This window comes from Nitrosomonas communis, from assembly GCF_001007935.1.
GTDB lineage: Bacteria > Pseudomonadota > Gammaproteobacteria > Burkholderiales > Nitrosomonadaceae > Nitrosomonas > Nitrosomonas communis.
Genome location: NZ_CP011451.1, coordinates 1,326,444 through 1,557,129 on the forward strand (window position 1 = coordinate 1,326,444; position 230,686 = coordinate 1,557,129).

A 230,686-nucleotide genomic window follows, 5' to 3' on the forward strand; every position below is an offset into this window, starting at 1 on the left:
TATTGAATCTCTTGCCCATACCACCACTGGATGGTGGACGTATGGCGGTCAGTTTACTGCCGCATCGTCTTGCTTACCAATTCTCGAAGATTGAGCCTTATGGGTTTATGATTCTATTATTATTGTTAATGACTGGCATGCTAGGTGCGATTATCTTGCCATTTATTCTCCTTATGAAGCAGTTCATTGTTTCGGTATTTGGATTGTATATCTGATCAGGCCATGAAAAGCCAAAGGGTGTGCCTTTTATCAATCAATAACATGTAGATGCGCTTATTTTATCTCCGACTAACCTTGTATTAATTTAGGATTTGTAGCATGTTTGCTGATCGCGTTTTATCAGGAATGCGCCCGACCGGTAATCTACATTTAGGGCACTATCATGGTGTGTTGAAAAATTGGGTCACCTTGCAGCAGCAATACGAATGTTTGTTTTTCGTGGCTGACTGGCATGCGTTGACTACTCACTACGACTCACCCGAACTCATCGAGCAGCATACTTGGGACATGATTATTGACTGGCTGGCTGCAGGCGTCGATCCTGCGCACGCCACCCTGTTCATTCAGTCAAAGGTGCCCGCCCATGCTGAACTCTATCTGTTGCTTTCGATGATTACACCGCTCGGATGGCTGGAACGCGTTCCCACCTATAAAGACCAACAGGAAAAATTGACCGAAAAAGATTTGAGTACCTATGGCTTCCTGGGGTATCCTCTGCTGCAAAGCGCAGATATTCTCATTTATCGCGCTAACCTGGTTCCTGTCGGTGAAGATCAGGCACCCCATCTCGAGTTCACCCGTGAAATCTCGCGTCGCTTTAATCATATTTTTGGTAAAGAACCTGGTTTTGAAGAAAAGGCACAACTGGCCATCAAAAAGCTTGGCTCCAAAAAATCCAGGCTCTATAGCGAATTACGCACTCGCTTTCAGGAACAGGGCGATGAAAGTGCGCTGGAAGAAGCCAGATCCTTGCTGAATGAGCAGCAAAATCTCAGTATGGGTGACCGTGAGCGCTTATTCGGCTATCTGGAAGGAGGCGGCAGAGTGATCCTGTCGGAGCCCCAGACCCTCCTTACGCAAGCATCAAGAATGCCAGGGCTGGATGGTCAGAAAATGTCCAAATCCTATAATAACACCATCAGTTTGCGTGAAGACGCTGACAGCATCGTGAAAAAAATCCGCACCATGCCGACAGATCCAGCGCGCATACGGCGCAGCGATCCGGGCGATCCAGCCAAGTGCCCAGTGTGGTCGTTTCATACTGTTTATTCCAACGACGAGGTCAGGAATTGGGTGCAGTGGGGCTGCAAAAGCGCGGGGATTGGCTGCCTGGAATGCAAACAGCCCGTAATTGACGCTATTCTGGCTGAGCAGGCCCCTATTTGCGAGCGGGCCAAAATGTATGAGGAAGATCCGGCACTGGTCAGGCATATTATTGAGGATGGCTGTGAAAAAGCAAGCAAACTGGCAGAAGATACCATGCGCGATGTCAGGGAAGTCATGGGACTGAATAATGCTTAAGGAAGCCCTGAAGATATGCGCTCTTCTCTTCTTTCAAACAAAGAGGAGGTGAAGCCATCGTAGCGAGCGACTTAAAAACGCAAGGTGGACGGAATGCACAAACGCAAAAACAAGCTTACAAGTCTTGGCGAAGCCACTATCAGATAGAGAGGGAGAGATGGCATATCGCCCGGCACGGCGATTGGGGCGCACAATAGGTCTATGAAAGAAACTTTGTTTGCCCAACCTCTGGACAAAACTTATCTTCGCTCATGAACATATTGAACGATACGGATAATAAGCTTCCCATTGCCAAGGTTTGCGGCCAGCCGGTATTGGAAATACCGCGCGATCTTTATATTCCGCCCGAAGCTCTGGAAGTTTTTCTCGATACGTTTGAAGGACCGCTTGATTTATTGCTCTATCTCATTCGCAAGCACAATCTCGATATCCTCGATATCCCGATGGCAGAGCTGACCCAGCAGTATATGGCGTATGTGCAAATGATGCGTGCCGATCAATTCGAGCTAGCAGCAGAATATCTGCTCATGACTGCATTGCTGATCGAGATCAAGTCACGCATGTTGCTGCCACCCCCTGTCACAGAAATTGAAGAGGAAGCCGATCCACGTGCTGAACTGGTGCGCCGCCTGCTGGAATACGAGCAGATGAAAAAGGCCGCCATGCGCCTTGACGAATTACCGCAGGCTAATCGCGATTTTGCACTGGTGCAGGTAGCCATTGATCAGGTGGCAGCCAGGCCGCTCCCTCACGTCAATGCAGAGGATTTACGCCATGCGTGGCTCACGCTGCTCGAACGCGCAAAAGTCAACCGCCATCATCATATCGGCCAGGAACAGATTTCAGTACGTGCCTGCATGAGCCAAATCCTGCGCACATTACAGGGTGGCAAGGTCGTTCGCTTTGATGAATTATTCAGCCAAACGACCAGTATCATGGAAATTATCGCCCATTTTCTTGCCTTGCTGGAGCTTGCCAAGGAAACGCTGGTCACTATCGAACAATCCGAGAGTTTTGCAACGATTTATGTCAAATCAACCCAACCCGCTACTGCCCTCTGAAATACTCACCCCCTTCAGCGAGCCTGACATCAGCAAAATTCTGGAAACAGCCCTGCTGACCACACAAGAACCCCTTGCCCTGGCAGAATTGAAGCAACTGTTCGAGGGCGAAGTCAGCAGCAAACTGCTGCAAGCGTTACTCGAAAAATTACAAGAAAAATGGCGTGACAGCGGCATCGAACTGGTCAATACCGTCGGCGGCTGGCGCTTTCGCAGCAAACAGGAAATGCAGGTCTTCCTCGACCGGCTCAACCCGCAGAAACCTCCGCGCTACTCACGCGCAGTGCTGGAGACCTTGGCAATCATCGCCTACCGCCAACCTGTGACGCGCGGTGATATCGAAGAAATCCGCGGTGTGGCAGTCTCCAGCAACATCCTGAAAACTCTGGAAACACGCGGCTGGATCGAAGCCGTCGGCCAGCGCAACGTGCCCGGCAGACCTTCTCTCTACGCCACGACAAAGAGCTTTCTCAATGACCTCAATCTGCAATCACTTGAACAATTGCCAGCATTGGATGAGCTGGCGACACTTACTGACTTACCTGAACCTCAGGATCAGGAGCTATCCACCGATTCAGAGACGACGAAAATGTTGGAGTCCGGGCAAGCAGATTCACTTCAGAATATCACATCTGCGCCATCAGTACATTAAGTAACGCAGTTTACTTGTTGGAAAAAGCCTCGGTTTGGCTTTTCAGCGCATTGCATAAGGCCATGAGTTGGTCGACTTTGGCGACGACACGGTGTTGTTCATTAGTAGAAGGCGAAGCAAGCAGATATCTGCTTAACTTGTCACCCGTTAGGTATCGTCTTATTGATGCACCAGTAAAATACTTATCTAATCTTCCTAATTTTGAATCTGTAGCCAAGCAAATTTGCAAATACTCAGCTAAGATACCTTTCAGCGGTCTTGCACGATGAATAGCTTTCTGAAAAATAAATTTCCTTTGATTGGTCATACCAGATAGCGCAGCGCCCTGACCCCCGCCCTCACAAATCAATAAATCTCCTGGCATGATCCTGAATTCTTCAAGCTCTTCATTCTCAAACTTCATCTCCTTAATATCGTTCAGATCAAAAGTATGCCATTGAACATTGGTATTCCTAAGATACGGCATGAAAATATCTTTATTCCTTTATTTATCGAGCATTTTACCCAATCGGGTATAAGTTATTTCTCCAAATCTTACCCATTTCCACTCCTCCGGTAATTCGTAAGGCACATCCTCTGGCTTAATCGCTGGCAGCGGTCTAGCTGCCTTGATCTTTCCTCCTTCACTAGCTGCTGTTTTTCAGCTTGGATTTCTTTGAGTAGTTCACTGGCAGGAGGATCATTCGAGTCTTGCGGCACGAGCTTGCCCATGACTGCAAGTTGCAAAATGGCTTTGCGCAGCTCAGTGACGTTTTCATTGCTAAGGCTTGGTAGAGGGAGAGGTAGATTTCATAGGATTTATTCAACTGCCGTTTCTGGATTTTGATATGGCCGCACCAAACGGCTTGAAATCATTGGTCATAGTCTGACCGACCAGAATATTACGATCTGCCAGAAACAAAATGCGCTTCCTGGCCTTGGCTTTCCACAAACGCCAGATGATCTGAAAGGCGGTGAAAGTTTTACCGGTGCCGGTTGCCATGACCAACAGAATGCCCTGCTTGCCCTGCGCAATCGCCTCGATGATGCGATTGATGGTAAGCAACTGGTAGTAACGTGGGGTTTTATTGCTGCCGTCACTATAATAATCCTGCGTAATCAGAGCATGCTGCCGCCCATGGGTATGAATGCCCTTATGCATCAGCCACTGCTGCCACAGCATGTCGGCCGAGGAAATTCATGTAGGCCCAGTTCGCGTTCGACAAGGCCATCGGCTGTAATTTTGTTATGAAACAAAAAGCCATCACCATTCGAGCTGAAGATGAAAGTCACCTGCAACAGCTCGGCATAATTCAGTCACTGTTGCTACCAGCGCCGATGGCGTGATTGTTGTCCTTGGCTTCGATCACGGCAATCGGTATATTGGGCTTGTAGAACAACACATAATCAGCCCGCTTGTGCTGCGCGCGCGTGTGCAAGCGACCACGCACAATGATACGCCCTTTAGTCAGCAGAAATTCTTCCCGCACCTGGCTTGCGATATTCCACCCTGCCTGTTGCAAGGCAGGCGTAATGAATTGGGTGCAGATATCGCGTTCAGAGAGTTGCTTTTTATGTATGATTCAACTCTCTCGCTTCTTTTTCGCTCGATAATGCTGCTTACTTGTTAGCCGCAATCAATTGAGGTGTTAAGTGCGGTGCAATAATTTGCAGCAACTGCACGAAAATCTTGGGATTGCCTGCAACAATCTGCCCGCTTTTCAGGTAATTCTCATTGCCTTCCAGATCGCTGACCAGTCCGCCTGCTTCAAGAATAAGCAGACAGCCTGCGGCGATATCCCAGGGAGACAAACCGATTTCCCAGAAACCATCATAACGCCCGGCGGCCACATAGGCCAGATCAAGCGCAGCGGAACCAGGACGACGGATGCCAGCCGTTTTGGGGATGATATCCTTGAACATGGCGAGGTAAGCTTCCAGAAAGGACAGATCCCGGAACGGAATACCCGTCCCGATCAAAGAATCAGCCAACAGACCGCGCTTACTGACGCGGATGCGTTGATCGTTAAGATAAGCGCCACGCCCACGGCTGGCGGTAAATAATTCATTGCTGACGGGGTCGTACACGACCGCTTGGGATAACACCCCTCGATGCAATAATGCAATCGATACCGCATATTTGGGAAAACCATGCAGAAAATTAGTCGTGCCATCCAGCGGATCAATAATCCATTGGTATTCTGATTTTTTGGCGTCTCCACGATTACCGCTTTCTTCTGCTAGAATTGAATGGGTAGGATAAGCATCCATCAATACTTTAATGATGGCTTCTTCAGCCGCACCATCTACTTCACTGACAAAATCACTGTGCGATTTGCGTGAAACTGTCAGAATATCGAGGTTCCGTGAAGCCTGATTGATAATACTGCCTGCACGGCGCGCGGCTTTTACCGCGATGGTTAGCATTGGATGCATTTTATAAGACCAAGAAATAAAAAGAATTAAGAAAAGGTTAATTTTAATATGAATCGCTGCTGTCCGCTCGCCAATGTCCATATCGTATTAAGCCATACCACTCATCCCGGCAATATCGGCGCAACCGCAAGAGCCATGAAAACAATGGGGTTAAGCACGCTCTGCCTGGTCAATCCTAAATCTTTTCCGAATAATGAGGCAAACGTGCGTGCCAGCAACGCGCGGGACATCCTTGAGCAAGCCAGCGTGGTGAGCAGCCTGGAAGAAGCGCTGCATGATACTGTGCTTTCCATAGCAATGACTGCCCGCACGCGCGATCTCTCCAATCGAATTCTTGATGCGAGGCAGGCCGCAAAGGTGTTACTTGAGCATGCATCCAACGCTCCAGTAGCGCTGATTTTTGGTAGAGAAAGCTCTGGTCTGACCACAGCCGAAATCAGCAAGTGCCAGCTCACTGTGCATATTCCGACCAATCCCGATTATTCTTCGCTCAATCTGGCCGCTGCCGTGCAAATCATGGCGTATGAACTGCGTATGGCGTTGACCGAAACAACACTGATAGCTCCTCAGCAGCCAGCTTATCAGCTTGCTAACTTCTACGAGGTTGAGTTATTTTATCACCACCTGGAACAAGCCATGATCGACAGCGGGTTTCTCGACCCCAGGCAGCCCAAACGTCTCATGCAACGGCTGCGTCGTATGTTCGCGCGTACGCAACTGGAAAAAGAAGAAGTCAACATATTGCGCGGGATACTCAGTGCATTGGAAAAGCATCGTTCAACATAAGTCATGTTGTTTGGATTGACTTAGCCAGCTTATTTAGCGATGATTGCAACTGATACTTCTTCAACCACCTTTTGAGATGGTAAGTTAACTGACTATTCACACTGTATCGTCAGTTATTTCACAAACTCACTGATTGATTACAATATAAAAGGAATGACCATGACAACCAATATACTTTTTAAACACAAAGTTAATGCCATTATCAGCAGCAAGCACTTATTAAAACATCCTTTTTATATGGCTTGGACCGAAGGCAAATTGACCAAAGATCAGTTGCGCCATTATGCGGAACAATATTTTTATAATGTCCTGGCTGAACCGACCTATTTAAGTGCGGTTCATTTCAACACCCCTCATATTCATGCTGAAACGAATAGCGGTGATATCAGTGTGCGTCAGGAAATACTCAAAAATTTGATTGATGAAGAACATGGTGACGGTAACCACCCTGCTTTATGGAAAGCCTTTGCCTTTGCCTTGGGTGCGGATGATAAAAGCCTGGCTAATGCCCCTGCTCTGCCTGAAACAGAAAATCTGGTTTCGACCTTCCGTGATATTTGCCTGAATCAGCCTTTTTATGCAGGCCTGGCTGCACTGCATGCATTTGAGTCACAAGTTCCTGATATCGCCGCAGTGAAAATTGATGGGCTGGCCAAATTCTACGGCATGAGCAATCCGAAAGACTATGCATTCTTCTCGGTTCATCAGCAAGCCGACATCTACCATTCACAAGCCGAATGGGCCATCATTGAACGCTTTGCTGATACGCCGGAAAAACAAGCTGAAGTGCTCGCGGCGACTCAGCGAGCCTGCGACGCCCTCTGGAAGTTCCTGGATGGTATTCATGAAACCTATTGCGCGAATCTGATCTGCGAGCAAAAGTCGGCTGTGACACTGCACTAATTGAGCCTACCCGGGTGGATAGTGATCTATCCACCCGACATCATGAGCATTGTCTTCCTCTCCACCTTCATTCCAGCGGAATGGCTCCCTCTAACGTAGCAAAGCATTGATCCCGGTTGGTAGTCACAAAATCCTGCAAGCAGGTAAGAGAAGCATCCCCTTCGCGTGCCGATATGAATAAATCGCTCCATAGCCCATTGGCGCCAATGCGCCGCGCGATGACGTAATCGTGATCGACATAACTTTTGATGCCCCAATTGGGCAAGCAGCGATTCCCCGGCGGCTTGCCACTAATTGTAAAATAGCCACGGCCAGCTCCGCTGTGCGTCGCTGGCAAGATATGCCTGCAGGCAACAATACCTTGCTTATCAGGTCAATACGCTCTTCTGGTACGGGATAAGTGATCAGCTGGTATCGGCAAAATCGGCCGCCATCAGCACCCTTTTTTAGTCAGCTCATGACCGGGCGCAAGCACCGCCAGAATTTCAAAACGAAACAAGGGATAGTGAACAATGCCTCGCTGCGGTTTGTTCTCTGAACCAGTCACAATATCCGCTTCCTCGCGCTTCAGCAGCTTGATAGGATCAGCATGAAATCCGGAAACCAGATCCAGTTCCACTTCCGGCCAATGCTTGCGGAAAGTATCCATGATTGGTATCAACCAGTCAAAACAGGTATGGCATTCCAGCGCTATACGTAAATTTCCGCTTGTTCGCTGGGTCATTCTGGCGAGATCACGCTCAGCTGCCTGCACTTCCTTGATCACTTTTTCAGCTAACAGAACAAGACGCTCTCCTGCATCGGTCAATTGGATAGCGTGTCCCTGCCGTTGAATCAGCAATATCTGATAATAATCCTGTTACGCCTTAATCTAATGGGAAAGTGCCGATTGCGTAAGATGCACGCGCTTGGCGGAGAGCGATAAACTGCCGGTTTCCTGGAGTGCAGTCAAGGTTCGAAGATGACGTAATTCGAGCATATCAACTTAAGCAAGCATGAATCTAATTCATAATTCTAATATATTTTTTCATTTTATTCACAGTTTGATCTGCCACACAATGATTGCTTTTTTAATACCCTAAGAGAAGAGTAATTATGGCTTTAACACACAATCTAGGATTTCCACGCATGGGCGCACGCCGGGAATTAAAGCAAGCGCTTGAAGCATACTGGAGAAGGGAGATTGACGTGCAGCAATTAAAAGATCAGGCCAAAGCCATTCGCAAAAAAATTGGCTGCTGCAAAAAGAAGCGGGTCTAAACCTGATACCAGTTGGCGATTTTGCCTTGTATGACCACATGCTCAATATATCCACCAATGGGTGCAATACCTGAGCGTTTCAATTCGAGTCAGCATGGCACCATGGTCGATCTGTATTTTTCCATGGCACGAGGGACGCCCGATCAATCTGCAATGGAAATGACCAAGTGGTTCAATACCAACTATCACTATATCGTTCCGGAATTTAACAGACAGACCCATTTTCAGATCACCTCGGAGCAGTTGTTTGATGAGATCAAGGAAGCCCAGATATCGGGCATTTCTCCCAAGGTGGTATTGATCGGGCCGCTGACGTATTTATTTATGGGCAAGGAAACAGAAGTGGGTTTTAATCGCCTGGAGTTATTGCCCCGTTTGCTGCCCGCTTATCGCAATATTCTATCTTGAATAGCAGCATTAGGCGTCCAGTGGGTACAGATGGACGAACCCTGCCTGGCATTTGAGCTGGAAGCCATCTGGTTAGAAAAGCTGAGTGAAGTCTATACCATCTTACACGGAAGCGGCTGCCAATTGTTGCTGACGACCTATTTTGATGCCATTGATAAACATGCGGCCACACTCAAAGCTTTACCTGTCGAGGGTCTGCATATTGATGTATGTCGCGCACCACATCAACTCGATGTCTTTCTTCCTGATTACCCGACTAACAAGGTACTTTCGCTGGGTATCATCGATGGGCGCAACGTGTGGCGCGCCGATCTCTCCCAGGCATTCGCAACTCTATCAAAATCAAAAGCATAATCTTTGCTGGGGGGACAATTATGGATTTCACCGACCTGCTCGTTATTACACTGTCCGGTCGATCTCCAGCTGGAGACCCGGCTGGAAGGTGAAATTAAAGGCTGGCTGGCTTTCTCAGTGCAGAAACTCAACGAAATTGTCATTCTGGGACGGGGACTAAACCAGGGAAAAGCATCCATCCAAACCTTTTTGCAAGAGTCCGTTGAAGTGAGACAGGCACGACAGCAATCCAAACGGATACATCATCCGCTGGTACAAGAGCGCGTAAAAAAAATTAACACAGCGCGAGTGCCAGCGTCATCTTCCCTTTGCGCAACGACAATCTTTGCAACAACATTATTTTCAGTTGCCGCTACTGCCGACCACTACCATCGGCTCATTCCCCCAAACAACCGAGATTCGCAAAGCCAGAGCTGCTTTCAGAAAAGGAGAGCTCTTCCATTTGGACTATCTGGAGGCCATGCGCGCTGAAATCCAGCATGTCATCGGCAACAGGAAGAAATAGGGCTTGATGTGCTCGTGCATGGCGAAGCTGAGCGCAACGATATGGTGGAATATTTTGCAGAGCAGCTATGGGGTTATGCGTTTACCGAAAATGGCTGGATGCAAAGCTATGGTTCGCGCTGTGTTAAACCGCCTATTCTCTATGGTGATATTTATCGCCCGGAAGCCATGACAGCTAATTGGATCAGCTATGCCCAGAGCCTAACCAGCAAACCGGTCAAGAGAATGCTGACGGGTCCGGTGACCATGCTGATGTGGTATTTGTACGCGACGACCAGCCTTATTCTGAAACAGCGCTGCAGCTTGCTCTTGCCATCCGAGATGAAGTAAAAGATTTAGAGCAAACCGGCATTGGCATCATTCAAATTGATGATCCTGCTTTTCGTGAGGGACTCCCACTGAAAAAATCAGCTTAGGCCAGCTACCTAAAGTGGGCAGTCCAGGCATTTCGTGTGGCAAGTTCAGGTTTTAAGGACCAAACACAAATTCATACCCATATGTGTTATTCAGAATTTAACGATATTTTACCTGCGATTGCCGAAATGGACGCAGATGTCATGACCATTGAGACCTCTCGTTCCCATATGGAATTGCTGGATGCATTTGTGCAATTCGCTTATCCCAATGAGATCGGCCAAGGAGTATATGATATTCACTCTCCACGCATTCCTGATACGAATGAGATGCTGACAATACTGAAAAAAGCGCTACGACATATCCCACCCTAGCAATTATGGGTCAATCCTGATTGCGGACTGAAAACCCGGGATTGGGCTGAGACTTATATTGCATTGAAGAAAATGGTCAATGCGGCGCATATCCTGCGTAATCAGCTCATTCCAATTCCAAATCAGACATGACGCGAAGGTGGTCACAGACAGTGTCAATGGTACAGCAAAGTGAAATCGACAAAGCCAGGTTGGATTGAGCAATGGAATGACTGCTTAGTGTCTCATCAATGGGAAAAGCCGTACCCAATTTGAAGCTTACGCTTGATTCAGGTAATGAAAAAGTTTGTACAGTGGCTAGGCATCAGCAGTTATAATTGCCCTCTCTGGCTGGAAAATCTCCGGATTAGTCAGTCAAATCGTTATTCTGCTTTCTAACAGATTCAACTATATAAATAAGTTATTACTCGATCTTTAGCCTCACATGGATGAACAATCAAGTCTGCTGGCCTTGTTTACCAGCAGTTTTCTGGCGGCCACTCTTCTGCCAGGTGGCTCAGAAGCGGTATTAGCAGGCGTACTCATGGCTTACCCTGAACTTTACAGTTCAGCCTTGAGCATTGCCACAATTGGCAATACACTCGGTGGAATGAGTTCTTATGTGATTGGCTGTTTATTGCCAGACGAAAAGGCGATGCGTAGCAAAATGGGTAACAAAACGCGTGGATTAGAATGGGTACGCCAGCATGGCGCGCCCATTCTCTTTTTCTCCTGGTTACCCTTGATCGGTGATGTATTGTGTGTCGCTGCAGGCTGGTTGCGTATCCACTGGCTTTGGGCTGTGATATTTATTGCGGCAGGAAAATTTGCACGTTACTGGGTCATTGCCACTGCAATCAGTTAATCCCCAGAGGCTGGGGACTAACTCATAATTAGCTCATCTAACTGGTTACTTCTCAAGTAATTTCTTTAACTCTCCATTTTGGTACATCTCGCTCATGATATCTGAACCGCCGACAAACTCACCGTTTATATAAAGCTGCGGAATAGTTGGCCAGTTAGAATACTCTTTAACTCCCTGGCGAATTTCCGGATCAGCGAGTACATCAACCGAGAATAAATCTTTCACGCCACATGCATTGAGTATCTTAATTGCATTGGCAGAAAACCCACATTGGGGGTGATCAGGTGTACCTTTCATATAAAGCACTACGGGATGAGTAGTAATTTGCTGTTCAATCACCTCATTAGCATTCACGTCTCGATATCCTCCTTAAATAATTAATTCGAAAGCTAATTTTATTATTAGATAGCCAGGTGAAATTATGGTTCTATTTTTTATCAGACATTATTGCGGTATCTCACCCTTCAGCAAGCATACCGCATTAATCATATTCTAGCAGTGAGCTTTTGTCGCCAGAGCACGATCATCACGTTGCCCGCCACTCACGCGTAGTATCCCTGCCAGATCTGGACAGGAGAATATGTTAATAAAATTGGATTCTGCCAGCAATTGCCGGCAAATAGTAGCTTGGTCATAACCATGCTCTAGTAACAGTCCACCCCCTGCAGCCAAAAAATCCGGTGCATGGGCGATGATGTGACGAATACATGCCAAGCCATCATTCAGCGCCATCAGCGCAATATGAGGCTCAAAACGTAGATCACCTTGATCCAGATGGGGATCTCCCTGGGCCACATAAGGTGGATTCGAGATGATCAGATTAAATTCATCATGATCCAATCCATCCAACCAGTTTCCTGCACGTATCTGCACATTATGGATGCCCAGCCTTTCTGCATTCAACCGAGCAATTGACAGTGCATCAGGTGAGAGATCGACTGCCGTAACATGAGCTAATGGCCGATGTTTGCTAATGGTAAGTGCAATTGCGCCACTTCCTGTGCCTAAATCAAGCACTTTACAAGTTTGATTAACTGGAATACGTGATAAAGCCAGTTCTACCAGTAATTCTGTTTCCGGTCGAGGAATTAAAACAGCAGGCGTAACCTTAAAAGTCAAATCATAGAATTCACGTTCACCGACCAGATAGGCAACGGGCTCACCCGCACTTCTCCTCATTACCAGCAATTGGAAAGTATTTAATTGCTCGTGATTCAATATATCATCTGAGTGAGCAGCCAGAAAGGCGGCATCTACATTTAACGCATATTGAAGCAATAGGCGTGCCTCTATATGATCTACAAGGCAATGTGCATCTTGTAGTGCCTGTGCTATCGTGACCTGCATACTTGCGCAGCTATTTTAAAGTGAGTACTTCCCTGGAGCCGTCATTTTTCCATCAGAGATGCCAACTGCTCTGCTTGGTGTTCAGCCATCAATGCTGAACATAGCTCATCAAGATCGCCATCCATGATTTGGTCCATCTTATAAAGCGTAAGATTAATACGATGATCTGTCACTCGTCCTTGCGGAAAATTATAGGTGCGAATCCGCTCCGAGCGCTCTCCGCTTCCCACCAGTGATTTGCGCGTCGCCGCCTGCTCTGCCTGCTGCTCATGCATTTGCTTATCGAGAATGCGGGCAGCCAATACACTCATTGCTTGTGCCTTGTTTTTATGCTGAGAACGCCCTTCCTGACATTCGACGACGATCCCCGTGGGTAAATGGGTAATACGGACGGCTGAATCCGTTTTATTGATATGCTGACCGCCTGCACCGGATGCCCGGAAGGTATCAATTCTTAACTCAGCCGGATTCAATTCAACACCGGTAATTTCATCCACTTCTGGGATAACCGCAACGGTACAGGTAGAGGTATGTACTCTTCCTTGAGTTTCTGTTGCTGGCACGCGCTGCACGCGATGGGCACCTGATTCAAACTTGAGCCGAGAATAAGCCCCATAACCGATAATCCTGGCGATAATTTCCTTGTAGCCACCTACATCAGAAGGGCTTTGTGAGATGATCTCGACCTGCCAGCGCTGACGCTCAGCATAGCGTGCATACATACGAAACAGATTACCCGCAAACAATGCAGATTCATCTCCACCCGTGCCTGCACGAATTTCAAGAAAAATATTACGCTCATCATTGGGATCTTTTGGCAATAACTGCTTAAGCAACTCAGCTTCGATTTTCTGGAGTTTCTCTTTCCCAGCGACAATTTCAGCTTCAGCAAAATCCCGCATGTGGGGATCGGGGATCATCTCTCTGGCGGTTTGAATATCCAACTCAGTTTGCTTATGAGCCTGATAAAGCTCAACCACTGGAACAATCTCCGCCCGCTCACGCGTCAGCTTGCGATATTTATCCAGATCGGCTGTAATTTTCTCGCTGCTCAATAGCTGGTTCAATTCCTCCAGCCGCACACTCAGACGAGTGAGCCGGTCTGCAATACTTTTATTCATTGTGGGTAATGTAATTGATATAACCGATTGATTAGCTCGACCAGCTTATCCCGCTCATCATCGGCGGCATGATTCAGCATACTGGAAGGAAAGTGTAAGAATTTGTTGGTTAATCCATTACTGAGCGATTCGAGTATCTTTTCTGGATTTTCTCCTTTTGCCAGCAGCTTCTGCGCGCGTGTAAGTTCATGCCTGCGAAAGCGCTCTGCCTGATCCCGCAGTGCTCTGATGGTCGGAACGAGTTGGCGTGTGGCCAGCCAACGCATAAAATCAATCACATTGGTTTCAATGATGGTCTCAGCCTGGGCAACTGCGCTGAGACGAGAGTCCAGTCCCTCTTTGACGATATCGGCCAAATCATCCACATAATAAAGAAATACATCATCCAGCTCTGCGACTTCCAGCTCGACATCTCGCGGGACTGCCAAATCGACAATAAAAATGGGCCGATGCTTGCGGATCTTGACGGCACGTTCCAACATGCCCTTGCCCAGAATCGGTAAGGGACTGGCCGTACAGGTAACCACAATATCGTGCAACGCCAGTTGTTCAGGTAATTCGCTAAGTGGGATGGCTCGTGCATTGAAGCGTCGCGCTAATGCTTCGGCCCGTTCGGCAGTGCGATTGGCAACTGTAATCCTCTTGGGGTGCTTGGCAATAAAGTGGCTAGCGCAAAGCTCAATCATTTCACCTGCACCAATAAATAGGACATTCTGTTCGCTGATATCACCAAAGATCCGCTCTGCTAAGCGAGCAGCGGCAGCAGCCATGGATACGGAACAAGCCCCAATCTCAGTAGATGTGCGTACCTCCTTAGCCACAAAAAAAGTGTGCTGGAACAACTTGTGCAGCAATAATCCGAGCGTACCGGCATTCTGTGCTGACTTGATCGCATTCTTCATCTGGCCGAGTATCTGCGGTTCACCCAGCACCATGGAATCCAGTCCGCTGGCCACCCGAAAAGCATGCTTGACTGCCTGCTCTCGAGGCAATCGATAAAGATAAGGCTCTAATTCACGTTCAGGCAAATGATGAAAATGTGTGAGCCAGTGTATCGCCGTATCGGGTTTCTCGGTGTTACAGTAAATTTCTGTACGGTTACATGTCGAAACAATGGCAGCTTCTTTAACTGCATGGTTTCCCACCAGGTCATGCAAAGCATGCTCCATTGTATTTTCATTAAACGTAACTTGCTCACGTATATCTAGTGGTGCTGTATTGTGATTGATACCAAAGGCAAATAATTGCATGAAAGGTGATCTTTAAATAGCTAAAAATCGGAAATGCATCATTATAGCGGAAGTTTAAGCGCTATCAATGAAAGGAATAGATTTGCCTTACACACTTCCTCTAACTACCTTTATAAATGCTAAATGTAAAACCTCTGCATAACTGTACTTTTAGTTTTTTTCTCTGGGCTCTGGGTATAGGTAGTTCATAAAATCGATTACTTAAAAATACTAAATTATCCAAAAAACCAGTTATGCACAAGCTTCTAAGTGATTAAGTTAACGCCACGGCATAATGGGAATAGTAGAGATACTGTTTTTAGGTGATCCTTCAATAATTCTATCGCTATAGGTAAGATAAATCAGCACATTGCGTTTAGGATCATAAAAACGCACCACCTGTAAGGTCTTAAACAGCAACGAAGTGCTTTTCTTAAATACTTCCTCACCATCTTGCTTTCCATTTCTCACATCCTCGGGTAGTTCGATGGGACCTACCTGTCGACAAGCTATGGCTGCATCAGCGGTATCCTCAGCCACTCCCACTGTACCCTTAATCCCCCCTGTTTTAGCCCGACTGAGATAACAGGTAGCTCCTGCAATATCGGGATCATCAAACGCTTCAACGACAATTTTATCATTAGCTCCCAAAAACTTAAATCGAGTGGATACACTACCAATTGGTTCAGCCATTAAAGGAAAAGCAAACAATAAGACTAAAATAAATATAAAAAACTTAATTTGCTTTGAAAAATTTAAGAGATAAATCATCGTATGGTTTCTCCATTTCATCGTACACTATGCTCTATCACTGCTCAGCTAGATATTTAATCAAAATCTCGTTGACCCTTAGCTTAGAGAGCATAAATCGATAAATGTTTAATTGCACTTATTGTCAGCTAATAAATTTACGCCGTCATCCATTCAAGGCATTGTCAAGCTTATGTCACTGCGTAAGCCCGAAATTGGGATATCCATAATGAATGGACGAGAATTTTAACTTGCATCTCCTCACAGTAAAAGTATTTTATTATTAAAGAGTACCCCTATAAATTCATATTTGCGAGCATCCGCTTCGCGGATGGCCTGCTTACCCCCTCTCGTCACTATACTTCGTTGTTCATAAAAAAGGCTGCCTTACCTATAGTGATAGGCTGCATCCACATTTTTTGTGCTTACCTTGTCTTGTTTAAAACTCTCTATTTTTAGTGGTGCCCACAATTCCAACTAATTTCCCCATACTATGCCATGTAGAACCATAACTTTTTATTATATATAAGAAAACTTGACTCAAGCTTACTCTAGCCCACCAATAAAACCCATTCCCTCTCCCAATAGCATAAAAAAATGTCAAGCGTTCAAACTTTATCGCAAAGTATTTGTCTTGATACCATAATACTAAAAGTAGCTATCAATCTCCGTGTACTTTCATACTGTGAATAGAAAAACAACTAAGTATTGCCAAGAAATCAGAAATCCAGAAGTGAGCAGAGAGAATAATATTTAACACATCCTACGCGAAAAATCTGAGCATATCAGACTACAAGATGGAAGCTAAGAAATCTGGAATACTGCAAAATAACTGTTATTCGAGATATTCACATTTTCCTTAGTTTTCAGTCTTTATACTTGCTTTATTCCATTTAGGATGTCGTCAAAAATAACTTCCAGAAATTGGATTAGAATGTTCATGCAGGATTATGGATAATAAAGCCAATTTATAATTGGTGAATGACAAATTGTGGCTATTTACGATAAAAGCATTGAACTGAAGATGCAGCGGTTGTTTCTGATGCTATCAGAAAAGGATCGGCGGCGGTATGCGGGGATTGAAGCGGCCAAGCTAGGGCACGGCGGTATTGAGTATGTGTCTGGGTTATTTGATATGGATCCCAAGACGGTGCGACGCGGTCTGGTAGAACTGGAGGTGAGTGAGGATCCTGCGCCGAGCCGGATCAGAAAAAAAAGGTGCGGGACGTAAAAATGCAATGGTTCACAAGCCTACCCTGGAAGAAAATTTCCTCAGGCTACTTGCGGAATTTACCGCCGGCGATCCGATGCGCGAAGGTGTCTTATGGACCAATCTATCACGTTGCGAGATTAGTCGCCGCCTGGCTGAAATGGGCACATCAGCAAGTCGGTATACGGTACGTAAATTATTAAAGAAACATGGTTTAGGACAGCGTAAAACGCGTAAGAAAAAAACGCTGGGAGCCCATCCTGATCGGGATGCCCAGTTTCAAAACATTGCCAGACTTAAGGCAGCGTATATGGCCAAGGAAGAGCCCGTGATCAGTATTGATTCCAAAAAGAAGGAATTGATTGGCAATTTCAGTCGAGAAGGTTACACCTATACACAGACGCCTGTAGATGCTTTGGATCATGATTTTCCCAGTGCCGGTGAAGGCAAATTGATTCCGCATGGCATCTATGATCTGGCGCGAAACGAAGGGCATATGAACCTAAATACCAGCCACGATACCAGTGAATTTTGTTGCGACAGTATTGCGCATTGGTGGAAACAGCAGGGTTGCCAGCACTATCCCAAGGCCCGGCGGTTGTTGCTTCTCTGTGATGGTGGCGGCAGTAACGCCGCCAATCGACATGTGTTCAAGGAAGCTTTGCAGGTGCTTGCCAAACGGCTGGGACTGGAAATTCGTGTTGCCCACTATCCGCCTTACTGCTCAAAGTACAACCCTATTGAACACCGGTTGTTTTCGCACATTACGCGTGCCTGCCAGGGTGTGGTGTTTCATTCGGTCGCCATTGCCAAACAATTTATGGAGAAGACTAAAACCTGCAAGGGTTTAAAAGTAACCGTGGATATATTGACCGGGATTTACGTTACAGGAAAAAAGTGTGCAGAGAATTTTCTTGAAAATATGAGGATCATCTTTGATGACTATCTTCCTCGCTGGAACTACCGGGCAGTCCCACAAACAATCTGATTTCGGGAAGTTATTTTTAGCTAAATCCTTAGTCTTTTTTTATTTGGTAACACCATTCAATTACGTATGCAGAAAAATCCATTCATGTTTGGAAAATTATATTTAATAATCATATTGTTAAATATGATAACATTTATTATGAGTCTAACTCGATTAACGAATAAAATTCTGGCGATCTTTGCGTCAAGGATTCTTGTCAACAATTCCTCGATTTCCGTCTGAAAGGATCATGCCGTGAACGTTTTTTACGAAGAATCCGGTACTTTTAAGGTTGGCGCCGTTCTTGCGGACAATACAACTTCTTTACAAGTAGAAGCATCGCACGGTAAACGCTCCAAAATCAAAGCTTCCGCAGTATTGTTAAGGTTTGAGATGCCGTCTTTATATGAATTTATGTATCAGGCACAGCAGGTTGCTGCTGATCTGGATACGGATTTTCTCTGGGAATGCTGCACAAATAGCGAAGAATTTTCGAGCCATACTTTAGCTGCTGATTATTTTGGGCACTCACCTAGTCCAGTAGAAGTCGCTGCAATCATGATTCTCCTGAATAATTCGCCCATGTATTTTTACAAAAAAGGACAAGGGCGTTATAAAGCCGCTCCAGCTGAAGCTTTACGAGCAGCGCTTGCCAGCCAGGAAAAGAAACGATTGGAAGCAGAACAACAAACTCGCTATAAGCAGCAACTGAGTACCTTCACGCTTCCTGAAGAATTCAGACCACAATTGGATGACCTACTTTATAAACCAAATAAAAATACCATTGAATGGAAAGCGCTCGAAGCAGCCTGTACTGCCACCAAGCTCAGCGTTCCCAAATTATTGGAAAAATGTGGTGCCATCTCCTCTACCCACGATTATCACTTCAATCAATTTCTGCGAGAGCATTTCCCGGAAGGTATCGATTTCAATCTACCTGAAGTAGATAATATTTTTCGTGATTATGAAAATTTACCGATAGCAGAGGTAGCCGCTTTCAGTATTGACGATGCGACCACCACTGAAATTGATGATGCTTTCTCAGTTACCCCGCTCGCTCTGGGAAGCTTTCGTATTGGCATCCATATAGCAGCACCAGCCTTAGGCATTACCCCGGGTTCTCATTTGGATAAAGTAGCTGCAAAACGCCTTTCGACTGTTTATCTACCTGGGCAGAAAATTACCATGCTGCCTGAAAAAACGATCGATTTTTATACTCTCAGCGAAACACGATTATGTCCAGCCATTTCGCTCTATCTGGATGTAGCAGACGATTTTACCGTAACAGCTTCTCAAAGCCGCATAGAAAAAATCAGAATCGTCGCCAATCTACGCCACGACACCTTGGAACAACAGTTTAATGAAGATACCTTGAGAAAAAATCTCACAAATTACCCTTTTGCGAATGAGTTGAGTCTACTGTGGAATTTTTCGCGCAAAATGGAAATCTTCCGAGGCAAGGAAAATGACCTCAATAATGAAAAAATTGATTACAGCTTTTTTGTGGAGCAGGATCGCATTATTATTCAAGAGCGTCGACGCGGCTCACCAATCGACAGAGTTGTTTCTGAATTGATGATTTATGCCAATACTGAATGGGGCAAACAACTTGCCGATGCGGGAATCGCAGGTATTTATCGCAGCCAAAATGGGGGAAAAGTAAAAATGAGTCTTTCTCCAGCCCCTCATCAGGGACTCGGGGTGGCCCAATATGCTTGGAGCAGCTCTCCCATGCGCCGTTACATAGATTTAATTAATCAGCGGCAGCTTATCGCATTACTCAAGGATGCCATTCCACCTTATTCCAAAGAGAGCGATGAATTGTTGATATCCATGCGGGATTTTGAACAAGCTTATAGTATATATAGTGACTTTCAACGCGCTATGGAGCGTTATTGGTGTTTGCGCTGGTTGCTACAGGAAAACATTCAAGTGACCGGCGCACAAGTCATTAAAGAAAACCTGGTAAAGCTCGATCGCATTCCTTTCATCGTGCGAGTGTCTTCATTACCAGACCTGTTACCGGGCACAATTGTTAAGTTAGAATTATCCCAAATTGACTTGATTGAATGCACCTTGAATACACGATTTTTATCTAAAGAATAAGCTAGAAAATATATTGGGTGCCTCTAAAAATACAGAGTTTTAAACAAGACAAGGCGAGCACAAAAAATGTGGATGCAGCCTATCACTGATAGGTAAGGCAACTTTTTTGTGAACAACGAAGTATTGTAACGAGAGGGGTAAGCAGGCAATCCGCGAAGCGGATGCTCACAAATATGAATTTTTAGAGGTGCTCTATTTTTTGTTTATGAGATACTTTTCAGTTATCGTCAGTTATTCTATCTTTACTAAAAATCATAACACAAACGCTTGTGAGCAAAGGAAGCAAGACCGCATAATAATAAAAAACGAGTATCACGCATTCAGGTAAAACCACATTCCAAATGGTTAACCGAGAAATAAGCGTTTAAGCGTTCGCTAGTCCAGCTAGCGGGACGTACTGTAGGTTTGTTGACAAGCACTCATATGAGTTGATTAATTTTATCTAGCCGTTATTTGTTCTAAGATGTTAGATTACAGCCTTTCGATGCCTTATCCCGGGTCATCTTATCGACCCAAACGCTTCTATACTGCCATACTGATTTCACTGGTTCTACACGCAGTCATCCTATGGGGAATTACTTTTAAGGCACCAGAACCTGTCGTCAAGAATGTTGCCAAATCGCTGGAAGTCATTTTGGTCAACAAAAAATCTGAGCAAAAACCTATCGAAACGGATGTATTGGCACAAACCAATTCGGAAGGAAGGGGTAATGTTGATGAAGATCGGCGTGCTCAATCGCCTTTGCCCGTATTACCGCAAACCAAGCCATTAACTGATCTTGCTCAAGCAGGTCAAAAAACAAAACAACCAGAAAAACAAGTCAAGAAACTCATGCCCGCTGTTGAAAGCAAACCACGTATTGTTGAAAGCAAACCACGTATCATTGAAGCCGAACCTCAGGCAGAACAATCTGAAGACAAGCCAATACCCAAGCTTGATAGTACAGATTTGCTACAACGCAGCCTTGAAATTGCACGCCAGGAAGCTCAAATCAACAAGGAATATGAAGCATATCAGAAACGCCCCAAGCGCAGATATATCAGTACACGCACAAAAGAATATCGCTTCGCACGCTATGTAGAAGACTGGCGGCTCAAGGTCGAACGCATCGGTAATTTGAACTATCCGGAACAAGCCAGAAAGCAGCAGCTTTATGGCAATTTGCAGCTCACTGTAGGCATTCGATCAGATGGCAGCCTTGAGTCGGTTGGCATCGATCGTTCCTCTGGAACTAAGGTTCTCGATGATGCTGCCATTTATATCGTAAAATTAGCGGCTCAGAATGGTTTTGCCCCTTTTCCACCCGATATCAGTCGAGATACGGATATTTTGCACATTACCCGTACCTGGGTATTTGCGCGTTCAGATGAATTAATCAGCCAATAATCTGTAAAACATATATCATTTGTTCAGTTTATTGATTGCCAGTTAAAATTTCATATCTCTGCCACGCATTACAAAATAACTTTATGCCTGATTTTTATGCAGTCATTGGCAACCCTATACACCATAGCAAATCACCGCTCATCCACAAGCTCTTTGCCCAGGAGACTCGGCAGGATATGCAGTATGAGGCTATTCTGGCACCCCTGGATGGCTTCGAGTCAACAGTCAGGGCATTTCAGCAACGGGGAGGTATGGGCATGAATGTAACCCTTCCATTCAAGCTAGAAGCTTATGCCCTATCTACTCGTTTAACAGACCGAGCAAATGCCGCTCAAGCTGTGAATACACTCAAATTTATTGGAAACAATGATATTCTGGGTGATAATACGGATGGAGCGGGATTGATGCAGGATATCGAAATTAATCAACGTGTTTCTATTGCCGGTAAAAATATTCTGTTAATGGGGGCAGGCGGTGCTGCACGAGGCACTATTATGCCACTGCTAACACTCAAACCTCGCCTACTTGCCATTGCCAACCGCACTAAAGAGAAGGCGCAAGTGTTACAAAGACAATTTTCTGCTCATGGCAATGTCTTATCGGGACATTATCATGATTTTTCAGGAGAGAGTTTCGACATTATAATCAATGCTACTTCAGCGAGTCTCCATGATGAGTTACCTTCTTTACCGGAAGGGATCTTTTCTAAAGAATCACTCGCTTATGACATGATGTATAGTCAAGAGTTGACACCATTTTTAAGATTCGCTCAGCAGCAAGGCGTCATTAAGTTAGTCGATGGCATTGGCATGCTGGTTGAACAAGCCGCGGAATCTTTTTTCTTATGGCGTGGCATCCGACCAGAAACGAAAAAAGTAATTGAAATGTTAAAGAATAAAGGGCACTAAACAGCACGAGCGCTATTCATTATATACGAGATATCAACCATTTAGACTCAACCTCTAAATGGTCTAATTGCGCAGGAGATACATGGCAAAATTTCTCAACCGCTGGCTATGGCGATTCTTGCTCTTATCTTTCAGCGCTGGCCTGCTTTATCTACTGTGGATACTGCTCCATATTGTTTACTGGAATACCCATATCCCACACGCTAGTGCTTTCATGCAAAGCAGGCTGGAAAACTTAAGACAACATCATCCTGATGCTACATTGCGTCATCAGTGGATTGCTTATGAGCATATTTCTCTCCACCTGAAACGGGCAATCATCGCTTCGGAAGATAGTCAATTCATGAAACATAATGGCTTCGATTTTCAATCGATTCAAAGTGCGCTTGAGAAAAATATAAAAAAAGGCGAATGGGCTGCTGGCGGCTCAACTATCAGTCAGCAGCTTGCAAAAAATCTGTTCCTTTCAGAGAGAAAAACTGTATGGCGTAAATTTGAGGAAACTTTGATCACGATCATGCTCGAGAATATGATGTCCAAACGGAGGATACTGGAAATTTATCTCAATATGATTGAATGGGGCCGTGACGTATTTGGTGCCGAAGCCGCTGCCCTTCATTACTTTGGAGTATCGGCCTCAGTCCTGACAGCCAGACAGGCAGCATTTCTAGCATCAATAGTAACCAATCCACGCTATTATGATCGAAATCGCAACACCCAGAAGCTGCTGAAGATAATTAATATCATTCTTAGCCGCATGCATATATCACAGATTCCATGATAAAACATTCCTTAAGAAATCTGTTTCTAGGTCGTCTTTAGAACTTTCCAGTTTTTACTGACTAGTACAATGTATCTGACTGAGTTAACATTCATTCCCTTAAAAGTCAGTTTTATTGTAATTCCACAGTTAATAAATCTGTAAAAATTAACTTCCATTCCTGTGATATAACGAAAAAAAGCGATGCTTATCTCATTCTGTCTTTTGATCTATAGGAAGTAAGTGTCTATTTGCTCTGTTTATTTATTGTGACAACCCTTCCTCCATCGGAAATCTGCCATGACTGAAGACAGCCATTCTCATGAAAATGAAGATTTACAAAGCATACTGGAGCGAATCACTTATTTGCTTCGTAAATACAGATTGGTAGAAGGGTTAGTACGCTTACAAGATTTCCCGCGTCAAGATTTGGTGGGATCGATTATCCAGAAACAAAATCTGGCAAGTCTTCAGAATGTACTTGATAAGCTCCATCCAGCCGATATCGCGCATATTCTGGAAGTACTACCATTGGAAGACCGTCTCTTCATATGGGGTCTGGTCAAGACTGAGAATGATGGCGAGGTGCTGCTCGAAGTTTCCGATGGTGTTCGCGAAACACTGATTGCTGATATGGGTAGCAGCGAGTTAGTAGCCGCTGCTGAACAACTGGATGCAGATGAAATTGCCGATTTGGCACCGGATTTACCCAGTGAAGTCCTCGAAGATGTCTTCCGGGCTTTACCGTTGGAAGAACGTGAACAGTTACGTGCAGCCATGTCGTATCCTGAAGATTCTGTCGGTGCGCTCATGGATTTCGATATCATTACGATACGTGAAGATGTCAGATTGGAGGTGGTGCTGCGTTATTTACGACGCTTGGGTGAATTACCAGACCATACCGATCAGTTATTTGTGGTCGATCGCAATGAGCATTTCAAAGGTGTTTTGCTACTGAATAAGCTATTGGTAACCGATCCTGACGTCATGGTCAGCGATGTGATGACGGCTAAAATAATTAAGTTTCATCCCTACGATAGAGCACAACAAGCCACCCAGGCTTTTGAACGCTATGATCTTGTTTCTGCTTCAGTGGTTGATGTAGATGGAACGTTATTAGGGCGAGTTACTGTTAATTCGGTGTTAGATTTCATTCGTGAGAAAGCTGAAAGCGAAGCGCTTAGTCAGGCAGGTTTGAGTGAAGAAGAGGATTTGTTTGCACCCATCTGGAAAAGTGTCCGAAATCGCTGGGCATGGCTTGCCATTAATTTGGTAACGGCTTTTATTGCCTCACGTGTCATTGGCTTATTTGAGGATTCCATCGAGAAATTGGTTGCACTGGCTGCATTGATGCCTATCGTCGCAGGGGTAGGTGGCAATTCCGGCAATCAAACCATTACCATGATTGTTCGCGCCATTGCGCTAGGCCAGGTTAGCACCGACAGTACGCTTAAACTGATCGGCAAGGAAATTGGTGTCAGTCTGGTAAATGGTCTGGTTTGGGGAAGCATCGTTGGGTTATTTACCTATCTTATTTATCAGAATATTTCACTTGGCCTCGTCATGGCGCTCGCCATGATTCTGAACCTCCTGTTAGCCGCACTCGTGGGAGTACTCATCCCATTAACCCGAATAAAACTGGGCCGTGATCCGGCCATTGGCTCCAGCGTTATGATCACTGCTGTCACCGATAGCGGCGGTTTTTTCATTTTCCTGGGGTTGGCTACGCTTTTTTTGTTATGAGCAATCCCGGATCAACTAACAAATAAATCGTATAGCTCGTGATCGGGTCGGGGTAACAGATACAACGTGTTACCCCGACCCGATCGGCACTACGGCACTATCTCAAGGTCATATTACTTTAGCATAACTCAGGATCTAGAATTAGATTAGCCTAGATCCGCTAATTATGGCTGACTGCGAACCGTCTCAGTCTCTATCGTTTTCTGCTTGTAAATCCATTGATAAAGCACTGGCAACACCAGTAGCGTCAGCGCCGTGGAGGATAGAATACCCCCAATCACCACGGTGGCCAGTGGTCGCTGTACTTCCGCGCCGGTACCGGTAGCTAGTGCCATCGGTACAAAACCGATGGCAGCTACCAGCGCTGTCATCAGCACAGGTCGCAAGCGGGTGAGCGCGCCATGTTGAACGGCATCATCCAAATCCAGCCCTTGTTCTCTTAAATTTCGAATAAAGGCCAGCATTACCAGGCCATTCAATACCGCCACACCAGAGAGCGCAATAAAACCCACTCCCGCAGAAATGGACAATGGAATATCGCGTAGCCATAATGCCGCTACGCCCCCCGTCAGCGCAAATGGGACGCCTGTAAACATCAATAGTCCATCACGGAAATTGCCAAACATGGTATAGAGCAAAAGCAGAATCAACACCAGTGCGGCTGGAATCACTATCTGCAGGCGCTTCGCTGCAGAAATCATTTGTTCAAACTGCCCGCCCCATGTCAGCCAGTAGCCAGCAGGAATTTGTATTTTTTCATCAATGAGTGCTTCAGCTTCACTGACGAACGACCCCAAGTCACGTCCGCGTACGTTTGTTGTTACAACCACTCTCCGTTTACCATTTTCACGACTGACCTGGTTGGGACCTTGAACAATATGAATATCAGCCACTTCACCCAATGTCACGTACCCAGGAGTAATAATTGCTTGAGGCATATTTACAGCCCCTCCCATATTAATGATAGAAATACCGATCGGCAAACGTTTGAGCGCTTCAATATCACCACGCAAATATTCTGGCAACCGTACTTGCAAATCAAAACGGCGATCACCCTCAAAAACAAGGCCTGCACTACGTCCACCTATCGCAATCGTGACAACATCCTGAATATCCGTCACATTCAGCCCAAACCGCGCCATTTTTTCTCGATCCATTTGGATGGAAAGTACGGGCAGTCCAGTAACTTGCTCAATTCTGACATCGGATGCACCTGGTACAGTATCGAGCACTCTCTCAATCTGTTCAGCTACTTCGAATAGGGTATCCATATCATCGCCAAATACCTTCACCGCAACATCAGCACGTACACCGGATATCAGCTCATTAAAACGCATTTGTATCGGTTGGGTAAATTCATAGTTGTTACCGGGGACTTTCAGTACTTTCTTCTCAATCGCGGTAACTAATTCTGCTTTAGTGCGATAAGAACCAGTCCATTCTGATTGAGGCTTAAGAATAATGAAAATATCTGCCACACTTGGTGGCATCGGATCCGTGGCAATTTCGGCAGTTCCGATTTTAGAAAATACTGTGTCGACTTCAGAAAATGTCATGATGGTTTCTTCTAATTCACTCTGCATTTCAACCGCTGTAGTCAGGCTAGTACCCGGAATACGGATGGCATGCAGCGCAATGTCCCCTTCGTTGAGACTCGGTATAAATTCACTCCCTATGCGTGTTGTCAGTAACCCTGAAAGCACTACAATGACCATAGCAATGGTAACGGTAAGTTCCCGGTTACGCATCGCTGCATTCAGCATAGGCATATAAACTCGCTTCGCCCATGTCACAATTGGACTCTCTTTTTCTGTCACTTTCCCTGAAAGAAAAAGCGCTACAGCTGCCGGAACAAAGGTGATGGAGAAAATCATCGCGCCTACCAGTGCTGTCACCACGGTAAAAGCCATGGGGTGAAACATTTTCCCTTCCACACCGGTTAACGCAAAAATAGGAAGATAGACAATGATGATGATTAACTCACCATAAATCAGTACCCGGCGTGCTTCACTTGTGGCATCGAATACCATTTCAAGGCGTTCAGTAAGTGTTAGCGTCCGCCCCAGTCGTGCTTGTTCATGGGCTAAACGGCGGATGCTATTCTCGACAATGACAATCGCCCCATCCACGATAATACCAAAATCAAGCGCCCCGAGACTCATTAGATTAGCACTGACATGATTTGCTACCATCCCACTAAAGGTAAACAACATCGAAAGCGGAATAACAAATGCAGCGATCAGGGCTGCGCGCAAATTTCCCAAAAACAGAAGCAGCACCACAATTACCAATGCTGCGCCTTCTACTAGATTGGTAGCCACCGTGTGAACGGTTCTATCCACTAGTTTAGTTCGGTCATAAACAGGGGTAGCTACGACGCCTTCAGGCAGGTTGCGATTAATCTCAGCTAATTTCTTGGCCGCTGCTTGAGAAACAATCCGGCTATTCTCTCCGATCAGCATAAATACTGTACCTATCACCACTTCGTGACCGTTTTGCGTGGCAGCACCCGTACGCAACTCGTTGCCAATCAAAACATCGGCCACATCCTTAATGCGTATCGGGACATCCTGCCGAGAACCGAGCGTAATATTGCTAATTTCATTCAGATTATCAACCTGACCTGGTAAACGTACCAGGTACTGTTCACCGCTTTTTTCAATATAGCCCGCACCCACATTGAGATTGTTACGTACTAACGCAGTTACCACATCCTGAATAGTCAGACCATAAGCAATCAGTTTCTCCGGATAAGGTGCCACATGGAATTGTTTGACGAATCCGCCAATTGAATTCACTTCAGTCACACCTGGAACCATGCGTAGTTGGGGTCGAATAATCCAATCCTGAATTTCACGTAAATCAGTGGCTGTATAGGCTGTACCATCCGGTTTGTGGGCACCTTCCTCGACATCGACCGTCCACATGAAAATTTCACCCAACCCAGTAGAAATAGGCCCCATTGTAGGTTCGACTCCCACAGGCAGCCGGCCTTTAGCCTCTTGAATTCGCTGACTAACTAATTGGCGAGCAAAATAGATATCTGTTCCGTCCTTGAATACCACTGTCACTTGAGACAAGCCGTAGCGAGAGAGCGAACGGGTATAATCAAGATTAGGTAACCCCGCCATGATGGTCTCAACGGGGAAAGTGATACGTTGCTCCACCTCAACCGGTGAATAACCAGGCGCTGCCGTATTAATTTGCACCTGAACATTCGTAATGTCAGGTACGGCATCAATCGGCAGCTTTTGGTAGCTGTAAACTCCTACTATAGCAACCATCAGTACCGCTGCGAGTATCAAGCCGCGATGAAGGATAGAAATCTGTAAAATACGTTCTACCATGATTAAAAGCTCCGCTTAGAGGATGCTGGTAAAGCTAGTGATCGTGGGTTGCACCCGCTTTACCCAGTTCAGCTTTAATGGCAAAGCTATTACCTGCCGCATATTGATCCCCGGCAGACAGTCCCTTGAGTACTTCAACCATCGTGCCGTCGCTGCGGCCAAGCTCCAGTGGCCGAGCCTCAAAATAGTTTCCATAACGGCCAAACACGACGGACCAATCACGCCATGTTTGAATTGCTTCTACCAATACCGCAACAGGCACTTGGATTTCTTCAGCCACCAGCTCAGCCGTAACAAACATGCCCGGCCGCCATCTCTCCGCCAGGTTATCCAGCTCAACCCGCGCAGTAGCAGCTCGAGTAGGTCCACCAATCAAGGTAGTGATATACGTGACAGTCCCTTCCCCTTCCAAATCAAACGCAGTCGCTTTAATCCTCGCTTCCTGTCCAACTTTAACCACATTTAAATCCTTTGGATAAACCGTGATTGCTGCCCATACAGTCGAGACATCAGCAACGGTATAAACCGCTGTGTCTTCTTTGACTGACTCCCCAAGGACGATGGCTTTTGCAGTAATAATGCCCGGAATAGGGGTGCGAATTTCATAACGGGAAAGATTTTTTTCAGAAAGACTGGATTCAGGGCTTACCCCAAGCGCATGCAGCCTCTCGGACGCAAGCTGCAGGGCAATTTTGGCTTCATCCCATTGCTGCTGGGCCGTGAGATATTCCTGCTTGGCTGTAATCTTTTCTTCCCATAATTGTTTTTCACGTTCATAGGTAGTTTGCGCTAGCACCAGCCTTCTCCTGGCAACCAGATATTGACTACGCAAATCAGCCAGCATGGGACTTTCAATGACTGCCAGAACATCCCCTTTTTGAACATGTTGACCATGGTGACCCATAACGGCTGTAACCATACCGGGAATACGCGGCACAACCTTTAAGATAGTGTGTTCATTAAAAATGATCTCACCAGGTAAGTTGAGTGTTGGTTTTATAATTGCGGGGATAGCAGTAGCAATTTGAATGCCGGAACTTTTCAGTGTCTCATCCGACATTTCTACCCGGGCCTCAACCTGGCTATACCCCCAGTGATAAGCTCTGCCCTTCCAATCAGCGACAATCGCCACGTCAAAAGAGTGTGGCTCTTCTACCTCTTGATCACCAATCAGATAATCGCCTTCAGGCGTAAATCGGAATAATTGCGCGGACGCTCCCAATCGCGTCAAGGTAATACTGATCTTAGCTTCAGTAGGTGGAATCAACCTGCCTTTATTGTAAAGATAAAGGCGAAATTGGGGAGGCACCCCTTTTTCAAAAATAGTCACCTCCACACTAAAATCATCTGTCGTAAAAAGCTTTCCTCCCCTGGGACCTTTAGCCGGTTCAATCTGATCGCCTCTTTCTTTCTCTCCAGCTCCAGAATCAATGACAACCTTCTTCTCATTTTCCTCACCACTTATCTCGTCACGCAAACCAACTGAATTATTACCCCAAGTCAAAATGAGTACGCCCAGAACAATGCCAATGACGATCACGATCATAATAGGCATCCATCGTGTTTTATTCATTACTTACTCCTTGTATTTCTCATTATCGCCAGAATGACGCATACTGGTCGTGACTGAAAGTTCATCGATTGGTCCCGCGATCAGCCGTTCAATCTCATTGACTAATCGTTGATAATTTGCAAGTGCGCGTACATACAAAACCTGGTTCTGAAAAAGAATACGCTGGGAATCAAGTAGCTCCAGAAACCCAAATCTTCCCAACTCATATCCTTTCTTTGTAACTTCAAAAGCACTTCTCGCCCCAGGCAATATTTCATCACGCAGGATGTTGATTTCATTCCAAACCGCTGATAAAATTTCATATGCTTGCGCAAGCTCAGTTTTTAACCGCAACTCAGTCGCCCCCCTTTCATCAATGGCTTTATTCACCCGCTCATGCGCTTCTTTGAGATTACCCTGATTACGATCAAATAATGGTAGCGGTATTGCTAGGCCAGCTACTGCAGTATTGCCACCAAGTTGAGCATGATGTACAACACCAGCATTAACAATAAGATTAGGGATACGACGTGTTTGCTCTACTTCCAGTAACGCTTTACGCTGCTCTATATTCTTTAAAGCACGAAGAGCTGCTGGGCTTTCAAGCACACGCTCCTCTAGCTTTTCTATACTTGGCAAAGGAACCAGTGATTCAAGATTTCCTAAAGCTTGATTAAATTGCGGAGAATGATCTCCCCACAGCAAAGCAAGACGTTTACGCGCTGCCATTAAATCTCGCTGCGCTTGCTCACGTTCAATTTGCGTCGTAGAGAACCCTACCTTAGCCCTCGTTTCCTCAATAGGTGGCACTTTGCCAGCTTGCACACGCTTGACGACTGCGTTGACTACATTTTCTGCAAGTTGCATAGTTGCTTCTGCCAGCCTCAATCGCTCCTGTCCCGCAAGTACATCGGTATAGGCATTGGCAACCCTAGCAATGATCTCAATACGCTTAGTGTTATAATCTTTACTTGCCAACTCTTCATTAAGTAATGCAGCAGCAGTCCGTGCAGCACGTTTCCCCCCCAACTCGAATAATTGACTAATCCGAATCGTTGTAACCTGCTGCACTACCTCCTGCGCAACTGCTTCAGGTGAATTGATATCTCCTGAAAGCTTTTGAATATTTCCAGCATTTTCAACATTTACGGATAACTCTGGATTTCTAAACAATCCAGCTTGTTGTGTTGCCCCCTCCAACGCGTTCATTTCCTTAGCAAAAGCTGCTAATTCGGGGTTATGTTGCAATACAAGATTTACTGCCTCTCGCAAGGTCAAATCCTTTTTTTCCAAAGAAAGAAATGATGTTTGATAATTCAATGACTTGCCATCATTCAAATATGCTGAATCAGAGCTTGCCATTAGTTGGAATGGACAATACAAAGAAAACAGAAGCAGGATTAAGATTTGTGTTTCAGACAACAAACAAAACCGTAACTGCTTGTACTGTAATTTAAATTTCATAGCATCCTCTGCAAAAGCATTCAATACTTACAGCTTCTACTCACAATGATGAGCAGATTATTAGCATAGTTGAATTGAGCTAGATCTATAGTGTTTATAGCGCAGATACCGCTTGCTTGAAGAATGATGAGCGTGCCACTTCCAAACAATAATGTGCACTACAACCCAAGCACGCTAGAGATCTAATTAACTAGATAAGGGGCCGAAATTTTTTGGAGGGCGGAAAAGAGAATCCGGAATAGATTCAGGAATATACTTAGGAACAAATACTGTCAAAGCTTCTGCTTCAGTAACCGGAGCTATTATCAAAAAGGATTCATTTACAAAGAAAGGCTGATATTGACCGGCAGCATGAAGAAATAAATGTGTAATTGCATCCAGCTCACCGCCGTCACCTAGGGCGTGATGAAGATCAAGATGTTTTTGTGGATCATCTAAAAATAGAGCGCTATGATAGTGATGATCCAGTTCATGAGCAAAGACCTTATCATTAAATGATAAGCCTAATGTATTCGTAAGCATACTCACGAAAAATATCAGAATGATGAAATGAATGGCTAATCGCTTATGCATATTAGAAATCGATTACTGCTCATTATACTGCTTACAAATTTATATGAGATAAAAGAGTTAGGCTAATTGATCTTCTGGTAGCTGTAAAGAAAAAATCAGATTATTTCCACCCCTTCTGCTAGCAGCATGTCCACTAATGCAATAAGCGGCAGTCCAATTAAAGCATTGGGGTCATCTCCCTTCATCCATTCGATCAAAGCAATCCCAAGCCCTTCAGACTTGGCACTCCCTGCACAATGATAAGGCTGCTCCTTCGAAAGATAATGCTCAATTTGTGGATCGCTTAATGCGCGAAATTTAATAGAATAAGGAACGAGGCGCGTTTGCAGTCGATTAGTACGACTATTCAGTAGACATAGTGCTGTATAAAAAATAACTTCTTTACCGCGCATTAAACGTAATTGTTTAACTGCATTAGCATAATTCAGAGGCTTCCCTAATTGAATGCCTTCCATCACAGCGACCTGATCTGCAGTTATGATAAGCGCATCATGATACATTGCAGCAACAGCATGAGCTTTATTTTCAGCTAATCTAAGTGCGGTGGCCTCAGGCATCTCATCTTGCAGGGGCGTTTCATCTATAGCTGGATTGGCTGTTTCAAAGGGAAGCTTTAAACGCTGGAAAAGTTCGCGGCGATATAATGAACTGGTTCCCAAAATAAGTCTTGGGTGAACATACTGTGTTTTCAAAATGTTATAATGGTTATAATAGATTTTGACACTTAACTATAAAAAATATAGCATGCAAAAATTATGATGCATAAACGTTTTATCATAGATTCTCTTAATTTTGTCCGCAATAGCGAGGTACATCATGGTAAAATCCTGCCCGCTGAATTGGAACGTTTAGGAGAATATTTATCTGATCGCTCGGGAGAGATCATTTACTCGATAAGTGGAATTTTTGACGAAAAAGATAGACCAACACTTAAAATAATGATCACAGGAATGATTAGTCTTTGTTGCCAACGCTGCCTCGGTAAACTGGAACATATCTTGAATATAGAAACGAGCTTGTTGCTCGCAAGAAATCAGGATGAATTTTCATATTATGATGAAGATATCTCGGTTGATGCCATTCTAGCATCTCCTGATATGGACGCACTAACGCTCATTGAAGATGAGATCATTCTGAGTTTGCCGATTTCTCCCCGTCATGAGGAAGATCAATGTTCATTCAGCAAAAACATCGCTAATACTTCAGAAATAACAAAAGGGGTTAAGGAATATCCATCTGTTACCCTGAAGTCATTAAAAAACAAGCACACTAAAGTTTAATTTTTTGGAGTCAACATAACATGGCTGTTCAGCAAAATAAAAAATCCCCATCCAAACGTGGAATGCATCGCTCTCACGACTTTCTGACCAATCCACCTTTAGCCATAGAGCCTACTACCGGGGAAGTACACTTACGCCACCATATCAGTCCGAATGGATACTACCGCGGCAGGAAAATTATCAAAACTAAAAACGACGAATAAGTTTCCTCTCACTCTATCTGCCTCTTCGATTTCGCCAAATACCGCCTAGCACTGTCATAGCGCACTATTTAAGAGTAACCTAAAGTGAACATCACTATGGCGATTGATTGTATGGGCGGTGATTATGGTCCACATGTTACAGTCCCATCGGCAGTTAAATACCTACACAGCGATCCTGAGGTCGACATTATTTTAGTCGGAATCCCTGATGTGATCGAGGCGGAATTGCGCGCCCTTAATATGCCTCTTAGTCCACGAATGAGGCTACATGCTGCAAGTGAAGTTGTGGGTATGGATGAACCCCCGGCACTCGCTTTACGAAGTAAAAAAGACTCTTCTATGCGCGTTGCGATTAATTTGGTTAAAAGCGGTGAAGCTCAGGCATGTATCAGTGCAGGGAATACTGGCGCATTGTTAGCAACTTCGCGTTTTGTTCTAAAAACTATTGAAGGTATTGATAGACCAGCGCTTGCAGTTGTTTTGCCTACTATAAAAGGACACACTTACATATTGGATTTAGGTGCAAATGTCAATTGCACTGCTGAACACTTACTACAATTTGGTATGATGGGCGCCACGCTCGTTTCTTCTGTTGAAAACAAAAAAGATCCTAGTATTGGTTTGCTCAATATAGGCGAAGAAGACATTAAAGGTAATGAAGTAGTCAAGCAAGCCGCAGAACTACTTCGAGATAGTGGATTAAATTTCTATGGAAATATCGAAGGCAATGATATTTATAAAGGAACAACAGATGTTGTAGTCTGTGACGGTTTTGTGGGTAATGTTGCTTTGAAAACATCAGAAGGTGTGGCCCAAATGCTCGCTACTTTTTTGCGCCAAGAATTTAAGCGCAACCTATTCACGAGATTTGCAGGACTTGTCGCTTTACCTGTTATCAGCGCTTTCAAACGACGGGTTGATCATCGCGAATACAATGGTGCTAGTTTGCTTGGGTTACGTGGTATTGTTATAAAAAGTCATGGATCTGCTGATAAGCATGCATTCTGTGCTGCTATCAAACGAGGTGCTGAGGAAGTGCGCGGCGGAATGCTAGGTCATATCAGCAAACATATAGCAGAATTACAACACAACACTCAAAAAAGTAAATTTAATTCAGCAACTGTGGAATAAAACATGTATTCAAAAATCATTGGAACAGGTAGTTATTTGCCTGAAAAAATTTTGACTAATCATGATCTCGAACGCATGGTGGATACCAGTGATGAATGGATACGTGAGCGAACAGGTATTGTCCAACGCCATATTGCCGCAGAGGGTCAATTGGCCAGTGACCTCGCGCTTGAAGCAAGTCGTAGGGCCATAGACGCAGCAGGGATTAAAGCTCAGGAAATTGATCTGATCATTCTGGCTACGACCACTCCGGATATGATTTTCCCTAGCACGGCTTGTATCTTACAGGACAAGCTAGGCATTAGTGGTGGTCCTGCCTTCGATGTCCAGGCAGTATGCAGCGGTTTTATTTACGCGCTCGCTACGGCTGATATGTTTGTGAGTTCCGGCAAGTGCAGGAATGCATTAGTGGTAGGAACCGAAGTATATTCTCGTATTCTTGACTGGACTGACCGTAGCACGTGTGTATTATTTGGTGATGGCGCTGGTGCTGTCGTGTTGACGCAAAGTAATCAACCTGGAATACTCTCAAGCCATTTGCATGCCAATGGGAGTTATAACAAAGTGCTTGCTGCACCTGGAAATATCTGTGGTGGTAAAATACAAGGTTCGCCCTTCATTACTATGGAAGGAAATACTGTGTTCAAGTTTGCAGTTAAGGTGCTAGAAGAAGCCGTATCTGAGGCTATCACAGCCAATAATTTACAAACATCCGATATTGACTGGCTGATTCCTCATCAAGCTAATATCCGTATTATAAAATCTACTGCCAAGAAACTGGGAATTCCAATGAAAAAAGTGGTTACCACCGTTGATCAGCATGGGAACACATCGGCTGCTTCCGTGCCGTTAGCTTTAGATATCGCTGCGCGTGATGGACGCATTCAATCTGATCAATGCGTCTTACTAGAAGGCGTAGGGGGCGGTTTCACTTGGGGTTCTGTACTGCTACGCTGGTGATCTATGAAGACCGCATTTGTTTTCCCTGGACAAGGCTCGCAATCAGTCGGCATGATGAAAGGTTATGCAGATGTGCCATTGATACACGAAACATTTTCTGAAGCGGCCGATATCCTTAAACAGGATTTGTGGGCATTGGTTAATCAAGGGCCAGCTGAGGATCTCAACTTAACAGTCAATACACAGCCGGTCATGCTGACAGCTGGGATTGCAGTTTATCGTGCATGGAAAAACCTGGGAGGGAAGAAACCGGATTACTTAGCAGGTCACAGCTTAGCAGAATATACCGCACTGGTCGTATCAGGCGCTTTAACTTTCTCTGATGCATTAAAGCTGGTGAGCTATCGCGCAAAAACCATGCAAGAGTGCGTGCCTGAAGGGATGGGCGGTATGGCAGCGATAGTGGGATTAGATGATGATGAGGTACGAGCCGTTTGTGCTGAAATTATAAGCAGTTGTGACGGAATGTCCTTAGAGCCTGCTAATTTTAATTCACCTGGTCAAGTCGTGATCGCAGGTCACAAAAATGCGGTCCAGCATGCAATGGCGCTATCTAAAGCAAAAGGAGCAAAATTAGCTATATTGTTACCAATGAGCATTCCGTCGCATTGCTCACTGATGAGGCCAGCGGCCGAGAAAATGCATCAATTACTTGAGAAAATATCGTTTGAGCCACCCACCATTCCCATTTTGCACAATGTAGATGTGCAACAGCACCATGATGCCATGTCAATCAGAGAAATATTGGCAAAACAGCTCTATAGCCCAGTACGTTGGGCAGAAACTATTCGCGCTTTTGCATCGGCAGGCGTAGATCATGTTGTCGAATGTGGGCCAGGCAAAGTATTAACCGGTTTGACTAAACGCATCGATGCAAAATTAAAAAACTTATCATTGACAGATAGTAATGCTCTCAAACAAACAATTGATATATTGAAATAAATTGCATCCAATATATTACCCAACGGAGAAATAATGTTAAGCAGTCAAGTGGCCTTAGTGACAGGCGCCAGTCGAGGAATCGGACAAGCTATTGCTTCTGAATTAGGCAAGCATGGCGCCACTGTAATAGGCACGTCTACCACGCAGGATGGCGCAGAAGTTATCAATCAGTACCTAAAAGAAGCCCGAATAAAAGGATTGGGCTTGGCAATGAATGTCAACGATATTGCACAGATTAATAACGCCATTGAAACTATACGCGATACATTTGGTGAGATTAGCATATTGGTCAATAATGCAGGCATCACTCGCGACAATTTACTGGCTAGAATGAAAGATGAAGAATGGGATGAAATCCTGGAGACCAATCTCAAATCGGTATTCTTTCTAAGTCGTGCTGTTTTGCGCTCCATGATGAAAGCGCGTGCAGGACGTATCATTAATATTTCATCTGTAGTCGGCGTAACAGGTAATCCTGGGCAAACCAATTATGCCGCAGCCAAAGCGGGTATGATCGGTTTTAGTAAATCGCTTGCGCGTGAAGTAGGAAGTCGAAATATCACAATTAATTGTATTGCCCCCGGATTTATCGATACTGATATGACGCGATCTCTTACTGCTGAGCAACAGCAGAATCTAATCCAGCATATCCCATTGGGAAGATTGGGGCGCCCGATAGATATCGCATCAGCAGTAGTCTTTCTCGCTTCACCCGCAGCAAGCTACATTACAGGCACGACTTTACACGTGAATGGTGGAATGTATATGGATTAATTGAAATTATAAATTTTTGGGAAACATCTTTTCAAATTAAGGTATTAATTTTTATGTCAAATAATTTTATTAATCAGTAGCTTTTAAAGTAACCCAAATGCAATAAAGGTGTTAGTTTTGTTAGTGTAGGAAATTTGTTAAAATTGGTTAGTTCTTCTCACGTAAAAAGGAAGGGTGCATATATGGAAAATACAGATATAGAGCAACGTATCAAAAAAATTGTAGCTGAACAATTAGGTGTAAATGAAGCAGATGTCAAAAATGAGTCCTCCTTTGTGAATGATTTAGGCGCTGATTCACTTGATACCGTAGAACTTGTTATGGCATTGGAAGAGGAATTTGAATGTGAAATTCCTGATGAACAAGCTGAAAAAATCAATACTGTTCAAGAAGCAATTGATTACGTTAATCAACATACCTCTCACTAATCTTTCTTTTTTTATCTACTGGAGTATTTTTTGTCCAAACGTAGGGTAGCTGTTACAGGGATGGGTATTATCTCCCCTGTAGGAAATAATATTTCTGATACTTGGCAGAGCATTGTTGCCGGAAAATCTGGTATTACTAAGATAACTCGCTTTGATGCGTCCCCTTTTTCTTCACAAATTGCTGGTGAAGTTAAAAATTTTGATATTACACAGTACATATCAGCCAAGGATGCACGGCGAATGGATATTTTTATTCATTACGGTATGGCAGCAGCAATCCAAGCAATAAAAGATGCGGCTATAGAAGACTTAGCCGGGCTTGATCCAGAACGCATAGGCGTTAATATTGGTTCTGGAATCGGTGGTTTGCCAATGATTGAAGATACTGATTCTGCTTATCATGCGGGTGGCCCCCGGAAAATCTCTCCATTTTTCATACCCAGCACTATTATCAACATGATATCTGGCAACTTATCCATCATGTTCGGGTATAAAGGACCTAATCTGGCCATTGTTACTGCATGCACGACTTCAACTCATACTATCGGCAGCTCCGCGCGCATGATTGAATATGGTGATGCAGATATTATGGTTTGCGGTGGCGCAGAGTCATGTGTAACGCCTCTTGCGATTGGAGGATTTTCTGCAGCTCGGGCACTGTCATCTCGTAATGATGATCCGGTTTCAGCCAGTCGCCCTTGGGATAAAGGTAGAGATGGCTTTATTTTAAGTGAAGGTGCTGGCATTTTAGTTTTAGAAGAAATGGAGCATGCTAAGCGACGTGGCGCAGAAATATACGCGGAGCTTATCGGGTTCGGTATGAGTGCGGACGCTCATCACATGACCGCTCCGTGCGAAGATGGCGAAGGAGCTGCTCGGTGTATGTCAAATGCACTTAAGATTGCAGAAGTTAACAACGATGAGGTTGATTATATCAATGCTCATGGCACATCAACTCCTCTAGGCGATATAGCAGAAACGCTTGCGGTCAAACGATGTTTTGGCGATCATGCTAAGAAACTTGTCATCAATTCTACCAAATCAATGACTGGACATTTATTGGGTGCTGCCGGAGGAGTAGAGGCAATTTTTTCTGTGCTCACACTCTATCATCAAGTCGTACCACCGACTATTAATCTATTTGAGCCTGACCCGGAATGCGACTTGGATTATGTCCCCAATACTGCCAGAAATATGAAAATAAATTTAGCTATATCAAACTCCTTTGGGTTCGGAGGAACTAACGGAACTTTGGTATTCCGGAAAATTTAGCTACCTATCTGGTGTATGTGGGTGCTAAAACGCCTATCTCGGAAACTGAAGTTACTTTTTTTATCCATTTTCATTGGAATCATTTTTTTTATCGGTTGGTTTTATTACCTGGCCAATGCTGCAACCCAATTGCCCTTTATCCCATATGAATTTTCGATTGAATCAGGTAGCAATCTAAAGGACATTTCCAATCAATTAGTTGCAGATCATCTACTCCCTAATGCCTGGTCTTTTATCTTGCTATCAAAGATGCTTGGCTATGAATCATTAATAAAAGCAGGTGAATATGTACTTATTGAAGATGCCTCCCCTTTGCAATTACTGGAATACCTTGTTAAAGGGGATATCAGGCAAAATGAAATTCGGTTCATCGAAGGCTGGACATTTTCTGAACTTAGGAAAGCTTTAGATGAACACCCAGCAATTCGGCACGATACGCTTAATCTCGGTGAACAAGAGATTCTGCAGCTAATTGGCGCTTCTGAATTAAAAGCAGAAGGCTTATTTTTTCCGGATACCTATTTCTTTCCAAGAAATAGCAATGATGTCAGCATATTAAAACGTGCCTATCATACAATGCAAAATCACCTGAAAATAGCTTGGTCTTCTCGAAAAGAATCTCTTCCATTAAAGTCAGAATATGAAGGGTTGATCCTAGCTTCGATTATTGAAAAAGAAACTGGTAAGAAAAGTGACCGTAGCATGATCGCGGGTGTTTTAATTAATCGACTACGCTTAGGGATGAAACTGCAAGTTGATCCGACTGTTATTTACGGGATAGGTCAAGATTTTGATGGAAATTTGCGTAAACAGGACTTACTTACTGACCAAGAATACAACACTTATATGCGGTCTGGACTTCCTCCTTCACCTATTGCCATGCCTGGATTAGCCTCAATTCAGGCAGCTTTTAATCCAGCAGAAACTGATGCGCTTTATTTTGTTGCGAAGGGAAATGGTGAATCGCATTTTTCTACTAATCTGAAGGACCATAACCGTGCTGTGCATAAATACCAGAAACAGTAGTAACCATAACACTTCACACTTCTGAATTGATGCTTTCTTATAAAGTAAAATAATGCAATTCTCTATTGTCATTCCAACTCTTAATGAATCAGAAAATGTGGATTTACTGTTATCACGTTTATTTGCGCTTGATTTGTTACCAGGCAGCTTCGAAGTCATTTTTGTTGATGATGGATCAAAAGACGGAACGCCCACTAAAATACGTGAATGGGAAGCACATAATAAACATATTCATCTGGTTGAGAGGCAAGAGAAACCCGATCTGACTGCCTCAATTCTGGCAGGTGTAGCTATTGCCAAAAGTGATATTATCATGGTAATGGATGCAGATTTGAGTCATTTACCCGAGCAAGTTCCAGCGATTGTTGCCCCCATCTTGACCGGTAAATATGATGTTGCGGTAGGTAGTCGATATGTTTCGGGTGGAAGTACTCATGGTTGGCCTTTATATCGCCAATGGTTATCCCGTCTAGGGGGCTTTCTTGCACGCCCTATTTGTGATGTGAGCGATGCGACTTCCGGTTTTTTTGCATTTCGTCGTGAGCTTATCGCAAATATTGCAGAAAGGGCTCGCGGGTATAAAATTCTTCTTGAATTGTTAATGTCAGGCCAAGGTAATCTTAAAATTATAGAGATCCCTATCTCCTTTCATGACCGAACACATGGCACGTCAAAATTATCTCTTTCACATCATCTGATTTACCTCCAACGACTCATTACATTGGCTGGCGGCACAGCTTCTATCGGCACAGCTAGCCGTTTCGCAATTGTTGGGTTTGTGGGGGTTTTTGTTGATGCTTTTATATTCCAATGGATGATAAATTTGAGCTTTGGGCTCGCATTGGCTCATATCACCAGCTTTTTAGCAGCAGTCACAATTAATTATATACTTAATTCTAAATGGTCGTTTCGATCGCACTTGGAGGGCAGCCTTAATTGGCAACAATTTGGCCGTTTCTTAACTGTGGGATTGTTAGCATTGCTCTTACGTGGCGGCGTGCTGGCATTGCTTGTTTATACTTGGCATTTATCAGCCGAATTAGCAATATTCCCAGCAATTGCGGCAACGGCCATAATTAATTATCTTGGTTCAGCTTTTTATGTTTTTCCAGAAAGTAAAAATTGCCCCCCGTTAAATGTCCGATGGCAAGTGGCCGCAGTTGGAGTGGTACTTTTTGTTACTTTGTTGCGCCTAGTCTATCTTGGTCTCGCTCAACTCATTCCTGATGAAGCTTATTATTGGCAATATAGCCAGCACATGGACTTGAGTTTCTTTGATCATCCCCCCATGGTTGCCTGGCTAATCTGGCTGGGTACTGCAATAGCAGGTCAAAATGAGTTTGGTGTAAGGATTGGAGCCTTTATCTGTGGTTTAATCACAATGGGCTACTTATATGTATTTGCCCGTAATTTATATAATAAATCCACCGGCATGCGTGCCATCATGCTGCTATCTGTGCTGCCATTCGGCTTTGCTTCTGGCATAGTGATAACACCTGATGCACCTTTGATGGCCTCCTGGGCTGCTACTTTATACTATATGGAGCGTGCACTTATAGCTGATCGAAAGATAGCATGGTTAGGTATGGGAATTGCTTTTGGCCTGGGCCTGTTATCTAAATATACGATTGGATTATTAGGGATAGCCGCTCTAGCTTTTGTTATCTTGGATCCCAATGCACGACGCTGGCTGCTTCGGCCTTATCCCTATTTCGCAGCATTCCTCGCGCTCTTGTTGTTTTCACCTGTTGTTATTTGGAATTTTCAGAACGACTGGGTCTCTTTCTTATTTCAAACAGAACGACTTGGAGGAGGGGGTCATGTATTTTCTGTTCATTACCTTGTCTTATATGTCGCAATTATTCTAACTCCGATAGGCTTGTATGCTGCTTTGCAGGCACTATGGTATGTTGGTACCAACGGCAAGCATAATCAATGTGAGCGTAGACGCAATTTATTTATATTTATATTTACGGGCATTCCGCTGATAATTTTTTTGGGTATTAGTACATTTGATACCCCACGATTTCATTGGACTTGTCCGCTGTGGCTTGCAATTTTACCCACTATCGCCTGGATGATGGGACAAAATAGTGCTCTACAGACAGTCTCTAACCGTTTACGGGCGATTTGGCAACCAACTATTATTGTTTCTTTGCTAGCCTATGCATTTGTACTCCATTATGTGGTATTAGGTATTCCTGGCATACCCTACCAATTTCTTGCCGAGCATTATTTCTGGAAAGAAGCAGCTATTGAAATCGAAAAAATAGCTGAAGAAATCGAGTCTCAGAATGGACAAGCTCCCATTGTAGTAGGAATGAACAAATGGTCAATTGCAAGCGCTCTATCTTTTTACACTAAAGATAGTAGCAATATGGATATTCGCTCACGCAATATGTTCGGGGACAAGAGCGCCATGTATGATTTCTGGTATCCATCACACCCCGCTACTGACCGCCCTATTATTTTAATAGGCATAAAACGCCACACACTCGAGCATGATCGAGCAGGAAACGAAATTGACCGGATGCTTATCCAACCCAGTACGATACAATACAAAGCAGTGACACGGAATGGCACGCCCTTACGCCCTCTATACTACCGTACTGCCCAAGGGTATCGTGGCAGATCTATTTAAAAGTTATTCCATTTCTAAATCAAAAATGAGACGAAGGCGAGCCGCAGACAGTATAAATAATACGGCAAGGTGAAGCCGACAATGTCAGTTTTGATTTAGAAATGGAATTACTAGCCAATAAACTAAGCTAGCTGGATTTATATTGTGAGACTTTTTAATGACTATGCTTGAGCATAGTCTCAACTAGCCAAATAGAACCGATTCCTAAGCTAATGAGCACTACTTGTTGGATTGTGTCGCCTATTTCCGGTCGTTTATGCAAGCCCGGAATCAGATCTGCCATCGCCACATAAATCATGCATGCTGTTGCAATTGCAAGCATCGGTAAAACAAGATGATTGAGTTGATGCAGCATAAAATAGGCTAATACTCCTCCTACTACCGCCGAGGTACTTGACAGTAAATTAAGTAAAAGTGCTTGAGTGCGACTGTAACCAGAATTGAGTAAAATAATGAAATCACCAGCTTCTTGCGGGACTTCATGGGCAAAAATTGCAATAGCAGTCACGATGCCAAGCTGAACATCAACCATAAAGGCTGCAGCAATCAGGATACCATCCACAAAATTATGAAATGTGTCTCCTAACGTAATCATCAGGCCGCTACGACCATGATCACCTTGGGCCTCATAAATAGAGTGGCCATGCTCTGGATCATGCACTTCACATTCATCCATATGGCAGTGCCGCCACAAGACGAGTTTCTCCAAGATAAAAAAAAGCAGTATGCCGAGCAGAACGATAATCGTGATTTGCTTTGGATCCTCAGCAAGCTCTAGAGCCTCAGGGAGAGTATTTAAAAACGCTGCCCCTAACAATGCTCCAATAGCATATGAAACGAGCATAGATACCCAAGAACTACGGGTATTCAAGGTCAATATAGCTGCAAAAAAAATACTTATTAGACCACCAAGGAGGCTAGTCAAAATGATCCAGGCAAGAGTCGACATATAAGTTATTTTATGGAGAAATAAGGATGATGAAGGTGCGGCACTTCGTGTTTAGTGCTGTTCCATTCAAGGAATAAAACAGTTTTTCCTGAAGAATATTAATCAGAGTGATGCTAGTGGCTGGTTGCTTGCACCCAACAGTACATTCATTCTTTGATATGGATTCATTTAGGGATTACTTCGCACTGGATCGCTCCATTTTACACTTGCCCCAGTAGCTTGTTATCATTTAATCGTTACGTTAACCAAATCAGTGCGGCCATTCTGCCCGTCTGACCATCTCGACGATAAGAATAAAACCTTGTTGGATTACTAAAAGTACACTCATAGCCGCCATAAATTTTAGTCACACCCACATTTGTTAGTCGTTGCCGTGCTAATATAAATAAATCCGCGAACCATTTCTTGTTACTTTGACTTGGAGTAAAAGCGAAACTAGATTGGCTATCTTGCTTCAAGAATATTTCCTGCACTTCTTCTCCGACCTCAAAATGCTTAGGACCAATTGCAGGGCCCAGCCACGCAATAATCTCAGAGCTCTTACAAGCCATTTCCGAAATAGAGTTTTCAATTATTCCGTTAGCTAACCCCCGCCAACCGGCATGGGCAACACCTACAACAGTCCCTGCGGTATCACATAAAAATATGGGTAAACAGTCTGCTACTAATATTGCACACACCTTCCCGCTACAACGGCTCAATGCCGCATCACCTTCAGGCTCTACTACCTTTTTGTCCACCCACACTGGCTTTGCCCCATGAACTTGCTTCAACCAGCTTGGATCATTCGGCAAATATTGCCGTATTAATGCGCGATTTTGTTGTACTGATAAAAAATCATCCTGTACATGATCACCTAAATTTAATTCTGCATAAGTACCATTTCTGTTTTTACTCACGCCACTGTTTCGGGTTGTGAAAATCGCTTTAACATTGGAAGGTGATGGCCAGTTTGGAATAATCCAGTCGTGCATAAATGAGCGAGTTAATTGGTAGCCAGCCAGAAAATAGCAATTAGTACTACTGCCAGCATACTCAATAAATCCAAGTAATTTTCACTGAATAATTGATGGATACAACTTAGAAAAAGTTTGACAAACATACTCTATTTGCTCAGCAGTGTGCGCTGCATTTACACTGCACCGAACCAATGATTTACCTTCAGGTGCAGCTGGCGGAAGAATCAAATTGACGTAAATATTATTCTCCAACAAGCCGTTCCACAAGGCTAATGCCTGCTGTGGATTATCTAATATAGTTGCTACGATAGGACCAGGTTCCGGACCAACTTGATATCCCACTATTTTAAGGTGTGAATAGAGTTGCTGTGCGTTTCTCCAAAGCTGTTCACGTAATTTACTACCATTACGGAGCAATCTTAAAGCGACACGTGTTGCTGCAATGGTAGCTGGCGAAGGTGAAGCTGTAAAAATATAAGGATGACTCACATAGCGCAACTGATCAAGTTGCGGATGATTGCTGACACAATAACCGCCTATACCACATAAACTTTTACTAAAAGTACCTGTAATAAAATCAATTTCACTGCTGAGCTTAGTTTTCTCAGCTAAACCTTGTCCAGTTTCACCTAAAACACCAAGTGAATGTGCCTCATCAAGGAGTAAAGTACTACCATAAGCATTCTTTAAGTTCACAATTTCAGCTAAAGGCGCTTGATCACCCAGCATACTATAGATACCTTCAACAATAATGAGTGTGTTCTTGCTCCGCTCACCTAATCGTCGAAGACGTTTTTCTAAATCAGCCATATCATTATGCCGAAAGCGAATGATATCTGCTCCACTTAGAATACACCCATCATAAATACTTGCATGAGAATCACCGTCAATAAGTGCTACGTCCCCTGCTCCTATTAATCCAGAGATTGTTCCAAGATTTGCTTGATAACCTGTTGTAAAAACAATACATGACAGGCATTGATAAAATTCGGCAAACTCCATCTCTAGTGCACGGTGTCCTGAATAATTTCCGTTTGCCATTCGAGAGCCAGTGGTACCCGTTCCTTCTTTATCTATCGCTTCATGCGCTGCTTCTCTACATTCCGGTGCAAAGCTAAGCCCTAGGTAGTTATTAGTGCCAAGAAGCAGAATCCGGCGCTGACCGATTTTCGCTTCTGTTGGAGAATAGATTTCTTCTATGGGTATTCCAAAGGCACTTAATCCAGTGGGTAATTGAGCTTTCCTGGCTGCGGCTGCTGCATCAAGTTTTTCGAGTAAATTCATTTTGAATCAGACTTGATTCTGTAAATTAAATTAGCAAGATCATACACAGTAACGACATCTGTGAGAGCATTTAGCGGAATAGAAATATCAAAGTTATCTTCTAATTCCATAATGAGATTCAATAATTTTATGGAATCAATCGCCAATTGAGTAATAAGATTGGTTTCTGGCGTAATTTCCTGTTCTGCATTGGCAAAACTTGCTAAGCGTCGACATAATAAATCCAGAATGTCTTCTTGGTTAATTTCTACCATTGGTTAATTAAAAAATCTAAAGTTTGATCAATTGTGGCAATGTATCACAGAGGCGGAAATTAGGATACCAGTTCACTAAATTTTGCCGCAGAGGCGTTATATCGCACACCCAGTCTGGATGTTGTAATTCACATACTTTTCCAGGAGTCAGCATTGGCGAGTAACCTAATAAGCGAGACGCCCATAAATTAGCATGAGCAATTAATTGCAGTATTAAATCAGGTAATCTAATACATCTGACAGGCTTTCCTAAAACATCTTGTGCAATAGCAGCCACTGATCGGTAGGTATAACCACCCGGCGTGCCATCATCAATCTCAAAAGTTCCTTTAATGGGCTTATCAGTACACAACCAATATTGAATTGCTGACACCAAATCATTCACATGCAACAATCCGAAATGATTAATTAAATCACCGATTGCAGGTAGCACACCGTAGTGAGTTGCCTTAAAAAGAGGCTGAAGTTCTTTGTCACCAGGACCATATACAGCTGCAGGACGAAAGATCGTACATGGCATATTGTCTGAACAACTATTGATTAGTTGCTCAGCTTTAAATTTACTAGTTGCATACCATGAAAGCTTTGATTCTCTTGCTGCCAGAGAAGATACAAAAAGGAAGCGAGGACTTAAGTTTTGCTCCAGGATTGCGCGCAGGAGATTATCTGTTCCCACTACGTTATTCTGTAAAAAGCTTTCTAAAGAGTTACCTCTTACTGCGCCAGCACAATGTATGACAGCATATGCTCCTGAGACAAGCCGCCGCAGTGACTCGTGGTTATCCAAGTCTCCATGTACCCACTCTAGATTTTCTCGTTTTACAGATGAGAACTTCCGAGTTAATGCGCGAATTCTCCATTTACTTTCTAGCAGAGTATCAAGCAATGCTCGGCCGATAAATCCAGTGGCACCCGTTACTGCCACTACTTGTGACATTTACGATTATCTGTTATCTGTCTCCAGATTGAACTACGGATATCTGATCAGCTATATTTGCACGTTGAAGGAATCCTTGACGTGCCGCAAAACGCGACAGCTTACCAGACGATGTTCTTGGAAGCGTATGAGGTGGCACTAATTCAACAAGGCAGTTAACACCAAAAGCCATATAAACCATTTGTTGCAATCGACTCATGAGTGATTGCCTTTCTTCCACGGAGGTTAAACGGCACTCAACCACTAATACGACGATTGTTGTATCATCAGATCCACTAATGCCAAAGGCTGATGCTTCTCGTGATCTTACTTCAGGCTGTTGTTCAGCAAGTTCTTCTATATCTTGAGCACGAATATTTCGGCCGTTAACAATAATAACATCAGTACGACGTCCCGTAATGTACAAATCACCTTCAAGAATAAAGCCAATATCACCTGTATCAAGCCATTTCCCTGGCTTTAGTGCTTTTTTAGTTTCTTCATGGTTATTAAAGTATCCGGTCATAATGCTATCCCCCCGGACTAAAACACTTCCAACCATCATCTGAGGTAATTCTTCTCCATTATCATCAACAATCTTAACTGTATGCTCAGGAAGTGGCCTGCCACAATTGACAAACTCATTAAATTTTCTACCTTCTGCTTGTACCCGAACGGCCATTTTCTTTTCTACTAACGTTTTGGTATCGACTTGGATACTCATTACTCCTTGGTTAATCTTCGAAAAAGATACCGCGAGAGTCGATTCTGCCAAGCCATAGCAGGGTAAAAAAGCACGCTCATCAAATCCTGCCGCAGAAAATTTATCTGCAAAATTTCGTAATATATCTGGCCGAATCATTTCAGCTCCGATACCCGCTGCACGCCAGCAGCTTAGATCGAGCTCCTTCAGATCAGACTCACGAACTCTTAATGCACAAAGTTTGAGGCCAAACGGTTGACTAAAAGCAATAGTACATCGGTTACGGCTAATCAATTTTAACCATTGTAATGGTCTAATTGCAAAATCTCGTGTTGCGAGATAATCCACCGATAACTGTGCAGCCATTGGCGATAATACGAGGCCTACCAAACCCATATCATGATAAAACGGAAGCCAGGAAGCACAACGATCTTTTGCGCGTACTTCCAATCCATTACGTACGATCCCGCGAAGATTACACATCAAGGCCTGTTCTGTTATAACCACACCACGAGGCATGCGTGTACTACCTGAGGTAAATTGTAAATAAGCAGTTTCTTCCGGGGAATTAGGTTGAAAAACCACTTCTATCTCTGGAAGCAACTCAAGTTGACTAGGTGTTCCAACCCATTGCAAATGATCAGTATTTAAACCTTCAGCAGCTTCTTCAAGAAAACCAATAAAATCAAGATTAGCTATTGCAATACTTGCTTGGCTACTTTCAAGCATACCGCGCAATTGTCGAACATATATCGCATGGCTACCAAGATTAACCGGTATTGGCATTGCAAAAGGAACAAGGCCTGCATAACGGCACGCGAAAAACAATTCAATAAACTCAGGTGTTGTATCAGCAATTAATGCTACACGGTCTCCGCGCGCCAAACCGAAACTAGACAAGCGGCGAGCGGCCATAAGTGCGCTTTGTTTAAGTGCACTATAGGAAAGTACCGATCGTACTCCACCCTTTGCATCATAAAAATTGTATCCTGTCGTTCCGGCTGCCGCATATTCCAGCGCATCCGTCAACGTATCAAAATCTGCTAATCGTTGAGGCAGCGTGTTAGCTGTAGGTGTCGCTGCCATTGACAATTTGCTTGAAGGCTGAGTATCAGATTCTTGCATTAGCGGATCCCCCAGCGTAATTATTGTCGAACTCAAGATCTTCCCCTCGAAGTAATGGTGCTGGTCATCTTATTCTAAAACTATTTTAACGCAATAATCCCCAAAGACATTCTTATCAATGCGTTAGATAATCATCCATACGCTTCTATTGCTTCTATTTTTCGTTGCTTATTAAATACAACTGTCTCATATTCGCTGACGAAGGAGCTTATAGTAAGGGTGATTTCCCTGTCAAGGTTATATTAATTATGTGTTGTTTTATAGCAACAGTCTTATTATCATTAATTCAATCTATAAGACTTTAATTTCTAATTTAAATTTTATGAGCAAAAATTTAAACTGATGCATAATGAACGTGCATAATTACCGCCACAATGAATAGTAATCTCAAGCTGATCTTAGCCGTAACAATAGAACTATTCTTTTTCAAGAAAATAAAATTAGGCGGGAACCAGAATGTTTAATCTGATCCAGGAATAATGTTTAATCAAACTAATAAACCGGAAATGTTGCAAGCCAGTAGTATCGGATTAATTTCTACCAATTCCGCTTCTTACCTATAAAATAATATTAAGAAATAACCGATAGGCAGGCAATAATGCATTTGGATACAATCTACTCTTCAATGTAAGAAAAGGGATTGTTTTAAAATATTTAATATCTTTAAAAGCAAAAATAGGATATTGCTGTAAGAGTGAAAAAATTAATTGAATATTGAGTACAGCAATACTCCTTCTCATATGCACCCAAGCCGTTAAAATCAATAAGGCTAATTATGATACGACATATCAGATAGTTAAAGACAAATATCAAATATCCATAAGAGGCCAGCTAATCCTGAATTTTTTTCCGATACCTCTCTAAGTAGTATATTTTACATTACTCATGCCCAGACTGCTGTTATTTGGCTACGGTAACCCAGGTCGTGGCGATGACGCACTTGGTCCCAATCTTATTGATCATATTGCATTATTGGGATTTAGCCACGTCGAATGCCAAAGTGATATGCAGCTCCAGATTGAGCATGTGATGGACGTGGCCAGATGTCATCAGGCATTGTTTATCGATGCAGACTTATCATGCGCGGAACCATTTGTTTATTCCAAAGTAGTAGCAGAAAAAGACAGGAGCTACTCGACACATGCCATGACTCCATCCACCTTATTACACGTGTATCAGGAAGTGTATGGACAGGCTGCACCACAAACTTTTTTACTTCGGATTCGAGGCTATCATTTTGAGCTTGGTGCTGCGCTAAGCAACAGAGCAGACGCAAATCTTGAGGCAGCAGTAAAGTTTGTCAGCAGATTATGTGAAATGGATGATCTCAAAATCTTATGAAAAACTTCGTACCATCTATCATTTCTTCAAATGGATTTTTGAAGTTTCGTTTCGATAAGAACAGGAGAATTCAAGTTTGAAGTGTATTTTTATAAGGCTAACAAGAGCAAGAGGCAAGCTACAATAGCAGCTGAGCTTCTTGAACGATCAAATAAAAGAAGTATAGATGAAGCACTGGCAACAGCTTATCCGAGAGCAACGTATCAGATTCAGAGGTTATGGAAAGCAGGTTTTAAGCAAGAAGAGAATGGTAAATAGTGCCTCTATTCAGACAAACCGGGGGATAGTGGCCAACCTATGCGCAGTCAGAGACCGCGACACAAGTGCTATGCAAACGGAAGAAAGCGGTGTGGCACAATTCGCAACAAGATCAGCATCGATGACCCGCACGGAATGGTTGAGCAAAGCACGCGTATAGGTAATTGGGCAAGCGATACTTTGATCGGCAAGCGCCATCTCAAGGGGCACCGGTCACCATGGCAGAGCAGAAATCGCATCATATTCTCGTAGGCAGACTACCACCTAAACATGCTGAAGGGGTAACAGAAAGGACCCGCCAGCTTTACCCCCCTCACCAGCACAAATGTCATACTGTAACCTTTGAGAAGGGTAAGGAAATTGCCGGACATAAAACTATCGCAAGCTAATAATTGGCCATCCATTCTGTTGCGCATATCCCTCAAGAGTAGCATCAGGATCAACGGCAACAGGATGCGTCACTTTCTTCAGAAGCGGCAAATCATTCAGAGAATCACTGTAAAACCAGCTTTCCAGAAAAGAGAGCCAAGTAAGATTATGCTTATCCAACCATTGCTCTAATCGCGTGATTTTCCCTTCTCTGAAGGAGGGTATTCCTGATACTCGGCCTGTGAATTGACCTTCTTTTTGTTCTGGCTCAGTTGCAATTAGGTGATCAATGCCTAATATCCGTGCAATTGGAGCAGTTACAAAACTATTGGTTGCTGTTATGATGATGCATACATTACGTTCAAGTTTATGCTTAGCAACCAGATCATGCGCACCAGGCGCAATCAATGGCATGATTTTTTTTTGAATAAATTCACTGCGCCATGCATCAAGCTGCTCTCGTGAGTGACGCGCTAATGGCTTTAGCTGAAAATCGAGAAATTCATGAATATCCAGTGTACCCGCTTTGTATTGCTCATAAAATTCGATGTTGCGCGCTTCATACACTTCACGATCAAGCACTCTCTGTTCAATTAGAAATTGCGCCCATTGAAAATCACTATCTCCGGCAAGGAGTGTATTATCTAAATCAAATAAAGCCAACTTCATAAGGCTACCTGTAATAATTCGCGCAATAAAGGAAGTGTTATTGGTCGCTGCTTAGCAAGAGAGTAGCGGTCCAATGCATCAATTACTCTGATCAGAGCAGGTAAATTACGCTGCTGATGCTGCAGCAAATAATCGCAAATCTCATAAGGCAGCTCAAATCCGCAACTGATTGCATGATTCTTCATAGCTTCTCTCTTTTCCTCATCATTTAATTCATGTATCTGATAAACCAACCCCCAGGCAAGACGCGTAACTAAATCTTGCCGTAAAGACAGCCGTGCAGGGGATACTTCACCACTTACCAAAAACAATGCATCTCCCTCCTCTCGCACTTGGTTATAAAAGTTAAATAATCTGATTTGGGCAGCCGCCCCTAATCGCTCTACATTATCAATTGCCATACAACGAATAGAAGCGGCCTCAAACGCAAACTCACTATTAATTTCGCATGAAACATACATTGCTTTGAGTTCTTGTTGAATAAATGCCTCAACTACTGCCTGCAACAAATGGCTTTTACCACATCCAGAATTGCCCCATACGTAAATAAAACGCTCTAGATTTTGATTGGTTAAAGCATTTTTAAGCGTTTGTAGCAGCTCAAAATTATGTCCTGGAATAAAATTCTCCAGTGTAGGAGGCCGTGGTGACGAAATATCGAGTAATAGTTGTTTCATGGATGCATACTGGAACCATTTCAAGAACAATCCTGCATCATTTGTCTATCGATACAATCATCAATATTTACTTCAGGACAAACGAACCGTTCTAGACTTATAGTCTCCAATTTTTGGCAAATGTATAGTCAATACACCATTCTTGTAATTAGCTTCTGCTCTATCAATATCCACATTGTGTGGCAATGGAATCGAGCGCTGGAAGGATCCATAAGCACGTTCCATAATATGGTAAGTACTATCATGGGTAACCCTTTCGAAGCGTTTTTCTCCACTTAAATAGAGTTTGTTTCCATCAATGGTAATTTGCCAATCTTCCTTCTCAATACCAGGCGCTTCCACGCGCACAACGATCTCCTTATCTGTTTCCTCCACTTCTCCTGCTAGTAAACCCCATCGTGGAAAAACGGGTAGTTGACTTTCACTTTCAGTAGTCACTTCATTTTTGTCATCTTTATTACGGCCAAAATGAGTTAGCGCTTCTCCGCTCCGAGTGAGCAATTCGCGCCAACCATCAGACAGATTTTCCCATGCACGGCCCAACTCACGACCAATGCTTTTTCCTGCCTCTTTTAATGATTCGAGCATAATTCTCCCTCCATTTCATCATTTAAAAAATAGATTAATCATTATCTTATAATCAAGGATACTATCAACGTGACCAGCTCACTCGTAGCAAGTTTTCTTCCGGATTATAGTGAAACTCGAGCTCGCCCTGATAAGAATCATGGATCTTTTCGCCCATCCCACGCGCAAGATGGATATCTGTAGTAGTAATCAATGTGGAATCAGGTTTTTCTTCAATCTCCATGATGCGCTTAACGGGATGTTCTGCACGCTGGTACTTTTCCTCATGATGCACTAGATGCATGATTTCTTCGCGATGCGCTAAAAAGAAAGGCCCTTCCAGAGTCAAAAAACCCGCCGGATAATGATCATGAATGCGATGGCAAGCAGAGCACATTTCTTGATGTGCGTTTGCTGGCGCAGGCAACCACTGCCAGCGTCCCTCATGAAAAACTGCATTACATTCTGGACAAACGGTTGGTTCATGTAACTTACCTCTGAGCTTATAAGCATCGTGTACTTTCTCCTGAAAAATACCATCACGTCGAGTAATCGTATAGAAGCCAGGGGGGACCGTAGAAAAACTTTTATTAGAATGACTCATAGCACATGCCTCCTTTAATAAATATGAAATATAAGTGTCATGACTTGATTTAATAAGGCACAAGGTTCAATTTAGATCATATTACTTTTTGATCGATCAAAACTACGGATCTACGGATTCTGCATTCTTAAGTCTCATATCCTACCTCTCTTTTAAATGATTAACCAGACTGCCGTCATAAAACTGATTACACTATCCATTTAAGCGGATGGTTTGAGTAACAGCCAGAAAGGAGGAAAAAGAAATGTTTCATGATCGTAAAGAAGCAGCCATCTTATTGGCAGAGCAACTGAATCCGTATCAGGGTCAGCATCCATTGGTATTAGCGATTCCACGTGGTGCTGTACCAATGGCGAAAATTATTGCCGATACGCTAAAGGGTGACATGGATGTCGTGCTCGTGCGTAAATTACGTGCTCCTGACAACCCGGAATTTGCAATTGGCTCAATAGATGAAACAGGTTGGACTTACCTGGCCGAATATGCCCATCAAGTGGTAAGCAATCCAGCTTATATTGAGCAGGAAAAAACGTCTCAACTCGAAGTCATGCATGAACGGCGCAACAGTTATACACCGATTCGTCCACCTCTTGATCCACAAGGACGTATCGTGATCATAGTAGATGATGGTCTGGCAACCGGCTCTACTATGATTGCTGCTCTGCATGCCGTACGCGCTAAACATCCTCAAAAATTGATATGTGCGGTACCCGTTGCACCACCTGATACTTTGGCTAAAGTTACACCTTATGCTGATGAGATCGTTTGCCTGGAGGCACCAGAACTGTTTTACTCAGTAGGACAATTTTATCAGTCATTTCCTCAGGTTAGTGATGAGGAGGTGATTACGCTATTGAGCAAAAACGACAAATAATTATTTGGGAATACTGAAATGCTGGACAAACCAGTCTGCTGCATGACGCGCAACCTGTTCCAGCGTGCCAGGTTCCTCAAATAAGTGGGTTGCTCCTGAAATCAAGGTAAGTCGCTTTTCACAATTCAATAGTGAATAAGCTTGTTGATTTAATTCAATCACCTCGTAATCTGCTCCACCAACAAGTAGCAAGGTAGGAGCATTAACTTCTCTTAAGGCCTGTTCACCAGCGAGATCAGGGCGCCCACCGCGCGACACGATAGCCGTAATTTTATTCCCCAATTTTGCGGCAGCCTGCAGTGCAGCGGCAGCGCCTGTACTGGCACCAAAATATCCTGCTTGCGATGATTGCGTCTTTGATTCCCCTTCCAACCATGCGGTGGCGGCAAGCAGACGTCGTGTGAGCAATTCGATATCAAAGCGTGTTGCATAATCCCGATCTTCTTCTTGCGTCAGCAGATCAAATAATAGCGTGCCGATCCCATGATCCTGTAGCACTTTGGCTACATAGGTATTACGGGGACTAAAGCGGCTACTACCACTGCCATGCGCAAATAACACCACACCTGCTGCAGCAGATGGTAACACCAATTCACCACCTAGTCGGGCAGCGCCATCCTGAATCAATACCTCACTCATACTAACCTCCTATAGTAACCGACATGCGCCGTCTGCCAAATGTCTCGGCATATTCATCAAAACGTCCTGCAATAGCAATATCGCAATCAGGACAATGGCTATTGGAAGTGAGACGATAGTGGGCGATTTCATACCAGTCACGCTCAATCAAGGTGGTACTACATGATGGGCAGAAGGTGATATCTCCGTCTTTATTATGCATATTTCCCGTATAAACGTAATTGAGCCCTGCCATGTGGGCAATGTTACGCGCTCGAATAAGCGTACTCATTGGAGTGCTTGGCATATCAATCATTTTGTAGTCGGGATGAAATGCGGTGAAGTGTATCGGCACCTCCACACCAAGTTCTCTTGCCACCCATTCACTCAGTGCCTGCAACTCTTCTGTAGAATCATTGAGCCCGGGGATTAATAATGTAGTTAGCTCAAGCCATACCTGCGTTTCGTGCTTGAGGTATTTCAATGTCTCGAGCACTGGCTGCAAGCGCGAGCCGGTTTGCTTGACATAAAATTCCTCTGTAAATGCTTTTAGATCGACATTAGCGGCATCCATTTTAGCGAAGAAATCGCGCCGAGGCTCAGCATGGATATACCCGGCAGTAACTGCGACGGTCTTAATATTGCGCTCATGACATGCATCGGCCACATCCATGGCATATTCTGCAAAAATGACCGGGTCGTTATAAGTAAAAGCAACACTTTTACAACCCAAACGTTCAGCAGTTCGCGCAATAGCTTCCGAGCTTGCCTGATCAGCAAGATTATCGAAATTACGTGATTTGGAAATATCCCAGTTCTGACAAAATTTGCAGGCAAGATTACACCCTGCAGTGCCAAACGACAGCACGCTGCTGCCCGGATAAAAGTGATTCAGCGGCTTTTTTTCAATAGGATCAACACAGAAACCCGAAGAACGACCATAGGTCGTCAGCGCCATTTCATCATCTAGCCGGCCGCGCACGAAGCAGACACCGCGCTGTCCTTCATGCAATCTACAATCACGTGGACACAAATCACATTGGATACGTCCATCACTCAACCAATGCCAATACTTAGCAGGATATCGTTCTGCACTGCTAATCGGTTCATCCATTTAGGTATTCCTCCATATCTTCAACTTCACGCCATTTGGTTACGGTATAACGCGACAGCTTGATCCCTTCTGCCCAAAAATCTGCAGGTAACCCTGCCTTCCGCTTCAACATGGCGAGAAATTGATGAGGCTGTGAAAGCTCCTGCCATACTTGGGGCAGAAATGTACTGCGATAGCAACCACATTCAAACACGATGCCATCTATACCAGGTCGCAGCTGCGCCAGCGCATCCGCTTCGTCTTGCACTAACATCGCCAGCCTCGATGACAGCAACGAAATTTCGATATGGGTATCATCAAACTCAGCGGTAAGCAAAGGTGCGAAGCATGGATCATGTAAAGCAGCAGACACCGCATTGCGTTTGACATCCATTAATAATGATCGTTGCGCCTCAAGTGAGCCAATACAACCACGCAATTTCCCCTCCTGCATCAGCGTAACAAAACACGCACCCAACTCTTGCAGCCAAGGCGCATGCTCATCGCTCTCCGACCGGTACGCAATATTCAAAGCACGAGCAATCGCAGCCCGCGCAATTGATAATAGCCCTCTTCCTTGCTCAGGCAGCATAGTCAGTGTTCCCAAGCGGTGAATTGAGCAATGTGCAAGCAAATGCACCATAACCCATTACCTGCCCGCGCGGGCCTGCGGTATCACCCGAGTTGCGCAAATCCAGTAAATGCGGAGTCAAGTGATGTTTGCGTGCAGCCAGCATCAAGCCATTAATGGGCATCGCACCACAGGCATGTTCATGATCGACAGTGTGGTTTAATTGAAGAATAGAGGAAGCAGTCTGACTATCTTCACGTTGCGCGATAGCATAGGATAGATAGTGCGACAGATCGGGGCTCACAATAATCAAGGTTTTCTCACTTTCCCATAAACAATCCAATACTTCAGCGATTTCCTCAGCCAAGGACATCCCCACGACCAAAGGTACAATCGAGAAATCCGTTAAGTACTTTGCAAAAATGGCAATTGCACTTCCAAGGAATGCACCAACGCATGCGCTTGCGGGCTGACCGTCACCTGGGGTAAATGTATGATGTCAGTGATGGCGGCTGTATCAATCATCATTTGACCTAGTGGTGAGGTAAAAGCATTAACATCCGGCAACGCCAAACCACGTACTGCCACATGGTGCGCCGGACCTAGCAAGATGATACGCCGAATACACTCAACAAAGGAACAAAGCGTGATGTACGCTGACGCTGCAATCGCACCCGAATAGATATAGCCAGCATGCGGCACAATCAATGCTTTAAGTATTAATTTATGCGACTGGGCAGCGCTCAATAATTGCTCGATATGCTCAGCTAGTTGTTGCGAATCGGCTGGATGAAATAGCCCTGCTACAGCAGGGGGCGGACGGTAACCATGAAAAATTTCCCTCAATCAGATGACCGCTAATATAAGGGTAATCTCTTAAAAATTAGGGAAATATCAATTGGAATTAAATCATTGCGAGATTAAAAAACAATAAAAACAATCAAGAACGCATCGTATCCAGATATTGCTTATGCAAATTGATCACGCTGCTCCATCCTTGAGATTGCATCAGTGTGGCAAATGTCGCAAGTAGCAAATCTACGATTGCATCCAAATAAGATACAAATACAAAATCCACGCCAGGAGTCAATTAATACAGCAAATTCTAGCCCAATCACCAATAAACCCATCACTTATAGACCACGTCAGAGCTCTGCCAGCACACGATCGTTTCATACATAAGGATACAGCCGCTTTCGTCAAATTGGCGGTATCCACTCATTGATTTAGGAAATCAAGAAATTTCTATCATGGAGCAGGTAAAACGACACAATGAGTGCAAGCAATAAATTCATTAAAAAATCTAATATCGCCAGCCGATACTGATATAAGCAATCACTCGGCTAAGATAAAACGCGCCAGTATTGGCCCAGGAGATAAATCAGTGTTCCAAGCACGCCGATAAAAATGATCTACCAAAGAGAATGTTGATCTTCAGAGTGTTTAGTGTTCATTTGCGGTAAAATTACATTTTACTAAAATGTGACACTCTATCCGTAACCAAGTGAGAACTCAACTTGACTTCATCTAACCCCCAACATCCTAAATCAGATCAGCTATCCTATCGCGACGCCGGCGTAAACCTTGATGCAGGCAATCTTCTGGTTGAGAAGATCAAACCTTTTGCTCAACGCACATGGCGTCCAGAAATACTCGCCGGCATCGGAGGTTTCGGTGCACTCTTTGAAGTCCCGCATAAATACCGTCATCCTGTATTAGTATCGGGAACTGATGGGGTAGGCACTAAATTGAAACTTGCCTTTCAATTTAACCAGCACGACAGTATTGGAATCGATCTGGTTGCCATGAGCGTCAATGATATTCTCGTGCAAGGTGCAGAACCCTTGTTCTTTTTGGACTATTTTGCTTGTGGCAGACTAGACGTCGATACTGCTGCTCGGGTTGTTCAAAGTATTGCAGCAGGTTGCATGCAAGCTGGATGCGCCTTAATTGGGGGTGAGACAGCTGAAATGCCCGGCATGTACCCAGAAGGTGAATACGATCTGGCCGGTTTTGCGGTAGGCGTCGTAGAGAAAGATAGCATTATTAATGGCTCTTCCATTACGGAAAACGATGTCGTTCTCGGAATTACTTCCAATGGCGTGCACTCGAATGGCTTTTCATTAATCCGCAAAATTATTGAAAAACATGCTATTGATTTGAACAACAAGCTCGAAAATGGCACGCTGATAGAAGCTATTATGGCACCAACCCGTATCTACGTAAAACCTGTACTAGAGCTATTCAGACGATTACCGGTAAAAGGTATAGCTCATATTACCGGGGGAGGGTTACTAGAAAATATTCCACGCATTCTGCCTATGAGAACAATGGCTTACGTTAACAAAGAATCTTGGGAAATTCCTCCTTTATTTCATTGGCTCCAACAGCAAGGCAACGTTACTGATGAAGAAATGTTCCGGGTTTTCAATTGCGGTATAGGAATGGTTTTGGTGGTTGCGCCAGAGTATGCAAAAGAAGCCATAGCTGTCTTGCATGATAATGGAGAAACAGTCTGGCAAATCGGTCATATCAAGCAACGTGATGCTAATGAACCAGCTATTCTGATTGTTTGATCAGTCATACCTTATGAAATCCTTGGTTATTCTTATTTCTGGTAGAGGTAGCAACATGCAGATGTTGCTCGATGCCAAACTCCCGGCAAAGGCCATCACTGTGATCAGCAATAATCCGGCTGCAACAGGATTAGAAATTGCAAGATCGCGTCATATCGAAACACATGTGTTAGATCATCGTGCTTATCCCAGCCGCGAATTGTTCGATGCTGCGCTCGCAGAAAAAATTGATGCCTGCCAACCTGACTTAATAGCACTTGCTGGTTTCATGCGCATTCTTAGTAATAGTTTTGTTAGCCGTTATCAGAATCGATTAATCAATATTCACCCCTCCTTATTACCCGCATTCTCCGGTTTGAATACGCACGCACGCGCAATCAATGAAGGTGTAAAAATACATGGATGTACGGTACATTTTGTTACCCCACAGCTTGATCATGGTCCCATTATTATTCAGGCTGCGGTACCTGTCCTGCCAGAAGATACCACTGAAACCCTGGCTGCACGGGTTCTCCAACAGGAACATTTGATTTACCCGCAAGCTGTACGCTGGTTTCTGGAAGATCGGCTTATGCTTACCAGTAATAGTATAAAAATTCGAGAAGCAACTACAGAACAATATGTTTTATATTCGCCTCGGTTAGATCAATAAACATTTGCTTCAAACGCATTGGGCATTCCAAAATTAATTTTTGCTGTGTCTTTAATCAATGCGGTAGCGCCCGTCGTCAAAAACAAACCATTCTCATAGGCCAATCTGAAGCGCTGACAAAATATTCTCTTTATTATCATTCACCATGCGCCTAACATTTACTCAACTGGATATGGCCATAGCAGCCATACGTACGATATTACCGCTGGAATCTCCCGCCGATAGCCTGCTACGCGTGTTTTTCCGTAATCATCCAATGGCAGGCCAAAATGATCGAGCTGCAGTTGCAGAGATTGTATACGGCATTTTACGTCACAGGTTTTTTCTAGAATACCTGGCAGAAAAAGCAACACCCCGCGCCCTACTTCTCGCCTACCTCGTCAAATTTGAAGGCTTGAATTTGCGCGAACTAACCACCTTCATCAGTGAATCTGAAGCTAAATGGCTCGCTCACATTAAAGCGATCAATTTAGGCTCGCAGCCTCTTGCTATTCAAGCAGAATTTCCTGACTGGTTAATGGAAAAATTACAAAAATTTTTATCTGATACCGAGATTCTTAGATTGGGTCAGGCGCTCCAGCAACCCGCTCCTTTAGATTTACGCGTTAATACATTGCTTGCAAAACGTCATGAGGTACTTACCTTATTAAATCAGGAAGGTATCAAGGCACATGCTACACCCTACTCACCTATCGGGATTCGTCTATCCGGGAAACCCGCTATTAACCAAGATCCGCTGTTTCTTTCTGGCAAAATAGAAGTACAGGATGAAAGCAGTCAGATTCTAGGCTATCTGCTGGCACCTCGACGTGGCGAAATGGTAGTTGATTTTTGTGCAGGCGCTGGGGGCAAAGCGCTGATGCTGGGAGCGCTCATGCATTCCCAAGGCCGTATTTATGCTTTCGATATTTCTGAGAAGCGGCTCAATAATCTAAAGCCACGGCTTAAGCGCTCTGGTTTGTCCAATTTGCACCCTCAACGCATCAACAATGAAAATGACATCAGGCTAAAACGTCTGTACGGAAAAATAGATCGGGTACTCGTTGACGTACCTTGCAGTGGATTAGGAACTTTACGCCGCAACCCGGATCTGAAATGGCGGCAAACACCGCAGAGTATTGGAGAATTAAAACGCAAACAGGCCGCCATTCTTTCTTCTGCTGCAAATCTACTTAAACCCGGCGGCAGACTGGTTTACGCTACCTGCAGCCTTCTACCGGAAGAAAATCAAGACATTGTAAAACACTTTCTTTCTGATAATCCTCATTTCGCTCAATTAAATTGTGCGAGTCTACTGGCACAACAAAAGATACCGCTTGATACAGGGGAATACTTGCAACTATCACCTGCACTTCACCAAACTGATGGCTTCTTTGCTGCAGCTTTGGAGAGAGAAAATTAATCTGATCCACTTATTCCATTTCTAACGGTCATTGTCAGTTTGCTGCCCACCCCATATAATGAAACGCATTTAGAAATGCTTGCTCGTTATCCGATATTAGAGGCGCCAGAGGTGGCGCTTGGAAGGAATAACTGAATAAGCATTAATTGACCAATATTCCGTATCGCAGGATTCGACCGCGATATTACTTTGCGCTCAAATTTCGTAGTGTTTCACGCTAAATCAAACTGATTTTGTCGGATTTACCTTGCCGTATCATTGATACTATCTACGGCTCGCCTTTGCGTCATTTTTGATTTCGAAATGGAATTACTTTTTTGCCAGAATAGGAATACTCTAATTTATTGACAGCACCATCAAGCTTCAGGTGATGGAAGATCTCATTCCCTGCACATGGCTTACCAATATAATAGCCTTGCGCAAAATCAACTCCCATTTTTTCCAGCAAGATAAGCACTTCCTCATTCTCAACAAATTCAGCTGTAATTTTCTTACCAAATTCCTTTGCCACACTACATAAGGCTTTAACCAATACTCGATCAGCAGAGCTATTTGCGAGATCTTTAACAAATGAGCCATCTATCTTAACAGCATCGACCGGCAACTCTCTCAAATAGCGAAAAGATGAAAAACCAACACCAAAATCATCCAGCACAAAGCCGCAGCCAAGTTTTTTAATTTCTTCAAGTAGTTGTTTAGTTCCAAAGAAATTCTCAAGAGCCGCAGTCTCTGTTATTTCAAACATTAAAAGAGTGGGATCGACACCATGAAACATCAGTTCATTTCTAATCAGGGGGAGTAATTCCGGATCTTTGAAAGCATGTGCAGACAAATTGATTGACAAGCGAATTCGATTACCCAATTTATTGATCATGGCTGCTTGGGCAATGGCCTTGCGCAACACCATATGATCGATCTCGTGGATAAGGCCAATATGTTCTGCAGCAGCAATAAAAGCACCAGGCGTATAAATAGTGCCGTCTTTATCGCGCATACGTAACAACACTTCATAATGGGTAATCGTTCTATCATATAGCGACATAATCGGTTGGAAATAGAGCAAATACTCATCATATAGATTGGCATACTCGATTTTTTCTTTCCAATAGACCAGAGTGTGCATTCGCTCTCTTATTTCATCGTCATTGGAAAACAAATGCCAAGTTCCCCGTCCTTTATCCTTGGCCTGATACATAGCAAGGTCGGCTGCAGCCAATAAATCATGCACTGTATTACCATGTTCCGGAAAAAGAGCTATTCCAATACTTGCCGCAATTTTGTGCGTCCTATTTTTCACGATTAACTGGGTTTCACTTATGTGAAATAGAATTTTCTTAGCGACTTCAATAGCTCCACTTGCTGTAATCTCTGGCAGAATCACTGCAAATTCATCTCCTCCCAAACGCGCCTTTATATCTACCGCACGAATAGTATGAGACAGCATGTCTGCAACTTTTTTAAGTAAAGAATCACCAGCCTGGTGTCCGCTGGTATCATTAATGTATTTAAATCGATCGAGATCAAAAAATAACAATGCACCCGGTTGTTGGTTCTGCTGCGACCAAATGATCATCCGCTCGAGCTCTTCACTGAAACGGCGTCTATTAAATAAGTTGGTCAATGGATCATGATTAGCCAACCATATCAAATTACTTTCAACACGCTTGTATTCTGTAATATCCAGGCCAACGGAGAGTACTGATGAATCTTCCTCAGATTGCCACGACAATCGGGAATGCAACCAAACAATATGTTTTTTTGAACCATCATTACATAAAGTAATTGTCTCATGCCTCAATTGTTCACGTTGACCGTAACATACCTGTTTTAAGTCCTCGTTAAGATGATATTGCGTCCCATCCAGCAACAGTAACTCAAAAAAAGTTTTACTTTTAATCTCTTCTTCAGTATAACGCATCAGCATTTCGCCATATGCGTTTAACATCATTATCTTGCCTTTAACATCCTGAGTCAGCACGACAACCTGTGCTGTATTCAGCAAATGCGCAATAAAATCTTTCTCTTTACTTAATTCATCCCGTTGCTTTACAAGTTGCTTGGTACGGTAAATAACCTTATCCTCCAGCTTCTCAAGCTTATGAGATAGTGCTATTGCCGCTTCATAAAGAAGATCAATCTCATCCTTTAGCCACTGCTTTCTACCCATTGAGGAAAGCGTCGCTCGGAAAATTCCAAAGCTTCCTCCCGCCAAAAGTGGCAAGGTAAATACGATATGCTTAAGCTGTGAAAGTGGCTTGGAAAGAATGGCAAATAATAATATTCCTGAAAATATTAAACCAATTAAACCAATGCTGACGATACGCCAAATAGCATCACGAATTGCTTCAATGGTCTCTGTGATATCAGTAATGATAACCAAATGTGCCTGATCCGTCACACCTATCCCTTGTAACGGCAAGAGTTTTATCCGCTGATGGCGTTGATTCGATTGAGTTTGGATTCCTTGCTTGAGACTCACAAGATCTGGATATTCTTTTAACGTTTGATTAAGGACATCAATGTTTTTATCTCTATTGGTCAATGCTGCCAAGCGTATATCCCATTCAGGAAACCATACATCATTATGTGTGATCTTGTATTTTTTTTCTTTTAGAAATAAACCAATATCCGAACCAAATGTTCGCTTAAAACCCAAGAAAACATCAGCTAGTGAGGCGCCAATAACAATCGTTCCTGCACGGACACCTTCTATCAGAAGCGGCTCGATCGTATACTGAATACAACTTTCCAGGCAGATCAATGGGTTAGCTGGATGTTCATGAAAATTGACTTTACTCACATGCTCCTTAATAAGCTTGTCACGATAGATGTCTGGCTCGAAACTATCCCAACCTACTAGGAGTTGATCAAATTGATCATAAAATCTTACCGCTTCAATTCCATTCTGGAGCTGCAATAATGGCCAGTGATGGTCAAATGCCTCTTCAATTTGCTTAGTATTTTGTGTTGATAGGGCTACATCCATCCCTTTCAGAAAAGGGAGCATCCTGATGAGTAAATGAGAACTATGTGAAATTTGCTCAATGAGCTTTTCGACTTCGCGGACATGACGCTGATATTGCTGCTCGCTTTGTTGATCAATATTATTGATGAGTCTCTTATAGCTAATGATGCTGAATATCGTAACCACTATCAGCAATATCATGCTGGTTAATAATGAAATTTTCCATTTCAAACTGATAAATTTGGATGATATCCGATCCACAAATTTAGCAAAATGAATTAATTTTCCCTGGGCACTTTGTTTCATGCAGATTTCTACTTAAAAGCGGTAAGAAGCCTGGACTGCAAAGAGATTCCAATGTTGATCTGTCGGGTCCTCATTTTTTGGATTATCCAACGTAGAAAGCCAACCTGTGCCATTCACAAGATGATACTCGCCCCGTAACATTATCGAAGGGGTAATATTCCAGCGTAGACCCACTGTCAAATCCTTGGCAAAACGACTGTGGTCAGGGCGATGAAAATCACGCTCAAATTTATTGCCATGACGATCCTTTCTATCTGCATAATAAACATCATATCTTAATACAGCCTCCCAAGAAGGGTTAAACCGATAAATACCTTGGAAATAATAGCTCTCACCTGTAATATTAAAATCAGGAACATTATCATTAAAGAAATTCTCACGCTCGATATGACGGATAGCATACTCGGAAGTGAAGCTCCAACGCTCTGCATTATATTGCACAGAAAAAAATAATGGAGAAAACCGAAATGAACCGGTACTTAAGGAATCCGCTGGAGCTGGATCATATCCTATATTAAAGTGGGCTCCACTCACTGCCAGACGTAAACGCCCGCCATCCCGTTCGTACATTATACGACCGATATAAGATAATCTCGTCTTTAGGTCACCAGGAGACTTACCTCCGAGGACACCAACTTCAGTAGAAGTGTCCCCAACCTGCGGGAAAACTGTACTGAATTGAGCTGTAATATCCCCCCATTCAGAACGTGATTCGCCATATAATTGCATACCATCTGAAGCAAGGCCAAAATTGCGCACGCGATCGAAGTAAATTGATTGTGGTAATATAATACTTGGTCTCGTAAAAGGCACATCACGAGTGTCATTATAAAAAGTGAAGGGATTCTTTGTTCTTCCTATACGTACCCCAAATTCTTTAGCTTCAGATGTGAACACAGTATAATCAAGAAAGCCGTAATCTATGCGAATACCACCTTTACTGTCCTCGCCTGCCTGTCGCGAAATCAGCTGCATTGAGAATTGGAGGTTTGTCAATGGACGATGCGATGCATTTACCCCGAGCTCTCTAAAAGCAAAACTACCTTCCTTACCGCTACTGTCTCCAAAAAAATCGTTTTTTTCTTTTTTATCTCCATCTGTCGTCTTAGTCCAACCTTGACTCAGGAAACCATGAATCTGAAGGCCATTCAAAATTTTTTTATCTGTATCTGACGCATTAATCCAGGACGAATGTTGCATAATTAACAACATCCCAATTCGGATCAAGTAATTTTTCAAAACACTTGTTCTATTCAACATGGAGAATTTGGATGCCGTCATCTATATTTACTCTTTTCAAATAACCGATAGCGCCCGATGTTGTGGCAACCCGGACGCGCATTTCTTCTTCAGAATTTACTAGAAAGGGTGCCTGGCCTGTTCCTGAAAAAATAAGCCGGTCCCATGCAGAACGTAATTGGTATGGAAAGATATTGAGTTTTTCTTTGGCAAAAAGATGGTGCAACGGCGCTTCGTCAGGAAGCACAAAAACTCTGATAGGGGAACCATCCTGCCATGCTCTAAGGCGCATGCCAAAAATCGCACGTAGCGAGTTTCTGGAAATATTACGTATGGCTATACTAGGGTGAACAACCACTTCAACAGAATCATTACCCAAAGTACCGCTTGTGGCAGGGGTTACAACGAGTAACAAAAGCAGCAACAGAATACAGCACAAAAAATCAGCGAAGCGTGCTGCCATGCTAAATAGGTTTTAGCAGGTCATTATGTTTACATAATTATTCGGCAAGTCTTGTTGATGTCTATACATCGATTTAAGCTCCTGAAGATTAACCGGCCAAATTCTACCGTTATCTGTCACTAATTCCCAAATATTTGGATGACTTATATACATCCTTTCGAGCATATCAAATAAGCTTATATAATATGGACGGCGTAAACCATAATAATCTACAAATGGCCCAATAGGATCATGCTGCATCCCATAAAAACCTAATAGCCTATTTAAAGCAGGAGTCATTGCAGAAAACCAGTAATAAATTTCAAGTCTGGCACATATCTGAATAAGACCAACCATTAATGCTAACATAGGATGAGGAAAACGCCTACGTCGCCCTCTATTAAAGTTTTCCATCGTATTAATGCTGTTATCAAAATACAGATCCTCTTTTCGCTTGAGGAAGTCATTCCGAATCGCTAATCTTGAAATTTCAGCTGTATGCGGACGCAAGAGCTTAGAATCTGTAAATTCAGAATAAAAATGAGTATGTAATTCTATGGGTAACTTACTATTTTTAAATAAGTTAATAGATAATATCAAACGTGCCGTACCAACAAACGTATTAGAAGAGCGGTGGCGTAGCAGGATATGCACTGAACGATCGTCAAATTCATCTCTTTCTAACTGGTCTTGATAAGAAGAAGCATCAAAATATCGTTCTGTAATACACCAGATATAATATCTTAAGCTAAAAACCTCTTTCAGTAATTCAGGTGTATCAGCTACCACAATTTCAAAATATTCATGAAAGGCTGCCACAATATCATTCATTACAATTCTTTGAAAGAAAATTTATTAAAAGTTATGATAAATAATTAAAAATAATGATTTAACAATCTGTTCCCATACTATACTGGCCGCACTTCAAATTTCGGCACTCAAGCGCAATCGATCACCTGAAAATTATCGGTTAACAAGGAGCGTAGCGCTTCCTTATAGCAGTTGGAAGCAACAAAGCAATCATCGCAAGCTTGCTTGAACAAGGCAAAAGTTTGATAGTACTTGCCATACAGAATTTCTTTTTTGAAGAATCGCCAATAGCGCCCAATCAGATTCAGATCGGGTGCATAAGGTGGCAGGAAGATCAATTGGATTTTTAAATCTGACAAGTATTCAGTAACGAGCTGAGAGTAATAATAGCGGGCATTATCACAGATGACGTATATACGGGCAGCAGCGGGATGTTGTTGCTCGATTTGTTGCAACAACGCTATCGTGGATTGTGCATGGATCGTGTCATCATAGCGAATGATTGGGCATAGTCCAGCGCAATCGATAGCGCCATTGAGGTTGATGCATTGTCGACCTGTGTTGCCCGGAATTTGATGATCCTGGCCACGTCTGATCCATCCATATCCAGCGATTGGGTTGTGCTGCGGATGCGTGGCGTCCATGAAATAAATCGGATCATCCGGTGCTTTTTTTGCTTTCAGGGTTTGATAGTATTCAACAAACTCCTTTTGCCGCTCAGCATTGGCTTTGCCTGGAATCAGCCTGGGTTTTTTGTAAAAATAGCCCAATCGATGTAATAACTGTGTCATGCCACTTTCTCTGTAAGCAACCTGCCACGTCTGCTCCACGTACTGCGCGATTTCTTTAGCGGTGAGATAGAGATTCTCACGCAGATGCTGAGTAAGCGCAGCGTCGCTGCCGCCAGCGTCGTTTCTTTGCCAGGCAGCCAATCCGCCTTTACCATATCGCTGGAATTGATTGCGCACCATTTCACGGTCATTCAACAGGGCGTGTGCAACCTTGGCGGCCGACCACCCTTTACCTAACAGATAAACAACCTTAACCCAACCAGCATAACGCTTATCGGTAGTATGACGGTGTTCAAACTCTAACTCAGCGAGTTCTTGATCGGTTAGGCCGTAGCGTGAGGACATACAACGATTCTATTCTATTCATGACATTGGCGCACCAACTTAAACCAAATTTTCATTTATGAGGAGTATAAACCAAAGCAATCTACTAATATTTATAGCAATACCCTCTTATAGCAATACTCTCATTATTAATTTAATCATTAACCTTATCTAAAATAAAAATCTGTCGTCAAATAATGACGATTTCTTATAATTAAGAAAAATAACATGGAATGATGAAAAAATATATAAAAAAAACAGTAGCAATAATTGATTAACATGAAATACTTATTAATACAATAACTTAATGATTTTTAGATATCTGTCTCAATATTACAACATCATTTATAAATAAATATTTATATATGGCGTCAAGGTATATTATTCATTCATGCCACGCTAGCCCAAGAAGATTGTCAATTAATGGGAGTCGCTTCAGAGCAGGTAATAATTTACATGATTTCAATTATTTAAAGTATTTACAGCCAGCGTTTGTAATAACTTGTACTTTTGAAATTAGCTACCAGACGGAAGACCAGAACTCTATTCCACCCCATGTTAAAGGGAGTTTTCTGCAATGAAGTAAATGGTTCATCCGGGAATTGCGTACGTAGCAGCTTAAAGAGATGATAGAAAAGTAGGGCAAGATAGATTGAAATAACCACTATTTCCTAATCATGGGGTTATATCAAAATGTCGACGAGTTTGCTCTATCACGCTTTTGGCATAATTGGTTATTTTTATCAAAGCACCCGTTATATTGCGAACGCTATTGTAGTTGCTATAAAAGAGGATCAGTGGCATCCAAGATGCCCCATTTACCGAAGTTGCAACGTTATTGTGTCGAGGAAAAGTGATCCGTCGCTTTCGAACGATACCGATAGGTCAAAAGGCTGTTTATATTGATCTTCCAATTCTGGAGGAATACATAAAACAATCATTCTAGACAAAGATTAAAATTCGTAGTACCAACTGGGGGTGTGACCCATTAATAACTTGTTGTAAAACATAGTGAATTTAAAATGATGTGACAAAGATGGGCTAATATCAATAGCTTGTCGATATTTCAGGGCCAACTAGCTATGCAGTATCTGGCTCAAATGCAGCAGTCATCAATACTCATAATAACCGGTTATTTACCAGGCACGCTCGTTTCGATTTCGTCTCGATAAAGGTTAGTTAGGGAAAATTCGGGTTAAACTAACACTTCTAGAGGCTCAGGGTGACTTAGGAAGGCTGTCGGGCTTGCTGTCAGGCCATACGCCCCGGACTGGAATACGACAATTAAGTCTCCAATATCTGCCCTGGACAATTCCATCTGATCTGCCAACAAATCAAGTGGAGTACAGAGTGGTCCCACGACAGAGACCACTTCTGTTTCGGAAGCTTCTACTTTGTTGCCAACAATGACAGGATAATTTTTACGTATGACTTGACCAAAATTCCCTGAAGCAGCGAGATGTTGGTGCAATCCGCCATCGGTCACTAAAAACACTCGCCCTTTTGATAATTTTTTATCTAATACACGACACACATAAACCCCCGCTTCCGCTACAACATAGCGTCCCAGTTCAATTACAAAGCGGATTCCAGGCAACTCCGGTTTTATTTCTGATAATAAACGTTGTAAGTTCTTTCCCACAGCAACAAGATCAAGTGGCTTTTCGCCGGGAAAATATGGTACTCCAAACCCCCCTCCCATATTCAATGTACGGATCGGAATAGGTGATACTTGTGCAAGTTGCAACCCTAGCTGCAACGTTTTATCATGGGCATCTTGGATAGCTTCTGCTTTAAGGTTCTGTGACCCACAGAAAATATGCAATCCTTCTAAGTCTAATCCTAGCTTGCTTATACGAGCAAGCATAGCAGGAACGCGTTCCACGTCAATACCAAACTGTTTTGCTTCCCCGCCCATTTTCATTCCAGAAGATTTAAGCTCAAAATCTGGATTCACTCGAACAGCTACCTTAGGACAGATACCCATCTGTTCAGCTAGCGTCGTGATACGCTCCAATTCCCGCTCAGATTCCATGCTGATCACAATACCTGCGGCAATGGCACAAGCGAGCTCATGCTCATTTTTTCCTGGACCTGCAAAACTAATCTTGTCAGGAGATATTCCTGCATCCAGTGCCACTTTCATTTCTCCGACAGAGGCCACATCCATACCATCCACCAGTCCAGCTAGATGCTGAACAACAGCAGGCATAGGATTAGCTTTCATTGCATAGTGAAGATGAATCTCTTCAGGCAGACAACGACGCAGCAAATGGACACGCTCAGTAATCAATTGCCTATCATAAGCATAAAAAGGAGTTTTACCCACTCGCTGGCTAAGTCGTACAAGAGAAATGCCCCCAACATGAAGGCAATTATTCTGTACAGGAAATTGCTTCATAGGAACATGTTTCGGACGCATCACAGTCATATTTCTACTGATATAAAGATATCTAGAAATTCCTGAGCTATACTTTTACGATCAATTTTGCCATTTGGATTACGCAAGAGGTGGCCTTGTCGTAGCTTGATTAAACTTGGCACCATGAAAGCGGGAAGATCGCGCCTGCAGGCCAATAGCAATGCATCGGTATCCAAATTAACCCCTTCAAGCGGTACCACCACTACAATAATCGCCTGACCCAAAGTGGGATGCGGCACACCAATTGCTGCTGCTTCAGCAACACACTCTGTTGAATAAATAATCTCTTCGATTTCAGTAGGGCTTACCCGGTAACCCGAAGTCTTGATCATGTCATCACAACGGCCTATAAAATATAAATAGCCCTCCTCATCCATACGTACCGTGTCACCCGACCATACCGCTATCTCTGGCATGGTCAAACCAGAGTGTCGTAAAAGCGGTCTAAAAGATTTTGTGGTCTTTTCAGTATCATTCCAGTAACCCATGGATACTAACGGTCCGCGATGTACTAGTTCCCCAGGCTCACCTGGCGCACACTGCGAACCATCCTCGCGCAGTACTAATACTTCCACATTGGGAATCGCCTTGCCAATGGAACTGGGACGTTTGTCGGCTTCCTCCGGTGGCAAAAAAGTTGAACGGAATGCTTCTGTCAAACCATACATCAGAAATATACTCGTATTGGGGAGTGCACAGCGAAGTTTATTAAGTGTAGCCTGGGGCATTGCCCCCCCCGAGTTAGTTAGATAGCGTAGCGTTATTACCTTTTCCCATTTTAACTGAGCAAGCTGGATCCATAGTGAAGGAACAGCAGCAAGACCCGTGATGCTTTCCCGGATGACTTCATGGATAATATCGCGCGGCAACAAATAGTTCATCAAAACATTGGTTGCACCAACGTAAAAAGCTGTCGACAACTGACTCAAGCCGTAATCAAAACTAAGCGGTAATACGGATAGAATTCGATCATCTTGATTATTTTTTAGATATTGCGAAACACTTTTTGCCCCGGTGACCAAATTACGATGCGAAAGTACCACACCTTTGGGCTTGCCCGTACTACCCGAGGTATATAAGATGGCAGCCATGTCACTATCAATACACCGATAAGAGCGGATTGATCCGGGTAGAGTCATGGCTTCTTGCCAGCAAATTATATGCACACCGGTAATGACTGGTAAATGTTCAGTTGGTCCTACTACGATCACAGTATGAAGATCATGACATTCTGGCAAAACAGAGATGAGCAAATTAAGCCGATCAACTGATGTGACCAATATTCTCACATTACAGTCTTTAAGGATATAAGCCACTTGTGCTGCTTTAAGCAACGGGTTGATTGGCACAAAAACACCGCCCGCAGTAGAAGCAGCAAAAATGGCAATGACTGCTTCAAACCTTTTCTCAAGATAAATAGCAAGACGCTCTTCTCGCCCCAGTCCCAAAGCCAGCAATGCATTTGCTGCAAGTTGGATCTCTTGTGCCAGGGCGGCATAATCCAATCTCAGGTGCTGATACACAAGTGCTTCAGTAGTCACACCATCATTTGCAGAATTAAAAACCAATTCATGAAAAAGATGCGGCATCGTGCATACTCTATTGGCTAAAGGATAGAAGCCTCAGGTTATGGCTCTAAGCTGGATTAATCGATTATTCGAGCGCTAGCTTTTTGATCTCGCTTTAAGATCATTATCCGATTACAGAAGTTTCTGATTCTTGAGATATTCCCCAAACACCATCTGGACTATTACGAGTTAGGTGTAGCTAATACCCTCTTGTTACCAAATACTATTGTTGTGATACTTACGCACATACCATATTCTAATATCCATGATAAGGTATATTACTTACCCTGCATGCTTCAATATTTATAAAAATCTTTCATTCAGACAGGATATCATCCTTCGACTAAACGGAAGGGATTTACTGAGATGCCAGCTGGATACCAAGATTTAATTCCATTTCTAAATCAAAAATGACGCCAAGGCGAGCCACAGACAGTATTAATCATACGGCAAGATGAAGCCGACAAAGTTAGTTTTGATTTAATAATGAAATAAGAAATAATAAGCAATTTATCCATTATCTTAAAATAGTATTCGCATACTCATTTGAGACCATGTCGATTCATTAGATCATATAAAGTTGGGCGGCTAATACCGAGCAATTCAGCTGCTTTTGCAATATTACCGTCTACCTTCGCAAGCGCTCTAACCACGGCCTTACATTCTTCCCTTTCACGAACTTCACGTAAGTTCATCGGCTCGGACAGTATCTCCGATTCCTGAAGCCCCAGGTCATCCGGAGTAATTTGCGGTCCTTCAGCCATAATAACGACACGTTTTATACAATTCTCCATTTCACGAACATTACCTGGCCAATGGTATGCCTCAATCGCACTCAAAGCTTCCTGACTAAAACTCAGTGAATGGCGCCCCTCTTTTGCGCAAAACTTGTTTTTGAAATGATGCGCCAGCAGCACTGCATCCCCCACTCGCTTGTGAAGAGGTGGAATTTTAATGGGAATCTCACTCAACCGATAAAACAAGTCCTCACGAAAACGACCCTCTCCAATCAACTTCCTAAGGTTTTGATGAGTTGCACTGACAACACGCACATCCACAGGAATTTCTTCCCGCCCTCCAATACGCTCAATCACCCTCTCCTGAAGAAAACGGAGTAATTTTGCCTGCAACGCTATCGGTAAATCTCCTACTTCATCAAGAAAGAAAGTGCCCCCTTGAGCTAACTCAATTTTACCTGGCGTTTGCTTAACTGCCCCGGTAAAAGCCCCTCTCTCGTAACCAAACAACTCGCTTTCAAGCAAAGCCTCAGGGATAGCAGCACAATTGACAGCTATGAAACGCCCTTGTTTACGTGAACTCATCTGATGAAGTGCTCTCGCCAAGACTTCTTTACCTGTGCCGCTTTCACCTAGTAACATAACTGTCGCATCTGAAGTCGCAACTTTTTCAACGTTACGACACATTTTGATCATGTCCGGATCGCGCGTAATAATTCCAGAAATTGGGGAATCCAGCTGAGAAAGTAGCAGATTACGATTTTCACGTTGCAAACCATATAAATAAGAGGCTCTATCAACAATTAAACTTAGCATCTTGGGATCAAAGGGCTTCTGATGAAAATCATACGCACCCAATTCAATTGCTTTCAAGGCATTTACACGGTTTTGATTACCTGTCAAAACGATTATTTTGGTATCTGGCGCAAGTGCAAGGATCTGTTGTAAGGTCGCTAATCCCTCAGAAGCACCGTCAGGATCTGGTGGCAAACCAAGATCCATAGTAACGACCGCAGGCTCATGCCGGCGAACTTGCGCAAGCGCGCTCTCACGATCTACTGCAACGAAAACTTCATAATTATCGAAACTCCAGCGCAATTGTTTCTGCAATCCAGGGTCATCTTCAATTACAAGTAATTTCTTCTGACTACTACTTACTTTCATCTTTTTAGAAAACGCTTCGGTATAACTTACAAGAATATGTTATAAACATAAATTAAAAAGAAGTAAATTATATTAATATTCAATTAATTAAATTATAATTACACTCCAGACAGGCTTTCACTAGTATCACCAAAAGCAATTTGCATGATATCAGATGGAATTTATAAATAGTTATCAAAAAGACTAAGAATGAAAAACCGGACTAAATTATAAAAGATAGAGAATATAGTTAATCTAAGAGACAACCTTATTTTCTTGATAATTTTTAGAAAGTGGCAAATAAATTGAGAAAGTTGTTCCTGCAGATTCTTGACTGACAACATCAAGCTGCCCTCCGAGCTCGTTAATATATTCTTTACTCTCAAAAACACCAATGCCCATACCTGCTGTTTTAGTAGACTCAAAAGGCTTAAAAAGCTTTTTCTGAATAAATTGTTCGCTCATGCCATGCCCATTATCTTCGATTTCTATCAGAGCAGAACTATCTTTTTTTAAGAGTCGAACCCAAACTTGACCATTCTTTGGAGTAGCTTCAATTGCATTCTGAATTAGATGGCTAATCACTCTCTCAAGACGAGAATAATCAGCCATTACCATTAAATTTGAATGAGTAATTTCAAGTGCAGGCTTGGGTATATGGAAAGATTTCCTCTCCATGATCTGTTGTAACAGTTGATCAAGAGAAAGAATTCCTAATTTTTCGGATTGATTTCCAGTGCTTAATTTTTCAAGTAACCGTTTCATTTTACTGACTGAAAAACTCACCGTTTCGATCATATCTTTCTGAAATTCAGGATTATTCTTATGTTTTTCAGCATTTGAAAGTAACAAAGACAATTGAAAAATCAGATTTTTGATATCATGCACGACAAAAGTTGACATACGATTGAAAGATTCAAATTGACGTGCGATGGAGAGTGCATTAGCAGCTTCGTATTGTGCCAAGTAGCTTGATGCCTGAGTACCCGCAACCCTCAATAAATCCCTTACTTCCCAATTTAAACTAATAGTACTCCTAGGTTCAACCAATACGATAAATCCCAGCAATTCTCGATGCAAGATTAATGGCACGATCAGTCGAGCTCTTGGAATATCAGATAGCCAATTTGGCAACACCAAGGATGAATATTTCCTTGGGTCGGAGCAAAACTCCTGTAAATCAATCACCCACGCCTTTTCTTCTAAGAACTTACAAAATTCATTGTCAGCTTCAATAGTTTTATTTTTTAGAAAAATGTTCCAACAACCAATCAATTGATATCTTCCATTTTCCTGTCTAAACCATAACCCGCCTGCAGGACTTTCCACAAGTTGTGCAAGCGCTTTGATTGCACGCGCTGTTAGCTCCAGCTCACCTTCTGAAAGAGTTCGTGTAAAACGCAACCATTCTTCACGGTAATCATAGTTAGAACTATAAAAATGCTTACTAATAAATACTTTAAGCCAAGCACGCGTGACATCAGAAAATAGTAAAATGATAAGAAGTAGAACAGCACCAAATAAAAAAGTTAGCTGTAAAATTCCTCCCCAAGCCCCACCGGAAAGCCTTAGGTAGTAACCAACAGCCGCCATCACAAGCAAATATATGACTGCACTGAGTAAGGCAGACGTATAGAACAAAATATGCCGTGAGATACAAATTCCTATAAACCACTTTGGATTACGGGCAACTGCGAGCGCGATCAAAGGAACAGTCAAAGCATCTACCCACCCTCGAGCAATCCATATGTCACTATTTACTTTTCTGAACAAAAGTGCATCACTAAATAAGTAAAAGTCATATACAAAAATACCTCCTATCCCCAGGCAGATAAGTTTTATTCTCCAGCGTTGTTCAGATGACATGTTTCTGTAATATTGCTCAACGAGAACCATGCCAATTACGGCCATTATCACACCTGTAAAAAAGGTGCTATAAGAAGCAGGTTGACCATGCGAGGTAAATTCGCCGTCATAATTTCCATTAAAAAAAATAGCCAGTATGAAAAAAATAAGATAAAGCACTGCTATGGCGGCTACCGCAGGCCTTATTTTCAGAGGAATAGAATTTTCTTTCCTTTGCTGAAAAGGATTCAGTAACGCTATTAAAAATATAGACCAACCTGCATTGCGCAAAATTTCAAGAATTTCTATGAGAAAAGTTAGTGAAAAACCCCAGTATGATTGGCTTGCGATAGCAACCGCCCAAAAAGCAGAAACTATACAAACAATTGCCAGCAGTGATCCATATAAGCGTCCACGCCAATTCGTCAGCAAAAGGACAAATAAGAACAAATAAGCTACTGCTGCTGTAACATAGCTAGCCGCGGTGATTGTTGCCCACATATTAGAAGTAGTATTTGACTATCATCTATTACTTTTACCCAAAAGAACCACACCTACAGTCTCTATAAGTATGATGAGATCAAGAAATAAGCTCTGATTTTTTATGTAGTAGAGATCATATTGCAGCTTTTCGATTGCGTCTTCTACCGAAAAGGCATAGGGATAATGTACTTGCGCCCATCCGGTTATCCCAGGCTTAATACTATGTCTAACATTGTAGTAAGGCACCTTCTCAATAAGCATATCAACGAAATAAGGCCATTCAGGGCGAGGCCCCACCAAACTCATTTCTCCTTTAAGCACATTCATAATCTGAGGAAGTTCATCTATCCTTAATCTCCGAATAATCTGCCCAATTTTGGTAACATGAGGATCATCTATTGCTGTCCATTGCGTTTGCTCACTTCTTTCCGCATCATTCCGCATACTACGAAATTTAATTATCAGGAAATTCCTCCCCCCTTTTCCCACTCTTTCCTGTCGATAGAAAACAGGTCTACCATCTTCTATTAAAATGAAAATCATCGTTAATAATATGACGGGTAGTGTCACAAACAAAAGTAATAGACTTGCAAGCAAATCAAAAATACGCTTAATCATGGTTCTAGAAAAACTTTGATCAAAACCACCACCAAATACTAACCAACTTGGATAAAGTGAATCCATACGAATTTGACCGCACTCACGTTCAAATAGATTGGCGATATCTGTCACCTTAATACCATGCATCTTACATTCCAATAACTCCTGAATAGGAAATCCTCCCCCTCTCCGTTCCTGTGTTGCAATGATTATCTCGTTAGCATCATACTGATTAACCAGATAGGGTAAAGAACTATGTGCTGGTAATACTACCGAGACAGGCACGTGCCGATCTTCGCCAAAAAATGGAATAAAACCCACGATATCTAGATTACGTAAAGTTGAGCTATTTTCTGTTAAACTCAAAAGCTCTCCTGCCATACTTCCTGTTCCAAGCACTATCGCGCGCGTCCGAAGAACTTCCAGATTATTAGGCCATCGAAAAAAAATCATGCGTGTTATAAGAATTAATAATAACGCGAGTAATATCACTATCGTTAATAGCCCACGACCTAGGTATAATTTCGGAAACAGATAAAAAATCAGGGCCATGATTGCAAAACCCATGGCTAATGATGGCATCAAGCGCAATAATGTAGATTCAATATCCAGCTTTGAATCTTGCTGGTACATACCCATCATGGCCATACATGTAATCATTACAAAAATAAAAACGATGGCGCCTGGTAACTGAGAAAGGAGCAAATCAATAAAGGAAATTTTAAAATAATGAAAATGAATACTACTACCTAGAAAAAAGACAGTCATTAGCAGACAAACTTCTATACTAATAAGCAATATCGTGAATTTAGAAATATAATGATTATAAATACGAATCAAAACACCCTTCCTAATTAAAATAGTGTAAGTAAAATAAGCTCAATATGCTTTCCTCTTTCTGATTACTCAATACCACTCTAAATAAAAAATAATCAATGACTTCCCCATTGGGTCTATTATTTGCATCCTTATTTTCTAATGTTTAATTGCCTCATTTGCGGAAATTCAGGCAGCATAATCGATTATTTGGATAAGATTTATACTTTTCAAAGTATTAAGTATATAGCTGCTACAATTTGCATAATTTTCAATCAATGAATAATTCCTTATCCTGTCCATTAATTCAGGACAACAGGGGCATTGATAACGATACACTGGCCATCATTAAAACAAAATCAGATGCAAAAAATTAACAAACTGGCACATATTTATAAGATGGGGATATGTCAACATTACCATTCCTAAGAATATATAACGATTAAAAATAAGAAAATCTTAAAAGATCTCCCATCTTCTAAGATTGAGATTGAAATTAATGTCTATTTATGCATCCGAAGCGAGATCATTAACATACAAAAGCTACCAATCTTTCTAAAGCATCACAGGGTCGCATACGGGGCCGTAGAAATTGCTAATAATGATAAAGAAAACGAAGATATTTTTTGTGGATTTTTGTAGATGAGAATAAATTGGTTTTGGAGTAGAACGATGATTTCCACCGAGTTAAACTGATACTCTTCTACTGAGCAGCCTAACCCTTCTTTGATCTATTTGATTAAAACACAATACAATTATAATGATCAATGCGCTACGGCATAGAGTCTAGTGTTATATATTTTGATTTTGCAAAAAATTTTCCCTTCGCAAGCAATTCCATTTCTAAATCAAGAATGACGCGAAGGCGAGCCACAGCCAGTATCAATGATACGGCAAGGTGAAGCTGACAAAGTCAGTTTTGATTTAGAAATGAAATAATGACACATCAACTCAATTTCCGTACCAGCCTATCGATCCAGACGAGGCAAGATTAAATTCGCCAGATTATTAAAATCACGACTAATAAATAAAAATTGTATGAAAATAAAATTTACCAAAATGCATGGGTTAGGTAATGATTTCGTGGTCATTGATGGTATTAATCAAGCCATTTCACTTACTCCTGAGAATATTCGCTGGCTAGCCGACCGCCATTTTGGAGTCGGCTGTGATCAGGTGTTATTAGTTGAAAAAGCAACGAACAATGCGGATTTCCGCTACCGGATTTTTAATGCTGATGGCGGTGAAGTAGAGCAATGTGGGAATGGTGCACGCTGTTTTGTACGTTTTGTGTATGACCATAGTTTAACCAAAAAGAAAGAAATTCGTGTTGAAACAGCAAGCGGCTTAATCTTTCCCAGATTGGAAAGTGATGGCGAGGTGACGGTCAATATGGGTATTCCCACATTTGAACCGGCAGATATTCCCTTTTTAGCTGAAAAACATGATTTGACCTATACACTCGATATTAATAATAAACAAATAGAGATTAGTGTGGTTTCTATAGGCAATCCTCATGCCGTTCAGATTGTATCCGATATCGAAGATGCTGCAGTATCCACAGAGGGTAGACTGATAGAATCACATCCCCGTTTTCCTCAACGTGTTAATGCAGGTTTCATGCAAATTATCGATCCTCATCATATTAAATTGCGCGTTTATGAGCGCGGAGCGGGCGAAACATTGGCCTGCGGCACAGGTGCCTGTGCCGCAGTGATCACGGGTATAGCACGTGGTCTACTGGCATCTAAAGTCAAAGTCAGTACTCACGGTGGTAATTTATGGGTACAGTGGGAAGGAAAAAATCAACCTGTATTTATGACGGGTCCTGCAGTCACTGTTTTTGAAGGAGTGACCGAATTATCCCCTAATGAGCATCGAAATGAGAAATGAATTACTAATATAAAATAATAACGTAAAATAAGTATAAGATTTTGAGTCCGCTATCAGCCGAGTTACATCTCAACTAAATAATAAAACGAAGCCCATAATTTCTCCACGGCATTCTATTATAAATAAAAAGTATCGCACGTTTAAGACTATCAATACATCTATTGCAGCTGCATTTATCAGCATTATCTAACCTTCAGCCAATTAAAAATCAGGTAAAACAAAGAAATCAGTCTATGCGTACATTACTTACCTACATTACGGTTTTTCCGCGACGCAGCGCATTCGTACTGATTGCTCTATTATTAGCAGGAGTCGCTGAAGCGCTTAGCCTGACAGCATTGCTCCCCCTTCTTTCCGTCGCGGTGGGGGAAGCAGATGAGTCCAGTATAGGACGATTTATGGTTCAAAACCTACAACGTATCGGAATTGAACCTACTATTGATATCATCTTGATGATTATTGTTAGTGGCATGCTCATCAAGGGAATGATCCTGCTTCTCACGAACCGGCAGGTAGGTTATACCGTCGCGCATGTCGCTACTGCCCTGCGCCTAAATCTCATTAAAGCGTTACTTGCCAGTCGCTGGCAATATTATTTACGTCAGCCAGTTGGCGCGCTGGCCAATTCAGTTGCTACAGAAGCCTATCGCGCGGCAAATGGTTTCGAGCATAGCGTCGATGTACTTGCGTTATCCATTGTGGTCCTTGTGCACGTTATTGTTGCACTATTCATTTCCTGGCAGGCCACCATTGGCTCTCTCCTTATTGGCATCATTCTGTTTTACGCACTGCATCGGTTGGTCCGTGCAACCCGGCGGGCAGGAACAAAACAAACTCACTTACTGCGCCATTTATTGAGCTATTTATCAGACGTGTTAAGTTCAGTGAAATCCTTAAAAGCAATGGCACGAGATAATGTGGCTGACGCCATTTTGCGTGATCAATCTTATCAATTAGAAAAAGCCACCCGCAAAGAAGTCATCAGTAGAGCTGCACTACTGGCATTACAAGAACCCATACTCGCAACACTAACAGCAAGCGGCTTATATCTCGCTTTAGTCGTTTGGAATCTTTCCCTGCCAGAAGTAATGGTGATGGTTTTTTTGTTAACCCGAATTCTTGGGGTGCTTAACAAAATACAACGCCGTTACCAGCAGCTGGCAGTTCAGGAAAGCGCTTATTGGGCGCTACGTACAGCAATTGACGAAGCTCAGGCTGCAGCTGAAAGAACCACAGGTACTTTAACACCCACTCTTCAGCAAGGTATCAGCCTTCGTCATATCGCCTTTGATTATGACCGGAAGTCTATTTTCAACGATCTCAATATTGACATACCTATTAATACCTTTACTGCAGTAATCGGTTCTTCTGGTGTGGGTAAAAGTACTTTGCTCGACTTGCTATGCGGACTTGCAGAACCTAAGTCCGGCGAAATTCTTATTGATGGGGTTGCATTACATAATATTGAACTGCGGCAATGGCGGCAGTTAATCGGATACGTATCTCAGGATACAGTACTACTCCATGATACGATACTCAACAATATACTCGTAGGCGCCTCTGCACTTAATTCTGCTGATGCGGAACGGGCGCTACAACAGGCTGGTGCCTGGGATTTTGTCAACTCCTTCCCAGAAGGTTTACAGACGGTGGTTGGTGAACGAGGAGGTATGCTTTCTGGTGGACAACGTCAACGCATCGCGATTGCTCGAGCACTAGCTCATCAACCACTCCTGCTGCTGCTAGATGAACCAACCAGTGCGCTTGACCCAGAAAGTGAAAAAACAATTTGCGAAACACTGCAAAGACTAGCGCAAGATTACACGATCGTCGCAGTATCACACCAACCTGCAGTCATCAATGCTGCTGATCGTGTTTTTATTCTTTCCAATGGCCAAGCAGAGCTATTAACCCATACACAAAATAAAAACACTCACTAGCGTGGAACGATTAAATCAGCAAAGTTGGCGCACTGCGATTATCTGCAAGACTGTATTTCTAATTGATTTGAAAATGAAATTAACTAAAACAGTTTGTTATCTCGGCAATGCGTGCCTCACGCACCCTGGCATTGATTAACTTAGGCAAATCAGTCGGATCCACATCGCTTCGCTTGAGTTCAGCAGCAATGGTGCCTGCATCAACATTTCTAGCAGCGGTAAATGCTTTAATTAATCGTTCAAATTGTGGATAGGGCTTACCAGCATAGCCTGGGCGACCGTGAAAATCACAAGCGCAGGCCTCGAGAAATGCTTGAAAACGATTGGGTTTACGGTACGCATCCGTTACCTGCAACATATCGGCAATCGTTGCAGAACGTAGCTCCTCAGCGCGATGCACATCCCCATGGAAGCGAGCCACCAGTAGTGCCAAATCTCGTTCTTCCTTTGGAATTTTAATACGTTCACTCAGATCTTTCACTAATGCTACGCTGCGCATTTCGTGTCCGATGTGTCGTGGCCACTCATCCGGAGGGGTTGTTCCCTTGCCAAGATCGTGAGTAAGCGTAGCAAAACGAACAGTTAATGAATACTGGCGTGATGCTGCATAATCAATCGCCATCATGACATGCACACCGGTGTCAACCTCTGGATGAGACTGTGCTGGCTGCGGAACACCGAATAACGCATCAACCTCAGGAATAATGCGCGATAGCGCACTGCATTCGCGCAGAGCATAAAACATGCGAGAAGGATGACGCTCCATCAATCCACGCGCAATTTCCTGCCATACCCGCTCTGGTACCAGTGCTTCAGTTTCTCCGTTATGCACCATCTCTCTCATTAAATCCAGTGTCTCAGGAGCAATATGAAAACCAAAGCGTGCAGTAAAACGGGCAACACGCAGTACCCGGACCGGATCTTCCACAAAAGCTGGACTGATATGACGCAGCACACCTGCTTCAAGATCAGCAATGCCATTAAATGGATCGATAATATTATCATTTTGATCCTTAGCAATGGCATTAATCGTCAGATCACGCCGGGCTAAATCTTCCTGTAATGTCACCTCTGGAGAGGCAAAGACTTCGAATCCCTTATAGCCACGCGAAACCTTTCGTTCAGTACGTGCTAATGCATACTGCTCTTGAGTTTGAGGGTGAAGAAAAACTGGAAAATCCTTACCAACAGGGCGAAAGCCAAGCTGCACCATTTCTTCCGGATGAGAACCCACAACAACATAATCATGATCTTTTACCGGCAGTCCCAGTAATTCATCACGTACTGCCCCCCCTACTCGATAAATTTTCATGAAAAGACCATTATTGCTTAGGGGAAACAGTTCCCAAGCGTTGTGTTAATGTGAATATAGGTTGGTGACCAAAGTTACTTGCATAATACATTGAATTATTTAAGACTACTTTGACATAATCACGCGTTTCGTTGAAAGGAATCGTCTCAGCATAAATTGCTCCTTCCAATGGCCTTATGTTATCTCTCCACTGCTTAGCCCGACTTGGTCCAGCGTTATAAGCAGCCGCAGCCAATAATGGCTGATTATCAAATATAGTCAATACATGCTTCAAATAATAAGTTCCTAATCGAAGATTGGTATTGATATCAGTAACAAGATGATGATGAAAATTCTGCATACCTAATTTTTCTGCAACCCATTTTGCAGTGGCCGGCATTAACTGCATTAAACCCATAGCGCCAGCGGTCGATTTAACATCAGAAAGAAAGCGACTTTCCTGGCGAATAAGGCCGTATACAAATGCTTCATCAAGCTCCTGATAACGCAATACTTCTCTCATCTGCTCACGGTAGGGTGCAAGGTAACGCAAATTGAAGTTATGCTGTGATACAGTCTTGATAGCTGTATTGATCGCACGATCATATAATCCATAGCGATAGGCCACCTCTGCAGCAGCTAACAATTGCGCATCATTAAAATTACGGATTGTCCAGGCCCACTCACGATGTGCTTCTATGAGCAGATTGAGCTGGTATAGCGCAAGTGCACGCTGAATTCCGGGCACCCGCTGCATATCGCTGATTTCTTGCATGCTGGGTTGATAATTAGTAGCTGGTTCACTAAGCATAACCCCCAACTCTTCTTTTGCGATTTGCCCATAATAGCTGTGCTCCTGGCTAAGCGGCGCAAGAATCTCATTAGCCGCGACGAGTTCGCCTTTAGTTTTTAACGCTCGCGCCTTCCAGTAACGCCATACATCAGTTTGCTGCATAGCAGAGGGCATGCTCTCTATGCATTGCATCACGAGATCCCACCTCCCCTCTCGCAGTGCAACCCGAGCTTTCCAGGCAAGCTTAGCCTCTGTAAGGGGATAGGCCTGCTTGCTGTTTGCAGCATCCAAAAACCAACCTAGGGTCCGGGGATCTTGCCTAATGGCTGCTCGGTATGCCAGAGCACTCATAAAGTAGGATTGATCGGATTCTGGAAATTGCTTGTGTATTTTGTACCAACGCGCATAAGCCTGATTCGTCCCGCTACGCAGTAGCTGGGAGAGGGCAAATAACGCAATTTCACGATCAGCCCGGGATCTAAAGTCATGCTGATATTTCTCCAGATAACGTTGCGGATCTTTAGCCGCTTCCTTGAGTTTCTGCTCATTAAGGGCCTGGTTATCTGGTAAATAGCGGCTAACATGCCTCGCTACCCCCGTATTCCCTGCTTCAAGCGCTAGCCTGATCCGAGACCAAATATCTGCTGATGATATTTGTCCTGAAGCAATCAACAGATTGAATACGGGAGTACAGCTATTAGGCAGATCACGCTCAGTCAACCAAAGTAATCGGGCTTCACCCGCTACCTCTCTATCTCTCACAGTTAGACGCTGCTGCAGAGAATAGCAGATGAGCTCCTCATCTTTATTACTCAACTTTGGATATTCTTCTGCAAATAATGCCCATTGTTGCTTTTTTCCAAGAATTCTTAACCAGTCTCCACGTAATCTATCTGCAACGAGGCTATCCTGATGACGGGCAAGAAAAGCCCTAATGGTGTTTATATCCGTTGTTCCCAGATATAACCGTAATTGATAATATTCTACATACGGTGCAAGCACATAATTTTGCAAGTTTCTTGCGTAAAATGCTACACGGACAGCATCTCCCGTCTTAAAAGCCTCTCGTATCGCCAAAAAATCTTCTTCTTGGCCAGCTACAAGCGAATTCATGTAACAGATCAGAAATAAATTGAATAAAAATTTTCTCATGCCAGAATTATTAAATTTAATCCAAAATACAAGAGAGTAAACATCATTGGAAACCACAAGTCTTATCTGTCAGCTCTGGATTACCGCTCTACCTCATTGCGATGATCTATAGATTAAAAACCACAAAGCTTTATTGCAAGAAAGTAATCCATTTTTCCATTACCTCAATATTTAAATGACACCTTGAGCCAGCATAGCATCAGCCACTTTAACAAAACCAGCGACATTGGCTCCATCCACATAATTGATACGACCATCTTCCTGCTCGCCATATTGCAAACATGCAGTGTGAATAGCTCTCATAATTTCCTGTAAACGTGCATCGACTTCTTCATGCGTCCAGAAAAGTCGCATCGCTTGTTGGCTCATTTCCAAACCCGATGTGGCTACTCCTCCTGCATTGCTCGCTTTACCTGGCGCAAACAGAACTTTAGCATGTTCGAAACGTTTCACAGCCCCAGCGGTACAAGGCATATTTGCGCCTTCTGCCACACAGATCACCCCGTTTTTGATCAAATGTGACGCATCGTCTTCACTAATTTCATTCTGCGTCGCACACGGCAAAGCAACATCTACGGGCACATGCCATGGTTTCTCTCCTGAAAGAAAACTCGCTCCTATTCTTTGAGCATACTCACTCGCCCGGCCATAAAGATTATTTTTCACATCTGACAATATTGCGAGTTTTTCAGGTGTGAATCCCGCTTCATCAACCACTGTTCCACTTGAATCCGAAATAGTCACCACTTTTGCACCAAAAGCCATTGCTTTTTCTATGGCATATTGCGCTACATTACCTGATCCTGATACGGCAATGCGAAGGCCATCTAATGATTGACCGACATATCTAAGCATTTCATCCACAAAATAAACTGTACCATAACCTGTCGCCTCAGGACGAACCAATGAACCACCAAAACTGATTCCTTTACCAGTAAACACACAATCTGAACGATTAGTCAATTTTTTTACCATACCCGCCATATATCCCACTTCGCGGCCACCCACACCAATATCACCCGCAGGAACATCTGTATCAGCACCAATATGACGGAATAGTTCGCTTACAAAAGCCTGACAGAAACGCATGATTTCACCGGGACTTCTTCCTTTAGGATCGAAATCTGCCCCCCCTTTACCGCCACCCATAGGTAGTGTTGTCAAAGCATTTTTAAACGTTTGTTCAAATGCTAAAAACTTGAGAATGGATAGATTAACCGAAGGATGAAAACGAATTCCCCCTTTATATGGGCCAATCGCCGAGTTATGTTGTATACGATACCCACGATTAACTTTTACTTCACCGCTATCATCGACCCAGCAAACACGGAAGATAATGATGCGCTCTGGCTCAACGATTCTATCCAGTAAACCATGCTCAGCATAGCGAGGATTACGGGTAATAAAAGGCCATAAACTTTCAATAACCTCAGTAACAGCTTGCATATACTCTACTTGGCCAGGGTTACGTTCAGAAACATAATTCCTGAACTCCTCAATATTCTTATACCTCATCCTGCATTTTCTCCTCTAAAATTAAATAAATGACCATTCCAGCTTTACACATTCTGCCATCAATCCATACTATTTCACTGGATTTTTATTCGATTGCAAATTATTTTTTTACCTGAAGAAAACGATATGCTGCGTGCTTATTAGCAAAGTACAAATTAGCCCATTAACTATATAAACAAATAATTCCACTTCTAAATCAAAAATGTCGTGAAGGCGAGCCGAAGACAGTATCATAACCATACGGCAAGGTGAAGCCGACAATGCCAGTTTTGATTTAAAAATGGAATAAGAATGGCATACGAACAATTTTTTTTACTTAATTATAAATACTAAGAATACTAAGCAAAAAACAGGTTGATAGGAATTTTTTATAGAAAAAAGTTAGAGGATACATGACGCATCGTGCACGATTACATCATGCTAGTTTGTTGTGAAAGTATCCGCCAGGCTTTTATTCTATTGCTAAATCAAAACTGACTTTGTCGGCTTCACCTTGCCGTATGGTTGTGATACTGCCTGCGGCTCGCCTTCGCGTTCATTTGGAAATGGTATACCTTATTTCAAGCAATCATCAGCAGAAAGTACTTGTGGCCCAAGAGAAGGTTGATAGATTTCGACTATCTTGTAGCGGGATTGCATTCCCTGTTTGATGGATACCTGCCGTAAGGGTACCTGAAAACGTTCTGCAAGAAATTTTAATAGCACTTTATTTGCCTTACCTTCCACAGGTGGAGCAGAAAGTCTTATTTTAAGCGCATCACCGTGCAACCCTGCCAATTCGGTATGCTTTGCGCCTGGCTGGATATAAAGCGTTAAAATAAGATTGCAATTGCCATCGTATTGATACCAGCTCATCAGAACATGACTGAAATTCCCTGTTGCACATTTCCCACAATCATTAACAGCAACTGTAACAGGATAATGGCGAATAAGGGCGATAGATCAACATTAGCGATAGGCGGAATATAGCGTTGAAAAATACTCAGAATAGGTCGTGTGAAACCGTCAAGTATTGGCGCCAATGGGCTGTAAGGATTAATCCAGGAAAGCACTGCTTGTACAATCAGCATAATCATCACAATGTACAGCGTCATTCTAACAAGCTCAATTAATGCGAGTAGCCCAAATCCTATGAATGTGCTTATAAGCGATGAATCGAGCCCATAACCTTTTAAATTACTTACTCCCACAAGGATAATAAATTGTGTCAACCAGGCCAGCACCAATGTGGAAAGATCAAAGCCCCTCCAAGCAGGAATTACCCGGCGCACCGGCAGAACGATAAAATTGGTAACGGCTACAAGAAATTTCGATAAGGGATTATAGGAAGGAGTACGCAACAATTGCATATAGAAGCGTAGCAGCAGCGCAAGGGAAAATAAGCCAAGTACAGTATCTAAAAGAAATATCAGTATTTGATTGGACATCACATGCTCCCTGGAAATTTTGATACTAAGAGTTTAAAGCTATAGGCTGCCTAATTCATCACCCATTTGTTGAGCACGCTTGAAAGCCACATGAACTGCACGCACAATTGCATTTTTAATATCCTCCTGCTCCATCTTTAGCAGTGCCTGCTCAGTCGTACCACCTTTCGAAGTTACCCGTGATCGTAAGATGCCAACATCTTCTTCACTTTGACCTGCAAGTTGCACGGCGCCTAGAAAGGTCTGCAAAGTCAGCTGCCTTGCTTGTTCGATACTCAAACCCAACTCCACTCCAACCTGCAGCATTGCTTCCATAAAATAAAAAACATAAGCCGGACCGCTACCTGAGATCGCCGTCACCGCGTCCAAAAGCGCTTCCTGTTCCACCCACAATACTAATCCCACCGCGTTCAGAATCGAGGTGGCATTTTCCTTCTGTTGATTAATCACAGTCGGTAATGCATATAAGCCTGTGACTCCAGCACGAATCAAAGAAGGGGTGTTGGGCATGGCCCGTACGATATAGTCATAGCTTCCTAGCCAGCGAGATAAATCGGATGTCCGAATGCCCGCTGCGATAGAAATAACCAACTGACCAGCAAGTAAGGGAGCAAGTTGCTTCGCTACAGTAAAAAGCTGCTGTGGCTTAACGGCTAAAATGATCACATCGCGATCGATAATACCTGCTCTAAGCTCAGTCCCAGTTGTTACTCCAAATTGATGTTTGATTTTTTCCCGATTTTCTGCATTTATTTCTACCACATGTATTTGTGCTCCAGGGTAGTCTTGCTGCAATAGCCCACCAATCAAGGCACTAGCCATATTGCCACCACCAACAAACGTAATATTCATGTTATTCCCAAACTTATTATTTCTATGCAAGCAACTACTCGCATTTAGCTAGTTTTAATCATTAACGCCAATACATTCTCAGGTTAAATTTCGTTGCTTTGGCTTAGGCAACTGTCTTATCCATTTCCAGATCAAAACTTGCTTTGTCGGCTTTACCATACCGTATGATTGATATTGCTTGCAGCTCACCTTTGCATCATTTTTGATTTAGAAATGGAATTAGCGTTTAAATATATTTATGATTATCGTGAGCACGATACTTACGATAATCATGGAAGTAATGGGGATAAAAACCTTTATTCGTTCTGTTTCTATCCTGATATCGCCAGGCAATTTACCAAACCAGCTTAATAGCCAGGGAGCTACATGCAATATTGCACCCAGAATAAGCAATATTGCGCCTGCAATCATGATCCATCGTGCCATAAAATCCATACTCAAAAGTAACGTTCATGTTAGAAAGGTTAGAATAGTATGCTGGCAGACCTAATAGATAGGCGAGCAACTCATTTTTGACACTCTGGACAATAAAAACTTGAACGCTGTCCTTGCTTAATCTGTTTAATTATACTGCCACATATTCGGCATGGCTGGTTTGCCCGGCCATATACCCAATATTGCTGCTGGAAATAGCCTGGACTCCCATCGCATTTAACAAAATCTCTTAAACTGCTGCCGCCAGCTTCTATTGCTGCACTAAGAATGGTCTTGATGGAGCAAGCCAATTTCTCATATTGACTCAGACTAATTTTACCGGCCATCGTTCTCGGATGGATACCGGCACGAAATAATGCCTCATTAGCATAAATGTTACCTATACCCACCACAATCCGATTATTCATCAGCACTTCCTTAATACTGCTAATACGATTCCGTGTCCTCTCATATAAGCTTTTTCCACCAAAAGATGGACACAACGGCTCCTCACCGAGCTGTGCCAGCAAGGGGTGTTGCATGACATCTCCTGTATTCCACAAAATTGCTCCAAAACGACGAGGATCTCTAAAACGAAGAATGACACCATTTGCAAGTTCCAGGTCAAAATGATCATGCTTCTGCGGTGGAACTTGAGCAAATATTAAACGCAAACTTCCAGACATACCCAAATGCACAATCAACGTCCCTTTGCTGCAAATGAGCAGGAGATATTTTGCACGTCGGACGATTGCAGTGATTTCCTGTCCTACCAGAACCTCTTCAAGATTACTCTGAATCGGCCATCGCAGGCGGGGATTCCTAACTATCACATGCACGATACGCTGGTTTAACAAATATGGCTCAATGCCTTGCCGCGTGACTTCGACTTCAGGTAATTCAGGCATTATTCCGTAAAGACCGCTTGCTCCTTATAAATCGAAAAAGGATCCAGCAATCGTTTACCGATACTACTGGAAAAATGGTAACGTATGCCTTCGTCTTCACGCAATAAGGTTAGCTCAGATTCATTCTGCTCAGCAATCAATTTAATCCTTCTTCCATCTTGCAGCATAATGCTGATTTTTTCTCCGTCCGTACCCACTTTACCAGAATTCAGTGTCAGATAGCTGGCATGAACCAATTGCCAGTTCTGAACCCATTGATTTAACTCATCCTGACTTAATGCTTGCTTCACATGCGGCGAATTCACTTGCCAGTTCTCTTCCTGCTTCAAATGAATATGCGCCAATTCAAACTCAACTGGAATCTCATCTTCCGCAAATACTTTTGAATCCAGCAGATCGGTGGGCAATACTGGCAACGTCGCAGCGTAGCGGGGTGAAATCAGAAATACCTGCTGCTTTGTTGCCAGATATTGCTCGCCGGTAATAGGCGCCAGATCACCAAAACTGAACAATTCTTGATCGACTTGCAGCTCAAGAACGGGTGATGCTAGACCATAGCGGCTCAGATTTACTGGTGGTAAAAGATACTGGCTGGTTGCAGAGAGCATTTCGAGGATGCGTTCAACTTTTACGTCATTCACTCTGCCTTGCACAGGTTCTCTCATCTGCCAGCGATTACCCGACCGACTTAATTCAATCAGGGTGTCTTCTCTAGTGATACGGATATGCTGCACTGCTTCCGCAGCGAGCGATGAAATTTTATAAGATTCCTCTTCCTGTAACGAAGGTTTAATGTAGAGAAACGCTGCCAGCGCCATGACGGTGACAAACATAATCAGATTAAGCCAGGAATGGGAATGCATAGGGTTACCTTCTCCTACGATGCCACCAAATCATTATTCCGCTCACCAGAAACAGCAAGGGAAGCACAATGAGAAAGCTAATAACCATCACGGTTAATGCAGGTTCTTTTAATATTAATTGACTATCAATGGTTGCCCGAGGTTGAATAGTAATCAAATCCTCATCACCTGCAAGCCAGTTGACCAGATTCATTCCAAAATCGATATTACCGCCATTCCCTAGATAGGTATTTGCCAGCAAATGTCCGCTTCCAACCACAACGATACGCTGCTCGCGCTCATCAATAGTACGTTTCAATGCCACTGCCACGCTAACCGGACCCGCCACATCATCAGTTTCATTAAAAGTAGGCGCATCATTCAACTCTCCAGTCTCCACCCATCCTTCTGGCGCCACTTCAACCAATGAAGTACCCTGCCATTTCTCGTTTTCATTGAAAATAATCTGTCGTGCAAAAGGAAATACCGAAATAAAATCAAAATCCTCAGTGATAGCATGTTGTCCATAAATTGTTCCCAGTGCAAACGTGATAGGCGCTCTCAATCGTTTAGCCTGGGGATCGACCACCACACCAGGTGTGAAAGTCAAATCTAATTTTTCAGCCAGCGGCAACAGGCCATATAATGATTCTTGGTCTACCAACCATAATAAATTGCCGCCACGCTCGATGTAATCAAGCAATATATCTACTTCACCAGCCATCAAATCAGTTTGTGGAGAGGCAATGATAAGCACACTTGTATTGGATGGGATTTCCATTGTGCTAGCCAGATTAAGTGCTTCGCCTCTAAAGCCATTTTCTGTCAATTTCTTGCCAAAGTCTCCCATATCACGATTAGCAATGCCATCTAGCTTACGTTCACCATGGCCTGAAAGTATCATCAATTGCTTTTGATCAGATCGAGCCAATCGCATCAATGCATTGGTAAAGGTTTGTTCATTAATAGTGGTAAGATGTTCACTTCGATCATTAAAAGCTATCACCATTTCGCCATTCATTCTGACGCCTGCTTCTTCAGCAAGATGAGGCTGCTCAATGGGATCAATAAAGTTAAGCGTAAGATCAGGCTTAATTCGCTGGTAGGCAACAATAAAATCACTAATAATTTTTCTGATATCTCCTAGCTGAGGATCCTGGTGAGTGGCATAAACCGTGACCATCACTGGACCATTGAGTTTTTGCACCACATCCAGGCTGGCCTTACTCAAGCTATTACGATTATTCTGACTGATATCCCATTGTGTACGAAACTCAAACGCCAGATAACCCAGCATACTAACCAATACCAAGAGCAACACAACAAATAACCCATTTTGCAACAGCAAATGGAGTCGCAATTTTTTATTAACTGTAATCATTCAGATCATGTACCCAAAAACACTGGCAATCCAGGCTCATCCATGAAGCCGTTTTCCATCCAGGCGACGAATAGTCAATATGAGAAAAGTAAGGATAAAAAGAACCAAAAAAGCGAGACTGAATGAATCAATCAAACCACGATTGAAGCTTTCATAATGTCTGAGCAATGAAAAATTTTGTATAACACTACTTGTATTAGTTGCCACCACATCTGCTATCCATAAAACCAGTAATATACCTAATGTCCCTACCGCAGCAATTGCTGGATGGGAAGTCAAGCTGGATATATATAACCCAATAGAAATAAAACAGGCAGCCAGCAGTGATAAACCGATCATATTGCTTAATAGCAAGCCAAGATCCATTGCTCCTCCAATAAGCAAAGAAAGAGACAGCATCACTGCAAGCAGCATAGCTAATAAAAAGAATATCATTAACCCCAGGAATTTACCCAGTACAATAGCCGTCAAGGAAATTGGGGCAGAGATTAGCAAAGTCATAGTATGGTTACGCCACTCTTCTGCCATCAGGCGCATCGTTAACAAAGGTGTTGCTACCAGCAATACTAATGAGGCTACCGCAAATACCGGCACTATAATAACTTCTGTCGCCCCGGGCGGATTAGCAATCTGCATGAGTTGTGATTGCAACTCTAAAAAAGCATCGAGTTGCCCCAAAAAAACCCAAGTTAGCATTAACTGGATCAGTGCAAGAAAAGTCCAGGCCAAGGGTGAAACAAACAACAACTTCAGTTCTTTGCTGGCGATAGTCAGAATCATTTTCTTAATTCCCGGTATGTCCATTTCTTAGAGTAAATTGCTCAAAAATTTGCTCAAGGCTGAGATTTTTTTGTTTGAGTTCTGCTAGCGCAGCGCTAAACACCATCGTGCCTTGATTCATGATTTGAACTCGATCACATACACCTTCGACTTCCGGCAGTATATGTGTAGAAAGAACCACACTAGAAGTTTTACCAAGCTCACGAATTAGTATTCGAATTTCTCTTATTTGATTAGGATCTAATCCGATAGAAGGTTCATCAAGAATAATAACCTCAGGCTGATGAATAATCGCCTGGGCAATGCCTACACGTTGTTGATACCCTTTGGATAATGTATTGATCAGCCGTTTTCCTATATCATTGAGACCGCAACGTTGTTTAACTTCGGTCAATACGGAATCGATTCTTGATAGATTAATATGGTGCAATCTAGCAGCAAACCGGAGATATTCATCTACTGTTAATTCCTTATACAATGGTGGGTTTTCAGGCAAATAACCAATATAGCATTTGGCTTGTTGAGGATGTTTAAGCAAATCGACCCCACAAATTTGCACACTACCACTCGTTGGAGCCAAGTTACCTGTCAGCATCTGCATCGTCGTGCTCTTTCCTGCACCATTAGGACCTAACAAGCCTAATACTTCACCTCGCCTTAATTCCAGATCAACTTGGTGCACTGCAGTATGCTTACCGAAATTGCGGCTGAGGTTACAAGCAGAAATAGTCACATTAGGAATATCATTCACTAGCACACTCGGTTTCAAAAATTAACGATTAATAAATTGATGTTCATACACCACCGCTAACAGCAGCAATTCAATAAACATCCATTAATTTTTCAGATAAAATATTTATAAACATCATGATGGCACCGAAGATTAAACGAATCATTGTCATCATCATTGCCATCAATTATTCCAATTAAATTTTAACTTTAGAACATTCTCTTTAGAAATTGTCTAAAGAGCTATCATATCAACCTATTCTATCAGGCCGTTCCAATTGATTGCCACAGTGTTGCGCAATAACAACAAACTGGTTTGACAAAAACAAAAACATGGACTCATAATCCGCTCAAGTAATGCATTAATTATCAATTTATTAATGAGTGTCACGAGATCGCATCAGCAGCAAATGATTTTGTGGGGGTTGTTTTGAGTGAATCAAAATTACAAAAAAGGACAATAGCATGAAAAAGAGAACGTCGACCAGGAAATATCTAATAGAAGCAATCGTTTTATCGCTACTCTTAATTTCAACAATGGCTTTGGCTGAAACACAAGCTGGGACATATTATAAGCAAGGCGAAAGTGATGCAGCGAAAATACCAGGTTATAATGTAAATGATCGTGGAGTAATATCCAGAAACACTACAGGTTTATGTTGGCGTACCAGAGATTGGACAGAAGAAAATGCGGATTGTTCATGTGACCCACAGGCTCCTAAATGTCAAAAACCGGTAGAACAGGTTGCCGCGCCTACTCCCCCTGCTCCGATCACCGAACCAGAAAAAATCACTTTTTCTGCGGATGCGCTATTTGATTTTGACAAGGCTGTCCTTAAACCTCAAGGAAAGGAATCTTTGGATGACTTTGCCAATAAACTGAGAAATATTAAATACGATCTTATCATTGCTGTCGGTTATGCCGATCGTATCGGTTCGGATGACTATAATAAACAACTCTCCATGAGACGTGCTGAAGCAGTTAAGAATTATCTGGTTACTGCCAATGGCATCAGCCCAGACCGCATTTTTACGGACGGGAAAGGAGAGGCTAACCCTGTGACGGGTGACAGTTGCGCAGGTACCAAGAAAACCAAAGCATTAATTGATTGCTTGGCACCTGACCGTCGGGTAGAAATTGAAGTAGCAGGCACACAGGAAGGTAACTACTAAGATTAGTTTCAGATTTCATACAAGACAAAAAGCCCTGCCGTTCCGCAGGGCTTTTTTGTTAAAATGTAATAAAAAGGGCCGGTCTGTAACTGGCGCCTCAATTTTGAAGCACCTCGGATCATTCCGGATGAACCAGAAAACTTGTATTGATCGATCCGGCTATAGTGATTAATGATGGCATGGGCAAAGTTATCCTGCCAAATTTACAGATATGAATACAGCTCACTTCTCTTAATCATATTAGCCTGAATTATCATGTGATCATCCCAAGCTTACTCAACTTGTGCACTCAATATCATAACTATTACGCTGATCAGCTCGATTTACCCGTGCATATTCACCTGCATGAAGCTCACGATGAAATGATATACAGCCTAAATACCTGTGAACTTTGTCCACTTGCACGTTTATATCAGCATGGTTTGCTTGGCTCCAGGCTGATTGGGGTACATATGATCCATTTGATCGAAAGTGAAATTAAATTACTCTGACAACAAGATTGTAATAATGCACATTGTCCTTCACCTGATCGCAAGCTAGCGATCGGATTTGCTCTGGTTAGTGATTTATTAGCACATGGACTCAATGTCTGTATTGGTACAGATGGTTACTCTAAACGGAGCCATTGCATGGGGCTCGATAAAATCATGGATTCCTTTAGCGATTGGCAAAGCCGCAGATATCAAAAAACCCATCGATTTCTCGAGTCTTACACTCTCTCCTTGCTTTGATCCTATTTCACATCTTGTTTATGTTGCAGACCACGAACTTGTTATTCGATTTCCAAATCAAAAACGACGCGAAGGCAAAACATAGACAGTAGCAATAATACGGCAAGGTTAAGTCGACAAAGTTAGTTTTCAAAGTCAGCTTTCATTTACAAATGGAATTACTCGTGTCCGGGTCAATGGCAAACTATTGCTGGATAACAGAGAACTTGCTACTCTGAACGAAAATAATCAATCGAGCACAATATATTAATGGCAAAAACGCCTCAATAGCAAAAATATAGGGTAGAAAATCTTATGGAAGATGATGGTATCAATGCAGATCCGATCGAACTGGAAAAATTCAGCCAACTTGCCCATCGTTGGTGGGATCCTAATAGTGAATTTAAACCACTACATGACATTAATCCATTACGGCTTGATTACATCGATCAACTAAGTGGAGGGTTGAAGGAAAAAACTGTGGTAGATGTCGGCTGTGGCGGTGGCATATTATCTGAAGCAATGGCTGCACGTGGGGCAAAAACAACAGGCATTGATTTGAGTGATAAGGCACTCAAAATTGCTAAACTTCATCTGCTCGAAAGTGGGCAGCAAGTTGATTATCGAAAAATAACGGTTGAGATGCTTGCTAAAGAACAGCCGCACCATTTTGATATTGTCACTTGCATGGAAATGCTGGAGCATGTACCCGATCCTGCCAGCGTAATAAAAGCATGCGCCCAGCTAACTAAACCCAATGGCTGGGTCTTTTTCTCGACCATTAATCGCAACCCGAAATCTTATCTCTTTGCCATTCTCGGGGCAGAATACATCCTTAAATTATTACCCAAAGGGACTCACGAATACGCTAAATTTATCAAGCCTTCTGAACTTGCGCGTATGGCGCGTGCCGCAGGATTAAATGATGCCAAAATTATTGGTATGACCTACAATCCTCTTACTAAAGTGTATGCGCTCGAGGCTGATACCAGTGTCAACTATATCATGGCATTTCCAGCTTAAAAGCGGATAAATGATTAAAGCAATTCTTTTCGATTTTGATGGCACAGTTGCCGATACTGCGCCTGATCTGGGTCATGCGCTTAATCGACAGCGCATAGCAAGAGGGTTATCTCCTTTACCGATTACCCTTATCCGCCGTTACGCATCGGCTGGATCACGTGGATTATTACATCTTGGTTTCAATCTCAAACCTGATGATGTAACCTACGAAGCGATGCGCGAGGAATTTCTACGCTTTTACGCCGAACGTTTGTGTCATGATACTTGCTTATTTCCAGGCATAGCTAATGTAATTGATCAGCTCGATATTCGCAATCTGCCTTGGGGAATAGTAACCAACAAACCCGCTCGCTTCACTCGCCCCCTCGTGCAAACATTAGGGCTACACCAGCGGGCAGCCTGCATTATCAGCGGCGATGAGACAGCTCATACCAAACCCCATCCGGAACCCTTGCTCACCGCATGCCGTCAAATGGATATTTCCCCACAGAACTGCATTTATCTCGGGGATGATCTTCGTGATGTCCAAGCCAGCATGGCAGCTGGAATAAAACCGATTGTTGCGCGTTATGGCTATTTAGGTAATGATGCACCACCTGAATCCTGGGGCGCAGATCATCTCATTAATCATCCAGAAGACTTGCTCAATTATATTTAAGACACTTCGTTAGAATCAACTCAGAGATTCTGTTAAAATTATATTCTTGAACTTTTTCGTATCCATACAATCATATCAATCAGTATAAATTATCTTGGGGGGCGATTCGGCTTCGACGTGGGTTGCAAAGCAGTGCAGGGCATACCGAGGATCAGTTACCTCGTAAATACATCTGAAAAAAAATAGTCGCAAACGACGAAAATTACGCTTTAGCCGCTTAATCCGGCTGAACTCCACACCGGTGGGCCTCAACGCCGGGTCTGGCAACAGACAGTGGAGTCACTAACGAGGATCGTATTTCGCAGGGTTACTTTGCGAAGTACTAAATAATAGGTAACTCGCCTTTCATCAGCCTGCCAGCTGGCGGGTGACAGGTTAAATCAAATAAACTTGGCTAAGTATGTAGAACTGTCTGTAGAGGGCTTGCGGACGCGGGTTCAATTCCCGCCGCCTCCACCAATACCAAAAACCAACCTTTCATCCGGTTGGTTCTTTTGTGCCTACTCTCGCGTATTTGCGCGGGTTCCTGAGGATTCTTGCGGACTTCGTAGTTTCAAGAGATTCCCTAAATTCGCTCAGTTTTTCTCTCTCTGCGCCATTATTCTCTCCACCCCTTCCTGTCATTTAAGTGCGAAGTCCACAAGCTCATATTTTTTAGATGATAAAAATCAATGAATTACGCGCGGACGAATCAAACGGTTTATTTTCAGTATTGGTAGGTGGAGGAAACAGCACCTAGGCGGAAAGAACAAAAAAGAATATGAAAAACTACGCCTCATTAGTCTTTTGCACCTCAATGCTGCGCGCACGAATTATAGCAAAGCTCAAATAAATTGATTATACCTTACAGATGACTTATCCATTTTCATTTCGCTGCAAAGTCTTATCCGTTCGAAAGGAGGAGGGACTTACAATCGCGCAGGTTGCGTTAAGCAACTCTTTAAAATCGAATCATTTCATATAAAGTAGGCTATATCTGTCTAGAGACAAAGCTTCCATGCTGGCCTTCTATGATTATCCTGCCGAAAACTGGCAGCATATAAGAACAACTAATCCGGTTGAATCTGTCTTTGCTACTGTCATAATAAGAACAGATAAAACCAAGAATTGTGGAAGTCGGACAACAACACTAACCATGCCGTTCAAGTTCATGGAAACTGCTCAAAATAATTGATTTCGATTAAGAGGCTATAAGCTGTTAGCAGATGTCATCTCCGGCGTTAAATTTGTTAAACAAACAGGAGATCAAAAACAGGTAGCCGCTTGACCCTCCATACACCACATTTGATTATAGCTCATTCGGTCTCTATCACCTTGTAGGTACGCGTACTGGCAGAGCTCCAACCGAGTCGATTTGAGCTCTGGATAAATTAACAAGTCTCAAGGCCTCGTCAGGATGAAACCCGGCAGCCCGAAGGGCGTAAAAGGCCTTGATGTCTTCGAAAGCAATGTTCGGAAAGAGAAGCGTTCCATTGCCTGTAGCCTCAATTTGTAAAGACCCTACGTTTGGTTGGTTTATTGTCTCGCCCCGATACGCCCGGTTTATATTCCGTTGGGCTGTACTTGCGAGATCATGCTGCGCATTTGTAAAGCTAGGGACACCTTGTTCAATCGTAATTGCGGAATTGTGATTCGGATTTAGTCTTGCTCGACCTGGAGAAAAACTAGCAGATTGATGAATATGATGCCCAGCGACGTCACTATAAGCTCCGGCGTTAGCGATGGGGCCAGCCGTGAAGCCACCGCTGCCCCCCGGCCCAAGCGCAATGGGGCCGCGTGATGGAATCGGATTTAGGTTGCCGCGAATCCTTCCTGCCGGCAGCAAAGGCTGGTTGACGGGCGGCAGTGCCGGTGGGCCAGCCGTGAAGCCTCCGCTGTCCCCCGGCCCAAGCGCAATGGGGCCGCGTGATGGAATTGGATTGAGGTTGCCGCGAATCCTCCCAGCCGGCAGTAAAGGCTGGTTGACGGGCGGCAGTGCCGGTGGCACATGTGCCATTGTCACGCCAGGCAGTTGCCCGCCGACGGTTTTAGGACTTATTGCAACGGCTGCCGACTCCGCCTGGGTCCCTACCGTCACGACCTTGGCGTTCAGCGCCTCACGCGTTATTCCATAACGATAAACCATTGTTCCATCTTCCAAAAGCACTACCGCCGCATTCCTGGCGCGATATGCAGCCAACGTCTCTGCCACCGTCGCCGGTCCTACCCGACCGAGCCCCGCGACGCCTCCTCCCGCGAACCCGGCGATAAGCCCCAAGGTCTCGCTGCCCGTGACGTTGGTCACGACCGTATCGGCGGCGTAACCAACGGCAGCTGACTCCACGAACAGCCATGGATTAGCTACGGCGGAGGCAGTGAGAGCAATGGCCGCACCCGTACCCACCACCGCGACCGACGACGTTATCCCGAAAGCAGCTATGCCGGTGGTATGACGCAGGTTCCTTTCGATCACGATGGATTGCTCGAGCCGTTCTTTGGCGAAAGCCCGTTTCACTTGGGCGTCGTGTTCATCGGTGCGCGGTGGAACCTTCAGGCCATAGCGTTTAAAATTCTCGTAGTTGTAGCGCACGCGGAATTGCTCAAACGTCGAGACATTAGCAATGCCTTGCTTCGCCCTGTACTGGGCCGGCGATGTAATGTCATGTATTTCGATGATTTCGGGTTTTATACCCTCATTGAATTGCGGCAAACAAACATCCTCACCGCCCCCCATGGCGCCGCAGTAGAATTGCTCCGTAAACTCTTCCATCAATACTCCGTCAAGGTTTCTGGTGATGGTTTTCTGTATGTAGTCTGCAGCGATATCCTCGTAGCCTATTCGTTCGAACTCGGCCCCAACCTCCCAGCCAGACGGCGCAACCTTTACGTTGCTTTCCGCGACTTTCGGTGCTACTTTGGCTTCATCGAATTTCCGATCCACAGTCTTGGGCGATTCACTCCGCAGCGCATCAAATGCATTCTGGATAAACACTTGTCCCAAGCCCATGGCCAGTTGTTGAGAGAGCGCATTCCAGGCGCGCGCGTTTGGGTTCCAGACCCATCCCGTGTTGGGATTGAGCGCCTGCTGAGCCAGATCCGAGAAAAAACCACCCAACACCGGGGTAGCAGCACCGCCCAAAGTAGCCGTCAACAAGCTCGATTTGAACGGCTCTGGCTTATTCTCGGGGTGGATGATTTCCTGGATCTTATAGTTGAAGGCATAGGTGGTCGCAGCAGCTCCAGCCTGGGCCAATGACTGCACCCACAGGGGTCCCCGCACAGCAGTGGCTGCCCCGCTCAGCCCGCCAGCAAGGGCTCCTGTTAGCCCCGCTTCGGCCACCGCTCCTGCATCACTTAATTTATAGTCATCCCATCCCTTCTCGCTTGACAAGCTTATATAAAATGACTGGCTGGCGAATCTACCGGCGGCCGCTGCGATCCCCATCCCCAACGGGCCCAGTGTCGACAGCGTCACACCCAGCACCATGGACGTGGCAATTCCCACGACAGGCGCAAACTGCTGAACGGTTTTTTCCCAGAAGGTCGGTGGGGGAGGCGGCATGGGCGCGCCCACCCATGGCGTGTTGGAGATAATCGTGTTAGGGTTATAGGGCGAAAACGTGTCGACGTTGTTGTGCAAATTGGTCACGACGTTGGGAATGCGTAGGCTTCGTCCAACCTGTGACTCCAGCGAATCGGAGGGACCGGTGGTCAAGCCATTGGCGTCAGCGATCAAGTACCACAACTGCTCGTCTCCCAGGAACGCCTTCGCAATGCTAGCCGTGGTATCACCGGTGAGGACCGCATAGCTACTGGGCTGTGAACTTGGATAAGTGGAGCTGACAGGCGTGAAGTTGATACCAAAGTTGGCGTGCAAGCCTTTTCTGGTAAAGCTGCTAGAGGGGACGTTGCCGATCGCCTCTCCGCTCGTGTTGTAGAAGAAGCTGTTGTATTTGTCATCCCGAATTCCCCCATTCGGCCGCATGTCAATCTTAGCCTTGTCGAGCACGCGACCCGATCCGTCGTAGTCGAAGAAGACCATCTCCGTATTGCCCGGGCCGTCCACCGAACGCTGCCACACCAGGTTGCCACGCCCGTCATAGATGTTGGTTTTTTGCGTCGGTGTCGATTTCTTGAGGTTGGATTCAACGAGAATAGCTCTTTCCCTCAGCGCCCCTGCCTTGAATACATAGCCGTAGGTATAGGTATTCTTGAAACCCTGAACGGGATCAGTTCCCAGCCCATCCCCTTGGGTATAGGTGTAGGATCGCAGTATGCCGTGGTTGTCATAGAGGTTTTTAGTTTCTGAATTTGTGTGCGGTCTCGTGGAATGGGTTGAGGTTTGCTTGTCGAACAGGCCTGCGGCGTTATAGTGATCTTTTACCTTCACTAGTGACTGGGGCTCCATCCTCATGTTAAAGGCGCTGACGAAGCGGAAATGGCTATATTGACTACTCTCAGAAAGATTGCCCAACAAATCGTAGCTGCGCGTTTCCGACGGCATAAAGGGACTCGGACCGGGGTCGGGTGGTATCTCTTCAAGTTTCTCCAAGAACTGTTTGTTGGAGCGCACCCCAGCCTGTTCGATCTTGATGAGGTAGCCTAAGTCGTTGTAGGTGTAGCGCTCCAAACGGGCTTGCTCCCAAGACGTGTCTCCGCCTAGTTGGGATTCTCTTATTTCTGTTCCTTCCTGCGTGCGCGTCCTGGCGCGGCGGCCGACGGCATCGTAGGTAATCACCACGCCAGCATCGGTGACAGTGCCATCTTGTTCAATGGTTTTGTTGGCCAGCGTCATGCGCCCTTCGTGGTCGTAGTTGAACCACAATTGCCGACCATTGATCTCCTCTCCTGTAAGGGTACCGTTGCCCGGCAGGGGTATGGTACTTCGGCCGACGGAGCTGAACGTAATTCTCCTGCGGTTACCGAGCTCGTCGTAGTCGTAAGTGACGTTCGAGCTCGAGCGCTTGCCATCTATGTTAAGATTGTCGACGGTAACAGGCCGGTCTAGGGCGTCATAAGTAGCCCTTATTTCTCGCTGCTCCTCCTGCGCTGCTATAGGTTGAAGATCACTGCCGATAAAGTACTCGTAAAAGCCTTCCTTGGTCTCGATATTGACAGTCCCCACCAGTCCCCTGTCGTTGTATGAATATTTATTCGTGCTGATGGATGACCAATAGTCCAAACCGCCAGCAAAACCGAGAGTGCCTACCGTTTGACTATCCGTTGTCTGGGCAAGCAACCCGTTTTCCTTGTATTCATAAACTCGATTGTTCTTCGCTGTCGAATCCGTAATGTCTGTGCCGGTATAAGTCTCCTGCTTGACTTGACCAAAATCGGTGTAGCTATAGGTAGTAGTGTGGTTGAATCCCCCCCCTGCAGCAGTACTCGTTGTACTGGTAAGGCGGTTGATCGTGAAGTTCAGTTGATCGCCGCTATCCGCAGCAGTGTTGTAGCTCCAGGCCTGGCTGTGGCCCGAAGCGTCAGTTTGCTGGATCTTGTTGCCCAGGATGTCGTAAATGCAGGAAGTCTCACGGCCCGGATCCCCGCTACTAGGTGTAAGCAAAGGCCAGTTGTCCCACGCCTGGAACTGAAAGGTTCCCCGCACCAAGCCACGCTCGTCGTATTGGGCGTAGTTGGCATTAAAGAGAGAGAGCGAAGTCGACACGTAGTCGCGGGTTTCGATGCGGCGGTTAGCTTGATCGTAGCTGTGGCTGTTCAATAGCACGGCCACCGGGATGTTACCTGATCCACTCACATAAGTATCATTCTCGCCACCAGGCGACAGGCGTAGGACATTGTGCGTAAGTTGATTGCCGTTGGTGTCGAAGGTATCGACAAAAACGTTGCCTACCGCGTTGACTGTGGCTACCTTGTTGCCGTTAGCGTCGTAGGCGTAGCGCAGGCCATGCCGTCCTTGGTGGACTTGCTCCGCGTCCTTTTGTTCCACCACCTGCCCGATGCTGTTGTAGAGAGTACTGCGCGTGCGCAGCATGCGAGGAGGTTCAGTACTTAGAACATCCCAAGCAACATCGATTTGCTCCACCGCATAGCCAGCCAGGTCATAGTGTGTTTGATGCCTGACGATCGGGAAATATGATGTGCCATCCGCCCGAAGTGCGCGTGCGGGGTCCGGTTCCACAGAGATGGCCTTGTTGTCGGCGTTGTACTTATATTCTGGACTCCGCATGGTGTCTGCCAAGCCATTGCCGCGGTCGCTCACTTCAGTGCGACGGATGACGTTGCCCCACCGATCAAGGATTAGACTAGTCCTAGGCGTGACCATGCCCCCATCACTCGAGAAAACTGGCTTGCTCTGCCAGATTGTGCGAGCCATCAGGTCGTAGCCGGTCTCACTAACGCGGATGTGGGTGTCGTCGGCGGTGCTGTTGTTGCCTCGTTGCTCGGTACGGGTTATTTGCCCCGTGAGGTTGTAGAAGAACTGGGTCTGGCCATCGGCACCCTCCTGGGTAACCATATTGCCGGCGTTGTCATAGCTGTAGTGCAGCCGTGTGGCGTGCTGCAAATTGCTCAGCGCATCGCTCGCAGCACCCCATACGATTTGTTCCTCGGTGATTTCACCGAACGCGTTGTAGATTTTGCGTAGACCGCTCTGGGACAATGTCGAGCCGTTCATGAACACGTCCAGCGTATCGGTCATGTGGCCCACGGCGTCGTAGGCGTACCGCCTCTCCCGCGTGTGTCTGACGACTTTCCAGACTAGTAACTCTTGCGTCTCGACGGAGACGACGGGGAATCTGGCTCCCAGCGTCGAACTGATCGCTTGGGTTTCTTTAACGATACGGCCGGAGAAGTCATACTGCCAATTCTTCACGTTTCCCCCGGCATCGGTAATGCTGATGGCATTGCCACCAAAGTCGTAGCTGGTGCTGGTGATCAACGTGGCACCTGCAGCATCACTGCGGCCGGGGCTGTGTGTGGACTTTACGGTTTGACCGAAAGGGTTGAGCACCAAGTCGGTCACCGGTGAAGTCAGAACCTGGCTGTCTAGCAGGAAAGGATCGGGGTTGTTCAGCCCGCTTTTGACCACCCAGCGTGCGGGCTCTGTCACTTGTATAAGCTGTCCCAGCGCGTTGTACGCAGAGCGGGTAACGTTGTTCATCGCGTCAGTGTTGGCTATCGCATGACCCAAACCGTCGTAGTCGGTGTGCTGTACGTTCACGCCGTTGTCACGACCAACTTCGATTTGAACATACTGGCCGTTTTCGAGCGCGCTATAGCTCAAGTTCGAGCGCAGCGTGTCGGTCTGCTGATTGCGTACATCGTACACGTAAGAGCTGATGCGATCGGCGCTTTCCTCATTCGGCATTGGCGGCACCGTGAGAAAGTTGCTATCTTCGTCCGTTCCTCCGAAGCCATTATACTCAATGACTTGCGTCAGGTTACCGACGGCATCGTAGCTGCGCGCAGTGTGAAACCCCAGGAGTATGGATGGTTGGCCCTCAGAATGGATGATGGCATGGATCTTGACGATAGTGAGGGTCTCGCGTCCCATCGTGTCATAGTAGTGCCAAGTTTCCTGTGCACGTGTGCTATCTAATTGAACCGTTTGATGAAACAGCTCGCCGAAAGAGTTGTACTCGAACATGGTATTGCCAGAGGCGCTCACCGGCGTGATGCTGCTGTCCAGAGGGACAAACCGTCCCGAGCTGCCACTGAAGAAGTAGCTGGCTACGGTGGGCTGAATCGCCTGCGTCTTGCGTCCCAGGTTGTCATAGCGCATCGTCATTGTGCGCGCGAGCGGATCGTTATCAAGCGCGCTGGCCAACGCATTGGCGCTCCATGGCGTGTCAACTCCCGCCGGTGGCGTCCCTACGTTCTTGTTATAGCGTGTGACCGTGGTTTGCTCGCTAAACACGTTGTAGGCAAACATAGTGACATTGTTCAGCGCATCAATGTCATAAACCACGCGGCCGAGGTTGTCGTAAGTCTTGTACTCATATTGAGAGCTGTTGAGACCCGTGCGCAGCTGCGTGCGGACTTGGTTACCCAGCGCGTCGTAGGTCGTTGCCAGACTGCGCTGAAACCGCCCCTCCGCCGAGATCGCCTCGACCCTGCCTGTGGCCGAGTCATACCAACCTGGCTGGATCATGCCGATCTGCCGTCCGAGACGGTCGTAAGCGTACTCCGTGATGCGTTGATCGACCGTTTGCACCGCTTCGAGCCGCCTAAACAAATTGCCAAACGCATCGTGGTAAAGCCGCGTTTGCAACGAACGATTGGTCGGCGCGGTCTCACTGCTCAACTGCACTGCCACCGGTGGCGAGAACTGGTCGAACAGGCGCCCTTGCCGGTCGTAGACGTAACGCCATTTGGCGCCGTTCTTGTCGGTGAAGCTGGTCTTATCCCCCAGGGCGTTGTACTCATTGGTCTCAGTGAAAGCTGCCGCATCGGTCGTTATCAGGAGCCGGTCGGCGCGATCATAGTCGTACTTCTCACCGCGCGTGATACCGTCGCCAATCGTGCGCCCGGCGCGCCATGCGGACAGCGCATCTTCGGTGTGCGGGATTGTATTGTTGAGCAACAAATCAAACTGCCGACTCTCTTTGATGCGGTTCAGCGCGTCATACACCTTCTCACTCACCGATCCGTCGGCACCGACCGCAAAACGCTGCCGCCCCGCGGCGTCATAAACCAAGCGGGTCGTTCGGTCGTGGACACTAACGTTGGTTATTGTGGCACTATCGAGCGTGGCCTTGCCGAAATCGGCCAGCACCATCGTTTTAGCGTAGGACGTGCTCTGGACCAGGCGGTCCAGCGCGTCGAACTCGTGTTTGCTGACGATGTTTTGGCTACCCGCTATTTGCACCTGCACGCTATAGACCTTCCGCCCGGCCGCGTCGTATACAAACGCGCTGCGCCGGTCTTGCGCACCCGCGGTGATCACGCTGGCCAGCGTCGCCTCCCTGTAGTCGGTTACGGGGCCTAACAATGTCGCATAGGTAACGGTCTGCACCACTTGGCCAAACGAGTCGTAAGCCTGCTCGCTGATCCATTGCTGGGTTGGCTTTCCAGTAGCGTCACTGGCTAGCACCAGCACTTTGTAGCGCTGCCTTCCGGCGGCATCGTATGCATGGTGGCTGACTTGATTACTGAAGTCGGTACGGTCGAGCGCAGCGTTGATCGCGCTTTCGGTAAATTCCGTGAGCATCGGTCGGGTTGCATAGCGCACGCTGCTCACCAGCTGGCCCGCCGGGTCGTAGACTGACTCGCTGACCGAGCCGAGTGCATCCACCGTAAAGCGCAGTCGATTGTTCGCATCGTAGGCAAAGCGCGTGCGCTGGATTTTAGCCAGCGTTCTCTCATCGTCGCTGTAGCCCAGCGTGATCAACTCGGCTTGGATCTCAGCGACATTGATTCCTGGCGAGGCGCTGGTATCGGTCGCATCGAGCCGGGCTTCGGGTAGAAACTTGTCGTAGCGTCTTGTTTCGACGATGTTGCCATTAGCGTCAAAGCGGTTTTCGGCAATCGTCCAGGCGGTACCATTATGTGCCTGCAGCGTGTAACGTGAACGACCATCGTTGTCGTAAACAAAGTAGCTGCGTTGGTCGCGCGTGTTGACCTGGGGTGTCACCGGCGCGCTGATCACATCGCCCAGTTTGGCCAAGTCCTCAGCGCTCAGCCGGTTGAAATAACGCCGGCTTTGCGCCAAGCGGCCGTTAGCGTCGTAAACACTTTCGCTAACTTCACCAAGCGCGTTGATGGTTTGAATTTGCTGGCCGGCAGCATCGTAGACATACCACGTATTCGTGCCATCGGGGTGGACCGTGCAACTCAGTCGCCCAGCCGCGTCGTAGCGGTACTCGGTGGTAAGGTCGCGCGTGTCGCGCGACCCGGGCCCAAAGACTGCGCTGGGTGCCACGATTTCTTTGACACGGCGGCCCAACTGGTCAAATTCGAACAGCGTGACTTGCTGATCCGTGCTCGAGAGCGTACCGCGCGCAATGCTTACTGTCTTATCAAAATTATTATAGCTGTAGCTCGTGGTCAGCTGCAGCCCACCCGCATTCGGATCTACCACTGTTCTCTTCATGCGGCCTTTGCGGTCGTAAGCGTAAGTTGCTCCCCTCAATTCGCCGTTTTTTGACCTCTCTGTCATCGCGATTTGCTGGCCGAGCGCATTGAATTTGTACCGCTGCAAAAAGTTTAAGCCGCTGGGATCAAGTTGCCGATCAATTACCCGATTGCGCTGATCATAGCCTAACCGCGTTACTATGCTGCGAGCATCAGTAATTTCGAACTTACGGCCGCTTCGGTCGTAATTCGTCTTGGCGATCACTTGACCCAATGCGTCGGTCACCATCGTTGGCTGACCGTCCTTGTTGTACGCATATTGCGTAATATTGCCGCGTCCATCCGTGGCGCGCAGCGTCTCATCGTGGCGCGTACGCGCCGTGGTCACTTGTATCTTTTCGGGCGTCGTTACCGTGACGCTTCGCGCCGCCTCGTTATACGCATACACGGTCTGTTGCTTGAGCGCATTGGTCATGCGGAACACGCGGCCGAGCGCGTCGTGTTCGGTGCCCGTGGTGCGGTTGAGCGCATCAGTTACCACGATGGTACGGCCGCTGTCCTGGTAAGCCGTTTTGGTGACTTTACCCGCACTATCGATCGATTGAATGACACGACTAAAAGCGTCATATGCTGTGCGGGTGTTCAAGTTGATCCTACCCACATCGTCCGTCTGCGATACCACTCGCCCGTTCAGATCATAGTCAATCTGCTTTGTAGTGTTACGGCCCTCCAGATATGAGCGCACCTGTGCCGCAAGCTCACCGTGTGCGTTATAGACATTGATCGTGACACCATTCTCGCCGTCGACTTCCTTTACCAGACGTCCAGTGCGATCGTATTCGTAGGTATTGACCTGGTCTCGGCTTATGTTGGCTAGCGCCGCCAGTTTGCTTAGCAGCAACTGATCGGCGAAGCCGCCCCCGCCGTCCGCTAACAACTGCTCCATATCCGCATCAGCGATCCCTGTTGCATACCGCCGGACAGACTCTGTCTGACCGAAGCTGTTATACTTCGTCTCGCTTACCTCGCCGGCCAGCGTGTCATTGGCGCTTTTTCTGATGACATTGAGCGTATGGGTCAGCCGGTTCTCGCGGTCATAATACAACAGCGTCTTGTTGCCGTTGGCGTCCACGCTGCGAATTGCCCTGCCGAGCGTGTCATACTCATGCCGCATTCCGTAGTCGCGAATCGCCTCGCTGACCCGCTGCGGCGTCGGATTCGTTCCCAGCCACGCATCGCCCTCCCCGCCCAACGTCGCCGTAACTTCGCCGAAGGTGTTGTAGAACGTGCGGCCAGCGCGCTGCTCGGCCGTATTCGCGGCATTCACTATGCGCGTGAGTCGGCCAGCGTCGTCGTATTCGTTGCGTGTCACCGTCGAACCGTCCAGCCCGGTGACCTCGTCCACTCGGCCGAAGCCGTCGTATCGCACGAGCGATGTCTGGCGGGAGTCGCCCGCACGGTTCTTCAGCGAAGCCATGGTGTCACCCGAGGTGACAATGACCGGCCTCAGATAGCGCAATGTTTTTTGAGAATTGAGCGCATCGTTATAAACTGTTTCGGTCAGGAATTGCTGTTCATCCACTGCGCCTACGACGCGCCCTTGTCCGTCGTAATAGACGTAACTGTGCAGCGCGCTTGTATCGATTGGTCGCCAGGATGATAGCTCATCACTACCTGGCGACTGATCGGGTGTGGTGGCTGCCGTACGAATCTGTACCGACACGGTCCTGTCTACGGATTGCCCACTTGCATTCGTGGCCCGCAACAAGATGGTGTAGAACCCGACCGCGCTGGAGCTGCCTGTGATCGCGCGTGTACTCGCATCGAAGGACAATCCTGGCGGCAAGCCGCTCACCACGCTGTAAATGAGCGATTGGCCGGTGGCCGTCGGGACGACGTAACTCACTGGAGCATTCGTCACAACATTGAGAGATGGTAGTGACGCCCAGGTGGGCCCGGTGCCGCCCTGCCCGCCGCTGGATGCAGCGTTGGCCACTGCGATGAGCACCGTCACATCTGAGGACTTGCCGCGACCATCATCGGCACGCAGCGTGACGGTGTAACTCGTCACCGTGGCCGGCGGCGTGCCACGCAGTGTCGCAGTACTCGCATCGAAGCTCAACCAGCCGGGCTGCGTGCCTACCACACTGAAGGTCAGAGGGTCACCATCCGCATCGTATGCCGGCGCGCGATATTCAAACGGCTGACCGGCGATGGCATTCTGATTGGTGACACCGACCCAAACGGGCGCGGCCATGTTCACTGCTGCCGGGCTGCGCTGGCTGTAGCGCGCGGTCTCAATCAACCGTCCGCCTGCATCGTACCTGTACTCGGTGAGGTAGCCGAGCGCATCCACGCTACCGACCTTGCGGTTGTCCTTGTCGTAAAGAAAGCGGATTACGCGATCATCCGTATGCGTCATGATCACGCGCGATATTCCATCGTAGCGGGTGGTCGTAGCAAAGTTTTCAGCATCGGTTGTTTTCATGAGCCGACCGGCCGCATCGTAATCGAATATCGTTAACCGATCGCGCGCCGCATCGGTCGGCACGTCGCTGCCTGCATTACCTACCGTGAGATTCAGCTTCGTGACCGTTTGCGTGGTGCTGTCGTACCAGCTACTCGTGTCGGCGCGGTTCAGATACTGTGTTTGTCGGACGATCTGCCCGGTCGCGTTGTACTCAGAGCGTTTCACGGCCCCGGTCGCATCGACCTCGTACTCCAGGCGCCAAGCTGCGTCATAGAACAGATAACGCCGACCGCTTTGTGCGTCTTCCAACATCCGCAGCTGATCGGCGTTGTTGTAGACATATCGCGTCTCACGCGTCGTGCCATCGCCCGTCTGACGTACGCTCACCAGCCGACCACGGCTATCGTAATTGCGCGTCTCGGTCATACCGCTCTGCACGGTCACAGTTATGTTGCGATTGGCATCGTCATAGACGGTGGTCTGAGTGCCATTGGCATCCGTGCTTGTCAACACCCGGCCCATCCCGTCGTACGCAAAACTCGTCAAGACCGTGCGCTGATCACGGCGCTGCCGCGCACGGCCATCCGCTGGCGCAACTGGCTATGTGCATCGTAGTTATACTCCGTCACACTCGCCTGTTCATCCATGATCCCTTTACCGGTTTCACTCACCGCAGCGTAGCTCGTCTGCTGGCTCATGTTGCCACGCAAGTCATAGCTGTACTCGGTGAGCTGCACCTGGGATTTGTCCTGCAGCCTCGTAACCCACTCTATGAGTTGAGCTTCTGTCAATTGCTCGCTCGGAATCAATCCTGAGAGGTTGTAGACTTCGCCAATGTACTGCAGCGTATGCGTCAACAAGCCGTAGCCGACACTCGCGTTCCCGTAACGGTTCTCGGCTACGCGCCCTTCGGCACTCACAACAAAGCGTAAGCGTGAGTTCGCGTCATACACATAGCGCGTGGTGAATGGATCGCCGGCGCTCTGCGGTCCCGCACCATCCGGATCAACGGTGCGATAGCGCGTTTCTGTCAGCATCTGGTTGAGCGTGCTGAAGGTGCATGTTATCGTGTCGCCGAGCGCATCGCGCTCGAACGTGCGGTTGCCGTTAATGTCATAGTCGTAGGTCACCGTATTGTTGCGCGCATCAGTGATGCTGATCAGATTACCGCTTGCGTCATACTTGAATTGAGTCGATAGCCGCGTCCCGCCCACCGCAGGTTTAAGGATCTCCATCAACTGCTGAGTCATTGCGTCATATCGGTAAGTCCATGCCTGCCCGTTACCGTCGGTGATGGCGGTACTGTTGCTAGCTGGGCTGTAAGTGAATACCCATTGTGAGCTGGCCGCATCGCTATGGTCTTTAACAGAACGCACCCTTCCGGCATCATCATAAAAGTAGAATACGCTGGTACCGCCGCTTTGCTTCACACTGGCGATGCGCGTGGTAGAACCGTCATAGGTATAGTTTGTGACAAATACGACACCGTCGGCAATGCTGCCGTCAGCCGGCGTCAAATCTATCGTGACAGTGATCAAGCGTCCTAAGTTATCATAGTCGTACTCTACCTGCCGCACCGCGCTGCCAAGTGTTGCTGTCGCATGTCCATTCTCGTCGTCGATAAGCGCACGCGTCTCAAGGCGTTGTAGTCGGGAAAGACCGTTAAACAGCCCGTATCTTAGCCGCAATTCCTGCTGGCTGGCGGCATCCTGGATCAACGTCAGCCGCCCGCTATCATCATGCGTAAAGATAATGCTATTGCTGCTCGTATCGGCGCGACGGATCAGTCGGCCCGTCATGCTTGAGGAGGTAGAATTCGAGTACCGCTCTGTCATGCGCGTGGAACCATTAATTCTCTCCCACTCGCTCGACGTGCTGTCGTATCTCAGTTCGTTGGATGCGCCGCTTCCCTCTGTACTGATATACGCTGCTCGCGCTTCATCCCAGGTGTATGTTGTCTCATGTCCGTCACCTTCGGTGTGAACCACGGTGGCACCCTCTTGCGGCTGTGCGGGCGTGCCCAGTCCCTGGAACGTTACCGTCTGTTCGCAACTCCAGCGCCAGCCCTCTCCATTGCCCACGTTCAGCGTGACAAGCGAGTTGTAGGTCCGCAAAGCGTAAAGGTCCAGTCCGCGACCTGAGAGCTGCTCGTCCTGCATCTGCAGCACTAGATTACCATTTACCGCATTGACAAATGCGTGGCTATTTCCTTGCCCAAGCATGCTTTTGCCGAGTACTCCAGCCTCACCTAGAATATTCAAAGATGTATCAAATAGGCCAAGTCCCTTGCCTGCAACGATCGCAACCATAAGACACACCTCCTGTAATATTCAATAAAGCAGATGCGGTTCTGACTAGGCGCTCAGTTGCCTGGAACCCGCATGTGCATGTGCTAGATAAGAAACATTATCATAATGTGTAAATGAAAAATAAATATCTATTGCTTAGTAGCTAAATGTACAAGCAGACTGTCGGATTGTCAAAAATTCTAACAAGTTATGAAATTCAAATAATTTGAACCCATTTGACAGGACAGGAAAATATTGATATCGGTGAATGCTCAAGAAATATCAAATTTGCAAGATTTGATGGCTTTAACCCTAATTTCTGGTGAATTGATGAAACGAAAGGTAGGGATATATACTCAGGTGACTATCTTTTTCGTATGAAAATTGGGTCTGTTGACGTTTTGAGGTAAATACGCAATAGAAGCAAGCTCGTAATATAGCTGATCACATATAAAATAATTCAAAGCGCATAGGCGGCATAGAGTCATTTGATCGGCTCCCTCTGCTCACCTCACAACGCTGGCGGATCAACCGCCAGATCAAACAACGATATGTGATTCGGTAACTTACCATCCAAAATGGCAGCCACAATATCTTGCGCAAGCGTAATCAAATTTACCATTCTGTTCACGTATCTGTTGTTAATTCCTTCGTAATCAGCGATCGCTTTCAGATTTTGACTTCTCTTACTGCGGGCATAACTAACCAATGGTCCCTTCTGAATAGGAACAATTTCAGTGGTTTTAAAACCGACTGGGCAAAGTAAGCTGTTTGATCTTACTGTGCCGTACAACCTGAATTTGTACTAATAGTGCTACCGTAACATCGCTTTCCTGGATAATTTTTGCATAGAGGCTGACAAGCCGCCGACGAAGTCAGCGATTGAAGCGCAGGGCCATAATTTGCTGAATTTTCATGCCGAGCACCATACTGGACAACAAGAACGTTATTAGATTAGCAAATATAACAGGCACGCTACCAATCAGATAACCGTAGAATAGCCAGAACCCGACGCCAATAGTAAACATAGTGTACATTGGCAGCGAGATACCTGACAGATCACGTGTTCTCCATGAGTACCAGGCCTGTGGCACGAAGGCAGCAGTGGTGAGAAAAGCAGCAATATAGCCCACAGTGATTGACATCTCTTCAAGCATGGTAATCCTTTTGGTAGAAAAAAATATTCAAAAAATTTTTTTAATGAAAAATGGAAATAGCGTCAAACACTCTGACAAGCGATCAAAATTTAAAAATTGAATAGCTATGAAAAAATATCAGGAGCTTATGTAAATAAAGTAATCTTAATCCGTTCCTTTTGCTCTTCCCACAACACGGGCGGGTCCACCGCCAGATCAAAAAGGGTGATGTGGTTCGGTAACGCATCATCCAGAATCGCAGCGACGATATCCGGCGCAAGCGTGGTCAAATTGACCATTCGACTAACATAACTGTTATCGACCCCTTCCCGGGCAGCGATTTCTCTCAAAGATTTGACTTCCCCCAACTCGAGCATGGCCAGCCAACGATGGCCTCTAGCCAGCGCCAACTGTAGCGGTGTGGCCGCAGTGTCCAAAGGCCGATTTTTTGCCACTTCGCCGTTAGGCAATGTAACAAGCTTACGCCCACTGCGGCGTTTAATCTGAATTGGTACAGAGAGAGTTAACCTGCCATCGCTTGCCTGAAGAATGTCCGGCTCACCGGTTTTGTTGATTTCGATACTGCTCATATTAATACTTCCTCTTGCTGTGCAATTGGCTCTGGACTCATTTCCAGCACCAGTCGCTCGATACCGTTGGCACGCAGTCTCACTTCGAGATCGCTGGGGGATACGATCACCTTTTCAACCAGCAGTTTGACGATACGCGCCTGCTCCGCCGGAAACAGTTGATCCCAAATCGCGTCGAGCCGTGTCATCGCCACGGTCACTTTAGCCTCATCCAAGCTCGGATCGAGCTTAATTGCCTGAGGTAGCACCTCCCCTATCAATTTTGATGAACGCAAAATCGCTCGCAATTGATCAAGTACTGCTGATTCCAGTTCTACGGCAGGAAGCCGCGGCAATCCCGATACACCAGCATGTTCCTTGGTATCACGCTGTGGAATATAGTAACGGTAGCGGCGCCCGTTCTTCTTAGTCGTGTGCCACGGTGATAAGGCTCGGCCGTCATTGCCAAACACGAGCCCTTTGAGCAGATACGGCACCTTTGCTCGTGTATCGTTGCCGCGAACTCGACCATTGGTCGCAAGGATAACATGCACCTTGTCCCACAAATCACGCTCGATGATGGGCGGATGCTCAGCCTGATACCAATGCTCTTTGTGGCGCAGTTCACCGAGGTAAGTGCGATTATTGAGTACTTTGTAGATTAAACTCTTATCGACAGGCGCGCCTTCACGCACTTTGCCATCCTGCGTAACCCAGGATTTCGATGTAACGCCATCCAACCTTAATTCCTTGACCAGCGTAGTGCTGGAACCCAGTTCAACAAAACGCTGGAAGATATGCCGGATAATCTTGGCTTCGCGCTCGTTCGGTACTAATCGGCGATTTTCGACATTGTAACCAAGCGGTGGAATGCCGCCCATCCACATCCCCTTTTTCTTGCTAGCAGTAATCTTGTCACGAATACGCTCACCGGTGACTTCACGCTCAAATTGGGCAAAAGACAATAGAACGTTGAGCATCAACCGCCCCATGCTCGTTGTGCTATTCATTTGTTGAGTGACTGACACAAATGATACGCCGTAACGTTCAAATACCTCGACCATCCTGGAGAAATCGGCCAGACTGCGCGTCAACCGGTCTATCTTGTAGATGATGACAACGTCTATCTTGCCGGCTTCGATGTCAACCAATAGGCGCTGCAGCGCAGGCCGCTCCATGTTACCACCGGAGTATGCCGGATCGTCATAATCATCAGAAACCGGAATCCAACCTTCATTCCGTTGACTGGCGATGTAGGCATGACCCGCGTCACGCTGCGCATCAATCGAATTGTATTCCTGATCCAGCCCTTCCTCAGTTGATTTACGCGTGTAGACCGCGCACCGCATGCGTCGCTTGATATTTTCGCTCATCGCTTGGCTCCTTTCTTGACTTTGGTTTTCACAGGCGCTTTCAACCCGAAGAAAAGCGGTCCAGACCATCGCGTACCAGTGATCTCACGTGCAATTGCAGAGAGACTGGCATACCGGCTGCCTTCATATTCATATTGTCCATCCGCTTCGACCATTACACGATGCTCGACATCCTGATAGATTCGTATCAATACGCTACCTGCCAAAGGGCGACAATCCTTTTCACAATTGCGCAGTTTGCCGGTTTCAATCAGTGCCTTGATCCGTCGCTCGTTACTTTCCAGCAGATTACGATCGGTTTTGCGAAATTCTATTAGTTGCAGCTTGTGAGCAATGCGGCGCTCCAAAAACTGGCGATTGTGGTTTGGTATCTCGGTACCGAATAATCGTTTCCAAAGTGCCTTGATTTCGGTCATCGGCAATTCAGGTAATTGGGTGATTTGTGATAGCACTGATGGTGGAAAGGCATACGGGGTGTTACGTGAGTTCATTTTGGCTCCATTTTTATCTCGTTGACGGGTTTGAATGAACGCTCCCCTGGCCAGAAGAGTCAAGTTCAAACTCGCTCTCTGTGCCCATTCCAGCGTGCCGCTGATATCTTGCATTGCGCAAACGGATCAGTCCATTTGCTAATATCGAAGCAATTTCTTGTCTGCGCTGCGCCGAGGTCATTTTTTCGGGTGGGGTCTGGTTCACATCCATCATCGGTATCACCTCACGTTTTTCCAACTTGTTTGATAGTTAAATTATCCCTCTAAACGCCAGCCCTTGCCATGAGGGAGTTTCGAAGATATGCGGACAGATAATGGCTCATGCATAAATTATGAAAATCTCATTATTACTATTGACTAAAGAACATTCGTTCTCTATCATGCCGCCTATGAAAAAAACCAACTACAAACCCAACAAAGATCACGAATATCTGGCTAGGCTGCAGGCATATTATGCCGAGCACCGGGTTATCCCTTCTTATGCGCATCTCATGGAAATATTGGGTTTTGCTTCCAAATCGGCCATCAAGAAAGTACTGGAGCGGCTAGAAGCAGCCGGTATGCTGGAGCGTACTCCCTATGGCGATTGGGCGCCGACTGATCTCTTCTTTGAACGTGCGATCGCCAACCATCCCGTACCGGCTGGCACGCCCGTTCCAGTTTCGGATGAGCCATGCGAAAAGGTCATGCTGGATCGCTTCCTGATCGAAAAACCGTCACAGACCGTCTTGGTGCGAGTCAAGGGAGATTCAATGATCAATGCTGGTATTCACCACGGGGATTTGGCTGTGGTTGAGCGTTGCTGCCATGCCAACCCAGGAGATTTAGTGGTAGCTATCGTCGATGACGAGTTCACGCTCAAAACATTAGGGTGTGACCAGGAAGGGTTCCATCTCATTCCCGCCAATCCCCACTACCCCATCATCCGGCCGCAAGGAAAGCTGGAAATATTTGGTGTTGTGGTCGGCCTGGTGCGCAAATATCTATAAGGAGAAAAATGAAAGTCTTCAACCCACGCCATTTTCTGCGGCATATTTCCATGCCGACCTTGCGCGAATTCACTGAAGCGCATGTGCTCAATGCCAATCTAGACATCGATTGGGAGCAACCGGCTGACACGTTACCAACGGCCCTGGCGGATGCCATCGATGCGCTCCATGCTTCTCTACCATACCTGCAGCTGCGGGAAGAGCGTAAAGCAATCGAGCACAATATTGGTTTGTGGTATGACGATTTACGCCGGGCACATATCATGTCACATGAGCTTGCGATTAAAGAATTTCAATTTGCCTGCCAGGGTGATGCGCTCGTCGAACAAGCGTTTGCCATGCGTGATGATCGTGAGAAAGCACTATGGATGCTTGCATTCAGGGACAAGGTCTTCCGCGATACTGAATTGCACCTCGCGTTTCAGGCGAAAGCCAATGGCAAGTATTGGAAAAAACACCGTATCCAACCGGGACTCAGTCTTAGCCGTGATCGCGAAAAATTGGAAGCCTTCTGCCAGCAAGTAGCCAAGCTTTACAAAAAGGTGGGCGCAGGTGAGAGCACCCATATCGAACTCAGTGAGCGTGTTATGGATGGCAGCATCCAGCTGACCATTTATGTGGAAGGGCCGGTGACCGCCATGGCCCAGTTTACTGACAATCAATTCAAGCGTATCAGCACCCGCCTTGCACTGGAGACTGCGTTAGTTTATCACCCCGGCTCCGGTATAGTTGAAACCGTAGTCAAAGGGGGTGCCAAAAACCACACCGCCGTACTCGAACTATTTGGTAAGCACGTAATTGAGAATCCAATCATCCCTGAAGCCATCGAGAAGAAGCGCTACCAACTTAATGCATTACTTGATGGATTGATGCAGCCGTTCGAGGACTGGTCAAGATATGGCGTTGAAAAAGTGCGGCTGCGTCGTGCCCGCTTCTGTCCAGTTGGAATGGCTGGTGTGAGCTATCAAGTCGAAGCTGACTCAAGCAAAGAACATGCTGATGCCGTGCGACTAGCGCTGCAAACATTTAAAACAAATCATGCTTTTGAGGCAGAGTATCACTTGGAGGGGGCCAGCCTCATCGTCTATACAACTTCCAGTGAAAACAATAAACCGCAGCACTTCAGCTTTGATCTGTATTCTTCCGGATCTTCCACCATCAAAAATCTGTCTGCGCGTAATCAACCGATTGCCAACGCCGTGTTGCGTGCCTTGAACGTGATCGAGATGGAAGAACAAATCGATGAGGTCAAAATAAGATGAGCCAGCAACAAATCAATGCCACAGCCTTGCTGTGCTGGTTACTTGAGCGCAATGATATGGAGATCAGCGCTTCTACACTCAGAGAAGGTGAAAGAAAAAGTGCTGCCGAGCTTTTACTTCAAGAGCGTATGCTCGTTTCAGGCCATTCCCTGGATTGGATCACTTGCCCCGAATGCTGGATTGAATCTGCGCGGGTGGTGCGAGAAACCTTACCGGAGCAAATTTTACTGTTCTGCCCGGAATGTGAGGATTTCGAGGTGCCGCGCTACTATCGGGAAACGCACCAAGTCCCGCTGCAAAAATTCATTCACCGACTGCTTAATGGGCTCAATCTCTCGATCAACGGTATGAAACAAATTGAACCTGATCTTGTGTGGCGACTGGGCACCACCGAAGAAAAACGTGGCAAGGCACTGACCTGGTATTTTGCTCGTCGGCTGCGCCAGCCAGAAATTGCGTACCGGCTGCGTGAACAGATTATGCTTGAAAAAACGACGCAATCTTGTCGCATCCTGACGAGCAGTGAATTGCCTTTGCCCGTAGGATCTCCTGTTGCTGGAATGGATGTTTCTAACCTCGCATCATTGGCTCGTATTAGTCAGAGCAAGTTTGAGTTTTTCGCAGATAGGCTTCATTTACCTGGACCGCAAATGATTGAGGAGGCTGCCCCCGGTACTACCTTGCGGTATGTGGAGAGCCAAAGCAAAGTATTCATTGAGGGGCAAGCATATGATCTGGAGCCACGGCAACAATTGATTTTGCTAGCGCTGATTCGTGATTTGGATCATGAAATGGATAAGAGCGCGCTAAAAGCAGCCAGTGGCTCGCAGGCACAGATGTTTTCACCGAGCAAGGAGTTCCTGCGCAACCGCATGGTTTATCAGACCTTCATCCGTTACCAGCGTAGTGATGAATGTTATGCGTTGAATATTTATGACGAGGATCAGTATTGGCTGAATTTGACCAGAACCAGACAATGAGATAATGATACTTTCCATTTTTGATCAAGAAATAGCCATAGGTGCTAACAGCCAAGAGTATAACGTTCAGCTCCTTGATGGATGCTCTGATTAACCTAACCTTACTTGTTACGTTTTTTACACTATAACTGTACTGCGTTAAGTATTATTAACTGCGTCAATATAGCTCCTGCTGATTCGCCACCATGGATAACAATCTTTATAAGCTGATCATTACGGATCAACTTAACTAGGAATGGAGACTTCCTATCTTTCCCAAGCTCCGACGCAATCTCCATTGGCTCATAAATTGTTTTCCCATCTAATGACAATAAAACATCACCTGTTTTTATGCCAGCTTTATCAAAATTTCCTCCTTCAGTTATTTCTAATACCATAATCCCAATACTTTCTTCATATTTTTCTGGGTTTTTCAACCTATCCACCGATAATTGGGCATATTTTTTCATAATATCTGACATTGTTTCAGACTTTAATGCTCTTTCAAAATATGTGATTGATGCATGACCATCAGATTCCAAATACGAATAAGCAGCCATTCTGAACAATTTTATTGGTTCATGTTCATCTCTATTGAGTGCCTTATTTTGAATATTTGATAGCTCGCCCTCTGAAAGCTCTTCACCTAAGCCTGTAGCTTTTCTAAGCATGAGTAAGTAAGGATCGCTGATCCGTCGCTCAATCTCTCTCCCTGAACCTGAATTACCTTCTTTTAATCCATTTGATAAAACTGCCACTTTTTCATTTGATAGTTTAGCCACTTCTTTAAGAGCCATTTGATATCCTTCCATGCCTGGTTGAAGGTTGATATTAATTCCTATTAACCGAAGATACTCTGATAAAGTTACTGTATCCGTCGTATCTTTTAATACAGCACAAAAATGAGCAGCTGCATAAAAAATGGCAATTTTAGAATTGATAATTTTTTCTTGGTGAAGAGCAATACTTCTTGTTGTTCTTTCCAAGTCACTTAGATCTAATGAAAGTAGATGCTTTAACCCTGTTTCAAAACGTTCAAAAGCATCAATAACCTCGTCAAGTTGGTGATACGTGCTCTCAATATGTTCTTGTAATTTTGTATCAGCATATGAAAGATTTCGGTGAAAGCTCTTAAATACAGCGTTTGAATATTTTAACTCTTGTAAATAGCTCTGTATTTCGTGTTGGTAGTCCCTGAAATGATTTTTTGCTCTATCTTGATATGCTAATTCTGTTTCATTTGCTCTTCTTATGTCCCAAAATTTTGTAGGCTTCTGTTTCTCAATAGTGTTAATTAAGATGGCTAAATACATAAAATTACTTAATGTTTCTTTAGTGATCTGTTCGAGAGCGACTTTAGCTTCTCTATCTTTAACCTTATTATTAGTATCGATATAAGCTTCCCAGGCTTTTAAAGAAAACCCGGCTAAAATTGTGACAAGAGAAATAAGAAACCCATACTGCAATAATATTTTTATAATAGTACTACCATGATATTCGGATACAGGGCCAATAATTCCAGAACTGATTAATAGCCTATGTAGTGTCGGCCCGAAAACCCTCTTCTTCTATAATAAACATAGGGTTGCGTCTAATTCAAGAAAAGAAGATTGCTGAAAAAATGAGTGAAAGTGCCGTTATTAGGTGGTTTTGGCGTATTTTCAAGCAAAACAATTTCAAACTTCGATTCAAATCAGCGAAAATATTGTCCTCAAAGACAAACTTCGTTCAAGTGGAAATCAAATGCGCGTAACCCAAACTTCCCAGATGGAATTAGGTGAAATTGATGTATCCCACATCAAATTTGACTTGAGATCACGAGATGATATTCCGAGGATACTGCGCGGCTTACAGCACCTGTACCTGGATGAGGCATTGTGCCACAAAGTTTTTGCCTTACTGGAAAGTGAAATTGCCCCCAAGGTGGATAAGCACAATGGTCGTCCTGGCATGACCCTATGGAGTGTCCTGGTATGTGGCGTATTACGGCTGGACTTAAATGCTGATTATGACCGTCTGCACGAATTGGTCAACCAGCACAGGACCTTGCGCGCAATGTTGGGGCATAGTCTGTACGATGAAGACAAGCAATATGCCTATCAAACCCTGGTGGATAATGTCAGTTTGTTCACGCCAGAATTGCTGGACAGATTAAACCAGATCATCGTCGAGGGAGGGCATATCCTCATAAAAAAGGACGAAAGCGCCCTGCGTGGGCGGTGCGACTCCTTTGTGGTTGAAACCGATGTGCATTTTCCAACCGACATCAACTTATTGGGGGATGCCCTGCGCAAAGCGATTACGCTGACGGCGCGCTGGTGCGAAAGCCAGCACTTAAGCGACTGGCGGCAATATCGCTACAATCTACGTCAATTAAAACGACTTATGCGCAATGCACAGAGCAAGAAGCGCCGCAAAGCCGCAGACCAACAAAGCAACCTACAAACGATTCAAGCGTATCAGGCCTATATTGAGCAAGCCCAATGTTACGTGAACAAAATTCAAACCACCTTAACCAAGCTGGTTACAACTGCTACGCGCGAGTTGCTGCAAAAGATTGAAATTGAAGACTGCCTCCAACATGCCAAGCGCCAAATAGACCAAATTGAGCGTCGTGTTATCAAAGGCGAAATCATTCCTCACCAGGAAAAAGTATTCTCCATTTTTGAACCCCACACCGAATGGGTCAGTAAAGGCAAAGCCGGTGTGCCTGTCGAGTTAGGCGTCAAAGTGTGCATTCTGGAAGACCAGCATCAATTCATCTTGCACCATCACGTAATGGAAAGACAAACCGATGATCAAATTGCGGTAAACATGGTCACGCAAGCTAAAAAACGCTTTCCCATACTCAATGCCTGCAGCTTCGATAAAGGTTTTCATTCACCTGCTAACCAGGCTGAATTAGCCCAACATCTTGAGCAGGTTACGCTGCCCAAAAAAGGCAAACTATCCAAAGAGCGCAAAGCAATAGAACAAATGGAAGAATTTGTTAAAGCCCGTCGTGCGCACTCAGCAGTAGAGTCAGCAATCAATGCGCTGCAGGTGCACGGACTAGACAAATGCCTAGATCATGGCATGGGTGGTTTTAAACGTTACGTTGCACTGGCTATTGTCGCCAGAAATATCCGCCGAATAGGTGATATTCTATGGCAGCAGGATGTTGAACGTGAACGTAAAGCTATAAAACGTCATTTAAAGCACCAACAAGCAGCTTAAGCTCTCCCGCTAACGCAAAAAACCGCCTGATTGCGAGCAATCAGTGGTGAGTGCTGGGTAGAAACCGTATTTTTCATGCCATGCCTCACAAAAATACAATCAGAGGCTTTTTTGGATGTATGGTTTCGTTGCATTTTTACAAAGGCACTTAAAAATTAAGCAGATTACTGGTGAAAAAATGGGGTTTTCGGACTGGCACTATGTATTCCAAAAAACAGGAAAAGCACAAAGCCCACTAATACAAGTGGATGAGTTAAATAATTTGCGATTTTGCTAAAGCTTCCAAGATCACTCATAAATAATCCCCTTAGGATTTAGCTAAAAATAACTTCCCGAAATCAGATTGTTTGTGGGACTGCCCGGTAGTTCCAGCGAGGAAGATAGTCATCAAAGATGATCCTCATATTTTCAAGAAAATTCTCTGCACACTTTTTTCCTGTAACGTAAATCCCGGTCAATATATCCACGGTTACTTTTAAACCCTTGCAGGTTTTAGTCTTCTCCATAAATTGTTTGGCAATGGCGACCGAATGAAACACCACACCCTGGCAGGCACGCGTAATGTGCGAAAACAACCGGTGTTCAATAGGGTTGTACTTTGAGCAGTAAGGCGGATAGTGGGCAACACGAATTTCCAGTCCCAGCCGTTTGGCAAGTACCTGCAAAGCTTCCTTGAACACATGTCGATTGGCGGCGTTACTGCCGCCACCATCACAGAGAAGCAACAACCGCCGGGCCTTGGGATAGTGCTGGCAACCCTGCTGTTTCCACCAATGCGCAATACTGTCGCAACAAAATTCACTGGTATCGTGGCTGGTATTTAGGTTCATATGCCCTTCGTTTCGCGCCAGATCATAGATGCCATGCGGAATCAATTTGCCTTCACCGGCACTGGGAAAATCATGATCCAAAGCATCTACAGGCGTCTGTGTATAGGTGTAACCTTCTCGACTGAAATTGCCAATCAATTCCTTCTTTTTGGAATCAATACTGATCACGGGCTCTTCCTTGGCCATATACGCTGCCTTAAGTCTGGCAATGTTTTGAAACTGGGCATCCCGATCAGGATGGGCTCCCAGCGTTTTTTTCTTACGCGTTTTACGCTGTCCTAAACCATGTTTCTTTAATAATTTACGTACCGTATACCGACTTGCTGATGTGCCCATTTCAGCCAGGCGGCGACTAATCTCGCAACGTGATAGATTGGTCCATAAGACACCTTCGCGCATCGGATCGCCGGCGGTAAATTCCGCAAGTAGCCTGAGGAAATTTTCTTCCAGGGTAGGCTTGTGAACCATTGCATTTTTACGTCCCGCACCTTTTTTTTCTGATCCGGCTCGGCGCAGGATCCTCACTCACTTCCAGTTCTACCAGACCACGTCGCACCGTCTTGGGATCCATATCAAATAACCCAGACACATACTCAATACCGCCGTGCCCTAGCTTGGCCGCTTCAATCCCCGCATACCGCCGCCGATCCTTTTCTGATAGCAGCAGAAACAACCGCTGCATCTTCAGTTCAATGCTTTTATCGTAAACAGCCACAATTTGTCATTCACCAATTATAAATTGGCTTTATTATCCATAATCCTGCATGAACATTCTAATCCAATTTCTGGAAGTTATTTTTGACGACATCCTTACCTGTTTTAGTTAATCTAACGAATTAAGTTTATCCGTCGTCTTCCCTAAGTTTGCAATAGCCACTACTCTATAGAAGTGACGGATAAACTCTGTTGAACTAACGCTTGAGTTCAGGTGTGGCTCGCACGCGCAGCGGGCAAGACGTCACTTGCGATGTTTTGTTAGATGGCATGGGTAGCGCCAAAAGTATAGGTTTCTAGAAAGAATCGTCGTATAGCTTTGATACTGAATCAATAACCTCTTGATCAGACATACTAGACGCAATTTTAACTTCATTGTTGCCCATTGAAACTGTGACATCTAGCTCAGGATGAGCTAAGACCCACTCACGCATAACGTGCGCTACTGTAGGCATAGACTTGCCCGGTACGACTTCTACCGTTCTTGCAAAGGTTGTTCTTGCTTGACGAACTTCAGCTTCTATACCAGCATTAATAAGGTCACGATTCAACTCTGATATAAATTCAAAAACTATCGATTTTTCGACATCCGGAATAGAAATTATTAATGGTTGAACTGATTGCCTTTCAGTTAACTCTTTGGCCTCAATAGTCCTAAGAATCTCCTGGACATCTGTGTCGGCTTCTAGCTGAAACGCAGATATAAACTCTCTAAAAGCCGTGGAGTTGCGACCGATAATTTCGACCATTTGATCAATATTTAGCGTTTCACAGGCAGCGATACTGTCAAGCAGGTCTGCCGTTTCATCGTCAAGCAATATTTCGTCATTAATTTCCACTTTTGGCCTCCTCAAAACAAATCGTAAAACCGTCCCAATTCTTTATCCGATCATTGCGGTACCAAAGAACAAACTTCATCATCAACGTACGTCTGGATTCCAATGGCTTGCGGTTAGAATCGAAAAATACTACATCCGACGGCCTGATCGTGACCCTCCCAGCTTTTTTGACACCTTGCCAATCACAGGAAGCAAATAGGTAAAGATTCCCTATAAGGAAATCACGAATTACCTTTTCTCCGCGAGGCAAACTGATTACCCACCGTATATTGTTACCACTTTTTATGGTAGCAAGATATCGCTCACTGAACTGGAAAGTTGCGTTAGTAGACTGTTTTTTCCCCTTTTTCCGATTGATGGTTCCTAAAGCCACGTTTATTTGGGCTCCGTCATTCTTTTCTTTAATTGCAGGAGCTAGGTTTAGCGCAACCTTGCGATCTGTTGAGGTAGAATTAGTATAGTTGACATCAAGAGTAGCTTCCTGCGTATGCTGCAAGATAGTCCCTTGAGTAGCTTCAAAAATTATTTCAGCCCCGGTGCATCCAATATAGTAATCAACTCGATTAACCGATCCGCGGCGTACTGATTTTGGATTGAAGACAACATTTAATTCGACTCGCAACGTGCCTAAATCTTCAACATCGACATCAAAGTCGAGGAGAATAATGTTTGCACTACGTTCCTCATCGGAGAGCCAAGGAATGATAGTTGGTGGCTCTATTAGCATATCTATGTTCACGATCCGTAGTCTCCATTAGATTGCCTATGTCATTCAACTAGTAATTTTATAGTATCTATATATCTTCCATAATTTTGGCATTAATATCAATAAATTGTTCATTTGTCAGGCTTGTGCTAACTGTACCATCCTATATGGAACGATATACAATTCTCGAGATCATGAACGTGTAGTCTATCTCAAATTATTAAGCCAGATTAATAGAGGATCTATTGAATGAAACTGACCGACTGGCTCTATCGAAAGTGGTCATTTCAATAACGCCAACTACCTCATCTATCTAAACCGAATAGATCACATAAAATCCAAAGTCTTACAGTTGATCCTATCCTTTTTTTATCCAAAATACTATAAAAAACCCAGACTGAGTTAGTTCAAGCTGGGTTTTTTATTGCCCATTTCTTCACGACTCAGATTTGAGTAATGATTCTGAGTAATCTGAGTAATGGTTTGAGTAATCCCATTTGAGATATTTCCACAACCGTTGACGGCACCCATCAAGTGCCTGCATCCGGTGATATCGAAACTATCAAGGAGATTCTTAAATGCAACAAAAAATCAAACACCTGAATCAGGGTGAATTGGCCGAGCGATGGAATATCAGCGAAGCAACGCTGGAACGTTGGCGTTATGAAGGCATCGGTCCGGTCTTTCTAAAACTGCAAGGACGTGTGCTCTATCGCCTCGAGGACATCGAAGCTTTTGAGGCCGAGAGTTTGTGTAAAAGCACCACTGAGCGCGCCAACGCCGGAGGTGCAGTATGAATGAGCTAACCCCATGCCATGATGCACAAAGTCTCAAAATCAACATCACTGATCTGAGCGTTTCAGAAATCGCGGCCCTGCCCCCGGCACAGCTGCAAGAACTGCACAGCAACTTGCTGACGATGCAGGCCAATATCAAAACAGTGCTCGATCGTGTGCATGCTGCTCTGAATCAGCGCTACGGCGAGCAAGCTTCTGCCATGCGTCTTCAAACCGGCAAGGACTTCGGCGTATGCCATCTCACGGATGGGCCAGTGCGCGTCACGGTTGATCTACCCAAGCGCGTGTCATGGGATCAAGTGCAACTGTCCATCCTTGCCGAGCGCATCACACAGGCTGGTGAGAACGTCAGTGATTACATCGATATCGAGTATTCGATTGCGGAATTTCGCTATAACCACTGGCCCGCTTCTCTGCAAGGATTATTCAATTCCGCACGCACAGTAAAGCCTGGCAAGGCCAGCTACCGCTTTGCTCTGCTTAACTCAAAAGGAGAAGCATAATGGCACTCCCCATCATCTCTGCCGAAGAACGGCTCAAAGAACGACACAGCGCCAAGATCGGTTTGATCGGTTTTCCCGGTACAGGAAAAACCACCCAGCTCAAAACGTTGCCGGCGGACAAAACCTTGTTCGTCGATCTGGAAGCAGGCGATTTGTCGGTCAAGGACTGGTCTGGCGACACGGTAAGGCCGCGCAGCTGGAGTGAATTTCGTGACCTGGTGGTCTTTCTCGCCGGCCCCTTACCTACTGCCACGCTCGACCAATCCTTCTCAGAAGCGCACTACCGCCACGTTTGTGAGAAATACGGGGATCCTCGGCAATTAGCTAAGTACGAGTATTACTTCGTTGATTCACTGACCGTGCTCTCGCGTCTTTGCTTTGCCTGGTGCAAAACCCAACCGCAGGCCTATTCCGAGAAAAACGGCAAGCCCGATACCCGCGGAGCTTATGGCCTGCTGGGACAGGAAATGATCGCGGCATTGACCCACTTACAGCATGTGCGTGACAAACACGTCATTTATGTCGCCATTCTCGAAGAAAAAATGGATGACTTCAATCGGCGCTACTACCAGCTGCAGCTGGAAGGTAGCAAGACCGCGTTGGAGCTGCCGGGCATCCTCGATGAAGTGGTAACGCTTGCCATCCTCAAGGCCGACGATGGCAGCCCCTACCGGGCTTTCATTACGCGTGCCGATAATCCGTATGGCTATCCGAGCAAAGACCGCAGTGGTCGTCTTGATGCTATCGAAGAACCTCATTTGGGCCGGCTCATCCAAAAATGCCTTGGCCTCGCCCCACAACTCTAATTTTTGAATACGAGGAATAATTTATGAACCAGAACAACTGGCAAGACTTTAACGATGCCGAAGCACAACAAGGCGGGTTCGATCTGATTCCCAAAGGCACACTGGTACTCGTGCGTATGACCATCAAACCCGGAGGTTATGACAACCCGGAACAAGGCTGGACTGGCGGCTACGCCACCGAGAGCTTTGAAAGCGGCAGTGTCTATCTCGCCTGCGAATTTATCGTACTGGAAGGCCCTTACGCCAAACGCAAACTATGGTCGAACATCGGTTTGCAATCGAAAAAAGGGCCGACTTGGGGGCAGATGGGGCGAAGTTTCGTTCGTGCCGCGCTCAACAGCGCTCACAACGTTCATCCGCAGGACCATTCGCCACAAGCTACAAACGCGCGGCGTATCGACAGTTTCAGTGAACTCGATGGTCTGGAGTTTCTGGTGCGTGTGGATATTGAAAAGGATGCTAAAGGCGAAGATCGCAACGTAGTGAAACATGTTATTGAGCCTGACCATTCTGACTACGCCAAGCTGATGAATGTGCCACCCAAAACCAATGGCAGTGGCGGCAACTCCAGCACACCGGCCCAAGCTGCGGCAGCCTATCCCTCGCCTACCGCGCAACGTCCTCCTGCCAGCGGCAAGCCCGCCTGGGCACAGTAAATGAGGAGGGCTGATGAAATGTTGGGTCTGCACACGACAAGCTCGCGGCTATGGGCATACCGATGGTCGTCACAAAACCGGCGATCCCCGGCGCTATCCGCTCGACTGGGTGTTCTGCAGCCGTCGCTGCCAGGACACTTTCCACAAACTGTATGCCAATTGGGCCGATGCTACCAAGTTTGGCAAGGAGGTGGTGATGGTCGATGCCTCTGATATAGAAATCGCTGCGATGAAGCAATGCCTCAAGGCCTTCGGTGAAGTAGCGGAAATCATCGGTTTCGATAAGCCCCTCGGGGCTTATTCAGAAGATGAAGCCTTGCAGGTGATCGATGCCATCGTTACCTGCTATACCGATGCGATGATCAATGCGCATGAGGCTGCCAAGTTTCCGCCAGTGCAAGGGTTATCCAAGCCAGTCAGTGACCCTTTTGCTGATCTCCAGAATGATCTGCCATGGGAGGCTCAATCATGATGGATTTCAATTCCACTTCGAGTATCTCCGGCCAAATCACGGCACTGATCGATGCTAGCATGCAAAACAAGCATGCCCAGCAGCCAATTCGCCAGTATCTCGGCGCATCGCGTCTAGGGATCGCTTGTGAACGTGCGCTGCAATACGAATATGCGCAAGCACCGGTCGACTATGGTCGTGAAACCCAAGGCCAGATGCTGCGCATCTTCGAGCGTGGGCACATTATGGAAGAGTGTATGGTGCAGTGGTTGTGCACTGCGGGATTTGATCTACGCACTCGTAAACCCAACGGTGAGCAGTTCGGTTTCTCGGTGGTTGATGGTCGCTTGCAGGGGCATATTGACGGCGTGGTCGTGGCAGGCCCTGAGGGTTTTGCCTACCCTGCTCTCTGGGAGAATAAATGCTTGGGCAACAAATCCTGGCGTGAGTTGGAAAAGAAGCGACTCGCTGTGGCAAAACCGGTCTATGCCGCACAGATTGCACTTTACCAGGCCTATCTCGAGCTGCATGAGCACCCTGCCCTGTTTACGGCGCTCAACGCCGACACGATGGAGATCTATGCAGAGCTCGTGCCGTTTGACGCAGCACTGGCGCAGCGCATGTCCGATCGGGCGTCCAAGGTGATCAGTGCAACTGAGGCAGGAGAATTATTGCCGCGCTCATTTGCTGACTCCACTCATTTCGAGTGCAAGTTCTGCCCTTATGCCAAGCGTTGCTGGCAGGAAGGAGGTGGACAATGAAATCAACTTCTAAACCACGAAAATCAATCACCCGCAAGGAATGGGTCAAGCATTGGTGCCCGCCCAGACCCCTGGCTGGCTTAGAAGCCGTGGAAAAAATAATGAACCGCCATGTTCAGGTGACGTGCCCCGAGTCACGCTTGGTAGTGGCAGTCATTGCGCTTGCCATCCAGGATTGCCTGGACAGATCGGACTCAAAGCAGCGCCATGAAGCACGCCGCTTCATTCTGGGACCCGGCCTACAACACTGGTGCGATCTGGTCGGCTTGCACGTTGATTTCGTACGCGCCATCGCCAGGAAAGCGGGCTATCTAGCTTCAGAGGAGCATCACTGGCAGCGTGTCTCGAGCAAGGCTCTACTGACCAAACCGGTCGCTAATGCCAGTAAACCATCCATCCCTCCCATTATCTGTTACTGAAGCGGAGAACACTTTATGCTTGATTTTAATAACGAACCACCCTTAACAAGCTTTTTGAGCGGTGATTTTGACCAGCAGCGTGCTACCATTCGCGCCGAGTTATTGACGCATCTGGAAGCGGTGTTGTTTACCCTATACCCGGCAGGCAAGAAACGCCGAGATAAGTTTCTGATCGGTGACATTCTTGGTAGCCCCGGGGACAGCCTGGAAGTCGTGCTTGAAGGGAGCAAGGCAGGCTTATGGACTGATCGTGCTAATAACTCCGGCGGTGACATATTTGCTTTGATCGGTGGGTACTACGGTATCAACCTCCACACCGATTTCCCACGAGTGCTGGCTCAAGGAGCCGATCTGTTGGGCCGATCCCATCTGGCACCCGTCCCCAGACCCATGAAGGAGCCACCACTCGACGATCTCGGTCCTGCCACCGCCAAGTGGGATTATCTGGACGCCAGTGGCAAACTGATCACGGTCGTTTATCGCTATGATCCACCCGGACGTAAGAAGGAATTCCGTCCTTGGGATGCGAGGCGACGCAAGAATGCGCCACCTGAGCCCCGGCCGCTATACAACCAGCCAGGTATTGCCAAAGCTGAGCAAGTCATTCTGGTCGAAGGCGAGAAATGCGCGCAAGCTTTGATTAACCTCGGCATAGTTGCCACTACCGCCATGCATGGTGCCAATGCTCCGGTGGACAAGACCGATTGGTCGCCGCTTGCGGGTAAAACAGTGTTGATATGGCCAGATCGCGATATAGCAGGCTGGAACTATGCTGAAGCGGCTGCTAAGGCTGTGCTGGCTGCTGGGGCTATCAGTTGCGATATCTTGATGCCGCCGGATACCAAGCCCGAAGGCTGGGATGCTGCCGATGCGCTGGCAGAAAGACAAGCCGAGCGCTCTGATGAGGATCCATCGCCCTTTGATGTGCCTGGCTTCATTCTGGCAGGACAACGCATGCCAGTAATGCGTGACTTAGAAGCTCCGATGTTAGAAGAATCCAGCGATGATCTGACGGAAGGGGTCAGTTGGAGTACTGAAGATGGCTTGGCTACGGCCTTTACTCATCGCTACAGTGAAGATTGGCGCTACTGCGCTCAGTGGAGCAAGTGGCTCGTATGGACCGGGCAGCGCTGGAATGAGGATCGGGTGTTGTTCGTCAATCATTTGGCCCGGGGTATCTGTCGTAGCGCATCGAGGAAGGCAGACAGCCCCAGACTCAAAGCCAAGCTCGCAAGTGCTTCCACCATCGCTGCGGTGGAGCGTATTGTCCGCGCCGAGCCCAAGCATGCGACCACTGCGGACGAGTGGGATGCCGACCTTTGGTTGCTCAATACCCCAGGTGGAGTCATTGACTTGCGTACCGGCGCCCTCCACGCTCATCAACGTGCACATCGCATGACCAAGATCACCACCGCTACCATACAAGGCGGCTGTCCGCAATGGCTCGCATTTCTCGAGCAAATTACCGACGGTGATAGCCAGCTGCAGGCCTATTTGCAGCGGGTCGCGGGCTACTGCCTCACCGGTTCGACACAAGAACATGGTCTGTTCTTCCTTTATGGCACCGGCAGTAACGGTAAATCAGTCTTTGTCAACACCCTTTTCACGCTGTTGGGCGACTATGCGGCCAATGCGCCGATGGAAACCTTCATGGAAACCCGCACCGAACGCCATCCCACCGATCTGGCCGGACTACGTGGCGCACGTCTGGTAACGGCCACCGAAACCGAGCAAGGTCGGCGCTGGAATGAAGCCAAGATCAAAGAGATTACCGGTGGCGATCGGGTCACGGCACGCTTCATGCGCCAGGATTACTTTACCTATTCGCCGCAATTCAAGTTGATGATTTCCGGCAATCACAAACCCGCCATCAAAAATGTGGATGAGGCGATGAAACGGCGGCTGCATTTGATTCCGTTCACCGTCACCATCCCCGCCGAGCGACGCGACCGGGAGCTGGCAAGCAAGTTGCTCAAGGAACGCGACGGGATTCTGGCGTGGGCACTGGCAGGCTGTCTGACGTGGCAACGGGAAGGACTCCAGCCACCTGAGTCGGTACAAAGAGCCACGGCAGAATATTTCGAGGCCGAAGATGCCATGGGACGTTGGATGGATGAGCGCTGTTTGCTGCACGCCAATGCCAAGTCGCTGACCATAGAACTCTTCAATGACTGGAAACAGTGGGCTGATAACTGCGGCGAGTTCATCGGTTCCCAGCGGCGCTTCTCAGATCAGCTGCTAAGTAAAGGCCTACAAAAATGGCGCAACAACTTTGGAGTGCGCGGCTTTCAGGGGATAGGTTTGAAAGAAACGCCACAGCAGCGCTATCCGTATGCCAACGACTGATTTGATATCCGGTTTGACTCATTAACTTGACGCGTTACTGACGCAGTTGACGTAGTTACTAGATTATCGCCCTTATATATATAAGAGAGTTAATAGGTAAATAGTGTCAACTGCGTCAGACCATTAAAAATATAGGATTGACAAACATGATCATAACCATTTTAGCCCTTGATCTGGGCACAAACACCGGCTGGGCTTTATCCAGTCACGACGGCACCATCACCAGCGGTACTGAGCAGTTCAAACCGCAACGCTTCGAAGGCGGTGGCATGCGTTACCTCCGGTTCAAGCACTGGCTGACAGAACTCAAGGCATGCAACGATGGCATCGACGCCGTGTTCATGGAAGAAGTTAGACGGCATGTGGGTGTAGATGCTGCCCATGCCTATGGCGGATTCTTGGCCACGCTCACCGCGTGGTGCGAACATCACCAGATCCCATACCAGGGTGTGCCGGTGGGGACGATCAAGAAGCATTCCACTGGCAAAGGCAATGCGAGCAAGGACGAGATGATCGCTTCCGTCCGCGAGCTTGGTCATGCTCCTATTGATGATAACGAAGCCGATGCCCTGGCACTGCTGCATTGGGCATTGGAACATGGAGGTGCAAGATGAAGGTCCCACAACAACACTATCGCTGCCCCCTCGGTCGTCTGCAGCCACAAGTAACCGATCTGGAAGCAATCAAGCAAAGCGGCTGGCGTGAGCAGCATATCCTCGTGGTGTCAGCAGATGATGATCGCCTCGACTGGATGGAGCGCGAATTGCTCAAGCGTATTGGTGAACGTTTGTATGGGGAGAAAGGAGCACATCATGGATAAATGGACAGCTGAACTCGTGGCAGATCGTTTCTCGGAAGCTGCGCAAACAGCAGATCGTCTTCCGCCGGTGCGCATTCAAGGTTACTTCAACTGCTGGCCAGACATTCAACGCATGGCGTGGGAGAACCTGGGCGCCGAGCCACGAGTGTACCGCTTCCCGCCCGAGCCGGCTGCGATTGATCGCATGCACGAAACCATGCGATGGGTGCAGTGGTTAGAAGAGGAACAACGCCATCTGATCTGGATGCGGGCCAAGCGCTACGAGTGGCAGAAAATTGCAAAACGCTTCGGCTATTGCACTCGTACTGCACAGCGCCGCTGGCAACGTGCACTGCAGAGTCTGGCTGACCATCTCAACGATATTTCAGTTGATACAAAATATTTTTAGCAATTTTTCGTATGATTGACAACGGATGCGGAATATTGCGGAGAATCGCCAATTTAGGGGCTTTCAGAGGTGTCGCATTTCCTAAAATTTCGTGTAAAATCTGTTTCATCGTAGAAATAACAATGGAATAGACACTGATAGATCAAGACATTCTGCTAAGCCCCAACCAATAATTGCTACCGCAAACAGCTGCGGAAAGTTGATGGGTCCTTCCTGCCCAGGATGGCATGCGGGGGGCGCGCGCCCGACATCGCGCTAGCGACAGATCAAAAAATTAGGTTACCAGAGTTACCAGTTACCACCCCATACCAACCCGTCCACGTGACGGGTTTTTTATTGCCATGCAAAACCTCCACATCGAATACCGCCCCATCGAATCTCTCGTGCCTTATATCAACAATGCCCGCACCCATTCCGATGAACAGGTCGCACAAATTGCCGCTTCGATGATAGAGTTTGGGTGGACATCGCCCATTCTGGTCGATGGCAGCAACGGTTTAATCTCAGGGCACGGCAGACTGCTCGCAGCACACAAACTCAGATTCGCTACCGTACCAGTCATCGAACTGGCCCATCTCTCCCCGACGCAAAAACGTGCCTACATTCTGGCGGACAACCGTTTGGCTGAGAACGCAGGCTGGAACGAAGAATTGCTGACGTTGGAACTGACTGAGCTCTCTGAGGCTGGTTTTGATCTTGCATTGACCGGTTTTGAAGATTCCGAGATCGAAACCTTGCTCGCCGCCAATGCTGGGGTCGATGAGATTAAACCAGAACAGGATGGCGATGAACCCGATCTGGCCGATGAGGTGCCTGATGCTCCGGCAGTACCCGTGTCACGTCCAGGTGATGTTTGGATTTTAGGCTGCCACCGCCTGATTTGTGGCGATGCAACCGATGCGGCTGTGGTAACCACGCTGATGCAGGGTAAGGAAGCCAGCCTATGCTTCACTTCTCCGCCCTATGGTAACCAACGGGACTACACAAATACGATCATTGATTGGGACGTATTGATGCGTGGAGTGTTCGCTCAGCTGCCAATGGCAGACGACGGCCAGGTTTTGGTCAACCTCGGCCTGATTCACCGCGAGCAGGAAGTCATCCCTTACTGGGATGCCTGGCTATCCTGGATGCGAGCCCAAGGCTGGCGACGCTTCGCCTGGTATGTGTGGGATCAAGGACCCGGTTTGCCGGGGGATTGGAACGGACGGCTGGCGCCGGCCTTCGAATTCATCTTTCATTTCAACCACAAAGGCTCGGAACCACGCCGTCCCAACAAGATCGTGCCCTGTATCTACGCCGGACGCGATACCCACCTGCGCGGAGATGGTACCAGCGGTGGCGGTATGCGCAACAAAGACGGCAGCAAAACTGCCTGGAACCATGCAGGCCAAGTGACACAGGAAAGCAAAATTCCCGACTCGGTAATTCGCATCATGCGTCACAAAGGCAAGATCGGTGAAGACATCGATCATCCCGCAGTATTCCCGATAGCGCTGCCGCAATACGTGCTGGAGGCCTACTCCGGTGAGGGCGATATCGTGTTCGAACCGTTCTGCGGTTCTGGTACCACGCTGCTGGCCGCAGAGCGTAGCGGACGGGTGGTGCGTGCCGCCGAGATTGCGCCAGAATATGTGGATGTCGCCATCAAACGCTTCCAGCAGAATTTCCCGAACATTCCGGTCACGCTGATGGATTCACATCAATCTTTTGCAGAGGTTGCTTGCGCGCGATTAGGCAAGGAAACAGAACAATGAACATCTCCTGGTTTGCGGACAAGATCGAGCAGTGGCCAATCACGCAATTGCTGCCGTATGCAAGAAACGCGCGCACCCATTCGGAAACTCAAGTGGCACAGATTGCCGCCTCTATTGCCGAATTTGGCTTTGTCACGCCGTGCTTAGTTGGTGCGGACGGCGTCCTGGTGTCAGGGCACGGGCGGCTCGCCGCTGCCCGCAAACTCGGATTAGAGTTAGTACCGGTAGTGGTGCTTGATCATCTTACTCCGACACAACGTCGTGCTCTGATCATCGCTGACAACCGCATCGCTGAGAATGCCGGCTGGGATGAAGAAATGTTACGCATCGAACTGGCAGCGTTGGCGGATGACGACTTCGATCTGTCATTGACCGGTTTCGATGCCGACGCGCTGGCCGACTTGTTGGCTGGCGAAGAACCAGAAAACGAAGGACAGACTGATGAGGATGCAACCCCCGAAGTCTCAGAACTAACCGTGTCACGCTCGGGCGATGTCTGGTTGCTGGGCAAGCATCGGCTGTTGTGCGGGGACGCTACCGACCCCGACAGTTACTCCTCCCTGCTGGGTGACGAGCATGTGGCCATGATCTGGCAAGACCCGCCGTATAATGTGGATTATGCCAACACCGCCAAGGACAAACAGCGCGGAACCCATCGTCCAATACTCAACGACAACCTGGGAGAAGAGTTTCAGAGCTTCTTGCTCGCAGCATTGAAGCCGGCGCTGGCGCGATGCGAGGGTGCGATCTATATCGCTATGAGCTCAAGCGAGCTGGATGCTTTGCAAGCTGCTTTCCGTGCGGCCGGTGGCAAGTGGTCCACCTTCATCATCTGGGCGAAGAACACCTTTACGCTCGGGCGGGCCGATTACCAGCGGCAATATGAACCCATACTTTATGGTTGGCGCGAAGGAGCATCGCACTACTGGTGTGGTGATCGCGACCAGGGGGATGTCTGGTTTTTCAACAAGCCGACCAAGAATGATCTGCACCCGACGATGAAGCCGGTGGAACTGGTAGAGCGTGCCATCCGTAACTCCTCACGTCCCGGCGAGTTGGTACTGGATTGTTTCGGCGGTTCAGGAAGCACCCTGATCGCCGCTGAGAAGTCAGGACGTCAAGCTCGGCTAATGGAACTTGATCCGAAGTATGTCGATGTGATTGTGCGCCGCTGGGAGTCGTTTACCGGCAAACAGGCCATGCTGGCTGGACGCGAGCAAACTTTTACTGAAGTGGCCTCTGAGCGAGAAGGGTTATTAGTCCAAAAGATTACTTCTCCTGCCGTTTGAGATCACGATAAAAATTCTCGTGAGGACCAAAGGTCAGCAGCTTCAGACTGTTCTCATCGAGAATACGGTAAGCCAACATGCACAACTGATTTGCTAAACGGAATTTGTAGACGCGAATGCCTTGCAGATCTCCCACCTTGGCTTCACCACACTCAGGATGGTTAGCGATGGTGCGTACTGCTACATCCAGCTCTGATTTCTGTTGGGGATGCAGCTTTTTTACCGCGCGCTCGAACGAAGGTGTGACAAGCAGGCGCATCAGTCGAACTGATATTCGCCGACAGGCTCCTCTTGATCCGCGAGCAAGATGTCGCGGATCATGCTAAATGGCAAATCGGGGTTTTCCTCGGCGATTTTGCCGATCTGCGACCAGTATTCGATTTGCTTGGGCACCGAGCGATGCTGAATTTGCGCATAACGCTTGGCTTGGGCAACCAGATTCTCGGATAACTTTACATTGACAGACATGGCAATCTCCCGTTAAAAGCCCATTATAGTCCAATTGGTTCCATAAAGTACCTTTGTGTTTCCTTATCGGTTTTCCTGCTGACAATGAGGCTTACCCGGTTATACTGCGGGCTTCTCAACTCACAGGAGCATTTTAAGCATGTTCAAGTCAGAACTGATTGACCAAATCGCCGCCCAGGCAGAGATATCCAAAGCCACCGCAGCCAAGGCATTGAATGCCATGATCGACAGCGTAGTCGCAACGGTGGCCAAGGGTGACACCGTTGTCCTGCCAGGATTTGGCACATTCAAATCGACCAAGCGCGCAGCGCGCACCGGCCGGCATCCGCAGACAGGTGAAGCATTGAAAATCGCTGCCAGCACAGTGCCAAAATTCACAGCGGGAACCATTTTCAAGAAAGAAGTAGCTACAACGAAGAAAAAGAAAAAGAAATAAATTTGATTTAAATAAGGATAAACAGAGATCGGCAAATGCCGCTCTTCTGATAGAACTCGACCTGGAGTATGTGAATGTGATTGTCCATCATTAACAGGCAGGACTGGATAGGAAAGCAAGCCACCCGTGGACCGGATGGCTTGTTATTCAGCTTTGCGAACTAGATCAGGCAGCTCGCAGTGCATTCAGTTCCTTGACCAACTCGTTCTTAGCTTCTAGCAGAGACATCGCTTTAAATTTCCAATAGCCTCCACGATCAATTGCTGAAATTTGCTGGTTCTTGATCGCTTGGTAGAAATAGCCAATATCCTGAATGAGAGCCGATTCTTGGCTTGCATCTACCAACTTAAACTCAGCATTTAGTTGTCGAATCAAGTGTTCAAGATTCAGTGCACCCGCTTGTTCCTCAAGTGCTAACGCGTAGTTAGCGATATACATTTTCGCCAGTTGTAGTCGCTGACCTGTGATTTGTCCAATCATATGAATTCCTCTAAAAGAAACGCCACATGGCGCAGGGCTTTATATGGGAGCGTCTCTACAAATTTCAAGAACCAATCCGGTAGACCCTCTCATCGCCCGGTAACTTGTCCGAGGTGATGGTCAGGCCGAGCTTCTTCTTGAGTGCCCCAGCTAGAGCTCCTCGCACGGTATGCGATTGCCATCCCGTGATTTCACAAAGCTGATCGATGGTCGCGCCTTCAGGACGCTTGAGCATGGCAATCACCTGTGCCTGTTTGCTATTGTCTCGCGCACGAGGTTTTTGAGTATGTGCCGCCTGTACTTCTTTAACCGAATCGGGTGCTGCAGAGGAAATCGTCTCTTGATGCGGTAATCCCAAGGCTGCATAGCCTTGTTCTGAAACAAACCAGTCAGTTTTATCGATAGTGATCAACGCCCGCTTGGAGAGACTTTCGATCACTTTTGTTCTGGCTCCGCCCTTGATGTTTTCTGGAAACCAGATCAGTTTGCCGTCGGCGCATTCTGCAGCGTGGCTGAGGATTTGTTGCTGTGTTGGACTCAGTTGCATGGTCATGAGGATCTCCTGATTAAGGTTGTTTGGGATGGGTGTTTGTCGCTTGCCCCGCTTCAAAAGCTGCCAGAAGAGCCGCCTTGATGTACCACACCGGTAGATAATGGAAATCAAGTGCGTCTCGGTTGCGTGTCTCCAAGGTTTCGATGTCCAGGTGCTTTTGGGCGATCAGGGTCAAGATGTTATCGAGTTGGTCCATGCTTGACTCCTTAAACATTATGAATTTTTGCAGCCTGCTCGAACCCAACCCAGACGCCGTTTTGATCCAAGCCGCGTGAGGCCAATTATTCGCGCGCCAAGCGATTCAGATCCAATTCACCGCGTGCCGCTGCGGCGAGCACCTTGGTCAGCGCAGTCTGGATGAAACCGATTTCGTCGACCGTAAAACCATGGGTGGTGTAGCTCATTTTTCTTCTCCTGTTGTTTGTTGATGACGATGACATGAACGCTTCCTTTGAGCAAAAAGACAAGCAGAACATGCACTTTATTCAACGAAATGATTGATCCAAATCATGGGATTATCGATTCGCGCGTACGCACGTCATCGCGGTGTCTCCCATGTTGCCGTGATCAAGGCAATCGAAGCTGGGCGGATTACGCAAGAAACGGATGGCACCATCGATCCTGAACGAGCAGATCGGGATTGGGAGCAGAACACAGCCTTCCCGCACAAGAAAAGCACCATGCAAAACCACACAGCTGCAGAATCGATTTCTTCTGCGACATCTTCCAATGGCACGTCACTTTTACAGGCGCGTACGGTCAACGAAGTCGTCAAGGCGCAAACTAACAAAGTACGGCTAGCACAACTCAAGGGTGAACTCGTCGACCGGCCACAAGCGATCGCGCATGTGTTCAAGCTGGCCAGAACGGAACGCGATGCTTGGCTCAATTGGCCCGCGCGCATCTCGGCGCAGTTAGCAGCCAAACTCGATGTCGACCCGCATGTGATGCACGTCGCGTTGGAAGCCGCGGTGCGTGAGCATCTGCAGGAATTGGGTGAACTGCGTCCCAGGGTAGACTGATGCAAATTGAGAATTACGAAGGTGCAGAAGAAATTGAGCGTGCCTGGCGCGAGGGATTGACACCCGATCCACTGCTCACTGTGTCTGAATGGGCAGATCGCCACCGGATACTGAAGTGGTACCCAAAAACTGTACAGGTTGTTAAGCTCTGGCAGAATTAAAAAGGAGCTTAATAACAATGAGTAAAAAGCGCATACAATATTCGAGCGAATTCAAAGCAAAACTAGCGCTGGCAGCGATACGTGGTGATGAAACTGTCCCCCAATTAGCAGCGCGTTATAATGTACATCCCACGCAGATCAATAGCTGGAAACGGCAACTCATTGAGCAAGCTGCCGAGCTGTTTTGTAAAAATAATACTGCCGCCAATAAGGAGCAGCCTACAACAGATGACCTGCACCGGGTTATTGGTCAATTGGCGGTAGAACGCGATTTTTTAGCAAGAAAGCTCAATCATTAAGTCTTGTAGAACGCAAAGAGATGATTGAGCCCCATGGCAAACTTAGTCAAACTCGTCAATGTCAGCTGCTGGATCTGGCGCGCTCAACTTATTATTATCAACCGCAACCAATCAGTAATGCTGATCTGGTTCTGCTGCGCATGATGGATGAACAGTACTTAAAGACGCCACAATATGGCTCACGCAGTTATGCTACCTGGTTTCAGCGCCAGGGAATCATGTTAGGGCGCAAGAAAGCCTCTTCCTTAATGAAGACACTCGGTATTGTCAGCATAGCTCCAAAACCCAGGACCAGCATCTCAAGCAAACAGCATAAGGTCTATCCTTATCTGCTTAGAGAACTTGTCATTAATAAACCCAATCAGGTTTGGGCTGCCGACATAACCTATGTCCCCATGGAGAAAGGCTTTGGCTATCTGGTTGCCATCATCGACTGGCATTCGCGTAAGGTGTTGAGCTGGCGCTTGTCCAATACCTTGGATACTGACTTTTGTACTCAGGCGCTGGAGGCAGCCATCCAGGATTATGGCTGTCCACAGATCATGAATACCGACCAGGGCGTACAGTTTACCAGCGAAGCATTTACCTCCATACTAAAAGATCATCATATTCAGATCAGCATGGATGGCAAGGGGGTGCTACTATGACAACATTTTTGTTGAACGACTTTGGCGGACAGTTAAGTATGAGCTTTTATATACCAGAGAATTCAATAATCTGAAGGAGATAAAGCAGAATTTATCCACATGGTTTGAATGGTACAATCAAGAACGATTTCATCAAAGCCTTGACCGTCTTACGCCTGATGAAATCTACTATAGTGATCCAAGAATTGATCGGGTTGCCTGAACCTGTTTAACTATACATATCAGAGCTGAACTTTCTTTCAGGTTGTCCAGTTACAGGGAACCACATCACTGGAAGAGCCTGAGGGAGTCTGATATTAAGCGAGGGATTCTTCTCACGAATGGTGTAAGCCACCAGCCCGGCTATCAGATTAACAAAGAAGTTAAATGGGCTGCGATGACGGGAATGCTCGATTTGCGAGATATTTTTCAATTGATCATTGACGGTCTCAATAATTGAGCGTTTACGTAACAAGAGCTTGTCAAACAGCGGCAATAGCTTGTTTTTCATGTTGTTGCGTACCTTAGTAACAAGCTGCACGCCTTGCTCCTAGAGTTGATCAAAGAGCGATTGCGAAATGTAGCCCCGGTCACCAAAGAGTTTGCCAAATAAAGAGCGCGTCAACTCTGGTACCGGGTCACGGTCATCCACATTGCCCGCCGTGATTTTGACTCCCAGCAATTCCCCTGGTCATTAGTGACCAGGTGCAGCTTGAACCCATAAAACCAATCCACACTGGTCTTTTCCCGAGCAGCAAACTCTGCCATTACTTGATGCGACCCAATGCGGTGATTGAGGCACACACTGATCCTGGTCGAATCAATGAAGCTGATCCCACTGCATTGTCCAAATCGGCTGGTCAGAAAACAACACAAAGGCGCCAGGCTACCTTGCAGCAACTCAACAAAGCGGTGATAGCTCACCAAATCCTGAAAAATAGCACCGCTGGTACCTCAACACGTAATTCAGGTAATAGTGCTCAATTGTCCGATAAGCGGATAGATGGAACCCCACCATGATGGTCATGACTTTACTTAGACACAGCGCTCGTTGCCGCCGGCGCCGTTTCAGCGACGACCCTAATAAGCACTGCTCCTACTATGGCTCAAACTCTTTATAGAACCTGTCACTTGTAAAAAAAATCGTTATCATACCTATTGGAACCTGACTCCTCTCATGATGAATTTTTTTTCTAAACCGCTTCATCATAAAGAATCAAAGCTTCTTTTACCCCTTTTCTTATGCCGAACTCATGTTATTAAATAAAACTTCCTATTTTTTTATGGGTTTTCTTTAGATTAAATTAAGGTCTCCACTTATTTTAACATTCACCAAACAAATATATCTTTTGAACTAATTTAGATTAAGACTGAAATTAAGCTTCTAGCTCAATCTAAGATGTTAAACATAATATTTTTACTATACAACGAGGTGGGTTTATGATCCGTACGTTTTCCCAGTGGGCGTCTGTTTTATGTTGCTTGGCATCATTATCAGCGTGAAGAGCAGCAAGTGCATGGTTGTGAACGGCGCAAGCTGGGAGAAAAGCGCTAATATCGGCCAGTACAACTGTAGTAACGCCGCAACAAATCAGGCAGGGGAAGCGAGTAGCGGCGCTGACATCTTGGTTGTGAATATCTTCAATTTTAAGAGCGAGCATTGCATAGGCGTTCACAGAGAGAGCAGTTAAACGGTGCACAGCGGAAACAATTTGCCTGTGACTACAACGGCACGTAGGCGGTATATAGCATATATATTAGCACCCCTCAGTTTGAGTTGATGTTCTTGCCAGTATTGCAGGTTATTACTCGTGCTATTTATATTTGGGTCTTAGGAAGTTAAAGCGGGTTTAGACGTAATAATTTAAGAATTTGAAGATAGAGATTATCATGTCGATGATTAAAACGAAATTCGGTTTCTTTCAGGTGAAGATAAAAAGTATGCTCAGGCACGCCATTGAATTTTGCCAAACGTCTTTTTGCGAAACTCCAGAAAAATTCGATACCGTTAATATGGCGTTCGCCATTGACAAACTTATTATCCCCGTGATGAACCCTCAAATGCTTATCAAAGCCGATATCGACAATCCATCATAACCACGCCATCCATTCTATTGGATGGATCACGGTATCTGGCGCTACATGTCCACGGATAATGGCTTGCAACGTTGCTTTAGAACAATCCGGAACAATCTCCGTATACACTTTACCCTGGCGTTTGAGAACCCCGAAAACGATCGTTTTGCCGTAAGCACCTCGACCTCTCTTGCCCCTGACTCTCTGTGCACCAAAATAAGACTCGTCAACCTCTACAGAACCTTGCAGAGGCGATTCAAGCTCACAACAACAGGCAATTCGCTGCCGTATTTTAAGGTAAATGCTATTAACGGATCGAATAGAGATACCGGTCAATTTCGCTGTGCTCGTAGCAGTGAAATCCAGAGAAAAGCACCGAATAAGTTGCCTGAATTTCGCTTCTCTAATTCGAGAACAAAAGTAGTATCTATTTTTACCATTCATCTCAGTAAGTTAACACACCTTAATAAGTGCTTAACTTCCTAAGACCCATACTAAAATCTTACGCCTGCTTGCAGCAAGCGCAGCGCCGAGCGCGTTGTACTCATAAATGTAGGCCGTGAGCTTGAGGATCCTAAATATCCGCAGCATGCGCAACAAGCGGATATCTATCAGCACATGAAACTTTGGGAAGAAGAGGGCGAGATACGTCGGCAGAATCGAGATCAGATCGATAATGCCAAAAAAGCTCCGCGCATAGCGTCCTGGCCGCTCCACGCACGATAACCGTGCAACATATTCGATGGTAAATAGGAATGTGAATCCATTCGAGCACAATGAAGAGCTTTTGGTAGTGCTCCCCAAGGCTCTGCACACTGCCGAGTATCACTACTAGAACACTCGCGATAATTGCAAGCAATAGCACCACGTCAAACGCTTTGCCTGCCGGCGTGTCCGCTTCAAAGATGACCGTGAATAACTTGCGCTTATACCCTCTCTCAGGTCGACCGAAAGCGTCAGACTCAGATGAAGGTATCGTCTCCTTATGAGCAGGACGAGGTGAAGTGGGTTTTATGTTCATAATGAACGCAAGGTGCGCTGTGTTTAGGGCCGGTGTTCAAACAATTGGGTAGTCGGAACCACTTTTTTTCAAATGCGCATATAGAGAGAAAGAAAGACAATATTTTTTCATACTAAAAACCCTTCACTTCCTGTAGTAATTGCTCTGCTGTCAGCTCAAAGGTGGGTAGGAAGACCTCATCATGGCTGCGTCCATTAATTATTTACCAAATAGAGATACTGCTCAAGTTTAGCCATATTTTCTTTTTTCTCAAATATAAAATAATGCATTAGATCTAAGAGATATAAACTGCACTTGGTCATTGATAACTAAGGAAGATTACATGGAGTAAAAATAATGGCGTGCAGCGTGGATAACTTTGATTCCCTGCCAGTGCTGGCATGCTCTTTATTTGAGAAAAGTTTTGGTGGTCAGGGTTACCTCTCACTATTTTATCGATTCGACCCGATAAAGTACTAGCTCTTAAACCAGCATAAGAATATCAAGAGCTACTTTATGATCTGATGCAGCTAAAGCTGCGACTTCAAATTCCCTTTATTTAAGCTGTAGCAGTAGTTGTGCACAATTTCTGTGGATAAGTTTGTGGATAATTGGTAAATATTGCAGCTAAGATATTTAACTGTAATCATATTTACTGCTTTGCTTAAAAATTGATCAATTATATGTTGTTATATTTCAATAACTTGTATTTTTATTATGCATTGATGCGGACTAGGCTGACTTATAAACTACTTAAAAAAGAGGAAATCGGGGTGTGAATTATTTCTTAAAGTCAAGTGATCTAAAATATTTGTAACTTTATCTCCTCACTATCCTTTCTTATGTTGGCAAACGTACAGAAAGACTAGGAAGTCGCAGAGTAATATATATAAACTGATGAATTAAGTTAAGCAATCTTGCTAGATTGCCTCAAGGGGATATTTTGAGACATTATTCTGCATTGAATAGAAAGCGAATCGCAACAATCTTCAGTGTAATTATTTTTGGTATTACGGGCACAAATCATGCTGCAGGTACTGAACAACTCAGGAAGACATTGGGACAAAGAGATGCAATAGGGTCCGCTGCCGGGAGCACTTCAGAACAAGGTAATTCCCAGCGACGATCTAGCGGCACATTTGATAGCACGCCAGACTCATCCACTGGCACCGTAGAAGATTCATACGGTGGCCCAACAGGAGATAAATCCAGCGGCTCCTAAAGTTCATTGAACCAAAGTTCTATAGATTATTGACTTATTCTGTATTTCCTTCGCCATAAGCGAAATCAGCAGGAATCAAGACAAGTTTAGGATTCAGAAGAGCTATTATTTTCCTTAAGTAAGTTAAGTTATACCCCAGACTCTATTGGGAAGCATCCTTGGCCATTCTTAAGTATGTTTGTTCCGGACTATCTTGGCTTTTCTGCATTCATTATATTGAGTATTTGCAAAATAAAGGAGGCGCTATGTCTGACGAGTCCGATCAAAAAGCAGCTAGAGGTAAGGGTGGCGAAGTGCACCAACAAGCAGCGGGAGAAATAAAAGTTCTTACTACGCAGCAAGGAAGTCCTATTGCAGATGACCAGAATTCCCTCAAAGCAGGGGCCCGGGGGCCTACCTTGTTGGAAGATCATGCCCTGCGAGAGAAATTATTTCACTTTGATCATGAACGTATTCCAGAGCGGGTAGTTCATGCTCGTGGTTTTGGTGTTCACGGTTACTTTGAAACCTATGACTCACTAGCTGACATTACCTGTGCAGATATTTTTCAACGCAAAGGAGAAATCACGCCTGCTTTTGTACGCTTCTCAACAGTAGTAGGAAGCAAGGGTTCTCCTGATCTCGCTCGTGATGTCCGCGGTTTTGCTGTCAAACTTTATACAGAAGAAGGTAACTGGGATATTGTTGGAAATAATATACCGGTTTTCTTTATCCAGGATGCGATCAAATTTCCAGATATGGTCCACTCGGTGAAGGAGGAGCCTGACAGGGGGTTTCCCCAAGCCCAGTCAGCTCACGATAATTTCTGGGATTTCATTTCCCTCACTCCGGAAAGCATGCACATGATTATGTGGGTGATGTCCGACAGGGCTATTCCGCGTTCTTTCCGCTTTATGGAAGGTTTCGGGGTTCACAGTTTTCGCATGGTCAATAAGGAGGGGAAAGCAGTCTTCGTCAAATTTCACTGGAAGCCTAAACTGGGCCTGCAATCGGTGTTATGGGATGAAGCCGTCAAGGTGAACGGGGCTGATCCGGATTTCCACCGTCGCGATCTGTGGAATGCGATTATTGAAGGTGATTTTCCTGAGTGGGAACTGGGATTACAGATATTCGATGATGAATTTGCCGAACAGTTTGAATTTGACGTGTTGGATGCGACCAAAATTATTCCGGAAGAACAGATCCCGATACGCGTTGTCGGCCGTTTGGTACTTAACCGGGTGGTAGACAATTTTTTTGCAGAAACTGAGCAGGTTGCCTTTTGTACCCAGAACATAGTACGAGGTATCGATCACTCTGAAGATCCATTACTGCAAGGCCGGAATTTTTCCTACCTGGATACGCAGCTCAAACGTCTAGGTAGCCCGAATTTTACTCATATTCCCATCAACGCGCCTAAATGCCCTGTGCATCACTTCCAACAGGATGGACACATGGCTATATATAATCCAAAAGGACGTGTTAATTATGAGCCCAATAGCTGGGGTGATGGTGGTCCGCGCGAGTGTCCTGAAAAAGGCTTTATCAGTTATCCGCAAGAGGTGGGCGGAGAGAAACAGCGCGTGCGTTCCGAAAGCTTTGCAGATCACTATAGCCAAGCCCGGCAATTTTATATCAGCCAAACACCTATTGAACAGCAACACATCGCCGACGCGCTTGCGTTTGAGCTAAGCAAGGTGAAAACACCCCGTATTCGAGAGAGAATAGTCTCCCACCTGCTCAACATTGACCAGGAGCTCGCCAGTAAGGTTGCAGAAATGCTGGCAATTGAGGGACTACCTCATCCGGCGGAAGCCGCTCTACCCACCCGTTATGATCTGCCCCCTTCGGACAAGCTCAGCATTCTTAAAAATGGCCCGCAGAGTTTCAAAGGTCGCAAGATAGGCGTCCTTATGAGCGAAGATGGAAATGCCGCTGTGCTGAAGTATCTTGAAGCTGCACTGCAAGAAGAAGGAGCTATTTATGAAGTGATTGCTCCACATGCTGGTGAATTGAAGGGAAGCGACGGCGCAATAATCAAAATTGATGAAAAAATAGATGGCGGACCTTCTGTACTGTTTGATGCTATAGTTATCCTCCCTGGTGCTGAAACAGTCAATATGCTGGTGAGCAATTATGCAGCAGTTAGATTTGTCAGTGATGCTTTCAATCACAATAAATTTATTGGCTATGTGGACGCAGCTCAACCTTTGCTGAACAAAGCGAATATAGAGGATATGCTCGATAATGGCTGCCATCCCTTGAACGATGAAGCGTCTGTACAGGCTTTTATTGTAAAGTGCCGAGACCTACGCTACTGGAAGCGGGGCTGAGAAACTTAGCATCTATGTTGAGTGTATCACCTCTACAATGTAGATAGACGACGAGCATAATATAGCAGATCCCGTATAAAATGATTTAGATTTCATAAGCAGCAAAGAGCTGCTCGACGGAACAACCTTCTCTTTTTCTGATGGCTTTGGCCTGGGCCCATTTTAGTTTGATGGCATTGAAATCTGGAGAATAAGACGGCAAATATTCAAGCGTATGCCCGTCATTGACGATGGCGGTTTGGATATCTTACCGTTGGTGTAAGGTCGCGTTGTCCATGATGTTCACATAAACGGGCGAGAGTTTGGGCAAACTTGCGGATTCTTGTGGACTTCGAGGTTTCTAGGAATCTCACAAATTCACTTACTTTTTCTCTCTTTGCGTCATTATTCTCTTCTACCCTACCCGTCATTTGAAGATGAAGTCCACAGCCTTATATTTTTTTTAACAATAAAAATCAATTAGTTACGCGTGGACGAATCAAGCGGTTTATTTTCAGCATTGGTAGGCAGAGGAAACCGTGGCATTTATAAAGTGTACACTCATGGCAATCTTATTGCCTGGCTACGCCCAAATCACTTGGCTCTCTGAGATGCCCACTCATCATAAGTTTCATCAAACTTTTGACCAACAAGCCAACAATATTTTTTTTACTCCAGATACAATGAAACTTACATTATCCTTACATTAATGGAGATGACTTGTGCGACACCTACTGGCTGCAGCACTGGTTTGTGTTCTTACTTTAACGACCTCTGCCTCAATCTTTGCTGATGAGCAAGGCTCGCCGTCTGCAGCAGTTGAGAATTCTCTGGGGATGAAGTTTGTGCTGGTGCCGGCGGTGAATTTTTGATGGGCAGCGATGAATCACCGGATGTGTTGTCAAAGGACTATCCGCAGTACGAGCGCCGCCGTGTGCAGGAACTTGGGGACGAAGCACCAGTGCATCAAGTGCGCATCACTCAACCTTTCTACCTTGGTCAGTTTGAAGTGACCGTCGGACAGTTTCGTAAATTTTTAGAAGCTTCAGGCTATATCCCAGAGTCGGTGGCAGATGGAACGGGAGGGTATGGATATAACGCGAATTATGACCCCACCAAATCCGATAGCGGTGAAGCTGAGGTGTGTTGTCAAATATGGAGTCCATATAATTAAGCAGCGAGTAGATTTGCATAGTATTGCTGTGTAAATTCTGCTGGTGATAGGTAGCCTAATTTTTCCTGCTTGCGCTGCCGGTTATAAAAGATCTCAATATATTCGGTAATCTCCTGTTTTGCTTGCAGTCGTGTTTTGAATTTTCGATGATGTACCAATTCGTTTTTAAGAGTTCCCCAGAAGCTTTCCATAGGAGCATTATCCCAGCAATCGCCTTTGCCACTCATGGAAGAGACTATACCCAATTGTTTCAATATGTCCTGGTAATCGTGCGCACAATATTGGCTACCACGATCCGAGTGAAGAATTAACCCACTTTCTGGCAGTTTTCTATCAGTTGCGCGAAACAAAGCCTGTATAACCAGCTCCGTCGTCATCCTCTCATTCATGGCATAGCCTATTAATTCGCTATTAAATAGATCTTTTATACCAGCCAGGTACAGCCAGCCTTCGTCTGTAGGAAGATAGGTGATATCGCTGACCCACGCTTTGCCAGGTGCGCTAACAGCAAACTCTCGTTTTAAAATATTGGGAGCGAACGGTAAATGATGTTTAGAATCAGTTGTTACCTTGAATTTCCGCTTTTGCTTACAACGCAAATTCAGCTTCTTGCGAAGCACTCTCACACGGTATGCTGTAATCTGTACACCCTGATCTACCAGCTCACTATGCAAGCGTTTCACACCGTAGCTCTCTCGGGTGCGTTGGTGTGCTGCCAATATTTCTATTACCAGCCGTGCATTTTTTGCTCACGCTCACAAGGTGGGCGAATATTCCAGGCATGAAAACCACTCTCTGAAACATCAAGTACACGGCACATAAGTGCAACGGGATATTGCTGTCGCAGTGTATCATGTATCAATCATGCCGTATCTCACCGCGACTCCTTCGCGAAATAGGCCGCACACTTTTTTATGAAATCTCTCTCCATCTAGACTTCTGATAATTGACGTTTAATCCTGGATAACTCTAATTCAAGCTCAGTCAGTGAGCTCTGCTTTTTACCTACAGCTGTGAGTTCACCTTGCCGGTCCGCATAAACCCAGTTCTTTACCGTTCCCTTAGGTAAAGATAGTCATTTTGCTGCTTCAACCAGCGTTAATCCACTTTCTTTAAATAACTTGACCGATTGCTCGCGAAACTCCTGGCTATATCGTGTTCGGGGTAATTGTTCCATTTTTGTCCTCCATTTCAAGTCTATATTTTATGAAACTTTGGACTCCATAAAACTCAGCATACCTCAGTCCGGATCATCCCTATGTTGCCAGGATTCTTAGGAATATAGCGGCGCTCTATAGAGAAAATGGCAGGGAACAGGAAGCGCCCGAGCTGGAAGGTAGAGCTGCAGCTATCGAGGCACTCAAACGATAAAATTAAATTGCAAGACATTATGCATTAGATCGGCAGATAAGGTAGACGGATAGGTAGAGCACCTGTTGTGATTGGCTGCATGGCCGGTATTCTGCCCTTCACCATGATTTAGTGCTTGGCTAGATTTTTTGCTTTCTACCGTCGCGTAGATTTTTATCTGCACAAGTCAACCTATCACTCTGTCACGTGAAGCTTGTCAATAGCTCGTCCAATTCTAAGCAAGCTTCGTGCCATCCAAGTTGTGACATTTTTTCCTGGCGCCCCCACACCTGGGTATATCTACCCCCGGTTGTCCAGTTAGTGGGAACCACTTCACGCATGGCTACTAGACGGTGCCGGAAAGCTTATCAATATCGCCATCAACCCATGCACGGGCTTCTATGTTTGCAGCCTCCTGTGCCTTGCTTTCTTCGTCCAGGGGCGGAACAAAACTCTCATATACAACCTTTCCATCTTTATCAAGGATCCTGTAACGGCCGTTCCACAGACCAAGGGTATCGTCTTTCTCAGTATTGATAAGAATGCTGTATCCCTTATAAGTCCTCTGCTCTGCGTTCATCTCGTCTCCTAAGGTGCGGGTACCTGGTAAGGCATGTTTGAAAATCATCTTGAGTGCCAGTATAGTCCATTGCCCCTGCTTCGACTGTGCGCTAGCGAACAAATCGACACCGGCACAGTCTTAAATGAGCGCGTGCTACGCAAGACGATATGAAGCGTACAGACTATATTTCAATGCAACGCCAATCTGAATCTGGGTATTCGCCCGCGCACTTACCTCGTCCGGTTGCTGATCCAATGGCCCAACTAATAGGAGAATGAATTGCAGACCACCTGATCCCGACGATTGTTGGCTGAATACTTGTGTATTCCCACTATTTAATCCTGACATTGCGCTCACTGAAACCGAGGCTTACGCGGGCGTTCGGCTCAGCGCTCTGGACCTGATCAACACCGGGGTCACCACCACGGTCGACTGGTCGCATGCCTTCACACCCCAGTTCGTGCGGGGGAATATTCGCGCCCTCGGTGACTCTGGACTGCGCTTCGTGTTCGCGCATCTTGGCAATGCTGATCCTGCCAGCATCGCGGATATCAAGCTCGTCAAGCAGACACTGATTGATCCCAACCCCAGAGCTACTTTTCAAGTCGCATCCCATCTATCGGAAACACTTCAAGCCGATCTCACCGCGATGTCTAAGCTGGCCAAGGAATTAGGAGTGATACTGCATGTGCATTTGCTGGAGAACATCGTGCAGCGTGAAGATAACTAGAACAAAAGATATGCGTTATTAATGAAAAATAAAATAAGCAATGAACTTAATTTGATCTAAAGAAATTGCGTATAAAACAAGAATAGGAAGTTTAGTAAAATGATGGATTGTCGGACTTTGCAGTATTCCTGCATGAGTTTTATTCGCTGTGTATGGAGGCAGCTAGCGTGGCGATCCATGATTAATCTACATAGCCGCGTAATGCTGTAATTCATGCAAAGAGCGGTCAGGTGTTTTATGTCCTACCCATTAGGGCAACGTGAACCAGCGATCGTGTATAGGAAATGTAACGCCTTTTTTAATAATAACGTGAGTCGACATAAGCATCATTTGACTCGGTTAGAAGAGCTGAGGGAACCTGATATTATTCGAAGATTTCTTCTCAAGAATAATGGTGTATCTCTTCTCCACAATTAATTTATCATGGAGAGTTAAGATTCCCTTTGATGCTTTCCTTATCCTGAACTCACGCTTTAATAGGAAGATTTAGTGAGCCTTATAAATTATAAAAGAGTTCTATTCCTGGTATTACTCTACCTCGCGTTCCTGCCGTTATTTGCGGCGTTTCAGGAACATATCGGGCGAGTCGTAGCTATCTCCGATGGAGACACACTCACGATCCTGGATGATCGCAAGCAGCAAATCAAAGTGAGGCTCGCAGAGATCGATACTCCAGAATCAGCCCAGCCTTATGGATCGCGTGCCAAGCAGGAATTATCGCGACTTGTCTTTGGAAAAACGGTAAGTATCAAAGTGTAGGATACAGATCGCTATGGTCGTACAGTTGGACGCGTCTATGCAGCCGACATCGATGTGAACGCAGAAATGGTAAGAATCGGCGCCGCCTGGGTATATCGAAAATATTCTACAGATCAAAAGCTCTACGCTTTGGAAAAACAGTCTAGGCAGAATAAAGAGGGATTATGGGGTCTACCGGAAGCTCAACAAGTTCCACCTTGGGAATGGCGGAACGCAATAAATAAGGTGAACTGCTGTCTTGCTCATTTTTTCCTATAAATAGCGGTGTAAAAATAATGGAATGGACACTCACTACCCTAAATTGCATCGCGTAAGCGATTTACGCCGCGGCAAGATAGCAAGTTGCTTTGCCAATTAGAGTCCTGCCTGATTGACATGGAAACATGCAGCAGTTGATACCACTAGGCGAGAAAGTTAGGTGAGTTTAGACACACCGTCAGGCGTCTATCAGTCTTTGATGTTCATTGAGTAAATGAGAAAGTTAATTTTGCTCGCTATGGAAACAGATGGGCACAGCGCGATATCTGGGAGAAGATCTTCTCGGCATTGGATCAAGCGGAGGGGCAGCCTAATCGGCTGATGATCGACAGTATCTTTATCAAGAATCTCCGTTGTTCCGGCGGCGGAAAAGGGGGCTGCGTTCATGCTTTTGGTCGCAACAAAGGTGGACGGACAACAAAAATCCACCTCGTGGCCGACGGCAAGGGGCAACCTTGCGTCATGCTGCTCACACCCGGTCAGGTTAGTGACCACAAGGCCGCAAAAGCCCATCAGCACATTTACACCTGCCTGTGTCAGATGACTGATCATCTCTCCCAGCGGAGGCGTTTTTTACTACCCACTAGACCGACATCCTGTATGCTCAACTAATCGAACCAGGCAATATGTTGAGTCATTGTAAAGTTCTTATAAATGTATGATTGAGTAATTTCTGGAAAAAACGATGTTATCCACTGGATTTTATACCGCTCCCATTTATTACCAGCGGATAATGGCCTGTGATGGCATGGCGGCAGGATAAGTCTTCCAGAGAATGATGTGCCTGGCGCAAATAGTCCAGGAAAGTTTGCGCCACAATCGATAATTGCTTGCCAGATGGATATGCAAAATACCAATGCCGTTCAATTGGAAAACCTTCGACATCTAATACTGCGAGCTGCCCCATCGGCGCATCCAATGCCAGGGTATGGCTGGATAATACCGCGATTCCCAAATGTCCGACAAGCGCTTGCTTGATGGCTTCATTGCTACCCAATTCAATGCGAACCTTTAGTTTTTTATTGTGTTCCGAAAAAAAACGTTCAGTCGCCATGCGTGTTCCCGAACCAGGCTCGCGCATTATGAAAGGCTCATCACAAATGCGATCGATACTGATGTTCTTGTGATTGACTAGCGGATGATCCGCAGCCGCTAGCACGACTAGCGGATTATCTAAGAAAACCTCTGCCACGGCATCAATCCCTTCCGGAACTTGACCCAGGATGTAAAGATCATCCTGATTGTTGGTTAATCGTTCCAGAACGCGCTCGCGGTTGGTCACTTTTAACGCTACATCAATGCCAGGGTAATTCTGGCAAAACATGCCTAATAATCGCGGTGTGAAATATTTGGCGGTCGTTACAACCGCAAGCCGCAATTTCCCGGATTTAAGGCCTTTCATGTCCGACACAATCATCTCGAACCGGGAAAAATGCTCAAAAATACTCTGGCAAGTCTCATACAGCTCTTTTCCCGCATCGGTCAGATAAATTTTTTTACCTATCTGCTCAAACAGCGGTAAGCCAATATCATCAGTCAGCTTTTTGATTTGCATCGACACAGTCGGTTGCGTCAAGAATAATTCTTCAGCCGCACGAGTGAAGCTATTCAAGCGTGCAATAGCTTCAAAAACCTCCAATTGTCGAAAGGTGCTGTGGCGCATGGAATTTGAATTCTCCTTTTCATATTTCAATAGATTATTGTCTATCGATACTATCAAAATAATTGATTATTATTTATGATTATGTAATTGTATACTTTTTTTGAACCGCAGGTAAAAAATCCTCCTGACTCTAGCAATCTACCGCGCGGGTTCATTTAAATTACTTGGAGATAACCATGGCTTCAGAAACTATTAAAGAAGGAAAAGAACGTTATAAATCCGGTGTAATCCCCTACAAAAAAATGGGCTACTGGGAACCGGACTATATTCCCAAAGACACCGATGTGATTGCGTTGTTTCGTGTCACACCACAAGAGGGTGTGGAACCGGAAGAAGCAGCCGCAGCCGTCGCTGGCGAATCCTCAACTGCAACCTGGACTGTGGTTTGGACCGACCGTCTAACAGCGTGCGAGTTATATCGCGCTAAAGCATATCAAGTTGATCCAGTTCCTAATACTGGGCCAGGTACCAAAACCGAACAGCAATATTTTGCATATATCGCCTATGACTTGGATCTGTTCGAGGAAGGATCGATTGCAAATTTAACCGCTTCCATCATCGGTAACGTATTCGGCTTCAAAGCAGTGAAAGCATTGCGGCTGGAGGACATGCGTATTCCGGTTGCCTATCTCAAAACATTCCAAGGACCAGCAACTGGTATTGTGGTCGAACGTGAACGCTTAGATAAATTTGGCCGACCATTACTCGGCGCCACAACCAAACCGAAGTTAGGGTTATCCGGTCGCAACTATGGTCGAGTGGTTTACGAGGGACTCAAAGGCGGCCTCGATTTCATGAAAGACGATGAAAATATCAATTCGCAACCTTTCATGCACTGGCGCGATCGCTTCTTATTCTGTATGGAGGCAGTTAATAAAGCATCAGCCGCTACAGGTGAAGTCAAAGGGCATTATCTCAATGTCACGGCAGCTACCATGGAAGACATGTACGAACGTGCTGAATTTGCCAAATCGCTGGGCTCGGCCATTATCATGATCGATTTGGTGGTTGGTTACACGGCCATCCAATCGATGGCGAAATGGGCTCGCAAGAACGATATGATCTTGCATTTGCATCGTGCTGGTAATTCGACTTATTCCCGGCAAAAAAATCATGGCATGAACTTCCGGGTCATTTGTAAGTGGATGCGCATGGCCGGAGTTGACCATATTCATGCTGGAACCGTTGTCGGAAAACTGGAAGGAGACCCACTCATGATCAAAGGTTTCTACGATACCTTGCGTGAAACCAGAACCGAGAAAAATCTTGAACATGGCCTGTTCTTTGATCAAGAATGGGCATCCTTGAGAAAAGTGATGCCAGTGGCATCCGGTGGGATTCATGCCGGCCAAATGCACCAATTGCTCGATTACTTGGGTGAAGACGTGGTGTTGCAATTCGGTGGCGGTACTATCGGGCATCCACAAGGCATTCAAGCAGGCGCAACCGCTAACCGCGTAGCACTCGAAGCCATGATCATGGCGCGTAATGAAGGCCGCGATTATGTCAAAGAAGGACCTGAAATTCTCGCCGAAGCAGCGAAATGGTGTACGCCATTGAAATTGGCATTGGATACTTGGAAGGATATCACGTTCAACTATGAATCCACCGACACCGCAGATTTTGTACCTTCAGCCACTGCCAGTGTTTAATGGGTTAAAGGAGAAAATATCATGATGACAAATCCAGGCAATCGTCTCACACAAGGGCAGTTTTCTTTTCTGCCGCCGTTAACGGATAAACAAATCTCAGCGCAAATCAAATATGCGTTGAACAATGGATGGGCAATCGGTATTGAGTACACGGATGACCCTCACCCGCGCGATACCTACTGGGAAATGTACGGTAATCCAATGTTTGATTTGAAGGATCCTGCGGGGATACTGATGGAAATCAACAATTGTCGTAAAACATTTCCCAATCACTATATCCGGGTAACTGCTTTCAACTCTACACGTGGTTTTGAAAGCCCGACCATGTCTTACATTGTCAATCGACCTGAAAAAGAACCTGGTTTTGGTCTGATTCGTCGAGAAACGGCAGGTAGGAATATTCAATATTCCATCCATTCTTATGCAACGGATAAACCGGAAGGAGAACGTTACTAAAATTGTTTCAACCCTCTCTTTACTTTGAACATGTAAAGGGAGGGGGAGAATAATGATACTTTCGTATTGCACAGAGAAATAAACGCGTGTTCGATTACTTTTATTGGGGAGGCAGTATGAAACGAGAATCTAAATACCTCAGAACTACTGAAAATCTTTCGGTTGATTTGGATGCTGAATTCCATAAGTCGATTGAAAAAACAAGTTATATTTGCGTTTGTTACTTAAGAAAATACTCAGAATCTAATTATCTTGCCTAAAGGACTTATCATGGCTGAGCAATCTAAAATTCTAAAAGCGGATGAACAGTCCGTCGATTTAGATGCAGAATTTCGAGAATCCAACATACGTGAAGTACTGGATAAACTGGACCGCGAATTGATCGGATTAAAACCAGTCAAGGCTCGTATTCATGAGATTGCAGCATTGTTACTCGTGGATCGCGTCCGCAAGCGACTCGGATTATCAGCGGGCGCTCCAAGCTTGCATATGTGCTTTACTGGTAATCCTGGTACCGGCAAAACGACTGTAGCATCGCGCATGTCTGAAATTCTGCATCGCTTGGATTATGTGCGGGAAGGACATTTGGTTTCGGTAACACGAGATGATCTGGTTGGTCAGTACATCGGACATACCGCTCCGAAAACCAAAGAAGTGATTAAACGGGCCATGGGTGGGGTATTATTTATCGATGAAGCCTACTATCTCTACAAACCAGAGAATGAGCGCGATTATGGAGCCGAATCTATTGAAATTCTGTTGCAAACAATGGAAAACAATCGTGATGACTTAGTGGTTATTTTGGCGGGTTATAAAGATCGGATGGATAAATTTTTCCAAAGCAACCCAGGTATGCGATCACGGATCGCGCATCATATTGATTTTCCTGACTATGGCGTCGATGAATTAGTCGCAATAGCCAAGTTGATGCTAGCGGCCCAAAACTACCGCTTTAGTCCAGATGGAGAAAAAGCATTTATCGAATATATCCGGTTGCGGATGGCCCAGGAATTTTTTGCCAATGCCCGCTCGGTAAGAAATGCACTGGATCGGGCTCGTCTACGCCAAGCTAATCGATTGTTTACAGGAGGCAAAAAAACACTCACTAATATTGACCTGATGACCATTGAAGCAGAGGACATTAGAGCCAGCCGAGTTTTCCTCGAAGGAAAAACGGATACTGCAACCGGTCCTGCTTAAATACTATGTAATCACACACCATGGAATCGTGACGAGATGGATGATACCTTAATGCATCCATTACGCATTTTTCCCAAACAGATCAACGCGGTTTGCTATAACCAGGTCCGTTTGGCTTTGTTGCGAGCAGGCGGCCCGTTGCGTGTTGCATTACTTCAGCATCGCGGCTTGGAAGTCATTCTGGATAAGGAAATGTGGTTATGCGTCGATAGTACTGCTGACGATCAGCCGGTCATGGCGTGGCGGGAATTCAAAATTCGCGGAAGAAACAATTTACACTTACCGATCGCATGTGAATTGCAATTATACCATAGCTGTGCGGGGCTTATTATGGGATCCGCGCTGGATGATCTGGAACAAGCTCTCGAAAAAATGTGATTCATTAAAGATAAAATACTAATCGATTCCAGAGGACAATATGCCGTTAGTTGATATGCGCGATATGTTAAAACATGCTTATCAAAACAACTACGCAATTGGTGGTTTTGGGCTGGTAAGCTTGGATTTTCTGGAAGCCATCATCATAGCCGCCGAGTCTTGCCGTTCTCCTGTCATTCTTAATCTATCTGAACCACTCTTCGATCGACATGATTTTAAATTGATTATGCCAGCTGTCGAGCGGGCGGCACAGCAAGCCAAGGTGCCCGTCGCAATCCATTTTGATCACGCCCAAACACCTGAATCAATCTCTCAAGCAATTAGCCTGGGATGCAATAGCGTCATGCTGGATGTTTCCGCGGAAACGTTTACCGTCAATATCGCCCAAACTAGCCGCGTTGCAGAAATGGTACACGCATGCGGCGCTGCAATCGAAGGCGCACTCGGTTTTGTTGGTGGTGCAGAAGGAGAAAATGCAGTAAACCATTTGGGCGAAGCTTGTTTTACACCGGTTGCAGAAACAAAAGCATATGTTAATCGTAGCGGTGTAGATTTCTTGTCCGTTTCAATTGGCACGCGGCATGGCCGCCAGCACCGCCACACCAAGCTCGATCTCAAACGCCTGAAGCATATCAATCAAGAAATCGGAATTCCACTCGTACTTCACGGCGGCAGCGGTTTGGCTGAAGACCAGTACCACAAATTAATTTTGAATGGCGTTGCAAAAATCAATTGCTATACCGAACTTTCGGATACAGCTGCAGCAGTTATTCGTTGCAATGTGCAGGGGCATGCTACAAAAGGTTATATCGAAGTGCTACAGGGTATTAAAGATAAACTCATTGAGCGCATCAAAATCTTTATGCACCTATGGGGTTCCTCTGGCCGAGCAGCGGAAGTACTCATGCAATGCCGTACTTGGCAACTAGCGGAACAAATTGTCATTTTTCAGGTTGAAAAGTGTCATTTACTACAGATCAATATGTTAATTGAACATGGCCAGGAACAATTAAGCTCTGTGCCAGGTGTGCGCCAAGTTTTCTCCGGCTGGTCCATTAACGACCCCAATCAGATCCACATCTGCTGGCGGGTACAATTTGTTCATCATGATGTCATCAATCATTGCAGCCAAGTTATCAATGATTGTATTTTCAGCCTACTATCAAACTCAGCCAATCCAAAACTGAGCATTGCATTCTCTCCATCCATATCTAAAATGCTTTAAAAGATCCCATATCGACTCTTGAAATTTCCAAAAGAACCTAATTCTCTCCCTTTTCATTAACTATTGGGGCAAAGTCATTTGTATTTAATTGCATCGATTATCTATTAAAAACTGAACGATTATTTGGAAGAAGCAAATCTGCCTCTCTCCATCTGCTCCTCCCACAAAACTGGCGTATCAACCACCAAATCGAACAGCGTAATGTGATTTGGCAGCGCATCATCCAAAATGGCTGCCACAATATCCGGCGCAAGCATAGTCAAGTTAACCATCCGGCTCACATAACTGTTATCGACCCCTTCCCAAGCAGCTATTTCCCTCAAAGATTTGACTTCACCCGATTCCAGCATATTAAGCCAGCGATGCCCTCTGGCCAGAGCCAACTGCAACGGTGTCGCCGCAGTATCCCAGTGTCGAGCCTTTGCAATTTCGCCATTGGGCAACGTGACCAACTTGCGCCCACTGCGGCGTTTGATTTGAATCGGTACGGACAGAGTTAGTCTGCCATCGCTTGCCTGGATAATATCGGGCTCGCCTGTTTTGTTGATTTGGATATTGCTCATACTAATGCCTCCTCTCGCTGTGCAATTGGCTTCGGACTCATTTCCAGCACGAGTCGCTCAATGCCGTTGGCACGAAGCCGAACTTCGAGATCGTTAGGTGATACGATTACTTTTTCAACCAGAAGCTTTACGATACGCGCCTACTCCGCCGGAAACAATTTTAGAGGAAAGGAGATTCGCTTGCGAATATCCCTGAAAGAGTGTCTCTTACTCGACATTCTTTTGGTGGCTTGCGTAGCGCCGGGCTAGTTCCTTACAAAAAGAGCGCCAAACGGCGCTCTTTGTCTATAAATACTGTCTCCCCGTCAAAAACCGCCAAAGCGCCACATATTTAAACACCGGCCATTCGCACTTCGACGAGGCTTTATAATACATAACGCCGCAAGTGAACAACAACCCGGTCGAGCGGTGGCTGCCCATTCGATTGATTTCGGAAAGCATAAAACGCTCCGTCTTCTCGCCGCCAACCAGCTCCAGACGGTCGCAATAAAGCCTAACCAGCGCGTTATTCATTAAAAAATTCCGTTTTCTGCCCGTGGTCTCAAACAAGTTGATCCCTTTTCCCGAGCCCATGTCGTCTGCGGTGATCGGCCTTTTGTTGTCCTTTTTCCAAACCGGAATTTGTTCTTTTATGTACTCCCGCTGCCACAAATCCCAGTCCAACACATTGTCAAAAAACGCATCTTCACCCGTGAAAAACCCGGTATCTCCGAGCGTTACCTTGTACCCGCAGGTACAAAAATAGTCGCTTTTATCGCTTTGCATCGTGCCCACCCTGTGGCATTTCGGGCAGATAAACAGCGCGTTTTCCAGCCCCTCCGCAAGCGCTTTCCCGCGATAACGCTTGAGGTTTTTCCGCTGCTCCTCATAAGCGTTGACATATAAGTCCTTTGCAATCGCCGCGTTGATCTCGTCAACGCTCATACGGTCAAGTTCTTCGCGCGTATACTCTCTTACAGCCCTGCCCTCAGTCGTCCCACGCCGAGGATATTTCGCCCACACCGGATCACACAGATACCCGCCGTCAATCCGGCAGGTGATCAACCCGCCGGTGCACTGCTTGACCAATTCGCCGGTGCGCGGAGAAAAATACCCACTCTGCCCATTGATCGAGACTACCCCTTCGGGAAACATCGCCACGCTGATTCCGAGTTTCAAATTGAGCTCGATATTTTCGACCGTTTCATCCGCACTCGCGCCTTTTTTGCGCGGAATCGGATTGAGCAAAAACGTGAACAACTTCCCCGCAGGCCCCTCAGTCCATTGCTCGGTCGCCACATACCGAATATAATCGGGAAAAATCAAAGTCGCAAAAAACGGATCGCAGTTGTGTGTGTGGTTAATCAACAGCAAAAACGCTTTTTCTTTCGACTGATATGGCAAAAACTTATATTTATATTTCTTTTTGATATATGCGCCCAGCGTATGCCGAAAAAATTCCTGCATCGCCCGGTTGCGTGATAACCCCTTGGTCCAACGCGTTACGTCGTGTTGGTTTTTCACGAGTTCAGCCATAAAAATTTCCCTTTAAAGATGTGCCACGAATCAGACGGGATTGAAAAGACCCTGGACCTGCGCAGGTGAACGTGGCGGCGCTCGGGAGGACAAGCCGAGATAGTCAAGAATTTTAGTGATTGCACCAGATTCCAGGATGGCGGCGATGAGCTTCTTCAGCCCTCACTGAAGGCAGTATTTAATGCCAATATCGAGCATAAGCTTTACTGATCATTTTTTCAAGATTCTTTTCCCAGTTCATGGCGTTAGAACTCTTTTGACACGCTCCCTCTGCTCCTCCCACAGCGCCGGCGGATCAACTGCCAGATCGAACAAGAGAATGTTATCTGGCAAAGTATCATCCAGAATCGCAGCAACGATGTCCGGCGCAAGCATAGTCAGATTCACCATCCTACTCACATAACTGTTATCGACCCCTTCCCGAGCAGCAATCTCCTTCAGCGATTTGACTTCACCCGCTTCCAGCATAGCAAGCCATCGGTGACCTCTTGCCAGGGCCAATTGCAGCGGTGTCGTCGATGCGCCCCAAGGCTGATCTTTTGCAATTTTGCCATTGGGCAACGTGACCAACTTACGTCCACTGCGGCGCTTGATCTGAATCGGTACAGACAGAGTTAACCTGCCGTCGCTTGTCTGTAGAATATCCGGCTTCCCTATTTTGCTGATTCGGATATCGCTCATGCCAGTGCCTCCTCTTTCTGCTCGATTGACTTCGGACTCATTTCCAGCACCAGCCGCTCAATGCCGTTGGCACGAAGCCGTACTTCTAGATCGTCGGGTGATACGATCACCTTTTCAACCAGAAGCTTTACGATACCCCTATGTGTCAGGATACCTTTCACCGCAGTTGAAACCTAAAAACTTGAAGGGCGAAGTGAGAGGACATGAAGCAAAAGAGTTATTCAAAAGAATTTAAGGAATCAGTCATCAAGAAGATGATGCCACCCAATGCGGTATCTGTTCCCCAATTGTGTAAAGAAACAGGCGTATCTGATGTTACGCTGTATAAATGGAGAAAAGAATACAGGAATAGGGGGATCGCAGTGCCGGGAGATAACAGTAAAGCAGATGACTGGACAGCAGAAGATAAGCTGGCGGTTGTAATAGAAACAGCTGGTTTGAATAGCGCACAACTGAGTGAATATTGCCGCAGTAAAGGCTTGTACTCAGAACAGATTGATCAATGGAAAACGGCAGCACTGTCAGGGTATCAACGCCATGCCCAGGCTGAGAAAGAAAAGAATCGCTATCGTCAGGAAGAGCGGAAGCAGATAAAGCGTCTGGAAGCTGAACTCAGACGCAAAGAAAAAGCACTGGCAGAAACAGCCGCGCTGCTGGTGCTGTCAAAAAAGTGCGAAGCCATCTGGGGGGTGAGCGAGGAAGATTGATCTGCGCGCAGGATCGTCAGATGGCCATACAATTAATAACAGAAGCAGTGAATCAAGGTGTACGGCAACGATTGGCCTGTGAGGTGATCGGCATCAGCAGCCGCACGCTGCAATACTGGCATCACATTGGCCTGGAAGATCGTCGGCAGATAGTCGAGAAAACGCCTGCCAATAAACTCAGTGAGCAGGAAAGAAAGCATATCCTCGACGTTTGTAACAGTAAAGAATTCTGCAGCCAGACACCTAAACAGATTGTCCCTGCCCTAGCAGACAAAGCTATTTATCTGGCGTCAGAAAGCAGTTTCTACCGCATTTTACGTAATGCTGGCCAATTGCATCGCCGAGGCCGTACGGCCAATCCAGGCACGACAAAGAAACCGACAACCTATATGGCAGATGGACCCAATCAGGTGTGGTCATGGGACATTACCTATCTGGCCAGTACGCTCAAAGGCGTATTCTTTTACCTGTATCTGTTCATGGATATCTATAGTCGTAAAATTGTAGGCTGGGAAGTCTATGAGAATGAATCATCGGAACGAGCTGCTGATGTTTTGCGAAAAACCCGGTTGACTGAAGTATTACCCATCCACCAGAAGGTGGTATTACATTCAGATAATGGCAGCCCGATGAAAGGGGCCACCATGCTGGTAACAATGCAGAAGCTGGGTGTTGTTCCATCATTCAGCCGCCCTTCGGTGAGTAACGATAATCCGTATTCAGAGGCATTATTCAAAACTTTGAAATATACACCTGCTTATCCATCCAAACCTTTTGAAAGTCTTGACGAGGCACGCCAATGGGTGCTGCATTTTGTTGACTGGTATAACCACTGTCATCGCCATGGCGGCATAAAATATGTGACACCAACACAGCGCCATCATGGTGATGATGTGACTCTTCTTGAACAGCGAAAACGTCTCTATGAGGAAGCGAAAAAGAAGCATCCGGAACGTTGGTCAGGCGAAACCCGAAACTGGTCACACGAATCAACAGTCAGGCTTAATCCCGGTAATACGCAACCAAAAACCACGATGGAAAAGGTTGCTTAAATAATGTATTCAGGCGAAAAGTATGTTGACACCTACCGATACGCGTCTGCTCGGCCGGAAACAATTGTTCCCAAATGGCGTCAAGCCGCTTCATCGCTACCGTGACTTTGGCCTCATCCAAGGCCGGATCGAGCTTGATTGCCTGAGGTAGCACCTCCCCTATCAATTTTGGTGAACGCAAGATTGCACGCAACTGGTCGAGCACCGCTGATTCCAGTTCTGCATCAGGCAGCCGCGGCAATCCCGATACTCCCGCATGTTCCTTGGCGTCGCGCTGTGGAATGTAATAACGATAGCGCCGTCCGTTTTTCTTAGTTGTGTGCCACGGTGATAAGGCTCGTCCGTCATTGCCAAACACAATACCTTTAAGCAGATACGGTACCTTTGCTCGTGTATCGTTGCCACGCACGCGTCCATTTGTAGCAAGGAAAGGTTTTGAACTGGCGCTTGTTAAATACCTTGGATACTGGCTCCCGTAACCAAGCTTTAGAAGCAGCCATTCAGGACTATGGTTGTCTGCACCGATCAGGACGTTCAGTTCACCAGCGAGGCATTTACTTCGATATTAAAGTAGCATCATATCCAGATCAGTATGGATGGTAAGGTTGGCTACTATGATAATATTTTTGTTGAGCAATTATGGCGGGTAGTTAAGTACGAGCTTTCTTATATCAGATAATTCAATGAACTGAAGGAGGTAAGGCAGAATTTATTCATATGGTTTGAATGGTACAATCAAGAACGATTTCATCAAAGCCTTGACAGCTTTACGCCTGATAAAGTCTACTATAATTCTCAAAGAATCAATCAGGTTGCCTGAATCTGTTTAGCTACACATGTCAGAGCTTAACTTTCTTTCAGGTTATCCAGTCAGTTATAGGGAGCCACTTCAATTATGGACTTAGAAGTAGGAAAGTTAGATGCGCTAAAATTTCTAACAAAGCACTATATTGATAATGTTTGGATATCTACCAGTGTACATTTAGTTACGCTCGGTTGGTTATTTTCTTCTGAGCAAATACACATGCTTATAAAGGAAGAGCTTTTTATACAAATTGGCTTGACATGTATTTTGTTAGTGCTTGAAAGCCTTCGTTGGTTTGTAAACCGGCCAATTTATCGTCGTATAAAATTTCTAGAAATGCATGTGGCAGAAAAAATCAGTATAGAGCTTGCGGATGCCTATACCATCAAACCCTATAGGTTTATATGTAATGAACTCTTGATCTGCTTGTTAACTCTTTTTTCAATAACCTTTATATGGTTTTATCCATATTTATGAAACATGAATGCTGCGGTATGTGCCTTTTATGATAATCCTATTGATTCACATATATTAGCTGTTTAGGCGGTGGTAACAACTGTCACTTATTATCAGAACCGAATCCAGCAGCCTATCATTTTGCGAAACAGATTTACTTATCACTACGCAATTCCTTCATCTTTAAAAGCATAGAAAGGGTGCGCTCAAATATCCCTCGGCAGTGATTTCCCTGTTCCTGTATTCTTTTCTCCATTTGTACAGCGTAAGATCAGATACGCCTGTTTCTTGACACAATTGTGGAGCAGATACTGCATTGGGTAGCATCCTCTTCTGGATGACTGATTCCTTCAATTCGTGCGAATAACTCTTTTGCTTCATGGCCTCTTGCTTTGCCCTTCAAGTTTTTAGGTTCCAGCTGCGGCGAAAGGTAACCTGACACATAGGGTGGTATACGAGGAGATTAAGCCAAGTAACCAGACGATAATCATAATAATCGCAATAATTTCTAGGGTCTGTTGACGTTTTAAGATAAGTATTTCATAGGTAAAAACAAACTCGTAATATTGGGGTTCCCATACCACCAACAAAACGAGTTTGCGATGCCCCGAATGATGCTCAATGATGAGTACTGGTCGAAGCTGGAGAAGATTCTGCTTCAAGAATCGATTTATAACAAGCGCAATCTGCGCATGACGGTAGAAGGCATACTGTATCGAATGCGGGTTGGCTGTCCATGGCGCGATCTGCCCCGGGTGTTCGGCTGCTGGAATTCTATCTATAAAAGATTCAATGCATGGTCATTGAGCAGGAAATGGCTCAATATTTTCAAAGCATTGGCTGTTAATCCCGATTGGGAATGGAGATTTATGGATGGCAGTTATGTTAAAGCGCATCAACATAGTGCGGGAGCAGCGAGTCAAGAATCGCAGGCTATCGGCAAAAGTCGTGCAGGCAATACCACCAAGATCCATTTAGCGGTTGATGGTTATAGCTTGCCAGTTGAGTTTGAAATCACCGGTGGAGAAGTCAATGACTGTTCTGCCGCACCTGATTTGATTGCCAGGTTGCCTGACGCAAAAACAATCGTTGCGGACAAGGGCTATGACAGCGAATGGTTACGGGAACAGATAACGAAGAAGGGAGCTCGGGCTGTGATACCGGGAAAGCGCAACTCGTTGAAGGGTAATGCAGATATGGATTGGGGTTTATATAAATACCGGCATTTGGTGGAGAATGCTTTTGCCCGGCTAAAGCAGTATCGGGCAATAGCAACGCGATACGACAAACTGAAGCGAAATTACGAGAGTATGGTAGCCATAGCGTGTGGATATCTGTGGCTACCTATGTGAAATGTCAACAGACCCTAGTAAAATGGAAAACTGAAAATCCTCAACCAGCTAAAATTTTTTCTAATAAACCAAGCCTAAAATGTAAAGTATGCGAGAAAGAATTGCTTGATCAAGAGGATAAAGGCGTTATCACGCTTTGGCATAGAATTCGCCATGATTACAACAAAGAACCACAGAAATTTGAGCATGTGTTTTGGACTTGTCGAGGTCGTTGCGACGATGTTCTTTCTCAGCACATCAGATCGCAAACTACAAATCTCATAGATGGATGGGAAGATATTTCTGATGTCATGATGCCAACGATTTTTATTAAGTGGGTTATGAGTATAATGAATGAAAAACGGGATGGAGTCATTTATTCTGACGAGGATTTTAACAGCTTGAAAGAGTTCTTATTACAAGTTTTCCCATATATATCTAGGCATCTCACAACAAATGAAGACAAAAGGGTAAAATCGCTAATAATGATTCCTGCATCCTTGGGTGGAATGGGATATGATATATAAATTACGTTGCACTTGGACTTTCATGCTCTAGATACCTCACAAGCACCACAGAGGAATTATTTCAATTTGCCACAAAAATAACACAATAAAATAATATATGATTGATTTATCAGACATAACTGAAGGTTCAATTCCCGCCGCCCCGCCAATACCAAAAACCAACCCTTCATCCGGTTGGTTTTTTTTATGCCTACTCTCGCGTGTTTGCGCGGGCTCGTGCGGATTCTTGTGGACTTCGAGATTGCATAAATCCCGACAAATCTGCTCACTTTTTCTCTCTTTGCGCCATTATTCTCTCCTACCCTACCCGTCATGTATAACCTGATCAGCTAAGAATGATTCAAAAAATATTTTCATAGTCCCATTTAACACAAATAAGCGCTGTGCAAAATACTGAGTAAATAACAAAACTAAACCGTCGATATGCTCTTCAAATTCTATACATTCTGAATCATTTTTAATTGATTAAGCCATAGATGCGAAGTCCACAAGTGCATATTTTTTAGATTATGAGAATTAATGAATTACGCGCGGACTAATCAAGCGGTTTATTTGCAGCATTGGTAGGCGGAGGAAACCGTTGCATTGATAAGACGGGCGCTCATGGTAATCTTGCTACCAGACCATCACGACAATCACTGAGACTGGAAATATAAATAGCGCAGAAATCTCAGTCAATCATTCGCTAGAAAATCGGCCTGCAAATATACAAGCTTCAGTTTCTCGAGTCATAGTCCGGGAGCCATGGCTCCAATTTAACGGCCTTGATAGAGTCAAGTCTTGCTCATTTACTCATTTACTCATTTACAATTAGGAAATCGGTTAGTATGCTTCTTTTTACGTATAACCTAGGTAATCTAGGTTATACCACTACATCCAAGTTTAACCGCAATCCCACATCAGATTGTGAAAAGTAGATTTTATGGTCCTGATTTAAAATGCTACCCCGCATAAATAAATTTATAGCAAGAGTTAATAATGAATATCAAAGAATCCATCGAAACCAAACTTCAATCACTACAACCTGAGTTTCTGGAAGTTATCAATGAAAGTCACAAGCATAATGTGCCTAAAGGATCTGAATCACATTTTAAAGTGATTATCGTTTCCGAGGAATTTCAGGGAAAAATGCTTTTAGCTCGCCATCAAATGGTTAATAAAATCCTAGCAGATGAACTTGCTCATTCTATACATGCGCTTACTTTGAATACAATGACTAGTAAAGAGTGGTCTGATAAAGGTGGTGAAACAAATAATTCTCCCCCATGCCTTGGAGGTTCATCCCGTAAACAAGTTTATTGAGTTACAAAGTACCACACAGAGCGAAGGGCTTTTGGGTTTTATATCGAAGAAATGCCGAGAATCACATCCATGTTTCCGATGCGGGGAAGCGAATAATGCGCTATCAATATGATGAGAATAATCATAGGCACTTGCAGTATAACTAATATTCTTCAGCAAAAATTCTATGTGAACAGCACCTGATTATCGGGTCCGATTCCAACACCAATACCTTGAAACCTCAAATCAGCTCACTTTTTCTCTCTTTGCACCATTATTCTCTCCGCCCCTACCCGTCTTGCAACTGCAAAGCCCACAAGTTTGTATTTTTTTACGATAAATATCAATGAATTACGCGCAGACTAATCAAGTGGCTTACTTTCAGCATTGGTAGGCGGAGGAAACAGCTTACTTATAGAAAATAGATGTTGCTAATAAATTAACGTAAGTTCGACATAAGAAAAGCGGCAAAAGGAACCTGGATTCCTCCTTATGATAAAGAGATCTAGAAAAAGAGTTTCATCATTATTCGCGAGAAGAAACCCTCGCTTAATATCAGGCTCCCTCAAGCTCTTCCAATCGTGATGTGATGATTCTTATGTCGAACTCACGTTAGCTTACTACGTGCTTACACGTATTTTTTTTACCAACTTTTCTCGGTATCCTAACAACACATCAGTTATGAATACTGATCACTATATGATTCAATTAATTATTAAGGAAATAAAATGGCAATAGGTACAGTTAAATGGTTCAATGATGCTAAGGGTTACGGCTTTATTACTCCAGATGATGGTGGAGAGGATTTGTTTGCACACTTTTCCGCTATTAATAGTAACGGCTTCAAGTCTCTGAAAGAGGCTGAACGTGTCACTTTCGAAGTGGCTACCGGACCTAAAGGTAAACAAGCAGCTAATATCAGGTCATTATAAAATTGATCTGGAAAACAAAGAACCTCGGACTATTCGTGGATTAACGACTTGATAAGCAATAATTATCATTAGTTAATCCTGACAAATCTCTCGTCATCTTTTTTTGACATCAATATATCCAATGGATATAGCTAAGCTTCAACAAATAACAATAATCAATAATATAATGAATGCGAAATCATAGTTAAATTCTGGATGGCAGACCAAAAACAACTCAAAGAAGCCCGGTCAAAAGCCGGGCTTGCCACAAAACAGGCGGCCACACTGATAGATGTACAAGAGATAACGTGGCAGAGATGGGAAGAGCAGACCAGTCGAAAAATTGAAATACCATTCTATTGTTGAGAATTATTTTTGCTGAAAATTGGTCAACATTCTAAATTTAAACTGGTGAAAAAGAATGACCATAAAGAAAATATTAGGTAATGGTGCGCCTGTAAAAATATGGACTGATGAAGTTGATCAATCCACATTAGATCAACTATGCGATCTGTCAGAACTTCCATTCATCCATAAACATGTTGCTGTAATGCCTGATGTGCATGCTGGTATTGGATCGGTTATTCCGACCAAAGGAGCAATCATCCCGGCTGCTGTGGGTGTGGATATTGGTTGTGGAATGATGGCAGTTAAAACATCGTTAAAAGCTTCAATGCTGCCTGATAACCTTTATGAATTGCGTTCAGAGATTGAGAAAAGAATACCTCATGGAAGAACCAGTAACGGAGGGAGTGGGGACAGGGGAGCATGGAGTAATCCAATTGATCGTATTGCCTATTATTGGAATATGTTTCTTTCTGATGAATATGAAGAAATCATTACTAAACATCCTAAAGCCAAAGGATATAACACTATTAACCACTTGGGTACCCTTGGCACCGGGAAGCACTTTATTGAAATATGCATAGATGAATCCGATTATGTTTGGGCAATGCTTCACTCGGGCTCAAGGGGAGTTGGCAACAGAATAGGCTCTTATTTTATTGAGAAAGCCAAGGAAGAAATGGAGCGCTATTTTATCCTGAATAATCTGCCTAACGAAAATTTAGCCTACCTCGTGGAACATACCGAAATATACGATGATTATGTTAATGCTGTGTCATGGGCACAGGAGTTTGCTGAACTTAACAGGCAGCTCATGATGGATATTGTGTTGCAGTGTATGAGTGAATTTCTTCCATCATTTACCATTACCGATAAAGCCATAAACTGCCATCACAATTATGTTGCCAGAGAACACCACTTCGGGACAAACGTGCTTGTCACCCGTAAGGGCGCAATCAGGGCAAGGAAAGGTGATTTAGGCATTATCCCGGGCAGTATGGGGGCAAAATCATATATTGTCGAAGGGCTTGGCAATGATGAGTCATTTCATTCATGCTCTCATGGTGCCGGAAGAAGGTTGGGTAGAAATGAGGCAAAAATGATTTACACCATTGCTGATTTGGCAGAGCAGACTAAAGGTATTGAGTGCCCTAAAGATGAATCAAGAATTGATGAGATTCCAGCTGCTTACAAAGATATTGATCAAGTCATGGGAAACCAAAATGATCTGGTGAAGATCAAGCATACCTTGAAGCAGGTATTAAATGTTAAGGGTTGACGATTAATATTTGAATCGAAAAAATTCACCGGAAGTGAACATAACATTAAGTTGATTACTTTGTTCACTAGCGCACAGAAATACAGTCATGTCAGTATTACAATACTTTTAACTATACGTAAATGAGTACGTGTAGCTTTCCACGCGAACCAATCCTGGTGCATTTTATGGATGTTCGATGAGATCAGCATTAAGCAGTAGCAACTTAATTCAAACTTAAAAAGGAGCTGCAAGATGAACTGGGATCAAGTAGAAGGTAACTGGAAACAATTCATAGGTAAAGTCAAGGAACAATGGGGTGAACTCACTGACGATGAGTGCGACAAGATTGCTGGGAAACGTGATCAGTTGGTTGGCAATATTCAGAAAAAATATGGAATCAGTAAGGAAGAAGCAGAAAAGCAGGTTGGCGAGTGGGAAAGAAGAAACCTTAAAGATTATTAAAATTAGGTAGTGCCCTTCTCTTGTGTAAAGCAGAACAGTATGTTGAGAAAATCACATACTGTTCAACCGATTTTTATCATTAGCCAAGATGAAAAATTTTTTTATTTTTTATTCGGTTTAGGAATTTGAACTTATCCACAAGCCTGGCTAGACAAAACATGCGGTACTCATAATCAGTTGATTCCCTCAAAGAGGAAAGAAGCTGTCGAGATTATCAATAGTAATTTGATTTCTCTGCTTAATGCTTCTGAGTACGAAACAGTGAATGATGTCATTGACGGAGTCGTTCTTTGGAAGTGCAGTTGAGGAATCCAATTACTTTGAAATCCACTAAAGGGCACCTCTAAAAATTCAAGCTATAAAATGAGGCGCGTTAGGAGAAAGTAGTATTTTCTTGATTTGTCCAGGATAACACGTTGTTTCAAATGTATAATAATGAGATTATGCTCCCCGATATGAGTCCTCACCATGCAACTCGGTTTTTTTGACCTTGACAATCGATATGCTCAGCTAAGTAAGTTAAATGATCCGCTTGAAGAGCTGAATCGCATAATCGATTGGAATCTATTCGCTGATCTTCTTGCAGAGACAACGACGAAGCCCCGGAAAAGTGAAGCAGGCCGCAAACCCTTTGATCGGGTGATGCTATTCAAAATGCTGGTATTACAAAGAATGAATAATCTGTCGGATGATCGGCTGGAGTATCAAGTCCGGGACCGGTTGAGTTTCATGCGGTTTTTGGGACTTGGTCTGGCAGGGGTAGTGCCTGACGCAAAGACCATGTGGTCGTTCCGGGAAGAGTTGAAAGAGAACCATCTGATGGATCGTCTGTTTGCAAGATTCGATGAATGTTTACGAGAGTTGGAGGTAGAACTGAAGTCAGGTCAGATCATTGATGCGACCTTTGTGAGTGTGCCTAAACAACGCAATACACGTGAAGAAAACAAGATGATTAAAGAAGATGCCGTTCCGATTGAATGGGGACAGAATCCCCACAAACTGGCGCAAAAAGACATTGATGCGCGTTGGACGAAGAAGAACAGCGAATCATTTTATGGTTACAAAGATCACGTCAATATGGATCGCGATACCAAGCTGATAACCACATGGGAAGTTACTTCAGCGCAAATTCATGACAGTCAGGTTTTGGAAGAAGTGCTGCAATCCCCTGAAGTGGGAGGCGCAGATATTTATGCGGACTCAGCATACCGCAGCAATGCACAGGAAGAAAGTCTGGTCACCTCAAAATACACGAGTCAGATTCACGAAAAAGGCGCTCGCAATCATCCCCTCACGCAAGCACAAAAATCCAGTAACAAAGAGAAATCACGGGTGCGTGCACGAGTCGAGCATGTGTTTGGTTCGATGACGAATGAACTGGGCGGAATCACGATTCGTACCATAGGTTATGGGAGAGCAAAAGTACACATAGGCTTACTCAACCTCGTCTATAACATCAAGCGTGTAGCGACGCTGATTCGAAAAGGGTATTTCAGTTTCGATAGGGTTAGTGCGCCCGAAATGGCTTAAAGGGAGCAAAAACGAGAAGATAACAACCCGAATCACCTTGAATTTAGAAAAATTTAATTATTGGACAGAAAAACTTTGAGAATCAAGTGAAATTGCCCTCCTGGTTGAATTGATTTGCTTTTTTTAGGTATTTTTAGAGGTGCCCTAAAATCAATCCAGATAAGAATGATTTAGAGAGTATGCTCATTTTCCTATCAAACTCAAATAGGCATAGGCCAAGGCAGTGCATAAACAACCCAACCAAACCGTTGAATAGGTAACCCATTTAAATCTGGCGTCAATGGCGCCAACTCACTTGATATATAATTGGGACCATCGCCACCACACTATCATCGCTGATTGATAATTTGGTCCAACTCATTTGTTAATTCCGTAACGCGAAACTCGGCCCAAAGCGGCAGGTGATCGCTAATTTCTTTGCGTGCTGCATTTTTTGGTTGTCCAAGCTCCTGATAGAGCACCTTACCGAAAGGAATTGCGCCAAACTTACCGGCGAACTCAAACTCGTCACTCGGTATCCAGGCAATTTTATCGAAGGTCTTCGTTTGGTCAAAATTGGTTCCCAGGCTGTTCATAGCGTCTGGCATCTTAAAGCGAGGCTCATCTCCACCGGTGAGTGCCTGAAAGAAACGATCACCATCAGTTTGAATATTAAAATCGCCAACCAAAAAGAAATCAGGATCAAATACTGTGTCCTGCGCACGCCTAGCCTCGCGTTTAATGAATTTAACTAATTCCTTTTTTTCTTGCTCCCGTAGATTGGTACCGAACTCTCCATGACGCGATCCTTCGGCAATGTGGACGGAAACAAGTGTAAAATCAAATCGTCCAGCGCAGAATGATGCGCAATAGGGTGATCGTTGAAACTGAAATACATTTGGATTGGTGATTGTTCTATTGAAGGCTATTTCACAGACCAACTCGGTACTGATTACAGTTCGCTTATCGTAGAGAAATGCCATTCGCTCGTTGTTCCCGGTAGGGTCAGACACGAGAATCTTGTAATTGCCAGGTAGAAGCTCCTGATGTGGTTCCCTGTAACTGGACAACCTGAAAGAAAGTTCAGCTCTGATATGTATAGTTAAACAGGTTCAGGCAACCCGATCAATTCTTGGATCACTATAGTAGATTTCATCAGGCGTAAGACGGTCAAGGCTTTGATGAAATCGTTCTTGATTGTACCATTCAAACCATGTGGATAAATTCTGCTTTATCTCCTTCAGATTATTGAATTCTCTGGTATATAAAAGCTCATACTTAACTGTCCGCCAAAGTCGTTCAACAAAAATGTTGTCATAGTAGCACCCCTTGCCATCCATGCTGATCTGAATATGATGATCTTTTAGTATGGAGGTAAATGCTTCGCTGGTAAACTGTACGCCCTGGTCGGTATTCATGATCTGTGGACAGCCATAATCCTGGATGGCTGCCTCCAGCGCCTGAGTACAAAAGTCAGTATCCAAGGTATTGGACAAGCGCCAGCTCAACACCTTACGCGAATGCCAGTCGATGATGGCAACCAGATAGCCAAAGCCTTTCTCCATGGGGACATAGGTTATGTCGGCAGCCCAAACCTGATTGGGTTTATTAATGACAAGTTCTCTAAGCAGATAAGGATAGACCTTATGCTGTTTGCTTGAGATGCTGGTCCTGGGTTTTGGAGCTATGCTGACAATACCGAGTGTCTTCATTAAGGAAGAGGCTTTCTTGCGCCCTAACATGATTCCCTGGCGTTGAAACCAGGTAGCATAACTGCGTGAGCCATATTGTGGCGTCTTTAAGTACTGTTCATCCATCATGCGCAGCAGAACCAGATCAGCATTACTGATTGGTTGCGGTTGATAATAATAAGTTGAGCGCGCCAGATCCAGCAGCTGACATTGACGAGTTTGACTAAGTTTGCCATGGGGCTCAATCATCTCTTTGCGTTCTACAAGACTTAATGATTGAGCTTTCTTGCTAAAAAATCGCGTTCTACCGCCAATTGACCAATAACCCGGTGCAGGTCATCTGTTGTAGGCTGCTCCTTATTGGCGGCAGTATTATTTTTACAAAACAGCTCGGCAGCTTGCTCAATGAGTTGCCGTTTCCAGCTATTGATCTGCGTGGGATGTACATTATAACGCGCTGCTAATTGGGGGACAGTTTCATCACCACGTATCGCTGCCAGCGCTAGTTTTGCTTTGAATTCGCTCGAATATTGTATGCGCTTTTTACTCATTGTTATTAAGCTCCTTTTTAATTCTGCCAGAGCTTAACAACCTGTACAGTTTTTGGGTACCACTTCACTTTTTTTTCTTGTCGGAAAACTGTGCGATATTCCACGACGCAATGAGTACGTTCTCATCAACTGACCGCAATGGAACTTTAGCCAGCAATTTCATTAGTTCCTGGCGTTCACTAGCGATGATTTGCTGTTCTGTAAGCATACTGCGATTTTCCCTTTCATCTTGGTGAAATGGATGCATAGTTAGTTCATAACACCACATCTTCATCACTTAGGCGTCTTGTTAAATAACGTGAGTTGACATAAGAGCCATCACACTATTACCTGCATACGGTATAGCACACCTTTTATCGTCATGCACAAATTGCTCTTGTTATCAATAGCCTCTGGGAACAGAATCTTCAAGTGTTCCAATATTACGAGCTTGCTTTTATTTATGAAATATTTACTTTAAGACGTCAACAGACCCTAGGTCAGTCAGGAAGCAAGTAAGCTAAGAATCAAAAAAAAATGAATAAAACCCTAACGCTCAAAATTCAAAATAGAGTGACCTCGATTATCTTGGAAGAGCGCAAGGCTTTAAATGGACGAAACCATCCGGCGTTCGGGCAGGCCACTATCGGCCGATTCGGGCCAAGAGTGGCCATGCTATCTGGCTTCACGGCTGTTCCCTATCCAGCGGTCGTTTTGGATAAGGAAGACGCCCAGGCTGCTCGCCCGGAATCACGTGTGAACGAAGCCCGGTGTCACACATAGCGTAACCCCAGTTGATCAAGCGCTCTTGGAGATCATCGTCCATTTCATCCAGTCGTGTCGGTATCGCTGCAAGTTTACGGGTTAGGTCGAGGTCCACAGGGATGGGACTGGCTACCGGATAGTCATGGATGTTGCTTCGAATGCCGACGTACATCCCACTGCGGCTGCCGTTCTTGAATGAATCGATGACTTGGCGCTTGCGCAGGGAGCGAATCTGGTTGTCAATGACGTCGAGGACGCGCAGCGTGTGTCGTGCCCAGTCAGTCGGTGGAGTTGAGTCGGCTCCCAGATGACTGCCCGCATCACTGACCAGGATGGTGGAATAACGTTTCCAGGCGGTTTCCAGCCCTAAATTGTCATACACCCCTCCATCGCTGAGTTGAATCTCATCGCGGAAGTCATCTTCGGCCAAATCATTACCCTGGTCAGTGACCCACTTCTCGTGGCGCAGGTCGATGGTGCAGGGAGACAGAAACGGTGGAAACGCCGAGGAAGCAGCAACCGCAACAGCTAGCGAGAGATCAGGATGATTGATCCGGCCCACCCTGTAATCAGCGAGGTATCGTTTGCTGAACCGCATGAGTACGCCCGACTCGAGGTTGGTTGCATTGATCACGAATGTGGGTTCATCCGGTAAGTCCTGGAGAGTCGTTTTCGCAAATAAATGCTTGCGGTAGGCTTTAATGACACGGTCCGAGATCGACGTAAATGGGAGTCCGATGCCAGCGAGTACGGAGGCCAAATCGATGCTCTCCCTTGCCATCGCTCGAATAGGATCCACCACCTGCGGCACAAACGTCTCGGCTACCCCGTTCTGGTTGAAGGTCAGGTGTTGCCAGTTCATCGCGAGTACCCCCGCGGTAATGGACCCGCCGGAAACACTGGAAACCCTGTTTAGCTTGGCAAGTATACCTGCCTCGTTGAGTCGCCAGAGCACTCCAATGTGAAACAGCATCGCCCGGTAGCCCCCGCCGGATAGGCATAGGGCTGTTCCCTCCTCCAGCTTCTTTGCTGTCTCATTGCTGATGTGCCTGACGGGTTGGTCGGTGACGTGTAACTCATTGGGTGCCGGCAGCGGACTCTGCTTCTCTGCATTCATGATTCCTCCCTTAAACTCTATCTATTAGTTGAGGATGATGGGCTCCATGGTCTGTGCGGTTTGCGCGTTGAAACGGCGTTAATGACCATATTGCCTGCAGTAGCGCCAAAACGCTTGCTAAATTCCAAGAGCCAAGTGATTGGAAAATGAAATGCCTTACTAATAAAGTGAAATATACGGTACAACTGGATAAATAGTCAAACTTGCTCTTGATACGGTTAAAAAACTATTTTTGATGAAAGTGGAAATGACTCAACTATTATCTTAGAAAAGACTGCAAAAATTCCTATACCTGATATTCATTTGATCCTCACCTGCTGCTACCATTACGTCAGCGGACCAACTGCCAGATCAAAAAGGGTAAGTTGATTCGACAAGGCATCGTCCAGAATGGCAGCGATGATATCTGGTGAAGCGTGATCAAGTTAGCCTCATGCGACTGACGTAGCTCTTGTCAACGGTCTCACGAGTAGTTATCTCTTCCAGAGAAACGTTTCATCAATATCGCTTATTAACTATTCCAAGGCATTATTTGACAGAACCTCAACACTTCCGGTAGGAATGCATGCTATAGAATTGAAGATTTTCTTGACATCTCGAAGTAATCCACATTGCTTTTTAAAAAGCAACTCACATCAATCAAAACTACAGGAATCAACAATAAAATTACAAGTTGCTGATTATAAAGCATATCATTATGTGTTTAAAATTTAATCGATCTAGAAAAGATGATTACAAATAACGATCTTAGCTACAGTATTTACAACTTACCCACAAAGTTATCCACAAAAATTGTGGACAAGTAATAGTTTGAGGTAAATAAATTTATAGGAACTATATAAGTTATAGATATTTATGTGGCAAGTCAGCTGTCTTTATTTTGGTATTAGCTGCCACCTTAACTTTTTATATCAATAAGGTTAAAGACAAGCAGTATAAGTCAAGCGAAGCGTAGCGTGAAAATAAAGGCAAATAAAAAGAAAAGCTGCGTATCTGCAAGTGATAGCGCGGCCGTTTCAGGATGCCTTGTTTCTGGAATTTAGATATTTTTTCTAAATATTTATTAATTCAATTGAGGATATACGACCTATTCAGTTAATAAACTTAGATCTTGTTTTTGTTGATCTTGTGCCATTTTTCGGTGAACAGCAGCTTCTTTCAAATTCTCTTTGATAGATTTCTCTAAATGCCTGATATTAGCCCAGGTATGCGAGCGCAAGTCTTGCCCTTTTCGTCCATAATAGTAATTGTGCTCTTCATATTCTTCGAGCAGCTTCTTCTCGGTTTGTAGTTTTGCTTTCATTCCGTTGGCTGCATCTTCGTAATGTTTAGCAAGAGCATCATGATTGTGAGGATCTATGCTAGCTAATTTAGCACTAAAAAATTCATTACCCTGTACACTCCCTATTGGGCTCATTTGTGCGCAGCCGGTTAAGAAACCAAGAATCGAAATAATCATTAATAAAGACAGCTTTTTCATCATAACACCTCCATCAACTTACTTAAGCCCACCCCCATTCCTCTATTAAAGTTTTATCAAACAAGATACGTCATTAGTTCACCAAGTATAACCATGTTAGCAATACGTTCTTTGCGGGAACCAAACTTATGATCAGTATAGCTCTCCAATATGGCGCTTCACGTGATAACTCCAGACGATCTATCTTAATATTACTCATGATAACACTATGGTTTTTATTGTATTAACCCTATTCATCTTATTATTATTGCATTCTTATGATGCATGGTATCTATACTTATAACAAAAGATAAGTAGTAAATAACGAAATTAATTGTTTCATTTGCAGATACAATAAAATGATGAGGAAGAAAAAATTAAAAACATTAATATAAAATTATTGAATCAAGCTGATGACAGGCAGAAATACTTGTATACAAATAGATTATTCACCTAGCAAAAAAATAGGATAAATAGCCATACATTGCAGGAAAAGAATCATGGCAAGAAAAACGAATGGAATAGATCAGTTAGTCTTGGCTCGAGAATTATTGAGAACAGCCAAAACAGTAGAGGAGCAATGCTATACTTCTCGTGCATCAAAAATTGATTTAAGTTAGTGCGGCATAGCTGTGAATATATTAGAATTTTGATATGTCATCACATTATCCGCTCACTGCACAAGCAATTGTGAATTTAGAGGTGGCGCACCAGCATACCAAAGACAAGCGCAATGCTGACTGACTAAAAACGGTCTGCCTATTAGGTAAAGGCTGGTCGGTTACTCAAGTGGCTGAAGCGCTCTTGATTGATTGGGAAACCGCGCGTAATCACTATAAGCGTTATCGCAAGGGGGAGGCTTGCCTGCGCTACAGAAGTTTGAAGCTGGCGGTAGCCAGTCTTTTCTGAATGAGCTCGAGAGACAAGCATTAGATCAGCATTTACATAAAAATCTGTATCTGACTGCCAAGAAATCGCGCATTATGTTGAACAAATCTGGGGTGTCTGCTACAGCGAAAGCGGCATCACCCAGCTTTTATACCGCATGGACTATGTCTATAAAAAGCCAAAGCTGGTACCGGGCAAGGCTGATGGCCCGGAAAATAACTACTAAGGCTCCTGTCCAAAAATTGGGATCCACTTCGCACATCAATATTTATTTCGTCACATGTACGATAAGTTGACACTCTTCACTCTCGCCAGCGGCCGATCCGGTACAAGCTATCTCGCCGCTTTCTTCATCAAGAACATCACGCAGTGTTACAGCACACACGAGCCTTATTTTACGTTTGGCAATCCCACATTGTTCGGCAAGCCAATTGCATGGAAGACGCAACATAACGACTGCGCATTATTGCCGGTGCTGGAGCGCAAATGCCGTTTTATCGCCAGCCGCAAGACGCCGTTCTATTTTGAATCCAATCATGCTTTCCTCAAGGCATTTAACCGCCATGCCGGAACGCTGCTGAACAATCCGGGCTTTATCCATCTGGTGCGCCATCCGCTGCGGGTGGCGAAAAGCGAATATGTGCGCGATCGGATGATACGCAAGCTGCATGTTCCTTTTGTCGATTATACAAATGATACCGGTGAGCGCTTGTTTCGATGGGCATTGACCGGGAAGGAGGAAGTGTTCCGGCACTATCCGGTATCTCTCAGCCGTTTTCAGTTTTATGTATTACAGTGGATGGAGATCGAGCATCGGGCGACGCAGCTGATTCGAGACCATCACTGGCAAGACCGGGTGTTTTTTATTGATGTTGATGTGGCACTGAAAGAGGAAGCGGTGTTAAAAAATATGGTCGACTTTTTTGGCTTGCCGCACAAGCCGATATTCAACTTGGATTTGTACCGCAACCCAACCCCGTTTATCGGTCCGATCATTCTCACGGAGCAGGATAAACAGGAATTCCAGACCATTGCGCGCGATTTGCCCGAACGTTACAAAATGCTGCTACAGAGTAAACCTTATCGTGATTGCAGCTGGTTCGCCGAAGTAAATCGGCTCATCATCAGTTAATACAGTCCGATAGCACCTCTTCTTGCTACCGGACTGCAAAAGTCATTGCCTTCTAGGCTATTCCTTTAAAAGCCAGATATTCTGATTAAATACCAATACCGAGTACCTCCTTTACTGATCATTTATTCAAAATACTTCTTCAGTTCATGTAGATAGAGCACTCTTGATACGCATCCACTGCTCCTCCCACAGTACCGGTGTATCAACCGCCAGATCGAACAAGATAATATTATTTAACGTGAGTTCGATATAAAAAAAGCTGTAAAAGGAATCTGAATTCCTTATGATGAAGTGGTTCTGGAAAGAATTTCATCATGAGAGAAGTCAGATTTCAATGGGTACTACAACGATTTTTTGTGAGAGTGACGAATTTTGTAAAGAGTTTGAACCACATGGGAGCAGCACTTATTAGAGTCATCGCTGAAACAGCGTCGGCGGCAAGGAGCGCTGTGTCTAAGCGAAATCATGACCATCATGGTCGGGTTTCATCTATCCGGCTACCGGACGTTTAAACACTATTACCTGAATTACGTGTTGAGGTATCAGCGCGATTATTTTCCAGGGTTGGTGAGTTACCACCGCTTTGTGGAGCTGTTGCAAGGTAGCCTGGTGCCTTTGTGCTGTTTTCTGACCAGTCGCTTTGGGCAATGCAGTGGGATCAGCTTCATTGATTCGACTAAGATCAGCGTGTGCCATAATCGCCGTATTGGGTCGCATAAAGTAATGGCAGAGTTTGCTGCTCGGGGAAAAACCAGTGTGGATTGGTTTTATGGGTTCAAGTTGCACCTGGTCATTAATGACCAGGGGGAATTGCTGGGAGTCAAAATCACAGCGGGCAATGTGGATGACCGTGACCCGGTACCAGAGTTAACGCGCTCCTTATTTGGCAAGCTCTTTGGTGACCGGGGTTATATCTCGCAGTCACTCTTTGAGCAACTTTGGGAGCAAGGCGTGCAGCTCATCACCAAAGTACGCAAGAATATGAAAAACAAGCTGCTGCCACTTTTTGACAAGCTGCTGTTACGTAAACGCTCGATCATTGAAGCCGTCAATGACCCATTGAAAAATATCTCGCAAATCGAGCATTCCCGCCATCGCAGCCCAGTTAACTTTTTTGTTAATCTGATAGCCGGACTGGTGGCTTACACCTTTCGCGAGAAGAAACCCTCCCTTAATATCAGACTTCCTCAAGCTCTTCCAATCGTGATGTGATGATTCTTATGTCGAACTCACGTCATATATACTCTACGTCATAACCGTAGCGACTAAGCAGCAACGACTGAAACCCGAAGAATATGGGTTACAACACTTTGAGGATAAATCTATGCATAGCAGCTAACACTATTACTAACCGAACTTCTGAGGAAAATTACAAATGAAATTAGCCATTATCGGCATCGGGCATGTTGGTTCGTCAATCGCTTATGCAGTAGCACTGAAAGGTCTGTGCAACCATCTGGTTCTGGCGAGTCGGAATGTCACGAAAGCGCAAGGGGATGCGCTGGACTTACAGCATACGCTATCGTTTTGCGAACGGCCAATGATAATTGAAAGCAGTGCCATTGATGAGGTGAAGGACTGCGATATTCTTGTCATCACAGTATCCGTGCAAGGAAATAACCAAATGACTAGCCGCATGGAATTAGCACCTGGAAACGTAAAACTGTTCAGGCAGATAATACCCTCTTTAACGCAGAAAAATCCTCAGGCTATTTTTATCATTATCACCAATCCAGTCGATGTATTAACTTATCTTACAACCCAGCTCTCCAGGTTTCCTCCTTCCAAGGTTATGGGAGTTGGAACATTAGTTGACTCTGCCCGTTTCAGAGCTCTGCTTTCTGCCGAAGAACTGATTCACCCGGATGATATGCGCGCTTATATATTGGGTGAACATGGTCCAAGCCAGTTTCCCGTTTTCAGCAATGCCTTTGCTGGCAGCGAACGAATTGCCGACACTCCCTGCCATCGTCGTATTTTCCAGGAAGTGAATCATGCCGGTATGAACATCTATAATTTAAAAGGATACACCAATTATGCAATTGCAACAGCCACTTGCGAAGTAATTAAAGCTATAATGTACGACGACCACAGAACCATGCCGTTAAGTACATATTTCGATGAGTGGAATGGTATCCGAAACAATTGTTTCAGCATCCCATTAGTGGTCGGCCGTGTCGGTATTATTCGACATTTGCATCCTGAACTGAATGATGAGGAAAAAATTGCTCTGGATGAAACTGCTAAGTTAATGAAAGAATATATCAATCAACACATTCACTCTGAGCAAATATAAGAGAACAGTAATCGTTCAACGACACCACCTGTCATTCTCTCTGGCTTAGTGATTTAATGAACTCTGGTGTTAGGGGTAACAATTCATCGATACGGCTATTAGGCAGGCGGGAAGTTTAATGAGCGTATCTTTGAGCCATGCAGATGGGTCCAGTCCATTGAGTTGAGCGGTACCGAACAGGGTTTGGATAGCGGCTGCGCGTTGGCCGGCACGCTCTGAGCCGGTAAATCGCCAATTTTTTTACCCAGTGCAATGGGACGGATAGCATTTTCCACCGGGTTGTTGTGTGTGCCTTGCTAAGGCGCATCTGATTCGTCGGTGCAAATCCGACCTGACTAACTATCGCTCCAGCCGGAAGTACTTGTAGCGGTCCAGGAGGTAACAAATGGGCTGAAGCACTACAAGAAAAGGTCTCCCCGGGAGATCAACGGGCCATGCGGGCCGTAACGAGAGTGAACACTGAGCAGGCCTCGAAATGTCGTCGTGGGAGCCGACCCGCCACAATAACGGGGAAGGCCGTTGTTCTTGTGGAAGCTGAGCGACTTAGCCTCAAGAATCCCACCGGGGTAGTAGTGACAGCACGCATGGGAGAGATCAGATGCGCAACAAGGGAAGTCCTCAAGGGTGTCCGGTGGCAACGGACAACGATGATCCTGTGAGGGATGGAGCCGGCCAATGGGGATGACGGATGGGCGTGTATTAGTGTTGAGGCCGGGTAATGCCGGAAGAGCGAAGGCGCCCTGTTTCGAAACGCGATGAGGAAAGTAATAAGAGCGAGGGGATTGACGTGAGTCTACCAACCTTGATGAGTAAAGTTCAGACATTACAGACTTCATTACAGACGAAAGCCAAGGCAGAACCAGCCTTTCGTTTTTACAGTCTATGGGACAAGGTCTACCGGGCCGATGTACTGCAGGTCGCTTATCGGCGTTGCCGCGCGAATCGTGGAGCGCCGGGCTACGACGGCATCAGTTTCAAGCAGATCGAGGGCCAAGGGGTGGACGAGTGGCTGGAAAGATTGCAGCAGGAGTTGCGGGTGGGTGGCTATCAGCCCCAGCCCTTGCTGCGCGTATGGATACCCAAAGCCCAGGGGGGACAGCGCCCTTTGGGCATTCCGACGATTCGGGATCGAGTGGTGCAGATGACAGTACTGCTGGTTTTAGGTCCGATTTTCGAAGTCGACCTATTGCCGCGGCAATATGGATTTCGCCCAGGATTGGATGCCAAGATGGCGATTAGGGCGATTCATTTCGGCATTACTCAACGGGGGAAGCGGGAAGTGGTAGACGGAGATTTATCCGATTACTTCAACACGATTCCTCATGGCGAGCTGATGCGCTGCGTGAGCCGCCGGGTGAGCGATGGTACTGTGCTGTCAGTGATCCGGAAATGGCTGAAGGTCGCTGTCATTGAACGCGACGAGCGCGGCGAACGCCGAACCACCGAAGCCAAGGACAAACAACGAGGCACACCACAGGGGGGGATCATTTCTCCCTTGTTGAGTAATCTGTATTTCCGACGTTTCCTTCTGGCCTGGCAGAAATTCGGCTTTGGCCAACGACTCCGAGCGGAAGTAGTCAACTACGCCGATGATCTGGTAATCCTCTGTCCAAACGGATGTGGGGAGAAAGCAATGGCCGCGATGCGTCACCTCATGTCGCGACTGGGACTCATGGTCAATGAGAAGAAAACTCGGCTAGTCAAATTACCTGACGAGCATTTTGATTTTCTCGGTTATACTTTGGGCCAATTCTACGGCAAAAACGGACGTCCCTATTGGGGCACACGGCCTTCCAAGAAAGCGATCAAACGGTTAAAGCAGGTATTCATAACGTCACGTCGTCGCGTTGGAACGCGTCCAGCGTGGATAGTAGGATTGCGGAACTGAATCTGATAATCCGGGGTTGGGCCAACTATTTTAATCAAGGACCGGTCAGCAAAATTTACCGGAATATCCGGGATTATACAGAGCGGCGACTGCGAATCTGGTTAATGCGTAAGCACGGCAAGCGGGGAACGGGGTATCGCCAATACCCTGACGAGTACCTGTACGATATCTTGAGACTCTACCGGCTGCCGCTTGCTCGCAATGACCTGCTGAATGCGAAGGCCTGAGGGTCGAAAGAAAGCCGGATGCGGGAAATCCGCACGTCCGGTTTGACGAGCGGGATGTGGAGACGAAGTGATGGCAAGGCTCATTAGGCACCGCCAGACGAAAGAGGCGGAAACAGATAGGCCAAGCCTTAGACCACCGCGCCACATCTCGACTCTACCGATGGGCTGATGACCGCTTTGTGCGTAACGAATCAGACTTGGCCAGCGTTTCAAGGTATAGTCCAACGCTTTGGCAGAGCCACCGCCGTTGGCAGTTTGTGAGCGGGTTTGTAGCAGCCAGTCATGCAGTGCATTGAGTGCGGGCAGGCTTTTTTCTGCACGCAGTTGTTGACGGTCTTCGATCGTCAGGTGTTTGCCTTCGGCCTCAATGGCATACAGCATGCCGATGCGTTGCAATGCTTCCATGGCCATGGAGCTGTTATTGGCCTGGTGCAGCTCGAAGAATTTACGGCGCGCATGAGCCCAGCAGCCTAGTTCAGTGCAGGGCAAGGCTGATGAGAATAAGGGTTTGTATCCCCCGTAATCATCCACCAGCAGATGACTTTGCCAGTCTTGCAGGAAGTTTTGTGCATGCCTCCTACTGCAGCCGGCTTGATAGTCGAAGAGGATGATGCGCGGCCCCGCCTCCAGATCATTGCTGCGATAGGCCCATAAATAAGCCTTACGAGTCTTGCCATTGCCGGGATCAAGTTGAGCTACCGGGGTTTCGTCAGCATGAAGCGTGCTGCCCTGTAAAAGATGCCAGGTCAGGCGATCTACCAGCGGTTGCAAGGCGACACCAACACGGCCCACCCATTCGGCCAGGGTGGAGCGGGATAACCTCACCTCTTCACGCGCAGCGATTTGTTCAAGACGGTAAAGGGGAAGATGGTTCAGATATTTGCTAGTCATCACCCAGGCCAGCAAAGCCGGGCGCGGCCATACCACCATCGATCACAGCCGGTGGAACAGGCTCTGCGGTGATTGTTTCACAGGTTTTGCACGCATATTGCGCACGAATGTGACGATGGACAAAAAATCTTGCCGGTTCCACATCCAGCTGTTCGGTGATGTCTTCGCCAATTTTGACCAGATCACGGCCACATTGCCTGCATTGACAGGATGGTGGTTCGTAATAGTGTTCAATGCGTGGCAGGTGATCTGGCAGAGGTTGACGGCCCGCACGAGTACGTGTGGGTTTATTTACACTTTCTAGAGTTTAGAGTAAACCATCTCCCACAGTTGGAATTTTTTCCAACTTGAAGAATGTAATGCGCTTGATCTTTTTGTGGTATTACATGCTGTTGCTTTGTTCACATCTTGAATTCCAGTTTTTATTCCAATCTGGTGGCATGAATTTTTTACATTTTGCATTCCACCATGACCGAATAGCAACATGCCTTAAAATATTGGCCAGTCCTGTACGAATCTGCCCGGCAGTTTGGGGCTGATGCTTGCGCCATGGGGAATGCTGACACAGTGCCGCTACTGCCAGCTGTTCAAGCAACTCAATAGCTGGACCAGGCCGTAGCCTGCCATGGTAATGTGTACCCAGCGGTGAAGTGTTTGTCGTGTTTGCTGCCATGCCTCTTTCATTCCCCAGGCTTGTTTCAATTGATTGAACTGGGTTCAATCGACCAGCGCAGGCTATAGCTTTCTACGATCTGTTCCGCAATTAACGTGGTGTCAGTGCTTAACAGAAGACTGGCTGTTTTCCATTGTCCGGGCTTATGGTCATTTTCAAGCTCGCACCAGACGGCCCGAACCAACTGACCGTTCAGAAAGCGCACTTTTGCCAGGGTGCAGCGCAAACGGACACGTTGTTCTTTACCATAGATAGGCAAGGTAGCAACCCAACGATGCAACTGCTCAGCCTGTTCGGGCGTAAGCTTCTCGCCGTATTTCCGGCTTCGCCCCCGTTGGCTCTTCAGCCTCGGCGCAGGTAGATCATATAGACGGGTATCTCTTCTGACCTGACCAATTACATCAAAGCCGCGATTGAGCATCGTGCTGATAACATATTGCTGCATATACCAGCTATCCATCAATACACGCACCCTCAAACCTCGCAACAGGCTCTGCACAGCACGCACCAGCGTATTAGCTGCAGCCAGTTTGCCGGTGTGGCTACCAGCTGGCATCAAGCGGGAAAGTAATGGCAGCGCTACCGGCTCCTTGCTGGCTCGACGAGTGATGATTGCCAGATTGACCCAGCATTGGCCTTGCACAAATGCAGGCAGATTGATCTTGTTGCCATGCTGGTGGTGAATCCGGCTGCCTGGTGCTTTGTTCGAAGCGCGCAACGTTACTGTATCATCAATCGCCAGATGGACCACATCGTGTGTCACGCTCGCTAACACCAGCCGCATAAATTGCCGTGCCAGCGCCAACCAGGACCATTTTCCCTGTTGCAACCATTTGTAATAACTCGTCCAGTGATTGCGCATCGTCAGCATCAAATACGCATCCGTGACAAATCCTGTCGGCGTCAACATCGCCCCGATCAACAGCTCAATAAAGGTGCCTGTTGATCTTGGGGGTAGCGCTTTGGCTAAAAATGTTATCCAATTACACAGTTCGCCAGGGATACCAGCCTGTCCTTTTGCGTTCATCGCGGCCTCCAGAAGTAAAATGACATTTCTTTCTAGAGGCCGCCTTTCTAAATAACTTTTAAAAACAAAGCTATTTAGAAAGGCGGCAACGATTTTTTCGTTGCTTTGTCAAGTTTTTTGCTACTTTTTTATCTTTGGGTAATTTTTTCCTTTAAGGGTGAAACTCTAGTATAAAAATACATGCGCTCAAATTGGTCAGATGCACCAACATCTTTTAGTGAATCAAGAAACTCGCTAACACTTTTAATCTCAACCATGGCGTCTTTCTCTTCTAAGGAAGTAGGTACTAGTGAACCTATTAATTGTTTTACCATTGGTAACATTGTATAAAGGATGTTAGGATGTTAAACCAGATTTAAATGTAATAATATGAAAATTGCATAGCAGAGATTATCATACCGATGAATAAAATGAAATTCGATTTCTTTCAGGGGCAGATGGGGTAGCTCAAGTCCAGAATCATCCAATCATACTGGGGGTATTATTGGGGTATTTATTTAATCCGACATTCCGCACCTCATTCGCAATTATCTGAATTTTTTTGAGATATTTTTTCATACCCATTTTTTTCGCAAAAATTAATGAGGAATTATCAGCGAGTTATGGAAAGGGTGCGGAATGTCGGTTAATATTTAAAATATTTATTTCCACCTATCGTCATTACATACAATTGTATATGGTCTTCGGTTCAATTCCCGCCACCAACCAAAAACCAACCCTTCATCCGGTTGGCTTTTTTGTGCCTATTCTCGCCTGTTAGCACGGGTTCATGCGGATTCTTGCGGACCTCGAGGTTTCAATAAATCTCGCAAATTCGCTCACTTTTTCTCTCTTTGCGTCATTATTCTCTCCAACCCTACCCGTCATTCGCAGACGAAGTCCACAAGCTCTAATTTCTTATTAGATAAAAATCAATGAATTACGCGCGGACTAATCAAGTAGTTTATTTTCAGCATTAGATTAGTAAGGGAAGGAAACTGTGGCATTTATAAGGTGTGTACTCATGGCAATTTTATTGCTTGGCTACGACCACAATCACTTGGTTCTTTGAGATGCCTACTCATCATGAGTTTCATCTAACTTTTTGACCAACAAGCCAACATTATTTTTATTACTCCAGATACAATGAAACTTACATTATCCCTACAATAATGGAGATGACTTGTGCGACATCTACTGGCTACAGCACTGGTTTGTGTTATTACTTTAACGATATCTGCTTTAATCTTTGCTGATGAGCAAGGCTCGCCGTCTACGCCAGTTGAAAATTCTCTGGGGATGAAGTTTGTACTGGTGCCTGCTGGTGAATTTTTGATGGGCAGCGATGAATCACCGGATGTATTGTCAAAGAACTATCCGCAGTACGAGCGCCGCCGTGTGCAGGAACTTGGGGACGAAGCGCCAGTGCATCGAGTGCGCATCACTCAACCTTTCTACCTTGGTCAGTTTGAAGTGACTGTCGGACAGTTTCGTAAATTTTTAGAAGCTTCAGGTTATATCCCAGAGTCGGTAGCAGACGGAACGGGAGGATATGGATATAACGCGAATTATGACCCTACCAAATCCGATAGCGGTGATGCTTTTGAGGGACGCAATCCGAAATATTCCTGGCATAACCCGGGTTTTGTTCAAGGAGACAATCACCCGGTCTTGAACGTAACCTGGAATGATGCAGTAGCATTAACGAAATGGCTCAGTGAGAAGGAAGGAGTCAAATATCGCCTTCCAACCGAGGCAGAATGGGAATATGCCTGCCGTGCCGGCACGCGCACACGATATGCAAGCGGTAATGATCCAGAATCCTTGATAAAAATCGCCAATATTTTCGATGCTGATGCTAAAGGGTACTGGTCACGCTGGGCACAATTTGCACTATCAGGCCATGATAATTTCGCATTCACCTCACCCGTTGGCAGTTTTGCACCAAATAGCTGGGAGCTTTATGATATGCATGGCAATGCATGGGAATGGGTTTCCGACTGGTATGCGAACAACTATTACGCAAAATCACCCCTTGATGATCCCCAAGGACCAGCCGATGGCATCGTACGAGTAAGACGAGGAGGCTCTTGGCATACCTGGTCCCTCTACGCACGTTCATCCTATCGTAACTGGATTTCGCCGAATTCACGTTACTCCTTGGTCGGAATGCGTCTACTGCGTGAGGTTCAGAACGCGAAACGAGCTACTTAATCGAAGGAAAACAACTGGAAGTGATACCTGAATAAACTTTCAAATTATGATCAAGAGCCAGGAAAAAGACAAAACTCGATTGGCCTTTTCCTTTCCATTTCCCGCGTATTTACTTGGATTCTTGCGGACTTCGAGGTTTCAAGAAATCCCACAAATTCGCCCACTTTTTCTCTCTTTGCGCCTTTATTCTCTCCAACCCTACCCGTCTTGCAAGAGCGAAGTCCACAAGCACATATTTTTGAGGCGTTATTAATCAATGAATCACGCGCAGACTAATTAAACGGTTTATTTGCAGCATTGGTAAGCGGAGGAAACTGCACCGATTTAACGAGTAAAAAATACTGATGAATCGACGGGTATCCTGCCATGAGCTACATATGAAACTGAAGCTGAACTGCATTATTGGCTAAGAAACATGGGTTGATGACAATCAAAACCAGCACCCTTTTGTAAGAATTACAGGAATAGGAAATAGCATGAGTAAAACAGAGCAGATATCAGCGACGCTGCAGCGCTGCAAGAAAAATTAGAAAATAGCAGTGTCATATTTGCGTGATTGCCACCAAACCCTCTGATTCTTCCTTGTTTCTTCTCCCGTAAGCATATCTCAGCTTATCAAAGGGATGAGATTAAAAACATAATCGCTGAATTTTGGGGTCACTCATTTGTTGACAACCAGTTCTAATTTCATTACGCTCAATTTTCATGAAAAAGGGCGTTGATTTTTCCTCTTCGTCCTTTTACCGAATAGATTCACTCGTGAACTTGTGCGAAGTGAAATAGGAGAAAAGTATGGCTATCATTGAAAACCAAATTCCTCCTGTACAACCTTTAAGTTCAGATCACAAGTGTCGGGTCGTTGTAAAGTTCAAGCCGGACATGCAATTACCGTATTCAGGTGCCATTACTGAAGTACTTGAGCAACGTCTTGGATCAGCATGGGTTGAGCTGAATTCTCGATTTCACGGATTGCGCCTTGCTCCGTATTTCTCAACGATAGAGGAAGGCCAACTACGACAGTTTGCTCTTGGAGAAGCGCCTGGCACTACGGCAAAGAGTCAAACATCGTTTCTGCAATACTATGCCATTGAGTGTCCTGAGGGAGTCGAGGCTAAAGCTATTGCTGACGAACTGCGGTCCTGGCCTACCGTAGAAACGGCCTATGTAGAAGGTGGGCCTACGCCACCGCCGCTGAATCCCTCCGATGATCCGCGCAGTATCAATCAGGGCTACCTCGATGCGGCACCTGGTGGTATCAATGCGCGTGCTGTATGGCCTACAGCTGATGGTGGCGGTATTGGGTTCGTTGACCTCGAGCAAGGCTGGACTCTAAACCATGAAGACCTGGCGGCTGCCAACATCACTATCATCTCCGGCGTGAGTCAGGCCTACCATGGTCATGGAACCGCTGTCTTAGGGGAGGTTTCTGCAGTTGATAATACACGTGGCGGAATTGGTATTGCGCCAGGAGCAACTGCCCGCGTGGTTTCTCAGTGGCGGACGGCTAACACATACAACACGGCCGAAGCGATCCTTAGCGCTGCAGCTGCAATGAGTGCGGGCGATGTCTTGTTGCTGGAGGCACAGACATCGCATCCTAATGCTAGTGGGTATGTTCCTGTAGAAGTAGAACAAGCCGTCTTCGACGCCATTCAATATGCGACTTCTCAAGGGATCATAGTTATTGAAGCGGGAGCAAATGGCTCCGTTGACCTCGATACATTCCAAGACTACGATGGGAAGCAGATATTAAATCGCACGAGCACCGACTTTCGCAATTCTGGAGCCATTATGGTCGGGGCAGCGAGTTCCACGGTGCCGCATCAACGCCTGTCTTTTTCAAATTATGGCAGTCGAATCGATTGTTTCGCGTGGGGAGAAAACATTGACACTTGTGGGGATGGTTGGACCGGCACTAGCACGACGGCATATACGACCAGCTTTGGTGGCACCTCGGGCGCCTCACCCATCATTGCTGGCGCAGCCTTATTGTTGCAGTCTTGGGCGGTCAGGATCGGGCGTGCTATATACACACCCCAAGCCCTGCGTGATGTACTCAGCGATGCTAATCTGCATACGCACAGCGCCAATCCAGGCAACGATCGCATCGGGGTCATGCCCGATCTTCAGAAACTTATTGGATCAAGCAAGCCAAAACCTTTTTGGCTGGATGTGTTAGCGTGGGCATGGTTAATTCTATTAGGAGCCTTGCTGATCACGCCAGGCGGTATCTTGTGCATTAAATGTGGATCACTTGACCCTGGTTATCTTGGTGATACGGTTATCAACCTGCTTGGCATCATATCTATTGGCTTAGGGATTTACGGCTTTGTCCAGCGGACACGCAATAAACGTAGTTAAAATAACGTAAGTTCGACATAAAAAAAGCATCAAAAGGAATCTTAATTCCTTAAGCCCTTACGATGAATTGATTTCAAAATGAGTTTCATCATTAGATGAACCAAATCGCTCTTCCTGCTTTTCTTATCCCGAATTCGCGTTAATTAAAAATAACGAAGGATGCTTCCAATAAAGTCTGGGGTATAACTTGACTTATTTAATGAATGCAATATAGCTGCTGCACCCTAAGCTTTTCTTGGTTCCCGCTGATTTCGCTTGTGGCGAGGAGATACAGAACAAATCAATAACCTGTGGAACCTCGCCTCAACGAACTTCCAGAGCCACTGGATTTATCTCCAGTTGAGCCACCGTATGAACCTCCTATGGTGCCAGTGGATGAGTCTGGCGCGCCACCAAGAGAGCCACTGCTGGAAGAACCTCCCGTTGAACCGCTGCGAGAGGAATCCCCCGTTGAGCTGCTGGATGAACCTCCGGTTAAGGCGCCAGATTGTCTCTGGGAATTACCTTGATCTGAAGTGCTCCCGGCAGCAGACCCTATTGCATCTCCTTGTCCCGATGTCTCTCTAGGTTCCTCAGCGCCTGCAGCATGAGTTGTGCCCGTAAAATAAAAAATAATTGCACTGAAGATTGTTGCGATTTGTTTCCTATTCAATACAGAATAATGTTTCATAATATTCCCTCCACGCCGCCCAGCAAAATTGCTTTATTTATATTACTCCGCGATTTCCTGGTCTCTCTGTACGTTTGCCAACATAAGAAATGTTAATGAGGAGATAAGGCTACTTACATATTAGCGTAGTAATCCGCTAGAGGCGGCAAGGCGCGCAGAAGAAACAAGCGGCGTCAGAGCTTGAGGAGTAAAGTTGGAATGTCGCGCTGGAGAAGACCGACACATCACTGGTGCTAATCCGCCCGTTTTTTAGCGTGGTCATGGGTCACGTCGGCGACATTGGTGAGTCCGTGGCAACGGACATCCCGTTTGAAAGAGTGAGTACAACGACGTACCTGAACCAGCGCGACATTCCAATAGAGATAATGGAGGATGTCATGGCAAAGTTCAAGCAAAGTAAATTGGAGTTAATCCATCCGAATGCAGCGGGGATTGATATTGGCTCTGCGAGCCATTTTGTGGCGGTACCGCCGGATCGAGATAACAAGCCGGTAAGGGAATTCAAGAGTTTCACCGCAGACCTGAATGGTTTAGCGGACTGGTTAGAGGCCTGTGAAATTGACACTGTGGCAATGGAATCGACGGGGGTATACTGGATTCCACTGTATGAACTTTTGGAGTCGCGCGGGCTGACTGTGTATCTAGTAAATGCGCGGCACGTCAGAAATGTTTCTGGCCGGAAGTCGGATGTACTGGACTGCCAATGGTTACAGCAACTGATGAGCTTTGGGTTGTTGTCTGGCGCATTCCGTCCGAAAGATGAGATATGTGCACTACGAGCCATATCTCGTCAACGCGATATGCTGATCCGTTATCAGGCGCGACATGTGCAACATATGCAAAAGGCTCTGGCGCAAATGAACATACAATTGGCGAACGTGATTTCGGATATTGTGGGCGAAACCGGTCAAAAGATCGTTCGTGCCATCATTACTGGTGAGAGAGATGGGCACATCCTGGCGAATCTCAAGAGCAATCGCATCCGGGCTGGCAAAGACGAGATTGAGAAATCGTTAATCGGGAATTGGCGGGAAGAACACCTGTTTGCACTCAAGCAAGCGATGTCACTCTATGACGCCTACAGCGAACGACTCACCGAATGTGACCGGCAGCTTGAAACCATGCTGGCGGCACTTCAGGTGCACAAGGTAGAGATCTGCCAGAAGAAGCGCCGCTCCAATGTCAAGAACGCTCCCAAATTTGATTTGCGTGCCCATCTGATTGGCATGTGTGGGGTTGATTTGACGCGAATTGACGGCATCGAAGTGACGACTGCGATGAAAGTCCTGAGTGAAGTGGGCGCTGACATGAGCAGGTTCAAGAGTGCGAAGCAGTTTGCCTCGTGGCTTGGGTTGTGTCCTGGAACAAAGATATCGGGCGGAAAAGTGCTATCGGGGGCAAGCAAGCGCACAGCGAACCGTGCGGCTCAGGCACTGCGCATGGCGGCAGTTTCATTGAAATCCAGCCAGTCTGCACTGGGTGCCTATTACAGAAGATTATGTGGCAGACTCGACAAGGCAAAGGCAATCACAGCGACAGCACACAAACTGGCGCGCTTGATCTACACGATGCTAACGAAAGGAATCGAGTACGTCGATAAAGGGCAGGAGTACTATGAGGAGCGATATCGTCAACGCGTGTTGCATCATCTGACTGTTCGCGCTCGGAAGCTGGGGTTTAATCTTACCCCTGTTCCTGAGGCTACTTAATATTTGCTGTAAAATCATTGTGTTACATTTGTTTCTTGAAAGATCTCTTGACTTTAAGAGACAATTCACATCCCCGATTTTCTCTTTTTAAAACCATTTATACCTCACCTAAATCCGCGTCAATACATGACAAAAATACAACTTGTTGATTCATAAGAACATATAATTGATCAATTTTTAAGCAAAGCAGTAAATATGATTACAGTTAAATATCTTAGCTGCAATATTTACCAATTATCCACAAACTTATCCACAGAAATTGTGCACAAGTACTGCTTCAGCTTAAATGCGAATTAAGAGCTGAAATAGAAGCCAGTTCATCAATAACGTTAAACTATTGAGGAAGCTATCACCCAACCTCAATCAATCAAGGTAACCAATGAACTGGCAAAATCGATTAATAACGATTTATCTCTATGTTTGCAAGCATTATCAGCAAAATCTTTGGGTTCATAGCCAAAGAATGAGCCATTACGCGGATTTAAGTTTTAGCAACGAAGAAGTCATTACCCTCTTCCTGTTCGGTGTAATGGACAAGCATAGAGAGATCAAAGGTATTTATGAGTATGCGGATCGCCACTTACGCGATTGGTTTCCACGACTCCCAGGTTATGTGGCTTATGTTCAGCGCCTGAATCGAGTAGCCGATGTGTTTGCACCCTTATTAGCACTGATTCAGCAAGAACAGGAAACCAGGAATTCCGGACAAGCTTGGCTGATCGATTCATTTCCAGTAGCGTTGGCCAGGCAAGGCCATCGGTTTAACGCGTGTGTAGCGAAACAGTTGGCGGATTCAGGCTGCTGCTCAACCAGGAAGTTGTACTATCATGGTGTGCGGGTTCATATCATAGGGCGGCGTCAACCAGGCTCATTGCCGGTCGCTGAGTATATCGGTGTGACCGGCGCCAGCGACCACGATGGCAAAATATTTGATCAGATTCGGCCACAATTGCACCACAACGAACTGTATGGCGATAAAGCTTATCAACGACCCGATGCCGAAGAGATCAGACAAGCTCAGAATCTGACCGTCTTGATACCCGTTAAAAAAAGGCAACTTTGTCTGGAACCACAGGATCAATGGTTGTCTACAGCGGTGTCTCGCGTTCGGCAACCGATTGAAGCCTTATTTGCATTGATTGAAGAAAAGACAGACATTGAATGTGCCAGCAAAGTTCGTTCTTATAAGGAGCTTATGGTGCATGTATTTGGAAAGCTGGCTGCAGCTCTGTTTTTCTGGAATTTTTTACGAGTTAGCTCTTAATTCACATTTAATTCGCATATTAAGAGTTATTCATCCTTCTTAATAAAGTACCCGTTACATCGGAGTATAACAATTTGACAAGTTATTCAATTCACTATACTTTTATTTAAAATCCAAAAATATTTTTATTTTTCACACTTCCGACCCGTAGTGGCAGCTAAAAACTGACTGACGGCGCAAAGATGCGATCAGGCACTACAGTACGGAAACGCAGAGATAACTATTCTACAAGGATTGCAAGTTATGACTCACGGCCATCATGAGCATGTACAGCATGACCACAATCTTCACACGAATCACGGTGATATAGCGACCGATCCCGTCTGTGGTATGCCGGTTGATTCACATACAGCGAAGCATCGCGCTGAGCATAATGAACATACTTATTATTTCTGCTCTGATCACTGCCACGACAAATTCGTGGCCGAACCCGATATCTATTTAGCGGATAAACCCCCACCAGTCAGGGAATTCACATCCAACGCTATCTATACTTGTCCGATGCATCCACAAATCCGGCAAGCCGGGCCGGGAAGCTGTCCGATCTGTGGCATGGCATTGGAGCCGGCAGAGGCATCGCTCGACGATGCGCCTAATCCGGAACTCGTCGATATGACTCGTCGCTTCTGGATTGGCCTCATATTAACCACACCGATTTTCATTTTGGAAATGGGCGGACATTTAATTGGGCTGACACACTTAATATCTACGCAGACTTCCAATTGGGTGCAATTATCATTAGCAACACCTGTCGTCTTGTGGGCAGGATGGCCATTCTTCGTACGCGGCTGGCAATCAATCAAAAATCGCGCACTCAACATGTTCACACTGATCGCGCTGGGTACCGGTGTCGCTTGGCTCTATAGTATCGTCGCAACTATCGCACCTGATCTCTTTCCTGATACTTTCCGAAGCCGTGATGGAGCAGTCGCAGTTTATTTCGAAGCCTCGGCAGTCATCACCGTGTTGGTGCTATTGGGTCAGGTACTGGAATTGCGAGCACGCGAACGCACCTCTGGCGCGATTAAAGCCTTGCTCGACTTATCGCCTGTTACAGCTCGTCGTCTGAGTGATGACGATGCAGAAAAGGAAATCAACCTGGATCAAGTAGTGATAGGTGATCGCCTGCGGGTCCGTCCCGGCGACCGCATACCCGTCGATGGTAAGGTGATCGAAGGTAGCTCGAATGTTGACGAGTCGATGGTAACTGGTGAATCCATGCCGGTTCGCAAGCAGCCCGGCAACAATGTGATCGGTGGCACCATCAATGGGCAGGGTAGTTTCGTGATGCGCGCCGAGAGAATTGGCCGTGACACAATGTTGGCACAGATCGTTCGTATGGTATCGCAAGCTCAGCGCTCGCGCGCCCCCATTCAGCGTTTAGCAGACATTGTTGCCAGCTGGTTCGTTCCTGCAGTCATTCTGATCGCCGTACTCGCCTTTGCCGCCTGGTCAGTCTGGGGGCCGCCGCCAGCCATGGGTTATGCCTTGATCGTAGCTGTCAGCGTGCTCATCATCGCTTGTCCATGTGCATTGGGTTTGGCCACACCGATGTCGATCATGGTCGGCGTCGGGCGGGGTGCGACCGAAGGTATTCTGATCAAAAATGCCGAATCATTGGAGCTTATGGAAAAGATCGACACTATCGTGATCGACAAAACTGGCACGCTGACCGAAGGTAGGCCTAAGGTGACGGCAATTCGTACTGTAGATAATATCAACGAAACTGAACTGCTGCGTCTCGCAGCCAGCCTGGAGCAAGGAAGCGAGCACCCTTTAGCTGCTGCCATCGTTAATGCAGCTAAAGAGCGATCGATCTCGCTTATAAAGATAACCGACTTCGACTCGCCGACCGGCAAGGGTGTGCTTGGTACTGTCGACGATCATCGGATTGTACTTGGCAACGCAAACTTCCTGGCAGAACAAGGTATCGAAGCCGGCGTGCTAAAACCGGAAGCTGATATCCTTCGCCAGGATGGGGCAACAGCGATTTTCGTGGCGATCGATGGGATGGCTGCTGGTATAGTTGCCATCGCTGATCCCATAAAGGAATCGACCCCTGCTGCTATCGATGCCTTGCATGCCGCAGGAATTCGCATCGTCATGCTAACCGGTGACAACCGTACGACAGCTGAGGCTGTTGCCCGTCGCCTCGGTATCGACGAGGTCGATGCGGAAGTACTTCCTGACCAGAAGGCAGCAGTTGTAGCACGATTACGCAAGCGCGGACGCGTGGTTGCAATGGCAGGCGATGGCGTCAATGATGCCCCAGCGTTAGCTACTGCCGATGTGGGTATCGCCATGGGCACGGGCACCGATGTCGCTATCGAAAGCGCGGGTATCACCTTGCTACGCGGCGATCTGCTAGGCATCGTCCGGGCGCGACACTTGTCTGAGGCGACAATGCGTAATATTCGCCAGAATCTGTTCTTCGCCTTCTTCTACAATACGGCTGGCATACCGATCGCAACCGGAGTACTTTATCCGTTCCTCGGCATCTTGCTCTCACCAATTTTTGCTGCGGCAGCAATGGCGCTATCTTCAGTCAGCGTGATCAGTAATGCATTGCGGCTACGCGTAGTCAAACTGTAGCTATACAGGGCGGCCATAACCCAAAGTGCACCATTATCATAAATGTGTTTGACATACTGATCCGGCTCAAAGAAATTAAATGGGCTGCGATGGCGGGAATGCTCTATTTGCGAGATGTTTCTCAATTGGTCATTGGTGGTCTCAATAACCGATTATTTAGTAATAGGAGTCTGCCAAATAACGGCAGCAGAGCTTGCTCTTCATGCTCTTACGTGCTTCGGTGACGAGCTGCATACCCTGCTTCCAGAGTTCTCAAAGAGCAACTGCCAGATATAGCCCTGATCACCAAAGAGTTTCCCAAACAAAGAGCGTGCCAGCTTAGGCAAGGAATGACGGTCGTTGACATTGCCCGCTGTGGTTTTCACCCCCAGCAATTCGCTTTAGCCATTGATGACCAGGTGCAGTTTTTACCCATAAAACCAACCTACGCTGGCCTTCTCCTGTACGGCAAAACTAGATGCAGCAGTTGGACACAAACTGATTTGCCCAAAGCAACTGGCCAGATTCCTTTTGATGCTTTTCTTATGTCAAACTCACGTTACTTACTCTACCTGCTAGCCAATCTCCAGCAAGAATTTGTTACAACGCCGGTAAGCCTCAGTAGTTAACTAGTACAAACTATCAGCGTATATAAGAAATCTGCAGTTAGCCCTACCCAGCCATTTCTCTACAACTTTTGGCACATTCACGGCAAGTTCTGGCACACTCCTCCATGTCGAGCTTTTCACAACTACTGGCACAGGCTTCGCAGATTTCAGCGCAGACTCGACAAAGCTGAGAGCTGAAAGGTGAGCGGATCAGCATCAAATTGGTTGAGGTCTGGCAGATTTCAGCACAACTCATCATCAAGCGGAAATGATCGGGTGCAATATGCTCACCGCCTGTTTCCAGGCAGTGGTTCATCGCTTCATGCAAGCACATTTGATAACATTGATTACAGGCTTCTACACATGCTTTCATTTTGGGATCAGTTAAATGAGCCATCGTAATACCTCCTTCAGATTAGTTAGGAATTTCGTTAACGCTCTATGAAAAAAAACAGAAACGATTTTTTATTTTGGACTTAATACTCAGGAAGTTCTGTACGCAAGCGCACAATGAAGTGGAATAAAAGTTAGGAATGATTATTGCGCACAATGTGTTTTTAATTGTGCTAGCTGTCAATAGTAGAGGCTGGAGTTTTAATTTTCCTTAACTGGTAAGAATAGATTATGATTTTTACCGGAAAAAGAGGGAGCATGGTTCAGTAGAATTGACCAACCCAGTTATACCCAAGACATCCTTGTACGCTTTATCTTTCAATCATCAGTGATTGTATTGTGGTTACTATTAAAACTGTATTGGCAATTGCTTGGTCTAATATGCAGCCAGCTTGCTTGTGTTCACGGAATCTCTAGCGCACAAATTGCTGAGCGAAAGACACAACCATCAAACATTTAACAGCCAGGTTGAAAGTTAGAGCAAAACGGCAAAGTTTAATGCTGATGAAAGGTATTGCATATTTATAACGTTACTGAAATGAATAAAATCTTCTTTGATAGTTGGGATAGCATTCTACGCACACTGGTCATTACCATACTAGCTTATGTGGTACTGATCTTTCTTTTGCGCATTTCGGGCAAGCGAACTCTCTCTAAAATGAATGCCTTTGACTTCATTGTTACCATTGCCTTGGGCTCAACCCTTGCCACGGTATTGCTGAATAAATCGGTATCATTGGCAGACGGGGTGCTTGCGTTGTCCCTATTGATCGGCCTGCAGTTTCTCATCACCTTTTTCTCTGTCAGATCTAAGAGAGTTTCAAAGTTAGTAAAGTCTATACCAACTTTGCTGGTGTACAAGGGAGATTTGTTGCAGGATGCTATGCGAAAAGAAAGAGTAAATGCGGATGAGATTTATGCCATCCTCCGGGAGAAAGGCATCAGTTCCATTCAGGATGTGGATGCAGTCATACTTGAAACAGATGGCAGTTTAAATGTCATCAAGTGCATCGAAAAAAACTTGAAGTCCGATGTAATGCAGCCCGTGAAAGCACCGCCTGACATCCAATAGCCGCTTCTGTCATAGATAGGTTACATTCCGTTTGCCGGCCAGGCAATCTGTTATATTCTTTCTATTGAGAAATTGAATAAGGCAATTTTTCATACATACAGGCTATGCCTCTGCTATAGGTTGTAACGCATTGATAGCCATGATCATCATCGCGACACAGGATTCTACTACGTTCTAGTACGTCAGAGCCATTCCCCACAAAATGAAGTTACACTATTAATATTTATCGCGTATGACAATACCAATTAATAGATGAATTCCAGTGTTACTTTACTAAGCTAAGTGTAGTAAATAATGGATAGCTTGGAAGTTAAGTTGGAGAAAGATAACATAGCCTCCTCGTGTAAAAAATAAAATTTATTGTTACGACTATGGGGCGATATAATAAAGCTTGCAGCGCTCCCCATATTACGCGCTAGGCTGATAAGCTATTTTCGTAAATGCAAGATTTTCTATCCCTGAAGAGTGCGTGGATCAGCTCCCTTTTCCTCTGACAAAAAATCAGTAATAGCGGTAAATCTATTGCTGAAGACGCAGCGAGCTTTTCAATCTATAGAGAAACACGCATGAAGAGACCCCAACAGCTATGGATTTATCTGAGATCGAGCTTCTGGTTCCTACCAGCTATAATTGTCGCAGCTAGCATTGCGCTTGCCGCAGGAGCAATTAATGTAGAATCGGCAATTGAGAGTGAAACTTTGGCCCGCTGGCCGCGCTTATTCGGTGCTGGAGCGGAAGGAGCTAGGCAGATGTTATCAACCATTGCCAATTCTATGATGGCGGTAGTGGGAGTAACTTTTTCGATGACTCTCGTAACGTTGACGCTCGCATCTAGCCAATATACCTCCCGCGTCCTCGGTAGTTTTATACGAAACCGCACTACCCAAACTGTGCTTGGCATCTTTGCAGGTATCTTTACCTATTGTCTCCTAGTATTACGGACAATCCGAGATAATGGCGAGGATACCTTTGTTCCAGGTATAGCCGTGTTTTTGGGTGTCTTTTTTGCACTTGCAGGAATTGGCGTCCTCATTCTTTTCATTCATCATATCGCAACTTCGATCCAGGCATCTAATATTATATGCTCGGTCGCAGAGGACACTATCGCTGCAATAAAGATCGTATTTCCTGAGCGTAATCCCCATAACAATTCAAAAGAAGATGAAACCCTGCTCAGGCGTTTATTAATCGAGGCAGAAGACTGGGAAGAGGTCCTTGCAGGAAAAAGCGGCTATATCCAGTCGATAGATTATGAAGCGCTAAAAAAACTCGCGCACGAAAAAGGGACAATCATAAAGACAGAGCACGGTATTGGAAATTTTGTGGTGAAGGGAGCACCGCTCGCATCTCTTCCTCGCCAAGATTTGCTTGAGGAAAAGACATTCCACAAGGTTTGTTCTTTTTACGGTATTGATAGTCACCGCACAATTGAGCAGGATCCGGATTTCGGGATTCGGCAGATCGTAGATATGGCAGTGAAAGCACTTTCGCCAGGCGTCAATGATACTACCACTGTCATAACTTGCATTGATTATCTGACCTCCATATTGTGTTTTCTGGTTCAGCGCAATTCTCCTCTCCGAATTTATTATGAAAAGGGAGAGCCACGATTGATAAGGATGAATCCAACCTTTGAGACTCTCCTTGATACTTCATTCGAAGAGATCCGTCGGAACGCAAGCGGCAATGCCAGAGTAATTATTTCTATGCTTGATGCTTTGAAGATAATTGGAGCGACAAGCCCGCTTGTTTCTCACAGAAAGGCGTTAGGTGAGCAAGCAAAGAAAGTTGCCGAGCTAGCAGAGGGTAGTATCGAGTCTACACATGACCTTGCGGCAATTCGTGCTCGATTAGAGACCCTACACATTGCTGTTGACCCAAATCCTCCTGCTAATCGATAAGACGCACTATCCTGATGAGCGCTTTCAGGGATAAAAGCCGCAGTTTATTCATTTTGCTCTCTATCCCAACTGGATGCTTCTTTTTACGGTGTTGACAACACGTTGTGCTAGTTAGTGTCGGCCCGAAAACCCTCTTCTTCTATAATAAACATAGGGTTGCGTCTAATTCAAGAAAAGAAGATTGCTGAAAAATTGAGTGAAAGTGCCGTTATTAGGTGGTTTTGGCGTATTTTCAAGCAAAACAATTTCAAACTTCGATTCAAATCAGCGAAAATATTGTCCTCAAAGACAAACTTCGTTCAAGTGGAAATCAAATGCGCGTAGTGCAAAATACCCAGATGGAATTAGGTGAAATTGATGTATCCCACATCAAATTTGACTTGAGATCACGAGATGATATTCCGAAGATACTGCGCGGCTTACAGCACCTGTACCTGGATGAGGCATTGTGCCACAAAGTTTTTGCCTTACTGGAAAGTGAAATTGCCCCCAAGGTGGATAAGCACAATGGTCGTCCTGGCATGACCCTATGGAGTGTCCTGGTATGTGGCGTATTACGGCTGGACTTAAATGCTGATTATGACCGTCTGCACGAATTGGTCAACCAGCACAGGACCTTGCGCGCAATGTTGGGGCATAGTCTGTACGATGAAGACAAGCAATATGCCTATCAAACCCTGGTGGATAATGTCAGTTTGTTCACGCCAGAATTGCTGGACAGATTAAACCAGATCATCGTCGAGGGAGGGCATATCCTCATAAAAAAGGACGAAAGCGCCCTGCGTGGGCGGTGCGACTCCTTTGTGGTTGAAACCGATGTGCATTTTCTAACCGACATCAACTTATTGGGGGATGCCCTGCGCAAAGCGATTACGCTGACGGCGCGCTGGTGCGAAAGCCAGCACTTAAGCGACTGGCGGCAATATCGCTACAATCTACGTCAATTAAAACGACTTATGCGCAATGCACAGAGCAAGAAGCGCCGCAAAGCCGCAGACCAACAAAGCAACCTACAAACGATTCAAGCGTATCAGGCCTATATTGAGCAAGCCCAATGTTACGTGAAAAAAATTCAAACCACCTTAACCAAGCTGGCTACAACTGCTACGCGCGAGTTGCTGCAAAAGATTGAAATTGAAGACTACCTCCAACATGCCAAGCGCCAAATAGACCAAATTGAGCGTCGTGTTATCAAAGGCGAAATCATTCCTCACCAGGAAAAAGTATTCTCCATTTTTGAACCCCACACCGAATGGGTCAGTAAAGGCAAAGCCGGTGTGCCTGTCGAGTTAGGCGTCAAAGTGTGCATTCTGGAAGACCAGCATCAATTCATCTTGCACCATCACGTAATGGAAAGACAAACCGATGATCAAATTGCGGTAAACATGGTCACGCAAGCTAAAAAACGCTTTCCCATACTCAATGCCTGCAGCTTCGATAAAGGTTTTCATTCACCTGCTAACCAGGCTGAATTAGCCCAACATCTTGAGCAGGTTACGCTGCCCAAAAAAGGCAAACTATCCAAAGAGCGCAAAGCAATAGAACAAATGGAAGAATTTGTTAAAGCCCGTCGTGCGCACTCAGCAGTAGAGTCAGCAATCAATGCGCTGCAGGTGCACGGACTAGACAAATGCCTAGATCATGGCATGGGTGGTTTTAAACGTTACGTTGCACTGGCTATTGTCGCCAGAAATATCCGCCGAATAGGTGATATTCTATGGCAGCAGGATGTTGAACGTGAACGTAAAGCTATAAAACGTCATTTAAAGCACCAACAAGCAGCTTAAGCTCTCCCGCTAACGCAAAAAACCGCCTGATTGCGAGCAATCAGTGGTGAGTGCTGGGTAGAAACCGTATTTTTCATGCCATGCCTCACAAAAATACAATCAGAGGCTTTTTTGGATGTATGGTTTCGTTGCATTTTTACAAAGGCACTTAAAAATTAAGCAGATTACTGGTGAAAAAATGGGGTTTTCGGACTGGCACTAGTTAGCTCTTGGTTCACGTAGTTTGCTTCCTTTAACTTGGCCACCAGTTTTTTCGCAGCGGATGCCGCACACGTTATGCCTCAAGGCGGAACTCGCTTTATTCGAACAGGCGGCAACCCAACAATTTCGTAGGTAGTAGAAGCGATACCAATTTGTGCTTCATCCATCGCTTTTAAAATATCGCGACTCATTTGATCCTTTAATTCTCGAATACCGAAATCGCGAGCGATAAAGCGAACGGTTAATTCAAGCCAATTATCCGTGAGCCTGTAGTAGACTTTAGGTTTCATGTCTACTCGTTTCATAAAATAGCGGCGTTCCATCTCCTGAAGCGACTCTTGGCCGAGAGAACTAATAGAGACCGTTCGATGATTAGCAATTTGCAGCAAAATATGTTCGGCTCGATGGTAGTCCGCATCGAATTTGATTGGGATACTTATTTCCTCCCAGATATAAGGAAATTCCTTGGTGTAGTTATACACGGGTTCATCAAAAATGCGAGCGTTACTGACTGTGACTATTCGTCCGGTGTATTGGCGGCTTTGAACCCACATAGCTGGCTCAGCATTTTGCACAGGCGGGGGCTGGCCCATCTCCATAATCGTGGTTTGCGTAAACCCTAGAGCAATTACGTCGCCACGGACTCCGCCCATCGTTATACGATCACCAACGTTAAAAGTCTTGCCATATAGTATAACGACATAGCCAGCTACAGCAGTAATAACTTTCTGCAATGCGAATGCAAGACCCGCAGTAACAAGCCCAACGCCAGTAGCCAAGCGTACCGGATCGTCGAACCATATAGAGACCAAACCCAGGATTAGAAAGATACTTGTACCTACCGCAATCCCTTGCCGAACCCAAAATATGAAGCGCTCATCCCTGCCTTTAAGAATACGAGATGTGTAGCGCCTGACAAGCCGGGACAAAATAAGCACAAGTGTAATGAAAGCGATGGTAAAAAGAAGCTTTATCCCATTCTCGGCATTGATGCCGACCAGTCGGACACCCAAGATCTCTACTGCTCGATTAGGTCCTACTAAAGTAATGAAATTTTCCATGACCTTGATTTATCCTATTGCTACAGTTTTTTGAGACAGGCAAGCGGTAAAAGCATTTGTAGTATAACCTGGCCAGTTAAAAATGATTCAGAATGTGTAAGGTTTGAAGAGCATAGTGACAATTTGGTTTTGTTGTTTACGCAGTGCTTTGGCTGACTCCTCGTTGATAAGCTTTATCGCCATATAGTTGTTCATTGTTATGTAATTGTGACCGAATCTAATCAAATATCTTGCCATCATGGCCGCGGGCGCCGGTTACACCGATGTACTCAGGGGGCCGGCAATGAGCTTGGTTGGCAGTATTCTATAATGTAGACCCGCATACCATAACAGGACAACTTCTCGGTTGATCAATCGCCTGAATCCGCCAGCTGTTTCGCTACACACGCGTTAAATCGATGGCCTTGTTTGGGCCAAGGCTACTGGAAATGAATCGATCAGCCAAACTTGTTCAGAATTTATGGCTTCCTGTTCTTGCTGAATCAGTGCTAATAAGGGTGCAAACACATAGGCTACCCGATTCAGGCGCTGAACATAAGCCACATAACCTGGAAATCGTGGAAACCAATCGCATCAATGGCGATCTGCGTACTTATAAATGCTTTTGATCTCTCTATGCTTGTCCACCACACCGAACAGTTAGAGAGTAATGACTTCTTCGTTGCTAAAACTTAAATCCGCGTAATGACTCATTCTTTGACTATAAACCCAAAGATTTTCCTGATAATGCTTGCAAACATAGAGATAAATCGTTATTAATCGGTCTTGCCAGTGCATTGGTTACTTTGATTGATTGAGGTTGGGTGATGTCTTCCTCAATAGTTTAACGTTATTGATGAACTGGCCTCTATTCAGCTCCTAATTCGTATTAAACCACCACTTATAAATTAGCTCTGCCTTAATTATAGGCAGCTCTAGATTCTCAGTTTACTTGATACTAAACAGCTCCCTCTTATCCTAACCTACAGTCAATTGACAATGGCATAATTTATCAGCACCTTAGAAATGTCTTTATTTTCGAGATTCTCTGAATATCAGACATTAGAAGCTTCGGGACCCTTTCTAATACCTTGGAGCTATCTTATATTAATCCATAATATGGATGAGTTTTAGCAAGCTTTTTACTGGTTCGGTTATGCTCGCGTTTCTAAAAAAGAACAAAATCTTGCTTTGCATTTTGATTCTTTGAAGAATACGCGCTGCGAAAAAGTGTTTATTGAGAAATCCCTGGTGCATAGATCGGGCTATGCTCACTGAAAAAAGTTATCAATATTACAACTGCTGGGATAAAATCACGGTGGGCAATAAGGATAACTGTGATCCAGTACCAGAGTTGACGCGCTCCTTATTTGGCAAACTCTCTGGTGATCGGGGCTATATTTCGCAGCCACTCTTTGAGCAACTCCGGGAGCAAGGTGTGCAGCTCGTTTCCAAGCCTACGCAAGAGCATGAAAAACAAGCTGTTGCCGCTGTTTGACAAGCTGCTATTACATAAACGCTCGATTTTGAGAGCGTCAATGACCAATTGAAGAATATCTCGCAAATCGAGCATTTCCACCATCGCAGCACATTTAACTTCTTTATTAAGCTGATAGCTGGACTGGTGGCTTACACCTTTCGCGAGAAGAAGCTCTCACTTAACATCAAACTTCCTCAAACTCTTCCAGTCATGATGTGATGGTTATTATGTCGAACTCACGTTATTTTAAATAGTCTTCAGGCTATGGAACATCATTTTTACTGACATTTTGACTTCTAACTTTGGCTTTTGCCCATACTATATCAGCCGCATCAGCATCCAGACCATTTATTTCATTACATGGTTCACCCTCTAATACGAGCTCAGTAAAGAGTGGAAAATGATCAGAGCCAAAATTTCTCAATCTTATTATACGTTTAATTTTAAAATGTTTACTGTGGAACAAGTGGTCTAATGGCCAGCGTAAAAACCAATAGCCGGCATGAAAAGTATTGTACATACCACGACCTATGCGTGGATCCAGTAAGCCACTTATTTTTCTAAATAACCGTGTTGTCTTAGACCAGGCAACATCATTTAAATCACCAGTTACAATAACAGGGATAGAAGTTTCAGCCACGCTTCTAGCTATAATGAGTAGCTCTGCGTCACGTTCTGAAGATGCTTCGTTTTCGGTTGGACTAGGCGGAGCAGGATGCACAAAATGGATACGGATTTTATGTCCGGATGGCAGCAGAATCAATGCATGTATTGACGGCTTGTCTGGCTCTACTAAGTATTCGATTTGAGGATTTATCATCTCGAACTTAGAATATATATGCATTCCATACTTGTTATCTAAAGGACACGGGACTCTATAGGGGTAAACTGTTTCTAAACTACTTAAATGCATTTGCCACCACAAATTTGTCTCCAGTGTAACCAGAACATCAGTATCATAATCATGCACCAGTTCGATTAAACCTTCCGCATTCCGGTTACTCATCAGAACATTCGCAATAATGATTCTGATTCTTTTTTGCGTATCATCACACTTTGAAGTTTTTACCTCCACAGGGAATAACGGCGTATACGGAATAATCCACCAAGCTTGATAAATGAGACAAGAAAAAGCAGCCACGATGAATATCTGTGTATAAATGGATGAAAGATCAAGAAGCAGAAATTCCAGAATGAGTGTAAAAATTATAAGTATGAAAAGCTGCAATCGAGGAAAATCAAAGTTACGTATCCACCAGGCATCATAACGGCATATAGGCAAGGCTGTTGCAAAAACGAGTATTACAGAGGTGATTAGGAAAATAATTGTCATTATGGGATATAAAATTATATCTAATTCTATAGCGTGCTAGTATGAGTCAAGCATAAGGGTTTTTGTTGTTTTGCCTATATCATGCACACATATTTAAGTCCTCCCAAGGTATGATCCGCGTTTTCGAGGTTAGATCAGCCTGGAAGCTGCTGCATAAGTGTATTAAGTAAGCAATATTCTTTATAGCAGACTTCTCCAGGCTGAATCCTATTTGAATTCCAGGATCTGTTGACATTTCATATAGGTAGCCACAGATACCCACACGCCTGGCTACCATACTTTTATAATTTCGCTTCAGTTTGTCATATCGTGTTGCTATTGCCCGATACTGCTTTAGCCGGGCAAAAGCATTCTCTACCAACTACCGGTATCTGTATAAACCCCAATCCCTATCTACATTACCCTTCAACGAGTTGCGCTTTCTCGGTATCACAGCCTGAGCTTCCTTCTTCGTTATCTGTTCCCATATCCATTCGCTGTCATAGCCCTTGTCCGCCACCATCGCTTTGGCGTCAGGCAACCTGGCAATCAAATCAGGTGCGGCAGAACAGTCATTGACTTCTCCACCGGTAATTTTAAACTCAACTGGCAAACCATAACCATCAACCGCTAAATGGATCTTGGTGGTATTGCCTGCACGGCTTTTTCCGATAGCCCGCGATTCTTGACTCGCTGCTCCCGCACTATGTTGATGCGCTTTAACATAACTGCCATCCATAAATCTCCATTCCCAATCGGGATCAACAGCCAATGCTTTGAAAACATTGAGCCATTTCCTGCTCAATGACCATGCATTGAATCTTTTATAGATGGAATTTCAGCAGCTGAACGCCTGGGGTAGATCGCGTCACGGACAGCCAATCCGCATTGATACAGTATTCCTTCTACCGTCATGCGCAAATTGCGCTTGTTATCAATCGTCTCTGGAAACAGAAACTTCTCCAACTTCGACCAGAACTTATCAGTAAGTATCAATCGCAGCATCGCAAACTCGTTTTGTTGGTGGGGTAGGAACCCCAATATTACGAGTTTGTTCTATCTATGAAACACTTATCTTAAAACGTCAACAGACCCTAGAATCAACTCAGAAATATTCTGTTAGAATCATAGTCTTGAACTTTTTTATATCAGCATCCCTTATTGTTCAGTATAAATTATCACGGGCACGATTTGGCTTCGACGTGAGTTGCAAAGTAGCATGACGAGGATCAGTTATCTCGTAAATACATGTAAAAAATAGCCGCAAACTAAGAAAATTTTAGTTGCTTAATTCAGCGGAAATCCATACCGGTTGGCCTTAATGCCGGGTCTGACAGAAAATGTAATCAAATGGAAACGGATCGATCAGAATTAACCTCAATAAGCAAAAACGGCTCAAGTAAAAAGAAAGTAGAAATGCCGGGCGAGAAAGCACTCATGTACGCCGGAGCGTTTGCATTGGTTTCGATCCTCATGGTTTTGCTGTGGAAAGCTGGAGAAGTTTTTCTTCTTATATTCGCGGGCGTCCTGCTGGCAGTTTTTCTTAATTCCCTGAGCAAATGGATCCACCAAAAGACGCACCTTCCGGAGAAATGGTCGCTAGCATTTGTATTATTGGCGCTTTCATTCGTTACTGCGATCGGTATTTGGTCGATCGCACCCGAAGTTTCCGATCAAATTGATCGGTTAACGGAATACATACCCCAGGCAGTAGATCAGGCCCGGCAACAGGTTCTAAAATATGAATGGATGAGAAAGCTTCTTGAGAAGAAAGACCAGATTGCAAGAATGGCCTCAGACGGCTCTAATATCCCCAGTACTATTACTGGAATGTTTTCTTCAACATTCGGCGCATTGGCAAATTTCCTGGTTTTCCTTGTGATCGGTATTTTTTTGGCGATAAATCCTCGTATCTATCTCAACGGTATCATCCGGCTCGTTCCACAAAACAGGCGTTCGCGTACAAGAGAAATATTGCATGAAGTGGGATCGGCGCTTCAGTCCTGGCTTCTTGCAAAGATTATCGCAATGTTTGTGGTGGGTATATTGACGGCAATTGGACTCTCGTTAATCGGAATCGAACTTGCGCTGCTATTAGGCATTATTGCCGCGCTTCTTACATTTATTCCTAATATCGGCCCCATTCTCGCCTTGATCCCTGCTGCCCTGCTGGCGTTGATGCATGGCTCCGACAACCTTATATACGTAATCGCACTATATATGGGAGTACAAGTACTTGAGAGCTATGTACTTACGCCATTGCTACAGCAAGACATGGTTGATTTACCGCCAGCCCTTATCATTAGCATGCAAATATTGCTCGGCGTTTTGGCCGGCGGCCTTGGCATTATTCTAGCCACCCCTATGACAGCAGCCAGCATGGTCCTGATAAGGATGATTTATATAGAAGATATTCTTGGGGACCGCCAATCTGAAGCGGGGCCCTGAACTCGAACGCGGGTTTATGGGCGCGAGCACTAGGAGAAGCCTTACATTCTCAAAGACGTAGAAATATGGGCTGAATAACATGTCAACTAAATAGGGCAATACCTCAACACAGTCGGCAAGAAACGGAAGGTCATGATCACGAGATTCCCAATCTCATATCTTATCGCTGATTATAAATATAGTAGAGTGATTGCGGACTTCAGTTCAATTCCCGATATACCACCAATACCAAATAATGTGGCGACAGAAACCGAAAACCGTAGGGCATCACGCGCTTGTCGCTGGCTGCAACGCAATGATTGCCATACCGACCAGGGCGATTGCTGCGCCCGCCAAATCCCAACGAGTCAGCGCGATACCATCGACGAAGTGTAGCCATAGGAGCGCTACGGCGATGTACATGCCTCCATAGGCAGCATAGGTACGCCCGGCTGCAGTCGGGTGTAGCGTGAGCAGCCAAGCAAACAGTGCCAGCGATAGAGCCGCCGGAAAGAGCAGCCATATGGTACGCCCCTGCTTCAAGACCAGCCACGGAAGATAACAACCAACGACCTCGGCCACAGCCGTAATCGCGAACAGGCCGGCGACTTTAAGCAATTCCATCAACGATCTCCTTCAGAACATCCACGCCCTCAATCAACTCCCTGAACAGCTCTTTGACCTTAACTTTGGCATCAGTCAATGCAACGCGGCCCTGCTTTGTGATCTCATCCACCCTTCGATCACGACAACGGGGACGCTCATGACGTGTAGTGAAGTAGCCCTTCTTTTCCAAGCCATGCAGCATCGGATACAAAGTGCCCGTACTGATCTTGTAACCGTGGTATCGCAACTCCTTGATGATGCCCAGACTGAATATGGGTTCTTCAGCTGCGTGGGGCAGGATATGCAAACGGATCAGCCCGCTGTAAAAGTCTTCGTCGGTCATTTTCCGAACCTCATACAACTGTGCTCAACAACCAGCCCGCAACACCAGTGCCGACGACGACCAGCCAGGGCGGCAGCTTCCAAAACATCAGGGCAACCAGCGCCACCAGGGCCAAGCCAAAGTCTTGTGGCGCGTAAATCGCGCTCGTCCACACCGGTTGATAGAGTGCAGCCAGCAGCAGGCCAACCACAGCCGCATTGATGCCAGACAATGCCGCTTGCGTGTGGATGCTGCGGCGCAGGTGCTCCCAGAACGGCAAGGTCCCCACGACCAACAGGAAGGATGGCGCGAAGATCGCCAGCAGGCAGATTAACCCACCCAACCAGCCGGAGGGTGCCTCATTCATCGAAGCACCAAGAAATGCCGCAAAGGTGAACAGAGGGCCAGGAACAGCCTGCGCGGCACCGTAGCCCGCCAGGAACGCGTCATTGCTGACCCAGCCCGAAGGCACGACCTCGGCTTGCAGCAGCGGCAGCACAACATGTCCACCCCCAAACACCAGTGACCCGGCACGGTAGAAGGCATCCACCATCGACAGCGCCTGATTCGGGAACAAGGCAGCCAACAACGGCAACCCCAACAGCAAGGCAAAGAACAGCATCAGCCAGAGCAAGCCAACGCGACGCCGGATGGCAATCGGCAGAGGGTCGTGCGCTGCCCCCTGCTGAGGGCTAAACAGCAAAAGACTAATGACCGCTGCAATAGCGATGACCCCCACTTGCCCCCAAGCGGACGGTACCAGAAGAACAAAGCATGTCGCCGCCGCCATGATGGTGATGCGCGGTACGTCTGGACAGAGATTGCGAGCCATCCCCCATACAGCTTGCGCGACCACCGCCACGGCCACCACTTTCAGGCCGTGCAGCATGCCAGACGGTATCGCATTCCCGTAGCTGGCCATGCCCAGTGCAAACAGAACCAAGACAATCGCTGACGGCAGCGTGAAGCCCGCCCACGCGGCCAGCGCACCGGCATAGCCGGATCGAGACAGCCCGAGCGCGATTCCGACCTGACTGCTGGCAGGCCCCGGCAGGAATTGACAGAGAGCGACCAAATCCGCATAGCTGCGCTCAGTCAGCCACTGCCGTCGCGTCACAAACTCATCACGGAAGTAGCCCAAGTGGGCAATCGGGCCACCAAAGGAGGTCAGGCCCAGTTGAAGAAAGATCAGAAAGACAGCCCAAGGGCTGCGGTCAGTCTTGGTGGTATCGGTCATGCTCGCATCTTGATTTGTGGCAGCGTTGGGTCATAATAATTGAAATATGGTTACGAAACCAGATAATGGGGACGCTCATCATGAAACTCGTTCTGATCGGAGTTGCGGCCCTGCTGACATCCAGGCTAGTTAGACACAGAAGGATAAGCAACACTTCCGACTAATGCCTTGCCTCCACTCAGAACCATGAATCTTCCCCACGGTACGCGCCAGGAAGCAGGCTTTCCACGAGGCGGGCGGAACATGTCGCCGATGGCAAATAAATCGCGCTGCACGAGTGAACATTTCTCACGGGCCACGGGCAAGCCCCTTGAAACCGTCCCGAAACTCGGCGGGCGATAACTAAAGCGCTCCGAGATAGGCTCAGCTGCTAACATAGCGCCCCTTGTAGAGCCATAACAGGCTGTGCCGATTTAGCAAACCAATGGCAAATTGCTTGCGTGTCACCCGCACAATTTCGGATACTACCTTGTGCCAATCGGAGGTGGAACACAGAGCGGCAATCGAAAGTACATAATCGAAACTGGGTCGGCAAACGGCAATGCCAGCGCATCGGTCGGAAGGTAGGTTGAATGAGGGTCGTGGCTACGTACGAACGAAGAGACTCAACATCGAGATCAATGCCGATAACATGCAGGTTCGGAAGAGTTGCTAGTCGGCGGGTAAACCAGCCCGTACCGCAGCCGGCATCGAGTAATCGGTCTTCCGCAGGAAAGGCCAGTTCCCTCAACATCAAGCGGTACTCGGTATGACCGATCCAGCTCCCTCGTAGGTCACCATACCAAGCGTCATAGTCGGCCGGGGTCAAAGCAGAATAGCTCCTGTAGGCGTTCTTAGAATGTGATTACCTTGTCGCTATCGATGACCCATTCAGCCAATGCTGACATAGTGGACTTTTCGGCGCCTTCGAAATATGGATGATTCTTGTAGATACCGCAGCGTGCCATACAAGTTCCACAGGCTTTGACGGGTACACCCCGCGTAATCAGCGCTTTAAACATTTGCGAGAGATCCTGGTCGTAGCCTTCCGGCGGGCGACATACCTCGCGCGCCAGATCTACCGCATCGTTCACCAGGAAGATTCTGACCTCACTTCCTGCATCAAGCAGTTTGTCCGCCAGACGCAGGCCGTTCCAGGTAACATCGGTATTGTCATAGGGTTCGCGGTTGAAAATGATCAGGGTTTTCATGATAGCTCCTTATGGATATGAATTAACGCCTGGCTGGTGCTGCCGTCTTTGTTTGTAAAGACTCGCCATATTAACAGCACTTCCTGTTCGAAGCCCTTCAGCCAGCCGCGCACCGCTTGCTTATCCGCTAAGTCCAGTTCACTGATCCGTACAAAGCGCCCTTGTTTCTTGTTTTCCTCGCTGAGCGCTACCAGACGATGGTCTTTTAACGCAGCAATAAAGTGCTTCTTTTGCTTCAAAATAAATTCAAAGTTTTCCTGCGACGCAAACCAGCTATCCATCAGGACATAACGGAACTTTATCGCATTCAGCACACAGGTATTCATCCTCTCCCGCATCAGTTCATTTTTGAGTCGCCACGCTGGCACGCTTGACTTGCCGTGTCGTTACCTCACAGAACTGGATCGGTTTGTGCATCACTCTAAAGGCGACCGGCACTGATACTTCGCCATTGTGATACCAGGCATTGAGCACGTTAAACCTTTTACCGCTCGTCCTTTGCTATGATCATAATGCCAGCACATGGTCTCGTTCTCATCCGTCCATTCTTTCTCTTGAATCGTGTCATCAAAAATCAGACAGCCGGCCTCGCGCTCAACTTGTCGCACGGTCGATTTAACCTGCCGCCATAAATCTTTCGAGGTGTAATTCTTCCTCCGATAAAAAACGCATCACCTGGTCATGACTGATTTCGCCAGCCAGCATTGCCGATAAGCCTGTCGCTGTTGCATAACCGTTGTTGCTGATCAGATAATCAGTATATAGCTCAAGTTTTTCTTTTTTCATGACTAAAATGATAAGCTTTTTTTCCGCGGCATGCGTAACATCAGTTACGACTATAGATATCCATAAACAGATACAGAAAAAGAATATGCCTTTAAGTGTACTGACCAGATAAGTAATGTCCCATGACTACACCTAATTGGGTCCATCTGCCACATAAGTTGGCGGTTTCTTTGTCGTGTCTGGATTGGCCGTACGGCCTCGGCGGTATAATTGGCCGGCATCACGTAAAATGCGGTAGAAACTGCTTTCTGACGCCAGATAAATAGCTTTGTCTGCTAAGGCAGGGACAATCTGCTTGAGTGTTTGGCTGCAGAATTCTTTACTGTTACAAACGTCGAGGATATGCTTTCTTCTCTACTCACTGAGTTTATTAGCAGGGATCTTCTTGACTGTTTGCCGACGATCTTTCAAGCCAATGCTATGCCAATATTGTAGTGTGCGGCTGCTGATGCCGATAAGTTCACACGCCAATCGTTACCGTACACTCCTTGATTCACTGCTTCTGTTATTAATTGTATGGTCATCTGACGATCTTGCGCGCAAATCAATCTTTCTCGCTCACCCCCAGATGGCTTCGCACTTTTTTGACAGCACTAGTAGCGCGGCTGTTTCTGCCTGTGCCTTTTCCTTGCGTTTGAGTTCAGATTCCAGATGCTTGATCTGCTTTTGGTCTTCCTGACGGTAGCGATTCTTTTCTTTCTCGATCTGAGTATGGCGTTGATACCCTGACAGCGCTGCCGTTTTCCATTAATCAATCTGTTCTGGGTACAAGCCTTTACTACGGCAATACTCACTCAGTTGTACACTATTCCAACCAGCTGTTTCTATGACAACAGCCAGTTTATCCTCTGCTTGACTGTTATCTCCCGGCAGTGCGATTCCTCTGTTCCTGTATACTTTTCTCCACTTGTACAACAGCGTAGCATCAGATGCCTGTTTCCTTACATAATTGGGGAACAGATACTGCATTGGGTGGCATCATCTTCTTGATGACTGATTCCTTAAATTCTTTTGAATAACTCTTTTGCTTCATGTCCTCTCGCTTCGCCTTTCAAGTTTTTAGGTTTCAACTGCGGCGAAAGGTATCCTGACACATAGGGGATGGAGGGCACTCACACCGATGTGTATCGGAAACACGTCCAAAGCGAGCTTCATCCTGAAACATCAAGCGTAGCGGTTGGTGATTACCCCACGTAGCGATCATTTCATCTAATCGCTCTTTAATTTTTTCTCCAATCTTCACGCAACGCAGCATTTCGCTGAGGATGAGTAGTATCTGGTGCGAGTTTACACAAACTATAGCGTACCAGCCATCCGATAAATTGTTGATAGGACTACGCGCTTACCTAGCCGCTCCTCGATTTTCTCTTTAAGCGGAGTAGCAACTACCGCGCGGCCTTGCGCCGATCCCACCAAAACCTCATCCAGAATTTGCGCTTCCTGCTCAAGCGTGGCAATAGCACGGTTCTGATGCTCTCGTTTCGTTCGGGGCACCTTCTCTTCGCCACGAGTGATTCTATCGTAACGCGTGCGCTGGCTACACGTCCATCTGACGGAAAGACCAATGTTCTTCGCCATTTGCTCTCTCGTCATACCCAATTCCAATGGGAACAATACTGCTTGGGCTGCCCTCAATTCAGCCGCTGTTTTAGCTGTTTCTAACAATTTTTGTGCCGATACCAATTGATCTGTTCTACTTGATTTTATTGCCATGATTTTTTCTCGTAATTCATGGCTATATTATTTCATTTCTTCATTTTTTAATGCAAATTAGAATTATACCATTTTCTAGCAGTATTATCTTTATATATCAATTGGTTACTTTTGCTCCGTCAACCCCTAAGCTTTAGCTATTGCTATGAGGAAAATATATTCCTCTGGTAAGAAAAAAAATCATTGAATTTAGAACGCGAAAATATGTCTACCAAAAATCAGACAAAGCGCTTGGGCTTATATTCTTCCAAAAAGGCGGAAAATAAATCTGCCAAAATGTTCCAACTAATTTTATTGAAATTAAAAAACAATTATTAAGAGGAAAAACAATGACAGCAGATAAGAACGGTCAAGGCAACGGCGATTTTAAACTACGGGATCTGGAACAAAACCGCGAAGATGGTACCGAACAATTTTTAACGACTAATCAGGGCGTTCGCATCAACGACAACCAAAATTCATTAAAGGCGGGCGAGCGCGGTGCAACGCTTCTTGAAGATTTTATTCTCCGCGAAAAGATCACGCATTTTGACCACGAACGCATTCCCGAGCGCATCGTTCACGCGCGCGGCGCAGGGGCACATGGGTATTTTCAGGTTTACGAATCAATGGCGAAATATACGAAGGCAAAATTTTTGCAAGACCCAAGCGTGAAAACACCAGTTTTTGTGCGTTTTTCAACTGTCGTTGGCTCGCGCGGCTCGACCGATCTGGCGCGTGATATTCGCGGCTTCGCCGTTAAATTTTATACCGAAGAGGGAAATTATGATTTAGTCGGTAATAACGCGCCAGTGTTTTTTATTCAGGATGCAATGAAATTTCCCGATCTTGTGCATTCCGTGAAACCCGAACCACACAACGAAATTCCGCAAGCCGCCGCTGCGCACGATACTTTCTGGGATTTTATCAGCCTGATGCCCGAATCGATGCACGCTATCTTTTGGGCGATGTCGGATCGCGCGATTCCGCGCAGTTTCAGAATGATGGAAGGCTTCGGCGTCCATACATTTCGTTTTATCAATGAAGAAGGCGAATCCCATTTCGTCAAATTTCACTGGAAACCGCTTCTCGGTCTGCATTCAGTTCTCTGGGACGAAGCGACGCGTATTTCGGGTAAAGACCCCGATTTTCACCGCCGTGATCTCTGGGATGCAATCGAAGCAGGCGCTTACCCTGAATATGAATTCGGCGTGCAGATCATCGCCGAAGAAGACGAACATAAATTCGAATTTGATCTGCTCGACCCGACAAAAATCATTCCCGAAGAGTTAGTTCCCGTGCAGCGGATCGGCAAAATGACTCTGAATCGTAATCCCGATAATTTTTTCGCGGAAACCGAACAAATCGCGTTCCATCCTGGCCATATCGTCCCGGGCATTGATTTTACAAACGACCCGTTGCTGCAAGGGCGCCTATTTTCTTATTTGGACACGCAACTGTCGCGTTTGGGCGGACCAAATTTTCATGAAATTCCGATCAATCGTCCGATCGTGCCGATTCACAACAATCAGCGTGACGCGCAGATGCGCCAGATGATCAACAAAGGGCGTGTGTCGTATGATCCAAATTCTCTGGGCGGCGGCTGCCCGTTTCAGGCAATGATGACGGATGGAGGTTTTCATTCTTACGAAGAACGTATTGATGCTCGAAAAGTGCGCGTCCGCAGCGAAAGCTTTCGGGATCATTTCACACAGCCCGCGTTGTTTTATCACAGCCAGTCGGAAGCCGAAAAAAAACATATGGTTGACGCTTTTTCGTTCGAATTAGGAAAGGTCGAAATGATCGCGATTCGGCAGAGAATGGTCAACATTTTGACGCAGATCGATATGGATTTAGCAAATAAGGTTGCCGCCAATCTCGGTCTGGCGACGCAGAACCCCGAACAGCCCATCAACCATTCATTCGGAGCGAACACCGATCCAAAAACGGTTCAGCCGACTGACAAAAGAAATTATCTCGATAGATCCGAAGCGCTGAGTATGGAGAATACCGTCAAAAACACCATAAAGACGCGCCGCGTTGCTTTTCTGGCAGCAGATGGTGTGGATGACGACGCGCTCGACGCGATGAAAAAATCATTAACCGAAGAAGGTGCAATGGTCAAGATCATTGCATCCCGGCACGGCTCGATCAAAACCGCCAGCGGTGCGGAAGTCGAAGTTGACGCAACATGGCTGACGACTAGCTCGGTTCTTTTTGACGCGGTTTACATTCCGGGCGGCAAGACGAGCGTTGACGCTTTAGCAGAAGAAATGGATGCAATTCATTTCGTCAACGAAGCCTTTAAGCACTGCAAAGCGATCGCCGGCGTCGGTGAAGGCGTCGAATTTATCAAAAGCCAGACGTATGCCGGGAAGGATGAAACGGATAAAGCCGTGATTTTCGGTGGCACAGCAAAGGAAACGGCCGAACCTTTTGTCGCAGCAATCGCCCAACACCGCAACTGGGAACGTGAAACGGCGCACAAAGTTCCAGCGTAAGTTTGTGAACAATATGAAAAATTGAAGAATGAAGGTAACTACTCGCCCCCTAGGGTGTGTTGACATTTCACATAGGTAGCCACAGATATCCACACGCTATGGCTACCATACTCTCGTAATTTCGCTTCAGTTTGTCGTATCGCGTTGCTATTGCCCGATACTGTTTTAGCTTGGCAAAAGCATTCTCCACCAAATGCCGGTATTTATATAAACCCCAATCCATATCTGCATTACCCTTCAACGAGTTGCGCTTTCCCGGTATCACAGCCTGAGCTCCCTTCTTCGTTATCTGTTCCCGTAACCATTCGCTGTCATAGCCCTTGTCCGCAACGATTGTTTTTGCGTCAGGCAACCTGGCAATCAAATCAGGTGCGGCAGAACAGTCATTGACTTCTCCACCGGTGATTTCAAACTCAACTGGCAAGCCATAACCATCAACCGCTAAATGGATCTTGGTGGTATTGCCTGCACGGCTTTTTCCGATAGCCTGCGATTCTTGACTCGCTGCTCCCGCACTATGTTGATGCGCTTTAACATAACTGCCATCCATAAATCTCCATTCCCAATCGGGATCAACAGCCAATGCTTTGAAAATATTGAGCCATTTCCTGCTCAATGACCATGCATTGAATCTTTTATAGATAGAATTCCAGCAGCCGAACACCCGGGGCAGATCGCGCCATGGACAGCCAACCCGCATTCGATACAGTATGCCTTCTACTGTCATGCGCAGATTGCGCTTGTTATAAATCGATTCTTGAAGCAGAATCTTCTCCAGCTTCGACCAGTACTCATCATTGAGCATCATTCGGGGCATCGCAAACTCGTTTTGTTGGTGGTATGGGAACCCCAATATTACGAGTTTGTTTCTATCTATGAAATACTTATCTTAAAACGTCAACAGACCCTAGCAGTTCTAATTATGCCAGGTAACTATCCAGTTTCTATCAATAGTAATTTCCTAGTACTAAAGTACGATATCTATGCATCGGAAGAGATAAGAGAATAATGCATATGAATTCCATTAGGAGATATTTGACATGAGCATAAAAGGCTTGATTTCCCTTTCCACAGCTTATTTGTCAGTGGTATTCAGCGCGAACATTTACGCCACTAATCTTTTTGTTCCAGCCTATTTCGATCCATCAAGTCCCCCGGCTCCGGCTTACTGGAATGGCTTGGCTGCAGCAGCTCAGATAGTACCTACTACCGTAATTATTAACCCAGACAATGGGTTTGGGACGAGCGCTGATCCTGGCTATGTTACGGCTATCGATTTAATTCGTGGCTCTGGGGGAAAGGTAATTGCTTACGTACATACCGATTATGGAGATCGCCCACTGATCGATATCGCTATCGAAATTGATAACTACATAGCTTTCTATGTGATTGATGGTTTCTTTATTGATCAGATGGCAGCAGACGGAACGGATGAAAATATTCTGTATTACGAGCAAATATATAACTACATCAAAAATAAAAGTAGCCATTATTTAGTAACAGGAGACCCTGGAGTGGTACCCGATGAAATTTACTTAAGCAAACCAGTTGCTGATAATTTAGTGGTATTTCAGGGCAGCATGAGGAATTACGTAAACTTTAAGCCAGAACAATGGCAACGAAATTACCCGAAGGATCGATTTATTCATATTGTATATAGCGCAACATGGTATCAGATGATGCAGGCGTTCAGCCGGGCCGACACAAACTATGTGGGTAATCTGTATGTAACCGATGATAATCTTCCGAATCCTTACGACAGCCTTCCGCAGTATGGAGAATTGGAACTCGAGATGGCAACCGTAACGCCTAACAAAGAGCAAAAGATCTTTATTTTTGCCGAGCAATTGTTTCCGCAATATTTCTCTCCTGCAAACGTAGATAATCAGCAGTTTGATGGTTTCATCTACCGCTATTATTCAACCACCAATGCATACATAGGGATTAAGAACGGCGATGTGTTCGTACTCGGTGATGCCTTTGGCCCAAGCATTCGGCGTATCGATACTATTGAAAATACACTTCAACTCTTGGAAAGTGCAGCGGGCTCCTAAGGTTTGTTCACCGGAATGATCACTAGATACACAATCGGTGACCCTGGTTGGCGCGAGTAAAAGCTCAAGTCAGTCGAGTTAGTCTTAAGCGGGACGAACTCCACGCTATCGCTCGTCCAGGGGCCGTTGGGAGCGCATAGGATGACTTACCTTCATGCCCCGCCCCGCAGCGGCCAACTACACCTCTACTGGGGGCCAGTCTGGGCTCTATTCATCTCCCCAAAATCCACCGTGGCATGCGCCGACTTGCACCTACCATATTTGCTAGTATAGTGAGAAATTATCTTAGTCGAAGTTAACACTCACTCCACTGCAGAAACAAGATATTTCCTGTCTCAATTCCATGCCAGTCCCATAAATGGTAAGTGCCTCTTGCTACAGCATTAATCCGATACACGTTGATGTCTTTACAGGTTAGCGGGCTTCCTGCTTGACAGACTTCTGGTGCAGCAGGAGCTTGCAGAAAATATGCATTGCTTTCACCCATACTGTACCGCTAGCGTGAGTATCGATAAGTAGCGCTGTTTCTTCATCGATAGAAATAGCATGAGGCCGATCAGACCATCCGTTATCATAAATACGACACAAAAAGGCGATGTTACGCCCCATGCGATCACAGGGTATTACGCGTGCACCACCGATTACGCCTTGAAGAATTGATAAATTCACTAAATCCCGATCAAGTGTAATGTACTTACTATAACCTGATCAGTTAAGAATGATTCAAAAAATATTCTCATAGTCCTATGTTAATACAAATAAGCGCTGTGCAAAATACTGAGTAAATAACAAAACTAAACCGTCGATATGCTCTTCATATTCTATACAATCTGAATCATTTTTAATTGATTAAGCCATAACTGATGTTACGCGATCTTCATTTTTTGCAATTCAGCATAGGCTATCTGATTGGCTTTAATGAAAAGTTTTGCTCGCAATGCAAATGATTGGCCTTGTGTTTGATCTTCAAGCATTCCAGCTTGAACACGGCATAGATGGCCATGAAAACAGGGTTGTTCTGCGTGGTTACCGTACGGGTTGGCGATTTCGCCAATCCCGCATTGGATTTCAGAGACTTATGAAATTCTTCAACTTTCCACCGTTTCTGGTAGATCGTTGCGGGGTATTCGCCATCGCACGTCAAATCACTGCATACCAGATTCAACAAACTGGTGCTGCCGTCTTTGTTTGTAAAGACTCGCCATATTAACAGCACTTCCTGTTCGAAGCCCTTCAGCCAGCCGCGCACCGCTTGCTTATCCGCTAAGTCCAGTTCACTGATCCGTACAAAGCGCCCTTGTTTCTTGTTTTCCTCGCTGAGCGCTACCAGACGATTGTCCTTCAACACAGCAATAAAGTGCTTCCTTTTCTTCAAAATAAATTCAAAGTTTTCCTGCGACACAAACCAGCTATCCATCAGGACATAACGGAACTTTATCGCATTCAGCACACAGGTAGTTAGCCTCTCCCGCATCAGTTCATTTTTGAGTTGCCACGCTGGCACGCTTGACTTGCCGTGTCGTTACCTCACAGAACTGGATCGGTTTGTGGATCACTCTAAAGGCGACCGGCACTGATACTTCGCCATTGTGATACCAGGCATTGAGCACGTTAATGCCTTTTACCGCTCGTCCTTTGCTATGATCATAATGCCAGCACATGATCTCGTTCTCATCCGTCCATTCTTTCTCTTGAATCGTGTCATCAAAAATCAGACAGCCAGCCTCACGCTCAACTTGTCGCACGGTCGATTTAACCTGCCGCCATAAATCTTTCGAGGTGTAATTCTTCCTCCGATAAAAAACACGTCACCTGGTCATGACTGACTTCGCCAGCCAGCATTGCCGATAAGCCTGTCGCTGTCGAATAACCGTTGTTGCTGATCAGATAATCAGTATATAGCATCAGATAATCAGTATATAGCTCAAGTTTTTCTTTTTTCATGACTAAAATGATAAGCTTTTTTTCGGCGGCGTGCGTAACATCAGTTAGGAATTAGAATAAGAGCAATAATTCTTGAATCTGGATCTCGCTCCATTTGCGATCCATTACCTAATAAGGTCATACCCACCAAAATTCTGGAATATCAGTATTTATCCGCTACAGCTTGATAGATATGAAGGTATATGGTGCAGTGGTATAGCCAAAATAAAAACCCTTTTTCTGGTTTATGTACGCTTTCGTACAGATAATTATCTGATCTTCTTGCTAGGATGAATTCTCCTTTTAAAAATGAGGCTCATAAATATCACTAGGAAATCCATACTCATGCTTGTGATAGGGCTATTTTTTTGTTAACGACGCGGTTATAGATTGTTATTAGCAGCAAAATTAACATGGCTAACCACAATTCTTCAAAGACTCCACCAAATTAATAGAGCTCGAACCGTTCTATTATGTGCCAATAAATTAATCAAAAAGTCAAGGGAGTTAAATCATGAGACATAGTAAATTTCTTTTCAACATAGCATCCATAGTCAGTCTCAGTTTTTTATTTACTTGCGTATCCGCACACACTAGCAATATGCAGAATTGGGAAAAAGGCAGTCATTCGAAGAGTAACGCTGAACAGCCTTATGGTATTAGTGGTAATGTTGAATGGGGCTCCAACGATGTGACCTATGATATCACTGCCAAAAATTTTATGGATATGAAAGTTGTTGATCAGACTGGCAAGAAGATTGGTCAAATTGATGACTTGATATTGAGCACAAAAGAAAAAGTTGCTTATGCCATCATATCAGTTGGCGGCCTGCTCGGCGTTGGTAATAAATCGGTCTCTGTCCCATTTCAGGATATAGATATACGCAAAGAAAAGAAAGAAGCTGTGATTAATCTTTCTAAGCAACAGTTAGAAAAAATGCCTGAGTTTAAATTGGAATATGCCAGCAGCCATAATCACCAGACAAACAGTCTCTTTGTAACCAGTAGCATTGAAGATTATGATATAAACGCTAAAAAGCTTTTTGATATAGACGTCATTGATAAAAATGGCAAGAAAGTAGGTAAGGTTGATGACTTGTTATTAAGTCCAAACGGCAAAGCTATGTATGGAATAATGGATGTCAATGATATGCTCGGCATAGGTAAAAAATCGGTTGCCGTACCATTTCACCACTTAGCAGCTAATAGAACAGAAGAGAGAATTTTATTAGATGGTTATTAAGGAGCAGCTAGAAAAAGTGCCAGGTTTAAATTTAGGAATAAAGATTAATAAACCTACTCCTTACCTCCGGGCAAGCTCGGAGGTTTTTCTAAACGACCGCCTCAGAACACATTTTTGATGCTTTTTAGCAGGCTCCCCGTCTGCATAGGTGTACTGAATCTCCAGTGCATAAATTGCTTAGGAAAGATATACTTATCATCGCGCATCATATTTCTTCTCAGCACTAAAGTTTTAAGAGTGAAGTGGTACCCAAAAACTGTACAGGTTGTTAAGCTCTGGCAGAATTAAAAAGGAGCTTAATAACAATGAGTAAAAAGCGCATACAATATTCGAGCGAATTCAAAACAAAACTAGCGCTGGCAGCGATACGTGGTGATGAAACTGTCCCCCAATTAGCAGCGCGTTATAATGTACATCCCACGCAGATCAATAGCTGGAAACGGCAACTCATTGAGCAAGCTGCCGAGCTGTTTTGTAAAAATAATACTGCCGCCAATAAGGAGCAGCCTACAACAGATGACCTGCACCGGGTTATTGGTCAATTGGCGGTAGAACGCGATTTTTTAGCAAGAAAGCTCAATCATTAAGTCTTGTAGAACGCAAAGAGATGATTGAGCCCCATGGCAAACTTAGTCAAACTCGTCAATGTCAGCTGCTGGATCTGGCGCGCTCAACTTATTATTATCAACCGCAACCAATCAGTAATGCTGATCTGGTTCTGCTGCGCATGATGGATGAACAGTACTTAAAGACGCCACAATATGGCTCACGCAGTTATGCTACCTGGTTTCAGCGCCAGGGAATCATGTTAGGGCGCAAGAAAGCCTCTTCCTTAATGAAGACACTCGGTATTGTCAGCATAGCTCCAAAACCCAGGACCAGCATCTCAAGCAAACAGCATAAGGTCTATCCTTATCTGCTTAGAGAACTTGTCATTAATAAACCCAATCAGGTTTGGGCTGCCGACATAACCTATGTCCCCATGGAGAAAGGCTTTGGCTATCTGGTTGCCATCATCGACTGGCATTCGCGTAAGGTGTTGAGCTGGCGCTTGTCCAATACCTTGGATACTGACTTTTGTACTCAGGCGCTGGAGGCAGCCATCCAGGATTATGGCTGTCCACAGATCATGAATACCGACCAGGGCGTACAGTTTACCAGCGAAGCATTTACCTCCATACTAAAAGATCATCATATTCAGATCAGCATGGATGGCAAGGGGTGCTACTATGACAACATTTTTGTTGAACGACTTTGGCGGACAGTTAAGTATGAGCTTTTATATACCAGGGCACCTCTAAAAATACCTAAAAAAAGCAAATCAATTCAACCAGGAGGGCAATTTCACTTGATTCTCAAAGTTTTTCTGTCCAATAATTAAATTTTTCTAAATTCAAGGTGATTCGGGTTGTTATCTTCTCGTTTTTGCTCCCTTTAAGCCATTTCGGGCGCACTAACCCTATCGAAACTGAAATACCCTTTTCGAATCAGCGTCGCTACACGCTTGATGTTATAGACGAGGTTGAGTAAGCCTATGTGTACTTTTGCTCTCCCATAACCTATGGTACGAATCGTGATTCCGCCCAGTTCATTCGTCATCGAACCAAACACATGCTCGACTCGTGCACGCACCCGTGATTTCTCTTTGTTACTGGATTTTTGTGCTTGCGTGAGGGGATGATTGCGAGCGCCTTTTTCGTGAATCTGACTCGTGTATTTTGAGGTGACCAGACTTTCTTCCTGTGCATTGCTGCGGTATGCTGAGTCCGCATAAATATCTGCGCCTCCCACTTCAGGGGATTGCAGCACTTCTTCCAAAACCTGACTGTCATGAATTTGCGCTGAAGTAACTTCCCATGTGGTTATCAGCTTGGTATCGCGATCCATATTGACGTGATCTTTGTAACCATAAAATGATTCGCTGTTCTTCTTCGTCCAACGCGCATCAATGTCTTTTTGCGCCAGTTTGTGGGGATTCTGTCCCCATTCAATCGGAACGGCATCTTCTTTAATCATCTTGTTTTCTTCACGTGTATTGCGTTGTTTAGGCACACTCACAAAGGTCGCATCAATGATCTGACCTGACTTCAGTTCTACCTCCAACTCTCGTAAACATTCATCGAATCTTGCAAACAGACGATCCATCAGATGGTTCTCTTTCAACTCTTCCCGGAACGACCACATGGTCTTTGCGTCAGGCACTACCCCTGCCAGACCAAGTCCCAAAAACCGCATGAAACTCAACCGGTCCCGGACTTGATACTCCAGCCGATCATCCGACAGATTATTCATTCTTTGTAATACCAGCATTTTGAATAGCATCACCCGATCAAAGGGTTTGCGGCCTGCTTCACTTTTCCGGGGCTTCGTCGTTGTCTCTGCAAGAAGATCAGCGAATAGATTCCAATCGATTATGCGATTCAGCTCTTCAAGCGGATCATTTAACTTACTTAGCTGAGCATATCGATTGTCAAGGTCAAAAAAACCGAGTTGCATGGTGAGGACTCATATCGGGGAGCATAATCTCATTATTATACATTTGAAACAACGTGTTATCCTGGACAAATCAAGAAAATACTACTTTCTCCTAACGCGCCTCATTTTATAGCTTGAATTTTTAGAGGTGCCCACCAGAGAATTCAATAATCTGAAGGAGATAAAGCAGAATTTATCCACATGGTTTGAATGGTACAATCAAGAACGATTTCATCAAAGCCTTGACCGTCTTACGCCTGATGAAATCTACTATAGTGATCCAAGAATTGATCGGGTTGCCTGAACCTGTTTAACTATACATATCAGAGCTGAACTTTCTTTCAGGTTGTCCAGTTACAGGGAACCACATCAGAGTAATTTGCAGATTATCAGTTGAGAAGGAAAAAAACGGTTTAAATATAGCCACATAGCAGAAACAGATACAAAGCCTTTTTTTGAAATTGCAGTCCTATACAAAGAACAGAAAACGGCGATTATTGCTAACTACAAAACAGGTATATTAGCCGCACTTCAAATTTCGGCACTCAAGCGCAATCGTTAATCTGAAAATTATCGGTCAACAAGGAGCGTAGCGCTTCCTAATAACAGTTGGAAGCAGCAAAGAAACCATCGCAAGCCTGCTTGAACAAGGCAAAAGTTTGATAGCACTTACCATACAGAATTTCTTTTTTGAAGAATTGCCAATAGCGCTCAATCAGATTCAGATTGGGTGCATAAGGTGACAGAAAGATTAATTCGGTTTTTGAATCTGACAAGTATTTAGTAACGAGCTGAGAGTGATAATAGCGGGCCTTTTCACGACTGCGCAGCTTGCCGGCTTCAATCAATGCTTTGATGCGCAGCTCGTTGCTCTCCAGCTGATTACGATCGGCTGTTTTGTTTTTATCCCCCTACTTCTTCCGGCCTCATGCTTGAAGGCTTTAAAATATTGCCTTTGGTATTAATAGTTGATAATCCAGCCATCTTTATTTCCTAATTCCTTTTAATTATCGAATCCTGAACAGCCGGTGGTTTTAATTTTACGAATTAGGCATCATAAATCTAATTGTCTTTTTATTATGATCTATGATGATTGACGCACCTTCTTTTATTGCATTTGGCTCAATATATGTTTGGTAGCTACTTAGCGATCGACCTGTCCAGTCGTACCCTTCTTTAGTACATACGAATCTTTCCACATCCTCCCCCTTCCCTATACCTAAAAATTTATTAAGCCATGCATCTATTTTTTTTATTTCAGTTCTTATTGCATTCGGGTTTATATATTCTTTGATATCTTCCATAGAATGAGTTCGGTCGAAACTGTCTTTATTGCCAACAATTCTCTCCACATCCTTCCCTTTCCCACTTCCTAAAAATTTATTAAGCCATGCATTTATTTTTTTTGTTTCAGTTCTTATTGCATTCGGGTTTATATATTCTTTGTTATCTTTCATAGAACGAGTCCGGTCGAAACTGTCTTTATTATCAGCAAGTCTCTCCACATCCTTTACCTTCCCTATGCCTAAAAATTTATTAAGCCATGCATCTATTTTTTTTATTTCAGTTCTTATTGCATTCGGGTTTATATTTTTCTTGTAACTTTCCATAGAACGAGTTCGGTCGAAACTGTTTTTATTGTCAGCAAGTCTCTCCACATCCTTCCCCTTCCCAATCCCTAAAAATTTATTAAGCCATTCATCTATTTTTTTTATTTCAGTTCTTATTGCATTCGGGTTTATATTTTTTTTGTAACTTTCCATAGAACGAGTTCGGTCGAAACTGTCTTTATTGCCAGAAAGTCTCTCCACATCCTCCCCTTTCCCAATTCCTAAAAATTTATTAAGCCATTCATCTATCTTTTTCATTTCAGTTCTCCGTTTAGTCTAAAAATCAGGTACCCGTTAAAAGGAAATTCGTCTTCTCTATAGCCAAAACCTGTTCCAGTGCTACGCTGTCTAATTCCATTTCCGACTCAAAAATGATGCGAAGGCTAGGCCCAGACAGTATCAATAATACGACAAGATAAAGCCGACAGAGTCAGTATTGATTTAGAAATGGCATTGCAGAGATTCTACCATTGCAGCACTGAAGCTGAATTCCGAGAGATAAAGTGTAGCGCTATGAGATTTAGCAAACAATTGAAACAATCGAAGAAGGTCGACGGTAGCAATCCTCATAACAAGTGAATCACGCTGGGTTAAGCAGCTTCTGATTGCTTATGCACACGAGCGCTACATCAACAAGGACGACATTGGCCTGTATTTATCGAATACCGCTTATGCTTCAATTCAGTAACAATAGACCTGCGCCTACCAGTGTTCCCATAAGTGCATAGTCTTACGATTAAAGCTGCTGTGAAAATGCATCGCTGTTTGCCAAAAGGTAATGTATCAAGCTTTATTCAAATCTCGCCAGAGAATGGCCGACGTGCATGCCCTCTATTTTATGAGTCGAAACCTAGGGTCTGTTGACATTTCACATAGGTAGCCACAGATATCCACACGCTATGGCTACCATACTCTCGTAATTTCGCTTCAGTTTGTCGTATCGCGTTGCTATTGCCCGATACTGTTTTAGCCTGGCAAAAGCATTCTCCACCAAATGCCGATATTGATATAAACCCCAATCCATATCTGCATTACCCTTCAACGAGTTGCGCTTTCCCGGTATCACAGCCTGAGCTCCCTTCTTCGTTATCTGTTCCCGTAACCATTCGCTGTCATAGCCCTTGTCCGCAACGATTGTTTTTGCGTCAGGCAACCTGGCAATCAAATCAGGTGCGGCAGAACAGTCATTGACTTCTCCACCGGTGATTTCAAACTCAACTGGCAAGCCATAACCATCAACCGCTAAATGGATCCTGGTGGTATTGCCTGCACGGCTTTTCCCGATAGCCTGCGATTCTTGACTCGCTGCTCCCGCACTATGTTGATGCGCTTTAACATAACTGCCATCCATAAATCTCCATTCCCAATCGGGATCAACAGCCAATGCTTTGAAAATATTGAGCCATTTCCTGCTCAATGACCATGCATTGAATCTTTTATAGATAGAATTCCAGCAGCCGAACACCCTGGGCAGATCGCGCCATGGACAGCCAACCCGCATTCGATACAGTATGCCTTCTACTATCATGCGCAGATTGCGCTTGTTATCAATCGATTCTTGAAGCAGAATCTTCTCCAGCTTCGACCAGTACTCATCATTGAGCATCATTCGGGGCATCGCAAACTCGTTTTGTTGGTGGGGTAGGAACCCCAATATTACGAGTTTGTTTTTATCTATGAAATACTTATCTTAAAACGTCAACAGACCCTATTGTGGAATCATCTCGATCTGAAATGTTGCCACCGGATGCTGAGCCAGTTCCATGAGCGGGAAAAATTATCGCTTGATCCCCCAAAGGAGCTATCTTTTTGTGGATGGCATCATAGAGTGCTGCCGCGTTCTCACGTCCTTTTTCTGGATCTGAGAGATCCATCCGTACAGTTTCGCCAACAAAAAGGGTATCTCCAGTAAAAACGCCCCAGCATTTCCTTCCAACATCTTTCGGGAAGACTGCATAGATCATGCTTTCAGGTGTATGGCCAGGTGTCTCATATGCAACAAAACACGTAGTGCCAACCATGAGCTCCTGCCCATTGTCTAGCCTGATATCGGATGCACCGAATAATTCATGCTTACCTGTCATAACCTGCGCACCGGTTGCCTGTGCTAACGATCGCGAGCCAAATTCGAAATCTTCTTGGCGGTGCGTTTCAAAAATATAGCTGATGCTGAGATTGTTGTTCCAGGCAATTCCAAATATTCCTCGATATCCCGACGCGGATCGATCAGTACGCCTACACCCTTCCCACATCCAAGTAAATAAGAGTTTTGTTCTAAGCCAGACGCCTTCAGCCTTTTGAAAAACATTCAAGCTCCTCTTTTCACCTAATATTAATTTAGAAAAGATAATCAAGCGAATGTTCGCCGTTAATATGCTAAGCCACATGAACTCAGACCTCTGCATAACTGTTTTTTTAGGCTTTTCTGTCCGGTTCATCATATTTAAATCAGTCTGTTACAAATTTTTACAAAGGAAGAACAGATTATGCAGAGGTCCTTATATTGGGTTATCCCGGGCATGCCGTTCGAACACAAGCAAGATGACCGCGTAGAGTTCTCGGGAGAAGTCATCAACTGCGGCAAATATGTATTACCTGGGTTGTGTAGGATAAGCCTTTAAGCGAGGGCAAGCGCCCAATGATGCTACCTGGGATGCGCCCCCTAACGGCAATGGCGAGTTCTCTAATGCATCATCAGCTATAGTTTTTGGTATGCCTAACGCAGATTGGGAGAATGTGATGGGCGCAGGGATCTATGACGCGTCTGCTGGTGGCACATTATTGGCAGGGGCCAATCTTGATACGGCCAGAAATACCGTGGCGGGCGATCCGGCACCGAATTTCCCGGCGGGCGCACTGAAATTCATTTTTGCGTAACACCGCATTAGCTTCTCATCATGTTTCATCCACCCCTACCCTGCTTTTGGCGGCCTTTTTATTTCTGGTGCATGCAAATGAATCTACCTACTCTACACAATGGCATGATCGGCATGCCACAAGATGAGTTCGAACAGTTGCTCGAGCAGGCTGCCACACGCGATGCCAAGCGCGTGTTGGCCATGTCGGCCTGGAAGGCAATACGCTGCCCACGACATCCGTGAGCTGCATGGCCTGCTCGATGTCTTCAATACCGCCAAGCGTACCGCTTGGCGGACGGTAATCAAGATCATCACCACAGGTTTTGTATTAGCGCTGATTGCAGGTGCACTTTTGAAAATCAAATTATATGGAGGGTAATAATGGTTGAATCCATCATCTATGACATCATTCGCCATGAAGGTAGCTTTATCCATCACCCGGCTAATCGTGGTGACCCTACCAAGTACGGCATCACGGCCCAAACATTTTGAAGATGGCGCCACCTCGGTCGGGTAGCGATAAAGAGATGAAGCGGTAGAGCATTCACTGAAGCTGAGGCGCGGGAAATTTATCACCATCGATACATTGTAGAGCCGGGTTTTGATGCAATCACGCATCCGGCGTAAGCCCTTCTGATTGATAGTACAGTGTGCATCCCCGGCCACAAAAGGCAGTGAGGCTGTTACAAGAAGCATTCGGTATAGCTACCGATGGGGTGATTGGGCCAAAGACCCGAGCTGCACTGGCAGTTACCGATCAAAGTAAACTCTACAGCAAAGTGCTCGCGGCACGTCTGCGAAACCTCGATCGATTAATAACCAATGACCCGGAGCAATCGGTCTCTGCCGCTGGCCGAATGAACCGAATGGCAGAGTTTGTGGAGGGTACAGTATGATTCCAATTCTAGCTACTCTAGCGCCAGGACTCATCAAAGCTGCCAGTCGTCTGCTCGACCGATTGACTCCCGATCCGGCTGAGCGAGAAAAGGCTAAACTCGCGCTGCTACAGGCCGAAGGGCAGCAAGCATTGCAGAAAATGCAGACGAGCTTGTTTGTCATTCTGGCTGAGGCCAATTCTGCTGATCCGTGGACGAGCCGAGTGCGCCCAACTTTTCTGTATATGATCCATTGTGTAATCTTGCTGTGTGTGGCTTGGGTCTATCCTTGGCATCTAGTGGCTGAAACATGTTTTCCAGGCGGCGGAGAATTTGAATAAGCTTTTGGAGGTCGTGCCGAAAAGCATGTGGTGACTGTTTGGGGCTGGGTATCTCAGGTACACTGGGGCGAGGAGTTTTGATAAGTAGCAAGGTCCGGCCAGATAGGCCTTGTAGCA

The 230,686-nt window shown here is 45.4% G+C and carries 221 protein-coding genes, 2 other RNA genes and 19 pseudogenes (1 of these 242 running past the window's edge); 120 read left to right on the plus strand and 122 right to left on the minus strand.

All coding sequences use genetic code 11. The features are described 5' to 3' along the window. From AAW31_RS06035 to scpB, 4 genes are all read left to right on the plus strand, one after another. Positions 1 to 215 carry the 3' portion of a site-2 protease family protein gene (locus AAW31_RS06035; RefSeq protein ID WP_046849553.1) on the plus strand. It extends 460 nt beyond the left edge of the window, so the window shows 215 of its 675 coding nt (coding positions 461-675); the start codon falls outside the window, past its left edge; it ends in the stop codon at positions 213 to 215. Between the two features lie 103 nt (positions 216 to 318). Continuing rightward, positions 319 to 1,521, plus strand: a complete 1,203-nt coding sequence (locus AAW31_RS06040; RefSeq protein WP_046849554.1) for a tryptophan--tRNA ligase — start codon at positions 319 to 321, stop codon at positions 1,519 to 1,521. A 251-nt stretch (positions 1,522 to 1,772) separates the two neighbouring features. Next, positions 1,773 to 2,582: a segregation and condensation protein A gene (locus AAW31_RS06045; protein WP_046849555.1), complete on the plus strand. Its 810-nt coding sequence runs from the start codon at positions 1,773 to 1,775 to the stop codon at positions 2,580 to 2,582. Further along, positions 2,548 to 3,234, plus strand: a complete 687-nt coding sequence (scpB, locus tag AAW31_RS06050) for an SMC-Scp complex subunit ScpB (RefSeq protein ID WP_046849556.1) — start codon at positions 2,548 to 2,550, stop codon at positions 3,232 to 3,234. The genes AAW31_RS06045 and scpB overlap by 35 nt, the downstream gene beginning before the upstream one ends. 10 nt (positions 3,235 to 3,244) lie before the next feature. Here scpB and AAW31_RS06055 read toward each other — a convergent pair whose 3' ends face one another. From AAW31_RS06055 to AAW31_RS06065, 3 genes and pseudogenes are all read right to left on the minus strand, one after another. Further along, the gene (locus tag AAW31_RS06055) at positions 3,245 to 3,700 is read right to left on the minus strand and encodes a restriction endonuclease subunit S domain-containing protein (protein ID WP_052752113.1); all 456 of its coding nucleotides are present in this window, start codon (positions 3,698 to 3,700) and stop codon (positions 3,245 to 3,247) included. A gap of 295 nt (positions 3,701 to 3,995) precedes the next feature. Continuing rightward, positions 3,996 to 4,796, minus strand: a pseudogene (locus AAW31_RS23445) (DEAD/DEAH box helicase family protein); the annotation flags it as partial. Between the two features lie 37 nt (positions 4,797 to 4,833). Beyond that, positions 4,834 to 5,649 (minus strand): inositol monophosphatase family protein, encoded by an 816-nt coding sequence (locus tag AAW31_RS06065; protein ID WP_046851549.1) that lies wholly within the window; start codon positions 5,647 to 5,649, stop codon positions 4,834 to 4,836. A 48-nt stretch (positions 5,650 to 5,697) separates the two neighbouring features. Here AAW31_RS06065 and AAW31_RS06070 point away from each other — a divergent pair, with 48 nt between their 5' ends. Both AAW31_RS06070 and AAW31_RS06075 read left to right on the plus strand, forming a co-directional pair. Beyond that, positions 5,698 to 6,435 (plus strand): RNA methyltransferase, encoded by a 738-nt coding sequence (locus AAW31_RS06070; protein ID WP_046849558.1) that lies wholly within the window; start codon positions 5,698 to 5,700, stop codon positions 6,433 to 6,435. A 159-nt stretch (positions 6,436 to 6,594) separates the two neighbouring features. After that, positions 6,595 to 7,338, plus strand: coding sequence for a 4-aminobenzoate synthase (locus AAW31_RS06075; protein WP_046849559.1), 744 nt, complete (start codon positions 6,595 to 6,597; stop codon positions 7,336 to 7,338). Positions 7,339 to 7,405: 67 nt separating this feature from the next. On the opposite strand, the gene AAW31_RS22615 is transcribed toward AAW31_RS06075, so the two are convergent. From AAW31_RS22615 to AAW31_RS22625, 3 genes are all read right to left on the minus strand, one after another. Further along, positions 7,406 to 7,675, minus strand: coding sequence for a type 2 periplasmic-binding domain-containing protein (locus tag AAW31_RS22615; RefSeq protein ID WP_235264511.1), 270 nt, complete (start codon positions 7,673 to 7,675; stop codon positions 7,406 to 7,408). 96 nt (positions 7,676 to 7,771) lie between these two features. Further along, positions 7,772 to 8,179, minus strand: coding sequence for a LysR substrate-binding domain-containing protein (locus AAW31_RS22620; RefSeq protein ID WP_235264512.1), 408 nt, complete (start codon positions 8,177 to 8,179; stop codon positions 7,772 to 7,774). A gap of 30 nt (positions 8,180 to 8,209) precedes the next feature. Continuing rightward, the gene (locus tag AAW31_RS22625; protein ID WP_235264513.1) at positions 8,210 to 8,317 is read right to left on the minus strand and encodes a LysR family transcriptional regulator; all 108 of its coding nucleotides are present in this window, start codon (positions 8,315 to 8,317) and stop codon (positions 8,210 to 8,212) included. Positions 8,318 to 8,466: 149 nt separating this feature from the next. Here AAW31_RS22625 and AAW31_RS23060 point away from each other — a divergent pair. The 5 genes and pseudogenes from AAW31_RS23060 (at position 8,467) to AAW31_RS06090 (ending at position 11,436) form a co-directional block, all read left to right on the plus strand. Continuing rightward, positions 8,467 to 8,672: pseudogene (locus AAW31_RS23060) on the plus strand (hypothetical protein). A 28-nt stretch (positions 8,673 to 8,700) separates the two neighbouring features. Then, positions 8,701 to 9,360, plus strand: a pseudogene (locus AAW31_RS22630) (hypothetical protein). Positions 9,361 to 9,363: 3 nt separating this feature from the next. Further along, positions 9,364 to 9,831: a hypothetical protein gene (locus AAW31_RS22635; protein ID WP_235264586.1), complete on the plus strand. Its 468-nt coding sequence runs from the start codon at positions 9,364 to 9,366 to the stop codon at positions 9,829 to 9,831. After that, positions 9,758 to 10,724: pseudogene (gene metE / locus AAW31_RS22640) on the plus strand (5-methyltetrahydropteroyltriglutamate--homocysteine S-methyltransferase). The gene AAW31_RS22635 and the pseudogene metE overlap by 74 nt, the downstream one beginning before the upstream one ends. A 292-nt stretch (positions 10,725 to 11,016) precedes the next feature. Continuing rightward, complete coding sequence (locus tag AAW31_RS06090; protein ID WP_046849560.1) at positions 11,017 to 11,436, plus strand: YqaA family protein; 420 nt, start codon at positions 11,017 to 11,019, stop codon at positions 11,434 to 11,436. 45 nt (positions 11,437 to 11,481) lie between these two features. Here AAW31_RS06090 and grxD read toward each other — a convergent pair whose 3' ends face one another. The 5 genes from grxD to creA form a co-directional block, all read right to left on the minus strand. Next, positions 11,482 to 11,790 (minus strand): Grx4 family monothiol glutaredoxin, encoded by a 309-nt coding sequence (gene grxD, locus AAW31_RS06095; RefSeq protein WP_046849561.1) that lies wholly within the window; start codon positions 11,788 to 11,790, stop codon positions 11,482 to 11,484. Between the two features lie 138 nt (positions 11,791 to 11,928). Further along, positions 11,929 to 12,783: a peptide chain release factor N(5)-glutamine methyltransferase gene (gene prmC, locus AAW31_RS06100; RefSeq protein WP_046849562.1), complete on the minus strand. Its 855-nt coding sequence runs from the start codon at positions 12,781 to 12,783 to the stop codon at positions 11,929 to 11,931. A gap of 41 nt (positions 12,784 to 12,824) precedes the next feature. Then, on the minus strand, positions 12,825 to 13,904 hold the full coding sequence (gene prfA / locus AAW31_RS06105; protein ID WP_046849563.1) for a peptide chain release factor 1: 1,080 nt from the start codon (positions 13,902 to 13,904) through the stop codon (positions 12,825 to 12,827). Beyond that, positions 13,901 to 15,154, minus strand: coding sequence for a glutamyl-tRNA reductase (gene hemA, locus AAW31_RS06110; protein ID WP_046849564.1), 1,254 nt, complete (start codon positions 15,152 to 15,154; stop codon positions 13,901 to 13,903). The genes prfA and hemA overlap by 4 nt, the downstream gene beginning before the upstream one ends. Before the next feature lie 258 nt (positions 15,155 to 15,412). Next, positions 15,413 to 15,904, minus strand: coding sequence for a protein CreA (gene creA / locus AAW31_RS06115; RefSeq protein WP_046849565.1), 492 nt, complete (start codon positions 15,902 to 15,904; stop codon positions 15,413 to 15,415). A 1,003-nt stretch (positions 15,905 to 16,907) separates the two neighbouring features. Here creA and AAW31_RS21825 point away from each other — a divergent pair. The 7 genes from AAW31_RS21825 (at position 16,908) to mgtE (ending at position 24,964) form a co-directional block, all read left to right on the plus strand. Beyond that, positions 16,908 to 17,114 (plus strand): hypothetical protein, encoded by a 207-nt coding sequence (locus AAW31_RS21825; RefSeq protein ID WP_046851550.1) that lies wholly within the window; start codon positions 16,908 to 16,910, stop codon positions 17,112 to 17,114. 7 nt (positions 17,115 to 17,121) lie between these two features. Next, the gene (locus AAW31_RS06125) at positions 17,122 to 18,081 is read left to right on the plus strand and encodes an ISAzo13 family transposase (protein WP_052752119.1); all 960 of its coding nucleotides are present in this window, start codon (positions 17,122 to 17,124) and stop codon (positions 18,079 to 18,081) included. 234 nt (positions 18,082 to 18,315) lie between these two features. Continuing rightward, complete coding sequence (locus AAW31_RS06130) at positions 18,316 to 20,166, plus strand: ribonuclease catalytic domain-containing protein (RefSeq protein ID WP_046849566.1); 1,851 nt, start codon at positions 18,316 to 18,318, stop codon at positions 20,164 to 20,166. A 484-nt stretch (positions 20,167 to 20,650) separates the two neighbouring features. Beyond that, on the plus strand, positions 20,651 to 21,553 hold the full coding sequence (locus AAW31_RS06135) for a TonB family protein (RefSeq protein WP_046851552.1): 903 nt from the start codon (positions 20,651 to 20,653) through the stop codon (positions 21,551 to 21,553). An 83-nt stretch (positions 21,554 to 21,636) separates the two neighbouring features. Next, positions 21,637 to 22,461 (plus strand): shikimate dehydrogenase, encoded by an 825-nt coding sequence (gene aroE / locus AAW31_RS06140; protein WP_046849567.1) that lies wholly within the window; start codon positions 21,637 to 21,639, stop codon positions 22,459 to 22,461. A gap of 82 nt (positions 22,462 to 22,543) precedes the next feature. Beyond that, positions 22,544 to 23,242 (plus strand): monofunctional biosynthetic peptidoglycan transglycosylase, encoded by a 699-nt coding sequence (gene mtgA / locus AAW31_RS06145; RefSeq protein ID WP_046849568.1) that lies wholly within the window; start codon positions 22,544 to 22,546, stop codon positions 23,240 to 23,242. A 279-nt stretch (positions 23,243 to 23,521) separates the two neighbouring features. Beyond that, entirely contained in the window at positions 23,522 to 24,964 is a 1,443-nt protein-coding gene (gene mgtE / locus AAW31_RS06150) for a magnesium transporter (protein ID WP_046849569.1), read from the plus strand. A gap of 164 nt (positions 24,965 to 25,128) precedes the next feature. Here mgtE and AAW31_RS06155 read toward each other — a convergent pair whose 3' ends face one another. From AAW31_RS06155 to AAW31_RS06175, 5 genes are all read right to left on the minus strand, one after another. Beyond that, complete coding sequence (locus AAW31_RS06155; RefSeq protein ID WP_046849570.1) at positions 25,129 to 28,311, minus strand: efflux RND transporter permease subunit; 3,183 nt, start codon at positions 28,309 to 28,311, stop codon at positions 25,129 to 25,131. Between the two features lie 34 nt (positions 28,312 to 28,345). Beyond that, positions 28,346 to 29,884 (minus strand): efflux RND transporter periplasmic adaptor subunit, encoded by a 1,539-nt coding sequence (locus tag AAW31_RS06160; protein ID WP_046849571.1) that lies wholly within the window; start codon positions 29,882 to 29,884, stop codon positions 28,346 to 28,348. 3 nt (positions 29,885 to 29,887) lie between these two features. After that, positions 29,888 to 31,327, minus strand: coding sequence for a TolC family protein (locus AAW31_RS06165; protein ID WP_046849572.1), 1,440 nt, complete (start codon positions 31,325 to 31,327; stop codon positions 29,888 to 29,890). 186 nt (positions 31,328 to 31,513) lie between these two features. Continuing rightward, entirely contained in the window at positions 31,514 to 31,849 is a 336-nt protein-coding gene (locus tag AAW31_RS06170) for a hypothetical protein (protein ID WP_235264560.1), read from the minus strand. Between the two features lie 146 nt (positions 31,850 to 31,995). Continuing rightward, complete coding sequence (locus AAW31_RS06175; RefSeq protein ID WP_046849574.1) at positions 31,996 to 32,592, minus strand: Maf family nucleotide pyrophosphatase; 597 nt, start codon at positions 32,590 to 32,592, stop codon at positions 31,996 to 31,998. A gap of 63 nt (positions 32,593 to 32,655) precedes the next feature. On the opposite strand from AAW31_RS06175, the gene AAW31_RS06180 reads away from it, so the two are divergent. The 10 genes from AAW31_RS06180 (at position 32,656) to AAW31_RS06225 (ending at position 42,557) form a co-directional block, all read left to right on the plus strand. Continuing rightward, positions 32,656 to 33,180 carry a YceD family protein gene (locus tag AAW31_RS06180; RefSeq protein WP_052752115.1) on the plus strand — a complete coding sequence of 175 codons (525 nt, stop codon included), beginning with the start codon at positions 32,656 to 32,658 and terminating at the stop codon, positions 33,178 to 33,180. A gap of 20 nt (positions 33,181 to 33,200) precedes the next feature. Further along, complete coding sequence (gene rpmF / locus AAW31_RS06185; RefSeq protein WP_046849575.1) at positions 33,201 to 33,383, plus strand: 50S ribosomal protein L32; 183 nt, start codon at positions 33,201 to 33,203, stop codon at positions 33,381 to 33,383. An 84-nt stretch (positions 33,384 to 33,467) separates the two neighbouring features. Further along, entirely contained in the window at positions 33,468 to 34,514 is a 1,047-nt protein-coding gene (plsX, locus tag AAW31_RS06190; protein WP_046849576.1) for a phosphate acyltransferase PlsX, read from the plus strand. Between the two features lie 3 nt (positions 34,515 to 34,517). Then, positions 34,518 to 35,474, plus strand: a complete 957-nt coding sequence (locus tag AAW31_RS06195; RefSeq protein WP_046849577.1) for a beta-ketoacyl-ACP synthase III — start codon at positions 34,518 to 34,520, stop codon at positions 35,472 to 35,474. A 3-nt stretch (positions 35,475 to 35,477) separates the two neighbouring features. Continuing rightward, on the plus strand, positions 35,478 to 36,416 hold the full coding sequence (gene fabD, locus AAW31_RS06200; protein ID WP_046849578.1) for an ACP S-malonyltransferase: 939 nt from the start codon (positions 35,478 to 35,480) through the stop codon (positions 36,414 to 36,416). A gap of 33 nt (positions 36,417 to 36,449) precedes the next feature. Further along, positions 36,450 to 37,190, plus strand: coding sequence for a 3-oxoacyl-ACP reductase FabG (fabG, locus tag AAW31_RS06205; protein ID WP_187426871.1), 741 nt, complete (start codon positions 36,450 to 36,452; stop codon positions 37,188 to 37,190). A gap of 182 nt (positions 37,191 to 37,372) precedes the next feature. Further along, positions 37,373 to 37,618, plus strand: a complete 246-nt coding sequence (gene acpP, locus AAW31_RS06210) for an acyl carrier protein (protein WP_046849580.1) — start codon at positions 37,373 to 37,375, stop codon at positions 37,616 to 37,618. 30 nt (positions 37,619 to 37,648) lie between these two features. Beyond that, on the plus strand, positions 37,649 to 38,890 hold the full coding sequence (fabF, locus tag AAW31_RS06215) for a beta-ketoacyl-ACP synthase II (RefSeq protein WP_046849581.1): 1,242 nt from the start codon (positions 37,649 to 37,651) through the stop codon (positions 38,888 to 38,890). A gap of 15 nt (positions 38,891 to 38,905) precedes the next feature. After that, positions 38,906 to 39,916, plus strand: coding sequence for an endolytic transglycosylase MltG (gene mltG / locus AAW31_RS06220; RefSeq protein WP_046849582.1), 1,011 nt, complete (start codon positions 38,906 to 38,908; stop codon positions 39,914 to 39,916). Positions 39,917 to 39,968: 52 nt separating this feature from the next. Next, positions 39,969 to 42,557, plus strand: coding sequence for a glycosyltransferase family 39 protein (locus tag AAW31_RS06225; protein WP_046849583.1), 2,589 nt, complete (start codon positions 39,969 to 39,971; stop codon positions 42,555 to 42,557). A 154-nt stretch (positions 42,558 to 42,711) separates the two neighbouring features. On the opposite strand, the gene AAW31_RS06230 is transcribed toward AAW31_RS06225, so the two are convergent. The 6 genes from AAW31_RS06230 to AAW31_RS06255 form a co-directional block, all read right to left on the minus strand. Beyond that, positions 42,712 to 43,506, minus strand: coding sequence for a ZIP family metal transporter (locus tag AAW31_RS06230; protein WP_046849584.1), 795 nt, complete (start codon positions 43,504 to 43,506; stop codon positions 42,712 to 42,714). A 236-nt stretch (positions 43,507 to 43,742) separates the two neighbouring features. Beyond that, a complete protein-coding gene (gene pgeF / locus AAW31_RS06235; RefSeq protein WP_046849585.1) occupies positions 43,743 to 44,480 on the minus strand; it encodes a peptidoglycan editing factor PgeF in 738 nt (245 codons plus the stop codon). Between the two features lie 81 nt (positions 44,481 to 44,561). After that, entirely contained in the window at positions 44,562 to 45,749 is a 1,188-nt protein-coding gene (spt, locus tag AAW31_RS06240) for a serine palmitoyltransferase (RefSeq protein WP_082110353.1), read from the minus strand. Next, complete coding sequence (locus AAW31_RS06245) at positions 45,746 to 46,003, minus strand: acyl carrier protein (RefSeq protein WP_046849586.1); 258 nt, start codon at positions 46,001 to 46,003, stop codon at positions 45,746 to 45,748. The genes spt and AAW31_RS06245 overlap by 4 nt, the downstream gene beginning before the upstream one ends. A 16-nt stretch (positions 46,004 to 46,019) precedes the next feature. Next, positions 46,020 to 46,940, minus strand: coding sequence for an NAD-dependent epimerase/dehydratase family protein (locus AAW31_RS06250; RefSeq protein ID WP_046849587.1), 921 nt, complete (start codon positions 46,938 to 46,940; stop codon positions 46,020 to 46,022). A gap of 13 nt (positions 46,941 to 46,953) precedes the next feature. Further along, the gene (locus tag AAW31_RS06255; protein WP_046849588.1) at positions 46,954 to 48,783 is read right to left on the minus strand and encodes a fatty acyl-AMP ligase; all 1,830 of its coding nucleotides are present in this window, start codon (positions 48,781 to 48,783) and stop codon (positions 46,954 to 46,956) included. Between the two features lie 849 nt (positions 48,784 to 49,632). On the opposite strand from AAW31_RS06255, the gene AAW31_RS06260 reads away from it, so the two are divergent. From AAW31_RS06260 to AAW31_RS21200, 3 genes are all read left to right on the plus strand, one after another. Beyond that, positions 49,633 to 50,088 carry a hydrogenase maturation protease gene (locus tag AAW31_RS06260; protein WP_046849589.1) on the plus strand — a complete coding sequence of 152 codons (456 nt, stop codon included), beginning with the start codon at positions 49,633 to 49,635 and terminating at the stop codon, positions 50,086 to 50,088. Positions 50,089 to 50,254: 166 nt separating this feature from the next. Continuing rightward, positions 50,255 to 50,506: a hypothetical protein gene (locus AAW31_RS20465; protein WP_144412863.1), complete on the plus strand. Its 252-nt coding sequence runs from the start codon at positions 50,255 to 50,257 to the stop codon at positions 50,504 to 50,506. A 58-nt stretch (positions 50,507 to 50,564) separates the two neighbouring features. Next, positions 50,565 to 50,735 carry a hypothetical protein gene (locus tag AAW31_RS21200; RefSeq protein WP_158441411.1) on the plus strand — a complete coding sequence of 57 codons (171 nt, stop codon included), beginning with the start codon at positions 50,565 to 50,567 and terminating at the stop codon, positions 50,733 to 50,735. Here AAW31_RS21200 and AAW31_RS06270 read toward each other — a convergent pair. The 4 genes from AAW31_RS06270 to AAW31_RS06285 form a co-directional block, all read right to left on the minus strand. Continuing rightward, complete coding sequence (locus AAW31_RS06270) at positions 50,722 to 51,384, minus strand: histidinol-phosphatase (protein ID WP_046849591.1); 663 nt, start codon at positions 51,382 to 51,384, stop codon at positions 50,722 to 50,724. The genes AAW31_RS21200 and AAW31_RS06270 overlap by 14 nt on opposite strands. Next, a complete protein-coding gene (gene hda, locus AAW31_RS06275; protein ID WP_046849592.1) occupies positions 51,381 to 52,061 on the minus strand; it encodes a DnaA regulatory inactivator Hda in 681 nt (226 codons plus the stop codon). The genes AAW31_RS06270 and hda overlap by 4 nt, the downstream gene beginning before the upstream one ends. Before the next feature lie 72 nt (positions 52,062 to 52,133). Next, positions 52,134 to 52,649: an Hsp20/alpha crystallin family protein gene (locus AAW31_RS06280; protein WP_046849593.1), complete on the minus strand. Its 516-nt coding sequence runs from the start codon at positions 52,647 to 52,649 to the stop codon at positions 52,134 to 52,136. A gap of 64 nt (positions 52,650 to 52,713) precedes the next feature. Continuing rightward, a complete protein-coding gene (locus tag AAW31_RS06285; protein ID WP_046849594.1) occupies positions 52,714 to 53,232 on the minus strand; it encodes a BCAM0308 family protein in 519 nt (172 codons plus the stop codon). A 244-nt stretch (positions 53,233 to 53,476) separates the two neighbouring features. Between AAW31_RS06285 and AAW31_RS06290 the strand changes: the two genes are divergently transcribed. After that, complete coding sequence (locus AAW31_RS06290; RefSeq protein ID WP_046849595.1) at positions 53,477 to 54,106, plus strand: phosphoribosyltransferase; 630 nt, start codon at positions 53,477 to 53,479, stop codon at positions 54,104 to 54,106. On the opposite strand, the gene AAW31_RS06295 is transcribed toward AAW31_RS06290, so the two are convergent. The 4 genes and pseudogenes from AAW31_RS06295 to amrB form a co-directional block, all read right to left on the minus strand. Beyond that, a complete protein-coding gene (locus AAW31_RS06295; protein ID WP_046849596.1) occupies positions 54,107 to 54,745 on the minus strand; it encodes a dienelactone hydrolase family protein in 639 nt (212 codons plus the stop codon). A 1-nt stretch (position 54,746) separates the two neighbouring features. Continuing rightward, positions 54,747 to 55,838 carry an AmmeMemoRadiSam system radical SAM enzyme gene (gene amrS, locus AAW31_RS06300; RefSeq protein ID WP_046849597.1) on the minus strand — a complete coding sequence of 364 codons (1,092 nt, stop codon included), beginning with the start codon at positions 55,836 to 55,838 and terminating at the stop codon, positions 54,747 to 54,749. Next, on the minus strand, positions 55,831 to 56,460 hold the full coding sequence (amrA, locus tag AAW31_RS06305; protein WP_235264514.1) for an AmmeMemoRadiSam system protein A: 630 nt from the start codon (positions 56,458 to 56,460) through the stop codon (positions 55,831 to 55,833). The genes amrS and amrA overlap by 8 nt, the downstream gene beginning before the upstream one ends. After that, a pseudogene (gene amrB / locus AAW31_RS06310) lies at positions 56,399 to 57,234 on the minus strand (AmmeMemoRadiSam system protein B). The gene amrA and the pseudogene amrB overlap by 62 nt, the downstream one beginning before the upstream one ends. A 671-nt stretch (positions 57,235 to 57,905) precedes the next feature. On the opposite strand from amrB, the gene purM reads away from it, so the two are divergent. The 3 genes from purM to AAW31_RS06325 all read left to right on the plus strand — a co-directional run bounded on the left by purM (position 57,906) and on the right by AAW31_RS06325 (position 61,018). Beyond that, a complete protein-coding gene (purM, locus tag AAW31_RS06315) occupies positions 57,906 to 58,964 on the plus strand; it encodes a phosphoribosylformylglycinamidine cyclo-ligase (protein WP_046849599.1) in 1,059 nt (352 codons plus the stop codon). Between the two features lie 13 nt (positions 58,965 to 58,977). Then, positions 58,978 to 59,616 carry a phosphoribosylglycinamide formyltransferase gene (gene purN, locus AAW31_RS06320; RefSeq protein ID WP_046849600.1) on the plus strand — a complete coding sequence of 213 codons (639 nt, stop codon included), beginning with the start codon at positions 58,978 to 58,980 and terminating at the stop codon, positions 59,614 to 59,616. A gap of 145 nt (positions 59,617 to 59,761) precedes the next feature. Then, complete coding sequence (locus tag AAW31_RS06325; protein WP_046849601.1) at positions 59,762 to 61,018, plus strand: RsmB/NOP family class I SAM-dependent RNA methyltransferase; 1,257 nt, start codon at positions 59,762 to 59,764, stop codon at positions 61,016 to 61,018. Positions 61,019 to 61,304: 286 nt separating this feature from the next. Here the strand turns inward: AAW31_RS06325 and AAW31_RS06330 are convergent, their stop codons facing one another. From AAW31_RS06330 to AAW31_RS06375, 10 genes are all read right to left on the minus strand, one after another. Further along, on the minus strand, positions 61,305 to 64,214 hold the full coding sequence (locus AAW31_RS06330; protein WP_235264515.1) for a bifunctional diguanylate cyclase/phosphodiesterase: 2,910 nt from the start codon (positions 64,212 to 64,214) through the stop codon (positions 61,305 to 61,307). Positions 64,215 to 64,301: 87 nt separating this feature from the next. After that, positions 64,302 to 65,570, minus strand: coding sequence for a hypothetical protein (locus AAW31_RS06335; protein WP_200899722.1), 1,269 nt, complete (start codon positions 65,568 to 65,570; stop codon positions 64,302 to 64,304). After that, positions 65,539 to 65,991, minus strand: coding sequence for a type 2 periplasmic-binding domain-containing protein (locus tag AAW31_RS06340; protein WP_235264516.1), 453 nt, complete (start codon positions 65,989 to 65,991; stop codon positions 65,539 to 65,541). The genes AAW31_RS06335 and AAW31_RS06340 overlap by 32 nt, the downstream gene beginning before the upstream one ends. A gap of 12 nt (positions 65,992 to 66,003) precedes the next feature. After that, a complete protein-coding gene (locus tag AAW31_RS06345; RefSeq protein ID WP_046849603.1) occupies positions 66,004 to 66,801 on the minus strand; it encodes a PEP-CTERM/exosortase system-associated acyltransferase in 798 nt (265 codons plus the stop codon). A gap of 107 nt (positions 66,802 to 66,908) precedes the next feature. Beyond that, the gene (locus tag AAW31_RS06350) at positions 66,909 to 67,916 is read right to left on the minus strand and encodes an IS630 family transposase (RefSeq protein ID WP_046849604.1); all 1,008 of its coding nucleotides are present in this window, start codon (positions 67,914 to 67,916) and stop codon (positions 66,909 to 66,911) included. Positions 67,917 to 69,090: 1,174 nt separating this feature from the next. Continuing rightward, complete coding sequence (locus AAW31_RS06355; RefSeq protein WP_309567615.1) at positions 69,091 to 70,317, minus strand: pyridoxal-dependent decarboxylase, exosortase A system-associated; 1,227 nt, start codon at positions 70,315 to 70,317, stop codon at positions 69,091 to 69,093. Between the two features lie 5 nt (positions 70,318 to 70,322). After that, a complete protein-coding gene (locus tag AAW31_RS06360) occupies positions 70,323 to 71,906 on the minus strand; it encodes an acyl-CoA ligase (AMP-forming), exosortase A system-associated (RefSeq protein WP_046849606.1) in 1,584 nt (527 codons plus the stop codon). Between the two features lie 521 nt (positions 71,907 to 72,427). Further along, complete coding sequence (prsR, locus tag AAW31_RS06365) at positions 72,428 to 73,786, minus strand: PEP-CTERM-box response regulator transcription factor (protein WP_046849607.1); 1,359 nt, start codon at positions 73,784 to 73,786, stop codon at positions 72,428 to 72,430. Between the two features lie 234 nt (positions 73,787 to 74,020). Beyond that, positions 74,021 to 76,111: an XrtA/PEP-CTERM system histidine kinase PrsK gene (gene prsK, locus AAW31_RS06370; protein WP_046849608.1), complete on the minus strand. Its 2,091-nt coding sequence runs from the start codon at positions 76,109 to 76,111 to the stop codon at positions 74,021 to 74,023. A gap of 21 nt (positions 76,112 to 76,132) precedes the next feature. Then, a complete protein-coding gene (locus AAW31_RS06375; RefSeq protein WP_046849609.1) occupies positions 76,133 to 77,533 on the minus strand; it encodes a TIGR03013 family XrtA/PEP-CTERM system glycosyltransferase in 1,401 nt (466 codons plus the stop codon). 1,014 nt (positions 77,534 to 78,547) lie between these two features. Between AAW31_RS06375 and dapF the strand changes: the two genes are divergently transcribed. Then, positions 78,548 to 79,402 carry a diaminopimelate epimerase gene (gene dapF, locus AAW31_RS06380; protein ID WP_046849610.1) on the plus strand — a complete coding sequence of 285 codons (855 nt, stop codon included), beginning with the start codon at positions 78,548 to 78,550 and terminating at the stop codon, positions 79,400 to 79,402. 233 nt (positions 79,403 to 79,635) lie between these two features. Further along, positions 79,636 to 81,342, plus strand: a complete 1,707-nt coding sequence (locus tag AAW31_RS06385) for an ABC transporter ATP-binding protein (RefSeq protein WP_046851557.1) — start codon at positions 79,636 to 79,638, stop codon at positions 81,340 to 81,342. Positions 81,343 to 81,421: 79 nt separating this feature from the next. On the opposite strand, the gene AAW31_RS06390 is transcribed toward AAW31_RS06385, so the two are convergent. From AAW31_RS06390 to AAW31_RS06445, 12 genes are all read right to left on the minus strand, one after another. Then, complete coding sequence (locus AAW31_RS06390; protein ID WP_046849611.1) at positions 81,422 to 82,654, minus strand: multifunctional CCA addition/repair protein; 1,233 nt, start codon at positions 82,652 to 82,654, stop codon at positions 81,422 to 81,424. Between the two features lie 10 nt (positions 82,655 to 82,664). Next, entirely contained in the window at positions 82,665 to 84,539 is a 1,875-nt protein-coding gene (locus AAW31_RS06395) for a transglycosylase SLT domain-containing protein (RefSeq protein ID WP_235264517.1), read from the minus strand. Positions 84,540 to 84,749: 210 nt separating this feature from the next. Beyond that, a complete protein-coding gene (gdhA, locus tag AAW31_RS06400; protein ID WP_046849612.1) occupies positions 84,750 to 86,093 on the minus strand; it encodes an NADP-specific glutamate dehydrogenase in 1,344 nt (447 codons plus the stop codon). A gap of 555 nt (positions 86,094 to 86,648) precedes the next feature. After that, entirely contained in the window at positions 86,649 to 86,948 is a 300-nt protein-coding gene (locus tag AAW31_RS06405; protein ID WP_046849613.1) for a DUF167 domain-containing protein, read from the minus strand. Continuing rightward, complete coding sequence (locus AAW31_RS06410; RefSeq protein ID WP_046849614.1) at positions 86,948 to 87,520, minus strand: YggT family protein; 573 nt, start codon at positions 87,518 to 87,520, stop codon at positions 86,948 to 86,950. Before AAW31_RS06410 ends, AAW31_RS06405 begins: the two co-directional genes overlap by 1 nt. A 39-nt stretch (positions 87,521 to 87,559) precedes the next feature. Next, positions 87,560 to 88,372 carry a pyrroline-5-carboxylate reductase gene (gene proC / locus AAW31_RS06415; RefSeq protein WP_046849615.1) on the minus strand — a complete coding sequence of 271 codons (813 nt, stop codon included), beginning with the start codon at positions 88,370 to 88,372 and terminating at the stop codon, positions 87,560 to 87,562. A gap of 219 nt (positions 88,373 to 88,591) precedes the next feature. Further along, entirely contained in the window at positions 88,592 to 88,798 is a 207-nt protein-coding gene (locus AAW31_RS06420) for a DUF2905 domain-containing protein (protein ID WP_046851559.1), read from the minus strand. Positions 88,799 to 88,878: 80 nt separating this feature from the next. Beyond that, positions 88,879 to 89,694: a bifunctional DNA-formamidopyrimidine glycosylase/DNA-(apurinic or apyrimidinic site) lyase gene (mutM, locus tag AAW31_RS06425; RefSeq protein WP_046849616.1), complete on the minus strand. Its 816-nt coding sequence runs from the start codon at positions 89,692 to 89,694 to the stop codon at positions 88,879 to 88,881. Further along, complete coding sequence (locus AAW31_RS06430; protein WP_046849617.1) at positions 89,694 to 90,557, minus strand: DUF4340 domain-containing protein; 864 nt, start codon at positions 90,555 to 90,557, stop codon at positions 89,694 to 89,696. Before AAW31_RS06430 ends, mutM begins: the two co-directional genes overlap by 1 nt. Before the next feature lie 4 nt (positions 90,558 to 90,561). Then, positions 90,562 to 91,917: a GldG family protein gene (locus tag AAW31_RS06435; RefSeq protein WP_046849618.1), complete on the minus strand. Its 1,356-nt coding sequence runs from the start codon at positions 91,915 to 91,917 to the stop codon at positions 90,562 to 90,564. A gap of 36 nt (positions 91,918 to 91,953) precedes the next feature. Then, on the minus strand, positions 91,954 to 92,697 hold the full coding sequence (locus AAW31_RS06440) for an ABC transporter permease (RefSeq protein WP_046851560.1): 744 nt from the start codon (positions 92,695 to 92,697) through the stop codon (positions 91,954 to 91,956). 4 nt (positions 92,698 to 92,701) lie between these two features. Next, a complete protein-coding gene (locus AAW31_RS06445; RefSeq protein ID WP_309567552.1) occupies positions 92,702 to 93,448 on the minus strand; it encodes an ABC transporter ATP-binding protein in 747 nt (248 codons plus the stop codon). Positions 93,449 to 93,891: 443 nt separating this feature from the next. Between AAW31_RS06445 and AAW31_RS06450 the strand changes: the two genes are divergently transcribed. The 7 genes and pseudogenes from AAW31_RS06450 to AAW31_RS23450 form a co-directional block, all read left to right on the plus strand. Beyond that, the gene (locus tag AAW31_RS06450; RefSeq protein ID WP_052752118.1) at positions 93,892 to 94,599 is read left to right on the plus strand and encodes an OmpA family protein; all 708 of its coding nucleotides are present in this window, start codon (positions 93,892 to 93,894) and stop codon (positions 94,597 to 94,599) included. Between the two features lie 281 nt (positions 94,600 to 94,880). Next, entirely contained in the window at positions 94,881 to 95,090 is a 210-nt protein-coding gene (locus AAW31_RS06455; RefSeq protein WP_144412864.1) for a hypothetical protein, read from the plus strand. Between the two features lie 112 nt (positions 95,091 to 95,202). Then, positions 95,203 to 95,415 (plus strand): hypothetical protein, encoded by a 213-nt coding sequence (locus AAW31_RS06460; protein WP_144412865.1) that lies wholly within the window; start codon positions 95,203 to 95,205, stop codon positions 95,413 to 95,415. Between the two features lie 209 nt (positions 95,416 to 95,624). Next, entirely contained in the window at positions 95,625 to 96,332 is a 708-nt protein-coding gene (gene ubiG, locus AAW31_RS06465; RefSeq protein WP_046849623.1) for a bifunctional 2-polyprenyl-6-hydroxyphenol methylase/3-demethylubiquinol 3-O-methyltransferase UbiG, read from the plus strand. A gap of 10 nt (positions 96,333 to 96,342) precedes the next feature. Beyond that, on the plus strand, positions 96,343 to 96,990 hold the full coding sequence (locus AAW31_RS06470) for an HAD family hydrolase (protein WP_046849624.1): 648 nt from the start codon (positions 96,343 to 96,345) through the stop codon (positions 96,988 to 96,990). A 97-nt stretch (positions 96,991 to 97,087) separates the two neighbouring features. After that, positions 97,088 to 97,449: a transfer-messenger RNA gene (gene ssrA / locus AAW31_RS19650) on the plus strand. A gap of 535 nt (positions 97,450 to 97,984) precedes the next feature. Further along, a pseudogene (locus tag AAW31_RS23450) lies at positions 97,985 to 98,257 on the plus strand (IS256 family transposase); the annotation flags it as partial. Between the two features lie 42 nt (positions 98,258 to 98,299). Here AAW31_RS23450 and AAW31_RS06475 read toward each other — a convergent pair. From AAW31_RS06475 to AAW31_RS06505, 6 genes are all read right to left on the minus strand, one after another. Further along, the gene (locus AAW31_RS06475) at positions 98,300 to 109,993 is read right to left on the minus strand and encodes a putative Ig domain-containing protein (protein WP_046849625.1); all 11,694 of its coding nucleotides are present in this window, start codon (positions 109,991 to 109,993) and stop codon (positions 98,300 to 98,302) included. A 20-nt stretch (positions 109,994 to 110,013) separates the two neighbouring features. Beyond that, positions 110,014 to 111,780 carry a DUF6531 domain-containing protein gene (locus AAW31_RS06480; protein WP_046849626.1) on the minus strand — a complete coding sequence of 589 codons (1,767 nt, stop codon included), beginning with the start codon at positions 111,778 to 111,780 and terminating at the stop codon, positions 110,014 to 110,016. Between the two features lie 854 nt (positions 111,781 to 112,634). Continuing rightward, entirely contained in the window at positions 112,635 to 112,916 is a 282-nt protein-coding gene (locus AAW31_RS06490; RefSeq protein ID WP_235264518.1) for a SemiSWEET transporter, read from the minus strand. Between the two features lie 125 nt (positions 112,917 to 113,041). Further along, the gene (locus AAW31_RS06495) at positions 113,042 to 113,485 is read right to left on the minus strand and encodes a hypothetical protein (RefSeq protein ID WP_046849627.1); all 444 of its coding nucleotides are present in this window, start codon (positions 113,483 to 113,485) and stop codon (positions 113,042 to 113,044) included. Further along, the gene (locus tag AAW31_RS06500) at positions 113,482 to 114,837 is read right to left on the minus strand and encodes a recombinase family protein (protein WP_046849628.1); all 1,356 of its coding nucleotides are present in this window, start codon (positions 114,835 to 114,837) and stop codon (positions 113,482 to 113,484) included. Before AAW31_RS06500 ends, AAW31_RS06495 begins: the two co-directional genes overlap by 4 nt. Then, on the minus strand, positions 114,834 to 115,442 hold the full coding sequence (locus AAW31_RS06505; protein ID WP_235264519.1) for a DUF2924 domain-containing protein: 609 nt from the start codon (positions 115,440 to 115,442) through the stop codon (positions 114,834 to 114,836). Before AAW31_RS06505 ends, AAW31_RS06500 begins: the two co-directional genes overlap by 4 nt. A 275-nt stretch (positions 115,443 to 115,717) precedes the next feature. Between AAW31_RS06505 and AAW31_RS06510 the strand changes: the two genes are divergently transcribed. Genes AAW31_RS06510 through AAW31_RS06520 form a run of 3 tightly spaced genes read left to right on the plus strand, consistent with a single transcriptional unit; the run spans position 115,718 to position 118,559 of the window. After that, entirely contained in the window at positions 115,718 to 116,317 is a 600-nt protein-coding gene (locus tag AAW31_RS06510; protein ID WP_144412866.1) for a LexA family protein, read from the plus strand. Between the two features lie 8 nt (positions 116,318 to 116,325). After that, positions 116,326 to 117,579 carry a hypothetical protein gene (locus AAW31_RS06515; protein ID WP_046849629.1) on the plus strand — a complete coding sequence of 418 codons (1,254 nt, stop codon included), beginning with the start codon at positions 116,326 to 116,328 and terminating at the stop codon, positions 117,577 to 117,579. Beyond that, positions 117,576 to 118,559: a hypothetical protein gene (locus AAW31_RS06520; RefSeq protein ID WP_046849630.1), complete on the plus strand. Its 984-nt coding sequence runs from the start codon at positions 117,576 to 117,578 to the stop codon at positions 118,557 to 118,559. Before AAW31_RS06515 ends, AAW31_RS06520 begins: the two co-directional genes overlap by 4 nt. Positions 118,560 to 118,681: 122 nt before the next feature. On the opposite strand, the gene AAW31_RS06525 is transcribed toward AAW31_RS06520, so the two are convergent. Beyond that, complete coding sequence (locus AAW31_RS06525) at positions 118,682 to 120,004, minus strand: PDZ domain-containing protein (RefSeq protein ID WP_046849631.1); 1,323 nt, start codon at positions 120,002 to 120,004, stop codon at positions 118,682 to 118,684. A 277-nt stretch (positions 120,005 to 120,281) separates the two neighbouring features. Between AAW31_RS06525 and AAW31_RS06530 the strand changes: the two genes are divergently transcribed. Further along, entirely contained in the window at positions 120,282 to 121,754 is a 1,473-nt protein-coding gene (locus AAW31_RS06530) for an ISNCY-like element ISNco1 family transposase (protein ID WP_046851564.1), read from the plus strand. A 338-nt stretch (positions 121,755 to 122,092) separates the two neighbouring features. On the opposite strand, the gene AAW31_RS06535 is transcribed toward AAW31_RS06530, so the two are convergent. The 5 genes from AAW31_RS06535 to AAW31_RS23065 all read right to left on the minus strand — a co-directional run bounded on the left by AAW31_RS06535 (position 122,093) and on the right by AAW31_RS23065 (position 125,374). Beyond that, the gene (locus AAW31_RS06535) at positions 122,093 to 123,052 is read right to left on the minus strand and encodes an ISAzo13 family transposase (protein WP_052752119.1); all 960 of its coding nucleotides are present in this window, start codon (positions 123,050 to 123,052) and stop codon (positions 122,093 to 122,095) included. A gap of 7 nt (positions 123,053 to 123,059) precedes the next feature. Beyond that, positions 123,060 to 123,266 (minus strand): hypothetical protein, encoded by a 207-nt coding sequence (locus AAW31_RS21830; RefSeq protein ID WP_046851391.1) that lies wholly within the window; start codon positions 123,264 to 123,266, stop codon positions 123,060 to 123,062. A 328-nt stretch (positions 123,267 to 123,594) separates the two neighbouring features. Beyond that, complete coding sequence (locus AAW31_RS06545) at positions 123,595 to 124,137, minus strand: hypothetical protein (protein WP_046849632.1); 543 nt, start codon at positions 124,135 to 124,137, stop codon at positions 123,595 to 123,597. Beyond that, positions 124,127 to 124,876, minus strand: a complete 750-nt coding sequence (locus AAW31_RS06550) for a hypothetical protein (RefSeq protein WP_144412867.1) — start codon at positions 124,874 to 124,876, stop codon at positions 124,127 to 124,129. The genes AAW31_RS06545 and AAW31_RS06550 overlap by 11 nt, the downstream gene beginning before the upstream one ends. A gap of 369 nt (positions 124,877 to 125,245) precedes the next feature. Beyond that, positions 125,246 to 125,374 (minus strand): hypothetical protein, encoded by a 129-nt coding sequence (locus AAW31_RS23065; RefSeq protein ID WP_258920417.1) that lies wholly within the window; start codon positions 125,372 to 125,374, stop codon positions 125,246 to 125,248. Between the two features lie 47 nt (positions 125,375 to 125,421). On the opposite strand from AAW31_RS23065, the gene AAW31_RS06555 reads away from it, so the two are divergent. From AAW31_RS06555 to AAW31_RS06615, 13 genes are all read left to right on the plus strand, one after another. Continuing rightward, complete coding sequence (locus tag AAW31_RS06555) at positions 125,422 to 125,640, plus strand: helix-turn-helix transcriptional regulator (protein ID WP_046849634.1); 219 nt, start codon at positions 125,422 to 125,424, stop codon at positions 125,638 to 125,640. Then, positions 125,637 to 126,143 (plus strand): hypothetical protein, encoded by a 507-nt coding sequence (locus AAW31_RS06560; RefSeq protein ID WP_046849635.1) that lies wholly within the window; start codon positions 125,637 to 125,639, stop codon positions 126,141 to 126,143. Before AAW31_RS06555 ends, AAW31_RS06560 begins: the two co-directional genes overlap by 4 nt. Continuing rightward, complete coding sequence (locus AAW31_RS06565) at positions 126,143 to 126,949, plus strand: ATP-binding protein (RefSeq protein WP_046849636.1); 807 nt, start codon at positions 126,143 to 126,145, stop codon at positions 126,947 to 126,949. The genes AAW31_RS06560 and AAW31_RS06565 overlap by 1 nt, the downstream gene beginning before the upstream one ends. Before the next feature lie 23 nt (positions 126,950 to 126,972). Continuing rightward, complete coding sequence (locus tag AAW31_RS06570) at positions 126,973 to 127,605, plus strand: hypothetical protein (protein ID WP_046849637.1); 633 nt, start codon at positions 126,973 to 126,975, stop codon at positions 127,603 to 127,605. A 13-nt stretch (positions 127,606 to 127,618) separates the two neighbouring features. Further along, a complete protein-coding gene (locus AAW31_RS06575) occupies positions 127,619 to 128,077 on the plus strand; it encodes a DUF6511 domain-containing protein (RefSeq protein WP_046849638.1) in 459 nt (152 codons plus the stop codon). A 59-nt stretch (positions 128,078 to 128,136) separates the two neighbouring features. Beyond that, a complete protein-coding gene (locus AAW31_RS06580) occupies positions 128,137 to 128,817 on the plus strand; it encodes a PD-(D/E)XK nuclease family protein (RefSeq protein WP_392390560.1) in 681 nt (226 codons plus the stop codon). Continuing rightward, positions 128,814 to 129,236, plus strand: a complete 423-nt coding sequence (locus AAW31_RS06585; protein WP_046849640.1) for a hypothetical protein — start codon at positions 128,814 to 128,816, stop codon at positions 129,234 to 129,236. The genes AAW31_RS06580 and AAW31_RS06585 overlap by 4 nt, the downstream gene beginning before the upstream one ends. A gap of 15 nt (positions 129,237 to 129,251) precedes the next feature. After that, entirely contained in the window at positions 129,252 to 131,582 is a 2,331-nt protein-coding gene (locus AAW31_RS06590) for a phage/plasmid primase, P4 family (RefSeq protein ID WP_046849641.1), read from the plus strand. A 146-nt stretch (positions 131,583 to 131,728) separates the two neighbouring features. Next, on the plus strand, positions 131,729 to 132,196 hold the full coding sequence (locus AAW31_RS06595) for a crossover junction endodeoxyribonuclease RuvC (RefSeq protein WP_046849642.1): 468 nt from the start codon (positions 131,729 to 131,731) through the stop codon (positions 132,194 to 132,196). Beyond that, positions 132,193 to 132,402, plus strand: a complete 210-nt coding sequence (locus tag AAW31_RS06600) for a hypothetical protein (RefSeq protein WP_046849643.1) — start codon at positions 132,193 to 132,195, stop codon at positions 132,400 to 132,402. The genes AAW31_RS06595 and AAW31_RS06600 overlap by 4 nt, the downstream gene beginning before the upstream one ends. Next, on the plus strand, positions 132,374 to 132,790 hold the full coding sequence (locus tag AAW31_RS06605) for a DUF6362 family protein (RefSeq protein WP_200899724.1): 417 nt from the start codon (positions 132,374 to 132,376) through the stop codon (positions 132,788 to 132,790). Before AAW31_RS06600 ends, AAW31_RS06605 begins: the two co-directional genes overlap by 29 nt. A gap of 341 nt (positions 132,791 to 133,131) precedes the next feature. Continuing rightward, positions 133,132 to 134,547 (plus strand): site-specific DNA-methyltransferase, encoded by a 1,416-nt coding sequence (locus tag AAW31_RS06610; RefSeq protein WP_046849645.1) that lies wholly within the window; start codon positions 133,132 to 133,134, stop codon positions 134,545 to 134,547. After that, positions 134,544 to 135,836 (plus strand): site-specific DNA-methyltransferase, encoded by a 1,293-nt coding sequence (locus AAW31_RS06615; protein ID WP_187426919.1) that lies wholly within the window; start codon positions 134,544 to 134,546, stop codon positions 135,834 to 135,836. Before AAW31_RS06610 ends, AAW31_RS06615 begins: the two co-directional genes overlap by 4 nt. Here the strand turns inward: AAW31_RS06615 and AAW31_RS06620 are convergent. Further along, positions 135,817 to 136,095 carry a type II toxin-antitoxin system RelE/ParE family toxin gene (locus AAW31_RS06620; protein ID WP_046849646.1) on the minus strand — a complete coding sequence of 93 codons (279 nt, stop codon included), beginning with the start codon at positions 136,093 to 136,095 and terminating at the stop codon, positions 135,817 to 135,819. The genes AAW31_RS06615 and AAW31_RS06620 overlap by 20 nt on opposite strands. After that, the gene (locus AAW31_RS06625) at positions 136,095 to 136,304 is read right to left on the minus strand and encodes a TA system antitoxin ParD family protein (protein WP_046849647.1); all 210 of its coding nucleotides are present in this window, start codon (positions 136,302 to 136,304) and stop codon (positions 136,095 to 136,097) included. The genes AAW31_RS06620 and AAW31_RS06625 overlap by 1 nt, the downstream gene beginning before the upstream one ends. 139 nt (positions 136,305 to 136,443) lie before the next feature. Between AAW31_RS06625 and AAW31_RS06630 the strand changes: the two genes are divergently transcribed. After that, on the plus strand, positions 136,444 to 136,740 hold the full coding sequence (locus AAW31_RS06630; RefSeq protein ID WP_046849648.1) for an HU family DNA-binding protein: 297 nt from the start codon (positions 136,444 to 136,446) through the stop codon (positions 136,738 to 136,740). 165 nt (positions 136,741 to 136,905) lie between these two features. Here AAW31_RS06630 and AAW31_RS06635 read toward each other — a convergent pair whose 3' ends face one another. The 4 genes from AAW31_RS06635 to AAW31_RS23070 all read right to left on the minus strand — a co-directional run bounded on the left by AAW31_RS06635 (position 136,906) and on the right by AAW31_RS23070 (position 138,177). Further along, the gene (locus AAW31_RS06635; protein ID WP_046849649.1) at positions 136,906 to 137,220 is read right to left on the minus strand and encodes a hypothetical protein; all 315 of its coding nucleotides are present in this window, start codon (positions 137,218 to 137,220) and stop codon (positions 136,906 to 136,908) included. Between the two features lie 64 nt (positions 137,221 to 137,284). Next, on the minus strand, positions 137,285 to 137,773 hold the full coding sequence (locus AAW31_RS06640) for a DUF3489 domain-containing protein (RefSeq protein ID WP_046849650.1): 489 nt from the start codon (positions 137,771 to 137,773) through the stop codon (positions 137,285 to 137,287). 13 nt (positions 137,774 to 137,786) lie between these two features. After that, entirely contained in the window at positions 137,787 to 137,969 is a 183-nt protein-coding gene (locus tag AAW31_RS06645) for a DUF6900 domain-containing protein (RefSeq protein WP_046849651.1), read from the minus strand. Between the two features lie 85 nt (positions 137,970 to 138,054). Then, positions 138,055 to 138,177: a hypothetical protein gene (locus AAW31_RS23070; protein ID WP_258920419.1), complete on the minus strand. Its 123-nt coding sequence runs from the start codon at positions 138,175 to 138,177 to the stop codon at positions 138,055 to 138,057. Between the two features lie 105 nt (positions 138,178 to 138,282). On the opposite strand from AAW31_RS23070, the gene AAW31_RS06650 reads away from it, so the two are divergent. From AAW31_RS06650 to AAW31_RS23465, 5 genes are read left to right on the plus strand one after another with little or no spacing between them, the layout of a single operon-like run. Then, entirely contained in the window at positions 138,283 to 138,795 is a 513-nt protein-coding gene (locus AAW31_RS06650; protein ID WP_046851566.1) for a hypothetical protein, read from the plus strand. Further along, positions 138,795 to 138,956, plus strand: a complete 162-nt coding sequence (locus AAW31_RS21205; protein WP_158441413.1) for a hypothetical protein — start codon at positions 138,795 to 138,797, stop codon at positions 138,954 to 138,956. The genes AAW31_RS06650 and AAW31_RS21205 overlap by 1 nt, the downstream gene beginning before the upstream one ends. Positions 138,957 to 138,973: 17 nt before the next feature. Continuing rightward, positions 138,974 to 139,255 carry an IS3 family transposase gene (locus AAW31_RS23455; protein WP_036503716.1) on the plus strand — a complete coding sequence of 94 codons (282 nt, stop codon included), beginning with the start codon at positions 138,974 to 138,976 and terminating at the stop codon, positions 139,253 to 139,255. 20 nt (positions 139,256 to 139,275) lie between these two features. Further along, positions 139,276 to 139,902 (plus strand): IS3 family transposase, encoded by a 627-nt coding sequence (locus AAW31_RS23460; RefSeq protein ID WP_407667746.1) that lies wholly within the window; start codon positions 139,276 to 139,278, stop codon positions 139,900 to 139,902. Then, positions 139,880 to 140,104: an integrase core domain-containing protein gene (locus AAW31_RS23465; protein ID WP_407667745.1), complete on the plus strand. Its 225-nt coding sequence runs from the start codon at positions 139,880 to 139,882 to the stop codon at positions 140,102 to 140,104. Before AAW31_RS23460 ends, AAW31_RS23465 begins: the two co-directional genes overlap by 23 nt. 6 nt (positions 140,105 to 140,110) lie before the next feature. Here AAW31_RS23465 and AAW31_RS23470 read toward each other — a convergent pair. The 3 genes and pseudogenes from AAW31_RS23470 to AAW31_RS23480 form a co-directional block, all read right to left on the minus strand. Next, a pseudogene (locus tag AAW31_RS23470) lies at positions 140,111 to 140,977 on the minus strand (IS982 family transposase); the annotation flags it as partial. Positions 140,978 to 141,720: 743 nt separating this feature from the next. Then, positions 141,721 to 142,401, minus strand: a pseudogene (locus AAW31_RS06675) (IS1595 family transposase). Between the two features lie 30 nt (positions 142,402 to 142,431). Then, on the minus strand, positions 142,432 to 142,773 hold the full coding sequence (locus AAW31_RS23480) for an ion transporter (RefSeq protein ID WP_392390554.1): 342 nt from the start codon (positions 142,771 to 142,773) through the stop codon (positions 142,432 to 142,434). Positions 142,774 to 143,918: 1,145 nt separating this feature from the next. Here AAW31_RS23480 and AAW31_RS20480 point away from each other — a divergent pair. After that, positions 143,919 to 144,179 carry a hypothetical protein gene (locus AAW31_RS20480; protein ID WP_144412868.1) on the plus strand — a complete coding sequence of 87 codons (261 nt, stop codon included), beginning with the start codon at positions 143,919 to 143,921 and terminating at the stop codon, positions 144,177 to 144,179. A 245-nt stretch (positions 144,180 to 144,424) separates the two neighbouring features. Next, positions 144,425 to 146,491: a catalase gene (locus tag AAW31_RS06685; protein WP_046849653.1), complete on the plus strand. Its 2,067-nt coding sequence runs from the start codon at positions 144,425 to 144,427 to the stop codon at positions 146,489 to 146,491. 85 nt (positions 146,492 to 146,576) lie between these two features. On the opposite strand, the gene AAW31_RS23485 is transcribed toward AAW31_RS06685, so the two are convergent. After that, positions 146,577 to 146,735, minus strand: a complete 159-nt coding sequence (locus AAW31_RS23485; RefSeq protein ID WP_144413043.1) for a transposase — start codon at positions 146,733 to 146,735, stop codon at positions 146,577 to 146,579. A gap of 457 nt (positions 146,736 to 147,192) precedes the next feature. On the opposite strand from AAW31_RS23485, the gene AAW31_RS21840 reads away from it, so the two are divergent. Next, positions 147,193 to 147,342, plus strand: coding sequence for a hypothetical protein (locus AAW31_RS21840; protein ID WP_200899726.1), 150 nt, complete (start codon positions 147,193 to 147,195; stop codon positions 147,340 to 147,342). Between the two features lie 26 nt (positions 147,343 to 147,368). Then, complete coding sequence (locus AAW31_RS06690) at positions 147,369 to 147,644, plus strand: SUMF1/EgtB/PvdO family nonheme iron enzyme (protein ID WP_235264520.1); 276 nt, start codon at positions 147,369 to 147,371, stop codon at positions 147,642 to 147,644. Here the strand turns inward: AAW31_RS06690 and AAW31_RS19670 are convergent. Together AAW31_RS19670 and AAW31_RS06700 are read right to left on the minus strand one after the other, a co-directional pair. Further along, positions 147,641 to 148,821 (minus strand): annotated as a pseudogene (locus tag AAW31_RS19670) (IS3 family transposase). The gene AAW31_RS06690 and the pseudogene AAW31_RS19670 sit on opposite strands and share 4 nt — an antisense overlap. Before the next feature lie 519 nt (positions 148,822 to 149,340). Further along, the gene (locus AAW31_RS06700) at positions 149,341 to 149,574 is read right to left on the minus strand and encodes a hypothetical protein (protein ID WP_046851567.1); all 234 of its coding nucleotides are present in this window, start codon (positions 149,572 to 149,574) and stop codon (positions 149,341 to 149,343) included. A gap of 256 nt (positions 149,575 to 149,830) precedes the next feature. Between AAW31_RS06700 and AAW31_RS06705 the strand changes: the two genes are divergently transcribed. Further along, complete coding sequence (locus tag AAW31_RS06705) at positions 149,831 to 150,286, plus strand: amidohydrolase family protein (RefSeq protein WP_052752121.1); 456 nt, start codon at positions 149,831 to 149,833, stop codon at positions 150,284 to 150,286. A gap of 489 nt (positions 150,287 to 150,775) precedes the next feature. Beyond that, positions 150,776 to 151,303, plus strand: a pseudogene (locus AAW31_RS06710) (thermonuclease family protein). Positions 151,304 to 151,492: 189 nt separating this feature from the next. Here the strand turns inward: AAW31_RS06710 and AAW31_RS06715 are convergent. Together AAW31_RS06715 and AAW31_RS06720 are read right to left on the minus strand one after the other, a co-directional pair. Further along, positions 151,493 to 151,855, minus strand: a complete 363-nt coding sequence (locus tag AAW31_RS06715) for a hypothetical protein (RefSeq protein ID WP_046849655.1) — start codon at positions 151,853 to 151,855, stop codon at positions 151,493 to 151,495. Between the two features lie 136 nt (positions 151,856 to 151,991). Continuing rightward, positions 151,992 to 152,966: a LysR family transcriptional regulator gene (locus tag AAW31_RS06720; RefSeq protein ID WP_046849656.1), complete on the minus strand. Its 975-nt coding sequence runs from the start codon at positions 152,964 to 152,966 to the stop codon at positions 151,992 to 151,994. 176 nt (positions 152,967 to 153,142) lie between these two features. Between AAW31_RS06720 and AAW31_RS06725 the strand changes: the two genes are divergently transcribed. The 5 genes from AAW31_RS06725 to AAW31_RS06745 all read left to right on the plus strand — a co-directional run bounded on the left by AAW31_RS06725 (position 153,143) and on the right by AAW31_RS06745 (position 157,877). Next, positions 153,143 to 154,618: a ribulose-bisphosphate carboxylase large subunit gene (locus AAW31_RS06725; protein ID WP_046849657.1), complete on the plus strand. Its 1,476-nt coding sequence runs from the start codon at positions 153,143 to 153,145 to the stop codon at positions 154,616 to 154,618. 21 nt (positions 154,619 to 154,639) lie between these two features. Next, positions 154,640 to 155,074, plus strand: coding sequence for a ribulose bisphosphate carboxylase small subunit (locus tag AAW31_RS06730; protein WP_046849658.1), 435 nt, complete (start codon positions 154,640 to 154,642; stop codon positions 155,072 to 155,074). A gap of 270 nt (positions 155,075 to 155,344) precedes the next feature. Further along, positions 155,345 to 156,274, plus strand: a complete 930-nt coding sequence (gene cbbX / locus AAW31_RS06735; protein WP_046849659.1) for a CbbX protein — start codon at positions 155,345 to 155,347, stop codon at positions 156,272 to 156,274. A gap of 36 nt (positions 156,275 to 156,310) precedes the next feature. Continuing rightward, positions 156,311 to 156,652, plus strand: coding sequence for a hypothetical protein (locus AAW31_RS06740; protein ID WP_046849660.1), 342 nt, complete (start codon positions 156,311 to 156,313; stop codon positions 156,650 to 156,652). Between the two features lie 40 nt (positions 156,653 to 156,692). Then, positions 156,693 to 157,877: a class II fructose-bisphosphate aldolase gene (locus AAW31_RS06745; RefSeq protein ID WP_046849661.1), complete on the plus strand. Its 1,185-nt coding sequence runs from the start codon at positions 156,693 to 156,695 to the stop codon at positions 157,875 to 157,877. 119 nt (positions 157,878 to 157,996) lie between these two features. Here AAW31_RS06745 and AAW31_RS06750 read toward each other — a convergent pair whose 3' ends face one another. From AAW31_RS06750 to AAW31_RS21210, 4 genes are all read right to left on the minus strand, one after another. Next, positions 157,997 to 158,440, minus strand: a complete 444-nt coding sequence (locus tag AAW31_RS06750) for a hypothetical protein (RefSeq protein ID WP_046849662.1) — start codon at positions 158,438 to 158,440, stop codon at positions 157,997 to 157,999. A gap of 285 nt (positions 158,441 to 158,725) precedes the next feature. Then, entirely contained in the window at positions 158,726 to 159,955 is a 1,230-nt protein-coding gene (locus AAW31_RS06755) for a lysophospholipid acyltransferase family protein (RefSeq protein WP_046849663.1), read from the minus strand. Between the two features lie 237 nt (positions 159,956 to 160,192). Next, positions 160,193 to 160,636: a hypothetical protein gene (locus tag AAW31_RS06760; protein WP_046849664.1), complete on the minus strand. Its 444-nt coding sequence runs from the start codon at positions 160,634 to 160,636 to the stop codon at positions 160,193 to 160,195. Beyond that, positions 160,633 to 160,797, minus strand: coding sequence for a hypothetical protein (locus AAW31_RS21210; RefSeq protein WP_158441417.1), 165 nt, complete (start codon positions 160,795 to 160,797; stop codon positions 160,633 to 160,635). Before AAW31_RS21210 ends, AAW31_RS06760 begins: the two co-directional genes overlap by 4 nt. Before the next feature lie 42 nt (positions 160,798 to 160,839). Here AAW31_RS21210 and AAW31_RS06770 point away from each other — a divergent pair. Then, positions 160,840 to 162,395, plus strand: a protein-coding gene (locus tag AAW31_RS06770) for an IS3 family transposase (RefSeq protein ID WP_144412869.1) whose coding sequence is annotated in 2 segments (ribosomal slippage) — positions 160,840 to 161,299 and positions 161,299 to 162,395 — 1,557 coding nt in all. Because the reading frame shifts where the segments join, the coding sequence is not laid out codon by codon here. Here the strand turns inward: AAW31_RS06770 and AAW31_RS06775 are convergent. Beyond that, positions 162,346 to 162,804 carry a zinc ribbon domain-containing protein gene (locus AAW31_RS06775; protein WP_200899730.1) on the minus strand — a complete coding sequence of 153 codons (459 nt, stop codon included), beginning with the start codon at positions 162,802 to 162,804 and terminating at the stop codon, positions 162,346 to 162,348. The genes AAW31_RS06770 and AAW31_RS06775 overlap by 50 nt on opposite strands. A gap of 279 nt (positions 162,805 to 163,083) precedes the next feature. Here AAW31_RS06775 and AAW31_RS23490 point away from each other — a divergent pair, with 279 nt between their 5' ends. Then, positions 163,084 to 163,215 carry an integrase core domain-containing protein gene (locus AAW31_RS23490; protein WP_144413044.1) on the plus strand — a complete coding sequence of 44 codons (132 nt, stop codon included), beginning with the start codon at positions 163,084 to 163,086 and terminating at the stop codon, positions 163,213 to 163,215. Positions 163,216 to 163,290: 75 nt separating this feature from the next. Next, positions 163,291 to 163,677: a hypothetical protein gene (locus tag AAW31_RS06780; RefSeq protein ID WP_046849665.1), complete on the plus strand. Its 387-nt coding sequence runs from the start codon at positions 163,291 to 163,293 to the stop codon at positions 163,675 to 163,677. A 162-nt stretch (positions 163,678 to 163,839) separates the two neighbouring features. Here AAW31_RS06780 and AAW31_RS06785 read toward each other — a convergent pair whose 3' ends face one another. Further along, the gene (locus AAW31_RS06785; protein ID WP_046849666.1) at positions 163,840 to 164,037 is read right to left on the minus strand and encodes a transposase; all 198 of its coding nucleotides are present in this window, start codon (positions 164,035 to 164,037) and stop codon (positions 163,840 to 163,842) included. Between the two features lie 221 nt (positions 164,038 to 164,258). Here AAW31_RS06785 and AAW31_RS06790 point away from each other — a divergent pair, with 221 nt between their 5' ends. From AAW31_RS06790 to AAW31_RS06820, 8 genes are all read left to right on the plus strand, one after another. Beyond that, a complete protein-coding gene (locus tag AAW31_RS06790) occupies positions 164,259 to 165,008 on the plus strand; it encodes an IS5 family transposase (RefSeq protein WP_082110355.1) in 750 nt (249 codons plus the stop codon). Then, positions 164,993 to 165,514: a hypothetical protein gene (locus AAW31_RS06795; protein WP_187426938.1), complete on the plus strand. Its 522-nt coding sequence runs from the start codon at positions 164,993 to 164,995 to the stop codon at positions 165,512 to 165,514. Before AAW31_RS06790 ends, AAW31_RS06795 begins: the two co-directional genes overlap by 16 nt. Before the next feature lie 978 nt (positions 165,515 to 166,492). Beyond that, entirely contained in the window at positions 166,493 to 166,816 is a 324-nt protein-coding gene (locus tag AAW31_RS06800; RefSeq protein ID WP_046849667.1) for a BolA family protein, read from the plus strand. A gap of 707 nt (positions 166,817 to 167,523) precedes the next feature. Next, entirely contained in the window at positions 167,524 to 167,727 is a 204-nt protein-coding gene (locus tag AAW31_RS06805) for a cold-shock protein (RefSeq protein WP_046849668.1), read from the plus strand. A gap of 195 nt (positions 167,728 to 167,922) precedes the next feature. Next, positions 167,923 to 168,072: a hypothetical protein gene (locus tag AAW31_RS21215; RefSeq protein ID WP_158441419.1), complete on the plus strand. Its 150-nt coding sequence runs from the start codon at positions 167,923 to 167,925 to the stop codon at positions 168,070 to 168,072. A gap of 55 nt (positions 168,073 to 168,127) precedes the next feature. Continuing rightward, positions 168,128 to 169,330 (plus strand): RtcB family protein, encoded by a 1,203-nt coding sequence (locus tag AAW31_RS06810; protein ID WP_046849669.1) that lies wholly within the window; start codon positions 168,128 to 168,130, stop codon positions 169,328 to 169,330. A gap of 234 nt (positions 169,331 to 169,564) precedes the next feature. Beyond that, positions 169,565 to 169,774 carry a CsbD family protein gene (locus tag AAW31_RS06815; RefSeq protein WP_046849670.1) on the plus strand — a complete coding sequence of 70 codons (210 nt, stop codon included), beginning with the start codon at positions 169,565 to 169,567 and terminating at the stop codon, positions 169,772 to 169,774. Positions 169,775 to 170,242: 468 nt separating this feature from the next. Continuing rightward, positions 170,243 to 171,304 (plus strand): IS5 family transposase, encoded by a 1,062-nt coding sequence (locus AAW31_RS06820; RefSeq protein WP_046849671.1) that lies wholly within the window; start codon positions 170,243 to 170,245, stop codon positions 171,302 to 171,304. A gap of 329 nt (positions 171,305 to 171,633) precedes the next feature. Here AAW31_RS06820 and AAW31_RS06825 read toward each other — a convergent pair whose 3' ends face one another. The 6 genes from AAW31_RS06825 to AAW31_RS06850 form a co-directional block, all read right to left on the minus strand. Further along, positions 171,634 to 172,266: an exonuclease/endonuclease/phosphatase family protein gene (locus AAW31_RS06825; RefSeq protein WP_046849672.1), complete on the minus strand. Its 633-nt coding sequence runs from the start codon at positions 172,264 to 172,266 to the stop codon at positions 171,634 to 171,636. 129 nt (positions 172,267 to 172,395) lie between these two features. Continuing rightward, entirely contained in the window at positions 172,396 to 173,223 is an 828-nt protein-coding gene (locus AAW31_RS06830; RefSeq protein WP_046848692.1) for an IS3 family transposase, read from the minus strand. A gap of 20 nt (positions 173,224 to 173,243) precedes the next feature. Then, positions 173,244 to 173,525: an IS3 family transposase gene (locus AAW31_RS23495; RefSeq protein ID WP_036503716.1), complete on the minus strand. Its 282-nt coding sequence runs from the start codon at positions 173,523 to 173,525 to the stop codon at positions 173,244 to 173,246. Between the two features lie 64 nt (positions 173,526 to 173,589). After that, on the minus strand, positions 173,590 to 173,772 hold the full coding sequence (locus AAW31_RS06840) for a hypothetical protein (RefSeq protein ID WP_046849673.1): 183 nt from the start codon (positions 173,770 to 173,772) through the stop codon (positions 173,590 to 173,592). Between the two features lie 417 nt (positions 173,773 to 174,189). Continuing rightward, positions 174,190 to 175,386 carry a patatin-like phospholipase family protein gene (locus tag AAW31_RS06845; RefSeq protein ID WP_046849674.1) on the minus strand — a complete coding sequence of 399 codons (1,197 nt, stop codon included), beginning with the start codon at positions 175,384 to 175,386 and terminating at the stop codon, positions 174,190 to 174,192. 1,087 nt (positions 175,387 to 176,473) lie between these two features. Further along, entirely contained in the window at positions 176,474 to 176,869 is a 396-nt protein-coding gene (locus AAW31_RS06850) for a hypothetical protein (protein ID WP_052752122.1), read from the minus strand. A gap of 949 nt (positions 176,870 to 177,818) precedes the next feature. On the opposite strand from AAW31_RS06850, the gene AAW31_RS23500 reads away from it, so the two are divergent. The 4 genes and pseudogenes from AAW31_RS23500 to AAW31_RS06870 all read left to right on the plus strand — a co-directional run bounded on the left by AAW31_RS23500 (position 177,819) and on the right by AAW31_RS06870 (position 181,161). Continuing rightward, positions 177,819 to 177,959: a helix-turn-helix domain-containing protein gene (locus tag AAW31_RS23500; protein ID WP_082110554.1), complete on the plus strand. Its 141-nt coding sequence runs from the start codon at positions 177,819 to 177,821 to the stop codon at positions 177,957 to 177,959. A gap of 54 nt (positions 177,960 to 178,013) precedes the next feature. After that, on the plus strand, positions 178,014 to 178,865 hold the full coding sequence (locus AAW31_RS06860) for a hypothetical protein (protein ID WP_046849676.1): 852 nt from the start codon (positions 178,014 to 178,016) through the stop codon (positions 178,863 to 178,865). 334 nt (positions 178,866 to 179,199) lie between these two features. Next, positions 179,200 to 180,077 (plus strand): annotated as a pseudogene (locus AAW31_RS06865) (IS982 family transposase). 163 nt (positions 180,078 to 180,240) lie between these two features. Further along, positions 180,241 to 181,161, plus strand: coding sequence for a malate dehydrogenase (locus tag AAW31_RS06870; RefSeq protein WP_046849678.1), 921 nt, complete (start codon positions 180,241 to 180,243; stop codon positions 181,159 to 181,161). A gap of 31 nt (positions 181,162 to 181,192) precedes the next feature. Here the strand turns inward: AAW31_RS06870 and AAW31_RS20500 are convergent. Then, positions 181,193 to 181,445: pseudogene (locus AAW31_RS20500) on the minus strand (transposase domain-containing protein); the annotation flags it as partial. Between the two features lie 243 nt (positions 181,446 to 181,688). On the opposite strand from AAW31_RS20500, the gene AAW31_RS23080 reads away from it, so the two are divergent. The 3 genes from AAW31_RS23080 to AAW31_RS23505 all read left to right on the plus strand — a co-directional run bounded on the left by AAW31_RS23080 (position 181,689) and on the right by AAW31_RS23505 (position 183,276). Further along, on the plus strand, positions 181,689 to 181,820 hold the full coding sequence (locus tag AAW31_RS23080; protein WP_258920405.1) for a hypothetical protein: 132 nt from the start codon (positions 181,689 to 181,691) through the stop codon (positions 181,818 to 181,820). 128 nt (positions 181,821 to 181,948) lie between these two features. Next, positions 181,949 to 183,049 (plus strand): reverse transcriptase domain-containing protein, encoded by a 1,101-nt coding sequence (locus AAW31_RS06880; RefSeq protein ID WP_200899731.1) that lies wholly within the window; start codon positions 181,949 to 181,951, stop codon positions 183,047 to 183,049. After that, complete coding sequence (locus AAW31_RS23505; protein WP_392390574.1) at positions 183,025 to 183,276, plus strand: group II intron maturase-specific domain-containing protein; 252 nt, start codon at positions 183,025 to 183,027, stop codon at positions 183,274 to 183,276. The genes AAW31_RS06880 and AAW31_RS23505 overlap by 25 nt, the downstream gene beginning before the upstream one ends. Positions 183,277 to 183,435: 159 nt before the next feature. Here AAW31_RS23505 and tnpC read toward each other — a convergent pair. The 3 genes and pseudogenes from tnpC to AAW31_RS06900 all read right to left on the minus strand — a co-directional run. Next, positions 183,436 to 184,453 (minus strand): annotated as a pseudogene (gene tnpC / locus AAW31_RS06885) (IS66 family transposase); the annotation flags it as partial. Between the two features lie 96 nt (positions 184,454 to 184,549). Continuing rightward, positions 184,550 to 185,867: pseudogene (locus AAW31_RS06895) on the minus strand (IS701 family transposase). Positions 185,868 to 185,995: 128 nt separating this feature from the next. Then, a complete protein-coding gene (locus AAW31_RS06900) occupies positions 185,996 to 186,181 on the minus strand; it encodes a hypothetical protein (protein WP_046849681.1) in 186 nt (61 codons plus the stop codon). Positions 186,182 to 187,031: 850 nt separating this feature from the next. Between AAW31_RS06900 and AAW31_RS06905 the strand changes: the two genes are divergently transcribed. The 6 genes from AAW31_RS06905 (at position 187,032) to AAW31_RS06930 (ending at position 196,656) form a co-directional block, all read left to right on the plus strand. Beyond that, complete coding sequence (locus tag AAW31_RS06905) at positions 187,032 to 188,060, plus strand: formylglycine-generating enzyme family protein (RefSeq protein WP_052752123.1); 1,029 nt, start codon at positions 187,032 to 187,034, stop codon at positions 188,058 to 188,060. Between the two features lie 792 nt (positions 188,061 to 188,852). Further along, positions 188,853 to 190,421: a S8 family peptidase gene (locus tag AAW31_RS06910; RefSeq protein ID WP_052752124.1), complete on the plus strand. Its 1,569-nt coding sequence runs from the start codon at positions 188,853 to 188,855 to the stop codon at positions 190,419 to 190,421. A gap of 290 nt (positions 190,422 to 190,711) precedes the next feature. Continuing rightward, complete coding sequence (locus AAW31_RS06915; RefSeq protein WP_046849682.1) at positions 190,712 to 190,930, plus strand: hypothetical protein; 219 nt, start codon at positions 190,712 to 190,714, stop codon at positions 190,928 to 190,930. Between the two features lie 538 nt (positions 190,931 to 191,468). Next, positions 191,469 to 192,800, plus strand: coding sequence for an IS110 family RNA-guided transposase (locus tag AAW31_RS06920; protein ID WP_046849683.1), 1,332 nt, complete (start codon positions 191,469 to 191,471; stop codon positions 192,798 to 192,800). Between the two features lie 379 nt (positions 192,801 to 193,179). Continuing rightward, positions 193,180 to 194,064 (plus strand): hypothetical protein, encoded by an 885-nt coding sequence (locus AAW31_RS06925; RefSeq protein ID WP_046849684.1) that lies wholly within the window; start codon positions 193,180 to 193,182, stop codon positions 194,062 to 194,064. Positions 194,065 to 194,307: 243 nt separating this feature from the next. Next, on the plus strand, positions 194,308 to 196,656 hold the full coding sequence (locus AAW31_RS06930; protein WP_046849685.1) for a heavy metal translocating P-type ATPase: 2,349 nt from the start codon (positions 194,308 to 194,310) through the stop codon (positions 196,654 to 196,656). A gap of 68 nt (positions 196,657 to 196,724) precedes the next feature. Here AAW31_RS06930 and AAW31_RS23870 read toward each other — a convergent pair. After that, positions 196,725 to 197,108: pseudogene (locus AAW31_RS23870) on the minus strand (transposase); the annotation flags it as partial. 199 nt (positions 197,109 to 197,307) lie between these two features. Then, on the minus strand, positions 197,308 to 197,640 hold the full coding sequence (locus AAW31_RS06940; protein ID WP_046849687.1) for a four-helix bundle copper-binding protein: 333 nt from the start codon (positions 197,638 to 197,640) through the stop codon (positions 197,308 to 197,310). Positions 197,641 to 198,174: 534 nt separating this feature from the next. Here AAW31_RS06940 and AAW31_RS06945 point away from each other — a divergent pair. From AAW31_RS06945 to AAW31_RS06955, 3 genes are all read left to right on the plus strand, one after another. Then, a complete protein-coding gene (locus AAW31_RS06945) occupies positions 198,175 to 198,708 on the plus strand; it encodes a DUF421 domain-containing protein (RefSeq protein WP_052752125.1) in 534 nt (177 codons plus the stop codon). A gap of 566 nt (positions 198,709 to 199,274) precedes the next feature. Further along, the gene (locus AAW31_RS06950) at positions 199,275 to 200,609 is read left to right on the plus strand and encodes a DUF2254 domain-containing protein (RefSeq protein ID WP_046849688.1); all 1,335 of its coding nucleotides are present in this window, start codon (positions 199,275 to 199,277) and stop codon (positions 200,607 to 200,609) included. Positions 200,610 to 200,923: 314 nt separating this feature from the next. Next, a complete protein-coding gene (locus tag AAW31_RS06955; RefSeq protein ID WP_046851577.1) occupies positions 200,924 to 202,396 on the plus strand; it encodes an ISNCY-like element ISNco1 family transposase in 1,473 nt (490 codons plus the stop codon). Between the two features lie 281 nt (positions 202,397 to 202,677). Here AAW31_RS06955 and AAW31_RS06960 read toward each other — a convergent pair whose 3' ends face one another. The 3 genes from AAW31_RS06960 to AAW31_RS21225 all read right to left on the minus strand — a co-directional run bounded on the left by AAW31_RS06960 (position 202,678) and on the right by AAW31_RS21225 (position 204,435). Then, positions 202,678 to 203,610 (minus strand): mechanosensitive ion channel family protein, encoded by a 933-nt coding sequence (locus AAW31_RS06960; RefSeq protein ID WP_200899734.1) that lies wholly within the window; start codon positions 203,608 to 203,610, stop codon positions 202,678 to 202,680. 438 nt (positions 203,611 to 204,048) lie between these two features. Further along, positions 204,049 to 204,201, minus strand: a complete 153-nt coding sequence (locus AAW31_RS21220) for a hypothetical protein (RefSeq protein ID WP_158441423.1) — start codon at positions 204,199 to 204,201, stop codon at positions 204,049 to 204,051. A gap of 96 nt (positions 204,202 to 204,297) precedes the next feature. Further along, a complete protein-coding gene (locus tag AAW31_RS21225; protein ID WP_158441425.1) occupies positions 204,298 to 204,435 on the minus strand; it encodes a hypothetical protein in 138 nt (45 codons plus the stop codon). A gap of 469 nt (positions 204,436 to 204,904) precedes the next feature. Between AAW31_RS21225 and AAW31_RS18860 the strand changes: the two genes are divergently transcribed. Then, positions 204,905 to 205,135, plus strand: a complete 231-nt coding sequence (locus AAW31_RS18860; RefSeq protein ID WP_052752126.1) for a transposase — start codon at positions 204,905 to 204,907, stop codon at positions 205,133 to 205,135. Between the two features lie 244 nt (positions 205,136 to 205,379). On the opposite strand, the gene AAW31_RS06975 is transcribed toward AAW31_RS18860, so the two are convergent. Together AAW31_RS06975 and AAW31_RS06980 are read right to left on the minus strand one after the other, a co-directional pair. Beyond that, complete coding sequence (locus tag AAW31_RS06975; protein WP_046849691.1) at positions 205,380 to 206,450, minus strand: endonuclease/exonuclease/phosphatase family protein; 1,071 nt, start codon at positions 206,448 to 206,450, stop codon at positions 205,380 to 205,382. Positions 206,451 to 206,686: 236 nt separating this feature from the next. Next, positions 206,687 to 207,434, minus strand: a pseudogene (locus tag AAW31_RS06980) (IS5 family transposase). Positions 207,435 to 207,619: 185 nt separating this feature from the next. Between AAW31_RS06980 and ssrA (AAW31_RS23875) the strand changes: the two are divergent. Both ssrA (AAW31_RS23875) and AAW31_RS06985 read left to right on the plus strand, forming a co-directional pair. Further along, positions 207,620 to 207,858, plus strand: a transfer-messenger RNA (tmRNA) gene (ssrA, locus tag AAW31_RS23875). Next, on the plus strand, positions 207,846 to 208,877 hold the full coding sequence (locus AAW31_RS06985) for an AI-2E family transporter (protein WP_046849692.1): 1,032 nt from the start codon (positions 207,846 to 207,848) through the stop codon (positions 208,875 to 208,877). Before ssrA (AAW31_RS23875) ends, AAW31_RS06985 begins: the two co-directional genes overlap by 13 nt. 267 nt (positions 208,878 to 209,144) lie before the next feature. Here the strand turns inward: AAW31_RS06985 and AAW31_RS06990 are convergent, their stop codons facing one another. The 13 genes and pseudogenes from AAW31_RS06990 to AAW31_RS07030 all read right to left on the minus strand — a co-directional run bounded on the left by AAW31_RS06990 (position 209,145) and on the right by AAW31_RS07030 (position 214,710). After that, positions 209,145 to 209,480, minus strand: coding sequence for a YnfA family protein (locus tag AAW31_RS06990; protein WP_046849693.1), 336 nt, complete (start codon positions 209,478 to 209,480; stop codon positions 209,145 to 209,147). Next, the gene (locus tag AAW31_RS06995) at positions 209,467 to 209,805 is read right to left on the minus strand and encodes a PadR family transcriptional regulator (protein ID WP_046849694.1); all 339 of its coding nucleotides are present in this window, start codon (positions 209,803 to 209,805) and stop codon (positions 209,467 to 209,469) included. Before AAW31_RS06995 ends, AAW31_RS06990 begins: the two co-directional genes overlap by 14 nt. Positions 209,806 to 209,815: 10 nt before the next feature. Continuing rightward, positions 209,816 to 211,021 (minus strand): chromate efflux transporter, encoded by a 1,206-nt coding sequence (gene chrA / locus AAW31_RS07000; protein WP_046849695.1) that lies wholly within the window; start codon positions 211,019 to 211,021, stop codon positions 209,816 to 209,818. 125 nt (positions 211,022 to 211,146) lie between these two features. Next, a complete protein-coding gene (locus AAW31_RS21850) occupies positions 211,147 to 211,398 on the minus strand; it encodes a hypothetical protein (RefSeq protein ID WP_200899736.1) in 252 nt (83 codons plus the stop codon). Then, complete coding sequence (locus AAW31_RS23520; protein ID WP_407667749.1) at positions 211,385 to 211,564, minus strand: methyltransferase domain-containing protein; 180 nt, start codon at positions 211,562 to 211,564, stop codon at positions 211,385 to 211,387. Before AAW31_RS23520 ends, AAW31_RS21850 begins: the two co-directional genes overlap by 14 nt. 55 nt (positions 211,565 to 211,619) lie before the next feature. Then, a pseudogene (locus AAW31_RS23525) lies at positions 211,620 to 211,754 on the minus strand (SAM-dependent methyltransferase); the annotation flags it as partial. Between the two features lie 100 nt (positions 211,755 to 211,854). Next, positions 211,855 to 212,211: a DsrE/DsrF/TusD sulfur relay family protein gene (locus AAW31_RS07010; protein WP_046849696.1), complete on the minus strand. Its 357-nt coding sequence runs from the start codon at positions 212,209 to 212,211 to the stop codon at positions 211,855 to 211,857. After that, complete coding sequence (locus AAW31_RS21860) at positions 212,208 to 212,579, minus strand: transposase (RefSeq protein WP_200899740.1); 372 nt, start codon at positions 212,577 to 212,579, stop codon at positions 212,208 to 212,210. The genes AAW31_RS07010 and AAW31_RS21860 overlap by 4 nt, the downstream gene beginning before the upstream one ends. Continuing rightward, the gene (locus AAW31_RS23085) at positions 212,554 to 212,685 is read right to left on the minus strand and encodes a hypothetical protein (RefSeq protein ID WP_258920420.1); all 132 of its coding nucleotides are present in this window, start codon (positions 212,683 to 212,685) and stop codon (positions 212,554 to 212,556) included. Before AAW31_RS23085 ends, AAW31_RS21860 begins: the two co-directional genes overlap by 26 nt. Before the next feature lie 141 nt (positions 212,686 to 212,826). Next, the gene (locus AAW31_RS21865; RefSeq protein ID WP_200899742.1) at positions 212,827 to 212,997 is read right to left on the minus strand and encodes a hypothetical protein; all 171 of its coding nucleotides are present in this window, start codon (positions 212,995 to 212,997) and stop codon (positions 212,827 to 212,829) included. Between the two features lie 747 nt (positions 212,998 to 213,744). Beyond that, complete coding sequence (locus AAW31_RS19695) at positions 213,745 to 213,966, minus strand: hypothetical protein (RefSeq protein WP_082110358.1); 222 nt, start codon at positions 213,964 to 213,966, stop codon at positions 213,745 to 213,747. Positions 213,967 to 214,063: 97 nt separating this feature from the next. Beyond that, a complete protein-coding gene (locus AAW31_RS21230; protein ID WP_162488640.1) occupies positions 214,064 to 214,240 on the minus strand; it encodes a hypothetical protein in 177 nt (58 codons plus the stop codon). A gap of 53 nt (positions 214,241 to 214,293) precedes the next feature. Then, positions 214,294 to 214,710, minus strand: a complete 417-nt coding sequence (locus AAW31_RS07030) for a winged helix-turn-helix domain-containing protein (RefSeq protein WP_200899743.1) — start codon at positions 214,708 to 214,710, stop codon at positions 214,294 to 214,296. A 329-nt stretch (positions 214,711 to 215,039) separates the two neighbouring features. Here AAW31_RS07030 and katE point away from each other — a divergent pair, with 329 nt between their 5' ends. Then, the gene (gene katE / locus AAW31_RS07035) at positions 215,040 to 217,190 is read left to right on the plus strand and encodes a catalase HPII (RefSeq protein WP_046849697.1); all 2,151 of its coding nucleotides are present in this window, start codon (positions 215,040 to 215,042) and stop codon (positions 217,188 to 217,190) included. Positions 217,191 to 217,257: 67 nt separating this feature from the next. Here katE and AAW31_RS07040 read toward each other — a convergent pair whose 3' ends face one another. Continuing rightward, positions 217,258 to 218,007, minus strand: a complete 750-nt coding sequence (locus AAW31_RS07040; RefSeq protein ID WP_082110359.1) for an IS5 family transposase — start codon at positions 218,005 to 218,007, stop codon at positions 217,258 to 217,260. A 223-nt stretch (positions 218,008 to 218,230) separates the two neighbouring features. Between AAW31_RS07040 and AAW31_RS07045 the strand changes: the two genes are divergently transcribed. Continuing rightward, entirely contained in the window at positions 218,231 to 219,244 is a 1,014-nt protein-coding gene (locus AAW31_RS07045) for a spherulation-specific family 4 protein (protein WP_052752128.1), read from the plus strand. 414 nt (positions 219,245 to 219,658) lie between these two features. On the opposite strand, the gene AAW31_RS07050 is transcribed toward AAW31_RS07045, so the two are convergent. Further along, positions 219,659 to 219,913, minus strand: coding sequence for a hypothetical protein (locus AAW31_RS07050; RefSeq protein ID WP_046849698.1), 255 nt, complete (start codon positions 219,911 to 219,913; stop codon positions 219,659 to 219,661). Between the two features lie 197 nt (positions 219,914 to 220,110). Further along, a pseudogene (locus AAW31_RS19700) lies at positions 220,111 to 221,188 on the minus strand (IS701 family transposase). A gap of 493 nt (positions 221,189 to 221,681) precedes the next feature. On the opposite strand from AAW31_RS19700, the gene AAW31_RS18865 reads away from it, so the two are divergent. The 3 genes from AAW31_RS18865 to AAW31_RS07075 all read left to right on the plus strand — a co-directional run bounded on the left by AAW31_RS18865 (position 221,682) and on the right by AAW31_RS07075 (position 223,791). Next, positions 221,682 to 222,410: a PRC-barrel domain-containing protein gene (locus AAW31_RS18865; protein WP_082110360.1), complete on the plus strand. Its 729-nt coding sequence runs from the start codon at positions 221,682 to 221,684 to the stop codon at positions 222,408 to 222,410. A 305-nt stretch (positions 222,411 to 222,715) separates the two neighbouring features. Then, positions 222,716 to 222,997: an IS3 family transposase gene (locus tag AAW31_RS07070; protein WP_046849699.1), complete on the plus strand. Its 282-nt coding sequence runs from the start codon at positions 222,716 to 222,718 to the stop codon at positions 222,995 to 222,997. 20 nt (positions 222,998 to 223,017) lie between these two features. Continuing rightward, the gene (locus tag AAW31_RS07075; protein WP_082110361.1) at positions 223,018 to 223,791 is read left to right on the plus strand and encodes an IS3 family transposase; all 774 of its coding nucleotides are present in this window, start codon (positions 223,018 to 223,020) and stop codon (positions 223,789 to 223,791) included. Positions 223,792 to 223,844: 53 nt separating this feature from the next. Here the strand turns inward: AAW31_RS07075 and AAW31_RS07080 are convergent, their stop codons facing one another. Continuing rightward, positions 223,845 to 224,906: an IS5 family transposase gene (locus AAW31_RS07080; protein WP_046849671.1), complete on the minus strand. Its 1,062-nt coding sequence runs from the start codon at positions 224,904 to 224,906 to the stop codon at positions 223,845 to 223,847. Between the two features lie 127 nt (positions 224,907 to 225,033). Between AAW31_RS07080 and AAW31_RS19705 the strand changes: the two genes are divergently transcribed. Further along, positions 225,034 to 225,189, plus strand: coding sequence for an integrase core domain-containing protein (locus tag AAW31_RS19705; protein ID WP_082110362.1), 156 nt, complete (start codon positions 225,034 to 225,036; stop codon positions 225,187 to 225,189). Positions 225,190 to 225,484: 295 nt separating this feature from the next. Here the strand turns inward: AAW31_RS19705 and AAW31_RS07085 are convergent, their stop codons facing one another. From AAW31_RS07085 to AAW31_RS07100, 4 genes are all read right to left on the minus strand, one after another. Next, positions 225,485 to 225,733: a transposase gene (locus AAW31_RS07085; RefSeq protein WP_052752131.1), complete on the minus strand. Its 249-nt coding sequence runs from the start codon at positions 225,731 to 225,733 to the stop codon at positions 225,485 to 225,487. Between the two features lie 192 nt (positions 225,734 to 225,925). Continuing rightward, positions 225,926 to 226,753 (minus strand): hypothetical protein, encoded by an 828-nt coding sequence (locus AAW31_RS07090; RefSeq protein ID WP_046849700.1) that lies wholly within the window; start codon positions 226,751 to 226,753, stop codon positions 225,926 to 225,928. 610 nt (positions 226,754 to 227,363) lie between these two features. Further along, complete coding sequence (locus tag AAW31_RS07095) at positions 227,364 to 228,113, minus strand: IS5 family transposase (protein WP_082110364.1); 750 nt, start codon at positions 228,111 to 228,113, stop codon at positions 227,364 to 227,366. 67 nt (positions 228,114 to 228,180) lie between these two features. Then, entirely contained in the window at positions 228,181 to 228,807 is a 627-nt protein-coding gene (locus AAW31_RS07100; RefSeq protein ID WP_144412870.1) for an MBL fold metallo-hydrolase, read from the minus strand. 322 nt (positions 228,808 to 229,129) lie between these two features. Here AAW31_RS07100 and AAW31_RS23880 point away from each other — a divergent pair. The 6 genes and pseudogenes from AAW31_RS23880 to AAW31_RS07115 form a co-directional block, all read left to right on the plus strand. Then, a pseudogene (locus AAW31_RS23880) lies at positions 229,130 to 229,372 on the plus strand (phage tail fiber protein); the annotation flags it as partial. A 20-nt stretch (positions 229,373 to 229,392) separates the two neighbouring features. Then, positions 229,393 to 229,596, plus strand: coding sequence for a hypothetical protein (locus tag AAW31_RS22665; RefSeq protein ID WP_235264588.1), 204 nt, complete (start codon positions 229,393 to 229,395; stop codon positions 229,594 to 229,596). Then, positions 229,535 to 229,732: a DUF6127 family protein gene (locus AAW31_RS19710; RefSeq protein ID WP_235264521.1), complete on the plus strand. Its 198-nt coding sequence runs from the start codon at positions 229,535 to 229,537 to the stop codon at positions 229,730 to 229,732. Before AAW31_RS22665 ends, AAW31_RS19710 begins: the two co-directional genes overlap by 62 nt. A gap of 2 nt (positions 229,733 to 229,734) precedes the next feature. Further along, positions 229,735 to 229,845: a glycosyl hydrolase 108 family protein gene (locus AAW31_RS20510; protein ID WP_144412871.1), complete on the plus strand. Its 111-nt coding sequence runs from the start codon at positions 229,735 to 229,737 to the stop codon at positions 229,843 to 229,845. Between the two features lie 182 nt (positions 229,846 to 230,027). Then, positions 230,028 to 230,249: a putative peptidoglycan-binding domain-containing protein gene (locus AAW31_RS07110; RefSeq protein ID WP_158441431.1), complete on the plus strand. Its 222-nt coding sequence runs from the start codon at positions 230,028 to 230,030 to the stop codon at positions 230,247 to 230,249. Then, a complete protein-coding gene (locus AAW31_RS07115; RefSeq protein ID WP_200899744.1) occupies positions 230,246 to 230,569 on the plus strand; it encodes a 3TM-type holin in 324 nt (107 codons plus the stop codon). The genes AAW31_RS07110 and AAW31_RS07115 overlap by 4 nt, the downstream gene beginning before the upstream one ends. Positions 230,570 to 230,686: the final 117 nt, after the last annotated feature.

Excerpts from the sequence above, each read along its gene's own strand:
- AAW31_RS06705 (WP_052752121.1), top strand. The coding sequence starts at position 149,831 with ATGAATTGCAGACCACCTGATCCCGACGATTGTTGGCTGAATACTTGT.
- AAW31_RS06955 (WP_046851577.1), top strand. The coding sequence starts at position 200,924 with ATGCGCGTAGTGCAAAATACCCAGATGGAATTAGGTGAAATTGATGTA.
- proC (WP_046849615.1), bottom strand. The coding sequence starts at position 88,372 with ATGAATATTACGTTTGTTGGTGGTGGCAATATGGCTAGTGCCTTGATT.
- AAW31_RS06620 (WP_046849646.1), bottom strand. The coding sequence starts at position 136,095 with ATGCGCCTGCTTGTCACACCTTCGTTCGAGCGCGCGGTAAAAAAGCTG.
- AAW31_RS06615 (WP_187426919.1), top strand. The coding sequence starts at position 134,544 with ATGAACATCTCCTGGTTTGCGGACAAGATCGAGCAGTGGCCAATCACG.
- rpmF (WP_046849575.1), top strand. The coding sequence starts at position 33,201 with ATGGCTGTTCAGCAAAATAAAAAATCCCCATCCAAACGTGGAATGCAT.
- AAW31_RS06585 (WP_046849640.1), top strand. The coding sequence starts at position 128,814 with ATGAAATCAACTTCTAAACCACGAAAATCAATCACCCGCAAGGAATGG.
- AAW31_RS06755 (WP_046849663.1), bottom strand. The coding sequence starts at position 159,955 with ATGGCTGAACTCGTGAAAAACCAACACGACGTAACGCGTTGGACCAAG.
- fabG (WP_187426871.1), top strand. The coding sequence starts at position 36,450 with ATGTTAAGCAGTCAAGTGGCCTTAGTGACAGGCGCCAGTCGAGGAATC.
- ubiG (WP_046849623.1), top strand. The coding sequence starts at position 95,625 with ATGGAAGATGATGGTATCAATGCAGATCCGATCGAACTGGAAAAATTC.
- AAW31_RS06135 (WP_046851552.1), top strand. The coding sequence starts at position 20,651 with ATGCCTTATCCCGGGTCATCTTATCGACCCAAACGCTTCTATACTGCC.
- AAW31_RS21830 (WP_046851391.1), bottom strand. The coding sequence starts at position 123,266 with ATGCAGCGGTTGTTTCTGCTGCTATCAGAAAAGGATCGGCGGCGGTAT.
- AAW31_RS06580 (WP_392390560.1), top strand. The coding sequence starts at position 128,137 with ATGCAAAACAAGCATGCCCAGCAGCCAATTCGCCAGTATCTCGGCGCA.
- AAW31_RS07090 (WP_046849700.1), bottom strand. The coding sequence starts at position 226,753 with ATGAAAAAGATAGATGAATGGCTTAATAAATTTTTAGGAATTGGGAAA.
- AAW31_RS06270 (WP_046849591.1), bottom strand. The coding sequence starts at position 51,384 with ATGAAGTTGGCTTTATTTGATTTAGATAATACACTCCTTGCCGGAGAT.
- AAW31_RS06930 (WP_046849685.1), top strand. The coding sequence starts at position 194,308 with ATGACTCACGGCCATCATGAGCATGTACAGCATGACCACAATCTTCAC.
- AAW31_RS06790 (WP_082110355.1), top strand. The coding sequence starts at position 164,259 with ATGCCCCGAATGATGCTCAATGATGAGTACTGGTCGAAGCTGGAGAAG.
- AAW31_RS06195 (WP_046849577.1), top strand. The coding sequence starts at position 34,518 with ATGTATTCAAAAATCATTGGAACAGGTAGTTATTTGCCTGAAAAAATT.
- AAW31_RS06410 (WP_046849614.1), bottom strand. The coding sequence starts at position 87,520 with ATGTCCAATCAAATACTGATATTTCTTTTAGATACTGTACTTGGCTTA.
- AAW31_RS06750 (WP_046849662.1), bottom strand. The coding sequence starts at position 158,440 with ATGAGCAATATCCAAATCAACAAAACAGGCGAGCCCGATATTATCCAG.
- AAW31_RS21850 (WP_200899736.1), bottom strand. The coding sequence starts at position 211,398 with ATGTTAGCAGCTGAGCCTATCTCGGAGCGCTTTAGTTATCGCCCGCCG.
- AAW31_RS07010 (WP_046849696.1), bottom strand. The coding sequence starts at position 212,211 with ATGAAAACCCTGATCATTTTCAACCGCGAACCCTATGACAATACCGAT.
- AAW31_RS06805 (WP_046849668.1), top strand. The coding sequence starts at position 167,524 with ATGGCAATAGGTACAGTTAAATGGTTCAATGATGCTAAGGGTTACGGC.
- AAW31_RS21865 (WP_200899742.1), bottom strand. The coding sequence starts at position 212,997 with ATGAAAAAAGAAAAACTTGAGCTATATACTGATTATCTGATCAGCAAC.
- AAW31_RS22665 (WP_235264588.1), top strand. The coding sequence starts at position 229,393 with ATGTTTCATCCACCCCTACCCTGCTTTTGGCGGCCTTTTTATTTCTGG.
- AAW31_RS06700 (WP_046851567.1), bottom strand. The coding sequence starts at position 149,574 with ATGAACGCAGAGCAGAGGACTTATAAGGGATACAGCATTCTTATCAAT.
- AAW31_RS06395 (WP_235264517.1), bottom strand. The coding sequence starts at position 84,539 with ATGAATTCGCTTGTAGCTGGCCAAGAAGAAGATTTTTTGGCGATACGA.
- AAW31_RS06610 (WP_046849645.1), top strand. The coding sequence starts at position 133,132 with ATGCAAAACCTCCACATCGAATACCGCCCCATCGAATCTCTCGTGCCT.
- AAW31_RS06780 (WP_046849665.1), top strand. The coding sequence starts at position 163,291 with ATGGACTTAGAAGTAGGAAAGTTAGATGCGCTAAAATTTCTAACAAAG.
- AAW31_RS06515 (WP_046849629.1), top strand. The coding sequence starts at position 116,326 with ATGAAAGTCTTCAACCCACGCCATTTTCTGCGGCATATTTCCATGCCG.
- AAW31_RS06075 (WP_046849559.1), top strand. The coding sequence starts at position 6,595 with ATGACAACCAATATACTTTTTAAACACAAAGTTAATGCCATTATCAGC.
- AAW31_RS06155 (WP_046849570.1), bottom strand. The coding sequence starts at position 28,311 with ATGGTAGAACGTATTTTACAGATTTCTATCCTTCATCGCGGCTTGATA.
- AAW31_RS06510 (WP_144412866.1), top strand. The coding sequence starts at position 115,718 with ATGAAAAAAACCAACTACAAACCCAACAAAGATCACGAATATCTGGCT.
- AAW31_RS06590 (WP_046849641.1), top strand. The coding sequence starts at position 129,252 with ATGCTTGATTTTAATAACGAACCACCCTTAACAAGCTTTTTGAGCGGT.
- AAW31_RS06745 (WP_046849661.1), top strand. The coding sequence starts at position 156,693 with ATGCCGTTAGTTGATATGCGCGATATGTTAAAACATGCTTATCAAAAC.
- prsR (WP_046849607.1), bottom strand. The coding sequence starts at position 73,786 with ATGAAAGTAAGTAGTAGTCAGAAGAAATTACTTGTAATTGAAGATGAC.
- AAW31_RS21215 (WP_158441419.1), top strand. The coding sequence starts at position 167,923 with ATGGCAGACCAAAAACAACTCAAAGAAGCCCGGTCAAAAGCCGGGCTT.
- AAW31_RS07095 (WP_082110364.1), bottom strand. The coding sequence starts at position 228,113 with ATGCCCCGAATGATGCTCAATGATGAGTACTGGTCGAAGCTGGAGAAG.
- AAW31_RS06495 (WP_046849627.1), bottom strand. The coding sequence starts at position 113,485 with ATGAGCAGTATCGAAATCAACAAAACCGGTGAGCCGGACATTCTTCAG.
- AAW31_RS06640 (WP_046849650.1), bottom strand. The coding sequence starts at position 137,773 with ATGACCATGCAACTGAGTCCAACACAGCAACAAATCCTCAGCCACGCT.
- AAW31_RS06160 (WP_046849571.1), bottom strand. The coding sequence starts at position 29,884 with ATGAATAAAACACGATGGATGCCTATTATGATCGTGATCGTCATTGGC.
- AAW31_RS06715 (WP_046849655.1), bottom strand. The coding sequence starts at position 151,855 with ATGATCAGTCATCTGACACAGGCAGGTGTAAATGTGCTGATGGGCTTT.
- AAW31_RS06430 (WP_046849617.1), bottom strand. The coding sequence starts at position 90,557 with ATGCATTCCCATTCCTGGCTTAATCTGATTATGTTTGTCACCGTCATG.
- AAW31_RS06360 (WP_046849606.1), bottom strand. The coding sequence starts at position 71,906 with ATGCCGCATCTTTTTCATGAATTGGTTTTTAATTCTGCAAATGATGGT.
- AAW31_RS06385 (WP_046851557.1), top strand. The coding sequence starts at position 79,636 with ATGCGTACATTACTTACCTACATTACGGTTTTTCCGCGACGCAGCGCA.
- AAW31_RS19695 (WP_082110358.1), bottom strand. The coding sequence starts at position 213,966 with ATGCAGTATCTGTTCCCCAATTATGTAAGGAAACAGGCATCTGATGCT.
- fabD (WP_046849578.1), top strand. The coding sequence starts at position 35,478 with ATGAAGACCGCATTTGTTTTCCCTGGACAAGGCTCGCAATCAGTCGGC.
- AAW31_RS07080 (WP_046849671.1), bottom strand. The coding sequence starts at position 224,906 with ATGCAACTCGGTTTTTTTGACCTTGACAATCGATATGCTCAGCTAAGT.
- prfA (WP_046849563.1), bottom strand. The coding sequence starts at position 13,904 with ATGAATAAAAGTATTGCAGACCGGCTCACTCGTCTGAGTGTGCGGCTG.
- gdhA (WP_046849612.1), bottom strand. The coding sequence starts at position 86,093 with ATGAGGTATAAGAATATTGAGGAGTTCAGGAATTATGTTTCTGAACGT.
- AAW31_RS06920 (WP_046849683.1), top strand. The coding sequence starts at position 191,469 with ATGGCAAAGTTCAAGCAAAGTAAATTGGAGTTAATCCATCCGAATGCA.
- AAW31_RS06850 (WP_052752122.1), bottom strand. The coding sequence starts at position 176,869 with ATGATGAAAAAGCTGTCTTTATTAATGATTATTTCGATTCTTGGTTTC.
- AAW31_RS06815 (WP_046849670.1), top strand. The coding sequence starts at position 169,565 with ATGAACTGGGATCAAGTAGAAGGTAACTGGAAACAATTCATAGGTAAA.
- AAW31_RS06045 (WP_046849555.1), top strand. The coding sequence starts at position 1,773 with ATGAACATATTGAACGATACGGATAATAAGCTTCCCATTGCCAAGGTT.
- AAW31_RS06325 (WP_046849601.1), top strand. The coding sequence starts at position 59,762 with ATGCGCCTAACATTTACTCAACTGGATATGGCCATAGCAGCCATACGT.
- AAW31_RS06480 (WP_046849626.1), bottom strand. The coding sequence starts at position 111,780 with ATGGTTGCGATCGTTGCAGGCAAGGGACTTGGCCTATTTGATACATCT.
- cbbX (WP_046849659.1), top strand. The coding sequence starts at position 155,345 with ATGGCTGAGCAATCTAAAATTCTAAAAGCGGATGAACAGTCCGTCGAT.
- AAW31_RS06040 (WP_046849554.1), top strand. The coding sequence starts at position 319 with ATGTTTGCTGATCGCGTTTTATCAGGAATGCGCCCGACCGGTAATCTA.
- AAW31_RS06420 (WP_046851559.1), bottom strand. The coding sequence starts at position 88,798 with ATGGCACGATGGATCATGATTGCAGGCGCAATATTGCTTATTCTGGGT.
- amrS (WP_046849597.1), bottom strand. The coding sequence starts at position 55,838 with ATGGATGAACCGATTAGCAGTGCAGAACGATATCCTGCTAAGTATTGG.
- AAW31_RS06285 (WP_046849594.1), bottom strand. The coding sequence starts at position 53,232 with ATGAGTCATTCTAATAAAAGTTTTTCTACGGTCCCCCCTGGCTTCTAT.
- AAW31_RS06995 (WP_046849694.1), bottom strand. The coding sequence starts at position 209,805 with ATGACCGACGAAGACTTTTACAGCGGGCTGATCCGTTTGCATATCCTG.
- AAW31_RS06720 (WP_046849656.1), bottom strand. The coding sequence starts at position 152,966 with ATGCGCCACAGCACCTTTCGACAATTGGAGGTTTTTGAAGCTATTGCA.
- AAW31_RS06260 (WP_046849589.1), top strand. The coding sequence starts at position 49,633 with ATGCCCAGACTGCTGTTATTTGGCTACGGTAACCCAGGTCGTGGCGAT.
- AAW31_RS06500 (WP_046849628.1), bottom strand. The coding sequence starts at position 114,837 with ATGAGCGAAAATATCAAGCGACGCATGCGGTGCGCGGTCTACACGCGT.
- AAW31_RS06230 (WP_046849584.1), bottom strand. The coding sequence starts at position 43,506 with ATGTCGACTCTTGCCTGGATCATTTTGACTAGCCTCCTTGGTGGTCTA.
- AAW31_RS06840 (WP_046849673.1), bottom strand. The coding sequence starts at position 173,772 with ATGCATCCATTTCACCAAGATGAAAGGGAAAATCGCAGTATGCTTACA.
- AAW31_RS06925 (WP_046849684.1), top strand. The coding sequence starts at position 193,180 with ATGAACTGGCAAAATCGATTAATAACGATTTATCTCTATGTTTGCAAG.
- AAW31_RS21200 (WP_158441411.1), top strand. The coding sequence starts at position 50,565 with ATGGCAGAGCAGAAATCGCATCATATTCTCGTAGGCAGACTACCACCT.
- AAW31_RS06600 (WP_046849643.1), top strand. The coding sequence starts at position 132,193 with ATGAAGGTCCCACAACAACACTATCGCTGCCCCCTCGGTCGTCTGCAG.
- AAW31_RS21225 (WP_158441425.1), bottom strand. The coding sequence starts at position 204,435 with ATGCACTGGCAAGACCGATTAATAACGATTTATCTCTATGTTTGCAAG.
- mltG (WP_046849582.1), top strand. The coding sequence starts at position 38,906 with ATGTGGGTGCTAAAACGCCTATCTCGGAAACTGAAGTTACTTTTTTTA.
- AAW31_RS23495 (WP_036503716.1), bottom strand. The coding sequence starts at position 173,525 with ATGAGTAAAAAGCGCATACAATATTCGAGCGAATTCAAAGCAAAACTA.
- AAW31_RS06565 (WP_046849636.1), top strand. The coding sequence starts at position 126,143 with ATGGCACTCCCCATCATCTCTGCCGAAGAACGGCTCAAAGAACGACAC.
- AAW31_RS06280 (WP_046849593.1), bottom strand. The coding sequence starts at position 52,649 with ATGCTCGAATCATTAAAAGAGGCAGGAAAAAGCATTGGTCGTGAGTTG.
- AAW31_RS06560 (WP_046849635.1), top strand. The coding sequence starts at position 125,637 with ATGAATGAGCTAACCCCATGCCATGATGCACAAAGTCTCAAAATCAAC.
- AAW31_RS07075 (WP_082110361.1), top strand. The coding sequence starts at position 223,018 with ATGATTGAGCCCCATGGCAAACTTAGTCAAACTCGTCAATGTCAGCTG.
- AAW31_RS06165 (WP_046849572.1), bottom strand. The coding sequence starts at position 31,327 with ATGAAATTTAAATTACAGTACAAGCAGTTACGGTTTTGTTTGTTGTCT.
- AAW31_RS06785 (WP_046849666.1), bottom strand. The coding sequence starts at position 164,037 with ATGAAGCAAAAGAGTTATTCGCACGAATTGAAGGAATCAGTCATCCAG.
- AAW31_RS06290 (WP_046849595.1), top strand. The coding sequence starts at position 53,477 with ATGTTTCATGATCGTAAAGAAGCAGCCATCTTATTGGCAGAGCAACTG.
- AAW31_RS06470 (WP_046849624.1), top strand. The coding sequence starts at position 96,343 with ATGATTAAAGCAATTCTTTTCGATTTTGATGGCACAGTTGCCGATACT.
- AAW31_RS06570 (WP_046849637.1), top strand. The coding sequence starts at position 126,973 with ATGAACCAGAACAACTGGCAAGACTTTAACGATGCCGAAGCACAACAA.
- AAW31_RS23070 (WP_258920419.1), bottom strand. The coding sequence starts at position 138,177 with ATGAGCTACACCACCCATGGTTTTACGGTCGACGAAATCGGTTTCATC.
- AAW31_RS06250 (WP_046849587.1), bottom strand. The coding sequence starts at position 46,940 with ATGTCACAAGTAGTGGCAGTAACGGGTGCCACTGGATTTATCGGCCGA.
- AAW31_RS07040 (WP_082110359.1), bottom strand. The coding sequence starts at position 218,007 with ATGCCCCGAATGATGCTCAATGATGAGTACTGGTCGAAGCTGGAGAAG.
- AAW31_RS06830 (WP_046848692.1), bottom strand. The coding sequence starts at position 173,223 with ATGATTGAGCCCCATGGCAAACTTAGTCAAACTCGTCAATGTCAGCTG.
- AAW31_RS20510 (WP_144412871.1), top strand. The coding sequence starts at position 229,735 with ATGGTTGAATCCATCATCTATGACATCATTCGCCATGAAGGTAGCTTT.
- AAW31_RS06065 (WP_046851549.1), bottom strand. The coding sequence starts at position 5,649 with ATGCATCCAATGCTAACCATCGCGGTAAAAGCCGCGCGCCGTGCAGGC.
- AAW31_RS06870 (WP_046849678.1), top strand. The coding sequence starts at position 180,241 with ATGAAATTAGCCATTATCGGCATCGGGCATGTTGGTTCGTCAATCGCT.
- AAW31_RS06845 (WP_046849674.1), bottom strand. The coding sequence starts at position 175,386 with ATGAATGCAGAGAAGCAGAGTCCGCTGCCGGCACCCAATGAGTTACAC.
- AAW31_RS06760 (WP_046849664.1), bottom strand. The coding sequence starts at position 160,636 with ATGAGCGATATCCGAATCAGCAAAATAGGGAAGCCGGATATTCTACAG.
- AAW31_RS21825 (WP_046851550.1), top strand. The coding sequence starts at position 16,908 with ATGCAGCGGTTGTTTCTGATGCTATCAGAAAAGGATCGGCGGCGGTAT.
- AAW31_RS06355 (WP_309567615.1), bottom strand. The coding sequence starts at position 70,317 with ATGCGTCCGAAACATGTTCCTATGAAGCAATTTCCTGTACAGAATAAT.
- AAW31_RS06460 (WP_144412865.1), top strand. The coding sequence starts at position 95,203 with ATGGTTACTCTAAACGGAGCCATTGCATGGGGCTCGATAAAATCATGG.
- AAW31_RS06820 (WP_046849671.1), top strand. The coding sequence starts at position 170,243 with ATGCAACTCGGTTTTTTTGACCTTGACAATCGATATGCTCAGCTAAGT.
- AAW31_RS23460 (WP_407667746.1), top strand. The coding sequence starts at position 139,276 with ATGATTGAGCCCCATGGCAAACTTAGTCAAACTCGTCAATGTCAGCTG.
- AAW31_RS06990 (WP_046849693.1), bottom strand. The coding sequence starts at position 209,480 with ATGGAATTGCTTAAAGTCGCCGGCCTGTTCGCGATTACGGCTGTGGCC.
- AAW31_RS21205 (WP_158441413.1), top strand. The coding sequence starts at position 138,795 with ATGCAAATTGAGAATTACGAAGGTGCAGAAGAAATTGAGCGTGCCTGG.
- AAW31_RS06975 (WP_046849691.1), bottom strand. The coding sequence starts at position 206,450 with ATGACAATTATTTTCCTAATCACCTCTGTAATACTCGTTTTTGCAACA.
- AAW31_RS06645 (WP_046849651.1), bottom strand. The coding sequence starts at position 137,969 with ATGGACCAACTCGATAACATCTTGACCCTGATCGCCCAAAAGCACCTG.
- AAW31_RS06440 (WP_046851560.1), bottom strand. The coding sequence starts at position 92,697 with ATGATTCTGACTATCGCCAGCAAAGAACTGAAGTTGTTGTTTGTTTCA.
- AAW31_RS20465 (WP_144412863.1), top strand. The coding sequence starts at position 50,255 with ATGAAGCACTGGCAACAGCTTATCCGAGAGCAACGTATCAGATTCAGA.
- AAW31_RS06900 (WP_046849681.1), bottom strand. The coding sequence starts at position 186,181 with ATGGTAAAACAATTAATAGGTTCACTAGTACCTACTTCCTTAGAAGAG.
- AAW31_RS06055 (WP_052752113.1), bottom strand. The coding sequence starts at position 3,700 with ATGCCGTATCTTAGGAATACCAATGTTCAATGGCATACTTTTGATCTG.
- AAW31_RS06125 (WP_052752119.1), top strand. The coding sequence starts at position 17,122 with ATGGTTCACAAGCCTACCCTGGAAGAAAATTTCCTCAGGCTACTTGCG.
- scpB (WP_046849556.1), top strand. The coding sequence starts at position 2,548 with ATGTCAAATCAACCCAACCCGCTACTGCCCTCTGAAATACTCACCCCC.
- AAW31_RS06800 (WP_046849667.1), top strand. The coding sequence starts at position 166,493 with ATGAATATCAAAGAATCCATCGAAACCAAACTTCAATCACTACAACCT.
- AAW31_RS06505 (WP_235264519.1), bottom strand. The coding sequence starts at position 115,442 with ATGCAAGATATCAGCGGCACGCTGGAATGGGCACAGAGAGCGAGTTTG.
- AAW31_RS06405 (WP_046849613.1), bottom strand. The coding sequence starts at position 86,948 with ATGAGCTGGTATCAATACGATGGCAATTGCAATCTTATTTTAACGCTT.
- AAW31_RS06350 (WP_046849604.1), bottom strand. The coding sequence starts at position 67,916 with ATGTCCTCACGCTACGGCCTAACCGATCAAGAACTCGCTGAGTTAGAG.
- AAW31_RS06940 (WP_046849687.1), bottom strand. The coding sequence starts at position 197,640 with ATGGCTCATTTAACTGATCCCAAAATGAAAGCATGTGTAGAAGCCTGT.
- AAW31_RS06530 (WP_046851564.1), top strand. The coding sequence starts at position 120,282 with ATGCGCGTAACCCAAACTTCCCAGATGGAATTAGGTGAAATTGATGTA.
- dapF (WP_046849610.1), top strand. The coding sequence starts at position 78,548 with ATGAAAATAAAATTTACCAAAATGCATGGGTTAGGTAATGATTTCGTG.
- hemA (WP_046849564.1), bottom strand. The coding sequence starts at position 15,154 with ATGCAATTATTTGCCTTTGGTATCAATCACAATACAGCACCACTAGAT.
- AAW31_RS06730 (WP_046849658.1), top strand. The coding sequence starts at position 154,640 with ATGATGACAAATCCAGGCAATCGTCTCACACAAGGGCAGTTTTCTTTT.
- creA (WP_046849565.1), bottom strand. The coding sequence starts at position 15,904 with ATGATTTATCTCTTAAATTTTTCAAAGCAAATTAAGTTTTTTATATTT.
- AAW31_RS23465 (WP_407667745.1), top strand. The coding sequence starts at position 139,880 with ATGGCAAGGGGGTGCTACTATGACAACATTTTTGTTGAACGACTTTGG.
- AAW31_RS22625 (WP_235264513.1), bottom strand. The coding sequence starts at position 8,317 with ATGCTCGAATTACGTCATCTTCGAACCTTGACTGCACTCCAGGAAACC.
- AAW31_RS06475 (WP_046849625.1), bottom strand. The coding sequence starts at position 109,993 with ATGGGCCGGGTGTTGACAAGCACGGATGCCAATGGCACTCAGACCACC.
- chrA (WP_046849695.1), bottom strand. The coding sequence starts at position 211,021 with ATGACCGATACCACCAAGACTGACCGCAGCCCTTGGGCTGTCTTTCTG.
- AAW31_RS06825 (WP_046849672.1), bottom strand. The coding sequence starts at position 172,266 with ATGGCATTTCTCTACGATAAGCGAACTGTAATCAGTACCGAGTTGGTC.
- AAW31_RS06625 (WP_046849647.1), bottom strand. The coding sequence starts at position 136,304 with ATGTCTGTCAATGTAAAGTTATCCGAGAATCTGGTTGCCCAAGCCAAG.
- AAW31_RS06575 (WP_046849638.1), top strand. The coding sequence starts at position 127,619 with ATGAAATGTTGGGTCTGCACACGACAAGCTCGCGGCTATGGGCATACC.
- AAW31_RS06725 (WP_046849657.1), top strand. The coding sequence starts at position 153,143 with ATGGCTTCAGAAACTATTAAAGAAGGAAAAGAACGTTATAAATCCGGT.
- AAW31_RS07115 (WP_200899744.1), top strand. The coding sequence starts at position 230,246 with ATGATTCCAATTCTAGCTACTCTAGCGCCAGGACTCATCAAAGCTGCC.
- AAW31_RS06910 (WP_052752124.1), top strand. The coding sequence starts at position 188,853 with ATGGCTATCATTGAAAACCAAATTCCTCCTGTACAACCTTTAAGTTCA.
- AAW31_RS06605 (WP_200899724.1), top strand. The coding sequence starts at position 132,374 with ATGGGGAGAAAGGAGCACATCATGGATAAATGGACAGCTGAACTCGTG.
- spt (WP_082110353.1), bottom strand. The coding sequence starts at position 45,749 with ATGAATTTACTCGAAAAACTTGATGCAGCAGCCGCAGCCAGGAAAGCT.
- AAW31_RS06555 (WP_046849634.1), top strand. The coding sequence starts at position 125,422 with ATGCAACAAAAAATCAAACACCTGAATCAGGGTGAATTGGCCGAGCGA.
- AAW31_RS06520 (WP_046849630.1), top strand. The coding sequence starts at position 117,576 with ATGAGCCAGCAACAAATCAATGCCACAGCCTTGCTGTGCTGGTTACTT.
- AAW31_RS06070 (WP_046849558.1), top strand. The coding sequence starts at position 5,698 with ATGAATCGCTGCTGTCCGCTCGCCAATGTCCATATCGTATTAAGCCAT.
- AAW31_RS06390 (WP_046849611.1), bottom strand. The coding sequence starts at position 82,654 with ATGAAAATTTATCGAGTAGGGGGGGCAGTACGTGATGAATTACTGGGA.
- AAW31_RS18865 (WP_082110360.1), top strand. The coding sequence starts at position 221,682 with ATGAGACATAGTAAATTTCTTTTCAACATAGCATCCATAGTCAGTCTC.
- amrA (WP_235264514.1), bottom strand. The coding sequence starts at position 56,460 with ATGGTGCATTTGCTTGCACATTGCTCAATTCACCGCTTGGGAACACTG.
- AAW31_RS06810 (WP_046849669.1), top strand. The coding sequence starts at position 168,128 with ATGACCATAAAGAAAATATTAGGTAATGGTGCGCCTGTAAAAATATGG.
- AAW31_RS06685 (WP_046849653.1), top strand. The coding sequence starts at position 144,425 with ATGTCTGACGAGTCCGATCAAAAAGCAGCTAGAGGTAAGGGTGGCGAA.
- AAW31_RS06435 (WP_046849618.1), bottom strand. The coding sequence starts at position 91,917 with ATGATTACAGTTAATAAAAAATTGCGACTCCATTTGCTGTTGCAAAAT.
- AAW31_RS07045 (WP_052752128.1), top strand. The coding sequence starts at position 218,231 with ATGAGCATAAAAGGCTTGATTTCCCTTTCCACAGCTTATTTGTCAGTG.
- AAW31_RS06490 (WP_235264518.1), bottom strand. The coding sequence starts at position 112,916 with ATGCTTGAAGAGATGTCAATCACTGTGGGCTATATTGCTGCTTTTCTC.
- purN (WP_046849600.1), top strand. The coding sequence starts at position 58,978 with ATGAAATCCTTGGTTATTCTTATTTCTGGTAGAGGTAGCAACATGCAG.
- AAW31_RS06535 (WP_052752119.1), bottom strand. The coding sequence starts at position 123,052 with ATGGTTCACAAGCCTACCCTGGAAGAAAATTTCCTCAGGCTACTTGCG.
- pgeF (WP_046849585.1), bottom strand. The coding sequence starts at position 44,480 with ATGCACGACTGGATTATTCCAAACTGGCCATCACCTTCCAATGTTAAA.
- AAW31_RS06345 (WP_046849603.1), bottom strand. The coding sequence starts at position 66,801 with ATGAATGATATTGTGGCAGCCTTTCATGAATATTTTGAAATTGTGGTA.
- AAW31_RS06340 (WP_235264516.1), bottom strand. The coding sequence starts at position 65,991 with ATGGCAGCACGCTTCGCTGATTTTTTGTGCTGTATTCTGTTGCTGCTT.
- AAW31_RS07070 (WP_046849699.1), top strand. The coding sequence starts at position 222,716 with ATGAGTAAAAAGCGCATACAATATTCGAGCGAATTCAAAACAAAACTA.
- AAW31_RS06170 (WP_235264560.1), bottom strand. The coding sequence starts at position 31,849 with ATGCTTACGAATACATTAGGCTTATCATTTAATGATAAGGTCTTTGCT.
- mtgA (WP_046849568.1), top strand. The coding sequence starts at position 22,544 with ATGGCAAAATTTCTCAACCGCTGGCTATGGCGATTCTTGCTCTTATCT.
- AAW31_RS06595 (WP_046849642.1), top strand. The coding sequence starts at position 131,729 with ATGATCATAACCATTTTAGCCCTTGATCTGGGCACAAACACCGGCTGG.
- AAW31_RS06450 (WP_052752118.1), top strand. The coding sequence starts at position 93,892 with ATGAAAAAGAGAACGTCGACCAGGAAATATCTAATAGAAGCAATCGTT.
- AAW31_RS06740 (WP_046849660.1), top strand. The coding sequence starts at position 156,311 with ATGGATGATACCTTAATGCATCCATTACGCATTTTTCCCAAACAGATC.
- AAW31_RS06225 (WP_046849583.1), top strand. The coding sequence starts at position 39,969 with ATGCAATTCTCTATTGTCATTCCAACTCTTAATGAATCAGAAAATGTG.
- AAW31_RS06860 (WP_046849676.1), top strand. The coding sequence starts at position 178,014 with ATGTACGATAAGTTGACACTCTTCACTCTCGCCAGCGGCCGATCCGGT.
- AAW31_RS06180 (WP_052752115.1), top strand. The coding sequence starts at position 32,656 with ATGATGCATAAACGTTTTATCATAGATTCTCTTAATTTTGTCCGCAAT.
- mgtE (WP_046849569.1), top strand. The coding sequence starts at position 23,522 with ATGACTGAAGACAGCCATTCTCATGAAAATGAAGATTTACAAAGCATA.
- AAW31_RS06950 (WP_046849688.1), top strand. The coding sequence starts at position 199,275 with ATGAAGAGACCCCAACAGCTATGGATTTATCTGAGATCGAGCTTCTGG.
- AAW31_RS19710 (WP_235264521.1), top strand. The coding sequence starts at position 229,535 with ATGCCAAGCGCGTGTTGGCCATGTCGGCCTGGAAGGCAATACGCTGCC.
- hda (WP_046849592.1), bottom strand. The coding sequence starts at position 52,061 with ATGAAACAACTATTACTCGATATTTCGTCACCACGGCCTCCTACACTG.
- prsK (WP_046849608.1), bottom strand. The coding sequence starts at position 76,111 with ATGTGGGCAACAATCACCGCGGCTAGCTATGTTACAGCAGCAGTAGCT.
- AAW31_RS06945 (WP_052752125.1), top strand. The coding sequence starts at position 198,175 with ATGAATAAAATCTTCTTTGATAGTTGGGATAGCATTCTACGCACACTG.
- AAW31_RS06630 (WP_046849648.1), top strand. The coding sequence starts at position 136,444 with ATGTTCAAGTCAGAACTGATTGACCAAATCGCCGCCCAGGCAGAGATA.
- AAW31_RS06295 (WP_046849596.1), bottom strand. The coding sequence starts at position 54,745 with ATGAGTGAGGTATTGATTCAGGATGGCGCTGCCCGACTAGGTGGTGAA.
- katE (WP_046849697.1), top strand. The coding sequence starts at position 215,040 with ATGACAGCAGATAAGAACGGTCAAGGCAACGGCGATTTTAAACTACGG.
- AAW31_RS23065 (WP_258920417.1), bottom strand. The coding sequence starts at position 125,374 with ATGGGTGCCGTCAACGGTTGTGGAAATATCTCAAATGGGATTACTCAA.
- mutM (WP_046849616.1), bottom strand. The coding sequence starts at position 89,694 with ATGCCTGAATTACCTGAAGTCGAAGTCACGCGGCAAGGCATTGAGCCA.
- AAW31_RS23455 (WP_036503716.1), top strand. The coding sequence starts at position 138,974 with ATGAGTAAAAAGCGCATACAATATTCGAGCGAATTCAAAGCAAAACTA.
- AAW31_RS06985 (WP_046849692.1), top strand. The coding sequence starts at position 207,846 with ATGCCGGGCGAGAAAGCACTCATGTACGCCGGAGCGTTTGCATTGGTT.
- aroE (WP_046849567.1), top strand. The coding sequence starts at position 21,637 with ATGCCTGATTTTTATGCAGTCATTGGCAACCCTATACACCATAGCAAA.
- AAW31_RS07030 (WP_200899743.1), bottom strand. The coding sequence starts at position 214,710 with ATGGCAATAAAATCAAGTAGAACAGATCAATTGGTATCGGCACAAAAA.
- AAW31_RS06335 (WP_200899722.1), bottom strand. The coding sequence starts at position 65,570 with ATGACGGCATCCAAATTCTCCATGTTGAATAGAACAAGTGTTTTGAAA.
- AAW31_RS18860 (WP_052752126.1), top strand. The coding sequence starts at position 204,905 with ATGCTCACTGAAAAAAGTTATCAATATTACAACTGCTGGGATAAAATC.
- AAW31_RS06090 (WP_046849560.1), top strand. The coding sequence starts at position 11,017 with ATGGATGAACAATCAAGTCTGCTGGCCTTGTTTACCAGCAGTTTTCTG.
- AAW31_RS06635 (WP_046849649.1), bottom strand. The coding sequence starts at position 137,220 with ATGATTGGACAAATCACAGGTCAGCGACTACAACTGGCGAAAATGTAT.
- AAW31_RS06245 (WP_046849586.1), bottom strand. The coding sequence starts at position 46,003 with ATGGTAGAAATTAACCAAGAAGACATTCTGGATTTATTATGTCGACGC.
- AAW31_RS06650 (WP_046851566.1), top strand. The coding sequence starts at position 138,283 with ATGGGATTATCGATTCGCGCGTACGCACGTCATCGCGGTGTCTCCCAT.
- acpP (WP_046849580.1), top strand. The coding sequence starts at position 37,373 with ATGGAAAATACAGATATAGAGCAACGTATCAAAAAAATTGTAGCTGAA.
- prmC (WP_046849562.1), bottom strand. The coding sequence starts at position 12,783 with ATGCAGGTCACGATAGCACAGGCACTACAAGATGCACATTGCCTTGTA.